Genomic DNA, 213,451 nt, shown 5'->3' on the forward strand with positions numbered 1-213,451 from the left:
GGTGGCCACGGCGCAGGCCACCTGCATGATCGTGGGGCGGTCGGCATGATCGACAAGCGGGTCGCCACGCTGGCCGAGGCGCTGGCCGACGTGCGTGACGGGGCCACCGTGATGGTGGGCGGTTTCGGCCTGGCCGGCCAGCCCATGGCGTCGCTGGAGGCACTGCTGGACCAGGGCGCGCGTGAACTCACCATCGTCTGCAACAACGCCGGCAACGGCGAGGATGGGCTGGCGGCGCTGATCGCGGCCGGGCGCGTGCGCAAGATCGTCTGCAGCTTTCCGCGCCAGGCCGACTCGTGGCACTTCGACCGCGAATACCGGGCCGGCCGCATCGCGCTGGAGCTGGTGCCGCAGGGCAACCTGGCCGAGCGCATCCGCGCCGCCGGCGCCGGCATCGGCGGCTTCTTCACGCCCACCGGTTACGGCACCGCACTGGCCGAAGGCAAGGAGACGCGCTTCCTCGACGGCCGCTGGCAGGTCTTCGAGACCCCCTTGCACGCCGATCTGGCGCTGATCCTGGCCGAGCGGGGCGACCGCTGGGGCAACCTGACCTACCGCATGACGGCGCGAAACTTCGGCCCGATCATGGCCGCAGCGGCGCGTTGCACCGTGGCGGCGGTGCATGAAATCGTCGAGCTCGGCGGGCTCGACCCCGAGGCCGTGGTCACGCCTGGTCTGTTCGTGCAGCGCGTGGTGCAGGTGCCGCGCCGGACCACCTGAGGAGAAAAGCCATGCCCTGGACTTCGGCCGAGATGGCGTGGCGCGTGGCGCAGGACCTGCGCGACGGCATGGTGGTCAACCTCGGCATCGGCCTGCCCACTGTGGTGGCCGATCACCTTCCGCCGGGCCGGGAGATCCTGCTGCACAGCGAGAACGGCGTGCTCGGCATGGGGCCGAAGCCAGCGCCGGGACAGGAGGATCACGACCTCATCAACGCCGGCAAGCAGCCGGTGACGCTGAAGACCGGCGGCTGCTTCTTCCACCACGCGGACAGCTTCGCGATGATGCGCGGGGGCCATCTCGACGTCTGCGTGCTCGGCGCGTTCCAGGTGGCCGGCAATGGCGACCTGGCCAACTGGCACACCGGCGAGCCCGGTGCGATTCCCGCGGTAGGCGGCGCCATGGACCTGGCCATCGGCGCGCGCGAGACCTGGGTGATGATGAGCCACTGCACCAAGGCCGGTGAACCCAAGATCGTCGAGCGGTGCAGCTACCCGCTGACCGGGTTGGGCTGCGTGCGCCGCATCTACACCGACCTGGCCGTGATGGCGCTGGATGCTGCGGGTGCCCGTGTGATGGCCATGGCTGCAGGTGTCGACGCTGGCAGCCTGCAGGCGCGGACCGGCATTCCCCTGCGGTTCGACTGACGGCTGCGCGGTGCGCCGCGCTCGGCGCCGGGGTCTGCGCTATTCCGCGGGCGGGATCGGCTGGTTCATGTCCAGCCCCGCCACCTCGCAGCCTCGGCGGTAGTCCTGCATGTGCTTGCGCATGGCCTCTTCCGCCGCGGCGGCGTCGCGCCGGCGCAGCGCCAGGCTCACCTGCCGGTGCACCGCCAGCAGACGCGCACCCGACTGCGGCAGAGCGGGCGCGATGGCGGCGTAACCGGCGCGCATCAGCGAGCTCACCGGCCCCCGTGCCATCAGCAACGCCGGGTTGTGCGTGGCGGCGGCCACCAGGTTCTGGAACTCCAGGTCCACCTCCACCGGTGACGCCTGAGCGGCGACCACGGCCTGGGTGCGTTCCAGGTTCTCCTCCAGCGCGTCCAGCTCGTCGAGCGTGGCCGAGTGGGCGGCCAGCGCCGCACACAGAGGCTCCAGCGCGCTGGCCACCTGCCAGACGTCGCGAAAGGTGACCTGGCGCAGCCGCAGCGCGCGCTCGGCCACATCCGACAGGTCGCGCTGGCGTGGCATCGAGACCAGCAGCTTCTTGCCGTCGCGCCGCAGCAGGCCCTCCTGCTCCAGCTGGCGCAGGCCTTCGCGCACCGTCGAACGGTGCACACCGAATCGATCGGCCAGGTCCGCCTCGGTGGGCAGGGCTGCACCCTGGGCCAGCGAGCCGTCGACGATGCGACGGCGCAGGTCGGCCGACACCACACGGTAGGCGGGCGCGATCTGGAGTCGTTCGAGGTCGAGGGGCATGGTCACTGAATTCGGCCCAGGGCGTCACGGGCAGGTGCACGGGATTGTCGCCAAGACCACGGCAGCGCTGTGGCGCGGGAAAGCGAGGATGGGCAGGTCCGCCGGGCGCGCAAACAATTGTCGGACAATCCGACCATAAGAGACCAGAGACCCGACTGATGTCCCCGTCCCCCGCCTCCGACGTGGTCACCCCCCCAGGATCTCACCTGGCCCCGCCCTTTGACCTGCCGGCCCTCCGGCGTTGGCTGATGCCGGCACTGCCGGTGCTGGCGACCGGTGAACTGACGGCCGAGCGACTGCCCGCGGGCCAGTCCAACCCGACGTGGCGGCTTCGGCATCGAGACGGCACCTGGGTGCTGCGCGCCAAGCCAGGGCCTGCGTCGGGCCTGCTGCCGTCGGCCCATGCCATCGAGCGCGAGGTGGCGGTGCTGCGCGCGCTGCAGGGCAGTGGCGTGCCGGTGCCGGCGGTGCACGCGCTGTGCGAGGACGAGTCGGTGATCGGCGCCGCGTTCTACGTCATGGACTTCGTGGACGGGCGCATCGTCCGCGACGCCACGCTGCCGCAGGTTGGCGCCGAGGAGCGCCGCGCGATGCACGACGACGCCGTGCGGGTGCTCGCCGCGCTGCACGCGGTGGACTGGCGTGCTCGCGGGTTGGCCGGCTTCGGCCGTCACGACGCGTTCTTCGAACGCATGATCGCGCGCTGGACACGCCAGTACACGGCGACGGCCAGCGCGCCCATCGACGCCATGGAGCGCTTGGCCGCATGGTTGCCGGCGCATTGCCCACCGCCGCCACCCCCGGGTCAGGACCTGTGCATCGTGCACGGCGACTTCCGCCTCGAGAACCTGGTGTTTCACGCGCAGGCACCGCGGGTGCTGGCGGTGCTGGACTGGGAACTGTCCACGCTGGGCCACCCGCTGGCCGACCTGGCCTACCACTGCATGGCCTGGCGCCTGCCGCAGGGGGTACTGCGCGGCCTGGCGGGGGTGGACCTGGGCGCGCTCGGCATCCCGTCGGAAGCCGAGATCATCACCCGGTACGCCGCACTCGCGGGCCACGCCGACGTCGACGCGATCCAGGCGCATTGGCCGTTCTACCTGGCCTGCAACCTGTTCCGCCTCGCCGCCATCCTGCAGGGCATCGCCTACCGCGCCGGGCAGGGCATCGCGTCGCACCCGCAGGCCATGGACACGGGCCGCATGGCCGCGCCGGTGGCGGAACTGGGCTGGCGCATCGCACAAGGGCGGGCGGGCTGAGCGGCGTTGCCGCAGGCTCGGGCGCCCCACTTCAGGAAGCACCGACTGATGACCACCTCCGCATCCTCCCCGGCCATCCAGGCGCCTTTCGGCGACCCACCGCGCACGGCGGCATTGCGCCAGCGGCTGGAGGCTTTCATGGCCGAGCACGTCGAACCGAACGAAGGCCAGGTGGAGGCGGAGAGCGCCGCCCAGTCCTGGCACTCGGCCGCGGGGTGGAACACGCCGCCGACCGTGCAGCGGCTCAAGGCCCTGGCCCGCGAGCAGGGGCTCTGGAATCTCTTCCTGCCGCATTCGGCACGCGCGCCGGAAGGCCTGTCGAACTACGAGTACGCGCCGCTGTGCGAGATCATGGGCCGTAACACGTGGGCCAGCGAGATCTTCAATTGCTCTGCGCCGGATACCGGCAACATGGAGACGCTGGATCGCTACGGCAGCGAGCTGCAGAAGGACCGCTGGCTGGAGCCGCTGCTGGCCGGCGAGATCCGTTCGGCCTTCCTGATGACCGAGCCCGAGGTGGCCTCTTCCGACGCCACCAACATCCGCTGCCGCATCGAGCGTGATGGCGACCACTACGTGATCAATGGCCGCAAGTGGTGGAGTTCGGGCGCCGGCCGGCGCCAGTGCCGCCTGCTCATCGTGATGGGCAAGACCGACCCCGATGCGCCGCGGCACCAGCAGCAGAGCATGGTCCTCGTGCCGGCGGACACGCCGGGCGTGAAGATGCTGCGGCCGCTGAAGGTCTTCGGCTACGACCACGCGCCGGTGGGCCACATGGAGGTGCTGCTGGAGAACGTTCGCGTCCCGGTGGACCACCTGCTTCTCGGCGAGGGCCGCGGCTTCGAAATCGCCCAGGGCCGTCTGGGGCCGGGGCGCATCCACCACTGCATGCGCTCCATCGGCGCCGCCGAGCGCGCCTTCGCACTGATGTGCCGCCGACTGGCCACGCGCGATGCCTTCGGCAAGGCGCTGGCCGAGCAGGGCGTCTGGCATGAGCGCATCGCCCAGGCGCGCTGCATGATCGAACAGGCTCGCCTGCTCACGCTCAAGGCGGCGTGGATGATGGACACCGTGGGCAACAAGGCAGCGCAGGCGGAGATCGCGATGATCAAGATCGTCGCACCCAGCATGGCCTGCCAGGTGCTGGACTGGGCCATCCAGGCCCACGGCGGCGCCGGCGTCAGCGAGGACTTTCCGCTGGCCTACACTTATGCCGATCAGCGCACGCTGCGGTTTGCCGACGGCCCGGACGAGGTGCACCGTCAGGCGCTGGCGCGGCTGGAATTGGCACGCCTGGGCCTGCGCCGCAAGCCCGCGGGCCCACCGGTGACGCGGGGCTGCTGAGGTGGGCGGCGCCGTTGCGAGGCCACACGGCCCCTGGCCAGTCGGTCTACCGAGGCATTGCAGCGTGCCGGCCACCGGTGTCGCCGACAACCTCGCCGTCAGCGCGCGCCGATACCCGCACAAGGTGGCCGTCCGCTTCTTTGGCCGGGACTTCACCTATGCCGAACTGAACCGGCGCGTCGACTGGCTGGCGGCGCATCTGGCCGGGTCGTGCGGCGTGCAGCGCGGTGACCGTGTCGTGCTCTTCCTGCAGAACAGCCCGGCATTCATCGTCGCCTGCTACGCCGTGCTGCGCCTGGGGGCCGTCGCCGTGCCGGTGAACCCGATGAACCTGGCCGGCGAGTTGCGCTGGGTCGTGCAGGACAGTGGCGCTCGGGTGGCCGTGGTGGCACAGGACCTGTGGGAGCGCCTTTCGCCATTGCAGTCCGAGGGACTTCTGACGGCGGTGATGCTGGCGCGATACGGGGCCGACCTGCCGACATCACCGGTGCCCGAGCCGCCCGACGGGCTGGCGGCACCGCGGCTGCCGCTGGACGCACCGGGTCGGGCATGGCTGGAGGACATCGTGGCCGATGCGCCTGCGCCGCAGCCGGCCTGCATGGCCGCGGCCGACGTCGGCGGCGAGGACCTGGCGGTGCTGGCCTACACGTCGGGCACCACCGGCCAGCCCAAGGGTTGCATGCTGAGCCACCGGGCGCTGCAGGCCGCCGCTGCCTGCCTGGTGGCCTGGAACCGCTGGACGCCTGACGCGGTCGCGCTGGCCACGGCACCGTTCTTCCACGTCACCGGCATGGTGGCGTCGATGCACGTGCCCTTGTACTGCGGCGCCAGCATCGTGCTGCTGCCGCGCTGGGATCGCGGAGCCGCCGCCGAACTCATCGGCCGGCACCAGGTGACGCACTGGACCAACGTGCCCACGATGGTGACGGACCTGCTGGCCCTGCCCGGCCTGCAGGCAGGCGCGCTGCAGAGTCTGGCCTACACCGGCGGTGGCGGCACGGCCATGCCTGCCGCGGTGGCGGCGCGGCTGCACACGCTGACCGGCCTGGAGTACCAGGAGGGCTGGGGCCTGACCGAAGTGGCCGGGGCCATCCACCTCAACCCGCCTGGCGCCGAGCGGCGCCAGTGCCTCGGGGTGCCAACCTTCGGCGTCGACACCCGCGTCATTGCCACCGACGGCCCTGCCGTCGAACTACCGCCGGGTGAGCACGGTGAACTGGTCACGGATTGCCCATCCTTGTTCAGCGGCTACTGGCGCAATCCCGAGGCAACGGCGCAGGCTTTCGTCGAGCTCGATGGACGGCGCTTCTTCCGCACCGGCGACATCGGCCGGGTCGATGCCGACGGCTACTTCCACCTGGCCGACCGGCTCAAGCGCATGATCAATGCGTCGGGCTACAAGGTGTGGCCGGCGGAGGTCGAGGCGATGCTGTTCCGTCACCCGGCGGTGCAGGAAGCCTGTGTCGTGGGGGCGCCTGACGCGCACCGTGGCGAGACCGTGAAGGCCTTCATCGTCCTGCGCCAGGGCTTGGCCGATGCACCGGCAGCGGCCGAGATCTCGGACTGGGCGCGCGAGCACATGGCGGCGTACAAGGTGCCGCGCATCGTCGAGTTCGTGGCAGCGTTGCCCAAGTCGGGCACCGGCAAGGTCCTCTGGCGGCAGTTGCAGGACGCCGAGCGGGGCTGACGCCCCAGCGTCGAACGGGCACGTTCGCCCGTCGGGTGCCGCAGCACACGGCGCATGCCGCGCCGTGCACCACGGCTTTGCGGGGCGGGTGGCCTTCGCCGCCCGCCCGCGGACCTCATTTCATCGCAGCGTTGTAGGCCTCGAGCAGCTTGGCGCGCTTGGGGTCTGCGGCCAGCCAGCCGTCGATGGCCGGGCGGGTGGCGGCACGCCAGGCCTCCACCGTGGCCGCATCGGGCGTGGTGATCGTGATCTTGCCGGCCTTGACGGCCTCGGCGCGAGCGGCGGCGTTCTGTTCGTCGAACTGCTCACCGAAGTAGGCGGAGAACGCAGCGCCGGAGACCTTGTCGATGCCGGCCTTGGCCGCGGCGGACAGGCCGTCGTACTTGGCCTTGTTCATCACCACCATCAGCGGCGACGTGCCCATCGGCACTTCCAGCACGTGGTCCACCGTCTCCATCAGGCGGAAGGACTTGATCGCGTTCCACTCGTTGAACGAGCCGTCGATGACGCCGCGCGACACGCTCTCGGCCAGGTTGGCGGCCGTGATGCCACCAACGGCCACGGCGCCCATCTTCTCGATGGCCGTCAGCAGGTTCGGTGACGAGGCGCGGAACTTCTTGCCCTTCATGTCGGCCGGGCTGGCGATCTTGCCCTTGGAGGCCACGCCCTGCGGCGACGTGGTGAACAGGCCGATGATCTTGTACTTGGCGAAATCGCCGTCCAGCAGGCCCTGCTCGTACATCTTCCACAAGGCCACCGAGCCGGCCTTGGCGGAGGTGACGGTGTAAGGCAGTTCGCCCACCGTGACACCGGGGAACACGCCGGGGTTGTAGCCGGCGACGATGAAGGCCACGTCGGCCACGCCGTCGGCCACCAGCTGCAGCTGCTGCGCGGGCGAGCGGCCCAGGGTGCCGCCGGGGAACATCTTGACGGTCACTTCGTTGTTGGTGGCCTCGGCCACGCGGCGGCCCCACTCGGGGAAGACGTTCTTGGTCAGGAACGCCACCGGCGGCTCGAAGGACGAGAAGCGCAGTTCGGTGGCCGAGGCCACGGAACTCAGCAGGCCGAGCGTCAGGGCAAGGCCGGCAAGGCGGGTCAGACCGGAAAACGGGCGTACGGACATCGTGGGTCTCCTGGGTGTGTCTGGGTGACGTGGGGTTTGAAAACGGCGCGCGGTCGCGGCCCTGCCAAGGGCACGATCCGGCGGACGGTGGGAGAGGTCAGGGCAGGCCGTCACTTCAGCACCGAAGGCAGCCACAGGGTCAGGGTGGGGAAGGCCACGAGCACCGCCAGGCGCACGACGTCGGCCGCCAGGAAAGGCAGGATGCCCTTGTAGATCGTCTGCAGCGGGATGTCGCGGCGCATCCCGTTGAGCACCATGACGTTGATGCCGATGGGCGGCATGATCATGCCGATCTCGATGACGATCACGTTGATGATCCCCCACCAGACCAGGTCGTAGCCCAGGTGCTGGATGATGGGGATCACGAACGGCAGCGTGATGATCATGGCCGCCACTTCGTCGAAGAAGGCGCCCAGCACCACGTACAGCAGCAGCAGCAGGGCGATGATGCCGAAAGCCGGCAGGCCGGTGTCGCCGATCACCTGCACCAGCATCGCCGGAGCGTCGGTGACGGTCATGAAGTACGAGAAGATGGTCGCGCCGAAGACCATCACGTAGATCATTGCGGTGGACGTGGCCGCCGACACCAGCACCGAAGCCAGCGTCTTCCAGGCCAGGCCCTTGCGCGCCATCAGGAAGACGAACGAGATCACGACGCCGACGGCCGCGGCCTCGTTGACCGTGAACACGCCGGCGTAGATGCCGCCGAGCACCACCACCGCCAGCAGCACCACGCCCCAGCCCTTGCGGAGCGCGTGCAGCCTCTCGCGCACACCGAGGCGCTGGAAGCCGGTGGCCGCACCGGGGTTCAAGGTCACCGTGAGCCAGACGGCTGCGGCATACAGGGCCACTGCCAGCACTGCGGGCACCACCGCCGCCGTGAACAGGTCGACGACGAACTGCTCGGTCAGGATGGCGTAGAGCACCATGATGGCCGACGGCGGCACGATGATGCCCAGCGTGCCCCCGGCGGCCACGGCACCGGAGGCCAGGCTCGGCGCATAACCGCGCTCCAGCATCTCCGGCAGTGCCACGCGGCCGAACGTGGCGGTGGTGGCAATGCCGGAACCGCACACCGCCCCGAAGCCGCCGCAGCCCAGCACCGTGGCCGTGGCCAGGCCGCCGCGCCGGTGGCCGAAGAAGGCGTGCGCGATGTTGTAGATGTCGTTGGCCAACCCGGCCGAGGCCGCCAGGTTGCCCATCAGCATGAACAGCGGGATGACGGCGAGGTCCAGGTTGGTCAGCGTGGCCGCGGGTTCGGAGGCCAGCAGCGACAGCGCCGGCGCCCAGTCGGCCACCATGGCAAAGCCGCCCACGCCGACGAAGGCCATCGCGATGCCGATGGGCACGTGCAGGAAGATCAGCACCAGCATGAGGCCGAAACCGAGCGCCGCGATCGTGATCGGGTCCATGGTCAGAGCGCTCCGTCGGCTTCGTCGCCATCCACGGCCGCAGCCGGGCCGATGGGGGAACGGTCAGGCCAGATCAGCCGGGTGATGTCGGTCAGGGCCACCATCGCCTGCGTCAGCACAGCCACGCAGAACAGGGCCGTCGCAGCCCACCACCAGGGCCCGACCGGCCACTTCAGCACCCAGGTCTTCTGCCCGGACGCCGTGATCGACTCGGCATAGGGCACGAAGCGCCAGGTCAGCAGTACGAAGAACAACAGCGTGGCGGCGCTGGCGAAGCAGTCCAGGCCGATGCGCAGCCGTCCGCCCAGCGTCTCGCCCAGCACTTCGATGGCGATGTTTTGCTTGGTGAGCAGTGCATTGGGCATGCAGGCCGCGATCACGACGGCCATCAGCACGGCATAGACGTCGTTGACGCCCTGCAACGGGTAGTCCACCAGCGCCCGCAGGGCGATGTCGGCCACGACCAGCAGCGACAGGACCAGCAGGCCGGCGAGGCCGACCAGCGCCAGGGCGTGGGCGACGCGCTCGGTCGAGCGGTGGAGTGTGGCCAGCAGGGTCATGGCTTCACCGGCGAACCCGGCGCGTCACGCCCAACGCACGTCAGCGGGGCCTTGACCGCCACGACAAGCGGCTGCTGTCTCCATGGATGTGTTTTCATAATCTCGAATAACGAGATTTAAGATGATTTGACTGACCTGCGTCAACCCGGATCAACCACCGGGGCGGTTGTCCGGCGGCACAGGTTGCTGATTTCAGACGGATTGTCCGACTGAAATTCTGGATGCTGGCGTGCCGCTCGGCGACAGAGAAAACCCGTGGCGGGGCGGGTGGGGCGGCATCCCGCTCTCGACGGCCGTCGCCGCGACAATGGCGGCCTACCCCGTTTCATGGATCCAGCCCGGGAGTCCGGATGCCCGCCCTGCACGACCTGCCCACCCCCAGCCTGGTACTCGACCGACCGCGCCTGCAGCGCAACATCGACCGCATGGCCGACCGCTGCGCCGAACTCGGCATCTGGCTCCGACCCCATCTGAAGACGCCCAAGAGCATCGACGTGGCACGCCTGCTGATGGCGCGCCAGGCGCGCGGCATCACGGTGTCCACGCTGGCCGAGGCGGAGTACTTCGCCCGCCATGGCCTGCACGATCAGTTCTACGCCGTGCCGCTGGCGGCCGACAAGATCGGGCGCATCGCGGCGCTGGTGCGCGGCGGCACCACCGTCCTGTGCGTGGCGCACGATGCCGACGCGGTGCCGGCCTACGCCGCGCGCGCTGCCGCCGAAGGCATCGTGCTGCCGCTGGTGATCGACGTCGACGTGGACCACCATCGCAGCGGCATCGCCGCCGGCGACCCGGCCTTCCCGGCGATGGCGCGGGCCATCAATGCGGCGCCGTCGCTGGCACTGCGCGGGATCATGGTCTACGCCGGCGCCAGCTACGACGCGCCGGACACCGACGCCATCGCCGCGCTGGCCGAGCGCATCCGCGCCGGCGGCGTCGCCGCGCGCGACCTGTTGCATCGCGAGGGGCTGCCCTGCGACATGGTCAGCTACGGCTCCAGCCCCGGCACCTTCTTCGCGCGTTCACTCGACGGGCTCAGCGAGAGCCGGGCCGGTGTCTACCCGTTCCAGGACCTGTTCCAGGCCGGCCTCGGCGCCTGCGCGGTGGACGACATCGCGCTGAGCGTGCTCACGCAGGTCACGGGCCGCCAGCCGGCGCTGAACCGGTTCTTCGTCGATGCCGGCGGCCTGGCCCTGAGCAAGGACCGCTCGACCGCCGGGCACGCGTTCGACGCCGGCTACGGCCTGGTGTGCGACGAGGATGGCATCCCGATCGGCGACCTCATCGTCAGCGCGGCCAGCCAGGAGATCGGCACCGTGACGTCACGGCAGGGCGCCACGCTCGACATGGCCGCCTTCCCGCCCGGACGCCGGCTGCGTATCCTGCCCAACCACAGCTGCTTCACGGCGGCGGCCTACGAGCGCTACAACGTCGTCGACGGCGGCCACGAGGTGACCGCCGTCTGGGACCGCGTCAACGGCTGGTAGACGCCAGGCGCCGCCTCACGCGGTGGCGTCGATCCGGAACCGCGCCACGACGCCACCGAGCTGCTGCGCCTGGGCCCTGAGACTCTCGGCCGCGGCTGCCGACTGCTCGACGAGTGCCGCGTTCTGCTGTGTCATGCGGTCCAGGTCGCTCACGGCCGTGTTGACCTCGCCGATGCCGGTGCGCTGCTCGCTGGCCGCACCACTGATCTCGCCGATCACGCTGCTGACGCGCTGCACGCTGGCCACGATCTCCTGCATCGTGCGGCCGGCCTCGTCGACACGGCGGTGGCCGTCCTCCACCTTCTCCACGCTGGCCTGGATCAGCTGCTTGATCTCGCGGGCGGCTTCGGCACTGCGGCCGGCCAGCGACCGGACCTCGGAGGCGACCACGGCAAAACCGCGGCCCTGTTCCCCGGCGCGGGCGGCCTCGACCGCGGCGTTCAGGGCCAGGATGTTGGTCTGGAAGGCGATGCCGTCGATCACCGAGATGATGTCGGCGATGCGGCCGCTGGCGCTGCGGATCTCCTCCATCGTGGCCACGACCTCGGACACCATCTGACCACCGCGCTGCGCCACCTCGGCGGCGCTGCCGGCCAGCTGGTTGGCGGTCTGCGCGCTGTCGGCGGTGGTGCCGACGTTGCCGGTGAGCTGCTCGATGCTGGAAGCCGTCTGCTGCAGGCTGCTGGCGGTCTGCTCGGTGCGGCTGGAGAGGTCCTGGTTGCCCGCGGCGATCTCGCTGGACGCCGTGGCAATGTGGTCGGAGGCCTGGCGCACGGTCAGTAGCGACGCGCGCAGGTCCTGCACCATGCGGTCCATGGCGCGCATCAAGTCGCCGATCTCGTCCGGATCGGTCGCACCGGACTGCACGCTCAGGTTGCCCCCGGCCACGGCCTCGGTGACGGCCGCAGCGCGGCGCACCTGGCCGACGACCCGCTGGCGGGTGTGCCAGGCGAAGCCCATGGCGCCGCCCATGGCCAGCAGCAGCAGTGCCCCGAAGCCCGCTTCCATCGTCGTGCGCCGGGCCGCGGCCTCGGTGTCATGGACTGACGCGCCCGCCTGCGCCTGTTCGCTCAGGGCCGCCAGGGTGGCGACGATCTTGCCGTAGGTGTCCTCGGCGGCACGCATGGCGCCGGCACCGACGTTGGGGTCCATGCCGGACAGGTCGATGGCCTTCTTGCACTGCTGCGCATAGGTGGTCAGCAGCGCGCCCAGGGCTTCTCGCTCGGCATCGGGTGTGCCGTCGAGCGTGGCCAGCGTAGTGCCGACAGCGTCGATCGACTGGACGACAGCGTCGCGGACCTGCTGGACCTCGGCCTCTTCCATCGACGCGATCAGCGTCAGCGTGCGGAACACGTCACCGCGCGCCTGGCTCAGCGCCGTGCGTGTCTGCCCGACGGTCTCGACCGTGGCCACCGCGGCGGTGCTGGCTTCGCGTGCCGAGGCGATCGCCTGGTTGTCGATCGCCACGTAGGCGCCGGCACTCACCAGCGCCACCACGGAAGCCACCAGCGGTGGCAGGAGCAAACGGGCGCCGAGCTTCATGGCGAGCCTTCTCTGTCCGGGGCCGGGAAACGCTTACTTGTAGACGCCGCCGCAGACGGCAGTCTCGCCAAACTTCTCGCAGTACATGCTCTTCGGTTCGATCTTCTTGGACACCGGGTTGGAGAACTTGTAGTCCTGCCAGAAGCCGCCGGGGTTGGCCTTGGCCAGCGCCACGCGCTCCTTGACGAAGTACTTGCCGTCGATGTCGGTCAGGTCGATCAGGTCCTTGCCGACCTGCTTGGCGTTGGCCCCGTGCGCCAGGCACTTGCAGTCCAGGCCGTACACGACCAGGTAGAGGTCGTCCTTGCGGAACTGGCCTTCCTTGTTGCTGATCTCGGTGTAGCCCTTCTCGGTGCCATTGGCCTTGAGGAAGGCGATGCCGCTCTTGACCATGGCGATGGCCTCGTCCTTGGTGGCGGCGGCCTGGCTGAGGGGGTGGCGAGCACGGCGCACAGCGCGGCGGCCATCAGGGTGGTGGATTTCATCGGGCACTCCAGCGGTGGTGCATCCCGGCGGTGGCCCCGCCGCGGCGAGGGGCGCGATGCGCCCCACGCCCAGCGCCTTTGGCCCATTGCGGTGCTTCCTGATGCGCGGATGTGGTGCGTGTGGCCCTAACCGCCAACTCCGTCACGATGCGCCTGACCGTGGCCAACCGCGCGGCCGTGCAGCGCGGCTCAGCCTGCCATCGAGGGCCGGGCCGCCAGCGCTGCACGCCAGCGCAGCAGGTGCGGGTGGCGTGCCTCGTCGGGCTTGACCTTGACGATGCGCGCGAAGTCCACCGCCACCACCGCGGTGATGTCGGCCACGCTGAAGAAACCGCCGGCCACGTAGGCGCGATCGGCCAGGCGCGCGTCCAGCGCCGCCATGAACCGCTGCAGCCGCTGTAGGCCGCGTTCGGCCAGCGCCGGGATCTGCGCGTAGTCCACCGGGCCCGGCAGGGCACGGCCCGCCATCGCCGGCGAGGTGTTGCGCAGCGCCTCGGCCACGGCCATCAGGCCCTCGAACTCGGCGCGCCAGTGCCAGTGCGCCACCTCGGCCTTCTCCAGCGGCGTGCGGCCCAGCAGCGGCGGCTCGGGCTGGAAGGCTTCCGCCCAGGCAATGATGGCGGCGTTGTCGGTCAGCACCACGCCCTCGTCGGTGACCAGCGCCGGCACCGTGCACTGCGGGTTCACGGCGCGGAAGCTCTCGGAGAACTGCTCGCCGGCGCGCAGGTCGACGGGCACGGTGGTGTGCGCGATGCCCTTCTCGGCCAGCAGGATGCGCGCGCGGCGCGGGCTGGGTGCGGTGGCGCAGTCGTAGAGCGTGATCATGCTGGCTTGCCCCCTGCCACCGCTGCCGCGGCCATCTTGTCCTGCGTGCGCAGATCGAAGTCGCTGGCGTCGTGGCGCTCGTGCAGCTGGTGCTCCAGCGGGCCGTTCAGGCGGTTGACCATGCGCCCGCGCTGCGCCGCGGGGCGCGCCGCGATGCGGTCGGCCCAGGCCACCAGGTGCGTGTAGGTGTGCACCTGCAGGAACTCGCCGGCGCCGTAGATCAGCCCCTTGGCCAGCGCGCCGTACCAGGGCCAGATCGCGATGTCGGCGATGGTGTAGTGCTCGCCGGCGATGTAGGGCGTCTGCGCCAGGCGCTTGTCCAGCACGTCCATCTGGCGCTTGACCTCCATCGCGAAGCGGTCGATGGGGTAGCGCCACTTGGCCGGCGCGTAGGCGTAGAAGTGGCCGAAGCCGCCGCCCAGGTAGGGCGCGCTGCCCATCTGCCAGAACAGCCACGACAGGCACTCGGCGCGCGCCGCCGGCTCGCTGGGCAGCAGGGCGCCGAACTTCTCGGCGAGGTAGAGCAGGATGGCGCCCGATTCGAACACGCGGATCGGCTGCGGCCCGCTGCGGTCCAGCAGCGCGGGGATCTTGCTGTTGGGGTTGACGGCGACGAAGCCGCTGCCGAACTGGTCACCGTCGCCGATGCGGATCGGCCAGGCGTCGTATTCGGCACCGGTGTGGCCCAGGGCCAGCAGTTCCTCCAGCATCACCGTGACCTTGACGCCATTGGGCGTGGCCAGCGAGTACAGCTGCAGCGGGTGGCGGCCGACTGGCAGCTCGCGCTCGTGCGTGGCGCCGGATGTGGGCCGGTTGATGTTGGCAAACTGGCCGCCGTTGGCTTCGGGCGGGGTCCAGACGGCGGGCGGGGTGTAGTCGGAGGTGTCGCTCATCGGGCCATTGTGGGCCGAAGCCGGCTAACCTGCAGGGCATGGCTGCCGTGCCCGAAACGACGCCGCCCGCGCCCCGCCTGGGCGCGGTGCACGAACGCCGCCTGCGCGCGCTGTGGCGCTCCGCCGGCTGGCCCTGCCACGACGTGGTGGAGGCCGAGCTGCTGCTGGCCGGCGCGTTGCAGCGCAGCCGCGACGACGCGGGCCGCGAGACGCTGCGCCTCACGGACGCCGGCCTGGCCCTGATCGCCGCGGCGGTGCAGCGGAACCGCCGGGCCCGCGACCGCCACGAGGCCCTGGTGGGCCGCGTGGCGCGCGAGATGCAGCGCAGCGGCCGCGTGGTCTGGCGCGGTTTGTCGCTGCGCGCGCCGCCACAACCGGGTACGGCCGAAGAACGCGCCGGCTGGGCCATGGCCATGCCCGACGTCTTCTCGATCCGCCACACCACGGTGGAGGACTACGTGGAACCGGTGGTGCACGAGATCAAGGTGCGCCGCGCCGACCTGCTGAGCGACTTGCGCAAGGCGCCCAAGCGAGAGGCCTACCGCGCCATCGCCAGCCAGTGCTGGTACGTGCTGCAGGCCGGCATCGGCACGGCCGAGGAGATCCCGGCCGAATACGGTGTGATGCTGGCGCACGGGGAGGCCGACGCGGCGGAACTCGAGGTGCTGCGCCCGGCGCCGAAGCGGCCGATGCGCCTGCCTTTCATCACCTGGATGGCGCTGGCGCGGGCCACGGCCGAGCCGCCGCTGGACGACGACGCGCAGCCGGATCTCGGCCCGGCCGTCTGACCGGCGGGGTCGGATCGTTCGATCAGAACGGCGCCGCGTCGTCCGGCGTCACGTCCGCCTTGCGGATGCGCACGGTCTTGCGCGCAGGTGCCGGGGCTGCAGAGGCGTCGACGAAGGCCTGCGTGGCCGCATCGGCCGCCGGTGCCGCCGCCAGCGCCGCCGCCGCGGTGGCGATCGGGCCTTCCGGCTCCGACAGCACCCGCGTGTACGGGGCCAGGATCTTCACCAGCTGGCCGTAGACCTTCGGGTTGCCGGCCACCAGCTCGCGCTGGTAGAGGTAGTCGGATTCGCCGGTGAAGTTGCCCACCAGGCCGCCGGCCTCGGTGATGATCAGCGCGCCGGCGGCGGCGTCCCAGGGGCTCAGGCCCATCTCGAAGAAGCCGTCGTACCAGCCCGCGGCCACGTAGCACAGGTCCAGCGCCGCGGCGCCCGGCCGGCGCAGGCCGGCGCAGGACTGCATGACCTCCTCGAACATCTTCACGTAGCGCTTGAAGTTGTCGCCCTTGCGGAACGGGAAGCCGGTGCCCACCAGGGCGTCGCCCAGCCGCGTGCGCTTGGACACGCGCAGGCGCCGGTCGTTGAGGAAGGCGCCGCGGCCGCGGCTGGCGTAGAAGAGGTCGTTGCGCGTGGGGTCGTAGACCACCGCCTGCTGCGTCACGCCACGGTGCTGCAGCGCGATGCTCACCGCGTAGACCGGAAAGCCGTGCAGGAAGTTGGTGGTGCCATCCAGCGGATCGATGATCCAGAGGAACTCGCTGGTCTTGTTGCCGCGCTCGCGGCCGGTTTCCTCGGCCAGGATGCCGTGGCTGGGGAAGGCCTCGAGCAGGATGTCGATGATGGCCTGCTCGGCCGCGCGGTCGACGTCGGAGACGAAGTCGTTGGGGCCCTTGCGGCCCACCTTCAGCACGTCCAGGTCCAGCGCGCCCCGGTTGATGATCGCCCCGGCGGCACGCGCGGCCTTGATGGCGATGTTGAGCATGGGGTGCAGCGATTGCGACATGGGTGTCCTGTGAACCGGAGGAACGAGGTGGGCGGCGACGGGGGAAAAGAGCGCGCGCAGCGACAATGCGCTCCGCGGAAACCCTGATTCTAGCGAGCGTGCGCGACATCCAAGGCCCCCGATTCGTGCTGATGCACACGAGCCACGCCGGCAACGTGGGCGCGGCCGCGCGCGCGATCAAGGTCATGGGCTTCGGCGACCTGGTGCTGGTGGCGCCACGCTTCGTCGACGTGCTGTCGCACGAGGAGGCCGTGGCCTTCGCCAGCGGCGCGGCCGACGTGCTCACGCGCGCCCGCGTCGTGCCCACGCTGTCCGACGCGCTGGACGGCATCACCCACGCGCTGGCCACGGCGATGACGCCACGCGACTTCGGGCCGCCGACGTTCGCGCCGCGGGACCACTTTGCAGTACTTGCGCCGCGGCTGGCCGCCGAGGGCGGCCGCGTGGCCTTCGTCTTCGGCGGCGAGCGCCACGGCCTGGCCAACGCCGATGTCTGGCGCTGCCACGGCTGCCTGAGCATCCCCACCGCGCCGGACTACGGCTCGCTGAACCTGGCGCAGGCGGTGCAGCTGATCGCCTACGAGTGGCGTCAGGCGCTGGGCGCATTTGCGGTCGAGCCGCGCACGGCGCCGCCGGCCGTGGCCGACATGCGGGCCGTGGACGGCGCGCTGGCGCACTGGCAGGCGGTGCTGGAACGCATCGGCTTCCTGGACCCGGCGGCACCGAAGAAGCTGATGCCGCGCCTGCAGCAGCTGCTCAACCGCGCCGGACTGCGCGAGGAGGAACTGCACATCCTGCGCGGCATCGCGCGGGCCGTGGAGGGCGCCGTGCGCACCGACAGTGCCCACAGCGCTGATGGCGCCGTCAGCAAGGATCGCTGAGCGTCGCTACACTGGGATCGCCATGTTCCAGCACCTCCGAGACGACATCGCCTGCATCCTCGAGCGGGACCCCGCTGCGCGGTCGCGCTGGGAGGTGCTGACCTGTTATCCGGGCCTGCACGCGCTGGTCATGCACCGCTGGGCCAACGCCGCGTGGCGGCGTGGCTGGCGCTGGCTGGGCCGCTTCATCTCGCACCTGGCGCGCTTCTTCACCGGCATCGAGATCCACCCGGGCGCCACCATCGGCCGCCGCGTGTTCATCGACCACGGCATGGGGGTGGTGGTGGGCGAGACGGCCGAGATCGGCGACGAGTGCACGATCTACCAGGGTGTCACGCTCGGCGGGACGTCGCTGGAGAAGGGCGCCAAGCGCCATCCGACGCTGGGCCGCGGCGTGATCGTCGGCGCCAACGCCCAGGTGCTGGGCGGCTTCACGGTGGGCGACGGCGCCCGTGTGGGCTCCAACGCCGTGGTCGTCAAGCCGGTACCGCCGGGTGCCACGGCCGTCGGCAATCCGGCGCGCGTGATCCACGCCGAGGGCGACGCGCAGCGCGAGGCCGCGGCCGCGAAGATGGGCTTCTCGGCCTACGGTGTCACCCAGGGCGACGACCCGGTGGCGCAGGCCATGAAGGGCCTGATCGACAACGCCTCCGGCCACGAGCACCAGATCGCGCTGCTGTGGGCGGCGATCGAGAAGCTCTCGGCGCGTTCGCGCGAACTGCCGGCCGGCGACTGCGTGCCGCAGGACGCGCACACCACCGAGACCTTCGACGCCGAACGGCTGAACCGGCTCGTCAAGTAGAGGTCCGCACGGCGGCGGCGGCCTCGGCAGACTGGCCGCCGTACTCCTCGTAGGCGTCCAGCGCGTGGGCGGCGTACATCAGCGCCGGCCCGCCGCCCATGTAGACGCACATGCCGAGCATCTCCTCGAACTCGGCGCGCGTGCAGCCGGCCTTCACCAGCGCATCGGCGTGGAAGCCCAGGCAGGGGTCGCAGCGCGCGGCCACCGACAGCGCCATCGCGATCAGTTCCTTGGTCTTGGTGTCCAGCGCACCCGGTTTCGTGGCGGCCTGTGCCAGCGCCGAGAAGCCGCGGGTGGTCTCCGGAATGTCGGCGCGCAGCTTCACCAGGGAACGCGAGACGTTCGCGGTGATCTCCTTGTAGACCTTGTCCATGCCTGTGTCACACTCAACAATCAGTGATGACTGATATTTCACCCCAGGCTCGCGCCGCCCGGCTTGAGCCGCATCAATTTAAGGAGACCCTCATGCGACGCATTTCTGCCCTGACGCCCCTGCTGCTGTGTGGCCTGCTCGCGGCCCAGCCCGCCGCGGCCCAGGACGCCACCTACAGCGTGCGCATGATGACCCCCGAGGCGGCGCAGAAGGCGGCCAAGGCGGCGCTGGAGGCCTGCCGCAAGGCCGGTTACCAGGTGGCGGTGGCGGTGGTCGACCGCGCCGGCCTGCCGTTGGTGATGCTGCGCGACCGCTTTGCCGGCCCGCACGCGCCCGGTGTGGCCACCGACAAGGCCTGGACCGCGCTGACCTTCAAGACCGACACCACCGAGTTGACCAAGGTGACGGGGCCGGGCATGCCGCAGTCCGGCCTGCGCGGCGTCGACCGCGTCACCGCGTTCGGCGGCGGGATGATGATCCAGGCCGGCGGCTCGCTGTACGGTGCCATCGGCGTCTCGGGCGCGCCCGGGGGCGATGCCGACGATGCCTGTGCCAAGGCCGGCATCGAAGCGATCCAGATCGACCTGGAGATGTGACGCGGCGGCGTCAGTCGATCGGCCGCGCCAGGTAGACGCCTTCGCGGCCGACGATGGGCTCGCGCGTGGGCATCAGCACCGTGCAGTGGTCGCACATGGCCCGCACCTCGCGCGTGCCGTCGGTGGCGATGAGTTCGCCCTCGTCAAAGGTCTCGAAACCGACCAGCGGCCGCTCAAAGCGGAACGACGGGTCCTGCACCACCCAGGTCTGCAGCAGCTCGAAGCGCCGGGTCGGTGCCTGCACGGCCGACCATTCGCGCTCGATGAGGCCGAAGTGGGCCAGGAAGTCCAGGGTGACCTCGACCGCCAGTTCTCCGGTCTCGCGCCGGAAGTGCTGGCCGCATTCGGCCACCAGGGCCACGCCGTGGTGGGCGTCGGTGCCGTGGGCGCCGTGCTGGATCAGCGGTGTGCCCGAACCCAGGCCCTGCGGCATCACCAGGTGCACCGCCGGGCGGCCGATGGTGCGTGCCGCGGCACCGTTGCGGGCGTAGGCCGGATAGACCCAGAACGGCTGCACGTCCTGTGAGGTGGAGTGGAGGTCGAGGATGTGGTCGGCCGCGGCCACCACCGGGCGCAGCTCGCGCGCGCGCCGCAGCTCCGGGCTGTCCTCGTCGCCGTCGAGCCACGCGCTGGACCAGATGCGGTTCATGTTGTGCACCAGCTGCCGGCTGTCGAACGGGCGCGCGGGGTCGAAGCTCTGGTAGGCCGCGACGTTGGCGAAGCTCACCGTCAACGTGCCGATCCGCGGGCGGATGCCTTCGTCCAGCAGGTGGGTTGCCGCCACCATGCCGCAGAACTCGTTGCCGTGCGTCAGCGCATTGACCAGCACGTGCGGGCCGGGCTGGCCGCTGTCGAAGCGGTGCACCCAGTCGATGCCGGTGTTGCCGCGACGGTAGGGTTCCAGATCGCGGGGCTGGAGTTCGAGCGGGACGTCGGCAGGAGCGTTCATCGCCCGATCGTATCGGCTGGGCCGCGTGACGCGTATCGGCTCGGCGACGGCACGCGCGGTGACCAATGCCATCGTCGTTTCGCCACGCTCCACCCGCCTTGGAGGCCTCACCGCACTTCGTGGACGTCGAGCGTGGTCGCCCCGAAGGCGGTGTCGGCCAGCAGGCGCTGCAGGCGTCGGCGACCGTCGCCGTCGTCCTGCGCCTGCGTGAAAGGCCCGGCCGGGGCGCCCGCCAGCAGGGCGAGGTCGCGCGGCCGGTCGGTCACCGCCACCAGCAGGCGGTTGGTGCCCGGCGGCCCGCCGGCCACCAGCCGCCAGGCCGGGCGCGGCAGCACCAGGGTCTGCCCGGCGCCGATGCGGTGCTGGCCGTCGAGCGCGTTCGGGAACAGCAGCGTGGTGTGGCCGTCGCTGCCGGCCATGGCGATGTAGACATAACCGGCGTGGCTCGAGGTCACGGCCAGCGACAGCGCGTCGCTGCCGATCTTCAGTTGCGCGCGTTCGGCGCGCACGCTCACCTGGCGCTGGCTGTCGGCCTGGGCGGCGATCTGGGCCAGCATTGCCGGGGCCGTCATTGGCACGGGCACCGGCATGGCGACTGGCGACGGTGGCGACCCGTCTGGCGCTGCGGGTGGTGCGGGCGGTGCAGGCGGTGCAGGCGGCGCGCTGCCCCGAAAACCGGCCGGCACGAAGGCGCGGTTGCCGGAGATGGTCAGGTGGTGCGGCAGCAGCCCGGGCTGGCCGGCCAGCGCCTGTTCCACGTGGCGCTGCGCGCAGGCCACCAGTTCGTCGGCCGACACCGCGCCGCTGCCGTCGGTGTCGCGTGCATCGCCCTCGAAGCACTGGCGCAGGGCCACGGTGGCCAGGCCGCCCCGGTCGGCGTGGTCGAAGCTCACTTCGTCGGGCCGCGCGCTGGCGATGTGCACCACGTCGGCCTCGCCCAGCCCCGCCTCGACGGCGGCCGAGACCAGGCTGCGGCTGCGCAGGTTGCTCGGCAGGCTGCACTGCGCCGGCACGCCGGCGTTCCTGGCGCGCCACGGGCCGATCGAGCGCTGCGCCGTGGCGCCGCCGGAATGGCAGGCGTCGTAGACCACGAACAGCTTGCCGGCCATGTCGCCCACCGGCTTGAGCAGGCGGGCGAACTCGGTGTGCGAGAAGTCCTGCAGGTCGTGCGGGATCAGCGTCTCCACACAGGCGCCCGCCTGGGTGTCGAAGTAGCGCGAACCGTGGCCCGACCAGTAGACGAAGACGCGGTCGCCCGGCTTCACGCGGGCGCGCAAGGTCTGCAGGGCCTGCAGCACGCCTTGGCGCGTGGCAGCGTCGTCCTGCAGCACGAGCGTCTGCGAGGCCGGCACGCCCATGCGCTCGGCCATGGCGCGGGCGCTGACCATGTCGTGCACCACGCCGCCCAGTGCCGGCACCGGCCGCGCGGGGTCGGCGACGTAGTGGCCCACGCCGATGATCAGGGCGTGACGGTCGCTGCGCGGTGCGTCGGTGCTGTCCGTGGCCGCGCGTGCCGCCAGCGAGACGACGATGCCGGCGATCGCGACCAGCGGCCAGCGCCGTTTCACCGCCGTGCCTCGGCGGTGGCCGTGTCGCGCAGGCGCTCGAAGGTCCAGAGTTCGCGCCGCGTGCGCTGCTCCAGGCGGCCGTCGACACGCTCGTCGAGGTCCATGGCCACCCACATGCCGAAGGCCGGGGCCCACCACAGCGTCACGTCCCACCACAGCGTGTAGCGGGCACCGTCGTCGCGCTGCGTGTCGCCCTGGGCGCGCACCTCGATGCGGAAGGCCTCGAAGGTGCCGGCCGGCACCTCCACGTTCTCGCGCCCGGCCACCTTCAGCGTGCCGGTGAAGACGCTGCGCGAGGTGCGGCCCTGGCTGTCGCGCTGCTCGCGCACGCCGCTGACGTCGCGCTTGTAGCCCAGGTGCATGCCGGTGTCGATCAACTGGAGCGGCGGCTTCCACTCCATCCAGGTGCCGCGCGCCGGGTCGCTGGCGGCGATCGGCAGGCCCAGCGACGTCAGCCGCACGGCGCCGCCGCCGATCAGGATGTCGCCGTCGTCTGCGAAGCCGGTGATGCGCCAGAGCTGGCGTCCGCTGGTCATGCCGGTGAGGCGGTCCACGGTGCGGAAGTTGTACCAGTCGCCGACCTGGAAACCATGGATGTTTCGACGTGGCACGTCGACCGGCTCCGGGGGCTGCACTGGCAGAGCTGCGGCGGTCAGGCCACCGGTCGGGCCTGCCGCCGGGCGCGCACCCTCTGCGGCCGCCAGGGCCTGCAGGCGGGCCAGGGTGTCGCCGGTGTCGGCACCGTCGCGCCCGGGTGGTGCGGCCAGCAGCGACGCCGTTGCAGCATCCACCAATGGCAGCGGCGATGCCGCTGTGGTTGGGGCCAGCACCGCGCTGGCCGGTACGGTGGCGACCGCCGGCGCCAGCTCGGCCGTAGACAGCGCAGCCGGTGAAGGTGCTGGCACAGTGGCCGCCTGCAGCACCGTCAGCCGGGCCTGCGCATCCGCGGCATGACGGCCCTGCGGAAAGCGCGTGAGGTAGGCCTGTACCACCGCGGCCTCGTCGGCGTCGCGCACGGTGGCCCACAGGGCATCGTCCAGTGCGGCCAGTGGGTCCGGTGCAGGTGGGGCGGACTCGGCCACCGGTGCAGGCACCGCCGCGGCCACCGGCGGATGGAAGTAGAAGTCGCCCTCCAGCGAGGTGCTTTCCCACGGAATCTGCAAGCCGCTGGAGTCCCGCCGCACCTGGGTGCGCACCTGCTTGAACACCTCTTCCACCTTCCGGCCGGGTTCGGCCAGGGCCTGCAGCAGGTGGCGGGTGTACAGGCCGTTGTCGCTGGCGCCGTCGCTGGCCACAGCGCCCGGGCTGGTGGCGAAGGCCACCAGCGTGCCCACCGGTGCGTCCACCGGGGCCAGGCCCTGGGTGCTGGAGCGGAAACTGCGCGCAAAGGGGTTGTTGCGGCAGGCGTCCAGGATCACGAGGTTGGTGCCGTTGGCGGCGCTGTCCATCTTGTCCAGCACCGCCTGCACGTCCAGCGACTGGTAGGCCACCTCGTCCTCGCGCTGGATATCCGCGCCGACCGGGATCAGGTAGTTGCGGCCCTTGATCTGCATGCCGTGGCCGGCGTAGTAGAAGAGGCCGGTGCCGCCGCCGCGCAGTTGCTGGCCGAACTCGCGCAGGGCCGTCAGCATGGTGCGCTGGTCGGCGTCGGTGTGCAGCATGACCTCGAAGCCGGCACCCTGCAGTGCCTGCGCCATGGCACGGGCGTCGTTGACCGGGTTCTGCAGGGGTGCGTCACGGTAGGCGGCGTTGCCGATGACCAGGGCCAGGCGTTTGCCCTGGGTGGCCGCTGGCGCGGCCGGTTGCACGACGAGGTTGCGGCTGGTGCTGGCGGCCTGCGGCGGGGCGGGGAAGCCGGCCAGCAGCGCAGCGACGAGCAGGCTGGGCAGGGCGGGCAGAGCGGAATGGCGGCGCATCGGCCCTTCATCGGCCGTGCCCGGCGGAACTTGAGGCCAGGGAGTACCCGGCGCGTCGCCCTGTCGTCAGGCCGGCTGGTAGGCCAGCCGCACGTAGATCGGTGCGAAGGCCTCGGCCTGCGTCACCTCCAGCAGGTGCTCGCGCGAGAGTTCCAGCATCGCGATGAAGGTGACGACCAGCACCGGCACGCCGCGTGTGGGGTCGAACAGGTCCTGGAACTCGACGAAGCGCCGGCCCTGCAGCTTGCGCAGCACGATGCTCATGTGCTCGCGCACCGAGAGCTGCTCGCGGCTGATGGTGTGGTGGGCGTTGAGCCGGGCGCGCTGGAGGATGTCGGCCCAGGCAGCGCGCAGGTCGTCGGTGTTCACCTCGGGCCAGCGCGGCTGCAGGCTCTGCTCCACGTGCACCTGGGCGCGCAGGAAGTCGCGGCCCAACACCGGCACGGTGTCCAGCTTCGCGGCGGCGAGCTTGATCTGCTCGTACTCGATCAGGCGGCGCACCAGTTCGGCGCGCGGGTCCTCGGGTTCGCTGCCGTCCTCGTTCTTCTTCGGCGGCAGCAGCATGCGGCTCTTGATCTCGATGAGCATCGCCGCCATCAGCAGGTATTCGGCGGCGAGTTCGAGGTTGTGGCGCCGGATCTGGTCGACGTAGTCCAGGTACTGGCGGGTCACGTCCGCCAGCGGGATGTCGAGGATGTTGAAGTTCTGCTTGCGGATCAGGTAGAGCAGCAGGTCCAGCGGGCCTTCGAAGGCCTCGAGGAAGACCTCCAGCGCATCGGGCGGGATGTACAGGTCCTGCGGCAGCGCGAACAGCGGCTCTCCGTACAGGCGCGCCACCGCCACCTGGTCGACGACCTCGGGTTCGGCGCGCGGGCCGTCTTCCCGGTCCGGGGCAGCCACCGGGTCCATGGGCGCGGCCTGGCGCTCAGCCGCCGCGCTGGACGGGTTCGTTCTGGTAGACGTAGGCCTTCTGCGGTACGCGCGCGGCCTTGTACTCGGCCTGGGCCTGGCGGTCGATGGACTGGTCCCACAGGCGGGCACGGCCGGCGCGCTGCTCGGCCTCGAGCGTGGGCTTCTTCGCCTTCAGTTCGTCGATGAACTGGGTGACGTCGGAGGTGTAGGGCTTCCAGAACAGCGGCATGGCAGCAGGCGAGCGAAAATGGCAACCTACGATTGTAGTTCCGCAGGTCGGCAGGGGAGCAGCCCGTGGGGGTCGAGATCGAGCTGAAGTTCCAGGTGTCGCCGGGCCGGCTGGCAGCGGTGAAACGTGCCGTGGCCACCCGCAGCGCCGAGCGCATCGACCTGCACGCCAGCTACCAGGACACTGCCGACGGTCGTCTGGCCGCCGCGCGTCTGGCCTGGCGCGTCCGCCGCGAGGGCGCGCGCTGGGTGCAGACTCTCAAGGGGCCGGGTGACGGCCTGGCCCACCGGCTCGAACACGAGGTGGACTGCGCCCCGGTGCCCGATGGCCAGGTGCCGAAGGCCGACGTCGGCCTGCACGCCGGCACTCTGGCCGGGCGGCTGCTGGCGAACACGCTGGCCGGTGCCGGGCCGGTGCAGCAGGTCTACGCGACCGAGATCGTGCGCATCCGGCGCGTGCTGCGCCACGGCGGTGCGCGCATTGAGCTCGCGCTGGACATCGGCGAGGTGGTGGCCGGCAACCGCCGGGCCCCGGTCTGCGAACTGGAAATGGAACTGCTGCAGGGGCCTCTGGCGGCGCTGTGGTCGCTGGCGCGCAGCTGGGCGGGCCGCTTCGGCCTGCTGCTGGACCCGGCCACCAAGAGCGAGCGGGCACAGTGGCTGGCTGCTGGCGCCGGAACGGACATGCCAGCGCGCCCGGTGGCGCGTGCGCGCGAGCCGGCGCTGGCCCGGGGCCTGCCGCTGGGGGTGGCGCGCGCGGCGATGGTCGGTGCGGCCCTGGCCCACGGCCTGCCCAATGCAGCAGCGGTGACTGGCGGTGCCGCCACGCCGGACCACGTGCACCAGTTGCGTGTGGCGTTGCGCCGGCTGCGCAGCGTGTTGCGTGCGCTGGGCCCGGCCGATGCAACCCGCGACGACGCGCTGCGGGCGCTCTTTGCGGCGCTGGGGCGCCGGCGCGATGCCGACGTGATGCGGGACACGCTGTCGCCGGCCTGGGCTGCCGCTGATGCCGCAGGCTGGCCGAGGCCGCCGCTGCCAGACGTGGAGGACACGGCTGCCACCGCGCTGGCCAGCCCGGCCACCACCGCACTGTGGCTGGACCTGCTGGCGCAGGCGGTGCCGCCGGAAGCAGGCTTCGACGATGACCAGGCCTGGGATGGCGTGGTGCGCCACAAGCTGCAGCGCTGGCGCCGCAGCGCCCGCCGGCTGGCCGCCGATTGGGATGAGCTGGACACCGTGAACCGCCACCGCCTGCGCAAGCAGCTCAAGCGACTGCGCTACCTGCTGGAGTACGCCGCGCCGCTGCTGCCGGCACGCAGGCTGCGCGCCGAGCTCGAGCACCTGCGCCCGCTGCAGGAGGCCCTGGGCCACTGGAACGACCTGGCGGTGGCGCGCGAGCACTTGGCGGCCTGGCCGCAGCCGACGCCGGCGGTGCTGTTTGCTGCCGGCTGGCTGGCTCGCGCGTCGCAGGTGGCCGAAGCCGATTGCGGGCGCGCCATCAGGCGCTGGCGAGCGGCCGACGACGGGCTGCGCGGGTCCGACCTGAAGCGCTGATCAGCGGTTGTCCAAGCCGCCGAAGGCATCGCCCACGGTCGGCACCACGTTCTCTGGGCCCAGTTCCGCCTCGAAGCCGCTGCTGCGCACCAATGCCAGCGGCTGTTCGTTCACATGCGCCAGCACCAGGGCGATGTCGCGCTTCGTCAGCGCCCGGTGGAGCTGCTGCAGCGCGTCCAGGCCGGAGCTGTCCAGCAGCACCAGCCGGTGCATCTCCAGGACCACGGCCCGCGTGCCCTCGGCCACGCGGGGCGGCAGGGCCTCGATCTTGCCGACGGCGCCGAAGAACAGCGAGCCATAGAGCTCGAACACCACCACGCCCGGCGGCAGCGGGTGCTTCGTCGCCGGCTCCACGCGGAACAGCTGGCCCATGCGCCAGATGAAGAACACGCAGGCCAGCACCAGGCCCAGCTGCACCGCCACCGTGAGGTCGAAGATCACGGTGGTGGCGAAGGTGCCGACCAGGATGGCGCGGTAGGTCGGGTGGAAGCGCCGCAGGCGCACGAACTCGTGCCACTCGCCCATGTTCCAGGCCACGAACATCAGGATGCCGGCCAGCGACGCCAGCGGCACGTTCATCGCCAGCGGTGCGGCCACCAGCATCACGGTCAGCAGCGTCGCGGCGTGCACCATGCCGGCCACCGGCGTGCGGCCGCCGGCGCGCACGTTGGTCACCGTGCGCGCGATGGTGCCCGTGGCCGGGATGCCGCCCCACAGCGGCGCGGCCAGGTTGGCAACGCCCTGGGCCATCAGTTCCTGGTTGGGGTCGTGCTTGGGGATGTCGGCCATGGTGTCGGCCACGCGCGCGCACAGCAGCGACTCGATGGCGCCGAGCAGCGCGATGGTCACCGTGGGCACCAGCAGCTGCTGCACGGTGAGCCAGTCGAACGACGGCAGGGCGATGTCCGGCAGGCTTTGCGGGATGCCGCCGAAGCGGCTGCCGATGGTCTCCACGTCCAGCCCCAGCACCGTGACGGCCAGCGTGGCGCCTGCCAGTGCCACCACGGTGCCCGGCACATGGGCCGCCAGTCGCCGCGTCCTGGCGATCAGGCCCACCGGCGCCGTGGGCATGGCGTAGGACTTGGGCCACAGCACCACCACCGCGAGGCTCGCCCCGGCGATGGCCACCGCCAACGGGTTGATCGTGTGCAGCGCACCGGCCAACGTGCCGATCTGCAGGAAGAAGTCGGCCGGCATCTTGGCGATGTCCAGGCCAAGGAAGTCCTTCACCTGGCTGAGGCCGATGAGCACCGCGATGCCATTGGTGAAGCCGATCACGATGGACACCGGCACGTAGCGCACCAAGGCGCCGAGCTTGAGCGCGCCGAGCGCGATCAGCAGTACGCCGGCGAGCATGGTGCTGATGAGCAGGTTGGCCAGCCCGTAGCGCTCGACGATGCCGTAGACGATGACGATGAAGGCGCCGGCCGGCCCGCCGATCTGCACGCTGGAACCGCCCAGGGCGCTGATCAGGAAGCCGGCGATGATGGCGGTCACCAGCCCGGCCTCGGGCTTGACGCCGCTGGCGATGGCAAAGGCCATGGCCAGTGGCAGCGCGACGACGCCCACGGTGAGGCCGGCGCCGATGTCGGCCACGGCCTGGGCGCGGCCGTAGCCGCGCAGGTGGCTCAGCAGCCGGGGGCGGAAGGGATGGAGTTGCAGGGCCAAGCGGAAACCTCCGGAACACGTTGCGTCAGCGGTTGGGACTGACGCGGTGCCGGTGGCCCGCAGTGGTGCCGCAGCGCGACGAAGCGCCGGCGGCGGGAAGGGCCCTGGGGACTCATGGATCGACGCCGGTCAGCGCACCCGCATGCCGGGCACGGCGCCCGGCCAGGGTTCGAGCACGTACAGCCCGGGAGTGGTCTTCTCGTCGGCGTGGCTGGCAGCCAGCACCATGCCTTCGCTGAGGCCGAACTTCATCTTGCGCGGCGCCAGGTTGGCCACCATCACGGTCAGCTTGCCGGCCAGTTGTTCCGGCGCGTAGGCGCTGGCGATCCCGCTGAAGACGTTCCGGGTTCGGCCCTCGCCGACGTCCAGCGTCAGCCGCAGCAGCTTGGTGCTGCCTTCCACGCGTTCCGCAGCCACGATCTTCGCAATGCGCAGGTCGATCTTCGCGAAATCGTCGATTGAGATCGTCTCGGCGATGGCTTCGCCGCCGGGTTCCGGCGCCGGCGCGATGATCGGTTCCGGTGGCGCGAGCAGGGCGTCGATCTGCTTGACGTCCACCCGCTGCATTAGGTGCTGGTAGGCGCCGATGCGGTGTTTGCCCAGCGCACGGGCACTGTCGCCCCAGTGCAGCGGCGGCACGGCGAGGAAGGCTTCCACCTGCGTGGCCAGCGCCGGCAGCACCGGCTTGAGGTAGATCGTCAGCAGCCGGAAGGCCTCGATGCAGACGCTGCAGACGTCGTGCAGCGCGGCGTCCATGCCGTCCTGCTTGGCGAGTTCCCAGGGCTTGTGCTGGTCCACGTACTCGTTGACGCGGTCGGCCAGCGCCATGATCTCGCGCAGCGCCTTGCCGTACTCGCGCGTCTCGTAGAGCTCGGCGATGGCGTCGGCCGGCGCGCGCAGGCCATCCAGCAGCGCGCGGCCCTCGACCCCCAGGTCGCCCGACAGTTCACCGCCGAAGCGCTTGGCCAGGAAACCGGCGGCGCGGCTGGCGATGTTGACGTACTTGCCGATCAGGTCGGCGTTCACGCGGGCGATGAAGTCGTCGGGGTTGAAGTCCACGTCCTCCACGCGGCCGTTGAGCTTGGCCGCTAGGTAGTAGCGCAGCCATTCCGGGTTCATGCCCAGCTCGAGGTAGCGCAGCGGGCTCAGGCCCGTGCCGCGGCTCTTGCTCATCTTCTCGCCACTGAGCTGCAGGAAGCCGTGCACGAACACGTGGTTGGGCGTCTTGCGGCCGCTGAAGTGCAGCATCGCCGGCCAGAACAGCGTGTGGAAGTAGGTGATGTCCTTGCCGATGAAGTGGATCTGCTCCACCGCCGGGTCGGCCACGTAGGTGTCGTAGTCGAGGCCCAGCTTCGCGAAGTGCCCCTTCAGCGATGCCAGGTAGCCCACCGGCGCATCGAGCCAGACGTAGAAGTACTTGTCCTCGGTGTCGGGAATGCGGATGCCGAAGTAGGGCGCGTCGCGCGAGATGTCCCAGTCGGACAGGCTCACGTGGCCGGCCTCGTCGGGGGCGAACCACTCGCGGATCTTGTTCAGCACCTCGGGCTGCAGGCGGCCGGGGGTGGATGTCCAGTCCTGCAGGAAGTCGAGGCAGCGCTGCGAGCTCAGCAGGAAGAAGTGGTGCGCGCTGCTGCGCAACTCCGGCGTGGCGCCGGAGAGTGCCGAGTACGGGTTCTTCAGCTCGGTGGGCGCGTATACCGCGCCGCAGACCTCGCAGGAATCGCCGTACTGGTCCTTGGCGCCGCACTTGGGGCATTCGCCTTTGATGTAGCGGTCGGGCAGGAACATGCCCTTGACCGGGTCGTAGAACTGCTGGATCGTGCGCTCGCCGATCAGGCCTTCCTTGCGCAGGCCGCGGTAGATGTCCTGCGCCAGGTCGTGGTTCTCCGGCGCGTCGGTGCTGTGCCAGTGGTCGAAGCCGATGTGGAAGCCCTGCAGGTACTTCGGCCGCGTGGCGGCGATGCCGGCGACGAAGTCCTGCGGCGATTTCCCGGCCTTCTCCGCCGCGATCATGATCGGCGCGCCGTGCGCGTCGTCGGCGCAGACGAAGTTCACCTCGTGCCCGCGCATGCGCTGGAAGCGCACCCAGATGTCGGCCTGGATGTACTCCATCATGTGGCCGATGTGGAACGGCGCGTTGGCGTAGGGCAGCGCCGTGGTGACGAACAGGCGGCGCGGGGCGGCAGGGGTGGACATGGCCCGAATTCTAGGGGCCGACCCTGACACCGGACGTCGGCAGACGGGTCAGGGCTCCGACAGGTCCGGCGTCGTCTGCACCTCCGCCGGCGGGAAGTCGGCCAGTGGGCCCAGCGGTGCAGCGTCGCGCTGGAACAGCGGTGCGCTGGTCATCTGCGCGGCCAGCAGCCGCGCCAGCGACACCAGCGAGTCCTCGTGCGTGCGCTCCCAGCCGTGGCTGGCGTCGCAGGCGAAGCACACCAGCGCGGTGCGGATGTCGTTGCCAGCCTCCAGCGCCGAGGCGGCGTCGCTGCGGTAGTAGCGGTAGACGTCGCGGCTGTGCTCGATGCCGTGCGCGCGACACAGCGCCAGGAGGTGGCGCGTGAGGTGCCAGTCGAAGGGGCCGGCGCTGTCCATCATCGCGATGGTCACGCCGCGCTCGCTGCTGTTCTGACCCGGCGCGTTGGTGGCGTTGTCCACCGAGATCATCTCCGCCACGTCGTTGCCGTGCAGGATGTGCGATGCGCCGACGCCCACTTCCTCGCTGATGGTGAACAGCAGCAGCACGTCCAGCGGCAGCGGTGCCTTGGTGCGAACCACGGCTTCGGCCGCGGCCAGCAGCGACGCCACCCCGGCCTTGTCGTCGAGGTAGCGCGAGTTCACGTAGCCGTTGGGCCCGAACTCGGTGCCCGGGTCGACTGCGATGGTGTCGCCCACGCGCACGCCCAGGCGCATCAGGTCGGCCACGCTGGCGGTGTCGGCGTCCAGGCGCAGTTCCACCTGCGTCCAGTCCACCGGCAGGGTGTCGATCTCCTTGTTGTAGGTGTGGCCCGAGGCCTTGATCGGCAGCACCGTGCCGCGGTAGGTGCCGGTGTCGCCGTACACCGTGACGCGCGCGCCTTCGGCGAAGCGGCTGGACCAGAAGCCGATGGGCACGACCTCCAGCCGGCCATTGGGCTTGAGCGCCTTGACCATCGCGCCCAGCGTGTCCAGGTGGGCGGCGATGGCGCGCTTGGGCGTGTAGGCCGCGCCCGGCAGCACGGCGCGGATGGCGCCCCGGCGCGTGAGCTTGTACTCCACCCCGATCTCGTCGAGGATCTCGCAGGCCAGGCGCACCACGGCGTCGGTCATGCCCGACGGGCTGGGCGTGGCCAGCAGGCGCTCCAGCGTGCGCAGCAGGAAGGTCTTGTCGATCATGCGGTGGTCGCCTCCGCCGCCGTGGCCCGGGTCTGCGGGAACAGCAGGTCCACGAAGCGTTCCACCGTGGGCTGCGGTTCGTGGTTGGCCAGGCCGGGACGCTCGTTGGCCTCGATCACCGCATAGTCTTCACCGTCGAGGTCGGGCACGATGAAGTCGAAGCCCACCACCGGGATCTCCAGCAGCCGTGACGCCTGCTCGGCCACCGCGCGCAGTGACGGGTGCAGCCGGTCCGTCACGTCGTGGATGGTGCCGCCGGTGTGCAGGTTGGCCGTCTTGCGCACGGCCAGCGCCTCGCCTTCGGGCAGCACGCTGTCCAGCGTGAGGCCGGCGGCGGCGATGCAGCGCTCGGTCTCGGCGTCCAGCGGGATGCGGCTTTCACCCTGGGTGGCGGCCGCGCGACGCTTGCTCTGCTGCGTGATCAGCGTGCGCAGGTCGCTCCGGCCATCGCCCACCACCTGCGCCGGCCGCCGCGTGGCCGCGGCCACGACCCGGTGGTCGATGACGACGATGCGCAGGTCCTCGCCGGGCACGAACTCCTCGAGGATGACGACGTCGCCGTGCTGCTTCGCATCGGCGATGGCGGCCTGCACCGCGTCCAGGCCGCTGACGTCCACCGTGATGCCGCGCCCCTGCTCGCCGCGCGCCGGCTTGACGACCACGCGCGGATGGCGGGCCAGGAAGTCCTTCAGTGTGCTGTCGTCGCCAGCTTCGATCTGGTCGGGCGTGCGCACGCCGCCGGCGGCGAGCACCCGCCGTGTGAGCCGCTTGTCGTCGCACAGGCTCATCGCGAAGCCGCTGGTCAGCGCCGACAGCGATTCCCGGCAGGCCACGCTGCGCCCGCCCAGGCTGAGCCGGAAGCAGCCGCCATCGGCGTCCACGACCTCGGCCTGGATGCCACGACGGCGGGCCTCGTCGACGATGATCTGGGCGTAGACGTTCAGTCCTTCGTCGCGTTCGGGTCCCACGTACAGCCTTTCGTTGATCGGGTTGCGGTTCTTCACGCAGTAGACCGGCACACGGCGGAAGCCCACCTTCTCGTACAGGCGGATGGCCTCGACGTTGTCGTGCATGACCGACAGGTCCAGGTAGCGCCGGCCGCGGGTGCGGAAGCGTTGTGCCAGTTCCAGCGTCAGCGACAGGCCCACGCCATGGCGCAGGCACTGCGGGTCCACCGCCAGCGACCACAGGCTGCTGCCACCCTCTGGGTCGCCGCAGGCGGCCACGTGGTCGACGCCGGTGACGACGCCGACCACCGGGTGGCCGGCGTGCAGTTCCGGGTCCTCCGCCACCAGCACCTGCACCGGGCTGTTGGCCGACAGCGCGGCCAGGAAGCCGGCCTTGGGCGGCACCATGCCGCGGCGCTGCAGGATGCGGGCGATGGCGTCGGCATCCTCGGGGCGCGCGGCACGCACCGACCAGCCGCGCCGCGGTTTCGGGCGCGGCAGTGACGACGCGTCCGGCCCCTGCAGCGGCAGGCGGTAGGTGTGCGACGGGTCCAGGAACAGCTGCTGCGGCGCCAGGGCGACGACGACGTGCGGGTCGCGCACGTACATCGCCACGTCGCGCTGGCGCGTGCCTTCGTCGGCCAGCGCCGCCACCAGGGCAGGCGGATCGGCGAAGGTCTGGCCCAGCAGCAGCCGGCCCCAGCCGCAGTCGATGATCGCCGGTGCGCCGGTGTGGGCCACGGGCTCCCAGTGGCGCAGGCTGGCGTGCAGCGCGGGGTCCAGCGGGTCGGCAGGCATCCGGATGCCCACCTTCAGAGGCCCTGGCCCTGCAGCCACAGCTCCAGCAGCGCCACCTGCCACAGCATCGACCCGCGCAGCGGCGTCAGGTGCTGCGCCGGCTCGGCCAGCAGGCGCTGCACCTCTGCCGGCCGGAACAGGCCGCGCTCGCGGGCCCGTTGGGTGGCCAGCGTTTCCTTGATCATGTCCAGCACCGGTCCGTCGATGTACTTCAGGATAGGCACCGGGAAGTAGCCCTTGGGTCGGTCGACGATGGCCGGCGGCACCAGGCGCCGCGCGATGGCCTTGAGCACGCCCTTGCCGCCGTCGCCGAGCTTGTCGTCCTGCGGCAGGCGGCCGGCCAGTTCCACCAGTTCGTGGTCCAGGAAGGGCACGCGCGCCTCCAGGCCCCAGGCCATGGTCATCGCATCCACGCGCTTGACCGGGTCGTCGACCAGCATCACCGTGGTGTCGATGTGCAGCGCCTTCTCGGCAGGCGTGCTGCGGCTCAGCGCCGCGAAGTGGCGCTCCAGGAAGGCCTGGCTGGCGTCGCCCGCCGCCATCGCCCCGGGTTCGAGGATCTGCGCCATCTGCGCCGGCGTGCGGTCGAAGAACGCGGCGCGGTACGCGGCGACCGCATCGGCGGGTGCTGCACCGGCCAGCTTGGGGTACCAGTGGTAGCCGGCGAAGACCTCGTCGGCGCCCTGGCCGCTCTGCACCACCTTCGTGTGCTTGGCCACCTCGCGCGACAGCAGGTAGAACGCCACGTTGTCGTAGCTCACCATCGGCTCGTGCATCGCGGCGATGGTGCCGGGCAGGGCGCCCATCAGTTCCGAGGTCGGGATGTGGATGCGGTGGTGGTCGGTGCCGAAGCGCTGGACGACCATGTCGGAGTAGGTGAACTCGTCACCCGCCTCGCCGCCGGCGGCATCGAAGCCGATGGAGAAGGTCTGCAGGCCGTGCTGGCCGGCCTCGGCCAGCAGCGCGACGATGAGGCTGGAGTCCACCCCACCGGACAGCAGCACGCCCACCGGCACGTCGGCCACCTGGCGGCGGCGCACGGCCGTGCGCAGCGCCTGCTCGACGAGTTCCTCGCGCTCGCGTGCCGGCAGCGCCGCCACCTGGGCGTCGGCGGCCACGGTCAGCGACCACCAGCGGTGCGTCTCCTGCCGGCCATCGGGCGACACGCGCAGCAGGCTCGCCGGCGGCAGCTTGCGCACGCCGCGCAGCATGGTCAGTGGCGCCGGCACCACCGCGTGCCAGGACATGTAGTGGTTCAGTGCGTCGAGGTCGATCGCCGTGTCCACCCCGCCGCCGGCCAGCAGCGCCGGCAGCGTCGACGCGAAGCGCAGGCCGCCTTGCACCGGCGCCAGGTACAGCGGCTTGATGCCGAAGCGGTCGCGCGCCAGCACCAGGCGGCCGCTGTCGCGGTCGAAGGCGGCGAAGGCGAACATGCCGTGCAGGCGGTCCACGCAGGTCTCGCCCCAGGCGTGGAAGGCCTTGAGCACGACCTCGGTGTCGCCGGTGGACGCGAAGCGGTAGCCCAGCCCCTCGAGCTCCTGGCGCAGTTCACGGTAGTTGTAGACGCAGCCGTTGAAGGCCAGCGTCAGGCCCAGCGCCATGTCGACCATGGGCTGCTGGGCATGTTCGCTGAGGTCGATGATCTTCAGGCGGCGGTGCGCCAGTGCAAACGGGCCGTGCTGGATCAGGCCCTGGGCGTCGGGACCGCGGGGCGCCAGGCGTTCCGACATGCGGCCCAGGGCGGTGATGTCCGGCGCCTGGCCGTCGAACCGGATCTCGCCGGCGAATCCACACATGCGTGGGGTGTCCTTTCTGTCTGCTGCGGTGCGCCGGTGGCACACCGATGGGAACCCCGCAGTATATTTGCACAAATATAAATGGGCAAATCCGTGCAGTTCGCCGTCGTTCCGCGCAGGTTCGGTCAAGATGCGCGCATGCGTCCGCACCGCCGCCTGGCCCTCGAGGCCGCGCCCGTGGTCACGGCACCCGACGGCTCACGGGTGCGCGTGCTGCTCGACCTGCCGGGGCGCGGCAGCATGGCCTGTTTCGAACTCGACCCGGGCCAGGTGGCCGCCGCGGTCGTGCACCGCACGGTGGACGAGCTCTGGTGGGTGCAGTCCGGGCGCGGCGAACTCTGGCGCTGCGACCCGGACGGCGAGACCGTGGTGACGCTGGAGGCGGGCGTGTGCGTGGACATCCCCTGCGGCACCCGCTTCCAGTTCCGCGCGGCCGACGATGAAGCGCTGCAGGTGCTGGGTGTCACGATGCCGCCCTGGCCCGGCGCCGACGAGGCGCAGGTGGTGCCCGGCCGCTGGCCGCCGCGCCAGAATCCGGCCCATGAGTGACCACACCCCACCCGCCACCCGCGATGCCTTCGCGCACTTCACCGCCATCGACACCCGCTGGAGCGACAACGACGCCTACCGCCACGTCAACAACGTCGTCTACTACGGCTTCTTCGACACCGCGGTGAACCGGCTGCTGATCGAGGCCGGCGCGCTGGACCTCGAGCAGTCACCGGCCGTGGGCCTGGTCGTAGAGACGCAGTGCCGCTACTTCGCGCCCATCAGCTTCCCGGACCGCGTGCACGTGGGCTTGCGCGTGGCGAAGCTGGGCAGAAGCAGCATCCGTTACGAGCTGGGTGTGTTCCGCAATGACGAGCCCTCGGCCAGTGCCGAGGGCCATTTCGTGCACGTGTACGTGGACCGCGCCAGCAACCGGCCGGTCCCGGTGCCCGACGCGGTGCGGCGGGTGGTCACGCCGCTGCAGCGCGCGGCGTGAGCCCGGGCCGGCCGCGTCAGGGCGCCGTCACGGTCTGCTCGTCGGAGCAGTCCGCGCCGCTGCCGCGCTCGCAGACCTTGTAGGTCCAGTTGCCTGACGTGACGGCCTGACTCCAGGCGCCATCGTTGGCCGTGGCCCGCAGCAGCGTGCCGTTGCGGTAGATGTCCACGCGGCTTCCGTCTGCGCCGCTCCAGGCCAGGTTCACCGTGGTGCGCCGGCGCGGGCCGGGGCTGGTGCTCACGCTCAGTTCGATGGCCGGCGGCGCGCCGCCGATCTGCAGCCAGCCGGCAGTGACCGGCCCGGTGGTTCCCGAGGCATCGCGCCCGACCACGTAGACGAGGTGCCTGCCCTCAGCGAGCCCAGCCGTCGGCAGGCTGCCGGTGACCGCCTCCGTGGCGCTGTCGAAGCTGCCGTCCGTCGGCGACAGCGCCACGGGCACCGCGCCATCGGCCCACGGCGGCGTGCCGATGTAGGCCTCGGCGGCGACGATGGCCTGTGTGGCCTCGCTGCCGTTGCGGTTGCTGAAGCGGGTGTCGGTCACCTGGGCGGTCAGCGCTGCTGGCGCGCCGGCGGCCACGCTGCTGGGCAGGCTGACGTTCAGCACGTCGGGGCCGCCCGGGGTCACGTACGGTGCGCGCACCACCTTGGCGGCGTAGATCAGCGCCGGCAGGTTGTTCGGCAGGATGGTGTTGGTGTAGGCGGCGCAGCTCTGGAAGAAGCTGGTGCCGAGCTCGAAGGTGTAGGCCGGCACGCCGAGCTCGCCGTAGCTCGGCCCGTCGGTGGTGCCGTCCGTGGGGTACAGGCCGATGGACTGTGTGGGCGTGTAGCCGTTGAACCAGGCGAAGCGCCGGCCCAGCGTCTGCAGCGCGGTGCCGTTGGGCGCCGGCTGCGCGGTGTCGCCCCAGGGCCAGAGCACCAGCTCGCTGTAGCTGTGCAGGTCGATGTGCAGGCCCTGCGTGTCGGCCGGCGCAGCATCGTTCTTGCCCGGGCCACGGCGGTCGGGGAAGATGCTGCGGATGTAGGCCTCGACGGCCTGCGTTTCCGGTTCCGAGGCCGGCGCCGGGCCGCGGTAGGTGAGGTCGCAGGGGTTGCCGCTGGAGCCGGCGCCGCCGGTGCTGTTCCAGCTGAAGCCGAAGTTGCGGTTCAGGTCGGCCCCGATGGAGTTGCCGGCGCAGTAGTCGCTGTTGGTGTTCTTGCGCCAGGACAGGCCGGCCTCGGCGCGTTTGCGGCCGTCGGGGTTGGTCTGCAGCAGCAGGTGCACCTCGTGGTGATCGAGGATCCAGGTGGCGTCGGCATCGACGCCATGGCCCTCGAACAGCCAGCGTGCAAAGGCCAGGGCCAGCGGCGCCGTCGTGTACTCGCGGGCGTGAATGGCGGCGTTGACGAAGAGCTTGGGCTTGTCGCCGGCCATCGCGCTGTTGGTGAGCTTCAGCACCTTCAGGTCGTAGCCGCCCTGACCCTGCGTCTTCGCCCAGGAGTCGCCGACGTCCAGCCACTGCGCCAGCTGCGGCTTGGCGGCGGCAAAGCCCTCGGCGGCGGCGAAGGTCTCCTCCACCGTCTCGTAGCAGGGGTAGCCGGGGATGGCCTGCACGCCAGGGGCAGCGGCGTCGAAGCGGTCGAGGAAACGGTTGCGCTTCTCGACGACGTCGGGCGCCAGCTCCAGCCGGAAGCCGAACCGCCGCAGCAGCGCGATTTGCTCGGGCTGCAGTTCGAACACCAGGTAGCCCTGGGCCCAGGCGCTCTCGATCAGTTCGGCGTGCAGGCTGATCGCGGCCTTGCGGCCGGTGGCGGCGTCCGGGAAGTACGCGCGATACAGGTTGGTCTGCTGGCGCTCGGCGGCGCGCAGGGCGCGGTTCTCGGCGTCATGCGTGCCGTGCGACAGCGCCGGCGTTGCGCCGGCCAGGCACAGGGTGGCCGCCAGGGCCAGGGGAAGCTTCTGCATGGGGTGTCACCCTCGATGTGAAGCGGCCGATTCTGGCTGCCGCCACCGCTGGGGCCGCACCCGCAGGCCCCTACATTAGGGGGATGGATGACACCGAGTGCGCCGACACGCCAGATGCCCGCTGTCCGCGCTGCGGCCAGGCGTTCCATTGCGGCATGCAAGACGCCGCGCCCTGCGGCTGCACCACCGTGCAACTGCCGGCGGCCACCCTGGCCATGCTGCGCGCGCGCTACACCGGCTGCCTGTGCCTGCGCTGCCTGCAGGCGCTGGCCGCCGGGGATGCGGTCAGTGCAGCACCAGCAGCGGCACCTTCGTCAGCGAGATGACGCGCTTGGTCTGCGAGCCGAACAGCAGTTCGCCGAAGGCGCCACGGCCGTGCGTGGCCATCACGATCATGTCGCAGTGGCCGCGGTCGGCCATGCCGGCGATGGCGCCGGCGATGTCGTCGTTGCGCTCGTACTCGCCCTGGAAGGCCACGCCGGCATCGGCCGCGGCCTGCTCGAAGGCCGACAGCAGCTTCTTCGCGTGGGCCTCGGTCTGCGCCTCGTGCGCCTTGACCTCGCGCTGGTAGTTGGCCAGGTGCGTGCCCATGCCGGGCAGGGCCGGCATCGCCTCGACGACGAAGCCAGTGACGCCGGCACCGAGCTGCCGGGCCAGCGCCAGGCTCTGCGCGACGGCTTGCGACGCCAGTTCGCTGCCGTCGATGGGAACCAGAAGCTGTTTGAACATGCGGACTCTCCTGCAGTGACTGCGTGCCACTGTAGGAGCCGGCTCAGCGGCCGGGGTTGACGGCGGTCAAGCCTCGGCGCGCGGCCATCTCGGCGCCCATGGCGTGGGCGGCCTCGGCGTCGGCCAGCGCGCGGGCGGCCGGGTAGGCCAGTTGCTCCTCGGCGGTGATGTGCGGGCCGTAGAGCACGGCGAAGTCCTGCCAGGCCTGCGCCGCTGCGGGGGCAGCGTCGGTCGTCCACCGGCCGTCGGCCACCGCCTGTAGTGCCGCGCGCGCTGCCGGCCAGGCCGCGGCCATGCGGCGGTGGTCGTCCTGCAGGCGCGCCACCAGCGCGCCGTGGCGGCCGGCGTCGGCCGCCAGCAGGGCCGGGAAGACATGGCGCTCCTCGTCCTCGTGGTGCAGCGGTGCGGCGATGTCGAAGTAGCGCAGCACGTCGCGCGCCGCGTCCTGCGCCTGCGCATCGGCACCGTGGGTGGCCAGGTGCGCCTGCAGCCGGCACAGCAGGTCCAGGCTGCGCTGCACGCGGTCGTGGCAGGCGCTGAGCAGCTCGAACGGCTGGTCGAAGCCGGCACCGGGCGTGGGCATCAGCGGCGGGTTCATCGCTGCCCGAAGTGCATGCCAGCGAACAGGCCCTTGGCCTCGCGCGGCGCGCTGCGCCAGTACGGGGGCGGCGCAGTGACCTGGGCGCCCAGGGCCGCCGCGGCGTGCCAGGGCCAGCGCGGGTCGTAGAGCATGGCGCGCGCCAGGGCTACAGCGTCGGCGTCCCCGCTGGCGATGGCGGCTTCGGCCTGCGCCGGCTCGGTGATGAGGCCGACGCCGATCACCGGCAGCGGCACGGCCTCGCGCACGGCGCGTGCCAGCGGCAGCTGGTAGCCCGGGCCGAGCGGGATCTTCTGCGCCGGCGAGACACCGCCGGAGCTGACGTGCAGCGCCGCACAGCCGCGCCGGGCCAGTTCACGGCCGAAGTCGACGGTCTGTGCCAAATCCCAGCCGCCGTCCACCCAGTCGGTGGCCGACACGCGCACCCACACCGGGACGGACACCGCGGCCTTGACCGCGTCGAACACCTCCAGCGGAAAGCGCATGCGGTTGGCCGGCGAGCCGCCGTAGGCGTCTTCGCGCGCATTGGCCAGTGGCGAGAGGAACTGGTGCAGCAGGTAGCCATGGGCCGCGTGCAGCTCGATGCCCTGCAGGCCGGCGCGTTGGGCGCGCACCGCGGCGTCGACGAAACCCTGCTTCACGCGCGCCAGGCCGGCGGCGTTCAGCGCGGCCGGGGCCTCTTCGCCCGCTGCATGGGGCAGGGCCGACGGCGCTTCGGCCCGCCAGCCGCCTGGCGCGCCGGCCGGGATCTGCGTGCCGCCGTCCCAGGGCGCACGGCTGCTGCCCTTGCGGCCGGCGTGGCTGAGCTGCAGCGCCAGCGCGATGGGTGCGAAGCTGCGGATCATGCGCACGAGGTCGGCCAGCGCGGCCTCGTTGGCGTCGCTGTACAGGCCCAGGTCCTGCGGCGAAATGCGGCCCTCGGGGCTGATGGCCGTGGCCTCCAGGATCAGCAGACCGGCGCCGGACAGCGCCAGGTGGCCCAGGTGCACACGGTGCCAGTCGCCGGGTGTGCCGTCATGGGCGCTGTACTGGCACATCGGCGCGATCACGATGCGGTTGGGCAGCGAGAGTTGACCAAGCGACCAGGGTTCGAAGAGGCGTGACATGTGTGCACGATAGCGCGGTTGGCCGGTCTGCCGCGTCGGTGACGTGGCTGTCACACGGGCATCATCGCGCCCCCTCGCTGGAGACTCGGCCATGAAACTACGTGTCGCCCTGTACCTGATCGTCGCCTGGTTGCTGGCCCCGATGATCGCCGCAGCCGCCGGCTGGCGCGGCATCTGGGGCACCGGCAGCGCCGGGCTGGACTTCCTGCTGCCGCTGCCGATCAGCGGCGGCGCGTTGCACGTGCCGTCGTGGCTGCTGGGTGCCGGCCTGGTGATGGCGCGACAGTCGGCCGATGGCCACGCGGCATGGTGGGGGCGCATCGGCGCCCTGGCGATGGCCGCGTCGGGCGCCGTGCTGCTGGTCGACATGAACGACGTCGCGCTGGCCTTGGGCACGGATGCACCTTGGCCGTCGGCGCGCCGGCTGCTCTCGGCCAACCCGCTGGGGCTGTTCCTGCTGGTCGATGGTCTGCTGGCGGCGCTGTGGCCGGGCGCGCCACGCGCTGCCGTGCCGGCACGCCGCCGCATGACCGGCCTTGGGCTGGCCATGGCATTACCCGCGCTGCTGGCCGTGGCCCTGTGGCAGCAGGCACCGGTGAGCCGCCACGACCTGCTGCCGGGCGCCGCGCGCTACGGACCGAACCGGGGTGACGAGACGGTGGCCCTGTTCACCACGCTGCCGATGCAGCCGGCCGTGCTGGCGGCGGCCGTGGCCCGCCACGGCAGCCCGATGCCGCCCGACCAGGACGTCAACGTGCAGGACCAGGCGGTGATGTTCTTCGACAGCCACGACGCCGCGCAGCGGCTGGACGTGGCCCGCGCGCGCCTGACCTGGTGCCGCTACGAGGACGGCACGCCCGAGCGCTGGATCGACGGCGCCGGCGACTGCTTCAGCGAACACCAGAACTTCTCCGAGCGGCTGACCGCGGCCCATGACACCATCGCCGCCGGCCACACGCGGCCGGTGCGGCTGTTCTTGGCCCGCGCCTCGGCGTGCCGCGCCCAGCCTTCAGCGGAGGAGTGCGCCGGGCTCGACAAGGCGCGCGAGCGGCTGCTCGCGAGCCCCGACCTCAACGACCAGGACCGTGCTGCGCTGGCGCGCGCCGACTGAAGGAGACCCAAGATGCTGCAACCCGTGGCGCTCGAACACGCCAGCCGGCTCGTCAACCACGGCCCCACCGTGCTCGTGACCACCGAACACGGCGGCCGCCGCAACGTGATGGCCGCGGCGTGGTCGATGCCGGTGGAGTTCACGCCGCCGCGCATCGCGGTGGTTGTGGACAAGTCCACCTTCACGCGCGAGCTGCTGGCCGCCAGCGGCCGCTTCGCCCTGTGCCTGCCCTGCCCGCCGCTGGCGGACCTGACCTTCGCCGTCGGCAGCGAGAGTGGGCGCGACATCGACAAGTTCGCGCGCCACCGCATCGGCTTCACCCCGGGGCCGGTGCTGGGCCTGCCGTGGATCGACGGCTGCGTGGCCTGGCTGGAGTTGCGCCACATCCCGGAACCGCACACGGAGCAGGCCTACGACACGGTGTTCGGCGAAGTGGTGTCGGCCGCGGCCGACCCGCGCGTGTTCAGCGGTGGCCGCTGGTCGTTCGGCGAACACAACGCCGCGCTGCATACGCTGCACCATCTCGGGGGCGGTGCCTTCGCCGTGCCGTCGCGCGTGGTGCAGGCACAGCGCTGAGCCGCACCGCCGGCGGGCACGCGGCTTGCGAACACGGCGGGCCATGTCCGCCGCCGACCTCGCCGACCGCCACTCGCTGCTGCTGGACAGCCTGGGCGAAGGCATCTTCGGCATCGACCTCGACGGCCGCTGCACCTTCGTGAACCCGGCGGCCCTGCGCCTGCTGGGCCACCGCACCGAAACGGTGCTCGGCCTCAACATGCACGAGCTGGTGCACCACACGCATGCCGACGGGCGGCATTACCCGGAGTGCGACTGCCCGATCTTCAAGGCCTTCCGCCTGGGCGCGCCGTGTCGCATCGATGACGAGGTGCTCTGGCGCGCCGACGGCACGCCGTTCCACGCCGAGTACGCCAGCCACCCGATCCTGGACCAGGGGCGCGTGGTGGGCGCGGTGGTCAGCTTCGTGGACATCGGCGAGCGCAAGCGCGCCGAGACCCTGCTGCGCCAGACGAACGATGCGCTGGAGCAGCGCGTTGCCGAGCGTACGGCGCAGCTGAGCACGGCGCTGTCCCGTCTACGCGACCGCGCGCACCACGCCGAGACGGTGCGCGAACAGGAGCGCACCCGCATCGCACGCGAGATCCACGACGAGCTGGGCTCGCTGCTGGTTGCGCTGAAGCTGGACACCGACTGGCTGTCGCGCCGCCTGCCCGGCACGCCTGAGCAGCCCGCACTGCAGGCCAAGTGCCAGGGCATGGGCCGGCTGATCGACACCGCGGTGGACAACCTGGGCCGCATCATCACCGACCTGCGCCCCAGCATCCTCGACCACCAGGGCCTGTGGGCGGCGCTGGAGTGGCAGGCGCAGGAATTCGTCGAGAGCACGGAGCTCTCGGTGGAACTGCAGGTGCACGTGGCCGCCGGCGTGCCGCCGCCGCAGGGCGGGCTGGCGATCGCGGTGTTCCGCATTTTCCAGGAGATCCTGAGCAACGTGGCGCGCCACGCGCAGGCGCGCCAGGTGTGGATCCGCATCGCGGTGGACGACCCGCCGGGCCCGGTGCTGTACCTGGACGTGCGCGACGACGGCGTGGGCGCCAGCGCCGAGCGCCTGGGCGCGCCGCGCAGCTACGGCGTGATGGGCATGCACGAGCGCGCCGCGCCCTTCGGCGGCCGGGTCACGATCGACAGTGCGCCGGGGCAGGGCACGCGGGTGCGGCTGGTGATGCCGCTGGAGGACCTGCCGAAGTGATCCGGGTGCTCATCTGCGACGACCACATGATCGTGCGCCAGGGCATCCGGCAGTCGCTGGGCGAGGCCTGCGACATCGAAGTCGTGGCCGAGGCGGCCGACGGCCCCGCTGCGCTGCAGGCCCTGCGCCAGGGCGGCATCGACGTGCTGCTGCTGGACATCTCGCTGCCCGGCCGCGACGGCCTGGACGTGCTCCGCCAGGCGCGCGAGGAATTCCCCCGCCTGCCGGTGCTGATGCTCAGCACCTACCCCGACCGCCAGTACGCGGTGCGCAGCCTCAAGCTGGGTGCCAGCGGCTACCTCAACAAGAGTGCCGACTCCGGCGAGATCACCGCCGCGGTGCGCCGCGTCGCCGGCGGCCAGCGCTTCATCACCGCGTCGGTGGCCGAGCTGCTGGCGCACGCGCTTGGTGCGCCATCCGACGACGAGACGCCGCTGCACCAGCTGCTGTCGCACCGCGAGCACCAGGTCTTCGAACGCCTGGCGCGCGGCGAGAGCGTTGGCGAGATCGCGCAGGCGCTGAGCCTGTCGTCGAACACCGTCAGCACCTACCGCGCCCGCATCCTGGACAAGACCGGGGCGCGCAACGACGTCGAGCTGGCGCTCTACGCGGTGCGCCGGCAGCAGCTGCCGCTCTGATCCGGTGCGTCTGTAGGGCTGGCCCTACAGGAAAACGGCGGCGGCATCGATGTTGCAAGCGGCCCGTGCAGAGCAGACTGCATTCAACCGCCGAACCCTGGAAGGAAGCCCGACATGAGCGACAAGACCAGCGACTACTTCGACCCCTTCGACGCCGACCGCCCGCTCCGCCTGGGCTGCAGCTGCGGCCGCCACGGCTCCGAGGCCGAACACGCCGCCGCCACGCTGCGCGCGCGCAGCGAGACGGCCGACTTCGAGACGTACTCCAACGAGTTCGTGCAAGCCTCGCTGATGAAGGCGCTGTTCCCGCAGGACGCCATGCGCCGCAGCTTCCTGCGCGCCGTCGGCCGCAGGACGGCCATGGCCGCCATCGGCAGCGTGCTGCCCATGGCCAGCCTGCAGGCCATGGCCCAGGAGAAGGGTGCGCTGGAGAAGAAGGACCTCAAGGTCGGCTTCATCCCCATCACCTGCGCCACGCCGCTGATCATGGCCCACCCGCTGGGCTTCTACGAGAAGCAGGGCCTGAGCGTGCAGGTGGTCAAGACCGCCGGCTGGGCGCTGATCCGCGACAAGATGCTCAACAAGGAGTACGACGCCACGCACTTCCTGAGCCCGATGCCGCTGGCCATGAGCATGGGCGCCGGTTCCAACCCGGTGCCGATGAACGTGGCGACGATCCAGAACACCAACGGCCAGGCCATCACGCTGGCCAACAAGCACAAGGACAAGCGCGACCCGAAGCAGTGGAAGGGCTTCAAGTTCGCGGTGCCGTTCGAGTATTCGATGCACAACTTCCTGCTGCGCTACTACGTGGCGGAGTTCGGCCTCGACCCGGACCGCGACATCCAGATCCGCGTCGTGCCGCCGCCGGAGATGGTGGCCAACCTGCGCGCCGGCAACATCGACGGCTACCTCGGCCCCGATCCGTTCAACCAGCGCGCGGTGTTCGAGGAGGTGGGGTTCCTGCACCTGCTGACCAAGGACCTCTGGGATGGCCACCCCTGCTGCGCCTTCGGCACCAGCACCGAGTTCATCCAGAAGAACCCCAACACCTTCGCCGCGCTGTACCGCGCCGTGCTGCAGGCCGCGGCGATGGCGCGCAAGGCCGAGAACCGCGAACTCATCGCCAAGGTCATCTCGCCGGCCGCCTACCTGAACCAGCCGGAGACCGTGGTGGCGCAGGTGCTGACGGGCCGCTTCGCCGACGGCCTGGGCAAGGTGCAGAACGTGCCCAACCGCGCCGACTTCGACCCCATCCCCTGGCAGAGCATGGCGGTGTGGATGCTCACGCAGATGAAGCGCTGGGGCTACGTCAAGGGCGACGTCAACTACAAGCAGATCGCCGAGCAGGTGTTCCTGCTGACCGACGCGAAGAAGACCATGAAGGACCTGGGCATGACGCCGCCCGAGGGCGCCTACCCGAAGTTCACCATCATGGGCAAGGTCTTCGACCCGGCCAAGCCCGAGGACTACCTCAAGGGCTTCGCGGTCTCGCGCGCGGCCTGACGCACGCCGGAGCGCGCGATGAACTGGACGCAACACCCCGGGCTGCGCTCGGGCCTGCTGTCGGTGCTGCTGCTGGGCGTGCTGCTGGTGGCCTGGCAGCTGGCCACCACCGGCGGCCCGGCGGCCGCGCCGGCGGTGCAGATGACGCCCGAGGAGATCGAGTACGCCAAGCTGCTGGGCAAGGACCCCACCGGCGGCGGTGGCGGTGACGCCGCCAAGTCCGGCTTCCCGACGCCGGCGCAGATGGGCAGCGCCATCGTCACCCACCTGTCGGCACCGTTCTACGACAACGGGCCCAACGACAAGGGCATCGGCCTGCAGCTGGGCTACTCACTGGGCCGCGTGGCGCTGGGTTACCTGATCGCCGCGGCGGTGGCCATCCCGCTGGGCTTCGTCATCGGCATGAGCCCGCTGATCTACCGCGCGCTGGACCCGTTCATCCAGGTGCTCAAGCCGATCTCGCCGCTGGCCTGGATGCCGCTGGCGCTGTACACGATCAAGGACAGCAACATCTCCGGCATCTTCGTGATCTTCATCTGCTCGGTGTGGCCGATGCTGATCAACACCGCGTTTGGGGTGGCCGGCGTGCGGCGCGAGTTCCTGAACGTGGCGCGCACGCTGGAGGTGTCGCCGCTGCGCCGCGCCTTCGAGGTCATCCTGCCTGCCGCGGCGCCCACCATCCTGACGGGCATGCGCATCAGCATGAGCATCGCCTGGCTGGTGATCGTGGCCGCGGAGATGCTGGTCGGCGGCACGGGCATCGGCTACTTCGTGTGGAACGAGTGGAACAACCTCAGCCTGCCGAATGTGATCTTCGCGATCCTGGTCATCGGCGTGGTCGGCATGGCGCTGGACCTGATGTTCTCGCGGCTGCAGAAGATGGTGACCTATGTCGACTGAAAGCGCGCGCACCTTCCTCACCGTCGAAGGCCTGGCCAAGCGCTACCCCGGCGCCACCGAGCCGGTCTTCGACAGCGTGAACTTCGGCATCGAGCGGGGCGAGTTCGTCTGCATCATCGGCCACAGCGGCTGCGGCAAGACCACCATCCTCAACGTGCTGGCCGGGCTGGAAAAGGCCAGCGAGGGCTACGTGTTCATGGACGGCCGCGAGGTGGCCGGCCCCAGCCTGGAGCGCGGTGTCGTGTTCCAGGGCCATGCGCTGATGCCCTGGCTCAGCGTGCGCCGCAACATCGCCTTTGCGGTGCGCAGCAAGTGGCCCGACTGGAGTGCAGCGCAGGTCGACGCGCAGGTGCTCAAGTACGTGGAGATGGTCGGTCTGGCCTCTGCCATCGACAAGAAGCCGGCCCAGCTCTCCGGCGGCATGAAGCAGCGCGTGGGCATCGCGCGTGCCTTTGCCATTCAGCCCAAGATGCTGCTGCTCGACGAGCCCTTCGGCGCGCTGGATGCGCTCACGCGCGGCACCATCCAGGACGAGCTACTGAAGATCTGCGCCGAGACCCGGCAGACGGTGTTCATGATCACGCACGACGTGGACGAGGCCATCCTGCTGGCCGACCGCATCCTGCTGATGAGCAATGGCCCGCAGGCGCGTGTGGCCGAGATCGTGAAGAACACGATGCCACGCGACCGCACCCGCACCACGCTGCACAAGGACCCTCAGTACTACCGCATCCGCAACCACCTGGTCGACTTCCTGGTCGCGCGCTCGCAGGACCTGTCGCATGGCCGCGCGCCGGCCGTGCCGCCCGAAGTCACGCCCGGGCTCGACGAGCCCGAGCCCAACCCCACCCCCGTTCAACCCGTTCCCCTGAGGAGAATCGCATGAGCCGCATGGACGTCACCGAGAAGATCGTCGCCACCAAGGTGGCCAAGGGCCTGAAGTGGGCCGATGTCGCCAAGGCCGTCGGCCTGAGCAAGGAGTGGGTCACGGCCGGCTGCCTGGGGCAGATGCAGTTCGACGACGCTCAGGCCGCCACGCTGGCGAAGATCTTCGACCTCACGGAAGCCGAGACGCAGTGGCTGAAGGTGGTGCCGTACAAGGGCAGCCTGCCCACCAGCGTGCCTACCGATCCGCTGATCTACCGCTTCTACGAGCTGGTGAACGTGTACGGCACCACGTTCAAGGAACTGATCCACGAGGAGTTCGGCGACGGCATCATGAGCGCCATCGACTTCCGCATGGACCTGCAGCGCGAGGCCGACCCGAAGGGTGACCGCGTGTCGATCACGATGAGCGGCAAGTTCCTGCCGTACAAGACCTATTGAGCCGGACGCGCTGCGCGCGCCGTCTCAATTCGCCTCGCTCGAACGGACACGGCCTGCGGCCGTGCCGTTCATCTCGGCGGGACGGTGGCGAACCAACCGCCTGTTGCTCGCCTCGTTTGGTGTGGATCGCTGCGGCGTCGCGCAGCGGCGCTGTCGGCCCTCGTTCAACCCGGACGGGTCGCGTTGGCGCGTTGGCGCGTGCGCGGCGCCGGCTGGCAGTCGCGGCAGCGGCCGTAGAGCGTGAGCTCGTGGTCTTCCACCGTGAAGCCCGCCGGCGCCAGGCGGGACAGATCGCCCGGGCAGGCGTGCACGTCGAACACGCGATCGCAGGCGGTGCACTGGAAGTGATGGTGGTGCCCGTGGCCCACTGTCTCGTAGCGTGGGTTCTCGCCCGGCAGCGCCACCAGCTGGATCACGCCCTCGTCCAGCAGCGCCTTCAGGTTGCGGTAGACCGTGGCGATGCCCAGGCCAGGCACCTGCGCCTGCGCGGCAGACAGCACTTCCTGCGGCAGCAGCGGGCGCTGCGCGGCGTCCAGGGCGTCGCGGATGGCCGTGCGCTGACGGGTCGATCGTTCCATGCCCTGCATTGTGCCGGTCGAATGACTGATAATGCGGTCTCAAGAGCAATGCCCGCGCTGTCCGCGGGCACACCCCGACCGTGCTGCGCCTGCATGACCTGACCCTCGGCTACGACCGTCATCCGGCCGTGCACCATCTCGGCCTGGCGGTCGAAGACGGCGCGTTGCTGGCCGTCGTCGGTCCCAATGGCGCGGGCAAGAGCACCCTGCTCAAGGGCATTGCCGGCCTGCTGCGGCCGATGTCGGGCCGCATCGAGCGCACGCCGTCACTGGCGCGCCTGGCCTACCTGCCGCAGCATGCCGAGGTCGACCGCAGCTTCCCGGTACGCGTGGCCGACGTCGTGGCCATGGGCCTGTGGTCGGAACTCGGCCCCTGGCGGCGCCTGACGCGCGATCACCATGACCGCGTCGTGCACGCGCTGGAGGCCGTGGGCCTTCAGGGCTTCGGGCAGCGTACGCTGGACACGCTCTCCGGTGGCCAGTTCCAGCGCCTGCTGTTCGCCCGCCTGATGCTGCAGGACGCGCGGCTGATCCTGCTCGACGAGCCCTTCGCGGCGGTGGACGAGGCCACGGTGGACACGCTGATGGCGCTGGTGCAGGTCTGGCACGCCCAGGGGCGCACCGTGCTGGCCGTGCTGCACGACCTGGCCCTGGTGCGCCGCGCCTTCCCGCAGACCTTGCTGCTGGCGCGCGAGGCGGTGGCCTGCGGGCCCACGGCAACGGTGCTGACACCGGCGAACCTGGCGCGCACGCGCGGCATGGTCGAGGCCTTCGACGACCACGCGGCCGCCTGCGACGCGCCCGAGGCCACGACCGAGCCGCCCGTGCACGCCACGGCGCACCGGCACGACCACGGTCACGGCCATGACCATGGCCACCGCCACTGACCGGACCGCGACCACATGGACGCACCGTTGCACACGCCGCTGATGCAGTGGCTCGGCCCGTTCGCCGAGTTCGCCTTCATGCAGTACGCGCTGGCCGGGCTGCTGGCGCTGTCACTCAGCGCACCACCGGTGGGTGTGTTCCTGATGCTGCGCCGCATGAGCCTGACCGGCGACGCGATGGCGCACGCCATCCTGCCCGGCGCTGCGCTGGGCTACCTGGTGGCCGGCCTGTCGCTGGGCGCGATGACGCTGGGTGGCCTCGCTGCCGGCCTGCTGGTGGTGGCCCTGTCGGGCGTGGTCACGCGCACCACGGTGCTGCGCGAGGATACGGCGCTGGCGGCGTTCTACCTGCTGTCGCTGGCGGTGGGGGTGGTCATCATCTCGTCGCAGGGCCGCAGCGTGGACCTGCTGCACGTGCTCTTCGGCAGCGTGCTGGCGCTCGACGGCACTGCGGTGCAGTTCCTCTGGGGTGTCGCGGCCGTCACCGTGGCCGTGCTGCTGCTGCTCTACCGGCCGCTGGTGCTGGAGTGCCTGGACCCCGGCTTCCTGCGTTCGGTCAGCCGCCTCAGCCCGGTGGCCCACCACGGCTTCCTGGCCCTGATGGTGCTCAACCTCGTGGCCGGCTTCCAGGCCCTGGGCACCTTGCTGGCCGTGGGTCTGATGATCCTGCCGGCGGCGGCGGCCCGCTTCTGGGTGCGCGAACTGCGGCAGATGCTGGCGCTGTCCAGCGCCTTCGGCGCCCTCGGCAGCGTGGCCGGCCTGTGGCTGTCGTGGCGGCTGGACCTGCCCACCGGCCCGACCATCGTGCTCGCGCTGGGGGCGTTGCTGGGGGCGTCGCTGCTGGCCGCGCCGCGCGGCGTGCTGCGCGAACGTCTGCTGCCGGTGCGCCACCTGCGCGCCTGAACCACGGCCCTGTCCGAACGATGACCATACGCCTTCGTCTTCTTCTGCTGGCCCTCCTCCTGGGCCTGTGCGGTCCCTGGGCTCGTGCGGGCGACGCGCCGCTGCCCGTGGTCGCGAGCTTCAGCATCCTGGGCGACTTGGTGCAGCAGGTCGGCGGCGACCGTGTGCAGGTCAGCCTGCTGGTCGGCCCCGACAGCGACGCGCACGCCGTGCAGCCCACGCCGTCGATGGCGCGGCGCGTGGCCGGTGCCGTCGTGCTGTTCTCCAACGGCCTGGGTTTCGAAGGCTGGATGGACCGGTTCCTGCGCGCCGCCGCCTTCCGTGGAAACCACGTGGTCGTGAGCGCGGGCCTGACACCGCGCGCCGCGGCCGGCGACCACGGCCACGGCCATGCCCACGACGTGGACCCGCACGCCTGGCAGGACGTGCGCCACGCCATCCACTACGTGGCCCGCATCGCCGACGGCCTGTGTGCCGCCGATGCCGCCCACTGCGCCGGTCACCGCGCACGCGCCGAGGCCGCCACGAAGCGCCTGCAGGCGCTGCACGCGCGCATCGTCGCCGCCTGGGCCGCGGTGCCGCTGGACCGGCGTGTGGTCATCACCACGCACGAGGCGTTCGGCTACTACGGCGCCGCCTACGGCGTGCGCTTCCTGTCGGCGCAGGGTATCTCGTCGGCCACCGAGCCCACGCCGCGCGCGGTGGCCGCACTGGTGCGCCAGGTCAAGACCAGCGGCACGAGAGCGCTGTTCCTCGAACGCGCCGGCGACCCGCGCCTGATCGAGCGCATCGCACGCGAGACCGGTGCCGTCATCGGCGGCACCCTGTACGCCGATGCCCTGTCGGCCCCCGGCGGCCCGGCTGCCAGCTACGAGGCGATGATGGACCACAACACGCAGGCGCTGCTGCGCGCCGTGGAGGCCCGATGAACATGACCAGTGGAACCTTGCGGGCCGGCGTGGTCGCGCTCATGACCGTGGCGACCGTGCCTGCGATGGCGCAGGGCCATGCCCACGTGCACGGGCAGGCCCAATTGGAGGTGGTGCTCGACGGTGCCGAACTGCAGCTCACGCTGACGTCCCCTCTGGACAGCATCGTCGGGTTCGAGCACAAGCCCCGGACCGCGGCGCAGCGCCAGGCGGCCGAGCGTGCATTGCGCACCCTGGTCGACCCGCCCCAGCTGTTCCTGGTGCCGGCGGCGGCCGGCTGCACGCTGCAGGACCAGGCCATCGAGGCGCCGGTGCTCCAGCCCGAAGCGGCCAACACCAAGCCGCACGACCACGCCGGCGAGCACGCCGACCTGGAGGCCACCTGGCGCTTCCGCTGCACGGCGCCGGACCGGCTGGACCGCCTGCCGCTGAAGCTCTTCGACCGCTTCGCGACGATGAAGCGGCTGGAGGTGCGTGTGGCCGGCCCGGCCGGGCAGGGGCGACAACTGCTGCGGCGCGGCGCCCCGGCCGAGGTGCAGTTCAGGCGCTGACGACGCTGAAGGCGCCGCCGGCCGGACCCAGGGTGCGGTCAGGCATAGCGCGACAGCCGCCGCGCGATCAGGAACGCGAAACGCTGATCCTGGTAGAACAGCTCCAGCAGCTTGGCCGCCGGCACCCACATCAGCTCGCAGTCGGTGTCGCACACGGCGGTGCCGGTGCGCTGCGCTGCCTCGCGGAACACGCCCACTTCGCCGAACAGTTCGCCCTCGGCGATCGTGCGGTCGAACTCCAGGATGCGCAGGCGGCCCGAGCGCAGCACATACACCTTGTCGGCCGGCTCGCCGAGGCGGAACAGCACCTCGCCGGCGGGCACGCGCAGCGGCTGCATGTAGGGCGTCAGGAAGTCGGCGTCGGGCCCGGCCTGCTGCATCCCGCGCACGGCACGGATCGCGCGCCGCACCTCGTGCAGCCGCCACAGGTTCAGCGGCAGCAGGGCGCCGTGCAGCACCAGGATGGGCAGCACCTTGTCGAACACGCCCTGGCCCCAGCCCAGCAGCGCGTAGGCGATGAACGCCAGGTTGCTGGCGATGGCCATCGTGCGCAGCGGCACGATGGTCTTCATGAAGAACGACGCGAACACCAGCGCCGCTGCCAGCCAGGCCACCCACACCATCATGCGCCGTACTCCCTGTCCGGTCCCGGTCGAGGAGTATGGCCGAGCGTTCGCGGTGCCGGCATCCGGCCATGCGAGTGCCGCGCCCGTGTCAGTGCGCCGAAGCCTGCAGCGTCAGCCGCAATGCCCCACGTAGCCGCAGGCGGTGCAGAAGTCGCAGCCGTCCTTGTGGATCATGGTGGCATTGCCGCATTCGGGGCAGGGCTTGCCGGCCTGCGGCACCACGGTGGCACCGGGCGTGGCTGCCGCGGCGGCGTCGGGCGTGGCCAGCACGCCCATCTCGCGCAGCGGGTAGCCGGCCTCGTCCAGCACGCCCAGCATCGCGTAGCGGTGGATGATCAGGCGCGCGAGGTAGGCCACGGTGCTGGGCCAGACCTGCTGGCGGCGCTCGCCATTGGGCAGCCCGGGCACGAAGGCCATGAAGTGGCCCAGCGGCTCGGCGTAGTTCAGCAGCTTGCGCAGCTTCATGCCGATCCAGGCCGGGTCGATCACGCGCATGTCCAGCGACAGCACGCGCGCCAGGCCGTCCAGCGCCCGCGGGTAGTTGCCCGCCAGGCCCATCGCGCAGGGGCGGGTGACGGTGCTGCCGTCGGGGGCCACCAGCGCCACCTCCTTGAGCGTGAGCGTGAAGCGCTCGCCGGTGGCCGGGTTGTCCACGTCCACCGCCCAGGCCAGCGTGCCGGACGTGCCGGTGCGCGGTTCGTCGCGGCTGAACATGGCGTCGAGCACTGGCGTCGCGGCGCCTTCGACGAGGGCACCGCGCTGTTCGCAGCGCCAGCGCAGCACCGCCGCGGTGGCGGCCACCACGCCGGGGAACAGGCGCTTGGTGCCGTCGGGCGGGAACGGCATCTCGAAGGCGCGCTCCTCGGCCACCGTGGCCAGCGCGTCGAGCTTGAGCCTGAGCCAGGCGGCGTCGTTGCTGCGCAGGTCCATGGACAGCGCCTTGGCCAGCGCGCCCAGGCCGCGCGGCTGCTCGGCGCCGTTGACCCAGACCTCGAACACGCGCGATCGACCCTCGGCATCGTCCGGCAGTTCGCCCACGAAGAGCGCGAAGTCGCCGAACGGGTGCTGGATCATGTAGCTCCAGGCCGGGTTGCCGGCCGGCAGCTCGGGGCGGCCCGGCCAGCGCAGGCTGGCCAGCACCGGGGCGGGCAGCTTGTCCAGCCGCAGCCGCTGGTCTGGGTGCTGGCCATCGGGCACCTGCAGCGCCGGCGTCGGCGCCGCCGGCGTCGTGCTCAGCACCGAGCCCAGCACGCTGTTGGGCCGGTAGGTGGCCAGGCCCTTGAGGCCCGACTTCCAGGCCTGCAGGTAGAGGTCGCGGAAGTCGGCATAGGGGTAGTCTGCCGGCACGTTGACGGTCTTGCTGATCGACGTGTCCACCAGCGGTGCCACCGCGGCCACCATCGACGCGTGGGCCTGCGCGCTCATCTCCAGCGCGGTGACGAAGGCCTCGGTCAGCGGTGCCTCGTCGCCCTTCAGGTGGCGGTACAGCCGCCACGCGTGGTCTTCCACCGCGTAGGCCTTGGTGGTGCCGTCCGGCATGCGCTTCTTGCGCGTGTAGGTCCAGCTGAAGGCGGGCTCGATGCCGTTGCTGGCGTTGTCGGCAAAGGCCAGGCTGATGGTGCCGGTGGGTGCGATGGACAGCAGGTGCGAATTGCGGATCCCTTGGGTGCGGATCTTCTCCTTCAGCGCCGCCGGCAGGCGGCTGGCGAAGCGGCCGCCGCTGAGGTAGAGGTCGCGGTTGAACAGCGGGAAGGCGCCGCGTTCGGCGGCCAGGTCGCTGCTGGCAGCGTAGGCGGCGTCGCGCATCACGGTCGAGATGTGGCGCGCGGCGTCGCGCGCCGGATTGGTGTCGTAGCGCAGGCCCAGCATCACCAGCGCGTCACCCAGGCCGGTGAAGCCCAGGCCGACGCGGCGCTTGGACGCCGCCTCGGCCTGCTGTGCCGGCAGCGGCCAGACGGTCACGTCGAGCACGTTGTCCAGCATGCGCACGGCCACCGCGCAGACCTCGGCGAAGGCCGCCTCGTCTAAGCGCGCCGTGGCCTCGAACGGGTCGCGCACGAAGCGGGTGAGGTCGACGCTGCCCAGGCAGCAGCAGCCGTGGGGCGGCAGCGGTTGTTCTGCACAGTTGTGCACCAGCAGGCCGTTGGCGTCGAAGGCATGGACGTCAGCGACGGTCACGTCGTAGACCTCGGCCGCGCCGTCCGGCTCGACCGACAGCACGGTGGCCGTGAAGCGCTCGCGGTTGGGCGTGCGGCGGTAGGCCGACACGGCCTGCGCCAGGCGCGCTGCCTTGGCCTCGTCGGCAAAGCCGACGAGGTCGGCAAAGCGCGGCAGGTTCTCGCCAGCGATCACCAGCTCGCTGAGCTCGGCCTGCGGGTACAGGCGCTGGCCGCCGCGGCCATCGGGCAGGGCCTGCGGGCCGGCGGCGCGCCGGCCGCGGTAGACCTTGGCGGCGATGCCCAGGCGCAGCAGCAACCGCTGCACCGTCTGCAACAGCGCCGCGTCGGCCTGCGTCAGGCGCACGCTCACCCCCTTGGCCTGCGTGCCCTGCACCGAGCCGTCGGCGTCGAACAGCCCTCGCAGCAGGCCACGGCAGAAATCGGAGCCAGCCGACTCCATGCGGGGCGTGATGGTCTTGTGGCCCGGCGCCATACCCATCCCAAGAGCCAGGTCGCGCAACGGCGCCGAGGAGAGCCGGCACTCGCCACGCCCGGCCACCGGGCGCTGCCAGCCGCGGAAGTCCGCACGGTGCGGCAGCCGTGCGATGGCGTCGGACACGGCCCGCATCACGCCGCCCGCGCCAGACACGATGGCGTTCGTGTCGGCCCCTGCCGCGCGCAGCTCTGGTGCCCAGACCGACAGCACGGCCTTGCGTGCCCCCAGGTGACCGTCGCCGATCAGCAGGCCGAGCAGGTAGCCCTCGTCGGCACAGCCCACCCCGGGCCAGCCCAGCATCGCTCGGTGGTCGTTCAGCACCACGGCATCGCCAGGCTGCAACGCGCCGGCGGCGCACCAGTCGGCGTGCTGCAGGTAGCGGGTCTGCTTCGTCACGCGACGCACCGGGTGGTCGTGGGTCAGCCGCAGTTCGTGACCCTCCCGGGTGCGCAGTCGCAGGACTGGCTTGTGGCCGGTGGCGAAGAAGCCGGCCGACTCGGTGGCGTGCGGGCGACCGTCGACCACGGCCTCGAAGGGCCGGCCGATCAGATCGGCCACCTGGCGCGGGCCATCGGCGGTCATCACCCAGGTGTCTGCAGTGACGCAGGGGTTGGTGGCGGCGATGGTCTCGCAGTACCCCAGGTTGTTGTCGGCGTTGATGCGGTCCAGGAACAGCACGCCGGGTTCGGCGTGGTCGTAGGTGGACCGCATGATCTGGTCCCACAGGTCGCGCGCCGGCACGCGGCGGTAGACCCACAGGCCGTCGTCGCGCTGGTGGGCACCGGCGGCCTTGAGCTTGGTGCCGGGCTCGGCCCGGTGCACCAGCTCGACCTCGGTGCCGTCCACCACCGCCTGCATGAAGGCATCGGTGACGCCGACCGAGACGTTGAAGTTCCTCAGATCGCCTTCGTCCTTGGCGTGGATGAAGGCCTCGATGTCCGGGTGGTCGCAGCGCAGCACACCCATCTGCGCGCCACGCCGCGCGCCGGCGGATTCCACCGTCTCGCAGCTGCGGTCGAACACGCGCATGTAGCTCACGGGGCCGCTGGCGCTGCTGGCGGTGCTGGCCACCGCGGCGCCGGCCGGGCGGATGCGGCTGAAGTCGTAACCCACGCCGCCACCGCGGCGCATGGTCTCGGCGGCCTGGGCCAGCGCGGTGTAGATGCCGGGGAAACCGTCCTCGTCCTCGGTGATGCTGTCGCCCACCGGCTGCACGAAGCAGTTGATCAGCGTCGCGGCCAGGTCGGTGCCCGCGGCCGACGCGATGCGCCCGGCCGGCACGAAGCCGCGCTGCTGCGCGTCCAGGAATCGGGCCTCCCAGTGGGCGCGGTGCTCCGGGGCCTCGACCGCTGCGAGCGCACGCGCCACGCGGCGGCGCACGTCGTCGGCCTGGGCTTCGTCGCCCTTGGCGTATTTCTCCAGCAGCACCTCGGCGCTGATGGGCTGCGCCGGCAGCGTGCGCGAGGCGGATGGGGTGCGGGTGGTGGTCATGACGGCTCCTTCAGCCCGGCCGGCCGTCGACCCGGGGGCGGCCGTACCAAGCCAGGTGGCGCAGGCCCCAGGGCAGCAGCGCTGCAGCCCAGGTCACGGCCGCCCAGGTCAGCAGTGGCAGCTGGGCGATGTCGCTCATGATGCGCCCGATCACAGCGGCCTGCAGCACCCAGAAGAGCACCCATGCGCCGGTGTCGACCGCCAGCGCACGCCCGCTGTGGCCGGCGCTGACGCGGGTGACCATGGCCACCAGCGTGCTGCCCAGGAAACCCATGGTGTAGGCGTGCAGCGGCGCCAGGCCCAGCCCTGGCTGGCCGGCGGCCTGCAGGCCATGCGACACCGCCGCCAGCCCCATCGCCACGCCCAGCCACACGAAGCCCAGGTGCAGCATCGCCAGCAGGCGGTTCCGCAGGCTGTGCAGCAGGCCCCAGCGCAGCGCCAGCAGCGTCCAGCCCAGGCCGGCGGCGGCCTCGATGGCGGCCTGCAGCGCCAGCGGCACCGGCGCCCAGTGCACGAAGCCCTCGAAGCCGAGCACCATCACGAAGCTGGCGAGCAGCCACTGCGGCCGCCAGGCGTCCAGCGCCGGCACCGCGGCGGCGCTGAAGAACGGGATCATCCGGTGCGCCACCGCGGCGTAGACCACGCCGGCGAAGGCCCACAGCGCCACGCGCACGGTCTCGTGCACGGTGGCCAGGTCGCCGGCGGCGACGCTGCCGGCGGCCACGACCATCAGCACGGCGCCGAAGGCCCCTGCGACCGTGACGACAGAGGCGTGCAGCTTGTCCGTGGCCGCGCTGCGCAGCAGCAGGCGGGTGAAGTGCAGCACGGCGCGCCCCCAGCCGGCCGCCAGTGCCGCCAGGCCCAGGGCCGCCAGCAGCCGGGCCAGCGCCGGGTCGTGCGCAAAGCCGGCCAGGCCCAGCACCAGCGCGCCGGCGGCCTGCGCCTGCACCGGGCCGCGCAGGTGGCGCACCGCCGGTGGCGGCAGGCCCAGCCAGCGCGGGCCGGCGGTGAACAGGAAGCCGGTGAAGAACAGCGGCATGAAGCCGAAGCCCATCAGCAGGGCGTGCAGCGTGCCCGATGGCAGACCGGCCGGCACGGCCACCCCGGCCGCGCGCGCCAGCAGCGTGCCGGCCCACCACAGGGCCACCAGCAGCAGCACGGCGGTGCCGGCGGCAAAGGCCAGCCGGTGCGGGGCGGAGAGCAGCCGCCCCGGTCGCCAGGGCAGGGCAGTGCGTCGGGTGTGTGACAGGGCCGGCTGCGCGGCCGGCGCGTGGAGGTGCAGGGGCAGGGTTCGCGACATGGGCCGCGATGCTCGGGCCAGGGCGCCGGTGAGGCTTTGCGTCAGCGCAACCCGGCCGGTCAAAGCCGGCATGGTGGCGTGCGGATGTGGCTTGGCCGCCTCAACCCGCCGTGGCCAGCAGCCCGGCCGGGTGGTGGGCCACCGCCACCGACACCATGAAGCCCAGGCAGCCCAGCGCGGCCAGCGTCCAGCCGGCGCACGCGGCCGGCGTGCGCGCCCGGCGCAGCGCCATCGTGCCCAGCCCCACATAGGCCACCAGCAGCACCAGCTTCACGCCCAGCCAGGTCTGCACCAGCGGGTTGACCTGCAGGGCGGCCCACAGCAGGGCACCGGCGGTGAGCAGGCCGGTGTCGATCACCCAGCTGGCCACACGCGCCGGCAGCGACAGCGGCCAGTGCGCCCCCGCCAGCCGGCCCGAGGCCCGGAGCAGGAACCAGCCGCCACTGAGCGCCACCAGGCCGATGTGGGCCTGGCGCAGGGTGGCGTAGTGGTCGATCAATGACATGGGACAGGTGTCGCAGCGCCCGATTGTGCGCGGCGACACCCCGGGGAGCCCGCGATGCCGGCCACGGCATGGCGGCAGATCTGCGGGCCGTTGCGCTGGCTCAAGCGGCCCCGTCAGCGCCGGCCCAGGCAGCGCAGGCAGAATGTCGGGCCACGCGCCGGTGGAACCCAGGGGCCACCGGCTGGATTGCAGACCCCAACCGCGACCGCCCATGACGTCCACCACCCCGCGCCCGAGCCAGCGAGAACTGGGTCGCCACTCCTATGGCCGCGACGACCTGCTGGCCTGCGGCCATGGCGAACTGTTCGGGCCTGGCAACGCCCGCCTGCCGCTGCCGAACATGCTGATGTTCGACCGCATCGTGCAGATCGACGACACCGGCGGCGCGCACGGCAAAGGACAGATCGTGGCCGAGCTCGACATCCGGCCCGACCTCTGGTTCTTCGACTGCCACTTCGAGACCGACCCGGTGATGCCCGGCTGCCTGGGCCTGGATGCGCTGTGGCAGCTGGTGGGCTTCTGGCTGGGCTGGCGCGGCAACCCGGGCCGCGGCCGCGCGCTGGGTGCCGGCGAGATCAAGTTCTTCGGCCAGGTGCTGCCCAGCGTGTCCAAGGTCACCTACCGGCTGGACCTCAAGCGCGTCATCGAGCGCAAGCTGGTGATGGGCATCGCCGACGGCAGCGTGCTGGCCGACGACCGCGAGATCTACCAGGCCACCGACCTCAAGGTGGGCCTGTTCACGTCCACCGAGGCCTTCTGATGCGCCGCGTCGTCATCACCGGCCAGGGCATCGTCTCGAGCCTGGGCAACACCGTCGACGACGTGGCCGCCAGCCTGCGCGAGGGCCGCTCTGGCATCCGTGCCAACCCCGTCTACGCCGAGCGCGGCCTGCGCTGCCAGGTCAGCGGCCGCCCGGCGCTGGAGCTCGAGGCGGCCATCGACCGCCGCACGCTGCGCTTCATGGGCGACGCCGCGGCCTACGCCTACCTGTCGATGCAGCAGGCGATCGCGCAGTCGGGCCTGACCGAGGCGCAGATCTCGCACCCGCGCACCGGCCTGGTGGCCGGCAGCGGCGGTGCGTCCAGCTTCAACCAGGTCTGGGCTGCGGACACGCTGCGCGCCAAGGGCATCAAGCGCGTGGGCCCGTTCATGGTCACGCGCACCATGGGCAGCACCGTGTCGGCCTGCCTGGCCACCAGCTTCGGCATCAAGGGCGTCAACTACTCGATCAGCTCCGCCTGCGCCACCAGCGCGCACTGCATCGGCCACGCCGCGCAGCTGATCGCCTGGGGCCAGCAGGACGTGGTCTTCGCCGGTGGCGGCGAGGAGGAGAGCTGGGAGCTGTCGCTGCTGTTCGACGCCATGGGCGCAATGTCCAGCGGCTACAACGACCGACCGGAGCAGGCCTCGCGTGCCTTCGACAGCGCGCGCGACGGCTTCGTCATCGCCGGTGGCGGCGGCATGCTGGTGCTCGAGGCGCTTGAGCATGCGCAGGCGCGTGGCGCCACCATCCTGGCCGAGCTGGTGGGCTTCGGCGCCACGTCCGACGGCCACGACATGGTGGCCCCCTCCGGCGAAGGTGCGGTGCGCTGCATGCAGCAGGCGCTGGCCACGGTGCAGCGGCCGGTGGACTACATCAATGCCCACGGCACGTCCACGCCGGTGGGCGACGCGGCCGAACTCGGCGCGGTGCGCGAGGTCTTCGGCGCCGCGCTCGCGGGCGAGGCCACCGTGCCGGCGTTGTCCAAGGTGCCGGCCATCAGTTCCACCAAGTCCCTCTCCGGCCATTCGCTGGGGGCGGCTGGTGCGCAGGAGGCGATCTACGCGCTGCTGATGCTGCAGCAGGGCTTCGCCGCCGCCTCGGCCAACATCGACACGCCCGACCCGGCCGCCGAGGGCCTGCCCCTGCTGCGCGAACGGCTGGACGCGCCGCTGACCACGGTGATGTCCAACAGCTTCGGCTTCGGCGGCACCAACGCGTCGCTGGTGTTCACGCGCTTCGACGATTGAGGCGCTGATGCGCCGGTGGTTTGCCGGCGATGCGATGGCCGCGGCTCAGCCGGCACGCAGCAGGTCGTCGATCAGCTGGTCCTTGGCCGTCCACAGCTGCTCGGTCCAGCGGCCGAGCCTGACAACGTGGGCGCGCCCGGTGGCCTGCTCCAGGCCCACCAGCTCGGCCGGGATCGCGTGGGCCTGCACGCGCACGACCACGGTGTCGAGCCGGCCGCAGAGCAGGTCCCAGAAACTGGGGGTGCCGCGCGGGTAGACCACGGTCACGTCGAGCAGGGCCTGGAACTGCTCGCCCATGGTGGCCAGTGCCACCGACAGCCCGCCCACCTTGGGCCGCAGCAGGTGCCGGTAGGGGCTCTTGTCGGCCGCGATCTTGGCCGGCGTGGCGCGTGTGCCCTCGACGAAGTTCATCACCGAGGTGGGCACGTGGCGGAACTTCTCGCAGGCCAGGCGGGCGGTGGCCAGGTCCTTCTGCAGCGCCGCCTTGCCCTTGCCACGGCTCATGAACGGGAAGTCCAGCGCCCACCAGGCCAGGCCGATCACCGGCACCCAGATCAGCTCTCGCTTGAGGAAGAACTTCAGGAACGGGATGCGGCCGTGGAACACGCGCTGCAGCACCAGGATGTCGACCCAGGTCTGGTGGTTGCTGGTGACGAGGTACCAGCCGCGCGGGTCCAGGCCATCCAGGCCCTGCACGTCCCAGCGCGCCTGCGGGGCCACGGCCGCGATCCACGCGTTGTTGACCGCCACCCAGCCGGAGGCCAGGCCCGCCAGCACGCGGTCGGCCACGCGGCGCACCGGCGCCAGCGGCACCAGCAGCTTGACGAGCGACGGGACCACCAGGCTGAGCGCGACGATCAGGGTGTTGAGGCCGAGGATCAGGCTGGTGAGGACACCGCGCAGGGCTGGCATGGCAGGGCAGGTGGGTTGCCGCAGGGGCGGCAGGAAAGGTGCGCCATCGGCGGCGGTCGACCGGTGATTCTGCGCCATCGGCATGACCCCCCTGCGCCATGCCCGCGGTGTGCGCTTGCTCTGGATCAACGGCAACACCATCCCGAGACCTAGGGGTGTGTGCCCTGGGGCCGGCCCGGGTGCCGCGCCGGCCGCATCGGCGCATGCTGGGCAACCAACCCAAACACGAGGAGTTCCCCGATGGCGAGATCCACCGCCCCGATGCCGCCGCGTGCCGGCCTGACCCTGGCCGTGCTGGCCGCGCTGATGCTGGCAGCACCGGCCACCAGCCTGGCCGATGCGGCACGCCCCGGCGCCACGGCGCCCGCGAAGGCCCAGGCCAAGCGCGGCCTGAAGGCCCCGCCGGTGGACACACCGCTGTACCGCCGCGGCGTGGTCGCCGTGGCCAACCCCTACGGTGCCGAGGCCGGCGCGCAGATCCTGCAGCGCGGCGGCAACGCGATCGACGCCGCGGTGGCCATCGCCTATGCGCTCAACGTGGTGGAACCGCAGTCGGCCGGCATCGGCGGTGGCGGCTTCATGCTCGTGCACCTGGCCGAGACCGGCGAGACCTTCAGCATCGACACCCGCGAGACGGCGCCCGCCGGCGCCACACGCGACATGTTCGCCGGTGTCTCCAGCGCGTCGCGCAAGGGCGTGGCCGTGGGCGTGCCGGGCATGGTGCGCGGCACGGCGCAGATCGTGGCCGAACATGGCCGCCTGCCGTTGCGCCGCGTGCTGGCCCCGGCCATCGCGCTGGCGGAGGACGGCTTCGCCGCCACCCAGCGCTACTCGGACGTCAGCTGCAACGACCGCGCCTTGAACTCGCCGGAGACGCGCGAGTTCTTCTGCCCCGGCGGCGTGGCGCCGGCGCCGGGCACGCTGATCCGCAACCTGCCGCTGGCCAACACGCTCAAGCTCATCGCCCGCCACGGCCCGGACTGTTTCTACAACTACATGCCCGACAAGGGCTGCGACATCGCCGAGGGCATCGTCGCGGGCCAGGCGCGCAGCACGATCATCGTCAATGGCGTCGAACAGCCCGGCAAACCGGGCTCGATGACGCTGGCCGACCTGGCCGCCTACCAGCCGGCGCGGCGCGCGCCCATCGAGGGCAGCTACCGCGGCTACACCATCAAGGCCATGGCGCCACCGTCTTCCGGTGCGCTGACGGTGCTGCAGATCCTGGGCATGCTCGAGCGCTTCCCGCTCGGCGACGCGTCGCAGGGCTTCGGCTTCGGCTCGGTGAAGACGCTGCAGACCATGGCCGACGCGATGCGCCTGGCCTTTGCCGACCGCGCCATCTGGATGGCCGACGCCGACTTCGTGCCCGTGCCCACCGTGGGCCTGATCAACCCCGACTACCTGGCCCTGCGCAGCGGCCTGATCACGCCGGGGCAGCGCATCGATCCCAACCCCGTGGCCGACGACCCGCGGCCCTACGAGATCCCGGGCTTCAAGCGCAGCAAGCCGCTGGCGGTGGCGCTGCCGGTGACAGGCCCGGACAACGGCACCACGCACTTCTCGGTGGCCGACCGCTGGGGCAACGTGGTGTCCTACACCAACACCATCGAGTCGTCGCACGGCATCGGCACCTTTGCGGGCTACACCCTGACCGACGGCACCTTCCGCAACTTCGGCTTCCTGCTCAACAACGAGCTGACCGACTTCAACACCACGCCCAGCACCAACCCCTTCACCGGCACCGACGGCTACAACGACGTGCAGCCGCTCAAGCGCCCGCGCAGCAGCATGACGCCGACGATGCTGTTCGACCCCCAGGGCCGGCCCATCCTGGCCTACGGCTCACCGGGCGGCGCCACCATCATCAACTCGGTGGTCAACGTGACGATCAACCTCGTCGACCACGGCATGGGGTTGCAGGAGGCCATCGACGCCGGGCGCATCTCGGTGTCGTCGGCCAACCCGTCGATCACGCTCGAATCGCGTTTCCCGGCCGAGACGGCCGACGGCCTGCGCGCGCTGGGTTACAGCGTGAGCATCGGCGACGTGGGCTCCGTGCAGGCCGTGGGCCGGTTGCCGAACAGCGGGCTGGTCTACGGCGCCGCCGACGACCGTCGCGAAGGCACGGTGATCGGGTTGCCGCGGCCGCGGCCCTGAGGCGAGCGCCAGAACCGTCGCACCTGGTTCAGGCGCCTGATGAAGGCGCTCCGCAGTTGACGAGCGGCGATTCGCCAGAAGACGACGTGCGACCAGTGGCGCTGGCCGACCGGCCAGGCGTCACACCAGCCGACCCGGGCGCGCCGGCGACTCGGGGCCGTGTGCCTTCAAGATCCGGCTGATGGGTGCACCGAGCGGGCCATCATCGGCCGCGCTGGCAAGGGCGAGCCCGGACACGAGCCGTCCTGAGGACGGTTCTCGCCTGTCGAGCGGTGCGAGCGACCGAGAGCACGCGGCCTGCAAGGCCGAAGCGCAGCCATGGCCCGTGCCATGGCGAGCATTCGCAACACGGCCTGACGGCCTGCCAGCGTGGTGGAGGGCGGCGCGATCGGGTGTGCAGCGTGCTCACCCGACAGGTGAACTTGGTCGTGGCCACTTCCGTCGCCCACATCAAGCACTTGCATGCCGAGGAGAGCGGCCATCTGCCGGATCTAGGCTCAGTGGGCGGTTCGTGCAGGGCCGTCCGATGGTGACGTCGGCCGACCTGGACCTGGCAGGTGGGCGGCGGTTGATCCGCTGCGGTCGCAGCAACGGCGTGAATTCATGCCATCGGTGGTGTCGGACCAGCGGGTGAAGGAGGGGGCAACCGCGGGTTCAGTAGTGTTCTGATGAGCCGCGAAACCAGGGGGGAGACGCAGGCCTCAAGGTTCGTCCGCACGCGCCGAAGACATGGCTTTGGGCACAGGTTCTGCGCTGGCCCGGCACCCGCTGACGACTGGAGCGCCCGTGAATCTCTTCGACATCTCCATGGCGGCTCAACCGCAGGCTGCCGCGCTGGCGGACATCCTGCGGCAGGGTGTGGGCCGCTGGGTGGTGGCCATGGTCGAGCGCGCCATTCGCCGTGAAGAGTCGGCGGTCTCGGTGCACGGTCTGGCGAACTCGCCTCTCCTGGCACAGTTGCTTCAGCGGCGACGCGTGGAACTCGTGCATGCACTGTCCCGAGCGCTGGTTGCCCGGTTGGACGTTGAGCGCGACGAAGTTTCGTCCTCCCCCGGCCCGGTCATGAGCGGGTCGAAGCTGACGCTGATCTCCGAGTCGCAGATCGACGCCGAGATCGAAACCGCCCGCATCGTCCAACTCGTCGAGTCCGAGGCCGAGCTCCCCTTGCTGGAACTCGCGGCCTTGAGCAGCCGGCTGCAGGGTTGTGACCGTATCGACATCGCCACGGTGCCGCTCGGGCCGCTGGTGTGCGCGAACGCGTTGCGTGAGGCTGTCCACGAGGTGGAAGCCGACATCGCGCACCGGCAAGCGCTGCTCCGTGGACTCGGGACCGCCATGGCGAGCCAGATGCGGGAGGTCTACACGGAACTGTCGCAGTGGCTCGAACAGCAGGGTGTCGAGCCGATGGGTTATCAGGTCGGCGCGGTCGATGTCGTGGCTTCGGTCTCGTCCGCCGCGCGCGGCTCGCCGATGGCCACCGTGCGAACATCTGGTGCCGAGGCGCCCACTCCACCGGCAGACTCGATGCGCGAACTGGTGGCCTGGGCCCACCGCACGCAGATGGTGAGCGAGGATGCTTCCGCGGCGTTGCCCGAGCTGACGCTCAGAGTTCAGCCAGAGTCCTTGCCCGGTAGCGCCGGTCCCCAACTGCCGCGGGCTGCCGCCGAAGGTCTGATGCAGCGCCTGTTCGAAGAGCTGCGGCAGCAGAGTAGCCGATCGCCGTCGATGGCGAGAGCGCTGCAGCGCCTGGAACAGCTGGCCCAGCGCTTTGCGGCAGACGTTCCCCAGATCTGGAGTGACCCGGAGCACGTGTGGTGGCAGTTGCTGGACCGGCTGCTGGCTGCAACGGCGCTGCACGACGATCTCGGGACCGACGACCAGCGGGTGCTCGGCCACTCGCTCGAGGAGCTGTTGCAGCGCCTGCTGGCCAGCCCGAAGCTGGACGCGCAGGCCTGTCTGCGCGCCGCAGACAAGGTGCAGCAACTGGCAGCTCAACTGCTCGAGCGCTCGGCCTCACCGGGTGCCGAGGACGTCGCCGCGCTGCAGCGGCAGGCCGACCGCGGAGAGCTCGAGCTTGCCTTCCGCAATCAGATCGTCCAGCAGTTGCGCAGCACGCCGACGAGCGGGTTGATGCGGCGCTTCCTGCTCGAACCCTGGACGGAGGTGCTGGTGGCCAGAGCCCTGCGCCATGGTGCCACGCACGAAGCCGTGGCCGAGGCAGCACTGGTGGTCGATGACCTCATCCGCGCGACCGCGCAGCCGGGCCAGAAGGTGTCACGGGCACAACGCGCAGTTCTGCTGCGTCAGGTGGAGGAGGGCCTGGCGGACGCCGAGCTGCCAAGGCCCCGTGTCGATGCCGAACTGGTGGAACTGGCCGACCTGCTGCGCAACCCGCCGACGCATCCCGCCGACCTGACCGAGGCGTGGGTCGAGGAGTCGGTCGAGACGCTGCCCGTGCCAGCCCTGCTGGACCTGCATGCCGGCCTTCCGACCGTGCCTCTGGGAGGCGATCTGGCCGACGGCGAGCCGGTGCAGACACCGGCGCAATGGGTAGAAGCCCTTCAGCCTGGTGCCCTGTGTCGGTTGTTCCTTCAGGGGATCTGGATGTCGGCGCGGTTGAAGTGGGTTGGGCCGGGCCAACGCCTCTTCCTGTTCCAGAGCCGACATGGTGGCAGGTCGCACACGCTGACGCAACGCATGCTGTGCAGGCTCCGCGAAGCCGGACTCGCCACCACCATCGAAGACAACCTCCTGCGTGCGCAGGCCATGGAGTCGTTGGTGCGGCACACCGTGATCTGAGTCCGCCGGCGCCGCATGCGGTGCCGGCCCGCCTCCACGGTCGCATCCGACGTCCTTCCCAGTCACCACGCACCGCGGAGCGCCAGCGACACCGTGCGCGGCGCCTCGGCGTGCGTGTACCGCGCGGACTTGTCCGCCGGGCGCAGGTTGGTCAGGTTGTGCACCCGCAGCGCCAGCGTCAGACCCGGTCCCAGTTGGCGCTGAACGTAGGCGCCCCACTGCGTCAGGTCGGCTACGGCCACGTCGGGCGCGCCGCGGGTGGCCGACGGCAGCAGGGTGCCACTGGCATGGTCGACGCGCAGGCCGGCCTGCCAGGGGCCGTGGGACCAGTCCAGGCGGGCGCCCATGCTCAGCCGCGGGCGGTAGGTCAGGCGCTCGCCGTCGGCATCGGTGGCGTCCAGCCAGGTGGTGCTGGCCTGGGCGCTGAAGCCGGCACCCAGGGGCATCGCGGCGCCCAGTTCCAGCCCGCGCAGGCGCGCGCGGGCCACGTTCTGGTAGACGTAGGTGCCCACGCCCGGCACCGGGCCGGGGGCGACGAGCTCGAGTTCGATCAGGTCGTGCACGCGCTGCGAGAACAGCATCGCCTGCAGCTCCAGCCCTTGCCGCTCGAAGGCGAAGCCGGCTTCCACCGCGTCGCTGGTCTCGGGCTTCAGGTCCGGATTGCCGAGCACCGTGTTCGGCCCCTCGGGCCGGCCGCCGGGCACGATCTGCTTCAGGTTGGGCGCCTTGAAGCCGTGGCTGAAGCCACCCTTGAGCGTCCACCCCGGCGCCGTACGCCAGGTGACGTAGAGCCGTGGGCTGGTCTCCCGGCCGAACAGGTGGTGGTCGTCGTGGCGCAGGCCCAGCGTCAGGTCCAGCGGCCGGGCACCGTCGATCACACGCCACTCGTCCTGCACGAACAGCGCGCGGTGGCGCGCCAGTGACCGGCCGTCCGGCATGCCCGGGTCCTCCAGCGTCTCGTTGCGCGCCTCGAAGCCGGCGATCAGCACATGCGCGCCGGCGTCGTGGCGCACCAGCCCTTCGAGGACGCGGTCGCGCAGTGTCTGCGGCGCGTTGATGGCCACGCCCCCGGTGCGCCGGTTCTCCACGTCCAGCCGCGTGCCATAGGTGCGCAGCTGCGTGGTGGTGTCGCCGCGCTCGTCCCACTCGGCGTCCCAGGCCAGCGACGCCATCGCGCGGGCGATGAGGTTGTCGCTGACGTGGTAGCGGCGCGCGCCGCTGCGCTCGCGCGCGTCGGCGGTGCGCGTCTCCTCGCCGGCGTGGAGATCCAGCGCCACCCGGTGGGCGCGCGATGCCCGCCAGGCCAGGCCCAGCCAGCCGTCGGTCTTGTCGTGGCCTTCCAGTTCGCTGACCTGCGCGTCGGCCGGTGACGCCACGGCGTCGCGGCGGCCGGTGGCCAGGCCGGCGCGCAGGCCCAGGCCAGGGGCCAGCGGGCCGTCCACCGAAACGGCCGCGCGGTGGCCGTCACCGCCGCGGTCGCCGCTGGCCACGCTGCCTTCGGCGCGCGCCGCGACGCGCCAGCGATCGCCGGCCTGGCGGGTGATCACGTGCACCACGCCGCCCAGGGCCTCCGAACCGTAGAGCACCGACAGCGGGCCGCGCACGATCTCGATGCGTTCGATGTCGTCCACCGGGATCCAGTCGAACTGGAAGTCGGAATGGCCCACCACACCGTCGCTGGGCGCCACGCGCCGGCCGTCGACGAGGAACAGCGTGTGCTTCGGGTCCATGCCGCGCAGGCTGATCACCTTGCGCCCGCCGATCGAGCGGCCCTGCAGCGACACGCCGGTCTCGCCGCGCACGGCCTCGAGCACGTCGTCGGCCCCGCGGGCCTCGATCTCCTGGCGCGTGACCACGCTCATGGCCGCGGGCGCATCCAGCGCCAGCATCGCGTGGCGCGTGGCGGTGACGACGACCGTCTGCGGCTCGGCGGTCTGCTGCGCCAGCGCGGTGCCGGCGCAGAGCAGGGCCAGGCCTGGCACGCAGGCCAGGTGGACGAGGCGGCGGGGGAACGGGGGGCGGGGGTTCATGGTGTGCTCCGGCACGTGAATCTCGATACCCCGGAGGTTCCGCCTGCAGGCGCCGCCGGTCCTTGAACTGGTTCGCCTTTGGGCGCGGTCGACCGCTTGCGCGGCAGGGCTTTGCGGCGCGTCAAGCCGGCGTCCCTTGCCGGGCCTTCGTTGCGGCCCTTGAACCAGTTCAAGGAATGCGGCCGGCTGGCGGCTCAGCATGGCCGCCATCGATTCGGTCACCCCAAGAGGAGCTGAGATGACAAGCCTGAGAACCCCCTTGCACCGCCTGCCGGTGCTCGCCCCGCTGGCCGCCGTGGCGATCTTCGCGGCCGCCGGCGGTGCCTTCGCGCAGGACAAGAAGGACGTCGCCCCTGGTGACGTGCAGTACCACGCCGCACCGTCCGCGCTGACCGGCGTGCCGATGGTGGAAAGCCGCAACCCCAAGGCCCCGCCGATGACGCAGGCCGAGTTCGACAAGGCACGCCAGATCTACTTCGAGCGCTGTGCCGGCTGCCACGGCGTGCTGCGCAAGGGCGCCACCGGCAAGCCGCTGACGCCCGACCTCACCATCGGCAAGGGCACGGACTACCTCAAGGTCTTCATCGCCTACGGCTCGCCGGCAGGCATGCCCAACTGGCAGACCAGCGGCGAGATGACCGAGCAGGAGGTCGACATGATGGCGCGCTACATCCAGCACGACGCGCCGCTGCCGCCGGAGTTCGGCCTGGCCGACATGAAGAAGACCTGGAAGGTCATCGTGCCGCCGGAACAGCGGCCGAAGCGGAAGATGAACGCGTACAACATCGAGAACATCTTCTCGACCACGCTGCGCGACACCGGCGAGGTGGCGCTGATCGACGGCGACACCAAGCAGATCATCAACATCGTCAAGACCGGCTACGCGGTGCACATCTCGCGCCTGTCGGCCAGCGGGCGCTACCTGTTCGTGATCGGGCGCGACGCCAAGATCAACATGATCGACCTTTGGATGGAGAAGCCGGACAACGTGGCGGAGATCCGCGTGGGCCTGGAAGCGCGCAGCGTCGACACCAGCAAGTACAAGGGCAAGGCCGGCGACTTCACCGACAAGTACGCCATCGCCGGCAGCTACTGGCCGCCGCAGTACACGATCATGAACGGCGACACGCTCGAGCCGCTGAAGATCGTCTCCACGCGCGGCAACACCGTCGACACCCAGGACTACCACCCCGAGCCGCGCGTGGCCAGCATCGTGGCCAGCCACTTCAAGCCCGAGTTCGTGGTCAACGTCAAGGAGACCGGCAAGACGCTGATGGTGGACTACTCCAACATCGACGCGCTGAAGGTCACCGAGATCGGCACCGCGCGCTTCCTGCACGATGGCGGCTGGGACAGCACCAAGCGCTACTTCATGGTGGCGGCCAACCAGAGCAACAAGATCGCCGCGGTGGACGCCAAGGAAGGCAAGCTGGTCCGGCTGATCGACGTCGGCAAGATCCCGCACCCCGGGCGCGGGGCCAACTTCGTGCACCCCACGTTCGGTCCCGTGTGGGCCACGGGGCACCTGGGTGACGAGACCATCTCGCTGATCGGCACCGACCCCCTGAAGCACAAGCAGCATGCCTTCAAGGAAGTGGCCAAGCTCACCGGCCCGGGCGGTGGCGCGCTGTTCATCAAGAGCCATCCGAAGAGCACGCACCTGTACTCCGACGCGCCGCTGAACCCCGACCCCAAGATCTCGCAGGCCGTGGTGGTCTACGACATCCGCAACCTCGACAAGGGCTTCACCGTGCTGCCCATCGCCGAGTGGGCCGGTCTGCCGGACGACGGAGGAGCCAAGCGCGTGGTGCAGCCGGAGTACAACAAGGCGGGCGACGAGGTCTGGTTCGCGGTCTGGAGCGCCAAGGACAAGGCCAGTGCCCTGGTGGTGGTGGACGACAAGACGCTGAAGCTCAAGACCGTGATCAAGGACCCGCGCCTGATCACGCCGACCGGGCACTTCAACGTCTACAACACGCAGCACGACGTGTACTGAGCGGAGGGCCGACCCATGACACGAAGTCATCCCTGGGCGGCCCTGGCCGCCGGTGCGCTGGCCTGCGGGCTGGCGCTGCCGGCGGCGGCCAACCCCGAAGCCGCGCTCGGCGCCGCCGGCTGCACGGCCTGCCATGCCAAGGACAAGAAGCTCGTCGGCCCAGCCTGGAAGGACATTGCCGCGAAGTACAAGGGCCAGGCCGGCGCGCCGGCCGATCTGGCGCAGAAGGTGCGCGGCGGCGGCAAGGGTGTGTGGGGGCCGATCCCGATGCCGCCGAACCCGGCGGCGAAGATCGGCGACACCGAGCTGGCCGCCGCCATCGGCTGGATCCTGCAGCAGTAGGCGAAGCAGGGCGGTGGCAGGCGCGCGGCGATGAAGCGGCGCACGCTGCTCGGCGCCGGCCTGGCCTGGCCGGCGCTGGCCGTGGCGGCACCGTGCAGCGTCACGCTCGGCGGCCAGCGGCTGCAGGCCAGCACCGGTGGCCTGCGCCTGACGGACCTGCAAGGCCAGGTGCTGCGCGACTACCCCGGCCGCAACCTCGCCGGCACCCGGCACGGCGGCGCCAGCGCGCTGCTGGCGCTGCCGCACCGGCGCAGCCTGCTGGCCGCGTGGCCATCGCTGCAAGAGTGGTGGGAGATCCCGCTGGACCCCGACGCGCCGCCGATCTTCGACGGCTACGTGCACGACCACCGCATGGGCGAGGCCATTGCCAGTCCGGGGCACCTGGGGGTGCGCCGCATCCCCTTCGACGGCCCCGCGCCCACCCCTGCGTTCGCGCCGCCCGGGCGCGCCTGGGTGGCGGCCACGGCGGGCGACCTGCTGCTCGTCGTCCACCTGGACGTGCGGCGCACGGTGGCCCGGCTGCCGGCGCCCGGGGCGCGGCCTGCCGAGAGCCGCCTGTGCGGCGACCACTGGCGGGTGCCGGTGCACGGCGGCACGCTGACCCTCGATGCCCGGCGCTGGACGCCGTTGGCCGAGCCGGCTTCCGACGCACCGGGCGCCTGCGAGGCCGACAATCCCGCCGCAGCACCGGTGATCAGCGTCTGTGCCGATCCCCTCCGCTGAGGTCGGGCTCCTTCGTCAGCCCGGGTAGGCTGCCAGCTTCGCCGGGTCGAGCAGGCGGATGTCCCGCTTGTCGACCTCGATCAGCCCGGCCTCCTCCAGCTCGCGCAGCACGCGCGAGAAGTACTCCGGCGTCAGCGACAGGCGCGAAGCCACGGTGGCCTTGCTGACCGGCAGGCTCACGGTGACCACCTCGCCGGTGGCGCAGTCCTCCACGCCCTGTTCGCGCAGCAGGTAGCCGATGACGCGCTGCACGCCGTTCTGCAACGCGTAGGCCTGCACGTCGTGCACCAGGCCGTGCAGGCGGCGCGACAGGCCGGCGAGCATGCGCAGCGCCAGGCGCCCGTCGCGCTGGATGCCGCTGAGGATGGTCTCGCGCGCCACCGACAGCAGCATCGAATTCGCCAGCACCTGCGCGTTCACCAGACACGGCCGGCCCAGGAAGACCAGGGCCTCGGCGAAGCTCTGGCCGGGCCCCACGAGCTCGATCACCTTCTCCTGGCCGCCCGGCGAGATCACGAACAGCTTCACCTGCCCCAGCACCACCACGTGGAAGTGCTCGCAGGGCTCGCCGACGCGGAAGACCATCTCGCCGCGTTCCAGGCGGCGCAGCGCGCAGCCGGCAGCGATGTGGTCGATCTGCTCGCCGTCCAGGTCGCCGAAGAGCGGCAGGCGGGTCAGGAAGCGCGGGATGTCGAAGCGGCTGGTGTCGAGCATGGCCCCGGCATGCTGCCGCGATGGCGGCGCAGACGCTTGATGCGCATCAAGCTGGCGCCGAACATCGCCGCTTCAGCGCGCCAGCCGCGCATGCAGCGTGGCCAGGCGCGTGGCCAGTTCCTCCGGCCGGCGCACGGCGGCCCAGCCGGCGTCGCCGAACAGGCGCGGCAGCGTGTCGCCGGCCTCGGCGTCGATGCTCAGCGCAAACGGCAGCAGGCCGGCCTGGCGCGCCTCCAGCACGGCCTGGCGGGTGTCCTCCAGGCCCCAGGCGCTGTCGTAGCCGTCCAGGTCGTGCGGCTTGCCGTCGGTCAGCAGCAGCAGCAGGCGCCGGCGTTCCGGCCGCTGCTGCAGCCGCCGCGTGCCCGCACGCAGCGCTGCGCCCATGCGCGTGTAGTAGCCCGGCTTGAGCGCGCCCAGGCGCGGCAGCACCGCCGGTCCCCAGCGCTGCGGGAACGGCTTGAGCGCGTGCAGGCGCAGCTGCCGGCGCAGCGAGCTGAAGCCGTAGACGGCAAACGGGTCGCCGCTGCCGGACAGCGCCTCGCCGAAGACGTAGAGGGCCTCGCGGATGACGTCGATCACGCGCCGGCGGTCGTTGACATGGGCGTCGGTGGACATCGACAGGTCGGCCAGCAGTAGCGTGGCGAGATCGCGGTCGCGGCGCATGCGGCGCTGCCAGACCGCGGCCTCGGTGCTGCGCGTGGCGGCCGCCGCCGCTCGGTGGCGCACCCAGGCGTCCAGGTCCAGGCGCTCGCCGGCGGGGCCGGGCGCGCTCCAGCGCAGCGCATCGCGCTGGCGTTCCAGCTGGCGGCGCACGCGCGCGGCGGTGGCACGCAGCGCCGGCTCCGGCGACCAGGGCCTGGGTTCGCGTGGCAGGTAGACCTGGGCCCGGACCCGGTCGACCCGCAGTGCACGGGTGCGCGGGTCCCACTCCGGCAGGGTTTCGCCGGCACCCAGGGGCCGGTCGTCGGCCGACGCCGACGGCAGGTCGAGGTCGAAGCGCCAGCGGGCCCGGGCGCCGCCGGCCGTCTGCTGCAGCGTCAGGGTCTCCAGTTCTTCTGCCGCGGTGGCGGCGCTGCCGTCGTCCTCGTCGTCCAGCGCCCGGTCCACGCGCAGCGGGTCGCCGAAGGTCAGCAGCGACTCGGTCTTCGAGGCCAGCAGCAGCGGCGTGCGCGATGCACCTTCACAGGCGCGCTGCGTGCGGCGGCGGGGCGATGGCGGCTGGGCGGCATGGCTGGCGTCCGCGGTTCGGTCCTCCTCGCCCGGGCCGGTGCCGTCGACGGCGGCGGCTGCGGGCACGGGCACGATCCAGGTCCAGGCCGGTGTCGCGTCCGCCGGCCTCGCACCGGGTGGCGGCAGCGGCACGCCCAGCGCAGCATGCAGCCGCGCGAACCGTGACACCAGGCCGGGAAAGCGCGCCAGCACGCGCGGGATGGCCTCGGTGTTGGCGCGCACCCAGGGCAGTCCCAGGTCGATCTGGCTGGCCAGTGCGGCCCACCAGCGGTAGAGGTCGGCGTTGCGTTCGGGGTCGTCGCACAGCGCCACCTGCGCCGGCAGCGCCAGCACGGCCGCGTCGAGCTGCGGCAGCGGCAGGCGCAGGCCGGTGCCCGCCACGCGCTGCCAGAAGCGGCGTTCGCCGCCGACGCGCATCGGTGCGGCCTCGGCCACGCGCTGCGTGCCGCCGCCGGCGTGCAGCATCAGCTCGACGGTGCGGCGGTGATCCGTCAGGCAGGCGGCACCCGGACGCGCTGGTTCGGCCCGCCCGGTGACCCAGCGGTGCCATTGCAGGCCGACCCATTCCTCCATCAACGGCTCCTGTCGTCGCGCCGCTGGCGCAGCGTCTCGCGCAGCGCGTCGACGCCGATGGTCCACTGCAGGTTGGGGCTGGCGCTGCGCCCGGCGTGCGACTGTTCGCACTGCGCCAGGCACTGCCCGCATTGCACGCAGCTGAACATCAGCCGCTTGACCTGGCGCGGGCGCAGCCGCATCGGGCAGGCCACCTCGCAGGCGTCGCCCGCGGGCGCGTCGGCGGTGGCACAGCCACGGCACTCGGCGGCACGGGCGCGGTCGAAGGCCATCACCAGCGCGCGCGGGTTGCTCATCCACGCCAGGCTCTGGAACAGGCCCACGGCGCAGCCGAAGCGGCAGAACAGGTGGCGCGCGAAGGCGAACTCCAGCGTGAAGACCACGCTGCCGATGGCCAGGAAGCGCGCCTGGTTGGGCGTGAGCGTGCCGCTGAGCAATCCGCCCCAGATCTCGCGCGGCGGCAGCAGGTAGGTCAGCAGCGTGATGGCCCACAGGAAGCCGAAGATGGCGCAGGCCAGCGCGAACAGCGGCCACCAGCGGCGCTGCGGCACGCGGCCGCCACGCGGCACGGGGTGGCGGTCCCAGACGCTGAGCTTGCCGCTGGCCCGGTGCAGCAGGTCGTTGAGGCCTTCCACCAGCGAGAAGTGCGGGCACAGCCAGCCGCAGTAGACCCGGCCGAAGCGGCGGGCGACGGCGAGAAAGGCCGCGACGAGTGCCACCGCCGGCAGGATGCCGCGCAGGAAGATCGACAGGGCCACCTGCGTGGCCGTGAGCTCGCCGCGCTGGAAGGCGGCGATGCCCAGCGTCCAGCGCTGGCCCCCGAACCACAGCTGCGCCTCGTGCAGGTCGAAGCGCAGCAGGTCCAGCGCCGGGGCGGCCAGGAAGAGGGCGAAGAAGCCCATCTGCAGCGCACGGCGGCGTCGCTGCAGCGCCGCATGGTCCAGCTCGAGCGTGGGTTCAGCCACCGTCGCCAAGCACGGCACGTTGCACCTCGTGCAGGGCGGCCAGGGTGCCGCAGTCGTCGGTCAGCGCCTGCAGCACGGCGTGATGGGCGGCGTCGCTCAACGCCATGCCGCCGGCCTGCAGCCGTGCGGCCATCACCAGCAGCCGCGTGCTGGCCGTCTCTTCCAGGTCGTGGTCGGTGAGCCGCCGAAGTGCCTGCGCCAGCGCCACCAGTTGCGCCGCCACCGCGTCGCCGCAGCCGCTCTCGCTGGCCACGATGCGCGCTTCCAGCGCCGGCGCGGGGTAGTCCAGCGTCAGCGCCACGAAGCGCTGGCGCGTGCTGGGCTTCAGGCCCTTGAGCAGGTTCTGGTAGCCCGGGTTGTAGCTGACCACCAGCATGAAGCCGGGCGCCGCGTCCAGCAGTTCGCCGGTGCGTTCCAGCGGCAGCTGCCGTCGGTCGTCGGCCAGCGGGTGCAGCACGACGGTGATGTCCTTGCGCGCCTCCACCACCTCGTCGAGGTAGAAGATCGCGCCCTGGCGCACGGCCTGGGTCAGCGGGCCGTCGCACCAGCGGGTGTCGCCGCCGACGATCAGGTGGCGGCCGGTGAGGTCGGCCGCGCCCAGGTCGTCGTGGCCGCTCACCGTGACCAGCGGGCGGCCCAGCCGCTGCGCCATGTGCTCCACCAGCCGCGTCTTGCCGCAGCCGGTGGGGCCCTTGAGCAGCAGCGGCAGGCGCGCCGCGTAGGCCTGGGCGAAGAGCTCGCACTCGCCGCCCTGCGCCAGGTAGGCACACGGGTCGCGCAGCGCGTCGGGCCGGGTGCGGTCCATCACGTCACCCGCCCGTCAGGCCCGCGCCAGCGTGGCCGGCGCGGCGGGGGCCTCATCCGTCGCCGGGCCGACGAAGAAGCTCCACAGGTACATCACCAGCCCGGCCAGGAAGCCCACACCGCCGGCCACGCGCACCCAGTAGAAGAAGCGCAGCTGGTCCTGCGTCTGCATGAAGCCCAGCGCACCTTCGGTGGGCGGGATGCGCTGCAGCCAGACCTGCAGGATGCCGGCGCCGGTGAGCGCCAGCACCATCACCGCCATGCCGATGGACATGACCCAGAAGCTCCACATCTCCACGCTCTGCGCGCGCCGCGGGTTGGCCTCGCGGCCGCGCAGGATGGGCATGGCGTAGCTGATCATCGCGATCACCACCAGCACGTAGGCGCCGTAGAAGGCCAGGTGCCCGTGCGCGGCCGTGACCTGGCTGCCGTGGGTGTAGTAGTTCACCGGGCTGAGCGTGTGGATGAAGCCCCACAGCCCGGCGCCCAGGAAGCCCATCACCGCGCAACCCACCGTCCACAGCACCGCGGCCTGGTTGGGGTGCTCACGCTTGCGCCGCTGCACCATGTTGAAGGCGAACAGGGTCATCATGAAGAACGGGATCGGCTCCAGCGCGCTGAACACGCTGCCCACCCACTGCCAGTAGCCCGGCAGGCCGATGAAGTAGAAGTGGTGGCCGGTGCCCAGGATGCCGGTGACCAGGGCGAAGGTGATGATCAGGTACAGCCACTTGTCGATCACCTCGCGGTCGACGCCGGTGGTCTTGATCAGCAGGTAGGCCAGCAGGCTGCCCAGGATCAGCTCCCACACGCCTTCCACCCACAGGTGGACGACGAACCACCAGTACATCTTGTCGCGCACCAGGTTGCTCGGGTTGACGAAGCTGAACAGGAACAGCAGCGCCAGGCCCCACAGGCCGGTCAGCAGCACCAGGCTGATGGCCGTCTTGCGGCCCTTGAGCACCGTGAGGCTGATGTTGTAGAGGAAGCCCAGCGCCACCACCACGATGCCCAGCTTGGTGGGCAGCGGCTGTTCCAGGAACTCGCGGCCCATGGTGGCGAGCCAGTCGTTGCCGGTGGCCGCGGCCAGCGTGGCGTAGGGCACCAGCAGGTAGCCCAGGATGGTCAATGCGCCGGCACCCAGGAAGATCCAGAACAGCGCCTGGGCCAGGGCCGGGCTGTGCAGTTCGGTTTCGGACTCCTCCGGGATCAGGTAGTAGGCGCTGCCCATGAAGCCCATCAGCAGCCACACGATGAGCAGGTTGGTGTGCACCATGCGGGCGATGTTGAAGGGGATGGCGGGGAAGAACAGGTCGCCGATCAGGTACTGCAGCCCGAGCGTGATGCCGAAGACGATCTGGCCGACGAACAGGGCCAGGGCGCCGATGAAGTAGAGGCGGGCCACCTGCTGCGAGGCGTAGCGCGGCCCGACGCTTGTGGTCGTGGTCATGTCATGTGCTCCTTCAGCCTTCCGCGTTCGGCGGCCAGTTCTCGGTGTTGACCTTGCTCGTCCACTTCAGGAACTGCACCAGGTCGTCGAGCTGCTGCTCGCTGAGGTGGAACTGCGGCATCTGCCGCCGCCCCGGTGCGCCGGTGGGCTGCGCCTGCATCCAGGCCTTGATGAAGGCCTCGCCGCCGGCGTCACCGCCACGGCGCACGTAGACGTTGCCCAGCTCCGGTGCGAAGTACGCGCCTTCGCCCAGCAGCGTGTGGCAGCCGATGCAGTTGCGCGTTTCCCAGATGTGCTTGCCGCGCGCGACGGCGGGGGTGATCTGTGCGGCGTTGGAACGCTCGGGCACGCGGCCCTCGGTGTCGAAGATCAGGACCGCGAAGACGAACACGAAGAACAGCGTGCCGCCGTAGAAGATGTTGCGCGCGGCCTGGCTGGTGAAGCCTCGGCTCATGGTGCCTCCTGCAAGGGGTCGATGACGATGCACAGGAGGCTAGGGACCGCTGTCGCGCGCGTCCTTGAACCGGTTCAAGAATTTTCCGAGTGAGTCGCTCGGGTACTGCATCGGCACGCGCCCGATGGACGCCCACCGGTTCAGCGGCGGGCCACCTGCACCACCCACCGGTCCGGGCCGCAGCGCAGGTAATCCCAACTGGCCTGGCCCGGACGGTCCCGGTCGCAGCGGTAGTAGAGGGGGGCGGGGTCGGCGCTGGCGCTGAACGTGAACACCTCGCCCGGGTTCAGGCCATCGAGCGCGGCGAGCAGGGAGCTCACGCGCTGCGCTGGCGGCAAGGCCGCCAGGTCGATGTTCAGCAAGGGGGCGCCTTCTGGCCGCATGCCACCAGTCTGGGCACCCGACGATGGGGTGTCCTTGAACCGGTTCAAGAACGACGCGGGCGACTCAGAGGGTGAGAGGTCATCCAGCGTGCCCGAGCAGACGCGCCAAGCGATCCGAATCTAGGCGCAAAGCGCAGCCATGGCTCGGGCTATGGCGAGCATTTGCAACGACGAGTCGGGCCGTTTGGCGCGGATGAGCGGGCGTGCGGGATTGGCTCTCACCCTCTCAGGCCGGCAGGCCCACCGCGGCCGCGTACAGGGCCGCGGCGCGCTGCGTCAGTGGCCCTGGCAGGCCGCCGCCGATGGTGCGCCCGTCCACCCGCACCACCGGGGTCACGCCGCCCAGCGTGCCGGTGACGAAGGCCTCGTCGGCGGCGTAGACCTGGGCCAGCGTGAAGTCGCACTCGCGCGCCGGCAGCCCCGTGGCGCGCCAGGCCGCCAGCACGCTGGCCTGGGTGATGCCCTTGAAGTTGTAGGCACCCGTACTGGTCCACAACTCGCCGCCGCGCACGATGAAGAAGTTGGTGCTGTTGCAACTGGCCACGAAGCCGCGCGGGTCCAGCATCAGCGCCTCGTCGGCGCCGGCCTGGATGGCCTGCAGCAGGGCCTGGATCAGGTTGAGCCGGCTGTGCGAATTCAGCCGCAGGTCGAAGACGTCGGGCCCGCTGGTGCGGAAGGTGGACGTGAACAGCGCCAGGCCCTGCGCCTTGCTCTCCGGCCGCGGCGTCTTGTACTCGGCGACGATGACCACGGTGGCGCCGCCGACGATGAAGCGGGGGTCCTGGTTGACGGTGGACTTGACGCCGCGCGTGACCATCAACCGCAGGTGGGCGCCGTCGGTCATGCCGTTGGCGGCCAGCGTGGCGTGCAGGGCGGCGGTGAGTTCGGCGCGCGTGAGGCCGATGTCCAGCGCGATGCTGCGCGCGCCTTCGAAGAGCCGGTCCAGGTGCGCCTCCAGGCTGATCAGCTGGCCGCCCGCCAGCCGCAGACCTTCCCACACGCCGTCACCCAGCGCGAAACCGGCGTCGAACACCGACACCATGGCCTGGGCGCGCGGCACCAGCTGGCCGTTGAGCCAGACCAGCACGTGCTGATTGCGGGGGTCGGCCACATAGCCCTGGGCGCTGCGCGAGGTGTCCATGGGCCGGGACTGTAGCCGCGGCCCGCCCCTTATCCTGTGCACATGACGAGCGAGGCGCCGCGTCCCGGCCTGGTGATCCTGCAAGGCAACCGCCTGGAGCGGCTGGCCGAGGCCGTGTTCGCGTGGCAGGCGCGTCAGCCGCTGCCGCCGCTGCAGGCGGAAACCTTCCTGGTGCAGAGCCACGGCATGGGCGAGTGGGTGAAGATCGCGCTCGCGCAGCAGCAGGGCATCTGCGCTGCCACATGCGTGGAGCTGCCGGCGCGCTTCTTCTGGCGAGCCTGGCGCGCGGTGCTGGGGCGCGCGGCCGTGCCGGCGTCACTGCCGCTGGACGAACTGCCGCTGACCTGGCGGCTGATGCAGTCGCTGCCCGGCTGGGCGGCCGACGACCCGGTGCTTGCCCCCGTGGCCGGTTTCCTGGGTGCCAGCCACGACCCGGCGCGCCGCCTGCAGCTGGCCCAGCGCCTGGCCGACCTGTTCGACCAGTACCAGGTCTACCGGCCCGAATGGCTGGACGCCTGGGCCGCGGGCCAGGACCACCTCGGGTCCCGGCCCGTGCCCGAGGACCAGTGCTGGCAGCCGGCGCTGTGGCGGCTCCTGGTCGCCGGCCTGCCGCCCGGTGCCGTGGAGGCCACGCGCGGCCGGCTGCAGGCGCGCTTCACGGCGGCGCTGGCGCAGGGCGGCCCGTTCCCCGGCCTGCCGCCACGCGTGGTGCTCTTCGGGAGCACCCACCTGCCGCATGGCGTGCTGCAGATGCTCGAAGCCCTGGCGCAGCAGGTGCAGGTGCTGCTGGCCGTGCCCGACCCCTGCCGCTACCACTGGGCCGACATCGTCGACGGCCGCGAGCTGCAGCGTGCCGCACGCCGCCGCGCGCTGCGCGACGGGCGTGACCTCGCCACCGTGCCGCTGGCGCAGATGCACCTGCACGGCCACCCGCTGCTGGCCGCCTGGGGCCGCCAGGCGCGCGACTTCGTGCGCTCGCTCGACGCCTTCGAAGGGGCCGACCAGCGCGTCGAGCTCTACGACGACGAGCCAGCCACCACGATGCTTGCGCGTGTGCAGGCCGCCATCCGCGATCTGCAGCCGCCGGCCGAGACCGACCGCACGCCGCCGCCGGCCGACGACCGCAGCATCGTCTTCCACGTCGCGCACGGCCCGCAGCGCGAGGTGGAGATCCTGCACGACCAGCTGCTGCACCTGCTGGCGCACCCGCCGGCTGGCACGCCGCTGGCACCGCGCGACATCGTCGTCATGGTGCCCGACATCGAGACCTTCGCCCCCGCCATCCGCGCCGTCTTCGGCCAGCACGGGCGTGGCGATGCGCGGCACATCCCCTGGGGGCTCACCGACCGGCCCGACCGCGGCCACGCGCCGTTGCTGGTGGCGCTGGAGTGGGTGCTGGGCCTGCCGCAGCAGCGCGCCGGCGCCAGCGATCTGCTGGGCCTGCTGGAGGTGCCCGCGGTGGCGCGCCGCTTCGGCCTGGACGCGGCCGACCTACCCACGCTGGCGGCCTGGGTGGACGGTGCCGGCATCCGCTGGGGACTGGACGCCGCACAGCGCGACCAGCTCGGCCTGGGCGCGGCCGGCGAGGCCAATACCGCCGCCTTCGGCCTGCGCCGCATGCTGCTGGGCTACGCCGCCGGCGACGGCCCGGCCTTCGGCGACATCGAGCCCTATGCCGAGGTGGCCGGGCTGGAGGCCGGGCTGGCCGGCACGCTGGCCGCGCTGCTCGAAGTGCTCGGCACGTGGTGGCGCGAAGCCGCCCGGCCTGCCACGCCCGAGGTCTGGGCGGCGCGCTGCCGGCGCCTGTTGCCGGCCCTGTTCGAGGCTGCCGACGACGGCGACCGCGCTTTGGTCGCGGCGCTGGACCAGGCGCTGACGCACTGGCTGCAGGCCACCGAGACCGCCGGTTTCGACGCCGAGCTGCCGCTGCCCGTGCTGCGCGAGGCCTGGCTGGGCGCGCTCGACGCGCCCGGCGGCGGCCAGCGCTTCCGCGCCGGCGGCGTCACCTTCTGCACCCTGCTGCCGCTGCGCGCCATCCCGTTCGAGGTCGTGTGCCTGCTGGGCATGAACGACGGCGACTACCCGCGCCGCGCGCCGCGCAACGACTTCGACCTGATGGCGCTGCCCGGGCAGGCGCGGCCGGGCGACCGCTCGCGCCGCGACGACGACCGCCAGCTGATGCTGGACGCCCTGCTGTCGGCGCGCCGCGTGCTGTACGTGTCATGGACCGGCCGCAGCGTGCGCGACAACCAGGCCCTGCCGCCGTCGGTGCTGGTGGCGCAGCTGCGCGACCACCTTGCCGCCGTGTGGGGCGACGAAGTGGTCGAGGAACGCACCACCGAACACCCGTTGCAGCCTTTCAGCCGCCGGTACTTCGAGCCCGGTGGCGCCCTGTTCACCTACGCCCGCGAATGGCGGGCCGCGCACGAGGCACTGCCCGACGAAGCGCCGGCCGCCACGGCGCCACGCGACGAGGGCGCGGCACGGCTGACCCTGGTCGACCTCGCCGCCTTCGTCCGGAACCCGGTGCAGGCCTGGTGCCGCCACCGGCTGCAGCTGCAGTTCCCGCCGCAGGACGCCGCGGCCGAGGACGACGAACCCTTCGGCGACGACGGCCTGGAGCGCTGGGGCCTGGGCGACGCGGTGCTGCGGGCCGTGCAGGCGGGGCCCGGCCACGACGACCCGGCCGTGGCCGTGGCCGCGGCGGTGGCACGGCTGGGCCGTGCCGGTGAGCTGCCGCTGGCCGGGCCGGGCCGCTGGGCGCAGGACCAGTGGGTGCAGACCCTGGCGCCGGCGGTGCGAGCCTGGCAGGCGGCGACGGCCGACCGGCCGCTGCACGAGACCCCCTGGGCCGTGCACCTGGCGCCCACCGACGCCCCTGCGCTCGACGACGCGCTGCCCGGTCTGCGCCGCGGCGCCGACGGCAGCGACGGCACCGACGGCCCATGGACCTGGGTGGTGCTGCAGGCCACTCGCCTGGGCGACGGCAGCAAGGACCTGCGCGGCGACAAGCTCGTCCTGGCCTGGCTCCAGGCCCTGGCCTGCGCCGCCGCCGGCGTGCCGGCCACCGGCATCGTGATCGCGCCCGACGTGCAGGTGGTGCTGCAGGCCCCGCCGCAGGACGAGGCGGAGCAGGTGCTGGAGGCGCTGCTGCGCTGCTGGGGCGCGGTGATGGCGTCCGACGAACCCTGGCCCACCGCCGTGCGCACCGGCCTGGCCTGGTTGGACGACCCGGGCGACCCGGGCACCGCGGCCAAGGTCTACGACGGTGGCGAACAGCAGCGCGGCGAAGGCGAGGAACCCTGCCTCGCACGCCTGGTTCCAGACTTCGAGACACTGCAGGCGTCGCCACGCTTCGCGGCCATCACCGAGCAGCTGTACGAACCGCTGCGCCACGCGCTGGCCACGTGGGTGACCTGGGCGCCGCTCGGCGCCGAGGGGGTGGGTGATGACTGAGTCCGTCGCGGCCACCGCGCTCGACCCGCTGACCCTGCCGCTGGAAGGCAGCCGGCTGATCGAGGCCAGTGCCGGCACCGGCAAGACCTGGACCATCGCCGCCCTGGTGCTGCGCCTGGTGCTGGGCCATGGCACGCCGGCGCGCAGCGTCGACCAGATCCTGGTCATGACCTTCACGCGGGCGGCCACCCGCGAGCTGGGCGACCGCATCCGCGCCCGACTGGCGCAGGCGGCCGCCGTCTTCCGCGGCGAAGCCGGTCCGGGCGACGATGCCTTGCTGCAGGGCCTGCTGGCGGCTTTTCCCGAGGGCGACGCGCGCACGCAGGCCGCCTGGCGCCTGGCCGTGGCCGCCGACGCCATGGACGAGGCGGCGGTGCACACCATCGACGCCTGGTGCCAGCGCATGCTGCGCGAGCACGCCTTCGACAGCGGCAGCCTGTTCGACGAAGAACTGCAGGCCGACGAGGCCGCGCTGCGCGACACCGCGGTGCGCGACGTCTGGCGGCAGCAGGTCTATCCGCTGCAGGGCGATGCGCTGGGCGCGGTGCTGGGGCGCTGGCCCTCGCCGGCGGCGCTGGCGCAGGCGATCCGGCCGTTGTGGGACGGCGAGCTGCCGGCGGGCGTGGCCACCGGCGCGCTGGCCGACGCCGTGGACCGAGCGCTGGCCGGCATGCAGGCGCTCAAGGCCGGTTGGGCCGAGCGTGCCGAGGCCATGCTGGCCTGGCTGCGCGGGCAGTGGGCGCGCAAGGACTGCCCGTTCAACAAGGCCCGCCTGGGCGAGAAGCACACGCCGGGGTGGCTGATAGCCCTGAAGGACTGGGCCGGGTCACCTGGACTCGACCGGCCCGGTCTCAGCGATGCGGCCCGCCTTCGCCTCACGGATGCCGGGGCGCGCGACGCGCTCAAGGCCGGCTGCACCGTCGACCTGCCGCCCGAGTTCACCGCCTTCGCCGACCTGATGGCGGCGCTCCAGGCCTGGCCGGATCCGACCAATGCCCTGCGCGTGAACGCCGCCGCGCTGGCGCGCCAGCGCCTGGCGCAGCTCAAGGCGGCCACCGGCACCTTCGGCTTCGCCGACCTGCTGCAGCGCCTGGACGACGCGCTGGACGAGGCCCGCCACGGCGAGCGAGCCCTTCGCCTGCGCGAGCGCATCGTGGCGCAGTACCCGGTGGCGCTGATCGACGAGTTCCAGGACACCTCGCCGGTGCAGCTGTCGGTGTTCGACCGCCTCTACGACATCGCGCGCGACGACCCCGCCACGACGCTGCTGCTGATCGGCGACCCCAAGCAGGCCATCTACGCCTTCCGCGGTGCCGACATCCAGAGCTACCTGCGCGCTCGCCGGGCCACCGCCGGGCGCCACCACGTGCTGGGCACCAACCACCGCTCGGCCGCCGCGCTGGTGGACGCGGTGAACACGCTGTTCCAGCGCGCCGAGACGCGGCCCGGGGCCGGCGCTTTCGGCTTCGGCGACGCGCTGCCCTTCGAGCCGGTGCGCGCCCGGGGTCGGGCCGAGCGCCTGGTGGACGCCACCGGGCCGCTGCCTGCCGTCACCTGGGTGGCCGATGCCACGCCGCGCCTGGCGGGCGAGCACCAGCCGCTGTTCGCCGCGCTGGCGGCAGAACGCATCGTGGCCCTGCTCAACGACCCGCAGACCGGGTTCCTGCACGAAGACGATGCTTTCCGGCGCCTTCGCCCGGCCGACATCGCGGTGCTCGTGCGCACCGGCCGCGAAGCGCAGACCGTGCGCCAGGCGCTGCGCCGGCGCGGGCTGGCGTCGGTCTACCTGTCGGACCGCGACTCCGTCTTCGCCACGCCCGAGGCCGCCGATCTGCTGCGCCTGCTGCAGGCCGTGGCCGCCCCCCGCGACATCCGCCTGGCGCGCGCCGCGCTGGCCACCGCCTTGCTGGCGCGCACGCTGCCGGAGCTGCGCGCCCTGGCCGACGACGACGCGCGCTTCGACCGCGCTGCCGAGACGCTGCAGGCGCTGCAGCCCGTCTGGCGCCAGCAGGGGGTGCTGGCCATGCTGCGCCGCGCGTTGCACGCCTTCGACCTGCCGGCGCGCTGGCTGGCGGCGGAAGACGTGGCCGGTGAACGGCGCCTGACCAACGTGCTGCACCTGGCCGAGCTGCTGCAGGCCGCCGCCGGCACGCTGGAGGGCGAGCCGGCGCTGATCCGCTGGCTGGCGCAGCAGATCGACGGTGACGAGGCCGGCGGCGACGAGCGCGTGCTGCGCCTGGAGAGCGACGCCGACCTGGTGCAGGTGGTCACCATCCACAAGAGCAAGGGCCTGGAGTACCCGCTGGTCTTTCTGCCCTTCGTGGCCCAGTGCCGGCCGCGCGACGGGCGCGAGCAGCTGCTGTGGGCGCCGCTGCCCGACGGCGGCCGACGCCTGCTGACCGACCCCACGCCCGACGACTGGGCACAGGCCGACGCCGACCGCCTGCGCGAGGACCTGCGCCTGCTCTACGTGGCGCTGACGCGGGCGCGCCACGCGCTGTGGGTGGGCATGGCCGCCGCGGCCACGGGCAAGGCGCGCACGCCGCTGTGGCCCCGCAGCGCCGCCGGGCAGCTGCTGTGCGGCCCGGGCGCCGAGGCCTTCGGCCCGGCGCTGGACGCGCTGGCCGGCCCCGCGGTCGACGTCCAGTGGCTGCCGCCCGCGGAGACGCCACCGCTGCCCCCGGTGACCCGCCGCCGCGTGCAGGACGCCGATACGCCCCTGGCGCCGGCCCCGCGCTACAGCGTCCAGTTCGACCGCGACTGGGCCATCGCCAGCTACTCGGCCCTGGTGCGCGATGCTGGCCGTGGTGTCGTGGCCGGCGTGGCGCAGGAAACGCCTGCGGCACCGCTGCTGCGCGAGGACGAGCCCGTGGACGCCGCCGCGGTGCCGCGGGGCGCCGACCAGCCGTGGCACCGCTTCCCCCGCGGCGCCTTCGCCGGCAACTTCCTGCACGACCAGCTCGAATGGCTGGCGGGCGAGGGCTTTGCGCTCGACGGATCGGCCGACCTGCGCCAGACCCTGCTGCGCCGCTGCGAGCGCCAGGGCTGGGGCCACCGGGCCGACGACGTGCTCGCCTGGCTGCAGCAGGTCTGCGCCACACCGCTGCCGCCGCTGGGCGTGCCACTGTCTGGCTTGGAGGCGGTGTGGCCGGAGATGGAGTTCTGGCTGCCCAGCGATGGCCTGGACGCCGGCCGCATCGACGCCCTGTGCCGCGCGCACCTGTGGCCCGGTGCACCGCGGCCCGCGCTGCCGCCGCGCCGGCTGAGGGGCCTGCTGATGGGCTTTGCCGACCTGGTGATCGAACATGGCGGCCGCTACTGGGTGCTGGACCACAAGAGCAATGCGCTGGGCGGGCGCGACGCCGACTACACCGCCGACGCCCTGCAGGCGGCGATGTGCGACCACCGCTACGACGTGCAGGCCGCGCTGTACCTGCTGGCGCTGCACCGGCTGCTGCGCGCGCGTCTGGGCGCGGCCTATGTGCCGGCCCGGCACCTGGGCGGCGCGGTCTACCTCTTCCTGCGCGGGGTGCAGGGCCCGGCGGCCGGTTGCTGCACGGTGGCGGCGCCGGTGGCGCTGGTGCAGGCGCTGGACGCGCTGATCGCGCCGGTGGAGGCGGCCTCGTGACCGCCGCTGCCTCGCTCGCCGACCTGGCGGCCTGGCAGGCCGCCGGCTGGCTGCGCCCGCTGGACGTGGCGCTGGCGCGCTTCCTGCACGACACCGCGCCCACGGCCCCGCCCGACCTGCTGCTGGCCGCGGCGCTGCTGTCGCGCCTGGAGTCGGCGGGCCACAGCGCGCTGCCGCTGGACGACCTGCCCGGCACCGCCGCCGAACTGCTGGACTGGCCGGCCGAGGCCTTGAACGCCCTGTCGCAGGCGCTGGCCACCCGGCCGCTGCAGCCGCAGGCCTGGGCCGGCTGTGCGGCGGTCGAGGCCGACCCGCCCGACGACGAGGGCGGAACGCCCCTGGTGCTGGCCAATGACCGGCTGGCGCTGCGCCGCCACTGGCGCGACGAAGGTGACATCGCGCGGCAGTTGCGGGCCCGGGCCGCTGCGTCTCTTCCTGTGGACGAGGCGCAGGCCACCGCGTGGCTGGGCCGCCTGTTCCCGCCGCGCGCCGACGGGGATGTCGACTGGCAGCGCCGTGCCGGCGAGGTGGCACTGCGCGGCCGCTTCACGCTGGTCACCGGTGGGCCGGGCACCGGCAAGACCTGGACGGCGGCGCGGCTGCTGGTGCTGCTGCAGGCGCTGCGCGGCCGTGGTGGGCCCGATGGCCCCCCCGCGCCCTGGCTGCGGGTGGGCCTGGCGGCACCCACCGGCAAGGCGGCGGCGCGGCTGAAGCAGTCCATCCAGCAGGCGCTGCAGGGCCTGCGCCCGGCGCTCGGGCCGCTGGCCGGCGAGGCGCTGGACCCGTGGGCCGACGCGCTGCCGCCGGCGCGCACGCTGCATGCGCTGCTGGGCCCTCGGCCGGGCACGCGGCGCTTCCGCCACGACGCGACGAACCCGCTGCCGCTGGACCTGCTGATCGTGGACGAGGCGTCGATGGTGCACCTGGCCCTGATGGCGCGGCTGCTGGACGCGCTGCCGTCCACCGCGCGCCTGGTGCTGCTGGGCGACCCCGATCAGCTGGCCTCGGTGGAAGCCGGCGCGGTGCTGGCCGACCTGTGCGCCGCCCCGGTGCTGGTGCCGCGCACGGTGGCGCTGCGCGAGAGCCGACGCTTCCAGGGCGCCATCGGCGCGCTGGCGCAGGCCATGCACGGGGGCGACGGCGCAGCCGCGCTGGCGGCCCTGCGGGGCGATGCGTCCGGCGCGCTGGCGCTGCAGTCCCCGCGCGACGCGACGGCCGTGCTGCCGCTGGCGGTGCAGGGCTACCGGCCGATGCTGCAGGCACTGCAGGGCCCGGGCACGCCGGCCGAGCGCGCCCGGGCCGCGCTGCAGGCCTTCGAGGCTTTTCGCCTGCTGTGCGCGCTGCGCGAGGGGCCGTGGGGGGTGGACGGGCTCAACGGCGCCGTCGAACGTGCGCTTGCCGATGCCGGCCTGCTGCGCCGCAGCGGCGAGTGGTACACCGGCCGACCGGTGATGCTGTCGCGCAACCAGCCGGCGCTGGGCCTGTTCAACGGCGACATCGGCCTGGTGCTGCCCGCGGACGACGGCACGCCGCGCGCCTGGTTCGCCGAGGGCGAGGCCCTGCATGCGGTGGCCGTGGGCCGTCTCGAGCAGGTGCAGACCGCGTTCGCGATGACGGTGCACAAGAGCCAGGGCTCGGAGTTCGGCCACGTGGCCCTGGTGCTGCCCCCGGAGGACGGGCCGCTGCTGACGCGCGAACTGGTCTACACCGGGCTGACGCGGGCGCGCGAGCGGTTCACGCTGGTGGCGCCGCAACCGGCGCTGCTGGCACGGGCCGTGGCGCGGCGCACGCGGCGGGAAGGTGGCCTGCGGGCACGCCTGGCGCCTTGAGCGCTGGCGCATCACCCGCCACGCTGGCCGAGTCGGCCAGTGCAGAGGGGCTCAGGCTCGCAGCGCGCCCTGCGGCTTGCGGCCGGGCTTGCGGCCGGCCTGCAGCGTGCCGCGCAGGTACCAGGTCATCGTCTCGCGCTGCAGCCGCTCGCGCAGCGTGCGATGCGCGTCGTCGTCCCAGAGGTTGCGGGTCTCGCCCGGGTCGGCGGTCAGGTCGTAGAGCTCGCCGAAATCGTCATCCAGGTACATCACCAGCTTCCACTGCGTGCAGCGGCGCATGATGATGAACTCGCTGCCGGTCTGGATGTGGTCGCGGGCGAGTTCACTGTAGACCACGTCGCGCACCGGTGCCGCCTTGTCGTCCTTCAGGCGCGGCCAGAGAGAGCGAGCCTCGAAATCCGGCGGCACTGGCAGCCCTGCGGCCTCGAGGATGGTGGGCGCCACGTCGAACAGCTGCACCAGGTCGGGCAGCTTCTGCTGGCGCACCGGCAGGTTGCGCGACCACACCACCAGCGGCACCTGCACCACCGTGTCGTACATCGTCCACTTCTGGATGTGGCCGTAGTCGCCCAGTGCGTCGGCGTGGTCGGAGGTGAAGATGACCAGTGCGTTGTCCAGGTAGCCGCGGGCGTCCAGCGCCGCCATGATGCGGCCCACCTGCTCGTCGATCATCGTGACGTTGGCGGCGTAGTGCCGCCGCAAGTTGTCGATCTCCGCCGGTGTCGCATCGGTGCGCCAGGCGATGGAGTCGATCTCCATGCGGCACATGTTCTCGCGCAGGCGCTGCTGCGCGGCGGGCAGCGATTCCGGGCCGCCCACGCTTTCCAGCGCCGGCGGCATGGCCACGCCCTCGTAGCGGGCCAGCGCCTCCGGCGTGGGGTCGTACGGCGGATGCGGGCCCGGGAAGCCGATCTGCAGGAACAGCGGGTCGGTGTTCTTGCGGTCGCCGATCCACCAGCAGGCCGTGTCGCCGATGAAGTGGTCGGGGTGCATGTCGTCGTCGAGCGCCCAGGGGAAGACGCCGAGCGCGCGCTGGAAGCCTTCAGGGTCGTCGCGGAAGCGCGTGTAGCGCGTGGGCTTCTCCAGCTTGCGGGCGCGCAGCGCCTTGTCCCATTCGTCGTAGAAGGCGCGGTCGCGCTCCTCCAGGAACAGCGGCCGGTCCTTGTTCTCCATCGGCAGCCGCTGATGGAAGCCGCCCAGCGCGTCGTACGGGTTGATGTGCATCTTGCCGATGCTCATGCAGTGGTAGCCGGCATTGGCCAGGGAAGAGACCCAGGTCGGCTGCCAGGGCTGGAAGTTGCTGAACACCTGGCAGCCGTGCGGGTACTTGCCGGTGAACAGGCCGGCTCGTGCGCCCACGCACACCGGCGAGGTGACCACACAGTGCTCGAAGGCCGTACCCTCCTGCACCAGACGGTCCAGGTGCGGGGTCTGCATCCAGTGCGCGCCCATCGCCGCGATCGTGTCGGCGCGCTGCTGGTCGGTCATGATCAGAATGATGTTGGGCAGGCCGGCGGTGGACATCGACGGGTGACTCCTGGGCGGGGCGGATCTGGCGGTGGTCGGCAGGGGTGATCAGCGGGCAGTGATGCCCGCGGCCTGGATGACCCGGCTCCACTTGCCGAGCTCGGCCGCCTGGAAGGCCGCGAACTCGCTCGGGCCGGCCACGGTGACCTGGTCGCCCAGGCTCGCGAGCTTCTCGTGGATGGCCGCCGAGCCCATGGCGCGGGCGACGGCATCGGCCAGCTTGTCGACCAGGGCCTTGGGCGTGCCGGCCGGTGCGAAGACGCCGAACCAGGGCTCGGCCACGACGTCGATGCCCCGCTCGTTCAGCGTGGGCAGGTCGGGAAACAGCGGCGAGCGCGCACCGCCGGTGGTGGCCAGCGCGCGCAGCTTGCCGGCCTTGATCTGAGAGAGCACGACCGGGATGTGGTTGAGCGAGTAGTTCACCTCGCCGGACAGCAGGGCCACCGTGGCCTGGCCGCCGCCCTTGTAGGGGACGTGGGTGGTCTTCAGGCCGGTCTGCTGCTTGAGCAGCTCGACGGCCAGGTGCGGGTAGGTGCCCACGCCGTTGGACGCGTAGTTCAGCGTGTTGCCACCTTCGGTGGCGACGCGCTTGAAGTCGTCGAAGGTCTGGATCGGCGACGACGCGTTGACCACCAGCACCAGCGGGCCCGAGGACACCTGCGACACGGCCACGAAGTCCTTCACCGGGTCGTAGCGCAGCTGGCTGAAGATCGACGGCGCGAAGGCATGCGTGGCGGCGCCGCCCATCAGCAGCGTGAGGCCGTCCGACGCGGCGCCGGCCACGTGCTGCGCGCCCACGGTGCCGCCGGCGCCGACACGGTTCTCGACGACCACGGTGCCGGGCAGTGCGGCCTGCAGGCCATCGGCCAGCATGCGGCCGATGATGTCCACGACGCCGGCCGGCGGGAAGGGCACGACCAGCTTGACGATCTGGTTGCCGGGCCAGGCCTGGGCGTGGGCCGGGCCAGCGAGACCCCAGGATCCGAGCGCGACGGCTGAGCAGGCGGCCTGGAGGACGGTTCGACGGTTCGTGGTCATGCGGGTCTCCTGGAGGTGCCGTCGCGCCGGGTCGGCAGGCGGCTGTGTGTCTATCTGTCTAAGATTGGACAGATTGGATCGGGTCATGCACGCAGGTTTTCCCTCGGTCCGGTGCGATAACCTCGTGGTCCGTCGACCGAACGGCCGCCCACCGGCCCGCACCCACGCCATGCTCAAGGCAGGATCCAGCCCGCTGTACCGGCAGGTCGCCGACGTCATCCGCCAGCGCATCGCCAAGGGCCTGTGGGACGTCGGCAGCCAGATCCCGTCGTTCGACGCGCTGGCGGCCGAGTTCAAGGTGGGGTTGATCACCGTGCGGCAGGCGGTTCTGCTGCTGTCGCAGGAGGGCCTGGTGCAGTCGCAGCGCGGGCGCGGCACGCACGTGATGGCGCGGCCGCCGGTGCATCCGCGCGTGCGCATCGAGACCTCGCTGGCCGGGCTGGCGGAGGTGTATCGCACGCGGCCGCCGAAGCTGAAGCTGCTGGAGGAAGGCAGCGCGATGCCGGTGCTCGGTGCCGGCGAGGGCCGGCCCGCGCCGGCCTACCACTACATCCGGCGTGTGCACGTGCGCCAGCAGCAGCCCAACTCGGTCATTGCGCTGTGGCTCGACGAGCGCATCTTCCGCCTGGCGCCGCAGCGTTTCCGCCGCGAGCTGATCATCCCGCCGCTGCTGGACCTGGCCGGCGGGCAGATCGCCAAGGCCACGCAGACACTGACCGTCAGCGCCGCCGGCCCGATGGCCGCGCAGGCCCTGGCCATCTCCGAAGGTGCGCCGGTGGCCGAGGTGCGCCGCGTGGTGTGCGACGCCGAGGGCACGGTGATCTACGTCTGCGACCTGGTCTACCGCAGCGACTACATCCAGTGGGAGATCGACCTGCTGGGGCCGAAGGGCTGAGCGATCGCGTCAGGTGAGGCGTCAGTCCGCGGCTCACACCACCGTGGCTGCTTTCTCCAACGCCAGATCGGCCAGCGCCCCGGTGTCGGCCAGATCCAGCCACGGACAACCCGTGTGTCCCGGGGGCGCCGGCGTGTCGCTGGCCACGGCCACGATGCCGGGCCAATGCGGCCACAGCATGGGCTGGCCCACTGCTGCACGCCAGACCTCCAGCTTCGGGAAGTCGCCGGCCTTGAAGCCCTCCACCAGCGCCAGGTCGCAGGCCTGCAGGCGGCTGAGCAGGTAGGACAGCGGCGGCTCGTCGTCGCCGCGCAGCTCGTGCATCAGCGCCCAGCGGCCCTGGCCCATCAGCAGCACCTCCTGGCAGCCGGCCTCGCGCAGGCGGTAGCTGTCCTTGCCCGGGCGGTCGATCTCGATGGCCTTGTGGCTGTGCTTGATCAGCGACACGCGGAGACCGCGCTGCACGTAGTGCGACACCAGCCGCTCCAGCAGCGTGGTCTTGCCCATGCCGGAGCGCCCGGCAATGCCGAATACCTTCATCGTCGTCTGTCCTCGCCCACCATGCGGGCATGCTCGATCTGAACCGCCGGCGCCTGTTCCGCGGCGGCGACATGCGGAACGTCTCCGACATCAGCGTCGCGGTGGCGCCAGGTGGCCACCACGCGGCCAGCGCAGCAACCCGGTCGCGATGGCCGTGCCCAGCAGGATCACCGCACCGCCGGCCGCCATGCCCCAGGTGAGCGGCTCGCCCAGCACCACCCAGCCCCAGGCCACGGCGAACAGCGGGATCAGGAAGGTCACGCTGCTTGCGCCGGCCGGGCCGATGCGGGCGATCAGGCGGAAATACAGCACGTAGGCCACGCCGCTGCAGACCACGGCCAGCAGCGCCGCGGCTGTCCATGCGCCGGCGGACGGCGTGGTCGTCGGCCACCACCACCAGGCCGGCCCGGCCACGATCAGCGCGGCCGACAACTGGCTGCCCGCGGCCAGCGCCATCGGCGGCACGCCCGTGAGGCGGCGCTTGGCGAAGTTCGCCGCCACGCCGTAGCACAGCGCCGCGCCGATGCAGGCCGCGATGGCCAGCGCCGGGCTGATGCCGTGCTCGCCCGGCTGCAGGCTGGCCTTGCCCGCGGCCAGGGCCAGCACGCCGGCAAAGCCCAGGGCCAGGCCCAGCGCACGCGCCGGCGCCGGCCGGTCGTGCAGCCAGGCCCAGGCCACCAGCGCCGTCCACAGCGGTGTCGTGGCGTTGAAGATCGCCGACAGGCCGGCGTTGATGGCCAGCGCCGCCAGCGTGAACAGGACGAACGGCAGGGCCGAGTTCAACAGCCCGACGACGGCGATCGGCCCCGCATGGCGGCGCAGCGCACCGAGCTGGCCCTGCCAGGCCAGCAGCGGCAGCAGCACCGCCGCGGCCAGCCCCACGCGCACGGCCACCAGCGCCACCGCACCGAACTCCGGCGCGGCCATGCGCATGAACAGGAACGACGCGCCCCAGATGGCGGCCAGCAGCAGCAGCTCGACGGCGTCGCGCGGCCTCACGGGAACGCCTCCGGGCTGCGCCCTCCGGAATTCGCCTTGGGGCGGCCCGGCGGCTTCACTGGGGAACCTCCGGGCTGCGCCCTCCGGCATTCGCCCTTGGGGCGGCCCGGCGGTCTCATGCCGACGCCAGCCAGTCGGCCTGCGCGGCTTCGTGGCGCAGCAGCGCCGCCTTGCGCTCGACGCCCGCGGCGTAGCCGGTGAGCGTGCCGTTGGCGCCGATGACGCGGTGGCACGGCACGATCAGACCCACCGGGTTGGCGCCGTTGGCCGCGCCCACGGCGCGCACCGCCGCGGGCCTGCCGATCTGGCGCGCAATGTCGGCGTAGCTGCAGGTGCGGCCGGGGGCGATGGTGGTCAGCGCCTGCCAGACGGCGCGCTGGAACGGCGTGCCCTGCAGGTCCAGCGGCACGCCGAAGCGCTGCCGTGGATCCTGCCAGTACGCAGCCAGTTCGCGGGCGGCCTGGCGCAGCCAGGGCTGGGCAGGGTCCTCGGGCAGGCCATCCAGCGGTGGGGCATCGAACCACAGCAGGGCCAGGCCCTTCGTCGTGGCCGCGGCGGTCAGCGGCCCCAGGGGCGAGGCCAGGGTGGTGCGGGCGATCAGGCCTTCGGGCAGTCTCATGCGGGGGTCTCCAGGGTCTGCCACAGCGCGATCACGGCGTAGCCGCGCCAGGGCTGCCAGGCCTCGGCCAGGCGGGTCGCGGCGGTGGCATCGCGGGCGCCGAGCGCGGGTTGCAGCGCGTTGAGCAGGCCGATGTCGGTGGCGGGAAAGGCATCCGGCCAGCCCAGCACCCGCAATGCGATCAGCTGGGTGGTCCACTCGCCCACCCCGGGCAGGGCACGCAGCGCGTCCATCGTCGGTTGCAGCGGGGCGCCGGGGTGCAGGTCCAGGCGGCCGGCCGCCACCTCGGCCGCCAGCGCCTGCAGAGCGCGCACGCGCTGGCGCACGATGCCCAGGCGACCGATGTCGGCCGGGTCGGCGGCGGCCAGCGTGGCGGCGTCGGGGAACAGCCGGTCCAGGCCTGCAAACGGCGTCTGCACCGGCGTGCCGAAGGCGGCCACCAGGCGTTGGGCCAGAGTGCGCGCGGCCTTCACCGTCACCTGTTGACCCAGGATGACGCGCACCGCCGTTTCGAAGCCGTCGAAGCTGCCGGGCAGGCGCAGCCCGGGCGGTGACGATTGCGGCAGCGTCGCCAGCACCGGGTCGATGCGCGCCGGGTCGGCGTCGAGGTCGAAGGCATGGCGCACGCGTTCCAGCAGCCCACCCAGCGCCGGCGCCAGCGACGGCGATGGCTCCAGCCACAACTCGTACCGCTCGGGCACCAGTCGGCAGGCCAGCCAGCCGGCCACCGGGCCGCGGGGGCTGGGCAGGCGCAGCGTGCGCCGCAGCACGAGGCCGTCCACGGCCTCCACGCCTGGCAGCGCGCGCTGGGCGTGGAAGCGCAGCAGGCCCGTCACGTCGCAGGGCGGCCGCCAGGCCAGCCGCAGCGGCTCGCCGCTGCGCGGTGCCGCACCTTCGCGCCGCAACCGCGTCGGTGGCATGCGGTAGCGCTGCGCGAAGGCGGCATTGAAGCGGCGCAGGCTGCCGAAGCCGCTGGCCAGCGCCACCTGTGCCACCGGCTCGTCGGTGTCGGTGAGCAGCCGCTTGGCCAGCAGCAGGCGCTGCGTGGTCTCGTAGTCCTGCGGGCCCACCCCATGGGCGGCCGTGAAGATGCGGCGCAGGTGGCGGTCGGTGACGCCCAGCCTGGCGGCCACGGCGGCGATGGACACCGACTCGCCCGCGTGCACGCCATGCTCGATGGCGCGGGCGGCGGCGTCGGCCAGTGCGGCCGAGGAATCCATGGCCGACAGGCCGGGCGCGATCTCCGGCCGGCACTTCAGACAGGGCCGGAAGGCCTGTGCCTCGGCCTGGGCGGCGCTGGCGAAGAAGCGGCAGTTCTCGCGCCGCGGCGTGCGCACCCGGCACACCGGGCGGCAGTAGATGCCGGTGGACGTGACGCCGACGAACAGCCGGCCGTCGAAGCGCGCATCGCGCGCCTTCAGGGCGAGGTAGGCCGCGTCGGGATCGGGGAGCATGCGGGCATCGTAGCCCGCGGTGGCGATGTCGCTCGCCGTTTCCGGACCTGTGGTCCGGCGCCGATCGAAGGCCTCAGCCCCGCGGCGGTTTGGCGCCGTCGTCGGCGATCTCGCGGACCTCGATGTCCACCACCTCGTCGCTGGGCGGGCGGCCCGAGGCCGGACGCCAGGTGCGTGCCGTGCCACGCCGCCACTCGAAGCGCACCGGCCCCGGCTTACGGCCGCGCAACACCGACCACAGCAACGCGCCGGCCGCCACGACCAACCCGAGCAGCAGGGCGCCGACCATCAGCACGATGCCGAAGAACGCGAACACGATGCCCAGCAGGGCACCCAGGAAACCCGGGCCGGAGCGGGTGAGGCCGGCAGAGGATGGCATGGTCATGTTCCGATATGGAGACGCGGCGGGCAGGATGGTTCCCTGGCCGCCGCGTCGATGATGCCTCAATCCGGGTGGGCTGGCGTCAGAAGCTCTGCCAGTCGTCGTCCCCCGAATCGGCGGTGGCCAGCGCCGGGGCAGGGGCCGGTGCTGCGGCAGGCGTCCGGGCGATCGGTGCCGCAGCAGGCTTGGCGGGTGACTTCGGGACCGGCGCGGATGCCTGGCGCTTCGCGGGCATCGCCGGCATGGCCGTGGCGGCCTTTGGCGCGGTGGCGGTCGACACGCTGCTGGCGTCGAGCTTGAACACCGCCACCGCCTGCACCAGCTGCTGGGCCTGCTGCTTCAGGCTCTCGGCCGCGGCGGCGCTCTGCTCCACCAGTGCGGCGTTCTGTTGCGTGCCCTGGTCCATGCGGGTGATGGCCGACCCCACCTGGGCCACGCCGGCGCTCTGCTCGGAGCTGGCGGCACTGATCTCGCCGATGATGTCGGTCACGCGCTGCACGGCGCCGACGATCTCCTGCATCGTGCTGCCGGCCTTGTCGACCAGCGAGGTGCCTTGCTCCACGCGTTCGACGCTGGCCGTGATCAGCGCCTTGATCTCGCGGGCGGCCTCGGCGCTGCGCTGCGCCAGGCTGCGCACCTCGCCAGCCACGACCGCGAAGCCGCGGCCCTGCTCGCCGGCCCGTGCCGCCTCCACCGCGGCGTTGAGCGCCAGGATGTTGGTCTGGAAGGCGATGCCGTCGATGGTGCCGATGATGTCGGTGATCTTCTGCGAGCTGGCCTGGATGCCCTTCATCGTCTCCACGACCTGGCCGACGACCTCGCCGCCCTGCACTGCCACGTTCGACGCACCCTGGGCCAGCTGGGCGGCCTGGCGGGCGTTGTCGGCGTTGTTGCGCACGGTGGAGCCGAGCTCCTCCATGGTCGAGGCGGTCTGCTGCAGTTCGCCGGCCTGCTGCTCGGTGCGGCCCGACAGGTCCTGGTTGCCGGCGGCGATCTCGGTGCTGGCGTGGGCCACGTGGTCCGAACCGCGGCGCACGTCGGCCACGGCCTTGGCCAGGTCCTGCTGCATGGTCTGCAGCCAGGCCAGCAGGCTGTCGCGGTCGCCGGCCTTGAGCGTGACGCGGGTGGTCAGGTCGCCCTGGGCCACGGCCCGGGCCACGGCGACGGCGGTAGACGGCTCGCCACCGAGCTGCCTGAGCAGCTGGCGCGTGATGACCACCGCCATGCCGATGCCCAGCACCAGCGCACCGCCCAGCAGGGCCACGACTGCTGTCCACGCTTGTGCATAGACCGTCTGGACGTGTTCGCTGGCGGCGTCACCGCCGTCGTAGTTGAACTGGATCAGGCCGTTGAGCGCGGCGACGACCTCCTCGAAGGCCATGCTGGACGCGCCGTCGGCGATGTCGGCGGCGTCCATCTGCTGGCCGTCCCGGCCGAGCTTGATCACGCGTTCCTGCGCGCCGCGGTACTCGCCCCAGGCCTTGGCCAGGGTGGCGTACAGCTCGCCTTCCTGCTCGCCTTGGACGCGCGCCTTGTAGCGTTCGGCCAGGGCGCTCAGGCTCTTGGCCGACTCGGCCATCTTCTCTTCGTATTCGGAGTGGTAGCTGCGGTCGTCGGTGCGGCTGTGCTTGAGCTCGAATTCGCGCGTCTCGACGACGAGGGCGCGGGCGTCCGACAGATCGCCCACGCCCTTGAGCCACTTCTCCGACAGCGCCACGGCCTCCGCATCCACGCTGCGCAGGCCCACGAGGCCGGCGGCACCGACAGCCAGCGTCAGCACCAGCACGGTGGCGAAGCCGGTGAACAACTGGCGGCCGACCGGCATGCGGTTCAGCCACCGTCCCAGGTGGAGGGAGGTCTTCATGGTGCGGCTCCCGGCTTACTGCTTGTGGCCGATGTAGCTGGCGCCGATGATCTTGCCGCTGGCGTCCTTGATCGGGTTGTAGCAACTCTCGAACTTGGTGCCGAGCACGTCGATCGGGCCGCAGTACTGCTTGCCGGCGTCCAGCGCGGCGTAGGCGGCGTTGCGGGCCAGCTTGGTGCCCAGGCCGCGCTTGCCCTCGGGCGTCAGCACGTTGGTGCTCACGCGCACGAACTCCTCGCCGTCGCGCACGAAGACGGTGGCCGTGGCCTGGTGCGTGTTGCGGATGGCGTCGACGACGTCGAAGTTGTTGTTGATGCGGCGGTCACCGAAGTAGATGGCCGGCACGTCCTGGCCGGCGACCTGCGCGGTGCCGTCCAGCTTGGGGGCACCGATCTTGGCCAGGCGGGCGTCGAGGTCGGCGATCGTGGCCTTGGGATCGGGCGCGGCAAACGACAGCGTCGACGCGGTCAGCAACGCGCCGGCAACCAGGGTGGGGACGAATTTCATGGCGTTGGTTCCTGAAGAAGTGGCTGACACCGGGCACTTCTGGTGCACCCGTGTCCGGACATTTCGGGCGCCGACGCTTGAACTTGAGAACTCCTTGATCCCGATCAGCCCCTACATGGCCTTGAACAAATGCACGTAGGCCCGGCTGACCGGCAATTCGCGTGAAAAGTCACGCAGGCGCAGGAACAGCCGGCTGGCCTCGTCCCGCCGGGTGCCGGCCAGATGGGCCAGGTTGATCACGGTCGAGCGGTGCACCTGCACGAAGACCTCCGGGTCCAGCTGGGGCAGCAGTTCGACGATGGGCGTGCGGATCAGGTGCTCCGCGGTGGCCGTCTGCACGCAGGTGTACTTGTCGTCGGCCTGGAAGAACAGCACCTGCTCCACCGGAATCTGGTGCATCACCTCGCCCGCGCTGGCGCGGATCCAGCGCAGGCGCTGGGGTGCTGTCGCCGCCGCGCCCGCCGGCAGCAGCCGTTGCAGGGCCTCGGCCAGGCGGGCGTCGGGCGCAGCCGGTGCCTGCAGCGCCTGCTGCAGGCGCTGCACGCAGCGCTGCAGGCGGTCGGCCTTGACGGGCTTGAGCAGGTAGTCCAGCGCCTGCTGTTCGAAGGCCTGCACGGCGTACTCGTCGTAGGCGGTGACAAAGACCACGCGGGTGTCGCCCTCGATGCCCTGCGCCACCTCCAGCCCGGTGAGGCCGGGCATCTGGATGTCCAGGAAGGCGACGTCGGGGCGCAGGGCGGCGATCTGCTCCGCCGCCTCCACGCCGTGGCGGGCCAGCGGGGTGAACTGCAGGTCGGGCCACAGCGAGGACAGTTCACGCTGCAAGTGGCGAGCCAGTGCGGGTTCGTCGTCGGCGATCAGGGCGAGTGTCATCGGGTGGGCGTCTCCAGCGGCAGGCGCAGGCGTGCCAGTGTGCCGGGCTCCGCGGCAGCGATCTCCAGTGTGGCGCGGTCGCCCCAGCGGCCTTCCAGGCGGCGGCGGATGTTGTCCAGCGCGACGCCGTTGCCGCGGACGCCGCCCGGGCGCTTCGGGCCATCCGGCCCCAGGCCGTCGTCACGCACCTCGATGACCAGCGCGCCGCCGTCCTCGCGGGCGGTGATGTGCACGCGGCCGCCTTCGATCTTCGGCTCCAGGCCGTGGTGGATGGCGTTTTCCACCAAGGGCTGCAGCAGCAGGGGCGGCAGGGGCCGGCCGGCCAGGACCGGGTCGACATCGATCCGGAAGTCCAGCCTGTCTTCCATGCGCTGCTGCATCAGCGCGAGGTAGCTGCGCGCCAGGTCCAGTTCGCGCCCGAGCATGCTGTCCTCGGTGCGCAGGCTGTCGATCGACGCGCGCAGGTAGTCGGTGAACGATTCCAGCTGCCGCTTCGCGCGCTCGGGCTCGATGTCGATCATCGTCTGCACGCCGGCGAGCGTGTTGAACAGGAAGTGCGGCTCCATCTGCGCCTGCAGCAGACGCAGCTGGGCCTCCACCGCGCGCCGCTCGGCCAGCACCTCGCGCTGCTTGGCGTTGAACACCTGGTAGACGATGAAGTTGAGCAGCAGGGAGATCAGCACGATGCCCACGATGGTGCCGGCGCCGATCTCGCGCATCCACTGCGGCGCACCGCCGGCCATCAGCGCCACGCCCAGCGGCCAGCCGACGATCACGCCGACGATCGGCACGGCGCCGAAGAACACGGAGCGCTGCCCGTCGCTCCAGCTGCGGATGCGGGCCTTGCCGATGGCCGGGATCAGCAGCGCGAACATCACGTGGATCAGGTAGCCGATGGTGCCCGAGACCACGTAGTTCTTGCCGAACCAGTGCAGCCACAGGTCGGGCCGGGTCCAGGCCCGACCCCCGTCGAAGGCATTCAGCGCGAAGCCCAGCACCGTGAAGCACAGCGCGATCACGGCACAGAACAGCCCCGTGATGACCCACTGCAGCCAGCCCGGGCCATGGGGTTCGAGGTCGTTGCCGATCCAGGACTTCCAGGCCAGGTCCAGCGTGTGACGGGTCAATGCAGCCATGGCGGGCAGTGTAGGCAGGTGGCCACCGCGGGCCCGGCGGGTGGCGACGAATCGACAGCCGGCGCGACGGATGGCGAGCCAGGCCCCGGTCCCTACAATCCGGCGATCTCACGCCAGCCTCCTCCAAGCATGAAAGTCCACGCCTCCGTCTTCAAGGCCTACGACATCCGCGGCATCGTCGGCCAGACCATCGACGAGCGCTTCGCGCTGCACCTGGGCCGGGCCTTCGGCAGCCAGGCCGTGGCCGAGGGCGAGAAGGCGGTGGCCGTCGGCCGCGACGGCCGGCTTTCCGGCCCGGGCCTGGTCAAGGCGCTGATCCGCGGCCTGAAGTCCACCGGCCTGGACGTGGTGGACCTGGGTGCGGTGACCACGCCGATGACCTACTACGTGGCCGCCACGCGCGGCGCCCACGGCTGCCGCAGCGCGATCCAGGTCACCGGCAGCCACAACCCGAAGGACTACAACGGCTTCAAGATGGTGCTGGCCGGGCGCGCCATCTACGGCGACGAGATCCAGGCCCTGCGCCGCCGCATCGAGACCGGCGACTACGTCAAGGGCGCCGGCCGCAGCGCGAAGATGGACATCGTGCCGGAGTACAGCGCACGCATCGTCAACGATGCCACCCTGGCGCGGCCGATGAAGATCGTGGTGGATTCCGGCAACGGCATCCCCGGTGCGTCGGCGCCGGCGATCCTGCGTACCCTGGGCTGCACCGTGACCGAGCTCTACAGCGAGGTCGACGGCGACTTCCCCAACCACCACCCCGACCCCAGCAAGCCTGAGAACCTGGCCGAGCTCATCGCTGTGGTGAAGGGCAGCGACGCCGAACTGGGCCTGGCCTTCGACGGCGACGGTGACCGGCTGGGCGTGGTCACCAAGGACGGCCGCATCATCCACCCCGACCGCCAGCTGATGCTGCTGGCGCAGGACGTGCTGAGCCGCAACCCGGGCGGCGCCGTGATCTTCGACGTCAAGTGCAGCCAGCGCCTGGCCCCGGCCATCGAGGCCGCCGGCGGCAAGGCGCTGATGTGGAAGACCGGGCACTCGCTGATCAAGGCGAAGATGAAAGAGATCGGCGCGCCGATCGCCGGCGAGATGAGCGGTCACATCTTCTTCGGCGAGCGCTGGTACGGCTTCGACGACGCCACCTACACCGCCGCGCGCATGCTGGAGATCCTGTCGCGGGCGAAGAACCCGAGCAAGGTGCTCGACGCGCTGCCGACCAGCCACAACACGCCCGAGCTCAACGTGCACTGCACCGAGGGCGAGCACCATGCGGCGGTGGCCGAACTGCAGGCGCGCGTGGCCGACGGACGGCTGGCCTTTGCCGGCGCGCAGGTGAACACCATCGACGGCGTGCGCGTGGACTGGCCCGACGGCTTCGGCCTGATCCGCGCGTCCAACACCACGCCGGTGCTGGTGCTGCGCTTCGAGGGCCACACCAAGGCGGCGCTCAAGCGCATCGAGACGGCCATGATGGCGGCGCTGCGCGGCGTCAAGCCCGACGCCGAGGTCGCCGCGGCGGCGCATTGACGACCATGTCTGCAGCGACGGCCGCACCGGTCAACGTCCTGTGCGTCAAGTGGGGCACGAAGTACGGGGCCGACTACGTCAACCGCCTGCGCTCGATGGTGGCGCGGCACCTGAACCGGCCGCACCGCTTCGTCTGCCTGACCGACGACGCGGCCGGCATCGACCCGGCGGTGGAGGTCTTCGACCTGCCACGCGTGGGCTTTGCCGACTTCGACCAGCGCCTGCCCTGGACCAAGGGCCACGGCTGGCTGAAGGTGACGAGCTTCGCCGCGCCGCTGTACGACCTCAGCGGGCCGACGCTGTTCATCGACCTGGACGTGGTCATCGTCGACGACCTCGGCCCCTTCTTCGACCACCCGGGCGAGTTTCTGGTGATCAAGGAATGGGACAAGCGTGACGACACCGGCAACACCTCGGTCTACCGCTACACCATCGGCGCCCATGCCGACCTGATCACACACCTGGCGGCCCACAAGGACGCCGTGCTGCGCGAGGTGCGCAACGAGCAGGAGTACGTGACGCAGACGCTGGCCCGCCAGGGCAGGCTGGGCTATTGGCCCGACGCCTGGTGCCGCAGCTTCAAGCGCCACTGCGTGCGCAAGGGGCCGCTGCAGTGGTTCCTGCCGCCGCGCATCCCCGCTGGCGCGCGCGTGATCGCCTTCCACGGCAAGCCCAACCCGCCCGATGCCATCGCCGGCGTCAGCGGCAAGTGGTACCGCCGCGTGCTGCCCACGGCCTGGGTTGCCGAGCACTGGCGCTGACGCACCGATGGCGCTGCGCCTGTACTCGGCGCTGATGCACCTGCTGCGCGGGGTGGCGTGGCCGGTGCTGTGGTGGCTGGGCCGGCGCGTGCCGGCCTACCGCGAACGCTGGCCGGAGCGCTGCGGCCGCGCACCGGTGCCGGCCGGTGCCCGCGGCGGCGTGCTGATCCACGCCGCGTCGATGGGCGAGGTGCAGGCGGCCCTGCCGCTGCTGAACGCCCTGCACGCGGCGCGGCCGGAACTGCCGGTGGTATTCACCTGCACCTCGCCCACCGCGTCGGCACGCATCGTCGAGGCCTGCGGTGCAACGGTGCACCACGCCTACCTGCCTTTCGACACGCCCGGGGCCGTGCGCCGTTTCCTGGACGCGGCCGACCCCCGTCTGCTGGTGGTGATGGAGACCGAGCTCTGGCCCAACCTGCTGACGCTGGCGCAGGCGCGCGGCACGGCCGTGGTGCTGGCCAACGGGCGGCTGTCGGCCGGTTCGGCACGGCGCTACGCCCGTTTCGGCCCCCTGACGCGGCCGCTGCTGTCGGCACTGGACCTGCTGCTGGTGCAGGACGAGGCGGCGCGCGGGCGCTTCGATGCCTTGGGCGCCGCGCCGGCGCGGGTGCGCGTCACCGGCAACCTGAAGGTCGACACCGCGTTGCCGTCCTCGCACACGGCGCTGGTGGACCAGTTCATCGCCTGGACCGGCGGCCGGCCGCTGTGGGTGGCCGCGAGCACGCACGATGGCGAGGAGACCGTGATCCTCGAGGCAGCGCGGCGACTGCGGGCCGAGGCACCGGACCTGCTGCTGGTGCTGGTGCCGCGCCACCCGCAGCGCTTCGACGCAGTGGCGGCTCTGCTGGAGGCCTCCGGCCTGGGCTGGCAGCGGCGCAGCGCAGCGCAGCCGGTGGCGCCGCAGACCGCCGTGCTGCTGGCCGATGCCATGGGCGAGCTGACCGCGTGGATGGCGTTGTCGAACGCGGTCTTCATGGGCGGCACGCTGGTGCCCGTGGGCGGCCACAACCCGCTGGAGGCGATGCAGTTCGGCGTGCCGCTGCTGGCCGGACCGGCACGTTTCAACTTCGGCGACGCCTTCGACGCGCTGGCGCAGGCGGACGCGGTCAAGACCGTGCAAGATCCCGCAGACTTGGCCGCCGCCGTGCTGGCCTGGCAGCGCGATCTCGACGCCGCGCGCGCCGTCGGCGAACGCGGTCGCGCGCTGTACGCACAGTCGGGCGGCGCCACCGCCCGCACCGTGGCGCCGCTGCTGGACCTGCTGGACCGCCGGCCGCGGCGGCTGGCGAGTGCAGACGAGTGCATCTGGGTCGACCCCGGGTTACTGCCGACGCCGGCGCAGGCGCCGTTCGACCCCGCCACCGGCACGCCCGCCGGCCACGGCAGCGGCCGCGGCACCGTCTGGTGGCAGCGCACCGGCGACCACGTGCTGCTGCTGCGCCACTACCGCCGCGGCGGGCTGGTGGGGCGGCTGATCCACGACCGCTTCCTGCGCGAACCACGTGCGCACTCGCGCGCGATGGCCGAGTTCGCGCTGCTGCAGCGCATGCTCGGCTGGGGCCTGCCGGTGCCGCGGCCGGCGGCGGCGCGCTGGCAGCCGGCCGGGCCGCTGCACTACCGGGCCGACATCCTGGTGCAGCGGCTGGACGGAGCGCAGGACCTGAGCGTGACGCTGCAACAGCGGCCGCTCGCCGAGGCAGAGTGGCGGGCCGTGGGCGCGGCAATCGGTGTCCTGCACGCCCACGGCGTCGACCACGCCGACCTGAACTGCCACAACCTGATGCACGCCCCCGACGCGGCGACGCCGGCCGACGACCGCGTGTGGATCATCGACTTCGACCGCGGCGCCGTGCGCGCGCCCGGCCCCTGGCAGGCGGCCAACCTGGAACGCCTGCGGCGCTCGCTGCGCAAGGAGGCGGGCCGCATCGGCAAGGTCGCCCGCTGGCACTGGGCCGAGGACGACTGGCCGGCGCTGCTGGCCGGTTACCAGTCGGCCACGGCGGCATTCACTTCGCCAGCAGGGCGTTGACGGCGTCGATGTCGCCCACGCTTAACTGGCCGGCGGCCTGGCGCAGGCGCAGGTTGCCCACCAGCACGTTGTAGCGCGCGCTCGCCAGGCTGCTCTGGGTCTGGAACAGCTGGCTCTGGGCGTTGAGCACGTCGAGGTTGACGCGCACGCCCACCTTGTAGCCCAGCTGCGTGGCCTCCAGCGCCAGCTTGGCCGAAGACTCCGCCGCTTCCAGCGCCTTGACCTGGGCGGTCCCGGACTGCACGCCGAAGTACGACACGCGCGTGCCCTGGGCCACGCCGCGGCGGGCGGCGTCGAGGTCATTGCGCGCCTTCTCTTCCAGGGCCAGGGTCTCGGAGATGCGGTTGCCGGTGGCGCCGCCGGTGTACAGCGGCAGGTTGAACTGCAGGCCGATGCTGGCGGTGGTGGTGGGCGACCCGGGCGTGCCCTGCGGGTAGCGGCCCATGTACTTGGCCGCACCCACGCTGGCCACGGCGTCCAGCGTCGGGCCTTCGGCGGCCTTGGCACGGTCGATCTCCAGGCGCGCGATCTCCAGCGCCGCCTGTGCGCGCTGGATGGTCGGATGCTGGGCGTCGGCCGTGCCGACCCAGGCTTCCGGGTCGGCCGGCAGCACCGGCGGCAGCGTGGCCGGCAGGGCCAGCGGCTTGGGCTCGACGTTCGAGCGGCCCACCAGCTGGTCCAGCGCGATGCGCTTGGCGCGCAGGTCGTTGTCGGCGGCGATCTCGCGTGCCACGTCGAGGTCGAAGCGGGACTGTGCCTCGCGCGTGTCGGTGATGGTGGCGGTGCCGACCTCGAAGGCGCGCTTGGCCGACGCCAGCTGCTCGGCGGTGGCCGCCTTGGCGGCACGCACGGTGGCCAGCGTGTCCTGGGCCGCCAGCACGTCGAAGTAGGCCTGGGCCACGCGCACGATCAGGTCCTGCTCGGCCGCGGCCAGCTCGGCGGCCGACAGCCGCAGCGCCTGCTGCGCCTGGGCGATGCTGGCGGCGTTGCTGCGGTTGAACAGCGGGTAGCGGCCCTGCAGCGTGGCGTTGAGCGTGTTGCTGTCGCCGCCGGGGCGGCCGTCGGCATTCACGTAGCCGGCGTTGGCACCGGCGCTGAGCGCGGCGCTGGGGCGGGTCAGCGCGTCGGCCTGGGCGGCGCGGAACTCCGCCGAGCGCGCCTGCGCGTGCGCGGCCAGGAAGGTGGCGTCGTAGGCCCGGGCGGCTTCGTAGAGGGCGCGCAGGTCCTGGGCAAAGGCCGCGGGGGCGGCGCCGAGGGCGAGCACGGCGGCCGTGGCCAGCAGGGTCAGACGCTTGGATCGCATGGGGGGTCCTTGGCTTGGTGTTCTCAGTAGCGCGGCACGCCGGGATCGACGTGGGTCGACCAAGCGTCGATGCCGCCGGCGAGGTTGTACACGTCGTCGAAGCCCTGGCGCAGCAGGAATGCGACGACCTGCGCGCTGCGGGCGCCGTGATGGCAGATACAGGCGACGGGCTGCGTGCGCGGCAGTTCCGCCAGGCGCAGCGGGATCAGGTGCATCGGGATGTGCACGGCGCTGGCGCCGGGGATCTCGATGCGCGCGGTCTGCACCTCCCACGGCTCGCGGACGTCCAGCAGCACGAAGCCCTCGGCGGCGGCACGTGCGGCCAGATCGGGCGGGCTGAGCTGCGGCAGCATCATCGTCGGGCGGCGCCGTTGGTCAGAACGTGAAGCGCGAGCCGGTCTCGAAGCCCAGCAGGCGCGGCGCTGCGGTGTCGAACACGTCCACCGACGACCAGGCGGCCTCGCTGGTGCGGGTGAACAGGCGGGCGCGCATGATGGGTTCGTCGCCGACGATGGCCATCAGCCGGCCACCGACCTTGAGCTGCTCGAGCAGGCCGCGCGGCACTTCGGCCACCGAACCCGACAGCAGGATGGCGTCGAAGGGCGCCTCGGCCGGCAGGCCCTTGGCGCCCTCGGCGGCGCTGACCTCGCGCACGGTGACATTGGCCACGCCGGCGCGCTGCAGGTTGGCACGCGCCATGGCCGCCAGTGCGGGCACGCACTCCAGCGTCACCACGCGCTGCGCCCGGTGGCCCAGCAGGGCGGCCATGAAGCCGCTGCCGGCGCCGATCTCGAGCACCTTCTCGTGGCGCTGCACCTGCAGTTCCTGCAGCAGCCGGGCCTCCAGGCGCGGCTCCAGCATGCACTGACCAGCGGCCACGTCGCCCAGCGGCACCTGGGTGTCGACGAAGGCCATGGCACGGTAGGCGGCGGGCACGAAGTCCTCGCGCCGGACGACGGCCAGCAGTTCGAGCACCGCCGGATCCAGCACCTCCCAGGGGCGGATCTGCTGCTCGATCATGTTGAAGCGGGCGCGTTCGATGTCCATCTTGATACCTATGGGGGTATGAGTGTACGTGAAAACCCGATTCTAGGCAGCCCCGCTGACGCTGCGCTTGAAGCCGCGCCGGGCCCAGGCGGCCAGATCGTCCAGCCAGCCGTAGACCACCGGCACCACCACCAGGGTCAGCAGCGACGAGGTGATGACGCCGCCGATCACGGCCTGGCCCATGGGCGCGCGCTGCTCCGAGCCCTCGCTGACGGCGAAGGCCAGCGGCACCATGCCGAAGACCATGGCCAGCGTGGTCATCAGGATCGGCCGCAGCCGCACCTTGGCCGCATGCAGCAGCGCGGCGTTCCGGTCCATGCCCTCGGCCCGCGAGCGGATGGCAAAGTCCACGAGCAGGATGGCGTTCTTGGTCACCAGCCCCATCAGCATCACGATGCCGATGATGCTGAACATGTTCAGCGACGACCCGAAGGCCATCAGCATGGCCACCACGCCCACCAGGGTCAGCGGCAGCGAGCTCATCAGCGCCAGTGGCTGCAGGAAGCTGCGGAACTGGCTGGCCAGGATCATGTAGATGAACACCACCGCCAGGGCCAGCGCGCCGACGGCGTAGGTGAAGGACTCGGTCATGTTCTTCGTGCTGCCGCCGAAGCTGTAGCGGTAGCCGGGCGGGAAGGCCACGCCGTCGAGCACGCGGCGGATGTCGGCCGACACGTCGCCGGTGCTGCGGCCCAGGGTGTTGGCGTCGTAGTTGATCTCGCGGTTGAGGTCGCGGCGGTTGATCTGCGTGAGCCCGGTGCTGTCCACCACCTGTGCCACCTGGCCCAGGCGCACGGTGCGCGGGCTGCCGTCGGCACCGGGGGCCAGCAGCAGCGGCAGGCCGGCAAGGTCATCGCCACGCTGGCGGGCGTCGGGGGCCAGCTGCAGCCAGACATCGTAGCTCTCGCCGTCGGGCGCCCGCCAGTTGCCCACCGCCTGGCCGGCCAGCAGCGGGCGCAGCGCGCCGGCCACGGCGTTGACGTTGAGCCCCAGGTCGGCCGCGGCTCGGCGGTCGAGGCGCACCGCGGTCACCGGCTTGTCGGGCTCCAGCGTGCTCTTCAGGTCCACCAGGCCGGGGATCCTGGCCAGCTGTGGGTCGATCTGGCGCGCCAGGCGTTCCAGCTCACCCAGGTCCGGACCCTGCACCGACCACTGCAGCGTCTTGCCGCCGCCGAGGTCGGGCACACCGATGTTGGTGATGGTGATGCCGGGGATCTGCGCCAGACGCTCGCGCATCGGCACCACCAGCTGGTCGACGCTGCGTGTGCGCTCGTGGCGGTCGGTCAGGCGCACGTAGACGCTGCCGCGGTTGCGCCCGCGCGCGAAGCCGCTGTTGACGCTGGCCACGGTGTAGCGCACCTCGGGAAGTTCGCGTAGCGCGGCGTCGATCTGCTTCGCCCGGGCCTCGGTGACGGCCAGCGACGTGCCCACCGGCGTCTCGAAGTTGACCTGGGTCTCGGAGAAGTCGGCCTTGGGCACGAACTCCGCGCCCAGCACAGGGATCAGCGCCAGGCTGCCGAAGAAGGTGCCGGCGGCCACCGCCACCGTGGCCAGCGGGTGGCGCAGCGACCAGGCCAGCACGCGCTGGTAGACCTCGCCCAGGCCGTCGGTGAAGCGCTCGAACGCGCCAGTCACGCGCCCGATGGTCCGGTTGTAGAGGTTCTGCCCGGCATGCGCATGCCCGGCCTCGGGGTCGGGCCAGACGCTGGAAAGCATGGGGTCGAGCGTGAAGCTGACGAACATCGAGATCAGCACCGCCGCGGCGATGGTGATGCCGAACTCGTGGAAGAACTTGCCGACGATGCCGCCCATGAAGCCGATGGGCAGGAACACGGCGACGATGGACAGCGTGGTGGCCAGCACCGCCAGGCCGATCTCCTGCGTGCCGTCCATGGCCGCGGTGTAGGCGTCCTTGCCCATCTGCACGTGGCGCACGATGTTCTCGCGCACCACGATGGCGTCGTCGATCAGCAGGCCCACGCACAGGCTCATGGCCATCAGCGTGATGTTGTTGATCGAGAAGCCGAAGGCATGCATGACGCCGAAGGTGCCGATGAGCGCGATCGGCAGCGTCAGCCCGGTGATCACGGTGCTGCGCCACGAGTTCAGGAACAGGAAGACGATGAGCACCGTCAGCAGCGCCCCTTCGATCAGCGTCTGGCGCACGTTGGCCACGCCCACGCGGATGGGCCGGGAGCCGTCGCGGTTGATCTCCGTGGCCATGCCCGCGGGCGTGACCGAGGCTGCCTCGGCCAGCGCGCGCTTGAGCCCGTCCACCGTGGCCACGGTGTTCTCGCCCTGGCTCTTCTGCACCGACAGCAGCACCGTGCGCTGGCCGTTGTAGAGCGCCAGGCTTTCCACCTCCTGCGGGCCGTCGACGACGGTGGCCACCTGGCCGAGCGTGACGACGACATCGCCACGCCGCGCGACGACGATGCCGGCGAAGTCCTCCGGCCGTTTCAGGCGCGCGTCGATCTGCACCACGCGCTCGCGCTCGGCGTCGCGCAGGTTGCCCAGCGGCAGTTCCTGGTTCTCGCTGCGCAGCGCGGCGCGCACCTGGTCCACCGACACGCCGTGGGCCTGCATCGCCCCCGGCAGCAGCTGCACCTGGATGCGCCGCTCGAGGCCGCCGATGACCGACACCGCGCCCACGCCGCGCACGTTCTGCAGGCGCTTGGCCAGCACCTGCTGCGCCCAGGTGGTCAGCTCCTGCGCGCTGCGGCTGCCGTCGGGCGAGATCACGGCCACGTCGAAGATCGGCGTGCTGGCCGGGTCGAAACGGGAGACGCGTGGATCCTCGACGTCGTCGTCCAGCGCCGGGCGCAGCAGGGCCAGCTTCTCGCGCACGTCCTCGGCGGCACTCTTGCCGTCGATGTCGAGGTTGAACTGCACCACCGTGACCGAGCTGCCCTCGTAGGAGCGCGAGAAGATGGTGTCGATGCCGGCGACGGTGTTGACCGCCTCCTCGACCTTCTTCGTGACCTCGGACTCCACGATCTCGGGGCTCGCCCCGGGGTAGTCCACCGTGATCACGACGGTGGGGAAGTCGATGTCGGGGAACTGGTCCACCGCCAGGCGCTGGTAGCTGAACACGCCCAGCACCACGAACGCGAGCATGACCATCGTGGCCAGCACCGGGTTGCCGATGGAGACACGGGTGAACCACATGGCGAAGGGGGGCCGCCGGGCCGGTCAGGGCAGCGTGACCGGCGTGCCGTCGGCCAGCAGGCCGACGCTGCCGCGCAGCACCACGGCGCCTTCCGGCAGGGCATCGCCCACGGCCACGGCCGGTTCCAGTGTGCCGCCGAAGGGGGCCAGGCCACGTTCGCCCGGTGTCACGTCCACACGCTTGACGCGGCCGTCGGCCACCACCAGCACTGCCGGCCGTGCGCCATCGGTGCGCATGGCCGTCAGCGGTACCACGCGGGCCGGGGCACGCGCCACTTCCACGCTGCCCTGGGCGAACAGGCCGTGGCGCAGGCCTGGCGCACCGTCCAGCGCCACGTAGACCATCACCGCCCGCGTGCCGGCCTGCGTGGACGGTGCGATGCGCGCGATGCGGCCGGCCACCGGCGCCGCGAGGCCTTCGACGGTCAGCGTGGCCGGCAGGCCGACGGACAGCGGCGCCACGTCGGCCGGTGCCAGCGGCGCGGCCAGTTCCAGCGCCGACAGGTCGACGATCTCGACGATGCGCGCGTCCACGCCGACCCGTTCGCCAGGCTGGGCCAGCCGCTGCGCCACCTGGCCGCCGATGGGGGCGGTGAGCACGGCGTCGCGCACCGACTTGCGGGCCAGCTCTGCGGCGGCCTGTGCGGCGGCCAGCGTGGCCCGGGCCGCGGCCACGTTGGACTCCGAGGTCTGCAGCGCGTTGGTGGAGATGAAACCCTGCGTCACCAGCACGCGGTTGTTGGCCAGCGTGCGCTCGGCGATGGTCAGCTGCGCCTGGGCGCTGGCGGCCTGGTCCTCGGCCTGGCGCAGCCGCCAGGCAGCCTCGGTGTCATCCAGCCGGCCGATGACCTGACCGGCGCGCACCGTGTCGCCTTCGCGCACGTCGAGCTGCCGCAGTTCGGCCGCGATGCGGGCCTTGACCATGGCCGTGCGCAGCGCCTGCACGCTGCCGCTGACGGCCACCGTGCGCGCGAGCGGCTGCATCGTCGCGCGGGTGAGGTCGCTGGCGGCCAGCCGCACGGTGGCTTCGGCCACCTGTGATGCCGGTGGCGGTGCGCTGGCCGCGGCCGGTGCCCGGGTGGCGCGCCACGCCACCGCGGCCGCCACGACCGCCAGCACGGCGCCGGCGATCAGCCAGCCGCGTCTGCGCGCGCTCATGCCCGCGTCTCCAGCCCGCGCAGCACCAGGTCGAGCTGGGTGTTCAGCACTGCCATCGGGTCCATCTCCACGCCGTGCACCGGGCAGGCGCCGAAGGAATGCCGGTGCAGGGCGAGGAAGATCATCGGCGCCATCAGTGCGGTGGCGACGTCGTGCACTGGCAGGGCGCGGAACTCGCCACGGGCGATGCCACGCTCCACGGTGCTGGAGAACAGCCGGTCGGCCGGGGTGATGACTTCGTCGGCATAGAACTGGGCCAGTTCCGGGAAGTTGCGCACCTCGGCGATGACCACCTTGTGGATGCCCGCGGCCGGTGTGTTGCCGAAGCGCTCCCACCAGATGTGCATCAGCTGGCGCAACAGGTCCGACGTGGACCCCCCGAAGCTGCCCACCATGTCCTGCCCCTCGGCGATCAGCTGGCTGAGCTTCTGCCGCACGACGGCCTTGAACAGCTCTTCCTTGCTCGGGTAGTACAGGTACAGCGTGCCCTTGGACACGCCGGCGCGGCGCGCGACTTCTTCCGAGCGCGTGGCGGCAAAGCCCTTCTCGACGAAGAGTTCGAGCGCCGCGTCCAGCAGTTCCTGCGGACGCGTCTCCTTGCGCCGCTGGCGGGGACGGGGATCGAGAGACATTGTTTTACTGACCAATGGGTCAGTAATGTACGCGCAGGCGAGGTGGCGGTCAATGTGCACGCCAGGGCGCACCCCGCCACCGCCTGCACCCGAAACCACCTGCCCCGGCACCTATCATCCCGCGCTTTGCATCAAGGGAAGGGCTTGCTGCGTGGACCCGCTGCTGTTGCTGAAGGCCGCCGTCATGGGCCTGGTCGAGGGCCTGACCGAGTTCCTGCCCATCTCCTCCACCGGGCACCTGATCCTGACCGGCGCGCTGATCGGCTTCGGTGGGCCGCGGGCCGGGGTCTTCGAGATCGCCATCCAGACCGGCGCCATGGTGGCCGTGCTGTGGGAATACCGGGCACGCCTGGCCTGGACGCTGCGGGGTGTCGGCTTCGGCGGCACGCCCGACCCGCTGGCCCGGCGCTTCGTGCGCAACGTGCTGATCGCCTTCCTGCCGGCGGTGGTGTTCGGGCTGGCCTTCGGCAGCATCATCAAGCAGCACCTGTTCTCCGCCGTGCCGGTGGCCGTGGCGCTGATCGTCGGCGGCCTGCTGATCCTGTGGATCGAGGCGCGGCACAAGCGGCTCTACGGCGCACGCGACCTCGAAGGGGCGCGTCAGGCCCGCGTGGAGACGGTGGACGACATGAGCGCGGCCGATGCGCTGAAGGTGGGCTTGCTGCAGTGTCTGGCGCTGATCCCGGGCACCAGCCGGTCGGGCGCCACGATCATGGGCGGCCTGGTGCTGGGCCTGTCGCGCAAGGCGGCGGCCGAGTTCAGCTTCTACCTGGCCATCCCCACGCTGATCGGCGCCGGCGTCTATTCGGTCTGGAAGGACCGGGCGCTGCTGTCGGCCGAGGACCTGCCGATCTTCGCCGTCGGCACCGTCGTGGCCTTCTTCAGCGCGCTGTGGTGCATCCGCTGGCTGATCCGCTTCGTCAGCACGCACGACTTCGTGCCTTTCGCCTGGTACCGCATCGTGTTCGGCACCATCGTCCTGGTCACGGCCTGGACCGGCACCGTCAACTGGGCGCCCTGACTGACGCCCCGATGACCGGTCAGGCGGCGTCGGCTGGCGGTCGCTGGAACAGCAGGTCCCACACCCCGTGGCCGAGCTTCAGGCCCCGGGTCTCGAACTTGGTCTGTGGCCGCCAGGCCGGCTTGGGCGCGTAGCCTTCGGCGGTGTTGCGCAACGCCGGTTCGGCTGCCAGCACCTCCAGCATCTGCTCGGCGTAGGGCTGCCAGTCGGTGGCGCAGTGCAGGTAGCCACCCGGTGCCAGGCGGCTGGCCACCAGGGCCACGAAGGCCGGCTGCACGATGCGCCGCTTGTGGTGCCGCTTCTTGTGCCAGGGATCGGGGAACCACAGGTGCACGCCGGCCAAGGTGCCGGGCACGACCATGTCGCGCAGCACCTCCACCGCATCGTGCTGCACGATGCGCAGGTTGGCGAGCCCGCCTTCGCCGATGCGCTTGAGCAGGGCGCCCACGCCGGCCTCGTGCACCTCGACGCCGATGAAGTCGTGCCCGGGCATCGCGGCAGCCACCTGCGCCGTGGCATCTCCCATGCCGAAGCCGATCTCCAGGATGCAGGGCGCCTGGCGGCCGAAGACCTGCGGCAGCGCCAGCGGCGACGGCTGGTAGGGGAGCACGAAGCGCGGGCCGAGTTCGGCCAGCGCACGCTGCTGGCCGGTGCCCATGCGGCCACCGCGCAGCACGAAGCTGCGCACCGGGCGGCGCGGCGGGGTGCCAATGTCGGCCGTGGGGGCGGGCGGGGGCGGCGAGCTGTCGGGCATGGGGGCGCGATCGTAGCGCCATTGCCCCGTGCGGCCGGGCTGGCCGGCGCGCGTCGGCCGGTCGCGTCTGGCACAATCCAACCCGCTGCGGGTGTAGTTCAATGGTAGAACGGCAGCTTCCCAAGCTTCATACGAGGGTTCGATTCCCTTCACCCGCTCCAGCCTCCCTGGCCCTGCCGGCCGGGCTTCGGGCAAACCCTCCCCGCACTCCCTAACCTGTCACGTCGGCGGCACGCTGTCTCCGTAGTTCTGCGCTTACACCCGAGGTTGCTGCGCGGCAACATGGCGGTTCCATGCCCGAACCCCTGCGCATCCTCTGCATCGGCGGCCCCTCGCCCGACCTCGGCCTGTCCCCCTGGGGGCCGTTCACCTGCGAAGACGTGTCCTCGCTCGACCAGGCGCTGGACGTGCTGAGGCAGTCCCCGCCCGACGCCATCCTGGTGCGCTCGCCCGACGCCGATGCGCTGGAGCGCCTGCTGCGCTGGCCGGCGCTGTCGCAGGCCGTGCTGGAATCGGCGCTGGTCGTGGCCGCGCCGGAGCCGGCCGTCGGCCCGGCGCTCAAGCTGCTGCAGCGCGGGGCGCAGGACGTGCTCAACGGCGCCACGCTGCGCAACGAGTCGCTGGCGCGGCGGCTGCGGCTGGCCGTCGAACGCAAGCGGCTGGACCAGGCCGCGCGCAAGGCCTACGCCACCGACCTCGCCACCGGCCTGCCCAACCACGCGCAGCTGCTGGAGCACATGACCCACCTGCTGGCGCTGCGGGAACGCGAGCCGGCACCGATGGCGCTGATCGTGCTGCGCATCGAGGGCCTGGCGGGCACCGAGGCGGCACTCGGCGCCGAAGCGGCCAACGTGCTGCGGCGCAAGGTGGCGGTGCGCATTCGCGCCGGCCTGCGCGCCAGCGACGTGGTGGCCTCGCTGGGCAGCGACAGCTTTGCCGTGCTGCTGGCCTGGATCGACGCGCCCGACGACGCGCCGCACGTGGCCGCCAAGCTGGCCCAGCAGGTGCGCCAGCCCTACAACGTGGCCGGCAGCGACCGCGCCGTGGCCGTGGCCCTGGGCCTGGCGGCGTATCCGGAGCACGGCCGGGATGCCGACGCGCTGCTGCGCCGGGCCACCAGCCAGGCGGCGTCGGTGGCCACCGTGGGCCGGGAAGGCTTCGCCAACCGCATCGAGCGCGGCTCCACGGCGGCGGCCAACGACGACTGACGCCGCCGGCCGCAGGTTGGGCGGTGGCCGCCTATTTCAGGATGTCCCCCAGGCAGAGGTACTTCAGCTCGACATAGTCGTCGATGCCCTGGCGCGCGCCTTCGCGGCCCAGGCCGCTGTGCTTGACGCCGCCGAAGGGCACCTCTGCGGTGCTGATCAGGCCGGTGTTGATGCCCACCATGCCGTACTCCAGCGCCTCGCCGACGCGGAAGATGCGGCCCACGTCGCGGCTGTAGAAGTAGCTGGCCAGGCCGAACTCGGTGGCGTTGGCCAGCGCGATGGCCTCCGCCTCGGTTTCGAAGCGGAACACCGGGGCCACCGGGCCGAAGGTCTCCTCGCGGGCGCAGAGCATGTCGCCGGTCACGCCGGAGAGCACGGTGGGCGTGTAGAAGCGCTCGCCCTGCCGGGTGCCACCGACCACGACCTTCGCGCCTTTGCCCAGCGCGTCGGCCACGTGGGCCTCCACCTTGGCGATGGCCTGGGCGTCGATCAGCGGGCCCTGGTTCACGCCGGGCTCGAAGCCGTTGCCGACCTGGATGCCCTGCGCCTTGGCCGCCAGCTTCTCGACGAAGGCGTCGTAGACCCCGGCCTGCACGTAGAAGCGGTTGGCGCAGACGCAGGTCTGGCCGGCGTTGCGGTACTTGGAGATCATCGCGCCCTCGACGGCGCTGTCCAGGTCGGCGTCGTCGAAGACGATGAAGGGCGCGTTGCCGCCCAGTTCGAGGCTCAGCTTCTTGATCGTCGGCGCGCACTGCGCGGCCAGGATGCGGCCGACCTCGGTGCTGCCGGTGAACGACAGGTGGCGCACCGTGTCGCTGGCGCACAGCACCTTGCCCACGGCAATGCTGCCGTCGGCGTTGGACGTGACCACGTTGAGCACGCCGGCCGGCATGCCGGCGCGCTGGGCCAGCTCGGCCACTGCCAGGGCTGACAGCGGCGTGGCCTCGGCCGGCTTGATGACCACCGGGCAGCCGGCCGCCAGCGCCGGCGCGACCTTGCGCGTGATCATCGCGATGGGGAAGTTCCAGGGCGTGATCGCCGCGCAGACGCCGACGGGCTGCTTGAGCACCAGGTAGCGCTTGTTGTTGTCGGTGGTCGGGATGGTCTCGCCGTAGATGCGGCGGGCTTCTTCCGCGAACCACTCGATGAAGCTGGCGCCGTACGTCACCTCGCCCCTGGCCTCCGCCAGCGGCTTGCCCTGCTCGGCGGTCATGATGCGCGCCAGGTCGTCGGCGTGCTGGTGCAGCAGGCCGAACCACTTCATCATCACCGCGGCGCGCTCCTTGGCGGTCTTGGCGCGCCACAGCGGCCAGGCGCGGTCGGCGGCGGCGATGGCGGCCTCGGTGTCGGCCGCACCCAGCAACGCCACGTCGGCCAGCTTCAGGCCGGTGGCAGGGTCGTGCACGTCGAAGCGCGCGCTGCCGGCCACCCATTCGCCGCCGATCAGCGCGTCGGTCTTCAGCAGCGTGGGGTCGTTCAGCGTGGCCAGGGGGGAGGTGGACATGTCCATCGCGGGTCTCCTTGCAGTGTTCGGGTCACTCTAGCGCGTAGGTGAAGGTGCTGACGACGCGCAGGCGCTTGACGCGCGCGCTGCCGTCGTCGTAGCCCTCGCCGCTGGCGCTGCCGATCTGGATCACGCCCTGGTTGGCCGCGCGCAGCTTGCCCAGCTGCGCGCCGGCCTCGGCGGCGAACTTGTCGGCCTGCTCGCGCGCGTTGCGCGTGGCCTCGGCCAGCAGCGGCGCCTTGACCTCGTTGAAGCCGCGCAGCTGGTACCTCGGCCCGGCCGGGCCGTCGTTGCCGCCCGAGAGCTGCACGCCGGCCTGGATCAGCGGGTCCACCGCCAGCGCGGCGGCCTCCACCGCCGTGGGCTTGGCCGACTGCACCAGCACCTGCCCCGTGCCCTGGAAGCGCAGCGGCTGGTTGTTGCCGCCGTACTCGCGCGCCCACAGGTCCTGCACCTGCAGTGGACGCACCTCGATTTCGGCGTCGCCAAAGCCCTGGGCCTTCAGGAAGGCGACGACGCGGTCGCGGTCCTCGGCCAGTTGGCGCTGCACGGCGCCGAAATCGGTGCCGGCGCGCCGGAAGCCCAGCGGCCAGACGGCGTAGTCGGCCTCGACGTCCTTCTCCGCCAGGCCCTTGACGGTGACCGAGCGGTCGGCGGCGCGGAAGCGCTCCAGCCCCTGGCCCACGCCCCAGCCGCCGGCGGCCAGGCCGGCGGCGATGACCAGGGCGGCGATGAAGCCGATTGAACGGGTGTTGTCTGCCATCGACGGAACCTCCTGCCTCCCATTCTGAACCACGCGCAAACCCTAGAATTCGCATCATGAAAGCCGCCGATATCCGCTCGACCTTCCTGAACTTCTTTGCGTCGAAGGGCCACCAGGTCGTGGCCAGCTCGCCGGTGGTGCCGGGCGACGACCCGACGCTGCTGTTCACCAACGCCGGCATGAACCAGTTCAAGGACGTGTTCCTGGGCTTCGACAAGCGCCCTTACACGCGCGCGGCCACCAGCCAGAAGTGCATCCGCGCCGGCGGCAAGCACAACGACCTCGAGAACGTGGGCTACACGGCGCGCCACCACACCTTCTTCGAGATGCTGGGCAACTTCAGCTTCGGCGACTACTTCAAGCACGACGCCATCAAGTACGCCTGGGAACTGCTGACCGAGCACTTCAAGCTGCCGCCGGAGAAGCTCTGGGCCACGGTCTATGCCGAGGACGACGAGGCCTACGACATCTGGCACAAGGTCATCGGCTTGCCCGCCGAGCGCATCGTGCGCATCGGCGACAACAAGGGCGGCCGCTACATGTCCGACAACTTCTGGATGATGGGCGACACCGGGCCCTGCGGCCCGTGCAGCGAGATCTTCTACGACCACGGCCCCGACGTGGCCGGCGGCCCGCCGGGCAGCCCGGACGAGGACGGCGACCGCTACATCGAGATCTGGAACAACGTCTTCATGCAGTTCAACCGCACCGAAGACGGCACCATGCACCGGCTGCCCAAGCCCAGCGTGGACACCGGCATGGGCCTGGAGCGTCTGGCGGCGGTGCTGCAGCACGTGCACAGCAACTACCAGATCGACCTCTTCGCCAACCTGCTGGCGGCCACGCGCGACGCCGTGGCGACCTCCGGCGGCGACCCGAAGATCGACCTGCAGACGCCCAGCCTGAAGGTCATCGCCGACCACATCCGCGCCTGCGCCTTCACCGTCACCGACGGCGTGATCCCGGGCAACGAGGGCCGCGGCTACGTGCTGCGACGCATCGCCCGCCGCGCCATCCGCCACGGCTACAAGCTCGGCGCGCGCAAGCCCTTCTTCCACACCCTGGTGGCCCCGCTGGCCGCCGAGATGGGCGACGCCTACCCCGAACTGCGCCGCGACGCCGTGCGCGTGACCGAGGTGCTGAAGGTCGAGGAGGAGCGCTTCTTCCAGACCATCGCCCATGGCATGGAGATCCTGGAAGCGGCGCTGGCCAAGGGCGCCACCGTCATCGACGGCGAGACCGCCTTCAAGCTGCACGACACCTTCGGCTTCCCGCTGGACCTGACGGCCGACGTCTGCCGCGAGCGCGGCGTGAAGGTGGACGACGCCGGCTTCCAGGCGGCGATGAACCGCCAGCGCGAGCAGGCGCGTGCCTCGGCCAAGTTCAAGATGGCCGCCGGCCTGAGCTACAGTGGCGACGACACCGCCTTCCACGGCTACGAGCACCTGGTGTGCGAGCACAGCAAGGTCACGGCGCTGTACGTGGACGGGACGCCGGTCACGAAGGCCGAGCCGGGCACCGACGTGGTCATCGTGCTCGACCACACGCCGTTCTATGCCGAGAGCGGCGGCCAGGTCGGCGACGTGGGCGAACTGCGCAACACGCGCTCGCGCGTGGTGGTGGAGGACACGGTCAAGATCCAGGCCGCGGTGCATGGCCACCAGGGCCGCATCGTCGAGGGCACGGTGGAGCTGGGTGACGTCTTCGTCGCCCGGGTCGACGCGGTGCAGCGTGCGAAGACCATGCGCAACCACAGCGTCACCCACCTGATGCACAAGGCGCTGCGCGAGGTGCTGGGTGGCCATGTGCAGCAGAAGGGCTCACTGGTGAATGCCGAGCGCACGCGCTTCGATTTCGCGCACAACGCACCGGTGACGGACGCCGAAGTTGCGCAGATCGAGGCCCTCGTCAACGCCGAGATCCTGGCCAACGTGGCCACGCAGGCCCGCGTCATGCCCATCGACGAGGCGCAGAAGAGCGGCGCGATGATGCTCTTCGGCGAGAAGTACGGCGACGAGGTGCGCGTGCTCGACATCGGCAGCAGTCGCGAGTTGTGCGGCGGCACGCACGTGGCGCGCACCGGCGACATCGGCCTGTTCAAGATCGTCGCCGAAAGCGGCGTGGCCGCGGGCATCCGGCGCGTGGAGGCCGTGACCGGCGACAACGCGCTGGCCTACATCGGCGAGACCGAGAAGCACCTGGGCCAGGTGGCGGCGCTGCTGAAGGCGGCGCCGGCCGAGGTGCCGGGCCGCGTGACCGCGGTGATGGAGCAGTTGCGTGCGCTGGAGAAGGAAGTCGCGGCGCTGAAGAGCAGGCTGGCGTCGGCCCAGGGCGACGAGCTGCTGGCGCAGGCGGTGGACGTCAAGGGGCTGAAGGTGCTCGCCGCACGCCTGGAAGGTGCCGACGCCAAGGCCCTGCGCGCGACCATGGACCAGCTGAAGAACAAGCTGAAGTCCGCCGCCATTGTGCTCGCCGCGGTGGACGGTAGCAAGGTGCAGCTGGCCGCCGGTGTCACGGCCGACCAGACCGGCAAGGTCAAGGCCGGTGAGCTGGTGAACTTCGTTGCCCAGCAGGTGGGCGGCAAGGGCGGCGGCAAGCCCGACATGGCGATGGCCGGCGGCACCGATGCGGCGGCGCTGCCCCAGGCGCTGGCCTCGGTGGCCGGCTGGGTGGGCGAACGGTTGTGAAACGCGGTCGGCCGGCAGTGACGCTGCGGCGCGCGACGCCGGACGACGCGCCGGCTTTCGTGGCACTGATGGCCGACCCGCAGGTCTACGGCGGCCTGATGCAGCTGCCGTTCCCCAGCGAAGCACAGTGGCGCCAGCGCCTGGAGGGCTGCGACAACGGCGGCGCCGAACTGTCGCTGGTGGCCGAGCGCGACGGCGACCTCGTCGGCAGCGCCGGCCTGCACCCGGTGGGCGCACACGTGCGCCGCCGCCACGTGGCGATGATCGGGATCTCGGTGCGGCCAGACGCGCAGGGGCAGGGCGTGGGCACGGCGCTGATGCAGGCGCTGTGCGATTACGCCGACCGCTGGGCACACATCCTGCGGATCGAGCTCGGCGTCTACACCGACAACGTGCGTGCCATCGCGCTGTACCGCCGCTTCGGCTTCGAGGTCGAGGGCACGCACAAGGCTTATGCCTTGCGCGACGGCGTCTTCGTCGACAGTCACACCATGGCCCGCCTGCACCCCAACCCGCCGAAGATCCGCCGATGAAGCTGCGCCGCGACAGCACCGAGACTGAGCTCGACGCGCTGCAGACGGTGGCCGACCGTCTGTCGGGCTTCGAGCCGGCCATCAACGCCGAGTGGCTGGACGGCGCCTTTGCCGCGCTGCTGTGCGGCCCGTCCGTGCCCGAAGGGCCGGGCAACGTGATGACGGCGCTGGTGGGCGACAACTGGGAGCGCGCCTTCGGCGACCCGCAGGACGTGGCGCAGGCGACGGCGGCGCTGGACGCCCGCTGGCGCGCGCTGCGCTCGCAGCTCGACCCCGACCTGCTGTGGGAGGACCCGGACCGGCTGCAGCTCTCGCCGCTGCTGCTGGCCCCGGACGACGAGGCCGACATCCCGCTGGGCATCGACTGGGCGCGCGGTTTCGTCGGCGTGGCCGAGGACCCGCAGTTCGGTTGGCCCGCTGCTGCGGACCCGGAGACGGTCGAGGCCATGCTCGGCCCGCTGGGCGCACTGCTGCTGGACGATGAAGGTCTGGCCGCCTGGACCGCCGAGCACTACAAGGAACCGCCGTCGCGCGAGCAACTCGTCGACGACGCCTGCTACGCCGCGCAGGACCTGCGTCTGTGGTGGGTCGAGAATGCACCCCGCACCGCGCCGCGGCGTGTCGACGCCCTGCCGGGGCGCAACGATCCCTGCTTCTGCGGCAGCGGCAAGAAGTTCAAGAAGTGTCACGGGGTGGTTTGACCGCCGGTTTCGCTTCGGCGCCGTCGGCTTCCGTGTCGACCCGCAGCCGCGGCAGGTAGGCCGGAAACTCGCGCTGCACGTAGTCCACCAGCCATTCGCGCACGTGGCAGCGCAGGTCCCAGGCCTTGCCGGCGTCGGCGGCCGTGACCAGCGCGCGCACCTGCATCGCGCGCTCGCCGGCCTCCACCACCTGCAGCAGGGCCAGCCGGCCGTCCCAGTGTTCGCAGGCCTCGCAGGCCAGGCGCAGATGCTCGCGCAGCGGCGCCAGCGGCATGCGGTAGTCCACCCACAGCGTCACCGAGCCGGTGAGCTGTGCGCTCTTGCGCGTCCAGTTCTGGAACGGCTTCTCCACCCAGTACTGCAGCGGCACCACCAGCCGCCGGTCGTCCCAGATGCGCACCACCACGTAGGCCGAGCCGATCTCCTCGATGACGCCCCACTCGCCCTCGACGATGACCACGTCGTCGATGCGGATCGGCTGCGTCAGGCCGATCTGCAGCCCGGCGATCATGTTGCCCAGCACCGGCCGCGCCGCGAAACCGGCGATCAGGCCGATGACGCCGGCCGAGGCCAGCAGGCTGGCGCCGACCTGGCGCACGCCGGGGATGGTCATCAGCATCAGCGCCACGCCCGCCAGCCACAGCACGCTGCCCACGGTGCGCACCAGCACGCGGGTCTGTGTGTGCACCCGGCGCGCCTGCAGGTTGTCGGCCACCGACACGGGGTGGGCGTCGATCACCGCCTGCCCATAGCCGCCCACGGCACGCACCAGCAACCAGGTCAGCGCGGCGATCCAGGCCATCGTGGTCAGCCGCAGCACCATGGTGCGGCCGGCGAGGTCGTCCGCCGTGCCATGCCAGACCACCACCACCGCCAGCAGCGGCAGCAGCAGCCGTGCCGGCGCGCGGATGGCGCGCGCCACTGCGGCAGCCGCCGGCAGCCCGGCCGTGGCGCGGCCCACCAGGCGCGCGCCGAGCGCGAAGACCAGCGATGCCAGCACGGCGGCGACGGCGGCGGAGGCCAGCGGCGGGCCCCAGGCCACGAGGGACGAGAGCAGCGGATCGAGATCGGGCATGCGGCAGGACGGCCTTTCCAAGTGTGGGAATGCGCCCGAGCTTAGGCCAGGGCCGGTGCTAGAGTGCGCCCCCATGTCGAACGCCCCCGCTGCCCCCGACCTGCATGGCAGGCGCATCTTGCTCGGCCTGTCCGGTGGCGTGGCCTGCTACAAGGCCGCGGAGCTGGTGCGGCTGCTGGTCAAGGCCGGGGCCAGCGTGCAGGTGGTGATGACCGAAGCGGCCTGCCGCTTCATCACGCCGGTGACGATGCAGGCGCTGAGCAACCATCCGGTCTACACCGACCAGTGGGATGCCCGCGCCGACAACAACATGGCGCACATCAACCTGTCGCGCCAGGCCGACGCCATCCTGATCGCGCCCGCCAGCGCCGACTTCATCGCCAAGCTGGTGCAGGGCCGGGCCGACGACTTGCTGGCGCTGCTGTGCCTGGCGCGGCCGCAGTCGCACGAGCAGCGCGTGCCGCTGCTGGTGGCCCCGGCCATGAATCGCGAGATGTGGGCCCACCCGGCCACGCAGCGCAACGTGGCGCAACTGCGCGCCGACGGCGCCATCGTGCTCGGCCCCGACGCTGGCGACCAGGCCTGCGGCGAGATCGGCGACGGCCGCATGCTCGAGCCCGAGGCGCTGTGCGACGAGCTGATCGCGCACTTCCAGCCCAAGCTGCTGGCCGGCCGGCGTGTGCTGATCACCGCCGGCCCCACCTTCGAGGCCATCGACCCGGTGCGCGGCATCACCAACCTCTCCAGCGGCAAGATGGGCTTCGCCATCGCGCGTGCCGCGCAGGAGGCCGGGGCGCAGGTCACGCTGGTGGCCGGGCCGGTTCACCTGCCCACGCCGCGGCACGTGGCGCGCATCGACGTGCAGAGTGCGCGCCAGATGTTCGACGCGGTGCTGCCCGCGGCCGATGGGCACGACGTCTTCATCGCCACCGCGGCGGTGGCCGACTGGCGCCCGGCGGCGGAGAACGCGCACAAGATCAAGAAGGACGGCAAGAAGGTGGCCCCCACCTTCGAGCTCACCGAGAACCCCGACATCCTGGCCAGCGTGGCCGCGCTGCCCGCCGGCCGGCGCCCGTGGTGCGTGGGCTTTGCCGCCGAGAGCCAGGACCTGGCCCGGCACGCGCGCGAGAAGCTGGTGCGCAAGAACGTGCCGCTGGTGGTGGGCAACCTGGGGCCCGCCACCTTCGGCCAGGACCACAACACCCTGCTGCTGGTGGATGCCCGCGGCGAGCGTGAACTGCCCCACGGCCCCAAGCTGACCCTGGCGCGCCGGCTGGTGCAGGAGATCGCCGAGCGGCTGGCGGCCACACCGGGTCCCGCATGACTACCATCGACCTGAAAATCCTCGACCCCCGGCTGGCCGACGTGCTGCCGGCCTACGCCACGCCCGGCAGCGCCGGCCTGGACCTGCGTGCCGCACTCGACGCGCCGCTGGTGCTGGCGCCGCGGGACAGCGCGCTGATCCCCACCGGCCTGTCCATCCACATCGGCGATCCCGGCCTGGCGGCGATGCTGCTGCCGCGTTCCGGCCTGGGCCACAAGCACGGCATCGTGCTGGGCAACCTGGTGGGCCTGATCGACAGCGACTACCAGGGCCCGCTGATGGTGAGCTGCTGGAACCGGGGGCGTGAGGCGTTCACGGTGCAGCCGATGGAGCGCATCGCGCAGATGGTGATCGTGCCGGTGGTGCAGGCGGCGTTCCGCGTCGTCGAGTCCTTCGGTGCGTCGCAGCGTGGCGACGGCGGCTTCGGCTCCACCGGCACCGCCTGACGCACGCCACCTGACGTGTTGGCGGGATCGCCAGACGCGCGGCGCCCTGCTACAACGCCTTCGCCGGCATGTGCCGGCCCACCGCGATGACGGAGGCGTTGCCATGCACCTGTCCGACCACTTCACGCTGGCCGAGTTGTCGCACTCCGACACTGCCAAGGCCGAGGGCATCCCCAACCAGCCCGCCGGCGCCGAGGTGGAGGCCCTGCGCGCCCTGTGCCAGAACGTGCTGGAACCGCTGCGTCAGGCGCTGGGCCAGTCGGTGAAGGTCAACTCCGGCTACCGTGGGCCAGCGCTGAACCGACGGCTGCGCGGTGCCACGAGCAGCCAGCACCTGCGCGGGGAGGCCGCCGACATCCAGTGCCCGGGGGTGCCGGTGGTCGAGGTGTTCAAGCTCGCGATCCGGCTCGGGCTGCCGTTCGACCAGATCATCTACGAGGCCAACCGCAGCGCGCGCTGGGTGCACGTGTCGTACCGTGCGGGCGGCAACCGGGGCGACATCCGCACCGCCACCTTCGACGCCACGGGCCGGCCCGTGGCCTACCCGCAGATCTCGTTGGCGCAGGCCATGGCCCTGCGGGAAGCGGTCACCCGGTCCGGCCGCAGTGCCGCGCCAGGGTACGTGGAAGGGGCGGATGAACCGCCGCACGAGGAGGCCTTGCCCACGCCGAGCCCTGCACCGGCCGCGCCTGTGGCGCCGGTCGTGGCCAAGCGTGCTGCCGCCAAGAAGGTGCCTGCCAAGAAGGTGGCTGCCAAGGCCGTACCGGGCAAGAAGACTCCGGTCAAGAAAGCGGCTGCCAAGAAGGTGGCCGCCAAGGCGGTACCGGCCAAGAAGGCCCCCGCCAAGAGCGTGGCGGCCAAGACGGTGGCCGCCAAGGCAGGGCCCGGCAAGAAGGCACCAGCCAAGAAGGGGGCGGCCAGGAAGACCGGGACCACGACGGCCACATCCAAGCGTGTCGCGGCCAAGGCCAGGCCCGGTTCACGCAGCCGGCCCAGATCGCCGGCCTGAGCGTCGGGCGGGCACGCATCGGCGCCCCGCCGCCGGGACCTCAGTGCAGCGGCGCGTCGCCGTCCCGCCCGCGCAGCACGCTCACCGCCGCTGCACCCACGGTGCCGGCCTCGGCTTCCTCGTCGGTGGCGGCGCGCACGTCCACCACCTTCAGCGCGATGCGCAGCGCCATGCCGGCCAGCGGGTGGTTGCCGTCGAGCACTACGTGCTCGGGGTAGATCTCGGTGACCACGTAGATCGCGTCGGCCGGCATGTCGGCGCTCTGGTGGCCCGGCGGCAGGCCCTCGAAGGCCAGGCCCACCTCCAGTTCGTCCGGGAACAGGCTGCGCGGCTCGAAGCAGACCAGCTCCGGGTGGTAGTCGCCGAAGGCCTGCTCGGGCTCCAGTTGAACGCGGGTCTCGAAGCCGGCTGCCTGGCCGGCCAGGGCGTCCTCGATGCCGGCGAGCAGGTCACTGCCGCCGAAGAGGAACTCGGTGGGCGTGTCGAGGGCGTCGATGGGGCGGTTCTGCGCGTCGGTCAGGGTCCAGGTCAGGGTGACGACGCAAGGGGGTGCGATCAGCATGCGCGATTTTCCCATGCCGGAGAATCCTCGGATGGACATCCAAGCCCCGACCGCGCTGCTCGGCGGCCTGAGCCCGGCGCAGTTCATGCGCCGGCACTGGCAGAAGCAGCCCCTGCTGGTGCGCCAGGCCTGGCCCGGCGTGACGCCGCCGCTGTCCCGCCCCGCGCTGTTCGCGCTGGCGGCGCAGGACGGCATCGAGTCGCGCCTGGTGCGCCGCATGGGCCAGACCTGGTCGTTGCGGCGCGGCCCCTTGCCCCGCCGAGCCCTGCCGCCACTGCAGCAGCCGGGCTGGACGCTGCTGGTGCAGGGCCTGGACCTGCACACGCCTGCCGCGCACGCCATGCTGGCACCGTTCGCCTTCGTGCCGCATGCGCGGCTGGACGACCTGATGGTCTCCTGGGCCAGCGACGGCGGCGGGGTCGGCCCGCACGTCGACGCCTACGACGTCTTCCTGATCCAGTTGCACGGCCGGCGCCGCTGGCGGGTGGCGCCGCCCGGCGACCGCACCTTCGTCGACGGCCTGCCGCTGCGCATCCTGCAGCACTTCGCACCGACGCAGGAATGGGTGCTGGAGCCCGGTGACATGCTCTACCTGCCGCCGATGTGGGGCCACGACGGCACCGCCGTGGGCGGCGATTGCATGACGGCGTCGGTGGGCTTCCGCACCCCGCACCGGCGCGAACTGGCGCGGGAACTGCTGCTGCGGCTGGCCGATGCGGTGGCCGACGCCGACGGCCCGGACCCGATCTATGCCGACCGCGGGCAAGCGGCCGTGGCCGACCCGGGCCGCATCCCGCCCGGGTACCCGGCGTTCGCATCCAACGCCCTGGCTGCGGCATTCGGCGGTGCCAACGCACTGCCGAGAGCGCTGGGGGAGGTGCTCAGCGAGCCCAAGCCGGGCGTGTGGTTCGATCCTCCGGCGCGGACACCGGCAGGGCACGGCGCGCTGCGCCTTGATGCGCGCACGCGCATGCTCTACGACGACCGCCACGTGTTCGTCAACGGCGAGTCCTGGCGCGCCGCCGGGCGCGATGCCCGGCTGCTGCGGCAACTCGCGGACGCGCGGCGTCTGTCAGCCGCCGACCGCGCCAGGCTCAGCGGTGAAGCGGCTGCCATCGTCGACGACTGGCTGGACGACGGCTGGCTGCACGAGGAAGATGGCGGTTGATGGAGACTTTCGACTTCGACAGCAGTGCGGGCTTCCAGCAGGCCGTGCTGAAGACCGTCGACGCCGCACTCGCGCGCGGCACGCGCTCGCTGCTGTGCGTGGACCGTGACTTCGCCGGCTGGCCGCTGGACGATCCGGCGTTGCTGACGGCCCTGGCCGGCTGGCTGCGCCGCCCGGGCCGGCGCCTGGTGCTGCTGGCCGAGCACTTCGACCGCATGGAGCGCCTGCACCCGCGCTTCACGCAATGGCGCCCGTCCTGGAGCCACGCGATCGAACCACGCTGCCCCGAGCAGCGTCCGCCCGATGGCCTGGAAACGCTGCTGCTGGACGACGGCCCGACGGTGCTGGAGGCCCTGGCGACCGACCCGCCCGCGGTGCCACCGAAAGGCCGGGCGCAAAAGAATGCGGCCGTGGCGGCGGCGGCGCGCGACCGGATCGATGCGTGGCTGCAACGGTCGGTGGTCAGCTGGCCCGTTCGCCCGCTGGGACTCTAGGGATTTCCCTGGGAATGCCTAGAATCTGCGCCCGTGCGACCGGGCCTGGAACCGTCCTGGTGCACCGCTGACCCGGGCAGGTGCGCCTTGCCCAGGCGTGATCCACGGTCCATCACATGACATATCCACAAGGATAGAAATGACCAAGTCGCTCCTGATCGCCTCGCTGATCGCTGCCGCCGGCCTCGTGGCCTGTGGCAAGACCGAAGAACCGGCCCCGGCCCCGGCGCCCGCGCCGGCTGCCGAGCCGGCACCGGCCCCCGCGCCGGCCCCGGCTGCCGAGCCGGCGTCTTCCGCCGAGACCTCCTCGGCGGTGGTGGCCGCCGAGCCGGCTGCCTCGGCCGCCTCGCAGTAAGCCGCAGTACGCGGTTGGCACGGCGCCCGCGCCGGGCCCAAAGTGACGAAGGCCGACCGGTCACCCGGTCGGCCTTCGTGTTTTCAGGCTTCCAGCCGGCGCGCGGTCAGCGCAGCGCGCGCAGCAGCACGTCGGCGATGCGTTGCCCGACCGGCGCCGTGATCGCCGCGCCTTCGGCGGTCTGCACCGCCACGACGGTGCGCTCGCCGGTGGCGGCCGTGCCACCGAGCAGGGCGATCCGGTAGCGCTGGGCCTCGCGGGCCTCGTCGGCCCCGAACAGGCGTCCGAAGAAGCCGCGTTCGTCGGGCGCCTGGGTGTCGACGTAGCGCACGAAGTAGACCCCGTCGCTGCGGTTGCGGTCCTCGACGGTGAAGCCGCTGCGGTCCAGCGCCAGCCCGACCCGTCGCCAGGCGCGTTCGAAACCGTCGTCGACCTCGAGCGACGGCGTCGGCGCACCGCTCAGCAGCCGCGCCCTTGCGGTCGCGGCAGGGTCCGCCGCCGGCGACTGGGTAGCGGCCTGGGCCTGCTCGGTGCTGCTGCCCAGGCGCACCATCAGCCGGCTGAGGAACTCGGCCTCGAGTTGGGGATCGCTGGGCCGCAATGACCAGCGCACCTCGTCGCGCTGCGCACCGCTGACCACCTGCTGGGCGCCGCGGTGGCTGATGTAGACCTCACTGCCGGTGGGCGTGCGCTCCAGGCGTGCGCGGAAGCGATCTCGTTCCCCGCTGTCGAACAGGCCGTCCAGCACGCCGCCGAGCAGGCGCCGCACGCCGTCCTGCGGCAGCTTGACACGGTTTTCGGCCCAGGACGTCTCCAGGATGCCGGCCGCGGCGTCGTCCACTTCCAGCGTGAACCCGCTGTCCAGCCAGAACTGGCGCAACTGGGGCCACACCTGCTCCGGCGGCATGGGAATCTGCAGCCAGCGCAGGTCGCCGTCGCGCAGCATGCGGATGCCGCCGACGGCTGCGGGCGCCACGCTGGACGTGGTGGCAGCCGCGGCAGGTGCCGTGGTGTTGCTGCCCGCGGCGCTGACCACCGCACCGGGCGCCTGGTAGCGGCCTTCGCGTGCCAGCTGCGTGAGGTCGGGCGGCACCTCCAGGCCCGTGGTCTGGCGCGCACCGGAGCGGTAGTCGACTTTCTCGCCGGAGAGGAAGCCGCTGGAGCAGCCGGCCAGTGCGGCGGCGAAGGCAAGCGTGGAGACGGTCAGGGTGCGCACGAAGGATCTCGGAAGGTGCCGGCCGGGGCCGGGGACAGCGGTCGGTTCGGACGCCCGCTGCAGGTGTGTCGGGACGAGCCGCGCCGAACGGCGGATCACAACAGCCCGGCGTCGCGCAGCGCCGCGTCCACGCGCTGCTGGCCGGCGTCGGTCAGCGGGGTGATGGGCAGGCGGACGTCGGGTCGGCAGCGGCCCAGGCGCGACAGCGCCCATTTGGCCGGGGCCGGACTGGGTTCGCAGAACAGCTCGCGGTGCAGCGACAGCAGCCGCATGTGCAGCGACGTGGCCTTGCGGGCGTCACCTTCGATGGCCGCGATGCACAGTTCGTGCATCAGGCGGGGCGCCACGTTCGCCGTCACGCTGACGTTGCCATGGCCGCCCAGCAGCATCAGCGCCACGGCCGTGCCGTCGTCGCCGGAGTAGATGGAGAAGCCCTTGGGCGCGTGCTTGATCAGCCAGGCGGCGCGCTCGATGTTGCCGGTCGCTTCCTTGATGCCGACGATGCCTGGCACCTGGGCCAGGCGGATCACGGTGTCGTGCTGCACGTCGGCCACGGTGCGGCCGGGAACGTTGTACAGCACGTGCGGCAGGTCCACCGCCTCGGCAATGGCCTTGAAGTGCCGGTAGATGCCTTCCTGCGACGGCTTGTTGTAGTAGGGCACGACCTGCAGCGTGCAGTCCGCCCCCACGGCCTTGGCGTAGCGCGACAGCTCGATGGCCTCGGCCGTGGCGTTGGCGCCGCAGCCGGCCATGATGGGCACGCGGCCAGCGGCGTGCTGCACCGCGACCTTGATGATCTCGCAGTGCTCGTCCACGGTGACCGTGGGCGATTCGCCGGTGGTGCCGACGACACCGATGCAGTCCGTGCCTTCGGCGATGTGCCAGTCGATCAGGGCGCGCAGGCCGTCGTAGTCGACGCTGCCGTCCTCGTGCATCGGCGTCACCAGGGCGACGATGCTGCCAATGATGGGGTTCATGGGCCTTCCTTGGGCCTTTCTACAGGCCGATGATTCTATCCGGGCGGGCCTGCGGCCCCAGCGCGGCGATGCGCTGCACGCAGCGCGGCGGGTTCTCGAGGCGGCCGTCCTCGTACGCCACCACGCGCAGACCGGCGCAGCGCTGCAGGAGTTCCCCACGCTGGAGCAGGAAGTCGGGCCGGGCCGGGCGCCCCAGGGCCTCGTTGCCGGCGGCGAAGGTCTCGTAGATCAGCACGCCGTCGTCCGCCAGCAGCGACAGCACGTCGGCGAAGCGCGGGCGCCACAGGTAGTTCGTCACCACCACGGCGTCGAAGCGGCGACCGGCCAATGGCCAGGGCCCTTCGGCTTCGAGGTCGGTCACCATCACCTCGGCCACCTCACGCAGCGGGGCCAGTGCCTCGGCAGCCTGGTCCACGCCGGTGACGCGAAACCCCTGCGCTGCCAGCCAGCGCACATGGCGGCCGCTGCCGCAGGCCAGATCCAGCACCGAGCCGCCGGGGGCGATCAACGGTGCCCAGCGCTGCACCCAGTCGGAGGGCGCCGGCATCAGAAGCAGGCCGCCACGTAGGCCGCGAGGTCCACCACCAAGTGCGGGCTGCGCCAGGCTAGGAACACGGCCGCCAGCGCAGCCAGCGCCAGGGCCCAGATCGACAGGCGTGCTGCGGGCTTCATGCCGGTTGCAGGGCCGGCCGCGCGATCGGTGTCTCGCGCACCGGCAGGTTGACCAGCGCCGCGAAGACGCCCAGCGCCACCGCGATCCACCAGACGATGTCGTAACTGCCGGTGGCGTCGTAGAGCAGGCCGCCGGCCCACACGCCCAGGAAGCTGCCGACCTGGTGCGACAGGAACACGAAGCCGCCCAGCATCGACATGTACTGCACGCCGAAGATCTGCGCGATGACGGCGTTGGTGGGTGGCACGGTGGACAGCCACAGCACGCCCATCGTGGCGGCGAACACGTACACCGCCATCGGGCTGTGGGGCACCGAGAGGAAGACCACGATGGCCACCGAGCGCAGGGCGTAGATCGTCGACAGCAGGTGGCGTTTGGCGAAGCGCTGGCCCAGCACACCGGCGCCGTAGGTCCCGAAGACGTTGAACAGGCCGATGAGCGCCAGCGCGGTGGTGGCCACGCCCGGGTTCATGCCCTCGTCCTTCAGGTAGCTGGGCAGGTGCACGCCGATGAACACCACCTGGAAGCCGCAGACGAAGTAACCGGCCATCAGCAACTGGAAGCTGCGGTAGCCGAAGGCCTCGCGCAGTGCGCTGCCCACGCTTTGGCGGTGCTGCGCGGCGGTCGCCGGCACGGCCGGCTCCTTCAGGCCGAAGGCCAGCGGCATGATCGCCAGCGCCACGCAGCCCAGGATGATCAGCGCCGACTGCCAGCCCCAGGCGCTGATCAGCCAGCTCTCCACCGGCACCATCAGGAACTGGCCGAAGGAGCCGGCGGCCGCGGCCACGCCCATCGCCCAGGACCGCTTCTCCGGCGCCACCTGGCGGGCGATGACGCCGTAGATGACGGCGTAGGTGGTGCCCGACTGCGCCATGCCCAGCAGCAGGCCGGCGCTGCCGGTGAAGGCCAGGCCGGAGGTGGACAGCGCCATCAGCACCAGCCCGGCGGCGTACAGCACCGAACCCACCAGCAGCACGCGGAAGGCGCCGAATCGGTCGGCCAGGCCGCCGGCCACCGGCCCGGCCAGGCCCCAGGCCAGGTTCTGCACCGCCAGCGCGAAGGCGAAGGTCTCGCGCGTCCAGCCGCGCTCCAGCGTGATCGGCTGCAGCCACAGGCCGAAGCCGTGGCGGATGCCCATGCTCAGCGTGACGATGGCGGCTCCACAGAGCAGCACCTGAGACATTGACAGCCGCGGGGCGGCTTGGGCGGGATTCATTCGGGCATTGTCTCGGAAATCGCGCGTCGGCGTCGGCGGCGCCCGGCCCAGAATGCAGCGCCAGCAACGGTGGGGGCGACATGAAGGTCCTGGTCCTGGGTGGTGGCGTGATCGGCGTCAGCGCGGCGTATTTCCTGGCCCGTGCGGGTCACGAGGTCGAGGTGGTCGACCGCCAGGCCGGCCCGGCGCTGGAGACCAGCTTCGCCAACGCGGGCGAGGTCTCGCCAGGCTACTCCGCCCCCTGGGCCGGCCCCGGCGTGCCGGTCAAGGCCATCAAGTGGATGCTGATGCAGCACAGCCCGCTGGTGATCTGGCCCCTGCTGGACCCGGCGATGTGGCGCTGGGGCGCCATGATGCTGGACAACTGCACGGCCAGGGCCTATGCGCTGAACAAGAGCCGCATGGTGCCCCTGGCCGAGTACAGCCGGGACGTGCTCAAGGCGCTGCGCGCCGAAACCGGCATCGCCTACGACGACCGTGCCCAGGGCACGCTGCAGTTGTTCCGCACGCAGAAACAGCTCGACGGCATCGGCGGTGACGTCGAGGTGCTGAAGCAGTACGGCGTGCCCTTCGAGGTGCTGGACCGCGACGGCTTCTGTGCCGTGGAACCTGCGCTGCGGCGCACGCAGCACAAGTTCGTCGGCGCATTGCGGCTGCCCAAGGACGAGACCGGCGACTGTTTCCTCTTCACCAACCGCCTGGCTGAGATGGCGCGCGGCCTCGGCGTGCGCTTCCGCTTCGACACCGCGATCACTGGCATCGACCGCGTCGGCGACCGCATCGAGCGCGTGCGCACCTCGGCCGGCGACCTGCGCGCCGACCGCTTCGTGTTGGCCCTGGGCAGCCACAGCCCGAAGCTGCTGGCGCCGCTGGGCATCCGGATCCCGGTCTATCCGGTCAAGGGCTACTCGATCACCGTGCCCATCACCGACCCGGCTGGAGCGCCGGAGTCGACCATCATGGACGAGACGCACAAGGTGGCCGTGACGCGGCTGGGCGATCGCATCCGCGTCGGCGGCACGGCCGAACTGGCCGGCTACAGCGAGGCGCTGCGCGAGCCGCGCCGGGCGACGCTGGAGCACGTGGTCAGCGATCTGTTTCCTGACGGCGGCGATGTATCCAAGGCCAGCTTCTGGTGCGGCCTGCGCCCAATGACGCCCGATGGCACGCCGGTGGTCGGCCCCACGCCCATCGGCAACCTGCTGCTGGCCACCGGCCATGGAACGCTCGGCTGGACCATGGCCTGCGGCACCGGGCGCGTGATCGCCGACCTGGTGTCCGGGCGCACGCCCGAGATCGACGTCAGCGGGTTGGGCATGGACCGGTATCGGGGCGCGTGGCAGGGTTGACTACACTGGACGGGCCAACCCCGAGGAGACCGCCATGCGCGTCCGTTTGCTGCTTCCCCTGCTGCTGGGCCTGTGCGCTGCCACGGCGCAGGCCGGCGTCATCGAGGACCTGTTCCGCAAGCTGATCGACCAGCGCAAGACGGCGCAGAGCTGGGTGCCCAAGGGCGTGCTGCCGCAGATGGCGCACGAACTGACGAAGCCGGAGATCGCTGAACGCAAGGACGGCCTGGACCTCGGCCGCGAGCAGTACGCCATCTTCGTCGCGCCGCGCTGCCGGACCTGCGACGCGGCCGTGGCACGGCTGAAGCAGCGCGGCTTCAAGGTCGAGGTGCTGGACCTGGCCAAGAGCCAGACCGCACGTGAAGCCTTCGAACTCAGCGGCGCCAAGGGGGTGCCCACGGTGCTGGCCGGTAAGCGCATGCTCGGCGGCTGGAGCGACAAGCACTTCGACCGGCTGCTCAAGGGCGACATCCAGGACAAGATCAACGCGCAGCAGGGCACTGGCGCCTGACATGTAACGACGCTTTGCGGCAATGCCGTGGCCGGGCTTCCTAGAATCCCGCCATGGCCACCAAGACCAGCAGTTACGCCGAAGCCTCGATCCGGGTGCTCAAGGGCCTCGAGCCCGTCAAGCAGCGCCCGGGCATGTACACGCGCACCGACAACCCCCTGCACATCGTGCAGGAGGTCATAGACAACGCCGCCGACGAGGCGCTGGCCGGCACCGGCCAGCGCATCGGGGTCACGCTGCACGCCGACGGCTCGGTGAGCGTGGACGACGACGGCCGGGGCATCCCCTTTGGCCTGCACCCGGAGGAGCAGGTGCCGGTGGTGGAGATCGTCTTCACCCGGTTGCACGCCGGCGGCAAGTTCGACAAGGGCGCCGGTGGCGCCTACAGCTTCAGCGGCGGGCTGCACGGGGTGGGCGTCAGCGTCACCAACGCGCTGGCGAAGCGGCTGCAGGTGGAGGTGTGGCGTGACGGCCAGTGCGCCAGCCTGGCCTTCGCCGCCGGCGACGTGATCGAGCCCCTGGCGGTGCGCAAGGCCACGTCGGGCGAGCGCAGGCACGGCACCCGGGTGAGCGTCTGGCCCGACGGCAAGTACTTCGACAGCCCCGACCTGCCGCGCGGTGAGCTGGTGCACCTGCTGCGCAGTAAGGCCGTGCTACTGCCCGGCGTCAGCGTCTCGCTCACCGTGGAGAAGGCCGGCGGCAAGGACAGCGAGACCCAGACCTGGCTCTACAAGGGCGGCCTGTCGGACTACCTGCAGCAGGGCCTTCAGGCCGACCCCCTGATCCCGCTGTTCGCCGGCGAGCAGTACGCCGACCGCGAGACGTCCGAGAACATCGCCGAAGGCGAGGGCGCGGCCTGGTGCGTGGCCTTCACCGACGAAGGCACCGTGCTGCGCGAGAGCTACGTCAACCTGATCCCCACGGTGGCCGGCGGCACCCACGAGTCGGGCCTCAAGGACGGGCTGTTCCAGGCCATCAAGGGCTTCATCGAACTGCATGCCCTGCTGCCCAAGGGCGTGAAGCTGATGCCCGAGGACGTTTTCGCACGGGCCAGCTTTGTGCTCAGCGCCAAGGTGCTGGACCCGCAGTTCCAGGGCCAGGTCAAGGAGCGGCTGAACAGCCGCGACGCACTGCGCCTGGTTTCCGGCTTCGTCCGGCCGGCCTTCGAGCTGTGGCTGAGCCAGCACGTGGAGCATGGCCGCAAGCTGGCCGAACTCGTGATCCGCCAGGCGCAGACGCGCCAGCGCGCGGCGCAGAAGGTGGAGAAGCGCAAGGGCTCCGGCGTGGCCGTGCTGCCCGGCAAGCTCACCGACTGCGAGAGCCGCGACATCGCCTACAACGAGGTCTTCCTGGTCGAGGGCGACAGCGCCGGTGGCAGCGCCAAGATGGGCCGCGACAAGGAGACACAGGCGGTGCTGCCGCTGCGCGGCAAGGTGCTCAACGCCTGGGAGGTGGAGCGCGACCGGCTGTTCGCCAACAACGAGATCCACGACATCGCCGTGGCCCTGGGCGTGGACCCGCATGGCCCGGTCGACGAGCCCGACCTGTCCGGCCTGCGTTATGGCAAGGTCTGCATCCTGTCGGACGCCGACGTGGACGGTTCGCACATCCAGGTGCTGCTGCTGACGCTGTTCTTCCGCCACTTCCCCAAGCTGATCGAGCGTGGCCATGTGTTCGTGGCCAAGCCGCCGCTGTTCCGCGTCGACGCTCCGGCACGTGGCCGCAAGCCGGCGGCCAAGATCTACGCGCTCGACGAGGGTGAACTGACCGCAGCGTTGGACAAGCTGCGCAAGGAGGGCGCGCGCGAAGGCTCGTGGAGCATCAGCCGCTTCAAGGGCCTGGGCGAGATGAGCGCCGAGCAGCTGTGGGAGACCACGCTGAACCCGGAGACCCGGCGCCTGCTGCCCGTGGCCTTCGGCGCACTGGGCTTCGAGGCCACCGTGCAGGCCATGCACAAGCTCATGGGCAAGGGCGAGGCGGCATCGCGGCGTGAGCTGATGGAACTGCATGGCGACACGGTGGAGGTCGACGTCTGAAACCTCGCCTGGCCGCTGCGCGCACGGCCCGTGAATCCTGGCGCGATCTGGGGTTGACCCCCATCCGGATCAGGGGGTTGACGGCGCACGGCGCCACGGCAACAGTCATCGCTTCGCGAATTTCCATCTGGAGCAGGAGTTGATGAACAAGTTCAAGATCCGCGTGCTGTGCGCAGCCTTCGCTGCCGGCCTGATGGGCAGCCTGGCCGCCACGCCCGCGCTGGCTGCCGAGAAGGACAGCCGTGTCATCGTCAAGTTCAAGGCAGGTGCCTTCGCCAAGGGGCGTGCCGAGGTGGCCTCCCGCGGCGGCAAGGTGCTGGTGAACCTGTCGGAGTTCAACGCCCTGTCGGTGCGCCTGTCTCCGGCGGCCGTCAAGCTGCTCAAGCGCAGCCGCCACGTTGAGTTCATCGAGCCCGACCATCCGATGTACCCGATGGCCGAGTCGGTGCCATACGGCATTCCGATGGTGCAGGCCAACCTGGTCGGTGATGGCGCCGCCGGCAACCGCACGCTCTGCATCATCGACTCCGGCATCGACGGCACGCACCCGGACCACGCCGGCAACAAGCTGGCCGGTGAGAACCTCACCACCTCCGGCACCTGGGACAGCGACGAAAGCGCCCACGGCACCCACGTGGCCGGCACGGTCGCAGCGGTCGGCGGCAACGGCATCGGCGTTGTCGGCGTGATGCCCAACAAGAACATCAACCTGTACATCGCCAAGGTGTTCGACGCCTCGGGCAGCACCAGTGCGTCCACCGTGGCCAAGGCCATGTGGGCCTGCTACAAGAATGGCGGTGCCAACGTCATCAGCATGTCGCTGGGTGGCTCGGGCGCCTCCAAGTTGCAGGGCATCGTCGCCAAGTTGCTCGACAAGCGTGGCGTGATGATGTTTGCTGCCGCGGGCAACGGCGGCACGAGCGCGGTGTCGTACCCCGCTGGCTTTCCCGAGGTGATCTCGGTGGCCGCCGTCGATGCGGCCAAGGCCCATGCCAGCTTCTCGCAGTTCAACGCCGACGTCGAGATCGCAGCGCCTGGCGTGGGCGTGGTGTCCACGGTGCCCGTGGGCACGGGCGAGACCAGCACGCTGGACGTGGCCGGCAGCGGCTTCGAGGTCATCGGTGGTGCAGGCTCCGCCACCGGCACGGTGGCTGCCGCGCTGTATGACTTTGGCTTGGGTGAGAGCGTCGATGCCGGCGCCGCCGGCAAGATCTGCCTGATCTCGCGCGGCAACATCGCCTTCGGCCTGAAGGTGGACAACTGCGTGGCCAGCGGTGGCATCGGCGCTGTGGTCTACAACAACGTGCCGGGTGCACTCGCGATGGACCTGGGCGGCGCCAAGACCATTCCGGCCGTGGGTGCCGACGGCAACGACGCAGCAGCCCTGCTGGCCAAGGTGGGCCAGACGGCCACGGTGTCGGTGGAGGTGTCCGACTACGCGTCGTTCAACGGCACGTCGATGGCCACGCCGCACGCCTCCGCGGTGGCCGCTCTGGTGTGGAGCCAGCATCCGAGCTGCACTGCTGCGCAGCTGCGTGCCTCGCTGAACAACAGTGCCGAGGACCTGGGTACCGCCGGCCGGGACGACCAGTTCGGCTTCGGCCTGATCCAGGCGAAGGCGGCGAGCGACCGCATCGCGGCGATGGGCTGCGGCAACTGACGATCGTTCCGCGATGACCGGCGCCCGCGGGCGCCGGATCTGCGACCAACGCCGCACCGGGCTCAGGCCCGGTGCGGCGTTTCTTCTGGTGGCGGCGGACAATCGCGTCATGTCTGATCCTGAAGACGGCTGGGTCCCTGCGTGTCGTCGCGCCGCGGCCTGCGTGTGCCTGGCCGCGACGGCGCTGCCCGCCGCCGCCGCGCCAGATGGCCTCTGGGCCTGGGTCGACGGTGCCGGCATCGTGCACGTCGCCTCCGAACGCGTGGACCGGCGCTACCAGCCCTTGCTCGGCGCACCGCACATCGCCACGGTACCTGGCAAGACCGACCGTGCCGCCAGCCTTCTCACCTGGCTGGACATCGCGCCGCAGGTGCGTGCCGTGCGGCCCTGGCTGCGCGAGGCGGTCGACGCACACGGCGTCGACCGTTTGCTGCTCAAAGCACTGATCGCCGTCGAGTCTCGCTTCAACGCCGAGGCCGTTTCGCCGAGGGGCGCCGTCGGCCTGATGCAGATCATGCCGGCCACGGGCGACCACTACGCCACGCCGGAGGAAAGGCGCACACCGGCGCCGCAGCGCCTGCGCGATCCGCGGATCAACCTGCACACGGGTGCACGCATGCTGGCCGACCTGCTGCGACGCTTTGGCCGGGTGGACCTGGCACTGGCGGCCTGGAATGCCGGCGAGGGCCGCGTTCGCCGTGCCGGCCGGCAGTTGCCGGCCATCGCGGAGACCGAGGCGCATGTGCAGATGGTGTTGGAGCTCTATTGGGCGCTGCTGCAGCGCGATCAGGCCCGCCGCGCCCAGGGCCTGCGGGTTATGCCGCCCACCACGCCGCCCGCCCCGCCGTCCTCCACGCTGCCCAACAGCTGATGGGTCCGCGGGATCGCGAGCATCCCGGGCCTCCGGGCCCCGGGTCATCATCGCGGGCATGACGACCCCGTACCCCCACCTGCTGGCCCCGCTGGACCTCGGCTTCACGACCCTGCCCAACCGCGTGCTGATGGGCAGCATGCACACCGGCCTGGAGGACGGCCGGCAGCACTTCCCGGCCATGGCCGCGTACTTCGCCGAACGAGCCCGTGGCGGCGTCGGCCTCATGGTGACCGGCGGCTTCGCGCCCAACATCGAAGGCTGGGCCAAGCCCTTCGCCGGCACGCTGGCCACGCCCGCCGCGGCGCGGCGGCACCGAGTGGTGACGGATGCCGTGCATGCCGAAGGCGGTCGCATCGCGCTGCAGATCCTGCACACCGGGCGTTACGGCTACCAGCCGCTGTGCGTGGCGCCGTCGCGGCTGAAGAGCCCGATCTCGCCGTTCACGCCGCGCGCGCTGTCGGCGCGCGGCATCGAGCGCCAGATCCGCGCCTTCGTGCGCTGCGCCAGGCTGGCGCGCGACGCCGGCTACGACGGCGTGGAGATCATGGGCAGCGAGGGCTACTTCATCAACCAGTTCCTCGTCACCCACACCAACCAGCGAACGGATGAATGGGGCGGCGACTACGCCAACCGCATGCGGTTGCCGGTGGAGATCGTCTCCCGTGTGCGGGAGGCGGTGGGTCCGGGCTTCATCCTGATCTACCGCCTGTCGATGCTGGACCTGATCCCCGACGGCAGCAGCTGGCCCGAGGTGGTGCAGCTCGCGAAGGCGGTCGTCGCCGCGGGCACGACGATCCTGAACACCGGCATCGGCTGGCACGAGGCGCGTGTGCCCACCATCGCCACCAGCGTGCCGCGGGCGGTGTTCGCGGGCGTCACGCAGCGCATGCGCCAGGAGTTGCGCGCCGCCGGCATCACCGTGCCGCTGGTCACCAGCAACCGCATCAACACCCCCGAGGTGGCCGAGCAGGTGCTGGCCGATGGTTGTGCCGACCTGGTCAGCCTGGCGCGCCCGCTGCTGGCCGACCCGGCCTTCGTGGCCAAGGCCGCCGCCGGGCGCGCGGCCGACATCAACACCTGCATCGCCTGCAACCAGGCCTGCCTGGACCACACCTTCAAGAACCAGCTCGCCAGCTGCCTGGTCAATCCTCGCGCGGGGCAGGAGACCACGCTCGTGATCCACCCGACGCCGCAGCGCAAGCGCTACGCCGTGGTGGGCGCCGGGCCGGGCGGGCTGGCCGCCGCCACCACGCTGGCCGAGCGCGGTCATGCGGTGGACCTTTACGAGGCGGCCGACCGCATCGGTGGCCAGTTCAACATGGCCTGCCGCATCCCGGGCAAGGAGGAGTTCGCCGAGACGCTGCGCTACTTCGACCGCCGTATCGAGAGCACCGGCGTGCGCCTGCACCTGGGCACGCGGGCCGACGCCGCCACGCTGGCCGCCCAGGGCTACGACGCCGTGATCCTGGCCACCGGCGTGCTGCCGCGCGACCCGCAGATTCCCGGGCAGGACGGCGCGAACGTGCTGCGCTACACCGATGTGCTGCTGCACGGCCGGCCCGTGGGTGCGCGAGTGGCCATCGTCGGCGCCGGCGGCATCGGCTTCGACGTGGCCGAATTCCTGGTCACGCCGCCTGGAGGCTCGACCAGCGTGGATCCGGCCGCCTGGCGAGCCGAGTGGGGCGTGGCCGACCCCACGGCCGTGCGCGGCGGCGTGGTGCCGCCCAAGCCGTCGCCGCCGGCGCGACAGGTGACGCTGCTGCAACGCAAGCCCGGCAAGCTGGGCGCCGGCCTCGGCAAGACCACGGGCTGGATCCACCGCGCCGCGCTGCACCACAAGCGTGTGGAGATGATCGCCGGGGTGAACTACGAGCGCATCGGGCCGGACGGGCTGTTCGTCACGTATGGCCCGGAGCGCAAGGACGGCCAGCTGATCGATTGCGACACCGTGGTGCTGTGCGCCGGACAGGAGCCGCTGCGCGAACTCGAAGCGCCATTGGTCGCCGCCGGCGTGACGGTGCACCGCGTGGGCGGCGCCGACGTGGCGGCGGAGCTCGACGCCAAGCGTGCCATCGACCAGGGTACGCGGCTGGCGGCACGGCTGTAGGGCGGTGTGCTCGGCGACGTGGACCCTGTCGGTGCAGGGCGGCGTTGGATCGGGTGCACGTCGAACGCGCGCTCTCGGCCAGGAGCCGACGCTCGAAGATATGGCCGGCAAGCAGACTTCGGGACGCGTGTTGGAGTGACGGATCCACTGCGCCCGGCGCAGGTCCCATCCGAACAGCCGGCACGTCTGACCAACTCGAGCCCGCAAGGGTGCGCTGACGGCAGTCGTCTGTCCGGTCGCCGGAGTCACGCCTTGAAGACGTTCGATGCTGCAAGCGTCAAGAGCGGCCCGGGTTGCACGTTCGCGAGTCGAACAGGGCCTTCGGCCAGTCGGCGGGCCTCGCGATCCTCGACACCCAGGCAGCGCAGCAATGCCGTCACCGTCTGCCTCGCCAGTCGCGTCGCATCGCCGCCGCCAGCCAGCCGCCGGGACGCCGCCACGACGTGCGCCGCGAGCAACTCCATGGCCAACGGCAGGTCCATCCTGGCGAACCGGCGTGTCCGTTGACCGCGCTCGACATCCGACCGCACCAGCTTCAGGAACGGGTGGTCTTCGTCAGGCTGTACCAGCAGCCAGCTCGAGTTGGCAAGAAGGTGTCCCAGCATCGGTGCGCGTTGCACCAGGCCCAGCACGGTCAGCATGCCCGTGGCCAGACGCTCGGCGGGATCGTCGATGGACTCGACCATCGGGTGCAGCGCCGCGATGAGCTCGCCGCTGAGGGTTGTCGCCATGGACTGCACCAGGGCCCGCACATCCGGGAAGTACTTGTAGAACGTGCCCCGCGAGACATCGGCATGTACCAGTAGGGACTCCAGCGGAACGCTCACCGACCCCTGCGCCAGCACGGCGCGCAGGGCCGATTCGATCAAGTGCGTGCGCATGCGGTCGCGCCGGGCGGCGGCCACGACAGTTCGGTGATCGCCCTCGGGCTTGACGGACGACGATGTCATCGTCTCATGATAAACACTGAGTTCATAATACACTTAGAGTTCATTATGATACGCATCGTCGATTCACATCGAGAGCAAGCCATGAGTGACCGCCTTCGAAACCCCCTGATCTGGCTGCTGATCGCGGTGTTTGCCCTGTTCAACACCCTCAAGCCGGCCATGCCCGGGACCTTCTGGATGAAGCTGCTCCCGGCCGTATCCATCCTGTCGATGCTGGGGTTCGTTCTGCTGCACGGGCCGCGGCAGATCGGCTGGCGCAATGTGGCTGTCTTCTTCGTCATCGCCAGCGTGGTGAGCTGGTGCTACGAGTCGCTCTCGATCGCGACCGGATTCCCGTTCGGCCACTACCACTACACCGACAAGATGGGCCCCAAGCTGGGCACGGTGCCGCTGCTGATCATGCCGGCGTACTACGCGGTGTGCTACGTGTCATGGCACCTGGGCCTCGTCATGCTCGATCGCTTCGAGCAGCGCGGCGATGCTGTCCAGACCTGGCTGGTGCCCGTGCTCGCGGCCTTCATCATGGTCATGTGGGACATGTCGATGGACCCCGCGCGCTCGACGCTGTCCGAGTCGTGGATCTGGCGTGACGGGGGCGGTTATTTCGGCGTGCCGCTTGTCAATTTCCTCGGCTGGTTCCTGACGGTGTGGACGATCTTCCAGCTCTACGCGTTCTATGCGCGAGATACTGACCGCGCTGCCGGCGTGCTGGGCACGCCGGCCGATTGTCGACAGCACTGGATGCAGATGGCGGCACTCTATGCGGCGCTGTTCCTGGAGTTCCTGTCCTTTGCCGCCTTCCCGCCCGCGGGCACGGTGACCGACAAGTCGGGTTTCACCTGGAACATCAAGGACATGTACGAGACCCTCGGTCTGGTGGCGCTGTACAGCATGGTCTTCGTCGGCCTGCTGTCGACCATCAAGATCGCGCTGGCAGCGCGCCTGGGTGCGCGATCTTGATGCCATTGGCTGTGCTGGGTGCCACCGGCAATCTGGGCCGCCGTGTCGCCGCTCAGGCGCTGGCGCACGGGCACCCGCTGTCCGTCGCCGTGCGGTCGCGCAACAAGCTGGCGGCGGACATCGCGGCACGCGCGCATGTCCGCGAGTTGGACCTGGAAGCGGCTTCGGTGGACGCGTTGGCGCACTTCATCGGCGGCCATGAAGCGTTGATCTGCTGCGCTGGCCAGGTGGCCGATGGCGATCGATTCGTGGCATTGATCGACAAGGTGGTCTCCGCCATCGAGACCTTGCCGGCGGCGCATCGCCCGGTGAGTTGGTTCATGGCAGGCGCCGCCCTGCTGCCGCTCGATGAGCGCGGCCGGCGGGGTGTGGACCTGCCCAAGGTGCGCAATACCTACTGGCCCCATGCGCGCAACCTGGAGCGGCTGCAACGCTCCACGCTGGACTGGCGCCTGCTGTGCCCCGGCCCCATGGTTGACAAGCCCGCGCTTGTGCCAGGCCGGCTGCGCCTGGCCATCGAGGGGCTTGCCAGCCCCTTGCCATCCCTGGCCAGGCACTTGCCGGCGCCGCTGCTCCTGCCTCTGTTTGCCGCGAAAGTGCCAGAGCTGATCGTCTCGTACGATGACGCAGCCAACGTCATGCTGAGGCACCTCAGCCCCGCCGGCGAGATGTCAAGGTGCAGGGTCGGGTTGGCTCTGCCGGTAGGAATGCGAGGCCAAAAGGACCAATGGACCTCGGGTGCATGACCTTTGCGTTCGCGTCAGAGCCCGAGGTCAGCGCCAAGGGCACTTGTTGGGACGACTTGTGGCGCAGCCGGGCCGCGACAGCTGGCGCGCCGCAATCCGTCTACCGATGGCGACTGACCGCTGTCCCTGGTGTCGGCTGACCGGACCGGGTCGTGAGCAGACCTCCAACGTCGCGTTCAAGCGCGTTCCGTACTGTCCGCCCCGCCGTCTATTCCCGAGCCAGCCCGCATGCCCTCGGCGGACGTTGATCCACCCGTGTCCAGCAGGGTGGCGCACCGCGCCCTTTTCAGTCCGCCATCGTGTCCGCCGCCACCGTCGGCGGGGGCTTCTGCCCGCGCAGGTTCAGCCACGCGCTGGCCGCGCCGGCCACGGCGATGATGGCCATGCCCAGCCAGCCGAAGGCGTCCGGCAGTCGCCCGAAGACGATGAAGCCGGCCAGCGTGGCCGAGGCGATCTGCGTGTAGACGAAGGGCATCAGCGTTGACGCCGGCGCCATGCCCAGGGCCAGGATCAGCATCAGGTGCCCGGCGGTGCCGGCCAGGCCGGCGAGGATCATCACGCCCCAGGTCAGCGCGTCGGCCTGCGCCAGGGCACCCACGGCATCGACCGGGCTGGCCCACAGCACCGGCAGCACGATGGCGGTGCCCACGGCGCCGGTCCAGAAGTGCGTGACCAGCGGGTCCTCGTGACCCGCGAGGCGGCTGGTGAGCACCTGAAAGCTGGCGTAGCTGCAGGCGCAGGCCAGCGGGTACAGCACCTCCCAGCCGAAGATGCCGGCACCGGGGCGGATGACCACCAGCGCGCCGACGAAGGCCAGCGCCACCAGCGCCCAGCGCAAGCGCGACACCCGCTCCTTCAGCAGCCACGCGGCCAGCAGCGTCACCAGCACCGGCGTGAGCATGTTGATGGCCGTGAACTCGGCCACCGGCACGTGCTGCAGGCCGAAGAAGCTGAAGGCGCTGGTGGTCAGCAGCAAAGCGCCGCGCAGCAGTTGGAAGCCGACACGTTGCGGACGGAAGCCGCGCCGGCGGTCGAACGCCAGCCACGCCGCCATCACCACCGCCTGCGTGGCGTAGCGCCACGCCAGCACCACCAGCACCGGCACGAAGGCGCCGATCCAGCGCACCGCGGTGTCGAGCACGGCGAAGGACATGCCCATCGCCACGATGAGCGCAATGCCCAGCAGCGGATGCGCGGCAGCGGGCACGGTCAGGCCGCGTGGACGCGGTGGCGCAGCGCCAGCCACACCGGGTCCAGCCGGCCGGGCAGGTCGGGCAGGGCGCCGAGGTCGGTGCGGCTCTCCATCGGGTCGTGGAAGTCGCTGCCGCGCGAGGCCAGCAGGCCGAACTCCTGCGCCACGCCGGCGTAGGTGACGCGCTCGGGTTCGCTGTGCGCGCCCACCATCACCTCCACGCCGCGCCCGCCCAGGCTGCGGAAGGCGTCGAAGAGCGCGAACTCCTCGGTGGGCGTGAAGCGGTAGCGCGCCGGGTGGGCGATGACGGCGATGCCGCCGGCACCGTGGATCCAGCCCACGGCCTCGGTCAGCGTGGCCCAGCGGTGCGGCACGAAGCCGGGCTTGCCTTCCACCAGGAAGCGGCGGAACACCTCGTGCGTGTCGGCGCAGACGCCGCGTTCCACCAGCCAGCGCCCGAAGTGCGTGCGAGAGATCAGCTCCGGGTTGCCGGCGTACTGCAGCGCACCTTCGTAGGCGCCAGGGATGCCCACGCGGGCCAGGTCCTCGGCCATGCGGCGGGCGCGTTCGCCACGGCCGCCGCGCGTGCGTCTGAGCCCTGCCAGCAGGTCGGCGTCGTCAGGGTCCACACCCAGGCCAACCACGTGCACCGACTGCCCGGCGAAGCTCACCGAGATCTCCACGCCGCAGAGGTACGCCATGCCCAGGCTCAGTGCCGCATCGCGCGCCGCGTGCTGGCCACCGAGCTCATCGTGGTCGGTCAGGGCCCAGAGCTCGACGCCCGCGGCGTGTGCGCGCGCGGCCAGCGCCGCGGGCGACAGCGTACCGTCCGACACCGTCGAGTGGCTGTGCAGGTCGGCGTTGGTGAGGTGGTGGAGCGCGACCACGGTGAGCCTACAGCTGCAACCGGCGCTCGCAGCGCGCGGCCAGCGACTCGTCGTGTGTCACCAGCACGAAGGCCGTGCCGCGCTCGCGCGCCAGCGCCAGCATCATCTCGAAGACCGTGTTGGCCGTCGTGCGGTCGAGGTTGCCGGTGGGCTCGTCGGCCAGCACGCAGGCCGGCTGCGTGACCAGCGCGCGCGCGATGGCTACGCGCTGGCGCTCGCCGCCGGAGAGCTGCGACGGGTGGTGGTCCACCCGCGTGGCCAGGCCCACGCTGGCCAGGGCCTCGCGCGCGGCGGCCCGCGCAGCGGCCACCGGCTGGCGGCGGATGCGCAGCGGCATGGCCACGTTGTCCAGCGCGCTGAACTCCGGCAGCAGGTGGTGGAACTGGTAGACGAAGCCCAGGTGGCGGTTGCGCCAGACGCCCTGTTCGGCCGCCGACATGCCGGCGAAGTCGCGGCCCATCAGCGTGACGCGGCCGGCGCTCGGCGCCTCCAGGCCGCCCAGCAGGTGCAGCAGCGTGCTCTTGCCCGCCCCCGAGGCGCCCACCACCGCCAGCGTCTCGCCGGCCTGCACCTGCAGGTCCACGCCGCGCAGCACGCTCACGTCCAGGCCGCCTTCACGGTAGCGCTTGTGCAGGCCCTCGGCCACCAGCACCGGGGTCGTGGCCGCCTCACTCATAGCGCAGCGCCTCGGCCGGGTTGACGCGGCTGGCGCGCCAGCTGGGGTACAGCGTGGCCAGGAAAGCCAGCACCAGCGCGATCACCGCGATGGGCACGATGTCCGACGCCAGCGGCTCGCTCGGCAGGCGCGTGATCAGGTACAGGCTGCCGGGCAGGAAGGCCACGCCGAGTGCGCGTTCGATGGCCGGCACGATGACGTCGATGTTGAAGGCCACCAGCAGACCCAGCGCCACGCCGGTGAGGGTGCCGATGACGCCGCTGACGGCGCCCTGCACGACGAAGATGCCCATCACCGAACGCGGGCTGGCGCCCAGCGTGCGCAGGATGGCGATGTCGGCGCGCTTGTCGGTCACCGTCATCACCAGCGTGGACACCAGGTTGAAGGCCGCCACCGCGACGATCAGCGTCAGGATGATGAACATCATGCGCTTCTCCAGCTGCACGGCGTCGAACCAGACGCGGTTGGTGCGCGTCCAGTCGCGCACCAGCAGCCCGGCGGGCAGCGTGTTGGCCAGCTGTGCCGCCACCGCCGGGGCGCGGTGTACGTCGGCCAGGCGCAGCTGCACGCCGGTGGCGCCGCCGGTGCGGAAGAAGCGTGCCGCGTCCTCCAGGTGGATCAGCGCCAGGGTGCTGTCGTATTCGTAGTGGCCGGAATCGAAGGTGCCGGCCACGGTGAAGGTCTTCAGCCGCGGCGCCATGCCAGCGGGCGTGACGGTGCCGCCCGGTCCGTACAGCGTGACCGCATCGCCTTCGCGCGCACCCAGCTGCCGCGCCAGCTCGTTGCCGAGCACGATCTGCCAGGCGCCGGGCTGCAGCCGGGCCATCAGCGCCGGGCGCTGGGCCGCCAGCGGCGTCACCGCGGCTTCCTCGGCCGGGTCGATGCCGCGCACCACGGCGCCGCGGATGGCGTCGCCGCGCGACAGCAGCCCCTGCGCGGCCACGAAGGGCGCCGCGCCCTGGACCTCGGGCACCTGGCGTGCCAGCTGGGCGGTGGCGCGCCAGTCCTCCAGCCCTTCGCCGTGGGCGTCGAAGACCTCCACGTGCGCGATCACGCTGAGCATGCGGTCGCGCACCTCCTTCTGGAAGCCGTTCATCACCGACAGCACGATGATCAGCGCCGCCACGCCCAGCGCAATGCCGAACATCGACACGCCGGAGATGAAGGAGATGAAGCCGTTGCGCCGCCCGGCGCGGCCGCTGCGCACGTACCGCCAGCCGACCTGCCATTCGTAGGGCGAATTCATTGGGCGCGATGTTATCGCCGGCGCTGGCCGGCACCGGGGCACCGGGATAATCGGTGCACCAATGCACCTTCTGATCCCCTTCGCCGCGCCGCTGTCCGACGGCGGCCGACACGCGCTGACCACCCTCGACCTGCCGCAGCTCGCTGGCCTGCTGTCCACCGCCGGTGCGCCGGCCCTGGACAGCGCCGACGAGACCAGCCTCAGCCCGCCGCACGAGCGTGCCCTGGCGCGGGCGCTGGGTCTGGCCGGAGTCGACGGCTGCCTGCCCTGGGCCGCCTGGCGGGCCGCGCAGGACGGCGTCAACGTGGCCAGCCCGCACGACCTGTGCTGGGGCCTGCTGACCCCCGGGCACTGGCACCTGGGCACCGATCATGTGACCATGCTGGACCCGGACGAACTCGGCCTCGACGAGGCGGCCTCGCACGCGCTGCTCGAGGCCGTGCACGACCTGTTCGAGAGCGAAGGTTTCCTGCTCGTCTACGGCGCCCCCACGCGCTGGTACCTGGCGCACGAGTCGCTGACGCACCTGGCGGTGGCGTCCCCCGACCGCGTGATCGGCCGCAACGTCGACCCCTGGCTGCCGCCGTCACGCGACGCCCGCCTGTGGCGACGCCTGCAGAACGAGGTGCAGATGCGCCTGCACACCCACCCGCTGAACGCCGCGCGCGAGGCGCAGGGCCGGCTGCCGGTGAACAGCCTGTGGCTCAGTGGCTGCGGCGTGCGTCAGCCGGCGACCTGGCCCGGGGACCTGGTGGTCGACGATCGCCTGCGCCGCTCGGCGCTGGCCGAGGACTGGGCCTCCTGGCTCGACGCCTGGGGCGCGCTGGATGCCGGCCCCGTGGCCGCGCTGCGCGGCCGGTCTGCCAAGCTGACCCTGTGCGGCGAGCGCACCGCCGCGACCTGGACACTCACCCCGCCGGGTGCCTTGCAGCGGCTGGCGGCACGCTGGCGGCGCACTGACATGCGGGCCCTTCTGGAGGGCCTGTGATGCAGATCCAGACCCGCGACGTGCCGCCCCGCGTGGCCTGGGCCCTGGAGCAGGCCGGTGTGCACCCGCTGCTGGCCCGGCTGCTGGCGGCGCGCGGTGTGCGTGAGGCGCACGAACTGGACGATGGCCTGGCCCGGCTGCTGCCGCCCGACACCCTGCACGGCAGTGCCGCCGCCGCGCGCCTGCTGGCCGACGCCGTTCAGGCCGGCCGCCGCGTCTGTGTCGTGGCCGACTACGACTGCGACGGCGCCACCGCCTGCGCCGTGGCCCTGCGTGGCCTGCGCCTGCTGGGCGCCGACCCGCAGAACCTGGGTTACGTCGTGCCCGACCGCGCCGTGCACGGCTACGGCCTGACGCCGGCCATCGTGGACCTGGCGCTCGCGCAGCGGCCCGACCTGCTGGTCACGGTGGACAACGGCATCGCCAGCCTGGCCGGCGTGGCGCACGCGCGCGCCGCGGGCCTGCAGGTGCTGGTCACCGACCACCACCTGCCCGCGCGCGAGGGCGATGCCGTCGTGCTGCCGGCGGCCGACGTCATCGTCAATCCCAACCAGCCGGACTGCGGCTTCGAGAGCAAGGCGCTGGCCGGCGTGGGCGTAATGTTCTACGTGCTGCTGGCCACGCGTGCCGAACTGCGCGCGCGCGGCGTCTTCGATGCCGCCAGCCAGCCGCGCATCGATGCGCTGCTGGACCTCGTCGCCCTGGGCACCGTGGCCGACGTGGTGAAGCTCGACGCCAACAACCGGCGCCTGGTGGCCCAGGGGCTCAGGCGCATCCGCCAGGGGCGCATGCAGCCCGGCGTGGCGGCGCTGTTCGCCGCCGCGGGCCGTGACCCGGCGCGCGCCTCGGCCTTCGACTTCGGCTTCGCACTCGGCCCGCGCATCAACGCGGCAGGGCGGCTGTCGGACATGACGCTGGGCATCGAGTGCCTGACGACCGACGACGCCGCGCGTGCCGGCGAACTGGCCACGCTGCTGGACCGCATCAACCGCGAGCGGCGCGAGGTCGAGGCCGGCATGCGCGAGCAGGCCGAGGCGCAGCTCGAACAGTGGGCCTCAGTCGAGGACGACCCGCGCCCGGCGCTGGCGCTGTTCGACCCCGGCTTCCACGAAGGCGTGGTGGGCATCGTCGCCGGCCGCCTGAAGGACCGCCTGCACCGCCCGACCTTCGTCTTCGCCCGTGGCGCCGATGGCCACCTCAAGGGCTCTGGCCGGTCCATCCCGGGCTTTCACCTGCGCGATGCGCTGGACCTGGTGGCCAAGCGCCACCCCGGCGTGCTGCTGCGCTTCGGCGGCCACGCCATGGCCGCGGGCTGCACGATCGAGGAGGCGGCCTTCGACACCTTCGATGCCGCCTTCCAGGCCGTGGCCGCCGAGTGGCTGGACGCCGCCGCGCTGACGCGCACGCTGCGCACCGACGGCCCGCTGGCCGTGCAATGGTTCAACCCGGAGACGGCGCAGTTGCTCGACGCGCAGGTCTGGGGCCAGGGCTTCGAGGCGCCGGTGTTCTGCGACGAGGTGGAGGTGCTTCAGCAGCGCCTGGTCGGTGAGAAGCACCTGAAGCTGCGCGTGCGCCACCAGGGCGCGCTGCGCGACGCCATCTGGTTCGGCCACGCCGACCCGGTGCCCGAGCGTGTGCGCCTGGCGTGGCGCCTGACCCTCGACGAATGGCAGGGCCGGCAGCGCGTGCAGATGGTGGTCGAGACAGCGCAGCCGGCGTGACGCCCGGAGGCGTCAGCGCCGCTGACGCACGGCCCGGCGAAGTCGCCAGCCGAGCAGCGGCGCACCGGCCAGCAGCAGCGCCCAGGAGCCGGGCTCCGGGATCGGCGGCGGCACCACGTCCTGCGTGAACCCGGCGTAGGCCACGCCCTGCTGGGAGTTGTTGAAGAAGGCGAACTGGCCGCTCGTGAAGGTACTGTCGGCGACGGTCTGGTCCCACAGCACCGTGTTGCCGTCGGCGACCACGACGCGGAAGCTGCCGGGCGTCAGGTTGAAGTCCAGGCTGAAGGTGTAGCTGCGGTTCTCGAGCCACCCGGCGGTGCTGCCGTGGTTCGTGGCCAGCACCGCCATGTCACCCAGGTCGCTGCGGTTCTCCCAGAGCTCGCCGATCGAGAGGTCCACGAGGCCATCCCCGGTGGCACCGGAGAAGCGCTTGATCGTCATGCCTTCGTTGGCACGCTGGCCTTGGTAGTCCTGCTGCGTCTGCTTCCAGTCGAACAGGTAGAAGTTGCTGCTGTTCTGCCAGCCGAAGGCGAAGCCGATGTAGTCGTCGTCGAACGACGTGGTCACGCGGAAGCTGCCGCTGAGCGTGTACGCGCCCTGGACCTCCCCGTTGAGAAAGAACGACGGGTCGGCGTTCAGGGTCTGCGCCACCCCCCGGTTGTCGGCGTCCAGGACCCAGTTGGCCGGCCCCTGCCCGCCGGGGAACGACAAGGTGACCTCCTGCCAGCCCGACAGGTCCAGCTCCTCGGCCCAGGCCAGTGGACTGGTCAGCCACAGGCACGCAGCGCCGGCAGCGAGGATCAGGCGGGACGGTTGGAGAGGTTTCATGGCGTGCGGGCTCATCGGGGCAACACCCGGACGATCAAACAGGCGTCGCGGCCAGGCTACCCCGCACTTGAGGGGCGAATCCCTGCGGCAGCACGGTTGATGCTCCGCCGGCAACATCCCGCCCATGACACGACAGTTCATCCTGATGCTCGCCGCCCTCGCGTTCCTGAGGGTTCAGCCCGCGGCCGCCCAGACCCTGGAAACCGTGGCCCGTGGCCTCGTCGAACCCTGGGCCCTCGCCTTCGCGCCCGATGGCCGCATGCTCGTCACCGAACGTGCCGGCCGCCTGCGCGCCATCGGCCCCGACGGCCGCCCGGGCGAGCCCATCGAGGGCCTGCCGGCCGTCGACGTCACCGGCCAGTGCGGCCTGCTGGACCTGGTCACCGGCCCCGACGGCTGGCTGTACTTCACCTATGCCGAAGCGGGTGACGGCGGCAACGGCACGGTGGCGGCACGCGCGCGGCTGGACGGCAACCGGCTGGCCGACGTGCAGGTGATCTTCCGCCAGATGCCCAAGATGGCCAGCCGGCTGCACTGCGGCTCGCGCATCGTCTTCGACCGCGACGGCCATCTCTTCATCGGCCTGGGCGACCGTTTCACCGGCATGCCGGAGGCGCAGAACCCGGCCAACCACATCGGCAAGGTGGTGCGCGTCGCGCGCGACGGCAAGGCACCGGCCGACAACCCATTCGTACGCCGCCCCGGTGCGGCGCCCGAAGTGTGGAGCCTGGGCCACCGCAACATCCAGGGCGCCGCACTGCACCCGCAGACCGGCGCCCTGTGGGCCGTGGAGCACGGCCCACAGGGTGGCGACGAGGTCAACTTGGTGCGAGCCGGCCTCAACTACGGCTGGCCGTTGATCACCTACGGCCGCAACTACGGCAGCGGCACGCGCATCGGTGAGGAAGGTCCGAAGGCCGGCTTCGAGCAGCCGCTCAGGCACTGGGTGCCGACGTCGATCGCGCCCAGCGGCCTGGCCTTCCTGACCAGTGACCGCTATCCCGCGTGGAAGGGCAGCCTGTTCATGGGCGCACTGCGCGGCCAGGCGCTGGTGCGCCTGACGCTGGATGGCGAGCGTGTCGTGGGCGAGGAACGCCTGTTCGAGCGCGAGTCCATGCGTGTGCGCGACGTGCGCCAGGGGCCCGACGGCTGGCTGTACCTGGTGACCGGCGGCAACGACGGGCGGGTGCTGCGCGTGAAGCCCTGACGCGGGTCAAGCCGTGGATGGCGCCATGGCCCGAACATGGGCCATGTCCTGCTACCAGCGCCGTGCAGTCCCGTCCTGGCTTGGCCTGCTCGGCTGTGGCCTGATCGTTGCCGCGCTGGCGCTGCCCGCCCGGGCGCAGCTGCCGTTCGCGGTACCGCCGCCGGCCGGCGTGTTGGTGGCGCCGCTGTTGCTGCTGCTCCCCCTCGCCCATGAATGGACGCGTTCGGACCGCGAACGGGCGCGCGAACTCGAACGCCGGCACGACTGGCGCGGCCTGGAATCGCTGGCCGATCGCCGGCTGGCGGTGGCACCTGGAGATGCGCGCTGGCTGGCTCTGCGCGGGCGGGCGCGGCTGTTCCTGGGCCGGTGGGATGGCGCGGCAGCGGACCTGCAGGCATCGTTCGAGACCACCGACGACCGGCCCGCCGCCCAGCGCTTCGACGTCGGGCTCGGATGGGCCCTGGCGGAGGCGCTGCGCCCCGGCGGCGGGAATGTCGCGCCGATCCTCGACGTGCTGGAGGCCCTGGTCCCGGGGCGGCCGGAGCCGGGCCCGTTGCGCCAGTCACTGTCCGGCGCCGCCGCGGTCATGCCGTCCCAGCGCGGGCTGGCGTTGCCGGTCGGCATGCATGCGATGCGCCTCGACGCAGCGGACTGGCAGTCCACGCCCGTGGGCGACCCGCCGGCGCTGCAGGGCGGGCCGACCTTCCAGTTGGTGCGGACACAGCTGGTCCGCCTGCGTGCCGCGAGCGCCGAGGCGCGCCAGGACGGCGTGCTGCGCGGCCGGTTGTGGATGGCCGCGCCCACTGCACGCGCCTGGGGCGTGTCGGTCTGGGACGTGGACGACCCCTGCCGCCACGCGGCACCGGGAGCGGTGCTGGTGGAGTCCGTGGCCATCAGCATCCAGCAACCGGACTGCCTGAGCGTGCGCGCCGTCGCCGCCGGTGCACCGGTGCCCGGCTGGACCGACGGGTGGGTGCCTGACGAGGCCGGCTGGCTGTTTGCCTACGAGCGCTACGGCATGGACGGTGCCGTCCAGGCCCGGCTGTGGCTGCCGCAGGCGCGCGTGCCGGGTGCGATGCTGGCGGCGCTGTGGGGCCGCGCGTGGGCGGCGGGCCTGCGCCCCTGGGGCGATGCGACCGGGCCGGCGACCGCAGCGCTGCCGCCGCTACGACCCTGAGCTGCACCGGCGCGCACGGGTGCGCCAGAGCCAGAGGCCGGCGACCGCCAGTGCCGCGTAGTTGGCGGCCTGGAACCACGGCGTGTTCCACGCCAGCCCGTCGAATCCCCGCATCGTCAGCGGGTAGAGCACGGGCACCGGGTAGAAGTCGGCCGAGTGCGTGAAGACGTCGATCACGATGTGCAGCCACCACCCGGCGAGTACCCAGGCATGCCGCCAGCGGGCGGCCACCGCGGCGGCGGTGACGACACCGGCGACGACGGCACTGTGCCCGGTGCAGTGCAGGTGGTGCGACACCGTGTGCACCAGGGCCGGCAGCAACGGTTCGTCCGCCGGCGAGGCGGTGGCGAAGTGCCAGAGCAGGCCAGGAAACTGGCCGTCGGCCAGCGACCACGCCAGCACCGGCAGGCCCTGAACCAAGTCGGGCAGCACGGACAGGGCCACGACGGCGCCGGCGCCCTGCGGCCCCAGCCGGCCGCGCCGGCGCAGCGACTCACTGGCCACACTGGCCCAGAGCGCGTGCGCCAGCAGGTCCACGGCGGCCGGTCAGCGCACGGCGCGCCAGACCTTGGTCACCGCAGCGTCGCCGCGGCCGCTGACCAGCAGCACGTCGTAGGGGTCGCGCCGGCCGCCGTAGGCCGGGCCGTCCATGCCGGGCGAACCCACGGGCATGCCGGGCACCGTCAGCCCCAGGGCCGTGGGCTTCTCCTTCAGCAGGCGCTTGACATCCTCGGCCGGCACGTGGCCCTCGACCACGTAGCCGCCCACCAGCGCCGTGTGGCACGACCCCAGGTGCTGCGGCAGGCCCAGGCGCTGGCGCATGGTGGTGTTGCCGGTGTCGTGCACGCGCACGGTGAAGCCATGCGACTCCATGTGCGTCACCCAGTCCTTGCAGCAGCCGCAGGTGGGCGATTTCCAGACCTCGACGGTGGGCTTGTCGGCGGCACGGGTCAGCCCGGCGGTGCCGAGCAGGCCCAGGGCAGCGACGATGGCGCTGCGGCGGTTCAGAACATTCATGTCATGGCTCCACGGTGATCAGGCCCTTCATGCCGGCCTGGTAGTGCCCTGCGATCAGGCAGGCGAATTCGAAGGTGCCCGGGCGGTTGAAGGTCCACACGATCTCTCGCATCTGGCCGGGCGGCACATGCGCCATGTAGGGTTCGTCGTGTTCCATGTTCGGGTACTTGACCATCAGTTCGGCGTGCTTCGCGTTCTCGGCTGGCGTGCCGATCACGACCTCGTGCATCACCTTGCCGTCGTTGTGCACCTGCAGGCGCAACGTGTCGCCACGCCTGACGGTCAGTTGCCCCGGCTGGAAGCGCATGTCGTCCCCCATGCGGACCACGACCGTGCGCCGCGCCTGTCGAGCGTCGCCGGCGATGCCCCAGTCCTTCTGTTCCTTGACCACCTGGGTCGCGGCGTGGTGCTTCTCGCCGTGGGCCTGCGCGTGGGTGACGCCGGCACACACCCAGGCCAGCGCGAGGATCATTCGAAAACTGCTCATGGCTCGGGCTCCGGGTTCAATGGTTGTGGTGGCCGCCGGCGGGCTTGCGCACGCGCACGTCCACGGCAGCAGGTGACGCAGCTTCGGCCCGCGCCGGTGCCATGGCAGGCGTCTCCACCTCGTGCGCCACCGTTCCTGGCGGGTGCTTGAACCAGCCCGGGTCGCTGTAGTCGCCCGGCTTCTGGTCGGGGCGCACCTTGAGCACCGAGAACATGCCGCCCATCTCCACCGAGCCGAAGGGGCCCTCGCCGGTCATCATCGGCGCGGTGTTGTCGGGCAGGGGCATTTCCATCTCGGCCATGTCGGCCATGCCGCGTTCGCCCATCACCATGTAGTCGGGGATCAGCTTCGTGATCTGGCGCACCACCTGGCGGTGGTCGACGCCGATCATCGTGGGCACGCCGTGGCCCATCGCGTTCATCGTGTGGTGGCTCTTGTGGCAATGGAAGGCCCAGTCGCCGGGTTCGTCGGCGATGAACTCCATCTGCCGCATCTGGCCCACGGCGATGTCCACCGTCACCTCCGGCCAGCGCGAGCCCTTGGGCGTGGGACCGCCGTCGGTGCCCGTGACCTCGAACTCGTGGCCATGGATGTGGATCGGGTGGTTGGTCATCGTCAGGTTGCCGAAGCGCAGGCGCACGCGGTCGCCCTGGCGCACGTTGAAGCTGTCGATGCCAGGGAAGATGCGGCTGTTCCAGCTCCAGAGGTTGAAGTCCAGCATCGTCATGATCTTCGGCGTCGCGCTGCCGGGCTCGATGTCGTAGGCATTGAGCAGCACGCAGAAGTCGCGGTCGACGTTCTCGATCAGCGGATGCTTCGCCTTCGGGTGCGTGACCCAGAAGCCCATCATGCCCATGGCCATCTGCGTCATCTCGTCGGCGTGCGGGTGGTACATGAACGTGCCGGGCCGGCGCGCCACGAACTCGTAGACGAAGGTCTTGCCCGAGGGGATGCCTGGCTGGTTGAGGCCGGTGACCCCGTCCATGCCGTTGGGCAGCCGCTGGCCGTGCCAGTGGATGCTGGTGTGCTCCGGCAGGCGGTTGGTGACGAAGATGCGCACGCGGTCGCCCTCCACCACCTCGATGGTCGGCCCCGGGCTCTGGCCGTTGTAGCCCCAGAGGTGGGCGGTGACGCCGGGTGTCATCTCGCGCACCACCGGCTCGGCCACGAGGTGGAACTCCTTGACGCCGCCCTTCATGCGCCAGGGGCAGGTCCAGCCGTTGGGGGTGACCACCGGGTTGTAGGGCCGGCCGTTGGGGGGCACCAGCGGCGGCGCGGTCGCCGCACTGGTCTGGATCACGGGTTCGGGCAGGGCGGCCATCGCCACCTTGCTCACCGCGGCCGATGCCACGGCGGCGCCGCCCATGAACAGTCGTCGGTTCATCATGGGAGGGATTCCTTTCAGTGGCCGCCGGCGTCACCGCCGCCAGCCGGGGACATCGGGCCGGCCATCGCCGACGGCGTGGGGCTGCCCAACGTGGCCATGCGCAGGTCGGCGTCGGCCAGCCAGAAGTCGCGTTCGGCCAGGATCGCGTCGTGCACGCTGGCGATCTGCGCCCGCGCGTCGGCCAGCAGCTCGAAGACGCCAATGAGCATGCCGTTGTAGCGCAGCACGTTCTGCTCGGCGATCTGCGCGCGCAACGGCACGATCTCATCGCGGTGGTGGCGCGCGATGAGCCAGGCGCTGCGGCGCTGGCCCTCGGCCTCGCGGATCTGCGAGCGGGCGTCGATGGCCAGCTGCGCCGCGTGGTCGATGGCCTGGCGCCAGACCGCCTCCGCGCGCGCGGCCTTGGCGTCACCCCAGTCGAAGAGGGGCAGTTCCAGGTCGACCTCCCAGCCGCGCTGGGTCGGACCGTCGTTGCTGCTGTTGTGGCTCAGGCCCAGCTCGACCACGCTGATCAGACGGGTGGATCGCGTCAGACCCAGCGCGCGAGCCGTCTCGTCGACGGCGATCTGCGCGGCCTGCAGGTCCAGCCGCGTGGCCAGCGCTTCGCGCTCGATCTGCGGGCGCTCGGGCAGGTCTGCGGGCAGGTCGGGCAGGCGGTCGGGCAGGGTGAACGCGGTCTGCGCGCCCCACAGGCCCATCAGGCGCGTCAGCCGCTCGCGGGTGGCGCGCTGCTGTTGCTCGGCACGGGCGACGTTCAGCGCCGCGTCGGCGTAGAAAGCCTGCTCGCGCGCCCGCTGCAGGGCGCTGAAGTTGCCCACCTGCTGCATGCGCCGCGCCAGTTCCGCCGCGGCCTCGGCGGCCTGCATGACCTGGCCCATGTAGTGCACCGACTGCTGCGCCGCCACGGCCTCGACCCAGGCCTTGCGCGTCATCGCCGCGTGGTCCAGCACCGCCAGCAGCAGCGCATGGCGCTCGCGGTCCAGCCGGCGCTGGGCCAGGTCGCCGGTCCAGGGCGTGAGCAGCCAGCGCAGCAGCGGCAGGTGCAGGCTGCGCTCGATCTCGCGTTCGTCGCCGGCGCGTGTCCGGCCGAAGGCGAAACCCGGGTTGGGCAGGCGCATGGCCTGCACCATCTCGGCCTCGGCGATGCCCAGCGCGGCGAAGCGCGCCTGCAGCCCACGGTGGTTCAGCAGCGCCACCTGCACGGCGGCTTCGCTGTCGAGGGGCGTCTTCAGCAGTTCGGCCACGCGGCGGTCGATGTCGGCACGCTCGGCATCGCTGCGGGCCCAGCGCAGGTCCGCGCCCGTGTGTTGCCGCACGGCCTGCTGCACCGGTGTGAACTGGCGCTCCGGGTCGACGCTGGCGCAGCCGGCCAGCACCAGTGCGGCCGCCGCCAGCGCGGCGCTGCGGGCGGATCTCGGCCACCTCATCGCCGGCCTCCCGGGGCGTGATGTCCGTGGCCGTGGGGCGGCATCGGTGTGGCGCGTGTCGATGCCGCAGGTGCTGCAGGCGTCATGGGCGAGGCCGGTGCAGAGGCCGCCGGTTCAGGCGCATGGGCTTCGCGGAGGTAGGCCCGCCAGCCGCCGATGCGGGCGACCTCCGCATTGGCGTCACGCCAGTCGCGGCGCGGTTCGTCGGTCAGCGGGCGGTACCGCTGGAGCGCGCTGCGGTGGGCCAGCGGCGGCACCGCGGCGTCGATCCGGGTCGGGTCGGGCCGCGGCGGCGGCGGTTCGGCCGCCACCGCGGCAAACGAGGCCGCGGCAGCGGCCGTGCAGAGGGTCGTGGCCCATGCGCCACGCAGGAATCGGGAGGACATGCGCACCTCGTCGAGACACTCGATGGACGGCGCCGTCCACAGGGGCAGGCGCCGGACGGCGGGTCAGACGAAGGCGTGTCGAGGGGGGCGGTCGAGGCCGTCGGGGTCGACGGCGCTGAGGATGGGCGCCCGCCAGGCGGGCGGGGCCTCGGCCTGCGGGGCTGCGCCCGGCGCCGCAGCCGCCGGCGGCACGGGGGCGGCGCCGGCATGGCAGACGGCGCACTCGCTGCAGCCGGCGTGCGCGGTGGCGTCGTCTGCCACCGCCGGGGCCTCGAACCCGTGGCAGGGAGCGGGCCAGCCATCGTGCAGGGCCGCTGAGCCGTCGTGCATGCTGCCAAAGCTCATCATGGGCGCAGCCACAGCCAAGCCCTGCAGCGGCAGGGCCAGCGTCAACAGCCAGACCACGGTGACGAGCCAGCGCTTCACGGCACCGATTGTCGCGCATCCCCGCATCCGGCGCAGCGTGTCGACGCTGGCACACTCCGCGGCGGAGACCACACCACGATGACGGACACATCCCGGGGGCCCGGCCCCCTGCACGGCCTGCGGGTGATCGAACTCGCCGGCATCGGCCCCGGCCCGATGGCCTGCATGCTGCTGGCCGACCTGGGCGCCGACGTGGTGCGCATCGACCGCCTGGAAGCCAGCGGTCTGGGCGTGCCGATGGCGCCACGCTTCGACGTCAACGCGCGAGGGCGGCGCTCGGTGGCGCTGGACCTGAAGCAGCCCGCCGGCGTCGAGACGGCGCTTAGGCTGATCGACCGCGCCGACGTGCTGATCGAGGGCTTCCGACCCGGCGTGGCCGAGCGGCTGGGCCTCGGCCCGGAGGTCTGCAGCGCCCGCAACCCGGGCCTGGTGTACGGCCGCATGACCGGTTTCGGCCAGACGGGTCCGATGGCGCCGATGGCCGGCCACGACCTGAACTACATCGCGCTGACCGGCGTGCTCGACGCCATCGGCCCGGCCGGCGGCGACCCGGTGCCGCCGCTGAACCTGGTGGGCGACTATGGCGGGGGTGCGCTGTACCTGGCCTTCGGCGTGACGGCAGCGCTCTACGAGCGCCAGCACTCCGGGCGTGGCCAGGTCGTGGATGCCGCGATGGTGGACGGCGCGGCCTCGCTGGCGTCGATCTTCCACGGCCTGCGCGCCGCCGGCCAGTGGGGCGACACGCGCGGCGCCAACCTGCTCGACGGCGGCGCACCGTTCTACGCCACCTACCGCTGTGCCGACGACCGCTGGCTCGCGGTGGGGGCCCTGGAGCCCAAGTTCTTCGCCGCCTTCGCCGAGGGCATCGGCCTGGACCGCCGCTTCGTCGCCACGCAGTACGACCGCCGCACCTGGCCGGAACTGCGCGAGGTCATCGCCACACGCCTGGCCAGCCGGCCGTGTGAACACTGGGCATCGCTGTTCGATGGCAGCGACGCCTGCGTGACGCCAGTGCTGAGCCTGGCCGAGGCGCCGCAGCACCCGCATGCCCAGGCGCGCGGGGCCTACGTCACCGTCGACGGCGTCGTGCAGCCCGGTCCAGCGCCGCGGTTCTCGCGCAGCGTGCCGGGCCAGCCGCGCCCGTCGCCCGCGGTCGGCGAGCAGGGCGCCGAGGTGCTGGGAGAGGCCGGCTTCGCTGCCGACGAGATCGCGGCCCTGAAGACCGCCGGGGTGCTGAAATGAGCGCCCACCAGACCCCCGCCGACGCGCGCCTGGCGGCGTCGCTGATGCTGCTGCGCGACGCGCCATCCGAATCGGGCGGCGGCGTCGAGGTGCTGATGCTGCGCCGAGCCGAGCGCGACGGCGACCTGCGCAGCGGCGCCTGCGTCTTTCCCGGCGGCGTGCTCGAGGCCGCCGACCGCGCTGCGTATGCCTGGTGCCTGGGCCCCACCGATGCCGAGGCAAGTGCCCGACTGGGTCTCGCTGAAGGAGGCCTGGGCTACCTGGTGGCGGCGGTGCGCGAGAGCTTCGAGGAGGTGGGCGTGCTGCTGGCCTGCCGGCCCGACGGCAGCGCGCTGGTGCCGGCCGAATGGGCGGCGCTGCGGCCGGCGCTGGCGCCGTGGCGGCTGCACCTGCACCGGGGCGAGCACGACATCGGCGCGCTGTGCCGCGCGTTCGACCTGCGGCTGGACCTGCGCAACCTGCACTACTTCAGCCACTGGCTCACACCGCCGGGCGTGCCCAAGCGCTTCGACACGCGCTTTTTCACGGTGCCGATGCCGGCCGGCCAGACACCGGAGGCGGACCGCGCCGAGGCGGTCGAGATGATGTGGACGCGCCCCGCCGCGGCGCTGGCCCGGGACAGCGGCTACGTGCTGCTGCCGGTGACGCGCTGCACGCTGCAGGAACTGCAGGCCCACCCCGATGCCGCCGCGGCCCATGCCGACGCCGGTGCGCGGCGCGACATCCGCGTGACCATGCCGCGCCGCGGCCGCACGCGCAAGGGCCCGCGCATCGTGCTGCCCTGGGAGCCGGGCTGGGCCGAACTGGGCCGGCTGGACCCCGAAGGCCACCACCAGGCGCTGGCCGAGATCGTGCCCGGCGAGCCGGTGCGCCTGTCGCCCCGCATCCTGCGCCTGACGGCGCCGAACGCCGGCACGATGACCGGCCCGGGCACCAACACCTACCTGGTCGGCGACGACGACCCCGGCGCGCCGCTGGCCGTGATCGACCCCGGGCCCGATCTGCCGGCGCACCGCGAGGCCATCCTGGCCGCGGCCCCGCGGCGCATCACGCACGTGCTGACCACGCACACGCACGTCGACCACTCGCCCGGCGCCGCGGCGCTGGCGCAGGCCACCGGCGCCCGGGTGATCGGCCGCCGGGCGCCACCGCACCCGGGGCAGGATGCAGCCTTCACGCCGGACGAAGAACCGGTCGAAGGCGACGTGCTGCAGCTGGGCGCCGGCACCACGCTGCAGGCCTTGCAGACCCCGGGCCATGCGTCCAACCACGTCTGCTGGCGGCTGGCCGAGGAGAAGCTGCTCTTCACCGGCGACCACCTGATGCAGGGCAGCACGGTGGTGATCAACCCGCCCGACGGTGACATGCAGGCCTACCTGGCGCAGCTGGAGCGCCTGCTGCACATGGACCTGGACTGGCTGGCGCCGGGCCACGGCTTCCTGGTGGCCGAGCCGCACGCGGTGATCCGCGCGCTGGTGGCGCACCGGCTCAAGCGCGAGGCCAAGGTGCTGGCGTCGCTGCAGCAGCACGGCCCGGCCACGGTGCCGGCGCTGGTGCCGGCGGCCTACGACGACACGCCGGTGCCGCTGCACGGGGTGGCGGCGCGCTCGCTGCTGGCCCACCTGCTGAAGCTGCAGGCCGAGGGCCGCGCCAGCGAATCAGACGGCGTCTGGCGCGCGGCCTGAACGCGTGGCCGTCGCCACTTCTTCGGCGTCCTGCCAGCGCCCGTCGCGCAGCAGCTGGTGTGGCCGGAACTGCGCCTTGTAGGCCATCTTCGGGCTCTCGGCGATCCAGTAGCCCAGGTACAGGTGCGGCAGGCCAAGCTGACGCACCTGTTCCAGCTGCCACAGCACGCCGTAGGTGCCGTAGCTGGTGCCGGGCTCGGGCTCGTAGTAGGTGTAGACGGCGGAGATGCCGTCGGCCAGCACGTCCACGATGGACACCATCTTCAGCGTGCCGGCACTGCCGTCGGCGGTGGGCGTACGGAACTCCACCAGGCGCGAATTGACGCGGCTCTGCAGCAGGAACTGGGTGTACTGGTCCACGCTGTCGTGGTCCATGCCGCCGCCGGCATGGCGGCCGCTCTGGTAGCGCAGGTAGAGCTGGTAGTGCTCCGGCGAGAAGCACAGGCGCAGCACGCGGGCCTTCAGGTCGGCGTGCTGCTTCCAGGCGCGGCGCTGGCTGCGTGTGGGCTGGAAGCCCGCCACCGGCACGCGCATGGGCACACAGGCGCGGCAGCCGTCGCAGTAGGGCCGGTAGGTGAACATCCCGCTGCGCCGGAAGCCGTTGGCCACGAGGCCGGAATAGGCGTCGGCGTGGATCAGGTGGCTGGGCGTGGCCACCTGCGAACGCGCCAGCCGGCCCGGCAGGTAGCTGCAGGGGTAGGGGGCCGTCGCATAGAACTGCAGCGACGAGAGCGGAAGCTCCTGGGGGTGCGTCACGGAGGCGTCGGGGGGTCTTGCACCAGGCGCGCATCGAGCTGCGCCCAGTGCGCCGGATCATAGGTCCAGTCCCCGATGTCCGGCGCCCCCAGGGCGTGGGCCAGGTGGGCCTGGAAGTCGGTCCGCGGGACTTCGTGCGCGCCCATCGACGCCAGATGGCCCGTGTGCTGCTGGCAGTCCACCCAGGCCACGCCGCGTGCGCGGCAGGCCGCCACCAGCGCCGCCAGGGCCAGCTTGGATGCGTCGGTGGCGTGGGAGAACATCGACTCGCCGAACACCATGCGGCCGATGCTGACGAAGTACAGGCCGCCGACGAGCTGGCCATCGACCCAGGTTTCCACGCTGTGGGTCCGCCCTTCGGCATGCCAGGCCACGTAGGCGCGCACCATGTCGGGCACGATCCAGGTGCCGTCCTGGCCCTCGCGCGGGGTGGCGGCGCAGTGGCGCATCACGCGCGCGAAGTCGCTGTCGAAGCGGATGGCACAGCCGGGCGTGGCCAGGAAGCGCTGCAGGGTCTTGCGCAGCGAGCGGTGCAGCTTGAATTCGGCCACCGGCAGCACCATGCGCGGGTCGGGGCTCCACCACAGCACCGGCTGCCCGGGGCCGAACCAGGGGAACAGGCCGAGCCGGTAGGCCTCCTCCAGCCGCGCCGGCGTCAGTGCGCCGCCGGCGGCGACGAGGCCGGGGATGTCCTCCGGCACCGTGCCCGGGCGGGGCAGTGGAAGGGCGTCATCGATCCAGTGGACCATGGCCGTCTGTCTGCTTACGACCCGGAGCGGATGTTCGGTGTTTGTCGATTGACATTGGCTCGGGCCACGGAGGGCGGGCCTGGCCTGGCGCTCCTGTCCCCCGGCTCGCGCAGGGCGCTCGCCTCCTCCTTAACCTCGCGCCAGGCCAGACCCGCCCTCCGCGGCCGGACACAGCGAAGCGGTCGGCCGGCAGGTCGACTCGTCAATCTGGCTGGAGTCCCCCTCCCGGAGGGGGGCTGGCGGGGAGCCGTCGCACATGCTGGAGCCCCTTCCTGGAGGGGGCTCGGGGGAGCCCACGGAAATCGGGTCCCCGGACCCAAAGCAGCCGAAGGCTGCTTTGGGTCGCGAGCCGCCTCACGCATCCCGCCCGAGGGTGCGCCACAGGAAGGCATATTCCAGTGCCGCCATGTCGGCCCGCTGCGCGTTGTCCGCGGCACCGCCATGACCGCCTTCGATGTTCTCGTAGTACATCGGCGCGTACCCCATCTCGCGCATGCGCGCAGCCATCTTCCGCGCATGTCCCGGGTGCACGCGGTCGTCGCGGGTGCTGGTGATGAACAGCACGGCGGGCATCTTCACCCCGGGCCTGACGTTCTGGTAGGGGCTGTAGGTCTTCAGCACGGCCCAGTCGCCGGCATCGTCGGGGTTGCCGTATTCGGCCATCCACGACGCGCCGGCCAGCAGCAGGTGGTAGCGCCGCATGTCCAGCAGTGGCACCTGGCAGACGACGGCGCCGAAGAGCTCGGGGCGCTGCACCATCACCGCGCCCACCAGCAGGCCGCCGTTGCTGCCGCCCTCGATGCCCAGGTGCGTCGGGCTGGTGATCTTCGCGGCGATCAGGTCCTCGGCCACGGCGGCGAAGTCGTCGTAGCTCTTCTGCTTGTGGCGCTTCACCGCGGCCTGGTGCCAGGCCGGACCGAATTCGCCGCCGCCGCGGATGTTGGCCAGCACGAAGATGCCGCCGCGCGCCAGCCAGCTGCTGCCGATGCTGCCGGAGTAGAAGGGCTGCATCGACACCTCGAAGCCGCCGTAGCCATAGAGCAGCGTCGGGTTGCGACCGTTGGCGGTGGCGCCCTTGGGCCAGACCACGAAGTACGGCACGCGGGTGCCGTCGCGGCTGGTGGCAAAGCGCTGTTCCACGCGCATGCCCTCGCCGTCGAAGTAGCGCGGCCGCGATTTCAGCGTCGCCATCTCGCCGCCCGCGGCGTCGGCCAGCATCAGCGAGTCGGGCGTGAGGAAGTCGGTGTAGCTCACCAGCAGATGTTCGGCCAGCGTGTCGGCCTTCAGCAGCGGGTCGTGCAGCGCCTGCACGCTCAGCGTGCCGGGGTGGGGCGCGGGCAGGTCGCGCTGCGTCCAGGCATCGGCCACCGCCGCGCCCGGCTGCCACGTCTCGAGCCGGCTGGCCACGTTGTCCAGCACGTTGAGCACCAGGCGAGAGGCCGTGCTGGTGAAGCCGGCCAGCGAGCGCGTGGCCGTGGGCGTGAACAGGGCCTGCCAGCGGGCGTCACCCCCGGCGACGAAGGCCTCCGCGTCGCCCACGATCAGGCTGCCGCGCGGCCAACTGCGGCCGCCCGTGGCCCAGTCGCTGCGCAGTTCCACCAGCACGTGGCGGCGCCAGAAACTCACGCTGGCATCCTCCGGCTTGGCCAGCGGCACCCAGCGCCCGCTCTGCCAGAGGAACTGCAGCGAGCGGTAGAAGTCCAGCGCCCGCGTGAGCACGGTGCGCTCGAAGCCCGGCTCGCGGTCGACGCTGATCCACACGCCTACGTCGGCCGTCTCGCCCTCGAACACCGTCTCGGCCTGGGCCAGCGGCTGGCCGCGGCGCCAGCGCTTGACAATGCGCGGGTAGCCGGCATCGGTCATGCTGCCGGGCCCGAAGTCGGTGCCGACGTAGACGGTGTCGGCGTCGAGCCAGTCGACGCTGCTCTTGGCCTCCGGCAGCGCGAAGCCGCCGTCGACGAAGCGCTTGTCGACGAGGTCGAACTCGCGCACCACGCTGGCGTCCGCACCGCCGCGCGACAGCGACACCAGCGCGCGCCGGTAGTCCGGCCCGAAGGCGGTGGCGCCAGCCCAGACCCAGTTCTCGCCCTCGGCCCGGCCCAGGGCGTCGAGGTCGAGCACCGTCTCCCAGGCCGGTTCGGACTTGCGGAACTCGTCCAGCGTGGTGCGCCGCCACAGGCCGCGCGGTTGGCGCTCGTCCTGCCACAGGTTGTACAGCCAGTCACCGCGGCGGTTGACCGCCGGGATCTTCTCCTTCGAATCGAGGATCGCACGGATGCGGTCGCGGTTGGCAGCGAAGCCGGGTTCGGCCTCCAGGACCTTGCGGGTCTCGGCGTTGCGCTCGCGCACCCAGGCCAGGGCGCGCTCGCCGGTCACGTCCTCCAGCCAGAGGTAGGGGTCTTGGTCGGCAGTGGCGTTCATCGTGGCGAATACGGTCAGGGGCAATGCAGGACAGGTGGCCGCCAGCGAGGCGGCCAGCAGGCGTCGTCGGAAGATCATGGGGCGGGATGCAGGCGCTGGGGGTGGAGCTCGACCATGCGCTCGCCGTGCACGACGAGCACCTGGCCTTCCTGCACGTTGACCTGCAATTGCATCGAGCGTTCCGCCAACGCACCCAGCGCCTGAGACTGCGCGGCCGGCAGCTGCCACACGGTCAGGTTGCGCTGGCGCGCCATCCGCGTGGCCAGGCCCTGCCACCAGATCAGGGTGGACGCGGCGTAGGCCCAGATGCCCACCTGCCCGGCCCGGCCGCAGGCGCGCAGCAGCCGGCGCTCGTCGGGCTGGCCGACCTCGATCCACTGGCGCAGCGTGCCGTCCAGCGCATGGCGCCAGACGTCGGGCTCGTCGGTGTCCGACAGGCCGCGGGCGAAGACCAGGGCGCCGTCGTGGTCGTCCTCGGGAACGCTCAGCGCAAAGGCCAGCAGGCGCACCATCAGGCGCTCCTCGGTCTCCGACGGGTGCAGGGCCAGGGTCAGCGTGTGGTCGGCATAGAGGCCGCGGTCCATGTCTGCGATCTGCAGCGTGGCCTTGTAGATGGTGGACTTGAGGGCCAAGGTGGTCGTGGCGGCAACGGCGCCAGGGGGCAGGCGAGGGTGGCACTGTGCCATAGGCCTGGTGTCGTCCGGGTGGCCCGGTCGTCCGCAGGCCGGCCGGCTGCGTTGAGGGCGTCCATGCGCCTGCCGGCAGGTGCCGGTGGCCGGTGGCATGATGCAGGGTTTGCCGGCCACGAGCCGGCAGCCGCATGGCACGGGGCCGCACGGGCCCCTGCCCGAACGATCTGGCGCCCGGGCCTGCGACGGCGCGCCGCACCCGAGAGGACCCACTGTCATGACCGTACGAACCGCCCACCCCGCATCGATCCCGGCCCTGCTGCTGATGGCGGTGCTGGCCGCGCCCCTGCCGGCGCTCGCCCAGAAGTCGCTGGGCGGCGGCGGCGGCAGCGGCCCCGTCATGACCCGCGACGAACTGCGGGCCTGCCTGAAGCAGCAGGCGACGCTGGCCACCATGGTGCAGAACTACGAGCAGGAACGGGCCGACCTCGAGCGCGAGAAGGGCGAGATCCTGCAGAACAAGCAGACCCTGGATGCCGAGGCCGGCGGCGTCAAGGCCGACGTGTCCAAGATCAACGAGTTGAACGCGCGCACCGAGGCGCTGTCCAAGCGGGTCAGCGAATGGAACGAGAACTGGCAGGCCTTCGAGAAGGCCAACCGCAGCGGCCCGATGGCCGAGCGTGAGCGCCGCCGCCTGCTGAGCGAGAAGCGCAGCATGGAGAAGGAAGAGAAGGACCTGGCCGACGAGCGCGCGGCGCTGGGTGACGCCAGTGGCGGTGCCTCGCAGGTCAACAGCAAGGTCGATGCGCTCAACGCCCGCACGGTGGCCTGGAACGAGCGCAACAAGCGGGTCGTCAAGATGGGCGAGGACCTGACCCAGGAGCGTGACCTCTGGGCCTCGGAGTGCGGCAACCGCCGCTACCGCGAGGACGACGAGATCGCCATCCGCAACGGCCAGTGAACCGCGGGCACCCCGAGATGACCACGATCCCGCACGCCGACAACCCGCTGCTGCAACCCTGGACGTCAGCGTTCGGGTTGCCCGACTTCGCTGCCATCCGGCCCGAGCACTTCGAGCCGGCCTTCCGCGCCGCCATGGACGTGCACCGGCAGGAACTGGCGGCCATCGTTGCCGATCCGGCCGCGCCCGACTTCGACAACACACTGGTGCCGTTCGACCGCAGCGGGCGTGCGCTCGGGCGCATCGCCTCGGTCTTCTACAACCTGACCGCATCGCACACCAACCCGGCGCTGCAGGCCGTGCAGCGGGCCATGGCCGGGCCGCTGGCGGCGCATGACAACGCGATCTACCTCGATGCCGGCCTGTTCGCGCGCATCGAGGCGGTGCACGAACAGCGTGCCGCGCTGGGCCTGACCCCGGAGCAGCTTCGGCTGCTCGAGCGCGTGCACCTGGACTTCGTGCGCGCCGGTGCCCGCCTGCAGGGCGAGGCGCGTGGCCGCTACGCCAGCGTGATGGAGCAACTCGCCGCGCTGACCACGCGGTTCGCGCAGAACGTGCTGCACGACGAGTCGAGCTGGCACCTGATGCTGGCCGACGAGTCTGACATGGCCGGCCTGCCCGGCTTCGTGCGGGCCGCTGCCCGCCAGGCGGCCGAGGACCGCGGTCTCGCGGGCCAGGCCGTGATCACGCTGTCGCGTTCGCTGATCGTGCCGTTCCTGACCTTCTCCGAGCGGCGTGACCTGCGCGAGCAGGCCTGGCGCGCGTGGACCAGCCGCGGCGAACACGCCGGCGAGCACGACAACCGTGAGGCGGCGCGCGACATCCTGCGCCTGCGCGGCGAGCAGGCTCGTCTGCACGGGCACGCCAGCTACGCCGACTACGCGCTGGCCGACACCATGGCGGGCACGCGCACCAACGTGCAGCAGCTGCTCGACCAGGTCTGGCCGCGCGCCCTGGCCGCGGTGCAGCGCGAGCGCGCCGCGCTGCGCGAAGCCATGGACGCGGCGGGTGTTGACCCGGCCCAGGCCATCGAGGCCTGGGACTGGCGCTACTGGGCGGAGAAGGTGCGCCAGGACAGGTACGCGATCGACGACGCCGAGATCAAGCCCTACTTCCCGCTGCCGGCCATGGTGCAGGCCGCGTTCGACTGCGCCGGCCGCCTGTTCGGCCTGCAGTTCGTCGAGCGGGCCGACCTGCCGGTCTACCACCCCGACGTGAAGGCCTACGAGGTGCGCAATGCCGACGGCAGCGCCGTCGGCGTGTTCCTGCAGGACAACTTCGCGCGGCCCAGCAAGCGCAGCGGCGCCTGGATGAGCAGCCTGCGCTGGCAGAGCCGAAATGGCGTGGGCGGCGCGGCCGAGCTGCCGGTGATCCTGAACAACAACAACTTTGCCAAGGGCTCGCCCGGGGAGCCGACGCTGCTGTCGGCCGACGATGCACGCACGCTGTTCCACGAGTTCGGGCATGGCCTGCACGGTCTGCTGTCGAACGTGCACTTCGAGCGCCTGTCGGGCACCCAGGTGCTGCGCGACTTCGTCGAACTGCCGTCGCAGATCTTCGAGCACTGGATCACCGAGCCGGAGGTGCTCAAGCGCCATGCGCGCCACTGGCAGACCGGCGAGCCCATCCCCGACGAACTGATCGAACGCCTGCAGGCGGCGCGCCGCTTCAACCAGGGCTACGAGACCGTGCGCTACACCGGCAGCGCCATCGTCGACATGGCCGTGCACGCGCGCACCGAGGCCGAACCGCCGGCCGACCTGTGCGCCTTCGAGGCTGAGTTGCTGGCCAGCCTAGGGCACCCGCCGCCGGTGGGCATCAACCACCGGCTGGTGCACTTCCAGCACCTGTTCTCCGGCTCGGGGTACGCGGCCGGCTACTACGTCTACCTGTGGGCCGAGGTGCTGGACGCCGACGGCTACGACGCCTTCGTCGAGGCCGGCAGCCCGTTCGACCCGGGCGTGGCGGCGGCGCTGCGGCAGCACATCTATGCCGCCGGCAACAGCGTCGAACCGGGCGCGGCCTACGCCGCCTTCCGCGGTCGCGGACCGTCGGTCCGGCCGCTGCTGGAAAAGCGCGGCCTGCTGGAGGCGGGCGAGCCGGTCTGAGTCAGGCCGGCCCGCCTGGCGGCGCCGACGCTTCGTTCGCGGTCATCGCGGGCGCTGCGCTTGCCAGCGACAGCGGCAGCCGCAGCGTGAAGGTCGTGCCTTCGCCCGGCGTGCTGTGCACCTGGATGCTGCCGCCCAGGCGGCCAACCAGCGCCTTGACGATCGTCAATCCGATGCCGGTGCCCTTGATGCCCTCGCGCTCCACGCCCAGGCGGTTGAAGGGCTCGTAGAGGTGGCGCAACTGGGCGTCGCTCATGCCGCGCCCGGTGTCGGCCACCGTCAGCACCGCCAGCCCGCCATCGGCATGGGCCCGCACGACCACCCGGCCCTGCGGCCGGTTGTACTTGATCGCATTGCCGATCAGGTTGATCAGCACCTGCCGAAGGCGTGTGGCATCGCTCCACAGGCGCAGCGGCGGCGTGTCGCAGTCGATCGCGACGCCGTGTTCCACGCGCAGCGGCTCCAGCAGCGGCAGTGTCTCCGCCAGCAGCGCGCGCAGATCGACGTCGGCCACCGCCACGCGCAGGTCGCCGGCCTCCAGGCCCGCGAGGTCGAGCACATCGTTGATGAGCGACAGCAGGTGCTGGCCCGCCGCCTCCACGTGCTGCAGCCATTCGCGCGCGGTGGCGTCGGGGCCCCGTGCCAGCAGCAGTTGCGTGAAGCCGAGCACCGCGTTCAGCGGCGTGCGCAACTCGTGGCTCATGCGGGCCAGGAAGCGGCTCTTCTCGGCATTGGCCTGTTCGGCGGCCTCGCGATCGCGCCGTTCGGCCTCGGCGCGACGGTCGGCGGTGACATCCCAGTTGACGCCGATGCGGCGTGCCGGGGCACCCGTGCCGTCCTCGACCGTGGACGACCGAGAGGCCAGCCAGTGCACGCTGCCGTCGGGCCAGACGACCCGGAAGGCGTGCTCGATGATGGTCCCGGGCGCACTGGCAGCGGCAATCTGGCGGCGTGTCGACGCCCGGTCGTCCGGGTGAACGATGTCCAGCATCTCCTGGGCGTCGGGCACACCCGGGCGCGGATCGCGCCCCCGCAGCCGCCACATCTGTACGTCCCACTGCGCCTGGCCGGTGCGCAGGTCGAGCTCCCAGGTGCCGATGCCCGCGCCCCGCGCCGCCAGCGCCGCGCGTTCGTGCGCATGGCGCAGGGCCTCGTCGGCCTGGCGGCGGTCGGTGACGTCGATCGCGATGCCGAACATCGTCGGCGGCTCGGTGTCCGCTTCCAGCATCGAGTGCGTCAGCAGGTGCCGCACCTGCCCGTCGCGCCGGACGATGCGCAGTTCGGACTGCACGTTGGGCGTGCGGCCGCTCAGCCAGTCGTGGAAGCGCTGGCGGATCGTCGCCCGCTCGTCCGGGTGCACGAAGGTCTCGCGCCATTCCTTCAGCGTGGGCACCTCGTCTTCCGCGCCCAGGCCGTGCAGGGCGCGCATCTGGTCGCTCCAGAACGCCCGCTCGGCGTGGCCTTCGCGTGCCCAGTAGCCGATGCCCGCGGTGCGGGCGGCAAGGTCGAAGCGCGCCCGCAGGCCGCGCGCACGGGCGTCCTGCGCCCGCTGTGCCGTGATGTCCAGCGCCACCGACAGGATGGCCACCGGCTGGTCGCCATCGCCCAGTTCGGCCACGCCGCGCATCAGCAGTTGCCGGTAGCGGCCCTGGGCGTCGGCCACGCGAAGTTCGACGTCCACCGGTTGCCCCGTCTGCAGCACGCGGTCGCTGGCCTCGCGCGCCACGGCAAGGTCCTCCGGGTGCATGTGCGCCGCCACCTGCTCGGCCGGGATGCCGTCCGGGTGTGCCGGCAGACCCAGGAAGTGCAGGCCGGCAGGGTTGAAGTGGTAGCGGCCTTGCCGAAGGTCATGGCGGACGAGGATCAGGCCGGCCAGGTCGGCCGCCAGGGTGATCTGCGACCGTGCCTCGGCGTTTTCGCGGGCCAGCGCCACCGCGTCGGTGTCGTCGACGATGATGCCGGTGATCTGGCCGTCCTCGGGGCTCTTGGGTACGTGCCAGTACGAATGCAGGTGCGCCAGGCTGCCATCCGGCCGGCGCACGCGATAGCGGTGGTCGTGCATGCCGGGCTGTGCATTCGACGACTCGTAGCGCTGCACCAGCCCGGCCCGGTCCTCGTCGACGATGCGGGCTGTGGCCTCGCCCAGGTCCAGCGCGCCGGCCGACTGGGGGACGCCCCAGAAGCCGAATACCTGCGGGTCCCACGCCCCACGTTGGCTGCTCGTGTCGCGCGACCAGATGCCGATGCGGCCGACGTGGCGGATCAGGTCCAGCGCCACCGCGTCGTGGGTCCGCGCCTGCCGCGCTTGCACTTCCGCCGTGGCGTCCTCGAGCACCAGGCGCCGCCCGGGGCCGCCACCTTCGGCGGCGCGCACGCGCACCCATCGTCGCGCATCCAGCGCCACGGGCGCGTCGGCATCGGTCGCGGGCAGCAGGTGTCCCGGCCAGGCCGCACCAAGCTCGCCCAGCGCGCCGAGCCAGGATCGGGCGGTGGCGTTGGCCCAGGTCACCGCCGGCTGGCCGTCGAGCACCACCACCGCCAAGGGCAGTGCGTCGAGCCAGGCCGCCGCCTCGGGCGTGGGCTCGGCAGGCGATGAGGGCGACGTCGCGGGCACGATGACCGCAGTATGGGGCACGGTGAAGGCACCCTCACAATCGTCGCCTCCGTACCACGCACCTGCAGCCGATGAACCCGCCCGAGACCGACAGTGAGCCTGGCCGCGAGGCGCTCATCCCGCTGCTCAGCCCGGTGGCCGGTGCCGTCGTGCAGATGATCGTCGCCCCGAGCCAGGCGGTCGGGCCTGGTCAGACCCTGCTGGTGCTGGAGTCGATGAAGATGGAGGTGCCGGTGCCGGCTCCCGGGCCGGGCCGGGTCCGGACCTGGACGGTGCAGGTCGGCGACGCGGTGTCCGAAGGCGAGCCGCTCGGCACCTGGTCACCCGCAGCGGCCGCGCAGGCCGACCCGGCGGGACTGGCCGCGCCGGTGCCCCAGCCGCCAGCCCACCCCGGCCTGGCGCGATGGCGGGCACGTCGCGCGCTGCTGGACGACGCCGCCCGACCCGACGCCGTGGCGCGCCGGCATGGCGCCGGGCGACGCACCGCGCGTGAGAACGTCGCCGCCCTGCTGGACGACGGCAGCTTCACCGAGTACGGCGGCTTTGCCGTCGCCGCGCAGCGCAGCCGGCGCGCCGAGGCCGAGCTGCAGCGCCAGACCCCGGCCGACGGCCTGGTGGCCGGTACGGGCACGGTGGCCGGCCGGCCGGTGACAGTGCTGGCCTACGACTACACCGTGCTGGCCGGCACCCAGGGCGTGTTCAACCACCGCAAGGCCGACCGCCTGCTGGCGCTGGCCCGCCGGCACCGCTGGCCGGTGGTGCTGTTGGCCGAGGGCGGTGGCGGCAGGCCGGGTGACGTCGACTGGCTGGGCGTGGCCGGGCTGGACTGCACCACCTTCGCGCAGTTTGCGGCGTTGCGCGGCGTGGTCCCGACGATCGGCATCGCCGCGGGCTACTGCTTTGCCGGCAACGCTGCGCTGCTGGGCTGCTGTGACCTGGTGCTGGCCACCGAGGGCAGCAGCATCGGCATGGGAGGGCCGGCGATGATCGAAGGCGGGGGCCTGGGCCGGGTGGCGCCGCAGGACGTGGGCCCGGTGGCGGTGCTCGCCGCCGCGGGTGCGGTGGACCTCGTGCTGCCCGACGAGGCCGCGGCCACCGCCATGGCGCGAACGCTGCTGGGCCTGCTCACCGGCACGCCGGCACCGGCCGCCCCGGCCGGCGGCCCGGCCGACGCGCTGCGTGCGCTCGTGCCCGAGCGTCGCAACGCGGCCTACGACATCCATACCGTGCTGCGCACCGTGTTCGATGCCGGGACCCTGGTGGAACTGCGGGCCGAGGACGGGCGCGCACTCGTCACGGCGCTGGCGCGGCTGGACGGCCGGCCGGTGGCCGTGGCGGCCAGCCAGGTGCAGCATGGCGCCGGCGCGCTGGACGCCGCCGCCTGCCGCAAGTGGGTGGCGCTGATGGCGCTGGCCGACCGCCGTGGCCTGCCCCTGGTGACCCTGGTGGACACGCCGGGCTTCATGGTCGGCCCGGCCTCGGAGGCCACCGGCATGCTGCGCCACGCCGGCGAGGTCTTCACCACCGCGGCGGCGCTGCGCGTGCCGATGGCCAGCGTCGTGCTGCGGCGGGGCTTCGGCCTCGGGGCGATGGCGCTCACGGGCGGGCACTTCCACGCCCCGGTGGCCACCTGCGCCTGGCCCAGCGGCGAGTTCGGCCCCATGGGCCTGGAAGGCGGTGTGCGCCTGGGCTTCCGCAAGGAACTGGACGCCGCCCAGGCCAGCGGCGGCGACGCAGCCCGCGAGGCGCTCTACCAGCGCCTGCTGGACGAGGCGGTGGCGCGCGGCGACGCGCTGAACATGGCGGCGCACCTGGAGATCGACGACGTCATCGACCCGGCCGACACGCGCGCATGGCTGTGCCGCGTGCTCGCGTCCGCCGGCTCGCGGTGAGCCACAATCCGGCGCCATGGACAGCTTCGACGTCGACCAGTTCAGCCCCGAGCAGCGTGCGCTGCTGGAGATCTCGCTGCCCAGCGCGCTGGAGATCGCGCGGCTGCGCCTGGGCACGCTGGTGGACATCCGCCAGGGCTTCGAGATCCAGATGAAGGGCGCCATCCCCGAGGCGGTGCACATCCCGATGTTCGAGGTCAAGCGCCTGCTGGGCGACAAGCTGACCGAGGACGAGCAGGAGATCCTGGACACCGGCAAGCCCAGCGACATCGACATCAAGGGGCTGCTGACCACGATCAACCGCCTGCATCACGCGCACGACCACCTGCTGCTGCTGACCTGCAACAGCGGCCGGCGCAGCCTGTACCTGGCCGACATGCTGCGCTCGCTGGGCTACCCGAAGGCGCTGTCGGTGGCCGGCGGCTTCATCGCCTGGAAGAAGCTCCAGGCCGGCGCCTGACCGGCGGCCACGCTAGCGTGCGGCCTTGACGGCTGCGCCCAGGTCCAGCACGGCCCGCGCGTAGTAGCTCGAGCGGTTGTAGCGCGTCAGCACGAAGAAGTTCACCGTGCCGGCGACGAAGCTCGGCGGCGCGCCGCCGTTGTCCACGCTGACAAGCGCCATCAGGCCGTCGTGCGCCTGGCCCGCGGGCGACAGCACGGCGCCGGCGGCGGTGAACGCGGCGGCATCGAAGCTGGGCACGATGTCGGGCGCCAGCAGCTTCGCGCGCTGCGCCGCGTCGTCCGGCGGTGTCACGTCGAAGGTCGCCGGCATGCCCGACCGCCAGCCATGCTGGGCCAGGAAGTGGGCGATGCTGCCGATCGCGTCTTCGGCGCTGGCCGTGAGGTCGATGTGGCCGTCGCCATCGAAGTCCACCGCGTAGCGGTTGATGCTGCCGGGCATGAACTGCGGCAGGCCGATGGCGCCGGCGAAGCTGCCGGTCAGCGAAGCCGGGCCGACGTCCTCGTGCCGGGCCAGCAGCAGCAGCTGCTCCAGCTCGTCGCGGAAGTAGGCGCTGCGGTCGCTGCGGCCGGTGGGAAAGTCGAAGGCCAGCGTGGCCAGCACGTCCAGCGCGCGGTAGCGGCCCATCACGCGGCCGTAGAAGGTCTCCACGCCGACGATGCCGACAATCACCTCGGCCGGCACGCCGTAGCGCGCCTCGGCGCGCGCCAGCGCCTCGGCGTGGGCCTGCCAGAAGGCCGCGCCGGCAGCGATGCGCTGGGGCTCGACGAAGCGGTCGCGGTAGGCAGCCCAGTTCTTCGGCTGGCCGGGCGGCGCTGGCATCATCAGCCGCTGCGCCATGGGCTGCAACTTCGCGCCGCGCAGCTGCAGCAGCACCCAGCGCGCATCCCAGCCGTGGCGGGCGGCCATCTCATCGGCGAATGCACGCACCTCGGGGCGGGTGTCGTAGGCGGGGGCGGGCGGCGGCTTCTTGGCGGTGGCCGGGGTGGTGCAGGCCGCCAGCAGCAGGCCCAGGGCGACGGAAACGATCAGGGCGATGCGCATCGGCATCGCCCGATCATAGGAGCGCCGGCGCGCGGTTCGGGTTCAGCGCGCGTCCATCAGCATCACGCCCGAGGCCGTGTTGGAGATCGGGATGTGGTAGTTCTGGTGCGCCAGCGTCGCGCCGTCGCCGAGCGCCGCGCGCGCGGCCAGCCACATGATCAGCTCCACGCCCTGGGTGCCGGCCTTCTCCACCAGCTGGTGGGTGTTGAACTGCGTGGCCCACTGCGGGTCATGGATCAGGCTCTCCATGAAGGCGAGGTCGAAGTCCTTGTTCATGAAGCCGGCCCGCTCGCCGTCGAGCTGGTGCGACAGGCCGCCGGTGCCCAGGAACATCACCTTCGCATCGCTCTGCCAGGACCGCACTGCACGTCCCACGGCGTCGCCCAGCGCCCAGCAGCGGCGCGCCGACGGCAGCGGGAACTGCACCGTGTTGATCGCGATCGGCACGATGCGCACGGCCCAGCGCTCGTCCGGGTACATCAGGTGCATCGGGTTGGTCATCGCGTGGTCGACCAGCATCTCCTGGCAGGTGGTGAGGTCGAAATCCTCGGCCACGAGCTGGTTGATCAGATGCCACGACAGGTCCTCGTCACCGCGGAACGGCGCCACCTGCGGGATGCCCCAGCCCTCGTCGGCGCTGGTGTACTGCGGCGCCGCGCCGATCGCGAAGGTGGGCAGCTTGTCGAGGAAGAAGTTCAGCCCGTGGTCGTTGTAGAAGACCACGGCCACGTCGGGCCGCTTGTCGGCCAGCCAGCGGTGCACTGGCGGCCAGCCGTCGAAGAAGGGCTTCCAGTAGGGGTCCTGTTGCAGGTTCTTCGCCATCGCGCGGCCGATGGCCGGCACGTGGGAGCTGCAGAGTGCGCCGAGGATCTGGGCCATGGTCGTGCTCCTCTTATTTCGCGTGGGCGGCCAGCATGGCCTTGAAGGCGTCCTTGCTCATGCCGGTCTGCTGCGCGCCGATGTCCTGCACGTCCAGCCCGAAGATGCCGGCGAACTTGGCCAGGTAGTAGACGTTGCCGCCGGCGGCGATGAGGTCCAGCACGTTGCGCGCCTGGATCGCGGCGCGCTGCCGGTCGTTCAGGCCGTAGGCCGCGCAGTAGGCGTCCTCGTCGGCCAGGAAGGCGGCGCGGTTGGCCGCCTCGTTGAAGCTGAAGCACATCTTGTTCAGCGCGTAGCCCTTGCGGGCCTGGGCGCCGTCGAACAGCGTGGTGCCGGGGATGTCGAAGCTCATGCGCGTCTCCTGCGGTCGGGCCGGTCTTGATGCAGGTCAGTGTCGGAAAAACCATTCATGCAATAAAGCCGATCTGATTCATTCAACACATGAACCGCATCGATCATTTGAGCCTCGACGGGCACGCGCTGCGCCTGCTGGTCACGGTGGCCGAGGCCGGCTCGGTGACTGCCGCCGCCGCGCGGCTGGACCTGACCCAGAGCGCCGTCAGCCACGCGCTGGACCGCCTGCGTGCGATCACCGGCGACCGCCTCTTCGTGCGCAGCGGCCGCGGCATCGTGCCCACCGCGCAGGCCGGCGTGCTGGTGGCGCGGGCGCGCGTGCTGCTGGACGAACTGCGCGCCTTCAGCGAGGCCGCGGGCTTCGACCCGGCGCGGCTGGCCGGCCCGTTCACCGTGGCGGCCAACGACCTGCAACGCGACCTGCTGCTGCCGCCACTGCTGCGCCGCCTGCGTGTGCAGGCGCCGGGCCTGAGCCTGCGCGTGATCCCCTCCGGCGCACCGAATGCGGACCTGCTGCGCGGCAGCGGCTGCGACCTGCTGCTCACGCCCCGGCCGCCGGACGCCAGCGACATCGTGCACCGGCGGCTGTTCGAGGACCGCTACGTCGTGTTCCACGACCCGGCCGCCGGCGCCGCGCCGGCCACGCGGGCGGCCTGGCTGGCCGCCGAGCACGTCAGCGTGCGCTACGAGGACGGGCGCACGCTGGCCATCGACGAGGTGCTGGCGGCACGCGGGCTGCAGCGGCGCATCGTGGCCACGGTGCCGGGCTTTGGCGGGTTGGCCGCGATGCTGCGTGGCGGGTCCTGGCTGGCCACCGTGCCCTCGAAACTGGCCGACGGCGCCCTGCGCGGGCTGGCGTCGGCGCCGCTGCCGGTGCCGGCCCCCCGACTGCCCATGTATGCCGTGTGGCACGTGCGCCGGCAGGACGACCCGGCGCACCGCTGGGTGCGCGCGGCGCTGGACGACGTCGTGCACACGCTGGGCTGAACGAACGCCGTTCCCCCCGGACCTGGGGATGGGCCTGCGCGCGTCGGGCCGGGTAGGGTCGGCCCAGGAGGAAATCTCGCCATGTCCCTTGCCTGCTTCGCCCCGCGTTGGCGCACCCTGGCCCTGGCGGCCGGCCTCGGCATCGCCGCCGGTGCGGCCGCTGCCGTCGACGTGCGCGTGTCCATCGACACCCGCAACAGCACCACCAACCCCGGGCCGTTCTCGAACGGGGTCAACGCAACGTTCGCGATGGACTTCCGCATCGACGGCAGCGTCCCGCCCGTGGGGGCCACGCCCACGTGGCAGGGGGCGCTGGACGACCTCGTGCTGGAGATCCACGACGCCACGCTGGGCCACTTCACCATCACCGGGCAGGACGGGCGCTGGCAGCAGATGAGCACCAGCAGCGATTTCCTCTTCGGCGGCTGGGGCGGCGTGAACGGTGGCAGCCTGGCGCCGTTCTCGGTGGTCAATCCGTCGCTGAGCGCCACGCCCTTCGTGCTCACCGACATCAGCTTCGACCTGCGCGGCCCGGCCCTGCTGGCCGACGCGTCGACCCTGCCCGGCCCGCTGGACATCACCGATTTCAACTACCTGAGCCTGGTCCTGCGCTTCAGCAACGACGACCCGGCCGTGGGCGTGGTGCCCAAGGCGGCCATCATCCGCGGCGCGGCGTTCGACGCCGTGAACGTGACGCCGGTGCCGGAGCCCGCGCCGGCGGCGCTGCTGCTGGCGGGCCTGGGCGTGCTGGCCTGGCGCCGGCGCCAGGCGGCGCGCCAAGGCGTGCCGTCGCCCGCTTGAGATTCAGACCTCTGCCGCTGCCCGCTGCCGGTAATCGCGCGGCCCGCAGCCGGCGTGCCGCTTGAAGAAGCGGCAGAAGTAGGCCGGGTCCTCGAAACCCAGTTCGAAGCCGATGCGCGAGACCGGTGCCGCCACGTGCACCAGGCGGCGGCAGGCTTCGCGGAACAGGCGCGCGTGCAGCAGCGCCTGCGCGTTGAACCCCGTCTCGGCGCGCACCAGGCGGTTCAGCCGTTCGGTGCTCAGGCCCAGGCGCTCGGCGTAGCGGGCCACCGGCCAGTGGTCGCGGTAGTGGGCCTCCATGAGCACCACCCAGCGGGTGTAGAGCGCGTCCCGGGCCCGGTGTTCGACGCCGCCCGCCAGACCGCCGGCGCTGCCGCGCTGCGCCAGCTGGGCCAGCCGCCAGACCACGCTTCGCGCCAGCCAGGTGGGCACGGGTGAGTCCTCGCCGGCCAGCGTCTCGGCCTGCAGCGCCGTCATCAGTGCCTGCAGCCGTTCGGCCTCGTGCGCCGGCACGCGCACCAGCCGAGGCTGCGCGAACAGCGCCTGCAGCGCCAAGCCGAAGGCTCCGGGCTCGCCCTCGGCCAGCCGGCGGGCGTCCAGCGTCAGCACCATGCCGTCGGTCTGCGGCGTGAAACGGAACGCATGCGCCACAGCCGGCGGAATCGCGATGGCCAGCGGCCCTTCGGCTTCCGTGCGCGATTCGTCCAACCTGGCCTGCACCGGCCCGGCGCGCAGCCAGAGCAGCTGGTGCAGGCCGTGGTGCACATGCGAGTCGATCTCCCAGTCGTACAGCCGGCTGCGCGAGGCGATGGATTCCACGTGCAGCATGGCCGGCGCCGCGGCGCGCTGTTCGCCGTAGAGCGCAAACGCCGGAAGTTCGGCGCGCTGTGTCCGGCGCGGCGCGCGGTGGGTGACCATGCCGGCATCCTACGTCAAAAGTGCAAGTATCGATGGCCGTGGGTGCAGCCGCGCCGGCCTGTCCCCGGTCAAGATGACCGCGCTATCGCCATGGTCAACACAGGAGACAAGCCGTGTTCAGCTTCGACCCCTATTCGCCCGTCATCGACGCCGACCCCTTTCCCGCCTACAAGGTGCTGCGTGACGAGCACCCCTGCTTCTGGAGCCCGGAGGCGCAGATGTGGATCCTGTCGCGCTACGCCGACATCGTGAGCGCCGGGCAGGACTGGCAGACCTACTCGTCGGCCAAGGGCAACCTGATGACGGAACTGCCCGGCCGGGCCGGCGCCACGCTGGGCACCACCGACCCCCCGCGCCACGACCGCCTGCGCGGTCTGATCCAGCATGCCTTCATGAAGCGCAACCTCGAGGCGCTGGCCGAGCCGATTCGCGAGATCGCGCGCGCCACCGCCTTGCCGCTGGCCGGCCTGCAGCGCTTCGACTTCATCGATCACTTCTCGTCGAAGTTCACCGTGCGGGTGCTCTTCGCCGCACTGGGACTCCCGATGGGGGACGAGGCCCGGGTGCGCGAAAAGGCGGTGCTGATGGTGCAGAGCGACCCGGTGACGCGGGCCAAGGCGCCGCAGCACATCGCCGCCTACCAGTGGATGCAGGACTACGCGGCCACCGTGATCGCCGAGCGGCGCCAGAACCCGGTCAACGACCTGATCTCCCACTTCAGCACCGCCGAGATCGACGGCGACCGCCTCGACGAGCGCGAGGTGCTGCTGACCACCACCACGCTGATCATGGCCGGCATCGAGAGCCTGGGCGGCTTCATGAGCATGTTCGCGCTGAACCTGGCCGACCATGCCGATGCGCGCGCCGAGGTGGTGGCCGACCCGTCGCTTCTGAAGGAGGCGATCGAGGAATCGCTGCGCTACAACACGTCGGCCCAGCGTTTTAAGCGCTGCCTGCAGAAGGACGTGACGCTGCACGGGCAGACGATGAAGGCCGGCGACTTCGTCTGCCTGGCCTACGGCTCGGGCAACCGCGACGAGCGCCAGTTCCCCGACCCCGACCGTTACGATATCCGCCGCAAGCCGCGCGGCCACCTGGGCTTCGGCGGCGGCGTGCACGCCTGCCTGGGCACGGCGATCGCGCGGCTGGCGGTGAACATCGCCTTCGACGAGTTCCACAAGGTGGTGCCGGCCTACCGGCGCGTGCAGGAACACCTGGCGTGGATGCCGTCGTCGACCTTCCGCAGCCCGATCCGGCTGGAACTGGAGCGCGCGGCATGACGGCGATCACCTTCATCGAGGACAACGGCACCACCACCGAACTCGACGTGCCCGACGGCTGGAGCCTGATGCAGGCGGCCACCGCCAACGGCATCGACGGCATCCTGGGCGAGTGCGGCGGGTCCTGCGCCTGTGCCACCTGCCACTGCTACGTGGACGAGCTGCTGATGCGCATGCTGCCGCCGCCGCAGCCTGGCGAGCTGGACATGCTGGCCAACGTGGCTGCCGAACGACGACCCAACAGCCGCCTGGCCTGCCAGCTCAAGGCCGGCCCGGCGCTGGCTGGCGGCACGGTGACGCTGCCGCCGAACCAGGAGTAGGGCGGCCATGGACCGGGTGCTGATCGTCGGTGCCGGCCAGGCGGCCGTGGCCACGGCCGAGGCGCTGCGGGCCGGCGGCCACGCCGGCACGATCACGCTGCTGGGCGACGAGCCGCACGGCCCCTACCACCGGCCGCCGCTGTCCAAGGGCTGGCTGGCCGGCGAGATGCAGGCGGCGCAGCTGGTGATGCGCGCGCCGGAAATGCTGGCGAAGAAGGGCATCGTGCTGCGCACCGGCGTCTCGGTGAGCGCCATCGACCGGGCGGCCCGCTGCGTCCACCTGGCCGATGGCACGTGCGAACCCTACGATGCGCTGGTGCTGGCCACCGGCGCCACGCCGCGCCGCCTGCCGGGCTTCGAGCAGGCCGCCGTGCTGCGCGGGCGCGACGACGCCGAGGCCCTGGCCGAACGGCTGCGGGCACTGCACGCCGCAGGCCGGCCGCTGACCGTGGTCGGCGGCGGCTTCATCGGCCTGGAGGTGGCGGCCACGGCGCGCAAGCTCGGGCTGGCGGTGACCGTGATCGAGGCGCAGCCGCGGCTGCTGGCACGTGCGCTGCCGCCGTTGCTGTCGGACTGGTTCGCCAACCTGCACCGCAGCCACGGCGTGGACCTGCGCCTGGGTGCGTCGGCCGACGGTGTCGACCCGGGCGAGGTGCTGCTGGGCATCGGCGTGGTGGCCAACGATGCGCTGGCGCGTGCGGCCGGGCTGGCCTGCGATGGTGGCATCGTGATCGATGCCCACGGCCGCACGTCGGCCCCGGCCATCGTGGCCGCCGGCGACTGCACCGTGCGCCGCCTGCCCGACGGCCGCCTGCTGCGGCTGGAGTCGGTGCAGGGCGCCACCGAAGGTGGCAAGGCGGCGGCGGCCACGCTGCTGGGGCAGGACAGGCCGTTCACCGCCACCCCGTGGTTCTGGTCGGACCAGCACGGTCGCAAGCTGCAGATGGCGGGGCTGTCGGCAGGTGCGGACCGCAGCGTGTTGCGCGGTGTGCTCGACGCGCCATCGTTCTCGGTCTGGCACTTCGCCGGCGGGCGGCTGATCGCGGTGGACAGCGTCGACGATGCCAAGGCCCACCTGCTGGCGCGCAAGCTGCTGGATGCCGGGCGCAGCCCGACGCCGGCGCAGGCGGCGGACCCGGCGTTCGACCTGGCGACGTTGCTGGCCTAGACCTCGGCCACCGGCCGCGGTTTCCCGGTCAGGTAGCCCTGGATCAGCTGGAAGCCCATGTCGCGGCAGATGGCCGCTTCGCCCTCGGTCTCCACGCCTTCGGCCAGTGGCACCGAACCCAGGTCGACCACCGCCCGCACGAGGTCGCGCACCAGCCGCTGGGTCACGCGTGGCGCGGCGTCGAGGCCGCGGATCAGGCCCATGTCGAACTTCACGAAATGCGGCGGCACCTGCGTGAGCTCGCGGATGCGCGACTCGCCGGCGCCGAAGTCGTCATAGGCGAACGGTACCCCGATTTCGCCCAGCCGGGCGGCGAAGGCGCGCATGCGCGGGATGTCCACCACGGCGGTCTCGTGCACCTCCACCACCAGCGCCGGTGCGTCGGGCAGTGCCACCAGGCCCTGCAGCGCGGTGAAGAAAGCTTCGGCGAAGGTCTCGCTCGGGTGCGTGTTGACGAACAGACGGCGGCCGTTGAGCCGCGGGGCCAGCGCGCGCACGCCGTGGTTGCGGAAGGCCTCGCTGAGCTCCGCCTCGCGCTGCAGCACCTTGGCCAGGTGGAACAGCTGCATCGGCGAGCCGGGCAGGTCGGGGTGGGCCGCGCGACCGAGCAGCTCGTAGGCGAAGACGTCGCCGCCCTCGGCCGCCACGATGGGCTGTGCTGCCGCCGTCAGCCCGCGACCGCCCAGGAACTCCATGAAGGGCCGCTCCTGGCGCACGAAGTGCTCCGGCAGCGTGCGCCCGGGCGACACCAGTTGCGTGCGTTCGTTGTCCGTCTGCGCGGTGACGATCCGGGTGGCCGTGTCGGCCCCCAGCCGGTACTCGGCATGCCCGAAGTGCAGCACGTCACCCTCGTCCACCGCCACGCGGCCGACGATGCGCTCGCGGTTGACGAAGCTGCCGTTGGTGCTGTCCAGGTCGGTCAGCCACAGGCGGCCGTCCGGGCCGACGTCGAGCTCGGCATGTCGGCGCGACAGGCCGCGCCCGTCCACCACCAGCGCGTTGGACGGGTCGCGGCCGATGCTGAACGGCCAGGCCTGCAGCACGTGGGTCACGTGCGAGCCGTCGGCCGCCACGCTTTCGAGGAACCAGGTCTTGTGCTGCACGCGCGGCCTCCGTCCACCGCCCAGGCACCGGTGGTGCCCCAACTGTGTCGCAATGTAAGCGAGCGGGGCGGCGGTGGCATGCGGGCCGACCCCCGGACACCGGTGGCGGGCCGCCGCCGCGTCAGTGCGGGTGTTGAGAAAGTCGCGCCGCCTCGGCCCGGAACTGCCGCCACCAGCGCCGGTCCACTGCTGCGCGGCCCGCCGCGGCATAGCGTGCATGGTCCAGCCGTTCCAGCGCGCGGGCCAGGGTCTCGCCGTTGGTGCCGAGCCGGGCGCGCACGGCTGCGGCGCGGGTGCGCGGCGGGTCGTGCGCGGCCACCGCCACGCCCAGCTGCGCCAGGCGCTCGGCCACCCGCCGCTGCAGGCGCAGCCAGGGGTCCTGGCGGTGGCGGTCCCACAGCGCCCAGGCGGCGCCGGCCAGGCTGACGGCGCCCAGCAGGCCGGCCAGCACGAAGGCCAGGTCACGCCAGCTCGGCGCCTCCACGCCCAGGGTTTCGAGCAGGTCGAACTGCCGGGTGCGCGAGTAGTTCAGCACCCACTCGCTCCACCGCTGGTCGAAACGTTCCCACAGTGCACGCAGCTGCGCGGCCAGGGCCGGGTTGACGTTGTTCAGCGTGCCGGCGACGAAGCCGGGCGAGGGCACCAGGCTGCGGCCCAGGCGCACGCGCTCGGGTGCCACCGCAGCGGTGGGGTCGACGCGGATCCAGCCTTCGCCCGCCTGCCAGATCTCGGCCCAGGCGTGGGCATTGCTCTGGCGCACGATGAACCAGCCGTCCACCGTGGCCGGGTCGGCACCCTGGTAGCCGGTGACCACGCGCGCCGGCACGTCCAGCGCACGCATCACGACGACGAAGGCGGTGGCGAAGTGCTCGCAGAAGCCCTGCCGGCGGTCGAGCCAGAAGTCGTCGATCGCGTCGGCCGATTCATAGACCCCGGGCGTGAGCGTGTAGGTGTAGTCGTTCTCGCGGATGTGGCGCAGCACGGCGGCGGCCAGGGTGCGCGCGTCGGCCTCGCGGTAGGCCGCCTGGCGCCGCAGCTCCGCCGCCCACTGCAGCGTGCGCGGGTTGCGCGCCGGTGGCAGGGCCACGTCGTCGCGCAGGGCCACGGTGGCCTGCAGCGGGCCATGGCGGTGGCGCGTCCAGGCGGTGGCCTCCAGCCGGATGCGCGCGTCCAATGGCCGGTCGGCCACCCATTGCTGGTCGGGGCGCAGCGAGAGGTCGAAGCCGCGCGCCTGCGGCGCCACCGACGGGTCGCCGTCGGTCAGCTCCAGCAGCGGCACGGCCGCCAGGCGGCTGGGCTCGAGCATCACCTCGTAGCGCAGCGGACGCCCCAGCAGTTCGGGCGCGGGCACGGCGTCCGGTCGCGGGTCGCGGGTCCAGGTGCGGCCGTCGAAGACCGACAGCACCGGCCCGCGGAAGTACAGCGCGTCGCTCGGCGGCGCGCGGTCGACGAAGCGCACGCGCATCGCGATCGCGTCGTCGTTGGCCAGTTCGGCCACGCCGCCCAGCGACAGCGAGCCCGACAGCCCGGTGCGCCCGCCGGCATCGCCCGGCAGGCCCCACAGCGGCCCGATGCGCGGGAACAGCAGGAACAGCGCCAGCATCACCGGCAGCCCCCACAGCGTGGTGCGCGCCGCCACGCCGCCGGCGGTGGCGATGCCGGGCAGGCCCACCGGCATGTGGGCCAGCGCCAGCGCCGTCAGCAGGCCCCACACCGCCACCAGCATGGCCGCGGCCACCAGCGGCGACTGCGAGTACAGGAAGTTCGTCAGCACCAGGAAGAAGCCGAGCAGGAAGACCACCATCGCGTCGCGCCGCGCGCGCAGTTCCAGCGTCTTCAGCGCCATCAGCACCACCAGCATGGTGACGCCGGCCTCCTTGCCCAGCAGCGTGCGCTCGGTGAACAGGGTCAGGCCCATGGCCAGGCCCAGCACCGCCACCAGGGTCCAGCGGCTGGGCAGGTTGCCGCCGCTGAAGGCCAGGCGTGCGCGCACGAGCAGGATCACCGCCGCCAGCGCAATGCACCAGGGCGCCAGGTGGGCCGTGTGCGGCGCGATGGTCCAGCCGATCACGGCCAGCTGGAACAGCGTGTCGCGCGCGTCCCGCGGCAGGTGCCGCCAGCGTTCGACGAGGCTCAGCCCCATGTCGCCAGCCTCTCCAGCGCCTGGCGCCGGTGGGCGTCGCCCTGGGCGCCGGGCAGCTCCACACCCGGCAGGCGCAGGCCCCAGACCAGGCCGCGCTGCTCCGCGCCTTCCACCCAGGCAGCCAGGCGCGACAGCCGCGCCTCGGGGTCGCCCTGGGTGGCGGTCCAGTCCAGCCACAGCTCCTGGCTGCCGCTGGCCGCGGTCTCGCGGCTGACCAGCTCGCCGCTGCGCGCCACCTTCTTCCACACCACCTGGCGCAGCGAATCACCGCGCCGCCAGGGCCGCACGCCGTCCAGTTCCCCGCCGGCGGCACGCTGCAGCGTCGTCTGTTCTCCGGGCACGGCCTGCGCCATCGGCAGGCCGGGCGCCGGATGCTCCGGCCTGGGCCAGGCCAGCACGCGCGTGGCCGGCCGCCAGACCGTCCAGGCGCGGAAGAAGCCGAACGGGAAGCCGGTCTCGACGACGATGGGCGGCACCGCGTGCCAGCCGCGGCGGTCGGGCACGAAGCTCAGCGTGGCGCTGGCCTGGCCGCCGGCGGGCACGTCCACGGCGGTCCAGGTCTGGCCCACGCGGCCGCGCTCGCGCCAGCGCACGGCCAGGGCATGGCGACTGCGGTCGGGGCTGTCGATCACCACGTCCAGCAGCGCCGGTTCGCCGGCCCAGCCAGGCGGGCCGGGCCTGATGCGCAGCGTCAGCCCGCGCAGCGTGCCGTGGGTAACGTGCATCGACACCGCCGCCGCACCGGCGAGCAGGAAGGCCAGCACGTAGCCCAGGTTGAGCTGGTAGTTGATGGCCGTCAGCAGCATCAGCACCAGCAGGGCGGCGAAGGACCAGCCGCCGCGCGTGGGCACGATGTAGATGTTGCGCTGGCCCAGCGTCCAGGTGTCGGCCACCGGCATGCGGGCAACGAACCAGTCGTCCAGGCGCGACATCAGGCCCATGGCGGCGGGGCAGGGCGGCTCAGGACAGCGGCGTGGCCTCGACCATCGCGCGCACCTGCTCGATGGCGCCCCGGCCCGCCCCGGCCACCGGCACCAGCCGGTGCGCCACCGCCTGCGGCAGGATGGCCTGGATGTCGTCCGGCGCCACGTAGCCGCGCCCGGCCATCAGCGCCCGCGCCTTGGCGGCGCGCAGCACGGCGATGCCGGCGCGCGGGGAGAGGCCCTCGACGAACCAGCGGCCGTCGCGCGTGGCGGCGATCAGCGCCTGCAGGTAGTCCAGCAGCGGCTCCGACGCCGTGACCTTGAGCACCGCGGCCTGCGCCACCACCAGCTCGTCGGGCTGCATCACCGCCGGCAGCCGGGCCACCAGGCCGCGTCGGTCCTCGCCGGCGAGCAGTTCACGCTCGCTGGCGCGGTCGGGGTAGCCGAGCGTCACGCGCAGCAGGAAGCGGTCGAGCTGGCTCTCCGGCAAAGGGTAGGTGCCGAGCTGGTCGCTGGGGTTCTGGGTGGCGATGACGAAGAAGGGCTGCGGCAGCTTGCGGGTGACGTTCTCCACCGAGACCTGCTGCTCCTCCATGGCTTCGAGCAGCGCGCTCTGGGTCTTGGGGCCGGCGCGGTTGATCTCGTCGGCCAGCAGCACCTGCGCGAACACCGGGCCGGGATGGAAGACGAAGGCGTCCTTCGCACGTTCGAAGACCGAGACGCCGATCAGGTCGCTGGGCATCAGGTCGGCGGTGAACTGCACGCGGCGGAAGTCCAGGCCGAGGGACACCGCCAGCGCGTGCGCCAGCGTGGTCTTGCCGACGCCGGGCACGTCCTCGATCAGCAGGTGGCCGCCGGCCAGCAGGCAGGCCACGGCGTCTTCGATCTGGGTGCGCTTGCCGACGATAATGCGGCTGATCTGGTCGACCAGCCGGGCCAGTTGGCGAGGGAGATTCGGATCCATCCGCATGATGTTGCCCGAAAGGCCCCGACCCCGCGCATGAGCACCGCATTCTTCTCCCACGCCGAGTGCCGTTTGCACGACATGGGCGCCGGCCACCCGGAATGCCCGCAGCGGCTGGACGCCATCGGCGACCAGCTGCGCGCCAGCGGCATCGACATGGCGCTGGACTTCCACGACGCGCCCGAGGCCACGCTGGAGCAGCTGGAGCGCGCCCACACCGCCGGCTACGTGATGCAGCTGCAGGAGACCATGCGCCAGGTGCGCGAGGCCGGTGAACCGAAGGCGCTGGACCCCGACACCGTGGTGGGCCCCGGTACCTGGGGCGCCGCGCTGCGCGCCGCCGGCGCGGCCGTGGCCGCCACCGACCGCGTGCTATCGGGCCAGGCGGAGAACGCCTTCTGCGCCGTGCGCCCGCCGGGCCACCACGCCACGCGCGACGAGACCATGGGCTTCTGCTTCTTCAACAACGTGGCGGTGGCGGCGCGGCATGCGCTGGACGTGCACGGCCTGCAGCGCGTGGCCATCATCGACTTCGATGTGCACCACGGCAACGGCACGGAAGACATCATCGCCGGCGACGAGCGGGTGCTGATGTGCAGCTACTTCCAGCATCCGCTCTACCCCTACAGCGGCGCCGTGCCCAAGGGCACGAACATGGTCAACGTGCCGGTGGCGCCGTACACGCGCGGGCCGGAGATCCGCCAGACCATCGAGCAGAGCTGGCTGCCGGCGCTGGAGGCCTTCAGGCCGCAGATGATCTTCATCTCCGCCGGCTTCGACGCCCACCGCGAGGACGACCTCGGCCAGCTCGGCCTGGTGGAGGACGACTACGCCTGGATCACCACCCAGCTCAAGGCCGTCGCCGACCGCCACGCGCAGGGTCGCATCGTCTCCTGCCTGGAGGGCGGCTACGCGCTGTCGGCGCTGGCGCGCAGCGTGGTGGCGCACGTGCGGGTGCTGGCCGGGGTCTGACCGGCGGCCCCAGGCGGGCGGCCCTGGGCACCGGCCTGGGCAATCGTTCACGTTTCCACGTCTGACGGGTCGCACGTTCCGGCCGGGCTGGCCAGCCACCCACGATCCGGCTCAAGCCGGGATCGCAAGTGCCGAAAGTCTCACGATGAGACATTCGGCGATGTGCAATCAGAAGTTCTTGCGCTCCCGTGCCAGGGCACGCGGCCTCACGCTCGTGGAGCTGCTGCTTGTCGTGTCCCTGGTCGCGGTGCTGGCCAGCCTGGCGGCCAGCGCTTGGGGCGGCTACCAGGACCGCATCCGCACCAAGCAGGCTGTGGACGACATCACCGGTCTGTCGGCCCTGCTCGACCAGACCTTCACCGACACCGGCGAACTGCCCGACAGCCTGGCCGACATCGGCCGCGGCGGCATGGCCGACCCCTGGGGCAACCCCTACCAGTACACGAACCTCACGACGGCCCACGGCAAGGGCAAGGCGCGCAAGGACCATTCGCTGGTGCCGCTGAACAGCGACTACGACCTGTACAGCAAGGGGTCGGACGGCGAGTCGGTCTCGCCGCTGACGGCCAAGGCCAGCAAGGACGACATCCTGCGCGCCAACAACGGCCGCTTCATCGGCCCGGCGTCGAGCTACTGACGGGGCGCCGATGCGCATCAGCGGCCTGTTCCTGCACAGCCGCGTCGCCCGGCGCACCTTCCGCGTGCTGCTCGCGGCGGCGCTGCTGCCGCTGGCTGTGTTCGTCCTGCTGGCCACCCAGGTCTACCTGAACGACCGCGCCGACCGCGCGCAGCGCAACGAGTCGGAGTATCTCAAGCACATCGGCATGCGCACCTTCGACCGCCTGACGGCGGCGCGTGCCACGCTGGCGGCCAAGGCGATCGATGCGCAGTTCGAGGCGCCGAGGTTGCACGACGAGGCCGTCAAGGCGGTGCTGGCCGGCCTGGCCAGCGTGGGTGTCGACGGGCGTGTCCACGGCGACCCTGTACTGGTGGCGCGCTGGCAGCAGGCCCGGGGTGAGGCCCCACGCTCCTCGCGCGACCTGTGGTGGCTGCCGGCTGCGGACGATGCGCCGGCGCACGTGATGCTGACCTGGCCGGACGCCGCCGGCCGTGGCACCTGGGTGGCCGAGGTCAGCCCCGGCTTCCTCTGGCAGGACTTCAGCGCCGACGGCCCGGCGTCCACCGTGTGCCTGAGTGACGCCCAGCGCCGGCCGCTGCGCTGCCCCCACGTCGCGAACGCCGGCGACCCGGCCTGGCACCTGTTCCTGAAGGCCAGGTTCGGCAGCGGCGACTGGGTGCTGCAGGGCCGGCAGCACGAGCCGGAGACGGCGCTGCAGGACGATGTGCTGCGCCTGGCGGCCACCGGTGGCGTGGCCACGCTGCTGCTGATCGCGATGCTGGGCCTGGTGCTGGTGCGGCGCACCATGGTGCCGCTGGAGCAGATCATCGCCGGCACGAAGCGGCTGGCGGCCGGGGACTGGTCGACCCGCGTGGCCGAAGGCCGAAATGATGAATTCGGCCAGCTCGCGCAGCTGTTCAACGGCATGGTCGACCGCCACGGGCGGCAGATGCAGGCCTTCGAGGCGCAGGCCGGCATCGACCGCGAACTGCTGGGGTCGCTGGACCTCGATCGGCTGATGCAGCAGATCCTGCGGCGGCTCCAGGTGCTGGCGCCCGGTGCCCGGCTGGCGGTGCTGGCACGCACCTGGTCGGGCCCCGACTGGCGTGTGCACCGGCCCGATGCCGAGACTGGCCTGCAGCCCGTGCCCGAGCTGGCGCTGCGCCAGGCCGTGGCCGATGGCCTGGCCGTGCACTGCGACGCGCGCCGCAACCCGCCGGACTGGATCCGCCAGGCCCTCGCGCTGCCAGCCAGCGAACCGGCGGCCGCCTGCTGGGTGCCGGCCGCCTGGCAGGACGAGCCCGTGGCCCTGATCGTGCTGTGCGCGGCCCGGCCGCTGGCCATGGACGACGACGCACGGCGCGAGCTGGAGGCCTTGCGCGACCGCTGTGCGCTGGCGATCGCCGCCGCCGAACGCGAACACCGGCTGGTGGAACGGGCCGTGCGAGACGACCTGACCGGCCTGCTGAACCGCCATGGCCTGCACGACACCTGCGACGACCTGCTGGCCGACAGCTCGGCACCGCAGCCCTTCACGCTGCTGTTCATGGACCTGGACGGCTTCAAGGAAGTCAACGACGCCATGGGCCACACGGTGGGCGACATCCTGCTGCGCGCGGTGGCCGACCGCATGCGTGCGCTGGTGCCCGAGGGCACGGTGCTCGCGCGCCCGGGCGGCGACGAGTTCGTCGCCGTGCTGCCGGCCACCGCCGACGCCGAGGCCCTGGCCGCCGCGCTGTGCGACCGCCTGGCCCACCCCTTCGTGCTGCGTGGGCAACTCCAGCACATCGGCGCCAGCATCGGGCTGGCCAGCTGCCCGGCCGACGGCACCGAACGCGACGAACTGCTGCGCCGGGCCGACCTGGCCATGTATGCCGCCAAGGCCGACGGCCGCGGCCGCTGGCGCCGCTACGCCGCCACGCTGGACCAGGAAGCGAGCGAGCGGGCCTGGATCGGGCGCGACCTGCGCACCGCGCTGGCCAGCGGCCAGCTCGAGGTGCACTACCAGCCGAGGCTGGACCTGCGCACCGGCCGCACCGAAGGTGCCGAGGCGCTGGTGCGCTGGCGGCACCCGGAGCGTGGCTGGATCCCGCCGGTGCGCTTCGTGCCGGTGGCCGAGGAGTCGGACCTGATCGTCGCCCTGGGCGAGCAGGTGATGAACATGGCCATGGCCCAGCGCCGACGCTGGCGCGACCTGGGCGTGCCCATCGGCCGCGTGGCCGTCAACGTGTCGGCCCGCCAGCTGCAGGACGCCGGTTTCGCCGACACCGTGCTGGCGATGCTGGCGCGGCATGGCCTGCGGCCGCAGGAGCTGGAGTTGGAGATCACCGAGAGCCTGTTCGCCGGTGAGGCGGCGCTGGTCGAGCGGGCGCTGGCGCCGCTGCGCGCCGCCGGTGTGCAGGTGGCGCTGGACGACTTCGGCACCGGGTTCTCGTCGTTGTCGGCGCTGCGCCACCTGCCGGTGGACGTGATGAAGATCGACCGCAGCTTCGTCATCGACCTGGGACAGGACCCGGATTCCGATGCCGTCGTGCGCGCGGTCATCGCGCTGGCGCGCGACCTCGGCAAGCGTGTGGTGGCCGAGGGCGTGGAGACCGAACTGCAGCAGCAGCGCCTGCGTGCGCTGGGCTGCGACGAGGTGCAGGGCTACCGTTACGCCAAGCCCCTGGCGCCCGAGGCCTTCCTCGAAGGGGTGCGTGCCGGCTTCGATGCACCGTTGCGCGCGGCCGAGACCCAGACCGTCGACGCCTGAGCGGCGGGCCACCAGGCGCCCTGCGTCGCCTTTGCGACACCGACCACCGGGATTACGCCGGGTGTGCGGGGTGCGCACCTGTCGCTAGATTGCGGGCGGCGGCCCACCCGGCCGCCTTGCATGCACAGCCACAGGAGACACCGATGAAGCTCGACCGCACCCTGATGCGCCTGGCCGCCCTTGCGCTGGCCGGCGGCGCGGCCCTGGCCGCCACCGCCCAGACCAACCCCGGCCTGCCGGCCACGCTGGCCTGGAGCGCCTACGACGTGGGCTCCGGCGGCTACAACCAGGCCGTGGCCATCGGCAACGCGCTCAAGCAGCGCTACGGCGTCAACCTGCGCGTGCTGCCAGGCAAGAACGACGTCTCGCGCACCCTGCCCGTGCGCGAGGGCCAGGTGCAGTTCTCGGCCAACGGCGTCGGCGGCAGCTACCTGGCGCAGGAAGGGGTGTTCGAGTTCGGTGCCAAGACCTGGGGCCCGCAGCCCATCCGCGGCCTGCTGCTGAACAACTCCGACCAGGTGCTCACCGTGGTGGCCGCCAAGGACAGCGGCATCAAGACCGTGGCCGACCTCAAGGGCAAGCGCGTGGCCTGGGTGATCGGCGCGCCGTCGCTGAACCAGAACATCACCGCCATCCTGGCCTTTGCCAACCTCACGTGGAACGACGTGCAGCGGGTGGACTTCGGCGGCTTCGGTGCCGCGATGGACGGCGTGATCAACGGCCAGGCCGACGCCGCCTTCACCTCGTCGATCTCCGGCAAGGCCTACCAGCTGGCCAAGTCGCCGCGCGGCATCGTCTACCCGACCATCCCGCACGCCGACAAGGCCGGCTGGGCGCGCATGAACAAGACCGCGCCGTTCTTCTTCCCGTTCATGGGCGCCGAGGGTGCCGACCTGAGCAAGGACAACCGCGTCGAGTCGGCCACCTACCCGTACCCGATCCTGATGACCTACGCGAAGCAGGACAACGACACCGTCTACGCGATGACGAAGGCGATGGTCGAGACCTATGCGGACTACAAGGACGCCGCGCCGGGCAACGTGGGCTGGGCCGTGGACCGGCAGAACTTTGCCTGGGTGATCCCCTTCCACGATGGCGCCATCCGCTACTGGAAGGAGAAGGGCCTGTGGAAGCCGGAGCACCAGGCGCACAACGACAAGCTGGTGCAGCGCCAGCAGGTGCTGGCCGACGCCTGGAAGGCGGTGAACGCCGGCAGCCACGCCGACGACAAGGCCTTCGCGCAGGCGTGGATGAAGGCCCGCGCCGACGCGCTGACGAAGGCCGGCATGGACGCCGTGGTCACCGAGTGGTGAGCCGCGCGTGACCGCTGCCCCTGAGCCGCCACCGCCCGCCGAACCGGCGCAGGCGGCGGGTGGCGAGCGGCGGCACCGCACGCTGTCGGCCCCATGGCGCGCCTGGATCGCGTTGTCGGGGCTGGCGGCCATTGCGCTGGCGCTGAACAAGCTGCTCAACCTCGGCTTCTTCGCCGGGGTGACGCTGCTGGACAACGCCTACCTCTACCTGCTGTGTGCGCTGCTGGTGGGCACGGTGTTCCTGTTCCTGCCGGCGTCGCCGCGCGCGCGGCAGGTGGGCGTGCCGGGGTACGACCTGCTGCTGTACCTGGCCAGTTGGGGCGTGTTCGCCTACTTCGCGTTCAACGCCGGCCGCATCCTGGAGGAAGCCTGGGAGTTCATGGCGCCCACCGCCGCGGTGTGGGTGGCCGGCCTGGGCTGGCTGCTGCTGCTGGAGGCCACGCGCCGCGCCGGCGGCACGGCGGTGTTCGTGGTGGTGGCGGTGATCTCGCTGTACCCGGTGTTCGCCGGCCACATGCCAGGGCCCATCGCCGGCCTGCCGCAGCCGCTGAACACCGCGGCGGCCTACCACTTCACCAGCAGCGAGAGCGTGCTGGGCATCCCCACGCGCGCCTTCGGCGAGCTGGTCATCGGCTTCGTGATGTTCGGCGCCGTGCTGCAGTACACCGGCGCGGCCGCCTTCTTCAACAACCTGGCCTTTGCGCTCTTCGGCGTCGTGCGCGGCGGGCCGGCCAAGGTGTCGATCTTCGCCAGCGGGCTGATGGGCTCGGTCTCGGGCAGCGTGGTCTCCAACGTGCTGACCACCGGCGTGGTGACCATTCCCGCGATGAAGCGCACCGGCTTCCCGCCCGCCTACGCCGCCGGGGTGGAGGCCTGCGCCAGCACCGGCGGCGTGCTGATGCCGCCCATCATGGGCGCCACCGCCTTCGTGATGGCCAGCTTCCTGGGCATCCCGTACAGCGCGGTGGTGCTGGCGGCGCTGGTGCCGTCGCTGCTGTTCTATTTTGGCCTGTTCGTGCAGATCGACGGCTTCGCCGCGCGGCGCGGCCTGCGCGGCCTGCCGCGTGCGGAACTGCCATCGGTGGCGCGCACCTTCGCCGAAGGCTGGCAGTACGTGGCCGTGTTCGTGCTGCTGGTGTGGCTGCTGCTGGTGCTGCAGCAGGAGGCCATCGCGCCCTTCTACGCCACCGCGCTGCTGCTGGTCATCAACCAGGCCTGGCGGCGCCACCGCCTGGGCTGGAAGCAGCTGATGGCGCTGGCCGAGGGCGTGAGCAAGTCGCTGGCCGAACTGGCGGCGCTGCTGGCCGGGGTGGGGCTGATCATCGGCGCGCTGTCGGTCACCGGGCTGGCGGGCACGCTGGCCAACGACCTCGTCTTCCTGGCCGGCAACAACGTCTACGTGCTGCTGGTGATGGGCGCGCTGACCAGCTTCGTGTTCGGCATGGGCATGACGATCACGGCCTGCTACATCTTCCTGGCCATCGTGCTCGCACCGCCGCTGGTCAAGGCCGGCTTCGACCCGGTGGCGGTGCACCTGTTCATGATGTACTGGGGCATGGTGTCATTCATCACGCCGCCGGTGTCGCTGGCCTCCTTCGTGGCCGCGGGCGTGGCCGGCGCGCGGCCGGTGGAGGTGGGCCTGCGCTCGATGCGCCTGGGCAGCACCATGTACTTCGTGCCCTTCTTCTTCGTGCTCAACCCGGCACTGATCCTGCGCGGCTCGCCGCTGGACATCGTGGTCGTCGTGGCCACTGCGGTGCTGGGCATCTGGCTGATCGGCTCGGCGCTCGAGGGCTGGCTCACCGGGTTCGGGCGCCTGGGGGAGGGCGCCGCCGGTGTCGCGGCGCGCGTGCTGCTGTTCGCCGCCGGGCTGGGCATGGCGCTGCCCGGCGGCGGCGACCTGGGGCTGTCGCACCTGCAGCTGTCGCTGGCCAGCGTGCTGCTGGCCGCCGGGGCCCTGGGCCTCGCGGCGTTCACCCGCCCGCGATCTGCGGGACACACGCATGCCTGACCCCACCCCGATGGTCACCCCGATGAACGGCGCCGAGTCGCTGGTGCAGACGCTGGCCCACAGCGGCGTGGACCTGTGCTTCACCAACCCCGGCACCTCGGAGATGCATTTCGTGGCGGCGCTGGACCGCCTGCCCGGCGTGCGCTGCGTGCTCGGCCTCTTCGAGGGTGTGTGCACCGGCGCCGCCGACGGCTACTGGCGCATGGCGCGCCAACCCGCGGCCACCCTGCTGCACCTGGGACCGGGACTGGGCAACGGCTGGGCCAACCTGCACAACGCGCGCAAGGCACGGTCCGGCATCCTCAACATCGTCGGCGACCACGCGCTCGAGCACCTGCGCTTCGAGTCGCCACTGAAGTCGGACCTAGACGGCGTGGCCGGCTCGGTGTCGCACTGGGTCCGCCATGCACGCAGTGCGGCGGAGGTCGGCGCCGATGCTGCTGCCGCCGTGGCCGCCACGCGCGATGGTGCGCTGGGCTGCATCGCCACGCTGGCGCTGCCGGCCGACACCGCCTGGGGCGCCGGCGGCGTGCCGCAACGCGCACCTGCCGCACCGCCAGCCGCGCCCGTGGCGGGCGAGGCCGTGGACGCCGCGGCGCGCACGCTGCGTGCCCTCGGGTCGCGCGCGGTGCTGCTGCTGGGGGCCGGCGGCAGCGCCAGCGAAGCGGCGTTGCATGCTGCCGCCGCCATCGCCGCCGCCACCGGGTGCCGGGTGCTGGCCGAGTTCTACAACCCGCGCATGCCCGGCGGCCGGGGTCGGCCGCGCATCGAGCGCCTGCCGTATGCCGGCGACGCGGCGCGCCAGAAGCTCTCGGGCGCGGAAGTGCTGGTGCTGGCCGGCAGCGTCGAGCCCATCGGCTTCTTCGCCTACCCGGGCAAGGCGTCCCAGCTCAAGCCCGAGGGCTGCGCGCTGCAGACCCTGGCCACGCCGCAGCAGGACGTGCCGGCGGCGCTGCAGGCCCTGGCCGAGGCGCTTCAGGCGCCGTCCGCGCCGCATGCGGATCCGGCGCCTCTGGGGGTACCCTCGGGGCCGCTGACGCCGGAATCGATCGCCGCGGCCATCGCCGCGGCCCTGCCGGCGCAGGCGGTGGTGGTGGACGAGGCGGTGACCACCGGGCGCGGCTTCGGTCCGGCGATGGCGGCGGCCGCGCCGCACGACTGGCTGCAGGGCATGGGCGGGGCCATCGGCTACGGCCTGCCGTGTGCCGTGGGTGCTGCGCTCGGGGCGCCCGGCCGGCCGGTGCTGACGCTGGAGGGCGACGGCAGCGCCATGTACACGCTGCAGGCGCTGTGGACGATGGCACGCGAGTCGCTGCCCATCGGGGTGGTGGTCTTCGCCAACCGCGCCTACCGCATCCTGCAGGGTGAACTGCAAGGCGTCGGCGCCCGCATGAGCGGCCCCAAGGCGGCGGCGATGCTGAGCCTGGACCACCCGGCCCTGGACTGGGTGGCGCTGGCCAAGGGGCAGGGCGTGCCGGGTTGCCGGGTCGACGACGCGGCGGCGCTGTGCGACGCCCTGAAGCGCGGCTATGCGGCCGGTGGGCCGTTCCTCATCGAAGTGCCGTGTTGAGGGTGGTGTGACGGCGCGAAATGCCGCCGCAGGCCGTCAGGCCACGCGCCCGAACCACAGCACCGACAGCCCGGCCGACACCAGCGCCAGCAGTGCGCCCAGCGCGGCGAACAGCGCGGTGACCTCGGTCTCCTTGCGCTCCACCACCAGCTTGGCCGACAGCGATTCGTAGACCTTCATCAGGTCTTCCGCGGTGCCGGCGTAGAAGTACTCGCCCAGGGTGCGCGATGACACTTCCTTCAGCGTCGCCTCGTCCAGCCGCACGCGCATGCTCCAGCCCTCGAAGCCGATGACCTCGCCCTGCGTGGTGCCCACGCCCACGGTGTAGACGCGCACGCCGCGCTCGGCCGCCATCTTGGCCGCGTCCAGCGGGTCGGGCCCGGTGGTGCGCTGGCCGTCGGTGAGCATGATGATGGCGGCGGAGTTGTACGAGCCCGGTTCCACCGGCGTGAACTTGGGCTTGGCCGGGTCGTCGCCGATGGGGTTGCTGCCCGGGAACTTGCGCTGGCCGGTGATGTGCTGGATCTCGATGTCGTGCTCGGGGAACAGCGTGGCCAGCGACAGGATGATGCCGCTGCCGGTGGCGGTGGCGCGCTGCAGCTGGAAACGGTCGATCGCGGCGACGATGTCCTCGCGGCTGGTGGTGGGTGCCTGCACCACCGCGGCCGTGCCGGCAAAAGAGACGATGCCCACTTTCACGTCACGCGGCAGGGCGTTGACGAAGGCCTTGGCCGCCTCCTGTGACGCCACCAGGCGGTTGGGCTTGACGTCCTCGGCGCGCATGCTGCCCGACACGTCCATGGCCAGCATGATGGTGCGCTGCGACAGCGGCAGCGTGATCACCGCCATCGGCCGCGCACTGGCCAGCAGCAGCACACCCAGGGCGCCCAGCATCAGCAGCGGCGGCACGTGGCGGCGCCAGCCGGGGCCGGCGCCCAGCGCGGCCTTGGCGATGGCCACGCTGGCCAGGCGCACCGTGGTGCGCTTGCGCCGCCGCAGCAGCCAGACGTAGAGCAGGACGAGCAGCGGCAGCAGCAGCAGCGTCCAGAGCAGGGTGGGCCATTGGAAACTCATGCCGCTTCTCCTTGCATCGCGGCCGAAGACGACAGGGGCGCGAGGTGCGCGCCAGGGCCGAACGCGCGGCGCCGCCGCAGGTCGGCAAAGCGCAGCAGCGCGTCGAGTAGGTCGTCGTCGGTGGCCAGTTCCAGCAGGTCGACGCCGGCGCGCCCCAGCGCGTCGGCCAGTTCGGCTTCGGCCGCTTCGGCCAGCGCGGCGTAGCGCGCGCGGAAGGCCGGGTCGGTGGCGTCGACGAACAGCTGTTCGCCGGTCTCGGCGTCCTCCAGCGTGACCAGGCCGACGTCCGGCAGGGCCATCTCCGCCGGGTCGAACAGGCGCACGGCCACCACGTCGTGCCGGCGCGCTAGGCGGCCCAGGGCCTCGTCCCAGCCCGGGGCGCTGATGAAATCCGAGACCACGAAGACCAGCGATCGCCGCTGCAGCACGCCTTCGGCGGTGCGCAGCAGATCGAACAAGGCGGTGCCGGCGCCGCCGGCCTTGGTGGAGGCCTTGGCCGCCGGTCGCTGCATGCGCGCCAGCAGTTCCAGCACGTGGGTGCGTGACGCGCCCGGGCGCAGCAGGCCGTCCACGCCGGGCTCGCCGCCGCCGTAGAAGAGGGCGCCGACGCGGTTGCCGTGGCGCGTGACCACGCGCGCCAGTGCGGTCACGAAGCCGGCCGAGACCGCCAGCTTGCTCACGTCGCCGCTGCCGAAGTGCACGCTGCCGGAGAGGTCCAGCAGGAACCATGCGGTGAGGTCGCGGTCCTCGTGGAACTGGCGCACGTGCGGCTGCTGCAGGCGGGCGGTGACGTTCCAGTCGATGTGGCGCACGTCGTCACCGTACTGGTACTCGCGCAGGTCGGCCAGGTCCACGCCGGTGCCGCGCAGCAGGGTGCGGTAGTCGCCCTGCAGCAGGCCGTCCAGGCGCTTGAGCACGGTCCACTCCAGGCGCCGCAGCAGCGCCTCTGCACCGGCAGGCGCGGCCGGTCGGGACTCGCCTGGACGTCGGCCCTGCATCATGCGGTGGCCGTCGCCTGAGGGTGCGCCAGCGGCTTGTCGGGCACCGCGATCTTCTTCATCACGCGCTGCACCAGGTCGTCGGACGACAGGCCCTCGGCCAGCGCCTCGTAGGAGGGCACCAGGCGGTGGCGCAGCACGTCGGGCACCAGGTCCACCATGTCCTCGGGCAGGGCGTAGGGCCGGCCGCGCAGCAGGGCCAGGGCCTTGGCGCCTTCGATCAGGCCGATGGTGGCGCGAGGGCTGGCGCCGTAGGTCAGGTACTTCTCCAGCTCCGGCAGGCCGTACTTGCCCGGCCGCCGCGTGGCGCTGACCAGCTTGACGGCGTACTGCATCAGCGACGGGTCCACGTACACCGCGCGGCACTGCGTCTGCAGCGCCTGCAGCTGCGCCGTGTCGGCCACGGTGGCCACGCTCACCGGCGCACCGGTGACGCGCTCGGCGATCACGAACTCCTCTTCCTCGCTGGGGTAGTCCACCAGCACCTTCATCATGAAGCGGTCCACCTGCGCCTCGGGCAGGGGGTAGGTGCCTTCGGTCTCGATCGGGTTCTGCGTGGCCATCACGACGAAGGGCGCCGGCACGCGGTGTGTCTCGCCGGCGATCGTGACCTGGTGCTCCTGCATCACCTCCAGCAGGGCGCTCTGCACCTTGGCCGGCGCGCGGTTGATCTCGTCGGCCAGCAGCAGGTTGGCAAACACCGGGCCCAGGCTGGTGCCGAACTCGCCGCTCTTCTGGTTGAAGATGCGGGTGCCCACCAGGTCCGCCGGCACCAGGTCGGGCGTGAACTGGATGCGCTTGAAGCTGCCGCCGACGGTGCGCGCCAGCGTCTTGACCGTCAGCGTCTTGGCCAGGCCGGGCACGCCCTCGACGAGCAGGTGGCCTTCGGCCAGCAGCGCCACCAGCACGCGCTCGAGGAAGCGGTCCTGGCCCACCACCACGCGCTTGACCTCGTAGAGGATGGATTCCATCAGCTCGGCGGTCTTCTCGGTCATCGGCGATTCCTTGTGAGGGTCAGAACGGCGGCATCCCCGCCGCCTGGGCGGCGTTCTCGATCGGCACGGCGAAGCCGATGCCGATGAAGGTGCGCTGTTCGCTGGGGTTGAGGATGGCGGTGACGACGCCGACCACGTGGCCGTCCATGGTCACCAGCGGGCCGCCGGAGTTGCCGGGGTTGGCGGCGGCATCGAACTGGATCAGGTTGCTCAGCTCGCGCTGGCCCTCGGGCGAGCGGAACTCGCGCTTGAGGCCCGACACCACGCCGGCGCTGACGGAAGGCCCGATGCCGAACGGGTGGCCCACCGCGATGACCTCGTCGCCCGGGCGCAGGTCGCCAGTGGAGCGCATGGTGGCGGGCTGCAGGTCGTCGGGCAGCTGGCGGGCGCGCAGCACGGCGAGGTCGTTCTCCGGCTGCGTGCCGACCAGGTCGGCCTCGGTCTCGGTGCCGTCCCAGAAGCGCACCTTGATGCGCTTGCTACCCCAGACCACGTGCAGGTTGGTCAGGATGGTGCCGTTGTCCTGGATCACCGTGCCGGTGCCCAGGCTGCGGTCCATGGCGCGCTCCTCGGCCTTGTCCTCGCCGTCGTCCTTCTCGCTCATCAGGCCGGTGACGCGCACCACCGACGGCAGGATGGCCTCGTACGCCTTGGCGGCGGCCGAAGGCAGCGGTTCCTTCTCCAGCGACTCGCGCACCGCGGCGTCGATGTGCTCCTGCGTGATGACGCGGCCGCGGGGCTGTGCGCTCCACAGCGCCACGGCCACCGCCGAAGCCAGGGCCGCGCCCAGCAGTGCCCAGACCGGCCCCGGGTGTCGGCGCAGCCAGCGCGTCAGGCGGTTGCCCTCGGGGGCCGCCGGCGACGCCGTGGCGGGCGCCACGCCATCCGGGGCCACCGGTGCCGGCGCGGCCACCACCGGCGCCGCCGGGACTGGGCGGCGCGGTGAACGGCTGGTCAGGGGCGTGCGGCGCATCGGGGAAGCTCGTGTCCCGGCAACAGTAGCACGATGGCGCCACGCCGGCACGACGCGGGGGCGCCAATTCCCTTCACCGCGCTGTGGTGCAATGCCGGCTCGCATGTGGATCGACACGCACTGCCACCTCGACGCCCCGGAGTTCGACGCCGACCGCGACGCCGTGGTGGCCGCGGCACGCGCCGCCGGGGTGCGCATGCTGGTGCTGCCGGCCGTGCAGGCGGCCGACTTCGGGCAGGTGAAAGCCCTGGCCGCGGCACACGGCCTGGCCTACGCCCTGGGCATCCATCCGCTGTACGTCGACCGCGCGTCGGACCACGACCTCGACAGGCTGCGCGACGCGCTCGAGGCGGCCCGCGACGACCCCCGCCTGGTGGCGGTGGGCGAGATCGGCCTGGACCATTTCGTGCCCGGCCTCGACCCCGAGCGGCAGGCGCATTTCTATCGGGCGCAGTTGAAGATCGCCCGCGATGCCGGGCTGCCCGTGATCCTGCACGTGCGCCGCTCGGCCGACGCACTGCTGGCCGGGCTGCGCCGCATCGCCGTGCCCGGCGGCATCGCCCACGCCTTCAACGGCAGCCTGGCGCAGGCGCAGGCCTTTGCCACACTGGGCTTCAGGCTGGGCTTCGGCGGCGCGATGACGCACGAGCGGGCCCTTCGCATCCGCGCGCTGGCGGCCGAGCTGCCGGCCGAGGTGCCGGTGCTGGAGACCGACGCGCCCGACATCCCGCCGCAGTGGCTGTACCGCACGGCGGCCGAACGTGCCGCGGGCGCGACGCATCGCAACACGCCGGCCGAACTGCCGCGCATCGGCGCCGTGCTGGCGGCGCTGCGCGGGTGGACGCCCGCGCAGACGGCGGCGCAGACGGCGCGCAATGCCTTCGCCGCGCTGCCGCGCCTGCAGGGCCTGTGCACCGCCATGGACCTGAACGCCGCATGACGGCGGCCGCCCCGCCCCGCCTGGTCGGCCTGCCGCCGGTGATCGCCCGCCACACGCGGCTGGTCGTGCTGGGCAGCTTCCCCGGCGTGGCGTCGCTGCAGGCGCAGCAGTACTACGCCCACCCGCGCAACCACTTCTGGCCGATCCTGTCATCGCTGTGGGGGCTGGATCTACGGGTGCTGCCCTACCGCGCGCGCATCGCGGCGATGCGCGAACGCGGCCTGGGCCTGTGGGATGTCTACGCCGCCTGCCGGCGCGAAGGCAGCCTGGACAGCGCCATCGAGGCCGCCGAACCCAACGACCTGGCCAGCCTGAAGCGCCGTGCGCCGGCACTGCAGGGCGTGGCGCACAACGGCGGCGAGTCGGCGCGCGCCATGCGCGTGACGCGGGCGCTGGGCCTGCCGGTGTGGCGGCTGCCGTCCACCAGCCCGGCCAACGCCAGCTGGTCCTTCGAGCGCAAGCGTGATGTCTGGGCGGTGGTGTTTCGCGAGGCGGGCCTCGATGTCGTCTGAACTGCCCTTCACCCCGGTGACGCTGTCGGAGTTCGACGGCGTGCGCTACCTGCACCTGGACAGCATCTGGGTCCAGGGCGCGATGCGCGTGCGCCGGCCGCAGGAGGTGGTGCTGGTCTACATCCAGCGCATGCTGGCCTCGCTGCTGTGGCGGCCCACCGCAGCGCTGTCCCAGGGCCGCGCCGTGCAATTGGGGCTGGGCGCGGGGGCGCTGACCCGCTTCACCCTCAAGGCGCTGAAGCTGCCGACCACCGTGGTCGAGATCAACCCGATGGTGGTGGACGTGAACCGGCTGCGCTTCCACCTGCCGGTGGGCGACCCGAAGCTCGACGTGGTGGTGGCCGACGCCGGCGACTGGCTGGCCGCTGCCGAGCCGGGCAGCGCGAGCCTGCTGCACGTGGACCTCTACGACCACGAGGCGGCGGCGCCGGTGCTCGACGACGCCGGCTTCTATGCCGGCTGCCATCGCCTGCTGGACGAAGGCGGCGTGTTCGCGGTCAACCTCTTCGGCCGCGATGCGTCGTTCACCGACAGCGCCGCGCGCATCGCCCAGGCCTTCGGCGCTGCCAACACCTGGGTGCTGCGCGCTACGCGGGAGGGCAACACCGTGGTCGTGGCCACGCGCGGCGCCCCGTGGCCCGACCGCGACGAGCGCCTGCGCCGGGCCGATGCGATCGAAGCGTGCTTCGGCACGCTCGGCCTGCCGGCGCGCAAGTGGCTGCGCCTGATCCGGCCGTACGATCCGACGCCATGAGCAGCAGCACGCGCCGCAAGCCCGACCCCACAGCGACGTCGCCGACGCCGGCACCCCGTGGCCGGCTGGACTGGCGCCAGCTGCTGGACTGGCTGCAGGCCGACGGCTGGATCACCGCCGACGACGTGCGGCGCGTGGCCCAGCGCCTGGGCGCCGGCAGCTCCAGCCTGCACGCGCTGGTGCGCCTGGGCGGCGCGGGCCTGCAGCGCGACGGCCGTGCGCTGGACACCGAAGCCCTGACCGAGTGGCTGGCCACCCGTGCCCGGCTGCCCTACCTGCGCATCGACCCGCTGAAGGCCGACGTCGGCAAGGTGGCCGACGTGATGGCCGTGCGCTATGCCGAGACCCGGCTGGCGCTGCCGGTGACGGTGGGGGCACAGGTGGTGACGGTGGCCACGGCGGAGCCCTTCGACGTCGGCTGGGTGCCGGAGATCGAGGCCCACACGCGCCGCCGCGTGCAGCTGGTGGTGGCCAACCCGCTGGACGTGCGGCGCTATACCACCGAGTTCTATGCGCTGGCGAAGTCGGTGCGCCACGCCAGCAAGAGCGGCGAGGTCTCGCCGGCGGCCAGCTTCGAGCAGCTGGTCGAACTGGGTCGCAGCAACAAGCCGCTGGACGCCAACGACCAGGGCGTGGTGCAGGTGGTGGACTGGCTGTGGCAGTACGCGTTCGACCAGCGGGCCAGCGACATCCACCTCGAACCGCGACGCGAGATGGGCGTGATCCGCTTCCGCATCGACGGCGTGCTGCACAGCGTCTACCAGGTGCCGCTGGGCGTGATGAGCGCGATGACCGCGCGCATCAAGCTGCTGGGCCGCATGGACGTGGTCGAGCGCCGGCGCCCGCTGGACGGCCGCATCAAGACGCGCAAGCCCGACGGCGGCGAGGTGGAGATGCGCCTGTCCACCCTGCCCACCGCCTTCGGCGAGAAGATGGTGATGCGCATCTTCGACCCCGAGGCGGCGGTCAAGGACCTGGAGGCGCTGGGCTTCGGCGCCCACGACGCGGCGCGCTGGCAGGAGCTGATCGCGCGCCCGCACGGCATCGTGCTCGTCACCGGCCCCACCGGCAGCGGCAAGACGACCACGCTGTACTCCACGCTCAAGCGCCTGGCCACCGACGAGGTCAACGTCTGCACCATCGAGGACCCGATCGAAATGATCGAGCCGGCGTTCAACCAGACGCAGGTGCAGGCGGCGCTGGACCTGGACTTCGCCGCCGGCCTGCGCGCGCTGATGCGGCAGGACCCGGACATCATCATGGTCGGCGAGATCCGCGACCTGGCCACCGCCGAGATGGCCATCCAGGCCGCGCTGACCGGCCACCTCGTCTTCAGCACCCTGCACACCAACGACGCCGCCGGCGCCATCACGCGGCTGGCGGACCTGGGCGTGCCGCCGTACCTGATTTCGGCCACCGTGATCGGCGTGCTGGCGCAGCGCCTGGTGCGGGCCCTGTGCCCGGCCTGCAAGGCGCGCGACGACAGCACGCAGCGCGAGACGCTGGACGAGATCGCCCGGCCCTGGCGCTTGTCCGGCGGCGTGCGGCCCTACCGGCCGGTGGGCTGCCTGGAGTGCCGGCACACCGGCTACCGCGGCCGCGTGGGCCTGTACGAACTGCTGGTGAACACCGACGCGGCGCACGCCCACATGCATCCGTCCGTGGATGCCGCCGCGCTGCGCCGGCAGGCGGTGAAGGACGGCATGCGCCCGCTGCGCCTGGCCGGCGCGATGAAGGTCGCCGAGGGCGTGACCACGGTCGACGAGGTGCTGCGCAACACGCCCACGCTGGACGCCCGCTGAGGCTTACGTGGTTCCCACACCGGGCCCGCGAAAGCCCCCTGCCTAGAATGCGCCGCGAACGGGTCCGCACCCGGAGGAGACAGCATGAAGATCAAGAGCCAGCGCGACTTCTGGTCGGGGCTGATGTTCCTGGCCATCGGCATCGGTTTCGCCTGGGGCGCCACCAACTACAACTTCGGCAGTTCGGCGCGGCCGGGCCCGGGCTACTTTCCCTTCGGCCTGGGCATCCTCCTGGCGCTGATCGGCGCCCTGGTGCTGTTCAAGGCGCTGACCATCGAGACAGAAGGCGGCGACAAGATCGGCCCGGTCGCCTGGAAGCCGCTGAGCATCGTGCTCGGCTCGGTGGCCATCTTCGGCTTCCTGCTGCCCTGGCTGGGCATGATCCTCACGCTGCCGGTGCTCATCGTCATCTCGGCGCTGGCGGGCGACGAGTTCCACCTCGGCGAGGCGCTGGTCAACGCGGCCGTGCTCACCGTGGGCAGCTGGCTGGTCTTCATCAAGGGCCTGGGACTCGTGATCCCGCTGTGGCCGTCGTTCATCGGCTGAAGGCGGGCACACCATGGATCTGTTGAACAACCTCGCGCTGGGTTTCGGCGTCGCCTTCACGCTGCAGAACCTGGCCTACGCCTTCTTCGGCGCCGTGCTCGGCACCCTCATCGGCGTGCTGCCGGGCCTGGGTCCGGTGGCCACCATCGCCATGCTGCTGCCCAGCATCTACGCGCTGGACCCGACGCCGGCGCTGATCATGCTGGCCGGCATCTACTACGGCTCGCAGTACGGCGGCTCCACCACCGCCATCCTGATCAACGTCCCGGGCGAGTCGGCCTCGGTGGTCACGGCCATCGACGGCTACAAGATGGCACGCCAGGGCCGCGCCGGCGCAGCGCTGGCGGCTGCCGGCCTGGGCAGCTTCTTCGCCGGCAGCGTGGCCACGTTGATCCTGGCGGCGTTTGCGCCGCCGCTGACCGAGATCGCCTTCAAGTTCGGCCCCGCCGAGTACTTCAGCCTGATGGTGCTGGGCCTGATCGGCGCCGTGGTGCTGGCCTCGGGCTCGCTGATCAAGGCCATCGGCATGATCATCCTGGGCCTCCTGCTGGGGCAGATCAACACCGACGTCATCAGCGGCGTGCCACGCTACAGCTTCGACATCCCGGAGCTCACCGACGGCATCGGCTTCATCGCCATCGCGATGGGCGTGTTCGGCTTCGGCGAGATCATCGCCAACCTGGGCCAGCCGCCGGAGCACCGCGAGGTGTTCACCAAGGACGTCAAGGGCCTGTGGCCGACGAAGAAGGATTTCCAGCAGGCCTGGCCTGCGGTGCTGCGCGGCACGGCGCTGGGCTCGATCCTGGGCGTGCTGCCGGGCGGCGGCGCGCTGCTGTCGAGCTTCGCTGCCTACACGGTGGAGAAGAAGCTGGCCAAGGACGGCCAGTTCGGCAATGGCGACATCCGCGGCGTGGCCGGCCCGGAGAGCGCCAACAACGCCGGCGCGCAGACCAGCTTCATCCCGATGCTCACGCTGGGTATCCCGCCCAATGCGGTGATGGCGCTGATGGTGGGCGCGATGACGATCAAGGGCATCCAGCCCGGCCCGCAGGTGATGACGAGCAACCCGGAGCTGTTCTGGGGCCTGATCGCCAGCATGTGGATCGGCAACCTGATGCTGATCATCCTGAACCTGCCGCTGATCGGCATCTGGATCAAGCTGCTGACGGTGCCCTACCGCTTCCTGTTCCCAGCCATCCTGACCTTCTGCTGCATCGGCCTGTACACCACCAACAACAACAACTGGGACGTGTACATGGCGGTGCTGTTCGGCATCGCGGGCTACGTCTTCTACAAGCTCAGCTGCGAGCCGGCGCCGCTGCTGCTGGGTTTCATCCTCGGGCCGATGATGGAGGAGAACCTGCGCCGCGCGCTGCTGCTGTCGCGCGGCGACTGGACCACCTTCGCTACCCGGCCGCTGTCGGCCGGCCTGCTGATCGCGGCGCTGCTGATGGTCATCGTGGTCACGCTGCCGTCCATCAGCAGCCGGCGGCAGGAAGCCTTCAAGGACGCGGACTGAGCACCGGCACCCGGCCAGGCACGGGCTCCGCATGGCGGGGCCCGTTTGCTTTCCACCTTACGATCGTGTGATGAAAGCCGCCGACGTCCTGGAGTTGCCCGCGCTGCGGCCGCTGAAGGACCGGGTCTACCGCGGCCTGTGGCTGGCCTGGCTGACGGCCAACCTGACGATGTGGACGCACGACGTCGCGGCGGCCTGGCTGATGACCCAGCTGACCGACAGTGCCGTGATGGTGGCCCTGGTGCAGACGGCGTCCACGCTGCCGGTGTTCCTGCTGGGCATCGCCAGCGGCGCGATGGCCGACATCGTCGACCGCCGCCTCTGGTTCGCCGGCACCCAGGCCTGGGTCTGCGTGACGGCGCTGCTGCTGGCGCTGCTGGCGCTGGCCGACGGGCTCAATGCCCAGCTGCTGCTGGTGCTGACCTTCGTCAACGGCATCGGCCTGGCCGCGCGCTGGCCGGTCTTCAGCGCCATCGTGCCCGACGTGGTGCCCAAGCCCCACCTGCCGGCGGCGCTGGCGCTGGGCGGCATCTCGATGAACCTGTCGCGCGTGATTGGCCCGGTCATCGCCGGTGCGCTGCTGGCCAGCGCCGGCCCCGCGGTGGTGTTCGTGCTCAACGCCATGATGGCCGCGGTGGCCTTCGGGCTGATCTGGCGCTGGAAGTCCGAACCCCGGCCCAGCGCGCTGCCCGGCGAGCGCTTCGTGGGCGCCATGCGCGTGGGCCTGCAGCACGTGCGGCAGTCGCCGCGCATGCGGGTGGTGATCGCCCGCGTGTTCCTGTTCTTCCTGCAGGCCAGCGCCCTGCTGGCGCTGCTGCCGCTGATCGCGCGGTCCACCGGGCACGGTGCGGCCATGTACACGGCGATGATGTCCTGCCTGGGTGCCGGCGCCATCGCCGCGGCGCTGCAGTTCCCGCGCTGGCGCGAACGCCTCGACCGCGACCAGTTCGTGCGCTACGGCACCATGGCGCATGCCGTGCTCTCGACGCTGATCGTCTCGCTGCCCACGCCCTGGATCGTGCTGCCTGCGGTGGCGCTGCTCGGCGCGGCCTGGATCTCCACCGCCAATTCCCTGGTGCTGTCGGCGCAGCAGGCACTGCCGAACTGGGTGCGCGCGCGTGGCATGTCGATCTACCAGATGGCGCTGATGGGCGGCACCGCCATCGGCGCTGGCCTCTGGGGGCAGGTGGCGGGCTGGACAACTGTGCCCGCCGCCGTGACGGCGGCCGCACTGGCCGGCGTGATGGCGCTGTACGCCACGCGCCGATGGTCGGTGGAAGGTGGTGGCGACCCGGACCTGAGCCCGCAGCCGCCACGCGCGGTCACCGGCGTGGCGCTGGACATCGCGCCCGACGAGGGGCCGGTGATGGTGGTGATCGAGTACCTGATTGATCCCACGCGGGCCACCGAGTTCGCCCGCGTGATGCAGAGCACGCGCCGCGCGCGGCTGCGCCAGGGCGCGCTGAGCTGGGGCCTGTTCAAGGATGCCGGCGTGCCGGGGCGCTACGTGGAGTACTTCGTCGACGAGTGCTGGGTCGAACACCTGCGCCGCCACGAGCGCTTCACGGCGGCCGACGATGAACTGCGTGCGCAACGGCTGGCCTTCCACTTGGGCAGCCAGCCGCCGGCGGTGAAGCGCTACGTGGCCGAGACCCTGGCGGCCGAGCCGTCGATGCCGTTGTAGGGGAGCGCTGGATGACGGGAATCGACCCGGAGCGGAAGTTCATGTTCGAGCGCTCGTGGTCCTCGCGCGCCACCGCCGCTGCAGCAGGGCGGCGGCGTCGCCCGCGTTCTCCGGCCCACGCTCGCGGGGCGCTGCCATGGTTCATCCGCGGCCGAGGCTTCAACACCGCCAGTGGGGAGTCAGCGTCCAGGCGACCGCGAATGGGGCCTGCGCCCGCAGGCGCCACCGCCACCCTGCGACACCCGCTCGCTGTTCCCGGGGACCTACGCCGCGGCGCCGAAGAGGGCCGGGGGTTCGGGTGGGCGGGCGCAGGCCCCATTCGCGGTCGCCTCGTCGGCGACACACTGACGCCGGTGTTGAAGCCTCGTCGGCGGCACACAGCGGGCAGCGCCCCGCGAGCGTGGGCCGGAGAACGCCCGCCCGGACCCCCGGCCGCGCTGAACGGCGGCGGTGGTGGACAACCGAACCGCCGTTTTGGGACGTGATCGGACATGGAAACACTGGACACCCTCGTCATCGGCGCCGGCGTCGTCGGCCTGGCCTGCGCGCGTGCGCTCGCGCGGCAGGGCCATGAGGTGGTGGTGCTCGAGGCTGCTGATGCCATCGGCACCGGCACCAGTGCGCGCAACAGCGAGGTCATCCATGCCGGGCTGTACTACGACCCCGGGTCGTGGAAGGCGCGGCTGTGCGTGCACGGTCGCCGCCAGCTGTATGCCTACGCCGCCGAGCGTGGCATCCCGCACCGACGTTGCGGCAAGCTGATCGTGGCCACCGCGGCAGGGCAGGAATCAGGGCTGGAGGCCATCCGCAGCCGTGGTTCAGCCTGCGGTGTGGATGACCTCGCGTGGCTGACCGGCGCCCAGGCCCGGGCGTTGGAGCCTGAGTTGCAGTGCGTGGCGGCGCTGCATTCGCCCTCCACCGGCATCGTCGACAGCCATGCGCTGATGCTGGCGCTGCAGGGCGAGGCGGAGGACCACGGCGCCATGCTGGCGTTCAAGAGCCCGGTCGAGCGCATCGTCTGCGCGCCGGCCGGCGGCTTCACCGTGCACGTGGGGGGCGACGAGCCCAGCGTGGTGCAGGCGCACCGCGTCGTCAACGCCGCTGGGCTGCATGCGCAGACCGTGGCACGGCGCATCGAGGGGCTGGATGCGGCCCACGTGCCCGCGCAGCACTGGGCACGTGGCCACTATTTCGCGCTGGCTGGTCGGCCGGCGTTCCAGCGCCTGATCTACCCGCTGCCCGAACCCGGTGGTCTGGGCGTGCACCTGACGCTGGACCTGGCCGGCCAGATGCGTTTCGGCCCGGACGTGCAGTGGGTGCCGGTGACCGAGCCCGGTGCCGAGGACTACGCCGTGGACCCCGCGCGGGCGGCAGGCTTCGACGATGCGATCCGACGGTTCTGGCCAGCGCTGCCGACCGGCCGGCTGCAGCCAGCCTACGCCGGCCTGCGGCCGAAGGTCAGCGGCCCGGGCGAGCCGGCGGCGGACTTCGTGCTCAGCGGTGTGGCCGACCACGGCTGGCCGGGCCTGGTGAACCTGTTCGGCATCGAATCCCCCGGGCTCACGGCCGCCCTCGCCATCGGCGAGCAGGTGGCGCAGATGCTCCAGGACACGGACGCATGAGCCTGCCCTGGCAAGGCCTGGCGCTGGCCGCGGCCGGTTCCATCGCGTTCTCCGGCAAGGCCATCATCGTCAAGCTGGCCTACCGCTACGGCGTGGACGCGGTGACGCTGATCATGCTGCGCATGCTGTTCGCGCTGCCGCTGTTCGCGCTGCTGGCCTGGTGGGCCGGCCGCGGCAAGGCGCCGCTGACGCGCCAGGACCTGGGCGTCGTCGCCGGCCTGGGCTTCAGCGGCTACTACCTGGCCAGCTTTCTGGACTTTGCCGGGCTGGCCTACATCACCGCCAGCCTGGAGCGGCTGATCCTGTACCTCAACCCGACCATCGTGCTGGCGCTGAGCGTGCTGCTGCACCAGGCACGCGTGAAGCCGGCACAGCTGGCCGCGCTGGCCGTCAGCTACGCCGGCGTGCTGCTGGTCTTCGGCCACGAGGTCACGCTGGAGGGCGCCGACGTGGCCCTGGGCACCGGCCTGGTGTTCGCCAGCGCCGTGAGCTACGCCGTCTACCTGGTCTACAGCGGCGCCCACGTCCGGCGCCTGGGCGCGCTGCGCCTCACCGGCTGGGCCACCAGCGTGGCCTGCGTGCTGTGCATCGGGCAGTTCCTGCTGCTGCGGCCGGTGTCCACCCTGGCCACGCTGGCGCCCGAGGTGCTGTGGCTGTCGGCGCTGAACGCCGTGGCCTGCACGCTGGCGCCTGTCCTGATGGTGATGATGGCCATCGAGCGCGTCGGCCCGACGGTGACCGCGCAGACGGGCATGATCGGCCCCCTGGCGACGATCGCGCTGGGCGTGCTGGTGCTCGGCGAGCCCTTCACCGGCTGGCTGATCGCCGGCACGGTGCTGGTGCTGGCCGGCGTGTGGCTGCTGGCGCGCGCGCGCTGAACCTTCTCACGACGAACAAGGAGAACACGATGGATCTGGGCATCAAGGGCAAGTGGGCGCTGGTCTGCGCGGCGAGCAAGGGCCTCGGCCGCGGCTGTGCCGAGGCGCTGGCCGACGAGGGCGTGAACCTCGTCATCACGGCGCGTGGCGCGGAGGCGCTTGAGGCCACGGCCGCTGCGCTGCGTGCGCGCCCGGGCGCCGGCGAGGTGCGCACCGTGGCCGGCGACATCACCACCGCCGAGGGCCGCGCCGCCGCGCTGGCCGCCTGCCCGCAGGTGGACATTCTGGTCAACAACGCCGGCGGCCCGCCGCCGGGTGACTTCCGCCAGTGGGACCGCGAGACCTGGCTGAAGGCGGTGGACGCCAACATGCTCACGCCGATCGAGCTCATCAAGGCGACGGTGGACGCGATGGCCGAGCGCGGCTTCGGGCGCATCGTCAACATCACCTCGGGCGCGGTGAAGGCGCCGATCGACGTGCTGGGGTTGTCCAACGGCGCGCGCAGCGGGCTGACGGGCTTCATCGCCGGGCTGTCACGGCAGCCAGCGCTGGCCAGCCGCAACGTGACGATCAACAACCTGCTGCCCGGCGCCTTCGACACCGACCGCCTGCGCGTGACGATGCAGGGCACGGCGCAGAAGACCGGTCAGAGCCTGGACCAGGTGGCCGAGGCGCGCCGCATGCTTGCACCCGCCCGCCGCTTCGGCACCGCCGAGGAGTTCGGTGCGCTGTGCGCCTTCGTCTGCAGCGCGCAGGCCGGTTTCCTGACCGGGCAGAACCTGCTGATCGACGGCGGCGCCTACCCCGGCACCTACTGACCGGGTTCGCCGGCATCCGGCGGCACCGCCGCAAGCGCGCGGCGAACCGATTCCGCACGCGGGATCGGTTCGACTGCGCCGAAGCCTTCGGTGGACAGCGCCGCGGCCACAGCCGCGTAGCGCCCGGCGGTGGGCAGGTCGTCACCGGCCAGCCAGCGGGTGGCGAAGGCGCCGCCGAACGTGTCGCCGGCGCCGGTGGCGTCGACCGCCTGGCAGGGGTGGGGGGCGATGCGATGTCGCTGCTTGGCATCGGCCACCAGCGCGCCGTCGGCGCCGAGTTTCAACGCCACCACGCGGGCGCCCAGGCTCAGGCAGTGGTCGACGATGGCGTCGGGGTCCGTCAGCCCGGTCAATGCCGTCACGTCGTCCAGGCTGGGCAGGCACAGGTCGGCCGCGCGCATGGCTTCGGTGATGACGGCGCGCGCACGGGCCAGCGGCCAGAGCTTGCGCCGCAGGTTGGTGTCGAAGGACACCGTCACGCCGGCCTCGCGCGCGGCGGCGATGGCGGCCAGGCCGGCGTCGCAGGCGGTGGTGGAGATGCCCAGGCTGATGCCCGACAGGTGCAGCAGCCGGCAGCCCTGCAGGGCCGCCAGCGGCAGCTGTGCCGGCCCCAGCCGCGCCGCGGCCGAGCCCTGGCGGAAGAAGTGGAAGTGGTGACCCTGCGCGTCGTGGGTGACGAAGTAGACGGCCGTGTAGGCCTCGGGGTCTGTGCGCACGAAACGGTCGTCGACGCCTTCTTCGGTCCACAGTCCCCGCAGCAGCCGCCCGTACGGGTCGTCGCCCACGGCGCTGACCAGGCCGACCCGGGCGCCCTGGCGCGCCGCGGCGATGGCGAAGTTCGACACGTCGCCGCCGAAGCCTTGGCGGTAGAGCCGGCCCGAGGGGTCGCCGGCCTGGTTGAACTCGACCATGGGCTCACCCAGGGCCAGGATGTCGGGCAGCGGCCGGTCGTGCATGGCCGGGGGCGGCGTCAGCGCCGTGACGACAGCCAGATGCCGCCGACGATGCAGGCAAAGGCGATGCCGTGGTACGGGCGCGGCGGCTCACCGAGCCACAGGGCCGACAGCAGCGCCGCGAACAGCGGCGTGAGGTTGGCGAAGAATCCCGCCAGGGCCGGGCCCACGGCGGCCACGCCGATGCCCCAGCAGCGGTACGCGAGCAGCGACGGGCCGACGCCGAGGAACAGCAGCGCGGCGGCCAGTGCCCAGCCGGTGACCGGTGGCACTGCGCTGGTGGGCACGACGCCGAGCGCGGCTTCCAGCCCGGCGGCGCCGCCGGCCCACACGAGGCCGAAGATCACCTGCAGCAGCAGGAAGCCGGCCCAGTCCCAGGCCGGCCGCTGGTCGCCGGCCAGCGCGGCCGGCGGGCGCGCCAGCCGCCAGCTGTAAAGCGCCCACGACAGCGCCGCCAGCAGCATCCACAGGTCGCCCGGCACCAGCTGCAGCTGGCGCAGCGCGCCGAGGTCGCCGCGCAGCAGCACCGTGAGCACACCGAGTGCCGACAGGCCCGCGCCCAGCCACTGCGCGGGCTTGGGGTGCTCGCGGTAGAAGACCACGCCGATGGTCATCATCCACAGCGGCACGCTGGACGCGATCAGCGTCACGTTGATGGGCGAGGAGGTCTGCAGCGCCAGGTACTGCAGCGCGTTGTAGGCGCCCACGCCCAGGCCGCCCAGGAGCGCCAGCGGCTGCCAGCGGGCCAGGATCTCGCGCCGCCGCTCGCGGGTGGCGAGCACGGCCGCACCCAGCGGCAGCAGCAGCACCAGGGCCACGCTCCAGCGCAGGGCGTTGAGCGCCAGCGGCGGCAGGGTGCCGGCGAGCAGGCGGCCCATCAGCGCGTTGCCGGCCCACATCAGCGGCGGCACCAGCAGCAGGGCCGCCACGCGCAGGGTCAGCGCCGGGTGGCGGCGCGTCATCGGGCGCCGCCGGCGGCCGGCATGGGGGCGCCGCAGTTCCAGCACTGCTCGAAGGGGCCGTCGACCGACTCGCCGCAGGTGTGGCAGAGCCAGTGCCGGTCGGGCAGGCGGCGCACGGCGTCCAGCCAGTCCCGCGCCTCGTCGGCGCGTGCATCGTCCTGCACCCAGACCTCGGGCAGCGCCTGGTCGGGCGGGATCTCGCCGGCGATGCCGCTGGCATAGGCGCGCTGCACCGTGGCGGCGAAACCGCCTTCGTGCTGGAGCATGTCGGCCCACAGCGTGGCGATGGCGAGGTTGGGAGCCTGGGCGATGCGTTTCATCGGGGCCGCGATGGTGCCACGGATGACCCTGGCGCGCCGTGGCCTGCAGCTTTGCGCCGAGTGGCGTAATCTCCCGCCTCGCCGCGTGGCGGCGTGGCCTGCCCAGGCCGCCGCGCGCTGACGTCCATCACCACTGCACCAGGAGACTTCCCCCATGCCCAAGGCCATCCGCATCGACGCCTATGGCGGCCCCGAGAACATGCAGCTCGTCGACGTGGCGGTCGGCGACCCCGGCCCCGGCGAGATCCGCATCCGCCACCAGGCCGCGGGCCTGAACTTCATCGACGTCTACCAGCGCACCGGCCTGTACCCGCTGCCGCTGCCGCTGAACCTGGGCATGGAAGGCGCCGGCATCGTCGAGGCGGTGGGCGAGGGCGTGACCCACCTGAAGCCCGGCGACCGTGCCGCGTATGCCAGCAACCCGCCGGGCAGCTACAGCGAGGCGCGGGTGATGCCGGCCAAGAACGTGGTGCGCCTGCCCGACGGCATCGACTTCGAGACCGGCGCGGCGATGATGCTCAAGGGCCTGACCGCGCAGTACCTGCTGCGCCGCGTGAAGCCGGTGGAAGGCCTGGAGCCCGGCGACCATGTGCTGTTCCACGCCGCCGCCGGTGGCGTGGGCCTGATCGCCTGCCAGTGGGCCAAGGCGCTGGGGCTGCAGCTGATCGGCACCGCGGGCAGCGCGGCCAAATGCGAGCTGGCGAAGGCGCATGGCGCGGCGCACGTGATCGACTACTCGAAGGAGGACTTCGCGGCCCGCGTGAAGGAGATCACCGGCGGCAAGGGCGTGAAGGTGGTCTACGACTCGGTGGGCAAGGACACCTTCGACAAGGGTCTGGAGTGCCTGCGGCCCTTCGGCCTGATGGTGTGCTTCGGCAACGCCAGCGGCCCGGTGCCGCCGGTGAACCCGGGGATGCTGGCGGCCAAGGGTTCGCTGTACCTGACGCGGCAGACGCTGTTCACGCACATCGCCACGCGGGAGGCCACGCAGCAGATGGCCGACGAGCTGTTCGCCGTGGTGGGCGACGGGCGGGTGAAGATCCGCATCGACCAGCGCTACCCGCTGGCCGAGGCGGCACAGGCGCACCGCGATCTGGAAGCGCGCAAGACCACCGGCTGCACGGTGTTCACGATGCCGGGCTGACGCGCCGGCGGCCGCCCGCGCAGGCTCAGGCCGGGGCGCGGGCAAGCCACTCCGTGGTGGTGGTGTACGGGGGCGATGGTTCCCGCGCACGCGGGGGCGGCGTGCCGTCCTGCACGCGCCGCCATGGCGCGCGGGGCGGCGCTTCCCCGGCCGGCACAGCGGCGCCTGGCGCCGCTGGCTGCCCTGCCAGGCCCATGGCGCCGCCTGCTGCGCCCAGGTGGTCGAGCGGGCTGCGCACCGCGCCACCACCGAGCTTCGTAAGCGTCCGGCGATCCCGTCATGACGACGGGGGCGGTGGTCAGGCCGAGTCGATCGCCTGCCAGCGGTGCGGCAGCAGCTCGCCGATCCTGCTGGCGGGCTGCGTAGGCAGCCTCTCGAGCACGT

General features: G+C 71.8%; 191 protein-coding genes and 1 tRNA gene (1 of these 192 cut by a window edge). 93 read left to right on the top strand and 99 right to left on the bottom strand.

What is annotated here, in order from left to right; all coding sequences use genetic code 11:
- The 3 genes in view from ENE75_RS14155 to ENE75_RS14165 are tightly spaced (at most 11 nt apart) and all read left to right on the top strand, a layout consistent with a single transcriptional unit that may run on beyond the window.
- Positions 1–49, top strand: the 3' portion of a protein-coding gene (locus ENE75_RS14155) for a PaaI family thioesterase (RefSeq protein ID WP_128198964.1). 383 nt of this gene lie to the left of the window's left edge; only the last 49 of its 432 coding nucleotides appear in the window; its start codon lies off the left edge, out of view; its stop codon occupies positions 47–49.
- Positions 46–720, top strand: a complete 675-nt coding sequence (locus tag ENE75_RS14160; RefSeq protein WP_128198965.1) for a 3-oxoacid CoA-transferase subunit A — start codon at positions 46–48, stop codon at positions 718–720. The genes ENE75_RS14155 and ENE75_RS14160 overlap by 4 nt, the downstream gene beginning before the upstream one ends.
- 11 nt (positions 721–731) lie before the next feature.
- Complete coding sequence (locus ENE75_RS14165) at positions 732–1,367, top strand: 3-oxoacid CoA-transferase subunit B (protein ID WP_199232303.1); 636 nt, start codon at positions 732–734, stop codon at positions 1,365–1,367.
- Between the two features lie 39 nt (positions 1,368–1,406).
- Here ENE75_RS14165 and ENE75_RS14170 read toward each other — a convergent pair whose 3' ends face one another.
- Positions 1,407–2,138: a FadR/GntR family transcriptional regulator gene (locus tag ENE75_RS14170; protein WP_128198966.1), complete on the bottom strand. Its 732-nt coding sequence runs from the start codon at positions 2,136–2,138 to the stop codon at positions 1,407–1,409.
- Between the two features lie 158 nt (positions 2,139–2,296).
- Between ENE75_RS14170 and ENE75_RS14175 the strand changes: the two genes are divergently transcribed.
- Genes ENE75_RS14175 through ENE75_RS14185 form a run of 3 tightly spaced genes read left to right on the top strand, consistent with a single transcriptional unit; the run spans position 2,297 to position 6,428 of the window.
- Positions 2,297–3,397 (top strand): phosphotransferase family protein, encoded by a 1,101-nt coding sequence (locus ENE75_RS14175; RefSeq protein WP_128198967.1) that lies wholly within the window; start codon positions 2,297–2,299, stop codon positions 3,395–3,397.
- Between the two features lie 48 nt (positions 3,398–3,445).
- On the top strand, positions 3,446–4,741 hold the full coding sequence (locus tag ENE75_RS14180; protein ID WP_128198968.1) for an acyl-CoA dehydrogenase family protein: 1,296 nt from the start codon (positions 3,446–3,448) through the stop codon (positions 4,739–4,741).
- A gap of 1 nt (position 4,742) precedes the next feature.
- Positions 4,743–6,428: a long-chain-fatty-acid--CoA ligase gene (locus ENE75_RS14185; protein ID WP_128198969.1), complete on the top strand. Its 1,686-nt coding sequence runs from the start codon at positions 4,743–4,745 to the stop codon at positions 6,426–6,428.
- Between the two features lie 115 nt (positions 6,429–6,543).
- On the opposite strand, the gene ENE75_RS14190 is transcribed toward ENE75_RS14185, so the two are convergent.
- The 3 genes from ENE75_RS14190 to ENE75_RS14200 all read right to left on the bottom strand — a co-directional run bounded on the left by ENE75_RS14190 (position 6,544) and on the right by ENE75_RS14200 (position 9,523).
- Positions 6,544–7,551 (bottom strand): TRAP transporter substrate-binding protein, encoded by a 1,008-nt coding sequence (locus ENE75_RS14190; RefSeq protein ID WP_128198970.1) that lies wholly within the window; start codon positions 7,549–7,551, stop codon positions 6,544–6,546.
- Positions 7,552–7,661: 110 nt separating this feature from the next.
- Entirely contained in the window at positions 7,662–8,963 is a 1,302-nt protein-coding gene (locus ENE75_RS14195) for a TRAP transporter large permease (protein WP_128198971.1), read from the bottom strand.
- Positions 8,964–8,965: 2 nt separating this feature from the next.
- On the bottom strand, positions 8,966–9,523 hold the full coding sequence (locus tag ENE75_RS14200; RefSeq protein ID WP_128198972.1) for a TRAP transporter small permease: 558 nt from the start codon (positions 9,521–9,523) through the stop codon (positions 8,966–8,968).
- A gap of 350 nt (positions 9,524–9,873) precedes the next feature.
- Between ENE75_RS14200 and ENE75_RS14205 the strand changes: the two genes are divergently transcribed.
- Entirely contained in the window at positions 9,874–11,010 is a 1,137-nt protein-coding gene (locus ENE75_RS14205; RefSeq protein WP_158288950.1) for an alanine racemase, read from the top strand.
- Between the two features lie 15 nt (positions 11,011–11,025).
- On the opposite strand, the gene ENE75_RS25725 is transcribed toward ENE75_RS14205, so the two are convergent.
- The 4 genes from ENE75_RS25725 to yghU form a co-directional block, all read right to left on the bottom strand.
- Positions 11,026–12,552, bottom strand: a complete 1,527-nt coding sequence (locus ENE75_RS25725) for a methyl-accepting chemotaxis protein (protein ID WP_128198974.1) — start codon at positions 12,550–12,552, stop codon at positions 11,026–11,028.
- Between the two features lie 33 nt (positions 12,553–12,585).
- A complete protein-coding gene (locus tag ENE75_RS14215; RefSeq protein ID WP_199232304.1) occupies positions 12,586–13,005 on the bottom strand; it encodes a cache domain-containing protein in 420 nt (139 codons plus the stop codon).
- 221 nt (positions 13,006–13,226) lie between these two features.
- Positions 13,227–13,862, bottom strand: coding sequence for a glutathione S-transferase family protein (locus ENE75_RS14220; protein ID WP_128198975.1), 636 nt, complete (start codon positions 13,860–13,862; stop codon positions 13,227–13,229).
- Positions 13,859–14,755, bottom strand: a complete 897-nt coding sequence (yghU, locus tag ENE75_RS14225) for a glutathione-dependent disulfide-bond oxidoreductase (RefSeq protein WP_128198976.1) — start codon at positions 14,753–14,755, stop codon at positions 13,859–13,861. The genes ENE75_RS14220 and yghU overlap by 4 nt, the downstream gene beginning before the upstream one ends.
- Before the next feature lie 38 nt (positions 14,756–14,793).
- On the opposite strand from yghU, the gene ENE75_RS14230 reads away from it, so the two are divergent.
- The gene (locus ENE75_RS14230) at positions 14,794–15,543 is read left to right on the top strand and encodes a hypothetical protein (protein WP_128198977.1); all 750 of its coding nucleotides are present in this window, start codon (positions 14,794–14,796) and stop codon (positions 15,541–15,543) included.
- Between the two features lie 22 nt (positions 15,544–15,565).
- Here the strand turns inward: ENE75_RS14230 and ENE75_RS14235 are convergent, their stop codons facing one another.
- Positions 15,566–16,543 (bottom strand): inositol monophosphatase family protein, encoded by a 978-nt coding sequence (locus tag ENE75_RS14235; RefSeq protein WP_128198978.1) that lies wholly within the window; start codon positions 16,541–16,543, stop codon positions 15,566–15,568.
- Between the two features lie 131 nt (positions 16,544–16,674).
- Here ENE75_RS14235 and ENE75_RS14240 point away from each other — a divergent pair, with 131 nt between their 5' ends.
- Entirely contained in the window at positions 16,675–17,424 is a 750-nt protein-coding gene (locus ENE75_RS14240) for an RNA methyltransferase (RefSeq protein WP_128198979.1), read from the top strand.
- Positions 17,425–17,446: 22 nt separating this feature from the next.
- Positions 17,447–18,226, top strand: a complete 780-nt coding sequence (gene cysE / locus ENE75_RS14245) for a serine O-acetyltransferase (RefSeq protein ID WP_128198980.1) — start codon at positions 17,447–17,449, stop codon at positions 18,224–18,226.
- On the opposite strand, the gene ENE75_RS14250 is transcribed toward cysE, so the two are convergent.
- The gene (locus tag ENE75_RS14250; protein WP_128198981.1) at positions 18,219–18,599 is read right to left on the bottom strand and encodes a carboxymuconolactone decarboxylase family protein; all 381 of its coding nucleotides are present in this window, start codon (positions 18,597–18,599) and stop codon (positions 18,219–18,221) included. The two genes, cysE and ENE75_RS14250, sit on opposite strands and share 8 nt — an antisense overlap.
- A gap of 92 nt (positions 18,600–18,691) precedes the next feature.
- Between ENE75_RS14250 and ENE75_RS14255 the strand changes: the two genes are divergently transcribed.
- Complete coding sequence (locus ENE75_RS14255) at positions 18,692–19,195, top strand: GlcG/HbpS family heme-binding protein (protein WP_128198982.1); 504 nt, start codon at positions 18,692–18,694, stop codon at positions 19,193–19,195.
- 10 nt (positions 19,196–19,205) lie between these two features.
- Here ENE75_RS14255 and ENE75_RS14260 read toward each other — a convergent pair whose 3' ends face one another.
- From ENE75_RS14260 to ENE75_RS14285, 5 genes are all read right to left on the bottom strand, one after another.
- Positions 19,206–20,144, bottom strand: coding sequence for a M14 family metallopeptidase (locus tag ENE75_RS14260; protein ID WP_128198983.1), 939 nt, complete (start codon positions 20,142–20,144; stop codon positions 19,206–19,208).
- Positions 20,145–20,251: 107 nt separating this feature from the next.
- Positions 20,252–21,712: a caspase family protein gene (locus ENE75_RS24865; RefSeq protein ID WP_158288951.1), complete on the bottom strand. Its 1,461-nt coding sequence runs from the start codon at positions 21,710–21,712 to the stop codon at positions 20,252–20,254.
- Positions 21,709–23,628, bottom strand: coding sequence for a caspase family protein (locus ENE75_RS14275; protein WP_128198984.1), 1,920 nt, complete (start codon positions 23,626–23,628; stop codon positions 21,709–21,711). Before ENE75_RS14275 ends, ENE75_RS24865 begins: the two co-directional genes overlap by 4 nt.
- A gap of 66 nt (positions 23,629–23,694) precedes the next feature.
- Positions 23,695–24,537 carry a segregation and condensation protein A gene (locus ENE75_RS14280; RefSeq protein WP_128198985.1) on the bottom strand — a complete coding sequence of 281 codons (843 nt, stop codon included), beginning with the start codon at positions 24,535–24,537 and terminating at the stop codon, positions 23,695–23,697.
- Positions 24,538–24,553: 16 nt separating this feature from the next.
- Positions 24,554–24,769, bottom strand: a complete 216-nt coding sequence (locus ENE75_RS14285) for a DUF3460 family protein (protein WP_128198986.1) — start codon at positions 24,767–24,769, stop codon at positions 24,554–24,556.
- A 65-nt stretch (positions 24,770–24,834) separates the two neighbouring features.
- On the opposite strand from ENE75_RS14285, the gene ENE75_RS14290 reads away from it, so the two are divergent.
- Positions 24,835–26,322, top strand: a complete 1,488-nt coding sequence (locus ENE75_RS14290) for a CYTH and CHAD domain-containing protein (protein ID WP_128198987.1) — start codon at positions 24,835–24,837, stop codon at positions 26,320–26,322.
- Here the strand turns inward: ENE75_RS14290 and ENE75_RS14295 are convergent, their stop codons facing one another.
- The 5 genes from ENE75_RS14295 to ENE75_RS14315 form a co-directional block, all read right to left on the bottom strand.
- Positions 26,323–27,990: a SulP family inorganic anion transporter gene (locus ENE75_RS14295; RefSeq protein WP_375138494.1), complete on the bottom strand. Its 1,668-nt coding sequence runs from the start codon at positions 27,988–27,990 to the stop codon at positions 26,323–26,325.
- Positions 27,991–28,119: 129 nt separating this feature from the next.
- A complete protein-coding gene (gene metG, locus ENE75_RS14300) occupies positions 28,120–30,186 on the bottom strand; it encodes a methionine--tRNA ligase (protein WP_128198988.1) in 2,067 nt (688 codons plus the stop codon).
- 48 nt (positions 30,187–30,234) lie between these two features.
- Positions 30,235–31,362 (bottom strand): osmoprotectant NAGGN system M42 family peptidase, encoded by a 1,128-nt coding sequence (locus tag ENE75_RS14305; RefSeq protein WP_128198989.1) that lies wholly within the window; start codon positions 31,360–31,362, stop codon positions 30,235–30,237.
- A complete protein-coding gene (ngg, locus tag ENE75_RS14310) occupies positions 31,359–33,107 on the bottom strand; it encodes an N-acetylglutaminylglutamine synthetase (RefSeq protein ID WP_128198990.1) in 1,749 nt (582 codons plus the stop codon). The genes ENE75_RS14305 and ngg overlap by 4 nt, the downstream gene beginning before the upstream one ends.
- A gap of 14 nt (positions 33,108–33,121) precedes the next feature.
- Positions 33,122–34,903: an N-acetylglutaminylglutamine amidotransferase gene (locus ENE75_RS14315; RefSeq protein WP_128198991.1), complete on the bottom strand. Its 1,782-nt coding sequence runs from the start codon at positions 34,901–34,903 to the stop codon at positions 33,122–33,124.
- A gap of 138 nt (positions 34,904–35,041) precedes the next feature.
- Between ENE75_RS14315 and ENE75_RS14320 the strand changes: the two genes are divergently transcribed.
- Positions 35,042–35,452, top strand: a complete 411-nt coding sequence (locus ENE75_RS14320) for a cupin domain-containing protein (protein ID WP_128198992.1) — start codon at positions 35,042–35,044, stop codon at positions 35,450–35,452.
- The gene (locus ENE75_RS14325; RefSeq protein WP_128198993.1) at positions 35,445–35,888 is read left to right on the top strand and encodes an acyl-CoA thioesterase; all 444 of its coding nucleotides are present in this window, start codon (positions 35,445–35,447) and stop codon (positions 35,886–35,888) included. Before ENE75_RS14320 ends, ENE75_RS14325 begins: the two co-directional genes overlap by 8 nt.
- A gap of 16 nt (positions 35,889–35,904) precedes the next feature.
- Here ENE75_RS14325 and ENE75_RS14330 read toward each other — a convergent pair whose 3' ends face one another.
- Positions 35,905–37,830: a M14 family metallopeptidase gene (locus ENE75_RS14330; RefSeq protein ID WP_128198994.1), complete on the bottom strand. Its 1,926-nt coding sequence runs from the start codon at positions 37,828–37,830 to the stop codon at positions 35,905–35,907.
- A gap of 83 nt (positions 37,831–37,913) precedes the next feature.
- On the opposite strand from ENE75_RS14330, the gene ENE75_RS14335 reads away from it, so the two are divergent.
- Entirely contained in the window at positions 37,914–38,156 is a 243-nt protein-coding gene (locus ENE75_RS14335; protein WP_128198995.1) for a cysteine-rich CWC family protein, read from the top strand.
- Here the strand turns inward: ENE75_RS14335 and ENE75_RS14340 are convergent.
- Genes ENE75_RS14340 through ENE75_RS14350 form a run of 3 tightly spaced genes read right to left on the bottom strand, consistent with a single transcriptional unit; the run spans position 38,116 to position 40,263 of the window.
- Positions 38,116–38,559, bottom strand: a complete 444-nt coding sequence (locus tag ENE75_RS14340; protein ID WP_128198996.1) for a universal stress protein — start codon at positions 38,557–38,559, stop codon at positions 38,116–38,118. The two genes, ENE75_RS14335 and ENE75_RS14340, sit on opposite strands and share 41 nt — an antisense overlap.
- Positions 38,560–38,602: 43 nt before the next feature.
- Positions 38,603–39,157, bottom strand: coding sequence for a hemerythrin domain-containing protein (locus ENE75_RS14345; RefSeq protein WP_128198997.1), 555 nt, complete (start codon positions 39,155–39,157; stop codon positions 38,603–38,605).
- A complete protein-coding gene (locus ENE75_RS14350) occupies positions 39,154–40,263 on the bottom strand; it encodes an NADH:flavin oxidoreductase/NADH oxidase (RefSeq protein WP_128198998.1) in 1,110 nt (369 codons plus the stop codon). Before ENE75_RS14350 ends, ENE75_RS14345 begins: the two co-directional genes overlap by 4 nt.
- 91 nt (positions 40,264–40,354) lie before the next feature.
- Here ENE75_RS14350 and ENE75_RS14355 point away from each other — a divergent pair, with 91 nt between their 5' ends.
- The 8 genes from ENE75_RS14355 to cynS all read left to right on the top strand — a co-directional run bounded on the left by ENE75_RS14355 (position 40,355) and on the right by cynS (position 47,512).
- The gene (locus ENE75_RS14355) at positions 40,355–41,374 is read left to right on the top strand and encodes a hypothetical protein (RefSeq protein WP_128198999.1); all 1,020 of its coding nucleotides are present in this window, start codon (positions 40,355–40,357) and stop codon (positions 41,372–41,374) included.
- Between the two features lie 12 nt (positions 41,375–41,386).
- Entirely contained in the window at positions 41,387–41,950 is a 564-nt protein-coding gene (locus tag ENE75_RS14360; RefSeq protein WP_128199000.1) for a flavin reductase family protein, read from the top strand.
- A gap of 43 nt (positions 41,951–41,993) precedes the next feature.
- The gene (locus ENE75_RS14365) at positions 41,994–43,142 is read left to right on the top strand and encodes a sensor histidine kinase (RefSeq protein WP_128199001.1); all 1,149 of its coding nucleotides are present in this window, start codon (positions 41,994–41,996) and stop codon (positions 43,140–43,142) included.
- Positions 43,139–43,780, top strand: coding sequence for a response regulator (locus tag ENE75_RS14370; RefSeq protein WP_128199002.1), 642 nt, complete (start codon positions 43,139–43,141; stop codon positions 43,778–43,780). Before ENE75_RS14365 ends, ENE75_RS14370 begins: the two co-directional genes overlap by 4 nt.
- 114 nt (positions 43,781–43,894) lie before the next feature.
- Entirely contained in the window at positions 43,895–45,286 is a 1,392-nt protein-coding gene (locus ENE75_RS14375) for a CmpA/NrtA family ABC transporter substrate-binding protein (protein WP_128199003.1), read from the top strand.
- 18 nt (positions 45,287–45,304) lie between these two features.
- On the top strand, positions 45,305–46,186 hold the full coding sequence (ntrB, locus tag ENE75_RS14380; RefSeq protein ID WP_128199004.1) for a nitrate ABC transporter permease: 882 nt from the start codon (positions 45,305–45,307) through the stop codon (positions 46,184–46,186).
- Complete coding sequence (locus tag ENE75_RS14385) at positions 46,176–47,072, top strand: ABC transporter ATP-binding protein (RefSeq protein WP_128199005.1); 897 nt, start codon at positions 46,176–46,178, stop codon at positions 47,070–47,072. The genes ntrB and ENE75_RS14385 overlap by 11 nt, the downstream gene beginning before the upstream one ends.
- Complete coding sequence (gene cynS, locus ENE75_RS14390) at positions 47,069–47,512, top strand: cyanase (RefSeq protein WP_128199006.1); 444 nt, start codon at positions 47,069–47,071, stop codon at positions 47,510–47,512. The genes ENE75_RS14385 and cynS overlap by 4 nt, the downstream gene beginning before the upstream one ends.
- A 164-nt stretch (positions 47,513–47,676) precedes the next feature.
- Here the strand turns inward: cynS and ENE75_RS14395 are convergent, their stop codons facing one another.
- Positions 47,677–48,090, bottom strand: a complete 414-nt coding sequence (locus tag ENE75_RS14395; RefSeq protein ID WP_128199007.1) for a Fur family transcriptional regulator — start codon at positions 48,088–48,090, stop codon at positions 47,677–47,679.
- Positions 48,091–48,170: 80 nt separating this feature from the next.
- Here ENE75_RS14395 and aztA point away from each other — a divergent pair, with 80 nt between their 5' ends.
- Genes aztA through ENE75_RS14415 form a run of 4 tightly spaced genes read left to right on the top strand, consistent with a single transcriptional unit; the run spans position 48,171 to position 51,360 of the window.
- Positions 48,171–48,977 carry a zinc ABC transporter ATP-binding protein AztA gene (aztA, locus tag ENE75_RS14400; RefSeq protein ID WP_128199008.1) on the top strand — a complete coding sequence of 269 codons (807 nt, stop codon included), beginning with the start codon at positions 48,171–48,173 and terminating at the stop codon, positions 48,975–48,977.
- Positions 48,978–48,992: 15 nt separating this feature from the next.
- The gene (locus ENE75_RS14405) at positions 48,993–49,880 is read left to right on the top strand and encodes a metal ABC transporter permease (protein ID WP_128199009.1); all 888 of its coding nucleotides are present in this window, start codon (positions 48,993–48,995) and stop codon (positions 49,878–49,880) included.
- Positions 49,881–49,900: 20 nt separating this feature from the next.
- Complete coding sequence (locus tag ENE75_RS14410) at positions 49,901–50,809, top strand: metal ABC transporter solute-binding protein, Zn/Mn family (RefSeq protein WP_128199010.1); 909 nt, start codon at positions 49,901–49,903, stop codon at positions 50,807–50,809.
- Entirely contained in the window at positions 50,806–51,360 is a 555-nt protein-coding gene (locus tag ENE75_RS14415) for a DUF2796 domain-containing protein (RefSeq protein WP_128199011.1), read from the top strand. Before ENE75_RS14410 ends, ENE75_RS14415 begins: the two co-directional genes overlap by 4 nt.
- A gap of 38 nt (positions 51,361–51,398) precedes the next feature.
- Here the strand turns inward: ENE75_RS14415 and ENE75_RS14420 are convergent, their stop codons facing one another.
- The 4 genes from ENE75_RS14420 to ENE75_RS14435 form a co-directional block, all read right to left on the bottom strand.
- Positions 51,399–51,986 carry a Crp/Fnr family transcriptional regulator gene (locus ENE75_RS14420; protein ID WP_128199012.1) on the bottom strand — a complete coding sequence of 196 codons (588 nt, stop codon included), beginning with the start codon at positions 51,984–51,986 and terminating at the stop codon, positions 51,399–51,401.
- A gap of 111 nt (positions 51,987–52,097) precedes the next feature.
- Positions 52,098–56,132, bottom strand: a complete 4,035-nt coding sequence (locus ENE75_RS14425) for a ribonucleotide reductase barrel domain-containing protein (protein WP_128199013.1) — start codon at positions 56,130–56,132, stop codon at positions 52,098–52,100.
- A gap of 10 nt (positions 56,133–56,142) precedes the next feature.
- Complete coding sequence (locus ENE75_RS14430) at positions 56,143–57,432, bottom strand: NnrS family protein (protein ID WP_158288952.1); 1,290 nt, start codon at positions 57,430–57,432, stop codon at positions 56,143–56,145.
- Between the two features lie 100 nt (positions 57,433–57,532).
- Complete coding sequence (locus tag ENE75_RS14435) at positions 57,533–57,937, bottom strand: SirB2 family protein (protein WP_128199015.1); 405 nt, start codon at positions 57,935–57,937, stop codon at positions 57,533–57,535.
- A 211-nt stretch (positions 57,938–58,148) separates the two neighbouring features.
- Here ENE75_RS14435 and fabA point away from each other — a divergent pair, with 211 nt between their 5' ends.
- Both fabA and fabB read left to right on the top strand, forming a co-directional pair.
- Positions 58,149–58,697, top strand: a complete 549-nt coding sequence (gene fabA / locus ENE75_RS14440; protein WP_128199016.1) for a 3-hydroxyacyl-[acyl-carrier-protein] dehydratase FabA — start codon at positions 58,149–58,151, stop codon at positions 58,695–58,697.
- Positions 58,697–59,947, top strand: a complete 1,251-nt coding sequence (fabB, locus tag ENE75_RS14445; RefSeq protein WP_128199017.1) for a beta-ketoacyl-ACP synthase I — start codon at positions 58,697–58,699, stop codon at positions 59,945–59,947. The genes fabA and fabB overlap by 1 nt, the downstream gene beginning before the upstream one ends.
- 45 nt (positions 59,948–59,992) lie before the next feature.
- On the opposite strand, the gene yihG is transcribed toward fabB, so the two are convergent.
- The gene (yihG, locus tag ENE75_RS14450; RefSeq protein ID WP_128199018.1) at positions 59,993–60,859 is read right to left on the bottom strand and encodes a 1-acylglycerol-3-phosphate O-acyltransferase, YihG family; all 867 of its coding nucleotides are present in this window, start codon (positions 60,857–60,859) and stop codon (positions 59,993–59,995) included.
- A gap of 240 nt (positions 60,860–61,099) precedes the next feature.
- Here yihG and ggt point away from each other — a divergent pair, with 240 nt between their 5' ends.
- Positions 61,100–63,019: a gamma-glutamyltransferase gene (gene ggt / locus ENE75_RS14455; protein ID WP_233259087.1), complete on the top strand. Its 1,920-nt coding sequence runs from the start codon at positions 61,100–61,102 to the stop codon at positions 63,017–63,019.
- Positions 63,020–63,805: 786 nt separating this feature from the next.
- Positions 63,806–65,818 (top strand): DUF1631 family protein, encoded by a 2,013-nt coding sequence (locus ENE75_RS14460; protein ID WP_158288953.1) that lies wholly within the window; start codon positions 63,806–63,808, stop codon positions 65,816–65,818.
- 62 nt (positions 65,819–65,880) lie between these two features.
- Here ENE75_RS14460 and ENE75_RS14465 read toward each other — a convergent pair whose 3' ends face one another.
- Entirely contained in the window at positions 65,881–67,848 is a 1,968-nt protein-coding gene (locus ENE75_RS14465) for a TonB-dependent receptor plug domain-containing protein (protein ID WP_158288954.1), read from the bottom strand.
- A gap of 238 nt (positions 67,849–68,086) precedes the next feature.
- Between ENE75_RS14465 and ENE75_RS14470 the strand changes: the two genes are divergently transcribed.
- The 3 genes from ENE75_RS14470 to ENE75_RS14480 are packed head-to-tail and all read left to right on the top strand — an operon-like array spanning position 68,087 to position 70,909.
- Positions 68,087–69,844 carry a nitrite reductase gene (locus tag ENE75_RS14470; RefSeq protein WP_128199021.1) on the top strand — a complete coding sequence of 586 codons (1,758 nt, stop codon included), beginning with the start codon at positions 68,087–68,089 and terminating at the stop codon, positions 69,842–69,844.
- Positions 69,845–69,859: 15 nt separating this feature from the next.
- The gene (locus ENE75_RS14475; protein ID WP_128199022.1) at positions 69,860–70,186 is read left to right on the top strand and encodes a c-type cytochrome; all 327 of its coding nucleotides are present in this window, start codon (positions 69,860–69,862) and stop codon (positions 70,184–70,186) included.
- A 30-nt stretch (positions 70,187–70,216) separates the two neighbouring features.
- Positions 70,217–70,909: a hypothetical protein gene (locus tag ENE75_RS14480; protein WP_128199023.1), complete on the top strand. Its 693-nt coding sequence runs from the start codon at positions 70,217–70,219 to the stop codon at positions 70,907–70,909.
- Between the two features lie 15 nt (positions 70,910–70,924).
- On the opposite strand, the gene ENE75_RS14485 is transcribed toward ENE75_RS14480, so the two are convergent.
- The 8 genes from ENE75_RS14485 to ENE75_RS14520 all read right to left on the bottom strand — a co-directional run bounded on the left by ENE75_RS14485 (position 70,925) and on the right by ENE75_RS14520 (position 78,623).
- Entirely contained in the window at positions 70,925–71,623 is a 699-nt protein-coding gene (locus ENE75_RS14485) for a Crp/Fnr family transcriptional regulator (protein ID WP_128199024.1), read from the bottom strand.
- 72 nt (positions 71,624–71,695) lie between these two features.
- The gene (locus ENE75_RS14490; protein WP_128199025.1) at positions 71,696–73,426 is read right to left on the bottom strand and encodes a nitric oxide reductase activation protein NorD; all 1,731 of its coding nucleotides are present in this window, start codon (positions 73,424–73,426) and stop codon (positions 71,696–71,698) included.
- Positions 73,426–74,409 carry a 4Fe-4S binding protein gene (locus ENE75_RS14495; protein ID WP_233259088.1) on the bottom strand — a complete coding sequence of 328 codons (984 nt, stop codon included), beginning with the start codon at positions 74,407–74,409 and terminating at the stop codon, positions 73,426–73,428. The genes ENE75_RS14490 and ENE75_RS14495 overlap by 1 nt, the downstream gene beginning before the upstream one ends.
- On the bottom strand, positions 74,384–75,196 hold the full coding sequence (locus tag ENE75_RS14500; protein WP_128199026.1) for a CbbQ/NirQ/NorQ/GpvN family protein: 813 nt from the start codon (positions 75,194–75,196) through the stop codon (positions 74,384–74,386). The genes ENE75_RS14495 and ENE75_RS14500 overlap by 26 nt, the downstream gene beginning before the upstream one ends.
- A gap of 15 nt (positions 75,197–75,211) precedes the next feature.
- Positions 75,212–76,645 carry a cbb3-type cytochrome c oxidase subunit I gene (locus ENE75_RS14505; protein WP_128199027.1) on the bottom strand — a complete coding sequence of 478 codons (1,434 nt, stop codon included), beginning with the start codon at positions 76,643–76,645 and terminating at the stop codon, positions 75,212–75,214.
- Positions 76,646–76,658: 13 nt separating this feature from the next.
- Entirely contained in the window at positions 76,659–77,099 is a 441-nt protein-coding gene (locus ENE75_RS14510; protein ID WP_128199028.1) for a c-type cytochrome, read from the bottom strand.
- 140 nt (positions 77,100–77,239) lie between these two features.
- Positions 77,240–77,461 (bottom strand): DUF2249 domain-containing protein, encoded by a 222-nt coding sequence (locus ENE75_RS14515; RefSeq protein WP_158288955.1) that lies wholly within the window; start codon positions 77,459–77,461, stop codon positions 77,240–77,242.
- 247 nt (positions 77,462–77,708) lie between these two features.
- Positions 77,709–78,623 carry an aminotransferase class IV gene (locus ENE75_RS14520; protein WP_128199030.1) on the bottom strand — a complete coding sequence of 305 codons (915 nt, stop codon included), beginning with the start codon at positions 78,621–78,623 and terminating at the stop codon, positions 77,709–77,711.
- A gap of 42 nt (positions 78,624–78,665) precedes the next feature.
- On the opposite strand from ENE75_RS14520, the gene recC reads away from it, so the two are divergent.
- The 3 genes from recC to recD are packed head-to-tail and all read left to right on the top strand — an operon-like array spanning position 78,666 to position 87,536.
- Positions 78,666–82,079 carry an exodeoxyribonuclease V subunit gamma gene (recC, locus tag ENE75_RS14525; RefSeq protein WP_128199031.1) on the top strand — a complete coding sequence of 1,138 codons (3,414 nt, stop codon included), beginning with the start codon at positions 78,666–78,668 and terminating at the stop codon, positions 82,077–82,079.
- Positions 82,072–85,707: an exodeoxyribonuclease V subunit beta gene (gene recB, locus ENE75_RS14530; RefSeq protein WP_128199032.1), complete on the top strand. Its 3,636-nt coding sequence runs from the start codon at positions 82,072–82,074 to the stop codon at positions 85,705–85,707. The genes recC and recB overlap by 8 nt, the downstream gene beginning before the upstream one ends.
- A complete protein-coding gene (gene recD, locus ENE75_RS14535) occupies positions 85,704–87,536 on the top strand; it encodes an exodeoxyribonuclease V subunit alpha (RefSeq protein ID WP_128199033.1) in 1,833 nt (610 codons plus the stop codon). Before recB ends, recD begins: the two co-directional genes overlap by 4 nt.
- 51 nt (positions 87,537–87,587) lie before the next feature.
- Here recD and ENE75_RS14540 read toward each other — a convergent pair whose 3' ends face one another.
- Together ENE75_RS14540 and ENE75_RS14545 are read right to left on the bottom strand one after the other, a co-directional pair.
- Entirely contained in the window at positions 87,588–89,060 is a 1,473-nt protein-coding gene (locus tag ENE75_RS14540; protein ID WP_128199034.1) for a sulfatase family protein, read from the bottom strand.
- Between the two features lie 51 nt (positions 89,061–89,111).
- Complete coding sequence (locus ENE75_RS14545; RefSeq protein ID WP_158288956.1) at positions 89,112–90,101, bottom strand: Bug family tripartite tricarboxylate transporter substrate binding protein; 990 nt, start codon at positions 90,099–90,101, stop codon at positions 89,112–89,114.
- Between the two features lie 169 nt (positions 90,102–90,270).
- Between ENE75_RS14545 and ENE75_RS14550 the strand changes: the two genes are divergently transcribed.
- A complete protein-coding gene (locus ENE75_RS14550; RefSeq protein WP_158288957.1) occupies positions 90,271–90,996 on the top strand; it encodes a GntR family transcriptional regulator in 726 nt (241 codons plus the stop codon).
- A gap of 33 nt (positions 90,997–91,029) precedes the next feature.
- On the opposite strand, the gene mobB is transcribed toward ENE75_RS14550, so the two are convergent.
- From mobB to ENE75_RS14595, 9 genes are all read right to left on the bottom strand, one after another.
- Positions 91,030–91,536, bottom strand: coding sequence for a molybdopterin-guanine dinucleotide biosynthesis protein B (gene mobB / locus ENE75_RS14555; protein WP_128199036.1), 507 nt, complete (start codon positions 91,534–91,536; stop codon positions 91,030–91,032).
- A gap of 90 nt (positions 91,537–91,626) precedes the next feature.
- Positions 91,627–92,535 carry a DMT family transporter gene (locus tag ENE75_RS14560; RefSeq protein ID WP_128199037.1) on the bottom strand — a complete coding sequence of 303 codons (909 nt, stop codon included), beginning with the start codon at positions 92,533–92,535 and terminating at the stop codon, positions 91,627–91,629.
- 115 nt (positions 92,536–92,650) lie between these two features.
- On the bottom strand, positions 92,651–93,154 hold the full coding sequence (locus ENE75_RS14565) for a methylated-DNA--[protein]-cysteine S-methyltransferase (RefSeq protein ID WP_128199038.1): 504 nt from the start codon (positions 93,152–93,154) through the stop codon (positions 92,651–92,653).
- Entirely contained in the window at positions 93,151–94,608 is a 1,458-nt protein-coding gene (locus ENE75_RS14570) for a DNA-3-methyladenine glycosylase 2 family protein (RefSeq protein ID WP_128199039.1), read from the bottom strand. The genes ENE75_RS14565 and ENE75_RS14570 overlap by 4 nt, the downstream gene beginning before the upstream one ends.
- A 73-nt stretch (positions 94,609–94,681) precedes the next feature.
- Positions 94,682–94,987: a hypothetical protein gene (locus tag ENE75_RS14575; RefSeq protein WP_158288958.1), complete on the bottom strand. Its 306-nt coding sequence runs from the start codon at positions 94,985–94,987 to the stop codon at positions 94,682–94,684.
- Between the two features lie 85 nt (positions 94,988–95,072).
- Complete coding sequence (locus ENE75_RS25730) at positions 95,073–96,854, bottom strand: methyl-accepting chemotaxis protein (protein WP_199232305.1); 1,782 nt, start codon at positions 96,852–96,854, stop codon at positions 95,073–95,075.
- A 15-nt stretch (positions 96,855–96,869) separates the two neighbouring features.
- Positions 96,870–97,361, bottom strand: a complete 492-nt coding sequence (locus tag ENE75_RS14585; protein ID WP_128199041.1) for a Cache 3/Cache 2 fusion domain-containing protein — start codon at positions 97,359–97,361, stop codon at positions 96,870–96,872.
- Between the two features lie 111 nt (positions 97,362–97,472).
- On the bottom strand, positions 97,473–98,234 hold the full coding sequence (locus ENE75_RS14590) for a LytR/AlgR family response regulator transcription factor (protein ID WP_128199042.1): 762 nt from the start codon (positions 98,232–98,234) through the stop codon (positions 97,473–97,475).
- Positions 98,231–99,370 (bottom strand): sensor histidine kinase, encoded by a 1,140-nt coding sequence (locus tag ENE75_RS14595; protein WP_233259089.1) that lies wholly within the window; start codon positions 99,368–99,370, stop codon positions 98,231–98,233. The genes ENE75_RS14590 and ENE75_RS14595 overlap by 4 nt, the downstream gene beginning before the upstream one ends.
- A gap of 129 nt (positions 99,371–99,499) precedes the next feature.
- On the opposite strand from ENE75_RS14595, the gene ENE75_RS14600 reads away from it, so the two are divergent.
- The 3 genes from ENE75_RS14600 to waaA are packed head-to-tail and all read left to right on the top strand — an operon-like array spanning position 99,500 to position 103,696.
- Positions 99,500–100,903 (top strand): phosphomannomutase/phosphoglucomutase, encoded by a 1,404-nt coding sequence (locus tag ENE75_RS14600; protein ID WP_128199043.1) that lies wholly within the window; start codon positions 99,500–99,502, stop codon positions 100,901–100,903.
- A gap of 5 nt (positions 100,904–100,908) precedes the next feature.
- Positions 100,909–101,664 carry a glycosyltransferase gene (locus ENE75_RS14605; RefSeq protein WP_128199044.1) on the top strand — a complete coding sequence of 252 codons (756 nt, stop codon included), beginning with the start codon at positions 100,909–100,911 and terminating at the stop codon, positions 101,662–101,664.
- A 7-nt stretch (positions 101,665–101,671) separates the two neighbouring features.
- Positions 101,672–103,696: a lipid IV(A) 3-deoxy-D-manno-octulosonic acid transferase gene (gene waaA / locus ENE75_RS14610; protein WP_158288959.1), complete on the top strand. Its 2,025-nt coding sequence runs from the start codon at positions 101,672–101,674 to the stop codon at positions 103,694–103,696.
- Here the strand turns inward: waaA and ENE75_RS14615 are convergent.
- The 6 genes from ENE75_RS14615 to ENE75_RS14640 are packed head-to-tail and all read right to left on the bottom strand — an operon-like array spanning position 103,674 to position 111,004.
- Positions 103,674–104,999, bottom strand: a complete 1,326-nt coding sequence (locus ENE75_RS14615; protein ID WP_128199046.1) for a TolC family outer membrane protein — start codon at positions 104,997–104,999, stop codon at positions 103,674–103,676. The genes waaA and ENE75_RS14615 overlap by 23 nt on opposite strands.
- Positions 105,000–105,022: 23 nt before the next feature.
- On the bottom strand, positions 105,023–105,352 hold the full coding sequence (locus ENE75_RS14620) for a rhodanese-like domain-containing protein (protein WP_128199163.1): 330 nt from the start codon (positions 105,350–105,352) through the stop codon (positions 105,023–105,025).
- Between the two features lie 22 nt (positions 105,353–105,374).
- The gene (locus ENE75_RS14625) at positions 105,375–106,046 is read right to left on the bottom strand and encodes a protein-L-isoaspartate O-methyltransferase family protein (RefSeq protein ID WP_128199047.1); all 672 of its coding nucleotides are present in this window, start codon (positions 106,044–106,046) and stop codon (positions 105,375–105,377) included.
- Between the two features lie 42 nt (positions 106,047–106,088).
- Entirely contained in the window at positions 106,089–109,214 is a 3,126-nt protein-coding gene (locus tag ENE75_RS14630; protein WP_128199048.1) for an efflux RND transporter permease subunit, read from the bottom strand.
- Between the two features lie 24 nt (positions 109,215–109,238).
- Entirely contained in the window at positions 109,239–110,372 is a 1,134-nt protein-coding gene (locus ENE75_RS14635) for an efflux RND transporter periplasmic adaptor subunit (RefSeq protein WP_128199049.1), read from the bottom strand.
- Complete coding sequence (locus tag ENE75_RS14640; RefSeq protein ID WP_128199050.1) at positions 110,369–111,004, bottom strand: TetR/AcrR family transcriptional regulator; 636 nt, start codon at positions 111,002–111,004, stop codon at positions 110,369–110,371. Before ENE75_RS14640 ends, ENE75_RS14635 begins: the two co-directional genes overlap by 4 nt.
- 151 nt (positions 111,005–111,155) lie before the next feature.
- Between ENE75_RS14640 and ENE75_RS14645 the strand changes: the two genes are divergently transcribed.
- Positions 111,156–112,025 carry an undecaprenyl-diphosphate phosphatase gene (locus ENE75_RS14645; protein ID WP_128199051.1) on the top strand — a complete coding sequence of 290 codons (870 nt, stop codon included), beginning with the start codon at positions 111,156–111,158 and terminating at the stop codon, positions 112,023–112,025.
- Between the two features lie 19 nt (positions 112,026–112,044).
- On the opposite strand, the gene trmB is transcribed toward ENE75_RS14645, so the two are convergent.
- Entirely contained in the window at positions 112,045–112,779 is a 735-nt protein-coding gene (gene trmB / locus ENE75_RS14650; protein WP_128199052.1) for a tRNA (guanosine(46)-N7)-methyltransferase TrmB, read from the bottom strand.
- An 87-nt stretch (positions 112,780–112,866) separates the two neighbouring features.
- Between trmB and ENE75_RS14655 the strand changes: the two genes are divergently transcribed.
- Together ENE75_RS14655 and ENE75_RS14660 are read left to right on the top strand one after the other, a co-directional pair.
- Positions 112,867–112,940 (top strand) — tRNA-Gly (locus ENE75_RS14655).
- A gap of 132 nt (positions 112,941–113,072) precedes the next feature.
- On the top strand, positions 113,073–113,987 hold the full coding sequence (locus ENE75_RS14660; RefSeq protein WP_128199053.1) for a GGDEF domain-containing protein: 915 nt from the start codon (positions 113,073–113,075) through the stop codon (positions 113,985–113,987).
- Between the two features lie 31 nt (positions 113,988–114,018).
- Here ENE75_RS14660 and ENE75_RS14665 read toward each other — a convergent pair whose 3' ends face one another.
- On the bottom strand, positions 114,019–115,497 hold the full coding sequence (locus ENE75_RS14665) for an NAD-dependent succinate-semialdehyde dehydrogenase (RefSeq protein WP_128199054.1): 1,479 nt from the start codon (positions 115,495–115,497) through the stop codon (positions 114,019–114,021).
- Between the two features lie 25 nt (positions 115,498–115,522).
- Entirely contained in the window at positions 115,523–116,254 is a 732-nt protein-coding gene (locus ENE75_RS14670) for an SIMPL domain-containing protein (protein ID WP_128199055.1), read from the bottom strand.
- Positions 116,255–116,310: 56 nt separating this feature from the next.
- Here ENE75_RS14670 and alaS point away from each other — a divergent pair, with 56 nt between their 5' ends.
- The 3 genes from alaS to ENE75_RS25380 are packed head-to-tail and all read left to right on the top strand — an operon-like array spanning position 116,311 to position 120,175.
- A complete protein-coding gene (alaS, locus tag ENE75_RS14675) occupies positions 116,311–118,941 on the top strand; it encodes an alanine--tRNA ligase (RefSeq protein WP_128199056.1) in 2,631 nt (876 codons plus the stop codon).
- Between the two features lie 17 nt (positions 118,942–118,958).
- Positions 118,959–119,474: a GNAT family N-acetyltransferase gene (locus ENE75_RS14680; RefSeq protein ID WP_128199164.1), complete on the top strand. Its 516-nt coding sequence runs from the start codon at positions 118,959–118,961 to the stop codon at positions 119,472–119,474.
- Entirely contained in the window at positions 119,471–120,175 is a 705-nt protein-coding gene (locus ENE75_RS25380; protein ID WP_233259090.1) for a UPF0149 family protein, read from the top strand. The genes ENE75_RS14680 and ENE75_RS25380 overlap by 4 nt, the downstream gene beginning before the upstream one ends.
- Here ENE75_RS25380 and ENE75_RS14690 read toward each other — a convergent pair.
- Positions 120,150–121,250: a mechanosensitive ion channel family protein gene (locus ENE75_RS14690; RefSeq protein ID WP_128199057.1), complete on the bottom strand. Its 1,101-nt coding sequence runs from the start codon at positions 121,248–121,250 to the stop codon at positions 120,150–120,152. The genes ENE75_RS25380 and ENE75_RS14690 overlap by 26 nt on opposite strands.
- 73 nt (positions 121,251–121,323) lie before the next feature.
- On the opposite strand from ENE75_RS14690, the gene coaBC reads away from it, so the two are divergent.
- The 3 genes from coaBC to ENE75_RS25105 all read left to right on the top strand — a co-directional run bounded on the left by coaBC (position 121,324) and on the right by ENE75_RS25105 (position 124,029).
- Positions 121,324–122,574, top strand: a complete 1,251-nt coding sequence (gene coaBC / locus ENE75_RS14695; RefSeq protein WP_128199058.1) for a bifunctional phosphopantothenoylcysteine decarboxylase/phosphopantothenate--cysteine ligase CoaBC — start codon at positions 121,324–121,326, stop codon at positions 122,572–122,574.
- Entirely contained in the window at positions 122,571–123,020 is a 450-nt protein-coding gene (gene dut, locus ENE75_RS14700) for a dUTP diphosphatase (RefSeq protein ID WP_128199059.1), read from the top strand. The genes coaBC and dut overlap by 4 nt, the downstream gene beginning before the upstream one ends.
- A 103-nt stretch (positions 123,021–123,123) precedes the next feature.
- The gene (locus ENE75_RS25105) at positions 123,124–124,029 is read left to right on the top strand and encodes a D-Ala-D-Ala carboxypeptidase family metallohydrolase (protein ID WP_199232306.1); all 906 of its coding nucleotides are present in this window, start codon (positions 123,124–123,126) and stop codon (positions 124,027–124,029) included.
- A gap of 40 nt (positions 124,030–124,069) precedes the next feature.
- Here the strand turns inward: ENE75_RS25105 and ENE75_RS14715 are convergent, their stop codons facing one another.
- The gene (locus ENE75_RS14715; protein ID WP_128199060.1) at positions 124,070–124,591 is read right to left on the bottom strand and encodes an FKBP-type peptidyl-prolyl cis-trans isomerase; all 522 of its coding nucleotides are present in this window, start codon (positions 124,589–124,591) and stop codon (positions 124,070–124,072) included.
- Positions 124,592–124,622: 31 nt separating this feature from the next.
- Between ENE75_RS14715 and ENE75_RS14720 the strand changes: the two genes are divergently transcribed.
- The 3 genes from ENE75_RS14720 (at position 124,623) to ENE75_RS14730 (ending at position 126,608) form a co-directional block, all read left to right on the top strand.
- Positions 124,623–125,759 carry a JmjC domain-containing protein gene (locus ENE75_RS14720; RefSeq protein ID WP_128199061.1) on the top strand — a complete coding sequence of 379 codons (1,137 nt, stop codon included), beginning with the start codon at positions 124,623–124,625 and terminating at the stop codon, positions 125,757–125,759.
- Complete coding sequence (locus ENE75_RS14725) at positions 125,759–126,253, top strand: hypothetical protein (RefSeq protein ID WP_128199062.1); 495 nt, start codon at positions 125,759–125,761, stop codon at positions 126,251–126,253. Before ENE75_RS14720 ends, ENE75_RS14725 begins: the two co-directional genes overlap by 1 nt.
- Positions 126,254–126,392: 139 nt before the next feature.
- Positions 126,393–126,608, top strand: coding sequence for a hypothetical protein (locus tag ENE75_RS14730; protein ID WP_128199063.1), 216 nt, complete (start codon positions 126,393–126,395; stop codon positions 126,606–126,608).
- A gap of 106 nt (positions 126,609–126,714) precedes the next feature.
- On the opposite strand, the gene bamC is transcribed toward ENE75_RS14730, so the two are convergent.
- The 5 genes from bamC to ENE75_RS14750 all read right to left on the bottom strand — a co-directional run bounded on the left by bamC (position 126,715) and on the right by ENE75_RS14750 (position 130,690).
- The gene (gene bamC / locus ENE75_RS14735; RefSeq protein ID WP_233259091.1) at positions 126,715–127,824 is read right to left on the bottom strand and encodes an NlpB/DapX family lipoprotein; all 1,110 of its coding nucleotides are present in this window, start codon (positions 127,822–127,824) and stop codon (positions 126,715–126,717) included.
- A gap of 95 nt (positions 127,825–127,919) precedes the next feature.
- Positions 127,920–128,801 (bottom strand): 4-hydroxy-tetrahydrodipicolinate synthase, encoded by an 882-nt coding sequence (gene dapA, locus ENE75_RS14740; protein ID WP_128199065.1) that lies wholly within the window; start codon positions 128,799–128,801, stop codon positions 127,920–127,922.
- 19 nt (positions 128,802–128,820) lie between these two features.
- A complete protein-coding gene (locus ENE75_RS14745) occupies positions 128,821–129,348 on the bottom strand; it encodes a class I SAM-dependent methyltransferase (RefSeq protein WP_128199066.1) in 528 nt (175 codons plus the stop codon).
- Positions 129,348–129,473 (bottom strand): hypothetical protein, encoded by a 126-nt coding sequence (locus ENE75_RS25630; protein WP_259371711.1) that lies wholly within the window; start codon positions 129,471–129,473, stop codon positions 129,348–129,350. Before ENE75_RS25630 ends, ENE75_RS14745 begins: the two co-directional genes overlap by 1 nt.
- Positions 129,470–130,690, bottom strand: coding sequence for an MFS transporter (locus ENE75_RS14750; protein WP_128199067.1), 1,221 nt, complete (start codon positions 130,688–130,690; stop codon positions 129,470–129,472). Before ENE75_RS14750 ends, ENE75_RS25630 begins: the two co-directional genes overlap by 4 nt.
- A gap of 80 nt (positions 130,691–130,770) precedes the next feature.
- Here ENE75_RS14750 and ENE75_RS14755 point away from each other — a divergent pair, with 80 nt between their 5' ends.
- From ENE75_RS14755 to ENE75_RS14780, 6 genes are all read left to right on the top strand, one after another.
- Complete coding sequence (locus ENE75_RS14755; RefSeq protein ID WP_128199068.1) at positions 130,771–132,039, top strand: D-amino acid dehydrogenase; 1,269 nt, start codon at positions 130,771–130,773, stop codon at positions 132,037–132,039.
- A gap of 34 nt (positions 132,040–132,073) precedes the next feature.
- Positions 132,074–132,550 (top strand): glutaredoxin family protein, encoded by a 477-nt coding sequence (locus ENE75_RS14760; RefSeq protein ID WP_128199069.1) that lies wholly within the window; start codon positions 132,074–132,076, stop codon positions 132,548–132,550.
- Between the two features lie 53 nt (positions 132,551–132,603).
- The gene (locus tag ENE75_RS14765) at positions 132,604–134,586 is read left to right on the top strand and encodes a DNA topoisomerase IV subunit B (protein WP_128199070.1); all 1,983 of its coding nucleotides are present in this window, start codon (positions 132,604–132,606) and stop codon (positions 134,584–134,586) included.
- Positions 134,587–134,728: 142 nt separating this feature from the next.
- Positions 134,729–136,246, top strand: coding sequence for a S8 family serine peptidase (locus ENE75_RS14770; RefSeq protein ID WP_199232307.1), 1,518 nt, complete (start codon positions 134,729–134,731; stop codon positions 136,244–136,246).
- 109 nt (positions 136,247–136,355) lie between these two features.
- Positions 136,356–137,117 (top strand): lytic transglycosylase domain-containing protein, encoded by a 762-nt coding sequence (locus tag ENE75_RS14775; protein WP_128199071.1) that lies wholly within the window; start codon positions 136,356–136,358, stop codon positions 137,115–137,117.
- Between the two features lie 58 nt (positions 137,118–137,175).
- Positions 137,176–139,227: an NADPH-dependent 2,4-dienoyl-CoA reductase gene (locus tag ENE75_RS14780; protein ID WP_128199072.1), complete on the top strand. Its 2,052-nt coding sequence runs from the start codon at positions 137,176–137,178 to the stop codon at positions 139,225–139,227.
- A gap of 245 nt (positions 139,228–139,472) precedes the next feature.
- Here ENE75_RS14780 and ENE75_RS14785 read toward each other — a convergent pair whose 3' ends face one another.
- Positions 139,473–140,177 carry a TetR/AcrR family transcriptional regulator gene (locus tag ENE75_RS14785; protein WP_128199073.1) on the bottom strand — a complete coding sequence of 235 codons (705 nt, stop codon included), beginning with the start codon at positions 140,175–140,177 and terminating at the stop codon, positions 139,473–139,475.
- A gap of 81 nt (positions 140,178–140,258) precedes the next feature.
- Between ENE75_RS14785 and ENE75_RS14790 the strand changes: the two genes are divergently transcribed.
- Together ENE75_RS14790 and ENE75_RS14795 are read left to right on the top strand one after the other, a co-directional pair.
- Positions 140,259–141,137, top strand: a complete 879-nt coding sequence (locus ENE75_RS14790) for a carotenoid biosynthesis protein (RefSeq protein WP_158288960.1) — start codon at positions 140,259–140,261, stop codon at positions 141,135–141,137.
- Positions 141,137–141,883, top strand: a complete 747-nt coding sequence (locus tag ENE75_RS14795; RefSeq protein ID WP_233259092.1) for an NAD(P)-dependent oxidoreductase — start codon at positions 141,137–141,139, stop codon at positions 141,881–141,883. Before ENE75_RS14790 ends, ENE75_RS14795 begins: the two co-directional genes overlap by 1 nt.
- 286 nt (positions 141,884–142,169) lie before the next feature.
- Here ENE75_RS14795 and ENE75_RS14800 read toward each other — a convergent pair whose 3' ends face one another.
- From ENE75_RS14800 to ENE75_RS14815, 4 genes are read right to left on the bottom strand one after another with little or no spacing between them, the layout of a single operon-like run.
- Positions 142,170–143,090: a DMT family transporter gene (locus ENE75_RS14800; RefSeq protein WP_233259093.1), complete on the bottom strand. Its 921-nt coding sequence runs from the start codon at positions 143,088–143,090 to the stop codon at positions 142,170–142,172.
- A gap of 2 nt (positions 143,091–143,092) precedes the next feature.
- The gene (locus ENE75_RS14805; RefSeq protein WP_128199076.1) at positions 143,093–143,962 is read right to left on the bottom strand and encodes a 3',5'-nucleoside bisphosphate phosphatase; all 870 of its coding nucleotides are present in this window, start codon (positions 143,960–143,962) and stop codon (positions 143,093–143,095) included.
- 7 nt (positions 143,963–143,969) lie between these two features.
- Entirely contained in the window at positions 143,970–144,638 is a 669-nt protein-coding gene (locus ENE75_RS14810) for an ABC transporter ATP-binding protein (protein WP_128199077.1), read from the bottom strand.
- Complete coding sequence (locus ENE75_RS14815) at positions 144,631–145,884, bottom strand: lipoprotein-releasing ABC transporter permease subunit (protein ID WP_128199078.1); 1,254 nt, start codon at positions 145,882–145,884, stop codon at positions 144,631–144,633. Before ENE75_RS14815 ends, ENE75_RS14810 begins: the two co-directional genes overlap by 8 nt.
- Before the next feature lie 61 nt (positions 145,885–145,945).
- On the opposite strand from ENE75_RS14815, the gene ENE75_RS14820 reads away from it, so the two are divergent.
- Positions 145,946–146,872, top strand: a complete 927-nt coding sequence (locus ENE75_RS14820; RefSeq protein WP_128199079.1) for a hypothetical protein — start codon at positions 145,946–145,948, stop codon at positions 146,870–146,872.
- The gene (gene recJ / locus ENE75_RS14825; protein ID WP_128199080.1) at positions 146,872–148,593 is read left to right on the top strand and encodes a single-stranded-DNA-specific exonuclease RecJ; all 1,722 of its coding nucleotides are present in this window, start codon (positions 146,872–146,874) and stop codon (positions 148,591–148,593) included. Before ENE75_RS14820 ends, recJ begins: the two co-directional genes overlap by 1 nt.
- Before the next feature lie 12 nt (positions 148,594–148,605).
- On the opposite strand, the gene ENE75_RS14830 is transcribed toward recJ, so the two are convergent.
- Positions 148,606–149,421 carry a PEP-CTERM sorting domain-containing protein gene (locus tag ENE75_RS14830; protein WP_128199081.1) on the bottom strand — a complete coding sequence of 272 codons (816 nt, stop codon included), beginning with the start codon at positions 149,419–149,421 and terminating at the stop codon, positions 148,606–148,608.
- A 124-nt stretch (positions 149,422–149,545) separates the two neighbouring features.
- On the opposite strand from ENE75_RS14830, the gene ENE75_RS14835 reads away from it, so the two are divergent.
- Both ENE75_RS14835 and ENE75_RS14840 read left to right on the top strand, forming a co-directional pair.
- The gene (locus ENE75_RS14835; RefSeq protein WP_128199082.1) at positions 149,546–150,628 is read left to right on the top strand and encodes a PQQ-dependent sugar dehydrogenase; all 1,083 of its coding nucleotides are present in this window, start codon (positions 149,546–149,548) and stop codon (positions 150,626–150,628) included.
- Between the two features lie 25 nt (positions 150,629–150,653).
- Positions 150,654–151,805 carry a tetratricopeptide repeat protein gene (locus ENE75_RS14840; protein ID WP_128199083.1) on the top strand — a complete coding sequence of 384 codons (1,152 nt, stop codon included), beginning with the start codon at positions 150,654–150,656 and terminating at the stop codon, positions 151,803–151,805.
- Here ENE75_RS14840 and ENE75_RS14845 read toward each other — a convergent pair.
- From ENE75_RS14845 to ENE75_RS14875, 7 genes are all read right to left on the bottom strand, one after another.
- Positions 151,794–152,342: a hypothetical protein gene (locus tag ENE75_RS14845; protein ID WP_199232308.1), complete on the bottom strand. Its 549-nt coding sequence runs from the start codon at positions 152,340–152,342 to the stop codon at positions 151,794–151,796. The two genes, ENE75_RS14840 and ENE75_RS14845, sit on opposite strands and share 12 nt — an antisense overlap.
- Positions 152,343–152,351: 9 nt before the next feature.
- Complete coding sequence (locus ENE75_RS14850) at positions 152,352–152,822, bottom strand: DUF411 domain-containing protein (RefSeq protein WP_128199084.1); 471 nt, start codon at positions 152,820–152,822, stop codon at positions 152,352–152,354.
- A gap of 1 nt (position 152,823) precedes the next feature.
- Positions 152,824–153,309, bottom strand: a complete 486-nt coding sequence (locus tag ENE75_RS14855) for a cupredoxin domain-containing protein (protein ID WP_128199085.1) — start codon at positions 153,307–153,309, stop codon at positions 152,824–152,826.
- 16 nt (positions 153,310–153,325) lie between these two features.
- Positions 153,326–154,696 (bottom strand): multicopper oxidase family protein, encoded by a 1,371-nt coding sequence (locus ENE75_RS14860; protein ID WP_128199086.1) that lies wholly within the window; start codon positions 154,694–154,696, stop codon positions 153,326–153,328.
- A 14-nt stretch (positions 154,697–154,710) separates the two neighbouring features.
- Positions 154,711–156,123 carry a TolC family protein gene (locus ENE75_RS14865; RefSeq protein WP_128199087.1) on the bottom strand — a complete coding sequence of 471 codons (1,413 nt, stop codon included), beginning with the start codon at positions 156,121–156,123 and terminating at the stop codon, positions 154,711–154,713.
- Positions 156,120–156,509: a hypothetical protein gene (locus ENE75_RS14870; protein WP_128199088.1), complete on the bottom strand. Its 390-nt coding sequence runs from the start codon at positions 156,507–156,509 to the stop codon at positions 156,120–156,122. The genes ENE75_RS14865 and ENE75_RS14870 overlap by 4 nt, the downstream gene beginning before the upstream one ends.
- A gap of 63 nt (positions 156,510–156,572) precedes the next feature.
- On the bottom strand, positions 156,573–156,935 hold the full coding sequence (locus tag ENE75_RS14875) for a hypothetical protein (protein WP_128199089.1): 363 nt from the start codon (positions 156,933–156,935) through the stop codon (positions 156,573–156,575).
- Between the two features lie 78 nt (positions 156,936–157,013).
- Between ENE75_RS14875 and ENE75_RS14880 the strand changes: the two genes are divergently transcribed.
- Positions 157,014–158,177 carry a CaiB/BaiF CoA transferase family protein gene (locus ENE75_RS14880; RefSeq protein ID WP_128199090.1) on the top strand — a complete coding sequence of 388 codons (1,164 nt, stop codon included), beginning with the start codon at positions 157,014–157,016 and terminating at the stop codon, positions 158,175–158,177.
- Positions 158,174–159,862, top strand: a complete 1,689-nt coding sequence (locus tag ENE75_RS14885; RefSeq protein ID WP_128199091.1) for an MBL fold metallo-hydrolase — start codon at positions 158,174–158,176, stop codon at positions 159,860–159,862. Before ENE75_RS14880 ends, ENE75_RS14885 begins: the two co-directional genes overlap by 4 nt.
- On the opposite strand, the gene ENE75_RS14890 is transcribed toward ENE75_RS14885, so the two are convergent.
- The 4 genes from ENE75_RS14890 to ENE75_RS14905 form a co-directional block, all read right to left on the bottom strand.
- Positions 159,836–160,618 carry an arginyltransferase gene (locus tag ENE75_RS14890; RefSeq protein ID WP_128199092.1) on the bottom strand — a complete coding sequence of 261 codons (783 nt, stop codon included), beginning with the start codon at positions 160,616–160,618 and terminating at the stop codon, positions 159,836–159,838. The genes ENE75_RS14885 and ENE75_RS14890 overlap by 27 nt on opposite strands.
- Entirely contained in the window at positions 160,615–161,367 is a 753-nt protein-coding gene (gene aat / locus ENE75_RS14895) for a leucyl/phenylalanyl-tRNA--protein transferase (protein ID WP_128199093.1), read from the bottom strand. Before aat ends, ENE75_RS14890 begins: the two co-directional genes overlap by 4 nt.
- Positions 161,368–161,721: 354 nt before the next feature.
- Positions 161,722–163,866, bottom strand: coding sequence for a prolyl oligopeptidase family serine peptidase (locus ENE75_RS14900; RefSeq protein WP_310733635.1), 2,145 nt, complete (start codon positions 163,864–163,866; stop codon positions 161,722–161,724).
- Positions 163,863–164,420, bottom strand: coding sequence for a YaeQ family protein (locus ENE75_RS14905; protein WP_128199094.1), 558 nt, complete (start codon positions 164,418–164,420; stop codon positions 163,863–163,865). Before ENE75_RS14905 ends, ENE75_RS14900 begins: the two co-directional genes overlap by 4 nt.
- 274 nt (positions 164,421–164,694) lie before the next feature.
- Between ENE75_RS14905 and ENE75_RS14910 the strand changes: the two genes are divergently transcribed.
- A complete protein-coding gene (locus ENE75_RS14910; protein ID WP_128199095.1) occupies positions 164,695–165,378 on the top strand; it encodes a hypothetical protein in 684 nt (227 codons plus the stop codon).
- Between the two features lie 17 nt (positions 165,379–165,395).
- Positions 165,396–167,486 (top strand): M3 family metallopeptidase, encoded by a 2,091-nt coding sequence (locus ENE75_RS14915; RefSeq protein WP_128199096.1) that lies wholly within the window; start codon positions 165,396–165,398, stop codon positions 167,484–167,486.
- Position 167,487: 1 nt separating this feature from the next.
- Here the strand turns inward: ENE75_RS14915 and ENE75_RS14920 are convergent, their stop codons facing one another.
- Complete coding sequence (locus ENE75_RS14920; RefSeq protein WP_158288961.1) at positions 167,488–170,121, bottom strand: PAS domain-containing sensor histidine kinase; 2,634 nt, start codon at positions 170,119–170,121, stop codon at positions 167,488–167,490.
- Positions 170,122–170,171: 50 nt separating this feature from the next.
- Between ENE75_RS14920 and ENE75_RS14925 the strand changes: the two genes are divergently transcribed.
- The gene (locus ENE75_RS14925; RefSeq protein ID WP_128199098.1) at positions 170,172–171,992 is read left to right on the top strand and encodes a carboxyl transferase domain-containing protein; all 1,821 of its coding nucleotides are present in this window, start codon (positions 170,172–170,174) and stop codon (positions 171,990–171,992) included.
- Between the two features lie 16 nt (positions 171,993–172,008).
- Positions 172,009–172,452 (top strand): rhodanese-like domain-containing protein, encoded by a 444-nt coding sequence (locus ENE75_RS14930; protein WP_128199099.1) that lies wholly within the window; start codon positions 172,009–172,011, stop codon positions 172,450–172,452.
- Positions 172,453–172,464: 12 nt separating this feature from the next.
- Here ENE75_RS14930 and mltB read toward each other — a convergent pair whose 3' ends face one another.
- From mltB to ENE75_RS14945, 3 genes are read right to left on the bottom strand one after another with little or no spacing between them, the layout of a single operon-like run.
- A complete protein-coding gene (mltB, locus tag ENE75_RS14935; RefSeq protein ID WP_128199100.1) occupies positions 172,465–173,502 on the bottom strand; it encodes a lytic murein transglycosylase B in 1,038 nt (345 codons plus the stop codon).
- 36 nt (positions 173,503–173,538) lie between these two features.
- Positions 173,539–174,375, bottom strand: coding sequence for a class III extradiol dioxygenase family protein (locus tag ENE75_RS14940; protein ID WP_128199101.1), 837 nt, complete (start codon positions 174,373–174,375; stop codon positions 173,539–173,541).
- A gap of 13 nt (positions 174,376–174,388) precedes the next feature.
- A complete protein-coding gene (locus ENE75_RS14945; protein ID WP_128199102.1) occupies positions 174,389–174,727 on the bottom strand; it encodes a protocatechuate 4,5-dioxygenase subunit alpha in 339 nt (112 codons plus the stop codon).
- Positions 174,728–174,816: 89 nt separating this feature from the next.
- Here ENE75_RS14945 and ENE75_RS14950 point away from each other — a divergent pair, with 89 nt between their 5' ends.
- Both ENE75_RS14950 and ENE75_RS14955 read left to right on the top strand, forming a co-directional pair.
- Complete coding sequence (locus ENE75_RS14950; protein ID WP_128199103.1) at positions 174,817–175,716, top strand: LysR family transcriptional regulator; 900 nt, start codon at positions 174,817–174,819, stop codon at positions 175,714–175,716.
- Positions 175,717–175,797: 81 nt separating this feature from the next.
- On the top strand, positions 175,798–176,517 hold the full coding sequence (locus tag ENE75_RS14955; protein ID WP_233259094.1) for a PEP-CTERM sorting domain-containing protein: 720 nt from the start codon (positions 175,798–175,800) through the stop codon (positions 176,515–176,517).
- Between the two features lie 3 nt (positions 176,518–176,520).
- Here the strand turns inward: ENE75_RS14955 and ENE75_RS14960 are convergent, their stop codons facing one another.
- On the bottom strand, positions 176,521–177,435 hold the full coding sequence (locus tag ENE75_RS14960; RefSeq protein ID WP_128199104.1) for a helix-turn-helix domain-containing protein: 915 nt from the start codon (positions 177,433–177,435) through the stop codon (positions 176,521–176,523).
- 113 nt (positions 177,436–177,548) lie between these two features.
- On the opposite strand from ENE75_RS14960, the gene ENE75_RS14965 reads away from it, so the two are divergent.
- Genes ENE75_RS14965 through ENE75_RS14975 form a run of 3 tightly spaced genes read left to right on the top strand, consistent with a single transcriptional unit; the run spans position 177,549 to position 180,203 of the window.
- Entirely contained in the window at positions 177,549–178,715 is a 1,167-nt protein-coding gene (locus tag ENE75_RS14965; protein WP_128199105.1) for a cytochrome P450, read from the top strand.
- Complete coding sequence (locus tag ENE75_RS14970) at positions 178,712–179,035, top strand: 2Fe-2S iron-sulfur cluster-binding protein (protein ID WP_128199106.1); 324 nt, start codon at positions 178,712–178,714, stop codon at positions 179,033–179,035. The genes ENE75_RS14965 and ENE75_RS14970 overlap by 4 nt, the downstream gene beginning before the upstream one ends.
- Positions 179,036–179,042: 7 nt before the next feature.
- Positions 179,043–180,203, top strand: coding sequence for an NAD(P)/FAD-dependent oxidoreductase (locus ENE75_RS14975; protein ID WP_128199107.1), 1,161 nt, complete (start codon positions 179,043–179,045; stop codon positions 180,201–180,203).
- Here ENE75_RS14975 and ENE75_RS14980 read toward each other — a convergent pair.
- The 4 genes from ENE75_RS14980 to ENE75_RS14995 all read right to left on the bottom strand — a co-directional run bounded on the left by ENE75_RS14980 (position 180,200) and on the right by ENE75_RS14995 (position 185,336).
- Positions 180,200–181,306: an EAL domain-containing protein gene (locus ENE75_RS14980; protein ID WP_199232309.1), complete on the bottom strand. Its 1,107-nt coding sequence runs from the start codon at positions 181,304–181,306 to the stop codon at positions 180,200–180,202. The genes ENE75_RS14975 and ENE75_RS14980 overlap by 4 nt on opposite strands.
- Positions 181,307–181,427: 121 nt before the next feature.
- Positions 181,428–183,449 carry a transglutaminase TgpA family protein gene (locus tag ENE75_RS14985; RefSeq protein ID WP_128199109.1) on the bottom strand — a complete coding sequence of 674 codons (2,022 nt, stop codon included), beginning with the start codon at positions 183,447–183,449 and terminating at the stop codon, positions 181,428–181,430.
- Positions 183,440–184,390 carry a DUF58 domain-containing protein gene (locus ENE75_RS14990; protein ID WP_128199110.1) on the bottom strand — a complete coding sequence of 317 codons (951 nt, stop codon included), beginning with the start codon at positions 184,388–184,390 and terminating at the stop codon, positions 183,440–183,442. The genes ENE75_RS14985 and ENE75_RS14990 overlap by 10 nt, the downstream gene beginning before the upstream one ends.
- Positions 184,391–184,409: 19 nt before the next feature.
- On the bottom strand, positions 184,410–185,336 hold the full coding sequence (locus ENE75_RS14995) for an AAA family ATPase (RefSeq protein ID WP_128199111.1): 927 nt from the start codon (positions 185,334–185,336) through the stop codon (positions 184,410–184,412).
- A 36-nt stretch (positions 185,337–185,372) separates the two neighbouring features.
- Here ENE75_RS14995 and ENE75_RS15000 point away from each other — a divergent pair, with 36 nt between their 5' ends.
- The 6 genes from ENE75_RS15000 to ENE75_RS15025 all read left to right on the top strand — a co-directional run bounded on the left by ENE75_RS15000 (position 185,373) and on the right by ENE75_RS15025 (position 194,573).
- Complete coding sequence (locus ENE75_RS15000; RefSeq protein ID WP_128199112.1) at positions 185,373–186,308, top strand: histone deacetylase family protein; 936 nt, start codon at positions 185,373–185,375, stop codon at positions 186,306–186,308.
- Between the two features lie 160 nt (positions 186,309–186,468).
- Entirely contained in the window at positions 186,469–186,945 is a 477-nt protein-coding gene (locus tag ENE75_RS15005; protein WP_233259095.1) for a prepilin-type N-terminal cleavage/methylation domain-containing protein, read from the top strand.
- A 10-nt stretch (positions 186,946–186,955) separates the two neighbouring features.
- A complete protein-coding gene (locus ENE75_RS15010; protein ID WP_128199114.1) occupies positions 186,956–189,679 on the top strand; it encodes a putative bifunctional diguanylate cyclase/phosphodiesterase in 2,724 nt (907 codons plus the stop codon).
- Positions 189,680–189,822: 143 nt separating this feature from the next.
- A complete protein-coding gene (locus ENE75_RS15015; RefSeq protein ID WP_199232310.1) occupies positions 189,823–190,992 on the top strand; it encodes a TAXI family TRAP transporter solute-binding subunit in 1,170 nt (389 codons plus the stop codon).
- Between the two features lie 7 nt (positions 190,993–190,999).
- Entirely contained in the window at positions 191,000–193,003 is a 2,004-nt protein-coding gene (locus ENE75_RS15020) for a TRAP transporter permease (protein ID WP_199232311.1), read from the top strand.
- The gene (locus tag ENE75_RS15025) at positions 192,996–194,573 is read left to right on the top strand and encodes an acetolactate synthase large subunit (protein ID WP_233259096.1); all 1,578 of its coding nucleotides are present in this window, start codon (positions 192,996–192,998) and stop codon (positions 194,571–194,573) included. The genes ENE75_RS15020 and ENE75_RS15025 overlap by 8 nt, the downstream gene beginning before the upstream one ends.
- 36 nt (positions 194,574–194,609) lie before the next feature.
- On the opposite strand, the gene ENE75_RS15030 is transcribed toward ENE75_RS15025, so the two are convergent.
- From ENE75_RS15030 to ENE75_RS15045, 4 genes are read right to left on the bottom strand one after another with little or no spacing between them, the layout of a single operon-like run.
- Positions 194,610–195,647: a VWA domain-containing protein gene (locus ENE75_RS15030; protein ID WP_128199115.1), complete on the bottom strand. Its 1,038-nt coding sequence runs from the start codon at positions 195,645–195,647 to the stop codon at positions 194,610–194,612.
- Positions 195,644–196,645 (bottom strand): DUF58 domain-containing protein, encoded by a 1,002-nt coding sequence (locus ENE75_RS15035; RefSeq protein ID WP_375138495.1) that lies wholly within the window; start codon positions 196,643–196,645, stop codon positions 195,644–195,646. Before ENE75_RS15035 ends, ENE75_RS15030 begins: the two co-directional genes overlap by 4 nt.
- Complete coding sequence (locus ENE75_RS15040) at positions 196,645–197,640, bottom strand: AAA family ATPase (RefSeq protein ID WP_233259097.1); 996 nt, start codon at positions 197,638–197,640, stop codon at positions 196,645–196,647. Before ENE75_RS15040 ends, ENE75_RS15035 begins: the two co-directional genes overlap by 1 nt.
- Positions 197,641–197,659: 19 nt before the next feature.
- On the bottom strand, positions 197,660–198,613 hold the full coding sequence (locus ENE75_RS15045) for a S1C family serine protease (protein WP_128199117.1): 954 nt from the start codon (positions 198,611–198,613) through the stop codon (positions 197,660–197,662).
- Positions 198,614–198,716: 103 nt separating this feature from the next.
- Here ENE75_RS15045 and ENE75_RS15050 point away from each other — a divergent pair, with 103 nt between their 5' ends.
- From ENE75_RS15050 to ENE75_RS15095, 10 genes are all read left to right on the top strand, one after another.
- A complete protein-coding gene (locus ENE75_RS15050) occupies positions 198,717–199,553 on the top strand; it encodes a TatD family hydrolase (protein WP_128199118.1) in 837 nt (278 codons plus the stop codon).
- On the top strand, positions 199,550–200,065 hold the full coding sequence (locus tag ENE75_RS15055; RefSeq protein WP_128199119.1) for a DNA-deoxyinosine glycosylase: 516 nt from the start codon (positions 199,550–199,552) through the stop codon (positions 200,063–200,065). Before ENE75_RS15050 ends, ENE75_RS15055 begins: the two co-directional genes overlap by 4 nt.
- Positions 200,055–200,819, top strand: coding sequence for a class I SAM-dependent methyltransferase (locus tag ENE75_RS15060; RefSeq protein ID WP_128199120.1), 765 nt, complete (start codon positions 200,055–200,057; stop codon positions 200,817–200,819). The genes ENE75_RS15055 and ENE75_RS15060 overlap by 11 nt, the downstream gene beginning before the upstream one ends.
- Positions 200,816–202,621 carry a GspE/PulE family protein gene (locus ENE75_RS15065; RefSeq protein ID WP_128199121.1) on the top strand — a complete coding sequence of 602 codons (1,806 nt, stop codon included), beginning with the start codon at positions 200,816–200,818 and terminating at the stop codon, positions 202,619–202,621. The genes ENE75_RS15060 and ENE75_RS15065 overlap by 4 nt, the downstream gene beginning before the upstream one ends.
- A gap of 84 nt (positions 202,622–202,705) precedes the next feature.
- On the top strand, positions 202,706–203,167 hold the full coding sequence (locus tag ENE75_RS15070) for a tripartite tricarboxylate transporter TctB family protein (protein WP_128199122.1): 462 nt from the start codon (positions 202,706–202,708) through the stop codon (positions 203,165–203,167).
- Between the two features lie 13 nt (positions 203,168–203,180).
- A complete protein-coding gene (locus ENE75_RS15075; protein ID WP_128199123.1) occupies positions 203,181–204,686 on the top strand; it encodes a tripartite tricarboxylate transporter permease in 1,506 nt (501 codons plus the stop codon).
- A 70-nt stretch (positions 204,687–204,756) separates the two neighbouring features.
- Positions 204,757–206,370, top strand: a complete 1,614-nt coding sequence (locus ENE75_RS15080; RefSeq protein ID WP_233259098.1) for an MFS transporter — start codon at positions 204,757–204,759, stop codon at positions 206,368–206,370.
- A gap of 491 nt (positions 206,371–206,861) precedes the next feature.
- Positions 206,862–207,992, top strand: a complete 1,131-nt coding sequence (locus ENE75_RS15085; RefSeq protein ID WP_128199124.1) for an NAD(P)/FAD-dependent oxidoreductase — start codon at positions 206,862–206,864, stop codon at positions 207,990–207,992.
- A complete protein-coding gene (locus tag ENE75_RS15090; protein WP_128199125.1) occupies positions 207,989–208,870 on the top strand; it encodes a DMT family transporter in 882 nt (293 codons plus the stop codon). Before ENE75_RS15085 ends, ENE75_RS15090 begins: the two co-directional genes overlap by 4 nt.
- A 29-nt stretch (positions 208,871–208,899) precedes the next feature.
- Positions 208,900–209,688: an SDR family oxidoreductase gene (locus ENE75_RS15095; protein WP_128199126.1), complete on the top strand. Its 789-nt coding sequence runs from the start codon at positions 208,900–208,902 to the stop codon at positions 209,686–209,688.
- Here the strand turns inward: ENE75_RS15095 and ENE75_RS15100 are convergent.
- The 3 genes from ENE75_RS15100 to ENE75_RS15110 are packed head-to-tail and all read right to left on the bottom strand — an operon-like array spanning position 209,682 to position 211,923.
- Positions 209,682–210,644, bottom strand: a complete 963-nt coding sequence (locus ENE75_RS15100; protein WP_128199127.1) for a sugar kinase — start codon at positions 210,642–210,644, stop codon at positions 209,682–209,684. The genes ENE75_RS15095 and ENE75_RS15100 overlap by 7 nt on opposite strands.
- A 14-nt stretch (positions 210,645–210,658) precedes the next feature.
- Positions 210,659–211,603, bottom strand: coding sequence for a DMT family transporter (locus ENE75_RS15105; RefSeq protein ID WP_128199128.1), 945 nt, complete (start codon positions 211,601–211,603; stop codon positions 210,659–210,661).
- Positions 211,600–211,923, bottom strand: a complete 324-nt coding sequence (locus ENE75_RS15110) for a DUF2007 domain-containing protein (protein WP_128199129.1) — start codon at positions 211,921–211,923, stop codon at positions 211,600–211,602. The genes ENE75_RS15105 and ENE75_RS15110 overlap by 4 nt, the downstream gene beginning before the upstream one ends.
- Positions 211,924–212,077: 154 nt before the next feature.
- On the opposite strand from ENE75_RS15110, the gene ENE75_RS15115 reads away from it, so the two are divergent.
- Positions 212,078–213,067 carry a quinone oxidoreductase family protein gene (locus tag ENE75_RS15115; protein WP_128199130.1) on the top strand — a complete coding sequence of 330 codons (990 nt, stop codon included), beginning with the start codon at positions 212,078–212,080 and terminating at the stop codon, positions 213,065–213,067.
- Positions 213,068–213,451 lie beyond the last annotated feature (384 nt).

It is taken from the genome of Rubrivivax albus, from assembly GCF_004016515.1.
Classification (GTDB): Bacteria; Pseudomonadota; Gammaproteobacteria; order Burkholderiales; family Burkholderiaceae_C; genus Rubrivivax; species Rubrivivax albus.

Coding starts and splice junctions, on each gene's coding strand:
- ENE75_RS14160 (WP_128198965.1), top strand. CDS start 46: ATGATCGACAAGCGGGTCGCCACGCTGGCCGAGGCGCTGGCCGACGTG.
- ENE75_RS14165 (WP_199232303.1), top strand. CDS start 732: ATGCCCTGGACTTCGGCCGAGATGGCGTGGCGCGTGGCGCAGGACCTG.
- ENE75_RS14170 (WP_128198966.1), bottom strand. CDS start 2,138: ATGCCCCTCGACCTCGAACGACTCCAGATCGCGCCCGCCTACCGTGTG.
- ENE75_RS14175 (WP_128198967.1), top strand. CDS start 2,297: ATGTCCCCGTCCCCCGCCTCCGACGTGGTCACCCCCCCAGGATCTCAC.
- ENE75_RS14180 (WP_128198968.1), top strand. CDS start 3,446: ATGACCACCTCCGCATCCTCCCCGGCCATCCAGGCGCCTTTCGGCGAC.
- ENE75_RS14190 (WP_128198970.1), bottom strand. CDS start 7,551: ATGTCCGTACGCCCGTTTTCCGGTCTGACCCGCCTTGCCGGCCTTGCC.
- ENE75_RS14195 (WP_128198971.1), bottom strand. CDS start 8,963: ATGGACCCGATCACGATCGCGGCGCTCGGTTTCGGCCTCATGCTGGTG.
- ENE75_RS14200 (WP_128198972.1), bottom strand. CDS start 9,523: ATGACCCTGCTGGCCACACTCCACCGCTCGACCGAGCGCGTCGCCCAC.
- ENE75_RS14205 (WP_158288950.1), top strand. CDS start 9,874: ATGCCCGCCCTGCACGACCTGCCCACCCCCAGCCTGGTACTCGACCGA.
- ENE75_RS25725 (WP_128198974.1), bottom strand. CDS start 12,552: ATGAAGCTCGGCGCCCGTTTGCTCCTGCCACCGCTGGTGGCTTCCGTG.
- ENE75_RS14220 (WP_128198975.1), bottom strand. CDS start 13,862: ATGATCACGCTCTACGACTGCGCCACCGCACCCAGCCCGCGCCGCGCG.
- yghU (WP_128198976.1), bottom strand. CDS start 14,755: ATGAGCGACACCTCCGACTACACCCCGCCCGCCGTCTGGACCCCGCCC.
- ENE75_RS14230 (WP_128198977.1), top strand. CDS start 14,794: ATGGCTGCCGTGCCCGAAACGACGCCGCCCGCGCCCCGCCTGGGCGCG.
- ENE75_RS14235 (WP_128198978.1), bottom strand. CDS start 16,543: ATGTCGCAATCGCTGCACCCCATGCTCAACATCGCCATCAAGGCCGCG.
- ENE75_RS14240 (WP_128198979.1), top strand. CDS start 16,675: ATGCACACGAGCCACGCCGGCAACGTGGGCGCGGCCGCGCGCGCGATC.
- cysE (WP_128198980.1), top strand. CDS start 17,447: ATGTTCCAGCACCTCCGAGACGACATCGCCTGCATCCTCGAGCGGGAC.
- ENE75_RS14250 (WP_128198981.1), bottom strand. CDS start 18,599: ATGGACAAGGTCTACAAGGAGATCACCGCGAACGTCTCGCGTTCCCTG.
- ENE75_RS14255 (WP_128198982.1), top strand. CDS start 18,692: ATGCGACGCATTTCTGCCCTGACGCCCCTGCTGCTGTGTGGCCTGCTC.
- ENE75_RS14260 (WP_128198983.1), bottom strand. CDS start 20,144: ATGAACGCTCCTGCCGACGTCCCGCTCGAACTCCAGCCCCGCGATCTG.
- ENE75_RS14275 (WP_128198984.1), bottom strand. CDS start 23,628: ATGCGCCGCCATTCCGCTCTGCCCGCCCTGCCCAGCCTGCTCGTCGCT.
- ENE75_RS14280 (WP_128198985.1), bottom strand. CDS start 24,537: ATGGACCCGGTGGCTGCCCCGGACCGGGAAGACGGCCCGCGCGCCGAA.
- ENE75_RS14285 (WP_128198986.1), bottom strand. CDS start 24,769: ATGCCGCTGTTCTGGAAGCCCTACACCTCCGACGTCACCCAGTTCATC.
- metG (WP_128198988.1), bottom strand. CDS start 30,186: ATGTCCACCCCTGCCGCCCCGCGCCGCCTGTTCGTCACCACGGCGCTG.
- ENE75_RS14305 (WP_128198989.1), bottom strand. CDS start 31,362: ATGATCGACAAGACCTTCCTGCTGCGCACGCTGGAGCGCCTGCTGGCC.
- ngg (WP_128198990.1), bottom strand. CDS start 33,107: ATGCCTGCCGACCCGCTGGACCCCGCGCTGCACGCCAGCCTGCGCCAC.
- ENE75_RS14315 (WP_128198991.1), bottom strand. CDS start 34,903: ATGTGTGGATTCGCCGGCGAGATCCGGTTCGACGGCCAGGCGCCGGAC.
- ENE75_RS14320 (WP_128198992.1), top strand. CDS start 35,042: ATGCGTCCGCACCGCCGCCTGGCCCTCGAGGCCGCGCCCGTGGTCACG.
- ENE75_RS14325 (WP_128198993.1), top strand. CDS start 35,445: ATGAGTGACCACACCCCACCCGCCACCCGCGATGCCTTCGCGCACTTC.
- ENE75_RS14330 (WP_128198994.1), bottom strand. CDS start 37,830: ATGCAGAAGCTTCCCCTGGCCCTGGCGGCCACCCTGTGCCTGGCCGGC.
- ENE75_RS14335 (WP_128198995.1), top strand. CDS start 37,914: ATGGATGACACCGAGTGCGCCGACACGCCAGATGCCCGCTGTCCGCGC.
- ENE75_RS14340 (WP_128198996.1), bottom strand. CDS start 38,559: ATGTTCAAACAGCTTCTGGTTCCCATCGACGGCAGCGAACTGGCGTCG.
- ENE75_RS14345 (WP_128198997.1), bottom strand. CDS start 39,157: ATGAACCCGCCGCTGATGCCCACGCCCGGTGCCGGCTTCGACCAGCCG.
- ENE75_RS14350 (WP_128198998.1), bottom strand. CDS start 40,263: ATGTCACGCCTCTTCGAACCCTGGTCGCTTGGTCAACTCTCGCTGCCC.
- ENE75_RS14355 (WP_128198999.1), top strand. CDS start 40,355: ATGAAACTACGTGTCGCCCTGTACCTGATCGTCGCCTGGTTGCTGGCC.
- ENE75_RS14360 (WP_128199000.1), top strand. CDS start 41,387: ATGCTGCAACCCGTGGCGCTCGAACACGCCAGCCGGCTCGTCAACCAC.
- ENE75_RS14365 (WP_128199001.1), top strand. CDS start 41,994: ATGTCCGCCGCCGACCTCGCCGACCGCCACTCGCTGCTGCTGGACAGC.
- ENE75_RS14375 (WP_128199003.1), top strand. CDS start 43,895: ATGAGCGACAAGACCAGCGACTACTTCGACCCCTTCGACGCCGACCGC.
- ntrB (WP_128199004.1), top strand. CDS start 45,305: ATGAACTGGACGCAACACCCCGGGCTGCGCTCGGGCCTGCTGTCGGTG.
- ENE75_RS14385 (WP_128199005.1), top strand. CDS start 46,176: ATGTCGACTGAAAGCGCGCGCACCTTCCTCACCGTCGAAGGCCTGGCC.
- cynS (WP_128199006.1), top strand. CDS start 47,069: ATGAGCCGCATGGACGTCACCGAGAAGATCGTCGCCACCAAGGTGGCC.
- ENE75_RS14395 (WP_128199007.1), bottom strand. CDS start 48,090: ATGGAACGATCGACCCGTCAGCGCACGGCCATCCGCGACGCCCTGGAC.
- ENE75_RS14405 (WP_128199009.1), top strand. CDS start 48,993: ATGGACGCACCGTTGCACACGCCGCTGATGCAGTGGCTCGGCCCGTTC.
- ENE75_RS14410 (WP_128199010.1), top strand. CDS start 49,901: ATGACCATACGCCTTCGTCTTCTTCTGCTGGCCCTCCTCCTGGGCCTG.
- ENE75_RS14415 (WP_128199011.1), top strand. CDS start 50,806: ATGAACATGACCAGTGGAACCTTGCGGGCCGGCGTGGTCGCGCTCATG.
- ENE75_RS14420 (WP_128199012.1), bottom strand. CDS start 51,986: ATGATGGTGTGGGTGGCCTGGCTGGCAGCGGCGCTGGTGTTCGCGTCG.
- ENE75_RS14425 (WP_128199013.1), bottom strand. CDS start 56,132: ATGACCACCACCCGCACCCCATCCGCCTCGCGCACGCTGCCGGCGCAG.
- ENE75_RS14430 (WP_158288952.1), bottom strand. CDS start 57,432: ATGTCGCGAACCCTGCCCCTGCACCTCCACGCGCCGGCCGCGCAGCCG.
- ENE75_RS14435 (WP_128199015.1), bottom strand. CDS start 57,937: ATGTCATTGATCGACCACTACGCCACCCTGCGCCAGGCCCACATCGGC.
- fabA (WP_128199016.1), top strand. CDS start 58,149: ATGACGTCCACCACCCCGCGCCCGAGCCAGCGAGAACTGGGTCGCCAC.
- fabB (WP_128199017.1), top strand. CDS start 58,697: ATGCGCCGCGTCGTCATCACCGGCCAGGGCATCGTCTCGAGCCTGGGC.
- yihG (WP_128199018.1), bottom strand. CDS start 60,859: ATGCCAGCCCTGCGCGGTGTCCTCACCAGCCTGATCCTCGGCCTCAAC.
- ggt (WP_233259087.1), top strand. CDS start 61,100: ATGGCGAGATCCACCGCCCCGATGCCGCCGCGTGCCGGCCTGACCCTG.
- ENE75_RS14465 (WP_158288954.1), bottom strand. CDS start 67,848: ATGAACCCCCGCCCCCCGTTCCCCCGCCGCCTCGTCCACCTGGCCTGC.
- ENE75_RS14470 (WP_128199021.1), top strand. CDS start 68,087: ATGACAAGCCTGAGAACCCCCTTGCACCGCCTGCCGGTGCTCGCCCCG.
- ENE75_RS14475 (WP_128199022.1), top strand. CDS start 69,860: ATGACACGAAGTCATCCCTGGGCGGCCCTGGCCGCCGGTGCGCTGGCC.
- ENE75_RS14480 (WP_128199023.1), top strand. CDS start 70,217: ATGAAGCGGCGCACGCTGCTCGGCGCCGGCCTGGCCTGGCCGGCGCTG.
- ENE75_RS14485 (WP_128199024.1), bottom strand. CDS start 71,623: ATGCTCGACACCAGCCGCTTCGACATCCCGCGCTTCCTGACCCGCCTG.
- ENE75_RS14490 (WP_128199025.1), bottom strand. CDS start 73,426: ATGGAGGAATGGGTCGGCCTGCAATGGCACCGCTGGGTCACCGGGCGG.
- ENE75_RS14500 (WP_128199026.1), bottom strand. CDS start 75,196: ATGGACCGCACCCGGCCCGACGCGCTGCGCGACCCGTGTGCCTACCTG.
- ENE75_RS14505 (WP_128199027.1), bottom strand. CDS start 76,645: ATGACCACGACCACAAGCGTCGGGCCGCGCTACGCCTCGCAGCAGGTG.
- ENE75_RS14510 (WP_128199028.1), bottom strand. CDS start 77,099: ATGAGCCGAGGCTTCACCAGCCAGGCCGCGCGCAACATCTTCTACGGC.
- ENE75_RS14520 (WP_128199030.1), bottom strand. CDS start 78,623: ATGGACACCTCGCGCAGCGCCCAGGGCTATGTGGCCGACCCCCGCAAT.
- recC (WP_128199031.1), top strand. CDS start 78,666: ATGACGAGCGAGGCGCCGCGTCCCGGCCTGGTGATCCTGCAAGGCAAC.
- recB (WP_128199032.1), top strand. CDS start 82,072: ATGACTGAGTCCGTCGCGGCCACCGCGCTCGACCCGCTGACCCTGCCG.
- ENE75_RS14540 (WP_128199034.1), bottom strand. CDS start 89,060: ATGTCCACCGCCGGCCTGCCCAACATCATTCTGATCATGACCGACCAG.
- ENE75_RS14545 (WP_158288956.1), bottom strand. CDS start 90,101: ATGACCACGAACCGTCGAACCGTCCTCCAGGCCGCCTGCTCAGCCGTC.
- ENE75_RS14550 (WP_158288957.1), top strand. CDS start 90,271: ATGCTCAAGGCAGGATCCAGCCCGCTGTACCGGCAGGTCGCCGACGTC.
- mobB (WP_128199036.1), bottom strand. CDS start 91,536: ATGAAGGTATTCGGCATTGCCGGGCGCTCCGGCATGGGCAAGACCACG.
- ENE75_RS14565 (WP_128199038.1), bottom strand. CDS start 93,154: ATGAGACTGCCCGAAGGCCTGATCGCCCGCACCACCCTGGCCTCGCCC.
- ENE75_RS14570 (WP_128199039.1), bottom strand. CDS start 94,608: ATGCTCCCCGATCCCGACGCGGCCTACCTCGCCCTGAAGGCGCGCGAT.
- ENE75_RS14575 (WP_158288958.1), bottom strand. CDS start 94,987: ATGCCATCCTCTGCCGGCCTCACCCGCTCCGGCCCGGGTTTCCTGGGT.
- ENE75_RS25730 (WP_199232305.1), bottom strand. CDS start 96,854: ATGAAGACCTCCCTCCACCTGGGACGGTGGCTGAACCGCATGCCGGTC.
- ENE75_RS14585 (WP_128199041.1), bottom strand. CDS start 97,361: ATGAAATTCGTCCCCACCCTGGTTGCCGGCGCGTTGCTGACCGCGTCG.
- ENE75_RS14590 (WP_128199042.1), bottom strand. CDS start 98,234: ATGACACTCGCCCTGATCGCCGACGACGAACCCGCACTGGCTCGCCAC.
- ENE75_RS14595 (WP_233259089.1), bottom strand. CDS start 99,370: ATGGCTGCATTGACCCGTCACACGCTGGACCTGGCCTGGAAGTCCTGG.
- ENE75_RS14600 (WP_128199043.1), top strand. CDS start 99,500: ATGAAAGTCCACGCCTCCGTCTTCAAGGCCTACGACATCCGCGGCATC.
- ENE75_RS14605 (WP_128199044.1), top strand. CDS start 100,909: ATGTCTGCAGCGACGGCCGCACCGGTCAACGTCCTGTGCGTCAAGTGG.
- waaA (WP_158288959.1), top strand. CDS start 101,672: ATGGCGCTGCGCCTGTACTCGGCGCTGATGCACCTGCTGCGCGGGGTG.
- ENE75_RS14615 (WP_128199046.1), bottom strand. CDS start 104,999: ATGCGATCCAAGCGTCTGACCCTGCTGGCCACGGCCGCCGTGCTCGCC.
- ENE75_RS14620 (WP_128199163.1), bottom strand. CDS start 105,352: ATGCTGCCGCAGCTCAGCCCGCCCGATCTGGCCGCACGTGCCGCCGCC.
- ENE75_RS14625 (WP_128199047.1), bottom strand. CDS start 106,046: ATGGACATCGAACGCGCCCGCTTCAACATGATCGAGCAGCAGATCCGC.
- ENE75_RS14630 (WP_128199048.1), bottom strand. CDS start 109,214: ATGTGGTTCACCCGTGTCTCCATCGGCAACCCGGTGCTGGCCACGATG.
- ENE75_RS14635 (WP_128199049.1), bottom strand. CDS start 110,372: ATGAGCGCGCGCAGACGCGGCTGGCTGATCGCCGGCGCCGTGCTGGCG.
- ENE75_RS14640 (WP_128199050.1), bottom strand. CDS start 111,004: ATGTCTCTCGATCCCCGTCCCCGCCAGCGGCGCAAGGAGACGCGTCCG.
- trmB (WP_128199052.1), bottom strand. CDS start 112,779: ATGCCCGACAGCTCGCCGCCCCCGCCCGCCCCCACGGCCGACATTGGC.
- ENE75_RS14660 (WP_128199053.1), top strand. CDS start 113,073: ATGCCCGAACCCCTGCGCATCCTCTGCATCGGCGGCCCCTCGCCCGAC.
- ENE75_RS14665 (WP_128199054.1), bottom strand. CDS start 115,497: ATGGACATGTCCACCTCCCCCCTGGCCACGCTGAACGACCCCACGCTG.
- ENE75_RS14670 (WP_128199055.1), bottom strand. CDS start 116,254: ATGGCAGACAACACCCGTTCAATCGGCTTCATCGCCGCCCTGGTCATC.
- alaS (WP_128199056.1), top strand. CDS start 116,311: ATGAAAGCCGCCGATATCCGCTCGACCTTCCTGAACTTCTTTGCGTCG.
- ENE75_RS25380 (WP_233259090.1), top strand. CDS start 119,471: ATGAAGCTGCGCCGCGACAGCACCGAGACTGAGCTCGACGCGCTGCAG.
- ENE75_RS14690 (WP_128199057.1), bottom strand. CDS start 121,250: ATGCCCGATCTCGATCCGCTGCTCTCGTCCCTCGTGGCCTGGGGCCCG.
- coaBC (WP_128199058.1), top strand. CDS start 121,324: ATGTCGAACGCCCCCGCTGCCCCCGACCTGCATGGCAGGCGCATCTTG.
- dut (WP_128199059.1), top strand. CDS start 122,571: ATGACTACCATCGACCTGAAAATCCTCGACCCCCGGCTGGCCGACGTG.
- ENE75_RS25105 (WP_199232306.1), top strand. CDS start 123,124: ATGCACCTGTCCGACCACTTCACGCTGGCCGAGTTGTCGCACTCCGAC.
- ENE75_RS14715 (WP_128199060.1), bottom strand. CDS start 124,591: ATGCTGATCGCACCCCCTTGCGTCGTCACCCTGACCTGGACCCTGACC.
- ENE75_RS14720 (WP_128199061.1), top strand. CDS start 124,623: ATGGACATCCAAGCCCCGACCGCGCTGCTCGGCGGCCTGAGCCCGGCG.
- ENE75_RS14725 (WP_128199062.1), top strand. CDS start 125,759: ATGGAGACTTTCGACTTCGACAGCAGTGCGGGCTTCCAGCAGGCCGTG.
- ENE75_RS14730 (WP_128199063.1), top strand. CDS start 126,393: ATGACCAAGTCGCTCCTGATCGCCTCGCTGATCGCTGCCGCCGGCCTC.
- dapA (WP_128199065.1), bottom strand. CDS start 128,801: ATGAACCCCATCATTGGCAGCATCGTCGCCCTGGTGACGCCGATGCAC.
- ENE75_RS14745 (WP_128199066.1), bottom strand. CDS start 129,348: ATGCCGGCGCCCTCCGACTGGGTGCAGCGCTGGGCACCGTTGATCGCC.
- ENE75_RS25630 (WP_259371711.1), bottom strand. CDS start 129,473: ATGAAGCCCGCAGCACGCCTGTCGATCTGGGCCCTGGCGCTGGCTGCG.
- ENE75_RS14750 (WP_128199067.1), bottom strand. CDS start 130,690: ATGAATCCCGCCCAAGCCGCCCCGCGGCTGTCAATGTCTCAGGTGCTG.
- ENE75_RS14755 (WP_128199068.1), top strand. CDS start 130,771: ATGAAGGTCCTGGTCCTGGGTGGTGGCGTGATCGGCGTCAGCGCGGCG.
- ENE75_RS14760 (WP_128199069.1), top strand. CDS start 132,074: ATGCGCGTCCGTTTGCTGCTTCCCCTGCTGCTGGGCCTGTGCGCTGCC.
- ENE75_RS14765 (WP_128199070.1), top strand. CDS start 132,604: ATGGCCACCAAGACCAGCAGTTACGCCGAAGCCTCGATCCGGGTGCTC.
- ENE75_RS14770 (WP_199232307.1), top strand. CDS start 134,729: ATGAACAAGTTCAAGATCCGCGTGCTGTGCGCAGCCTTCGCTGCCGGC.
- ENE75_RS14775 (WP_128199071.1), top strand. CDS start 136,356: ATGTCTGATCCTGAAGACGGCTGGGTCCCTGCGTGTCGTCGCGCCGCG.
- ENE75_RS14780 (WP_128199072.1), top strand. CDS start 137,176: ATGACGACCCCGTACCCCCACCTGCTGGCCCCGCTGGACCTCGGCTTC.
- ENE75_RS14785 (WP_128199073.1), bottom strand. CDS start 140,177: ATGACATCGTCGTCCGTCAAGCCCGAGGGCGATCACCGAACTGTCGTG.
- ENE75_RS14790 (WP_158288960.1), top strand. CDS start 140,259: ATGAGTGACCGCCTTCGAAACCCCCTGATCTGGCTGCTGATCGCGGTG.
- ENE75_RS14795 (WP_233259092.1), top strand. CDS start 141,137: ATGCCATTGGCTGTGCTGGGTGCCACCGGCAATCTGGGCCGCCGTGTC.
- ENE75_RS14810 (WP_128199077.1), bottom strand. CDS start 144,638: ATGAGTGAGGCGGCCACGACCCCGGTGCTGGTGGCCGAGGGCCTGCAC.
- ENE75_RS14815 (WP_128199078.1), bottom strand. CDS start 145,884: ATGAATTCGCCCTACGAATGGCAGGTCGGCTGGCGGTACGTGCGCAGC.
- ENE75_RS14820 (WP_128199079.1), top strand. CDS start 145,946: ATGCACCTTCTGATCCCCTTCGCCGCGCCGCTGTCCGACGGCGGCCGA.
- recJ (WP_128199080.1), top strand. CDS start 146,872: ATGCAGATCCAGACCCGCGACGTGCCGCCCCGCGTGGCCTGGGCCCTG.
- ENE75_RS14830 (WP_128199081.1), bottom strand. CDS start 149,421: ATGAAACCTCTCCAACCGTCCCGCCTGATCCTCGCTGCCGGCGCTGCG.
- ENE75_RS14835 (WP_128199082.1), top strand. CDS start 149,546: ATGACACGACAGTTCATCCTGATGCTCGCCGCCCTCGCGTTCCTGAGG.
- ENE75_RS14840 (WP_128199083.1), top strand. CDS start 150,654: ATGGCCCGAACATGGGCCATGTCCTGCTACCAGCGCCGTGCAGTCCCG.
- ENE75_RS14850 (WP_128199084.1), bottom strand. CDS start 152,822: ATGAATGTTCTGAACCGCCGCAGCGCCATCGTCGCTGCCCTGGGCCTG.
- ENE75_RS14855 (WP_128199085.1), bottom strand. CDS start 153,309: ATGAGCAGTTTTCGAATGATCCTCGCGCTGGCCTGGGTGTGTGCCGGC.
- ENE75_RS14860 (WP_128199086.1), bottom strand. CDS start 154,696: ATGATGAACCGACGACTGTTCATGGGCGGCGCCGCCGTGGCATCGGCC.
- ENE75_RS14865 (WP_128199087.1), bottom strand. CDS start 156,123: ATGAGGTGGCCGAGATCCGCCCGCAGCGCCGCGCTGGCGGCGGCCGCA.
- ENE75_RS14870 (WP_128199088.1), bottom strand. CDS start 156,509: ATGTCCTCCCGATTCCTGCGTGGCGCATGGGCCACGACCCTCTGCACG.
- ENE75_RS14880 (WP_128199090.1), top strand. CDS start 157,014: ATGACGGACACATCCCGGGGGCCCGGCCCCCTGCACGGCCTGCGGGTG.
- ENE75_RS14885 (WP_128199091.1), top strand. CDS start 158,174: ATGAGCGCCCACCAGACCCCCGCCGACGCGCGCCTGGCGGCGTCGCTG.
- aat (WP_128199093.1), bottom strand. CDS start 161,367: ATGGTCCACTGGATCGATGACGCCCTTCCACTGCCCCGCCCGGGCACG.
- ENE75_RS14900 (WP_310733635.1), bottom strand. CDS start 163,866: ATGATCTTCCGACGACGCCTGCTGGCCGCCTCGCTGGCGGCCACCTGT.
- ENE75_RS14910 (WP_128199095.1), top strand. CDS start 164,695: ATGACCGTACGAACCGCCCACCCCGCATCGATCCCGGCCCTGCTGCTG.
- ENE75_RS14915 (WP_128199096.1), top strand. CDS start 165,396: ATGACCACGATCCCGCACGCCGACAACCCGCTGCTGCAACCCTGGACG.
- ENE75_RS14925 (WP_128199098.1), top strand. CDS start 170,172: ATGAACCCGCCCGAGACCGACAGTGAGCCTGGCCGCGAGGCGCTCATC.
- ENE75_RS14930 (WP_128199099.1), top strand. CDS start 172,009: ATGGACAGCTTCGACGTCGACCAGTTCAGCCCCGAGCAGCGTGCGCTG.
- mltB (WP_128199100.1), bottom strand. CDS start 173,502: ATGCCGATGCGCATCGCCCTGATCGTTTCCGTCGCCCTGGGCCTGCTG.
- ENE75_RS14940 (WP_128199101.1), bottom strand. CDS start 174,375: ATGGCCCAGATCCTCGGCGCACTCTGCAGCTCCCACGTGCCGGCCATC.
- ENE75_RS14945 (WP_128199102.1), bottom strand. CDS start 174,727: ATGAGCTTCGACATCCCCGGCACCACGCTGTTCGACGGCGCCCAGGCC.
- ENE75_RS14950 (WP_128199103.1), top strand. CDS start 174,817: ATGAACCGCATCGATCATTTGAGCCTCGACGGGCACGCGCTGCGCCTG.
- ENE75_RS14955 (WP_233259094.1), top strand. CDS start 175,798: ATGTCCCTTGCCTGCTTCGCCCCGCGTTGGCGCACCCTGGCCCTGGCG.
- ENE75_RS14960 (WP_128199104.1), bottom strand. CDS start 177,435: ATGGTCACCCACCGCGCGCCGCGCCGGACACAGCGCGCCGAACTTCCG.
- ENE75_RS14970 (WP_128199106.1), top strand. CDS start 178,712: ATGACGGCGATCACCTTCATCGAGGACAACGGCACCACCACCGAACTC.
- ENE75_RS14975 (WP_128199107.1), top strand. CDS start 179,043: ATGGACCGGGTGCTGATCGTCGGTGCCGGCCAGGCGGCCGTGGCCACG.
- ENE75_RS14985 (WP_128199109.1), bottom strand. CDS start 183,449: ATGGGGCTGAGCCTCGTCGAACGCTGGCGGCACCTGCCGCGGGACGCG.
- ENE75_RS14990 (WP_128199110.1), bottom strand. CDS start 184,390: ATGGGCCTGATGTCGCGCCTGGACGACTGGTTCGTTGCCCGCATGCCG.
- ENE75_RS14995 (WP_128199111.1), bottom strand. CDS start 185,336: ATGGATCCGAATCTCCCTCGCCAACTGGCCCGGCTGGTCGACCAGATC.
- ENE75_RS15000 (WP_128199112.1), top strand. CDS start 185,373: ATGAGCACCGCATTCTTCTCCCACGCCGAGTGCCGTTTGCACGACATG.
- ENE75_RS15005 (WP_233259095.1), top strand. CDS start 186,469: ATGTGCAATCAGAAGTTCTTGCGCTCCCGTGCCAGGGCACGCGGCCTC.
- ENE75_RS15010 (WP_128199114.1), top strand. CDS start 186,956: ATGCGCATCAGCGGCCTGTTCCTGCACAGCCGCGTCGCCCGGCGCACC.
- ENE75_RS15015 (WP_199232310.1), top strand. CDS start 189,823: ATGAAGCTCGACCGCACCCTGATGCGCCTGGCCGCCCTTGCGCTGGCC.
- ENE75_RS15025 (WP_233259096.1), top strand. CDS start 192,996: ATGCCTGACCCCACCCCGATGGTCACCCCGATGAACGGCGCCGAGTCG.
- ENE75_RS15030 (WP_128199115.1), bottom strand. CDS start 195,647: ATGAGTTTCCAATGGCCCACCCTGCTCTGGACGCTGCTGCTGCTGCCG.
- ENE75_RS15035 (WP_375138495.1), bottom strand. CDS start 196,645: ATGCAGGGCCGACGTCCAGGCGAGTCCCGACCGGCCGCGCCTGCCGGT.
- ENE75_RS15040 (WP_233259097.1), bottom strand. CDS start 197,640: ATGACCGAGAAGACCGCCGAGCTGATGGAATCCATCCTCTACGAGGTC.
- ENE75_RS15045 (WP_128199117.1), bottom strand. CDS start 198,613: ATGCGCCGCACGCCCCTGACCAGCCGTTCACCGCGCCGCCCAGTCCCG.
- ENE75_RS15050 (WP_128199118.1), top strand. CDS start 198,717: ATGTGGATCGACACGCACTGCCACCTCGACGCCCCGGAGTTCGACGCC.
- ENE75_RS15055 (WP_128199119.1), top strand. CDS start 199,550: ATGACGGCGGCCGCCCCGCCCCGCCTGGTCGGCCTGCCGCCGGTGATC.
- ENE75_RS15060 (WP_128199120.1), top strand. CDS start 200,055: ATGTCGTCTGAACTGCCCTTCACCCCGGTGACGCTGTCGGAGTTCGAC.
- ENE75_RS15065 (WP_128199121.1), top strand. CDS start 200,816: ATGAGCAGCAGCACGCGCCGCAAGCCCGACCCCACAGCGACGTCGCCG.
- ENE75_RS15070 (WP_128199122.1), top strand. CDS start 202,706: ATGAAGATCAAGAGCCAGCGCGACTTCTGGTCGGGGCTGATGTTCCTG.
- ENE75_RS15075 (WP_128199123.1), top strand. CDS start 203,181: ATGGATCTGTTGAACAACCTCGCGCTGGGTTTCGGCGTCGCCTTCACG.
- ENE75_RS15080 (WP_233259098.1), top strand. CDS start 204,757: ATGAAAGCCGCCGACGTCCTGGAGTTGCCCGCGCTGCGGCCGCTGAAG.
- ENE75_RS15085 (WP_128199124.1), top strand. CDS start 206,862: ATGGAAACACTGGACACCCTCGTCATCGGCGCCGGCGTCGTCGGCCTG.
- ENE75_RS15090 (WP_128199125.1), top strand. CDS start 207,989: ATGAGCCTGCCCTGGCAAGGCCTGGCGCTGGCCGCGGCCGGTTCCATC.
- ENE75_RS15095 (WP_128199126.1), top strand. CDS start 208,900: ATGGATCTGGGCATCAAGGGCAAGTGGGCGCTGGTCTGCGCGGCGAGC.
- ENE75_RS15100 (WP_128199127.1), bottom strand. CDS start 210,644: ATGCACGACCGGCCGCTGCCCGACATCCTGGCCCTGGGTGAGCCCATG.
- ENE75_RS15105 (WP_128199128.1), bottom strand. CDS start 211,603: ATGACGCGCCGCCACCCGGCGCTGACCCTGCGCGTGGCGGCCCTGCTG.
- ENE75_RS15110 (WP_128199129.1), bottom strand. CDS start 211,923: ATGAAACGCATCGCCCAGGCTCCCAACCTCGCCATCGCCACGCTGTGG.
- ENE75_RS15115 (WP_128199130.1), top strand. CDS start 212,078: ATGCCCAAGGCCATCCGCATCGACGCCTATGGCGGCCCCGAGAACATG.